Here is a 230,686-nt window from a genome sequence, read left to right on the forward strand (position 1 = left end):
CCGCTTTCAATCGCGTGGGCAGCGTCCACCGCGCCGGTCTGCACGCTCTGAATGATCTGGTTGATCTCGATGATCGACTCCGCCGTGCGTTGCGCGAGGTTGCGCACCTCGTCGGCAACCACGGCAAAACCGCGTCCGGCCTCACCGGCCCGCGCCGCTTCAATCGCCGCATTGAGCGCCAGCAGGTTGGTCTGCTCGGCGATGCCGCGAATCACTTCCAGCACCTTGCCGATACGCCCGCTGTCAGCTTCCAGACGACGGATGACCGTGGCGGTGTTGGCGATTTCGCTGCGCATCTGGGTGATGGTATGGATGGTGCTCTGCATGACCGTTTCACCCTGCTGGGCGGACTGGTCGGCATCGTCGGCTGCGCGCGCCGCGTCCGCCGCGTGACGGGCGACTTCCTGGGCGGTAGCGGACATTTCGTTCATCGCCGTCGCCACCTGGTCTGTGCGGTTGAACTGCTCGTTGGTGCCGCCGGCCATGGTCGTGGCAATGGCGTTCAGCTCGCCGCTGGCGCTGTCCAGATCACTGGCGCTGCGTTGCAGGTGGGTGAATGTTTCGGCAAGGAAATCACGCAGGGTATTGGCGGCGGCCGCAAGGTTGCCCAACTCGTCCTGGCGGTTGTTGGCAACACGTTCGGCGAGGCGCCCGCGACTCAACTGGGTGACGTAATCGATCAGCTTGCGGATCGGTTCGATCAGGTTGCGGTTGACCAGCCACAGGCTCAAGAGACCGATCAGAAGCCCCGAGCCGAGCATCACCAGAATGCCCAGCAATACGGTGCTGTCGGCACTGGCGCTGATCTGCGCCGACTGTTCGTTGCCGTGCTTGCGCAGCTCGGCCACCAGTTCGCTCATCTGATCGCTGGTGGCACGGTCTACGCCTTTGACAGCGGTGTCGCCAGCGGTTGGATCGCCACCGGCCGCCACGTAGGCATCACGGCCTTTCTGGTAGGCGCTGCCCAGTTGACGGTGCTCGTCACGCAGGCGTTCGATGCGGCTTTTCAGCGCCGGCTCGATGCCTTTCTGGCCGGCCAGTTCACCGAGGATGTTCTGCACATCGCGCTGGCGATCTTCGAACTGGCTCCAGTATTTGGCCAGCTCCGCCGGTTGCTTGCCGCGCAGCAGGACGTTCTTCCATTCCTGTACCTGCACCTTGAATTGCAGGTTGGCCTCGTCGATCAACTGCGAGGTGTGCAAGGGACCTGCGATCAACTGGCTGTAGTTCTGCACGCCGTTGGACAGGAAATGAAAACAGGCCAGCGCGATCAACAACATCGCCAGCAGGCTGCCGCTCAGCAGGGCGAGAATTTGCGCTCTCAGGGATTTTTGCAGCATCGCAAGATACTCAGGACAGGGATGAGGCACGCCCGGTGAGGCGTGGAATTTTGCCGGACATCCGTGTCGGCGAGCCTTGGCTCATGGCCAAGCGCGCGCAACGTAACCTAAGCGTGATCGGCGCACCAGAGCGCTTCTTGAAGAAAATCCGACCGCCGGTAAGACATTGATCTGGCGTCATTTAGTCGTCACACAAGTGTCATATGCGCTTGCGATGATGCGGCTCAGTGAACCTGCCATTCCGCGACCGACGCGCCCTCCTCGCAGCGAGCCTCCATGAACCACAGCCTCGATATCAGTCATCGCGACCCTGACTTGTTCGGCCTGCTTTACGGTTTCCGTTTCCGCCCGGGCGAACGTGGCCGCGAAGTCGATTCGGCGACCGCCCTGCGCTGCCTGCAAGACGACAGCGACGGTGATGAATTCCTCTGGTTGCACCTGAACCTGGCCCACGCAGCGTGCGAACGCTGGATGAAAAGCCACCTGCAATTGCCCGAAGAATTTTTTGAAGCGTTGCACGAAGGTTCGCGTTCAACGCGCATCGAACACGTTGACTCGGCCTTGCTGGCGGTGGTCAACGACGTGGTGTTCAACCTCAGCAGCATGGTCTCCTCCGACGTGTCGACGCTGTGGGTCTGCGTGCGCAGCAAGTTGATCGTCAGCGCGCGCCTGCAACCGCTGCACTCGGTGGACAAACTGCGCTCGTCGGTGAAGGCCGGCGAATGCTTTCGCTCGCCGTCGGAACTGCTCGTGCACCTGTTGCGCGATCAGGGCGAAGTGCTGACACAAATCGTGCGCAAGACCAGCATGAGCGTCGACCAGGTGGAAGATGAATTGCTCTCCTCGCGCCTGTCGACCAACCGCGCCGAACTCGGCGCCAATCGCCGGGTGCTGGTGCGCCTGCAACGGCTGCTGGCGCTGGAGCCGGGGTCGTTGCTGCGCCTGCTCAACCGCCCGCCCCCGTGGCTGCAGAAGGAGGACGTCAAGGAGCTGCGCAAATCCACCGAGGAGTTCGCGCTGATCATCAACGACCTCACTGCCCTCGGTGAGCGGATCAAATTGCTTCAGGAAGAGATCGCCGCCAACCTCAACGAACAGAGCAACCGCACGCTGTTTACCCTGACGGTGGTGACGGTGCTGGCGCTGCCGATCAACATCATTGCCGGTTTCTTCGGCATGAACGTCGGCGGCGTACCGCTGGCGACGGATCCGGAGGGGTTCTGGATTCTGGTGGCGCTGGTGGTGACGTTTACCGTGATTGCCGGGCGCTGGGCATTTCGCAAGCGCGGGGATTATTGAGCCGCAAAATACTGTGCCCCAGCACAGTTCCCCTGTAGGAGTGAGCCTGCTCGCGATAGCGGTGTGTCAGACACAGCTGTTTTGAATGTGCCAACGTCATCGCGAGCAGGCTCACTCCTACAGGGGTTGGTCATTGCCCTTCAGATTAATGGTCAGACTAATACCGCAAACACTGACCTGCCGCAGTCTCTCTGTAATATTTAGCAACGATCATGACCGACACTCCTTCCCTCGCTCAGGATTGTCCGCTCATGGCTACTCCCTCCCTGACCGCCCACCAGGCGTCCGCCCCCAGCGGCCGGCCGGCCCTCGACAAGAAAACCAGCCCGTTTACCTACGTGATCTTTTTCGCGGTGCTCGCGATGGGGATGCTGTTCACCGCCTACAGCCTGATGCACGACATGCACGAACTTGGCACGGTGGTCACCACCTGGACCCCGTTCCTGCTGCTCGGTGTGGCGTTGCTGATTGCGCTGGGCTTCGAGTTCGTCAACGGTTTCCACGACACCGCCAACGCCGTGGCGACGGTGATCTACACCCACTCGTTGCCGCCGAATGTCGCGGTGGTCTGGTCGGGGTTCTTCAACTTCCTCGGGGTGCTGCTGTCCAGCGGCGCCGTGGCGTTCGGCATCATCGCCCTGCTGCCGGTGGAGTTGATTCTGCAGGTCGGTTCGTCCGCCGGTTTCGCGATGATCTTCGCCCTGCTGATCGCGGCGATCCTGTGGAACCTCGGCACCTGGTGGCTGGGTCTGCCGGCGTCGTCATCGCACACGTTGATCGGCTCGATCATCGGCGTAGGCGTCGCCAATGCCTTGATGCATGGGCGCGACGGCACCAGCGGCGTGGACTGGGCGCAAGCGACCAAGATCGGTTACGCCTTACTGCTGTCGCCGCTGGTAGGTTTCGGTTGTGCGGCGCTGTTGCTGCTGGCCCTGCGTGCGTTTGTGAAGAATCGCTCGCTGTACAAGGCACCGGAAGGCAACACCCCGCCACCGTGGTGGATTCGCGGCTTGCTGATCCTCACCTGCACCGGTGTGTCCTTCGCCCACGGCTCCAATGACGGCCAAAAAGGCATGGGCCTGATCATGTTGATTCTGGTCGGTACGCTGCCGATGGCGTACGCCTTGAACCGCACCATGCCCGAAGAACAATCGCTGCAGTTCGCCGCCGTCGCGCAAGTGACCCAGCAAGCGCTGGTGAAAAGTGCGCCGATGCCGGCACCCGCCGACCCACGCGCAGTGCTCTCCGATTACGTACGCAGCAAGGAAGCCACGCCGCAGTTGATCCCCGCCCTCGCCTCCCTCACCGGGCACATCGGCGAAGAAGTCAAAGGCTACGGCTCGTTGGCCAAAGTCCCGGCGCAAGCCATGGGCAACGTGCGTAACGACATGTACCTGGCCAGCGAAAGCATTCGCCTGATGGACAAGAACAAGGTCGGCAACTTCGACGCTGACACCAACGGCAAGCTGCAACTGTTCAAGCAGCAGATCGACAACGCCACGCGGTTCATTCCGCTGTGGGTCAAGATCGCCGTGGCCATCGCTCTGGGGCTGGGCACCATGGTCGGCTGGAAGCGGATTGTGGTGACGGTGGGTGAGAAGATCGGCAAGACCCACCTGACCTACGCCCAAGGCGCCTCGGCAGAAACCGTAGCGATGCTGACCATCGGCGCGGCGGACATGTTCGGCTTGCCAGTGTCGACCACCCACGTGCTGTCCTCGGGCGTGGCCGGGACCATGGTTGCCAATGGCGGTGGCTTGCAGATGAAGACCATCCGCAATCTGCTGATGGCGTGGGTGCTGACATTGCCGGCGGCGATTCTACTGTCGGGCAGCCTGTATTGGCTGTTCACCCAGATCTTTTGAACAACACGCCCCCCTGTGGGAGCGGGCTTGCTCGCGAAGGCGTCTAACCAGTCAGCTCAGTGTTGCCTGACACGCCCTCTTCGTGAGCAAGCCCACTCCCACCCTGGATACCGGCCAGCCCGAATACTTCACCTCCCCCCATCCCCTGTGGGAGCGAGCCTGCTCGCGAAGGCGTCTAACCAGTCAGCTCAGTGTTGCCTGACACGCCCTCTTCGTGAGCAAGCCCACTCCCACCCTGAATATCGGCCAGCTCCGGATATTTCATCCACCACCCATCCCCTGTGGGAGCGGGCTTGCTCGCGAAGGCGTCTAACCAGTCAGCTCAGTATTGCCTGACACGCCCTCTTCGTGAGCAAGCCCACTCCCACCCCGGATAGCGGCCAGCCCGAATACTTCACCACCTCCCACACTGGATCTCCATGGATTTTAGAGCTCCGAACGGATCAAATCGCCCAGCCAATCCATGAACACCCGCACCCGCAGTGGCAAGTGCCGTTGCCGCGCATACAGGATCGAAATCCCCATCGCCGGCGCGGTGTACTGCGGCAGCACGCTGACGATCTCGCCGCTGTCCAGATCGGCATTCATCCCGGTGCGTGGCACCTGAATCAGACCAAAACCGCCCAGGCACGCCAACTTGTAAGCATCGGTGCTGTTGACCGTCACGCTGCCGGCCATCGGCAATCGGTGAACCTGCCCGTCCTGCTCATACACAAACCCTTCCGAGCGCGAACCCAGTACGCCGACGTAATGCACCAGCCGATGTTGCGCCAGGTCTTCCAGTGTTTGCGGCACACCGTAACGCTCCAGATAAGCCGCACTCGCGCAGTTGATCATGGGCAGGTCGCCCAAGTGTCGCGCCGCCACCGTTTGATCGGGTTGTGCGCCAATGCGCACCACGCAATCGAAGCCTTCGCTCAGCAGGTCGACGCGGCGGTCGGTGCTGCTGATCTCCAGCTCCAGGTTGGGATGGCGATCCATGAACTCGGGCATCCTCGGCATGATCAACCGCCGCGACAGAATGCTTGGCATGTCGACACGAATGCGCCCGGTCAGCGAGGCCTCATCCTGACGAAACAAGCCTTCTATTTCGTCCATGTGCGAAAGCAGATCCTTGCTGCGTTCGTACAACACCAGGCCGTCCTGCGTCACTTGCACCTTGCGCGTGGTGCGTTGCAGCAGGCGCGTGCCGAGCAGAGTTTCCAGCGCCTGCACATGCTCGGACACCGTGGAGCGCGGCAGGCCGAGGTTTTCCCCGGCGAGGGTGAAACTCGATAACTCGCTGACCCGGACGAAGGTGCGCAGCAATTCCAGTTTGTTCATGAGCCACTCGCTGATTGTTCGACTGATCCGACCAGTGATTCCGGTTTTGCTCTGTTTATCACCTCAGGGCGGATAAATAAACTTCGTTCCATCACCACTCACCACCCATCGAGGACATCACATGAACCGCAAAATCGCATTGATCACCGGCGCCAGCCGTGGCTTGGGCAAGAACGCCGCCCTGCACCTCGCCGCTCAGGGCGTAGACATCATCGGCACTTACAACAGCCGTGCCGACGAAGCGCAGGCACTGGTGGTTGAACTGGAACAACTCGGCGCCAAAGCCGTGATGCTGCAACTGGATGTTGGCCGCAGTGAAACCTTCGCCGCGTTCGGCACGCAGGTCGAACAGGCGCTGCAACACACCTTCGAGCGCGAGCATTTCGATTTTCTGGTCAACAACGCCGGGTTCGGTCTGCATGCCAGTTTCACCGAGACCACCGTTGAGCAATTCGACATGCTGATGAACGTACACTTCAAAGGGCCGTTCTTCCTCACTCAGCAACTGCTGCCGCTGATGAACGACGGCGGGCGGATCATCAACATCTCCAGCGGGCTCGCGCGTTTCAGCATCCCGGGCGCCAGTGCTTATGCGGCGATGAAAGGTGCGATTGAAGTCCTGACCCGTTATCAGGCCAAAGAGTTGGGCGCACGGCAGATCACCGTGAATACCTTGGCGCCAGGTGCGATCGAAACCGACTTCGGCGGCGGCACCGTGCGCGACAATGCGGCTGTGAACGCGATGGTTGCCGAAAACACCGCGCTGGGCCGTGCCGGCAAGCCGGATGACATTGGTGGAGCCCTGTCGTTGCTGCTGTCGCCGGGGGCGCAGTGGATCAATGGTCAACGGGTTGAAGCGTCCGGCGGAATGTTCCTCTGAACGATCCTGTGGAGCTGCCGCCGGCAGCTCCACAGGGATGGGTCAGTTCGGGCAGGTGTGGCGGGTCATGAACCGCGCACGCACCACGTCATACCCCCAGTGATACACGTAGGTGTACGGCAGGAAAAACAGCAGTACGCCGATGTCGAGCAAGAACGCCTGCCACAGGCTGACCGACAGCCACCAGGCAATCAGTGGTACGCCCATCACGATCAACCCACCTTCAAACAGCAGCGCATGGACCACCCGCGTCCAGGCGTTATGGCCGATATTCAGGCGCTTGAGCGTCCGGTCGAAGAAACCGTTGAACACTACGTTCCAGGCCAGCGCCAGCATGGCGATCAACACCGTCACCGCGCCCATGTCGAGCAGCGGTTTGTCCATGATCCACGCCAGCAGCGGCGTGCAAATAAGGATCGCCAGAAACTCGAAACCGATGGCCTGAAAAATACGTTCAACAATGGATTTGTTAGCAGTCATCGCCTGACTCCTTGAGTGAAGATGGTTGCCATGATCCACTCTCGAACCGATACTTCATAACCAATAACCATCGATCAAGGCGATAGTTCATGGCTTCGCAGGAAGTGCTGCTGGCATTCGTTCAAGCAGCGACGCAGGGTTCGTTCTCGGCGGCGGCGCGCAAACTGGGGCGCAGCCAGTCAACCATCAGTGCGGCGGTGGCCAGCCTGGAGATCGACCTCGACCTGATCCTGTTCGACCGCAGCAGTCGCAAGCCGACCCTGACCCCGGCCGGCCACGTGATGCTGCAACGGGCCGAGGCGATTCTGGCGGCCACCAGTCGTCTGGAAATGACCGCCCGGCAGCTGAGCCAAGGCGTCGAACCGAAGCTCACCGTGGCGATTTCCGATACCTACCAATCGGCGCGCTTCGAAGCGGCACTGGTCGACTTCGAGCAGCGTTATCCGGACCTGGAACTGGAATGTCTGATCGCCGAGTGCGACGACCTGATCGAACTGGTCCAGCGTGGCCGCGCGCACCTGGCCTTCGCCGAAATGCGCGACAGCTATCCACCGGATCTGGTGACTTCGACGGTCGCCGAACGCACCGACATCGCGCTGTTCGTCAAACGTGATCATGTGCTGACCGGCGTCGAACATGTCGACCAGCCAGTGCTGGAGCAGCATCGGGAATTGCGCCTGGCGACCATCGTCAATCCGTACGACAGTCGTGCAAAGGGCCGCGTGTGGTCGGCGCCGAGTTACCTGATGCTGATGGAAATGGCGGAAATGGGTTTCGGCTGGGCGGCGCTGCCACGCTGGCTGGTGGGACGTTTCGGCAACGATACGCTGGTGGAATTGACGGTGCGCGGCTGGCCGCGGCCGGTGTATGTCGATGCGTTGTGGTCGCGGATTTACCCGCCAGGGCCGGCGGGGAGCTGGTTGCTGAGCAAGATGCTGGAATAGCGGTGCGCCTCTTCGCGAGCAGGCTCGCTCACACATTGGATCTGCGTCGTTCACCAAACCCTGTGGGAGCGAGCCTGCTCGCGAAGGCGGCCAATCAGGCCGCCGCGATCTCCACTGGCCGATTCTCCTGGAAATACGCCTGTAACCCGCGCATCGCCGGCAACTCCAGCGCCTGCGCCGCATAGCACAATCCGACCCGACGAGTCGGTGCCGGCAAGTGCAACGTGCGCACCACCACTCGTGCATGCCCGGTCACCAGCGACTGCGGCAACATCGCCACCCCCACGCCCGCCGCGACCATATGCAACGCCTGCTGTAACGACCCGGCATACCCCGCCACCGCTGCCGGCGAACGCCCATACAACGCCATCAAACGCTGATGCGACGGATGTTGCGGGCAGGTGATCCAGTCTTCGATCGGCGCCCAGCCCGCCTGCGCTGCCGCCATCGGATGCGCCAGCGGCAGCGCCATCACATAGGGTTCCTCCCACAGCGCCAGGAACAGTTCGTCCTCGCAGCACATTTCCTCAACCGCCAGGCGACCGTCACCGTGACAGCCCTCCTCCAGCGTCAACAGCAGATTGGGCAAGGCCTGATGAGCCATGCGCACGAAGGCTTCGATATGGCTGGCGGCGATGTCGCCTTCGATGCCCAAGGACAGCGCCACGCGGTTTTCGCCGCCGCGAAACATCCGGCTCAGCGCTTCGGACTCAGCCACCATGCGCCGCGCCTGCGGGTACAGCAGCCGCGCCTCTTGACTGACCTCGACACCGCGCGGCTGGCGCACGAACAGGCTCACACCCAGCGTTTCTTCAAGCTGTTTGATCGTCACCGACAGCGTCGGTTGGCTGATGAACAGGCGTTGCGCTGCCGCAGTGATGTTGCGTTCCTCGAACACCGCGAGGAAGGCTTTGAGATGACGGATATCCATAGATGATTCCGATAACAGACAGAGGAATAAGGCATTTTTCAGCCGCTGACAGGCTAAATATACTGCGCCCAGCATTCAGTCATTTGATTTTCTTATTTCAGGAGTTCAACCATGGGCAAGCCATTGATCATCATCACCGGAGCCAGTTCGGGCATTGGCGAAGCCGCCGCCCGCCGTTTGAGCGCTGCCGGCCATCCACTGTTACTGCTGGCACGCCGGGTTGAACGCCTTCAAGCACTGGAGCTGCCGAACAGCCTCAGCCGTCAGGTCGACATCACTGATCGTGCAGCGTTGCTCGCGGCAGTTGCCGAAGCCGAAGCCCGATTCGGCCCGGCCGATGCGCTGATCAATAACGCCGGCGTGATGCTGCTGGGCGCGATGAGCGAGCAGGATCCGGCGCAGTGGGAGCAGATGCTCGACGTCAACGTCAAAGGCCTGCTCAACGGTGTGCACGCCGTCGTTGCCGGCATGGTCGAGCGCAAGCACGGCACCATCATCAACGTCAGCTCGGTGGCCGGACGCAAGACCTTTCCCAACCACGTGGCGTACGTCGGCACCAAGTTCGCGGTGCACGGCTTGTCGGAAAATCTGCGTGAAGAACTGGCGCCGCACAACGTGCGCGTGACCACCATTGCCCCGGGTGCGGTGGAGACCGAGTTGTTGAGTCACACCACCGATGAAGCGATCAAGACCGGGTATCAGGCGTGGAAACAGGAGATGGGCGGCACGGTGTTGAGCGCCGAGGACGTGGCGACGGCGATTGCTTATGCGTATGAGCAGCCGCAGGGCGTGTGCATTCGAGAGATCGTTTTGGCAGCGACCCGGCAGCAGGCCTGATGATTTGAGGTTGGCTGAACTGGCCTCTTCGCGAGCAAGCCCGCTCCCACAGGTTCTGCAGCGGTCACTGTGGGAGCAGGCTTGCTCGCGAAGAGGCCGACACTGCCACCGATTCTCTCGGTCAGCCCAACGCCGCTAATCGCGCCTCGATAAACCGCCGCTCCGGCTCCTGCCGTGTCAGCTCCAACGCGCGCCGATACGCCGCCCGCGCCTGTTCCACCCGCCCTAACTGCCGAGAGAATTCCGCCCGCGCCGAATGCGCCAGGTGGTAATCCTGCAACTCGCCGCGATCCAGAATCCCCTCGATCAGTATCAACCCGGCCAACGCGCCATCGCGCTTGGCCACCGCCACCGCGCGATTCAACTCAATCACCGGCGACGGTACCGCCCGCAACAGCACGTCGTACAGCCCGACGATCTGCTGCCAATCCGTTTGCGCCGCTGACGGCGCTTCGGCATGCACCGCGGCAATCGCCGCTTGCAGGCAATACGGCCCGAACCGCCGTGTGGTCAGCGCGCGCTCCACCAGCGTACAGCCTTCGGCAATCAGCTCGACATCCCACTGCGTACGATCCTGATCGTCCAGCAGCACCAGTTCACCACTGGGCGAAGTCCGCGCTGGCCGTCTCGATTCGTGCAACAGCATCAGCGCCAGCAACCCGATTACCTCCGGTTCCGGCAGCAACTCCATCAACAACCGCCCCAGCCGGATCGCTTCACGCGTCAGATCCTCGCGGGTCAACTCAGCGCCGACCGACGCCGAATAACCCTCGTTGAACACCAGATAAATCACCCGCAACACACTGTCGAGGCGTTCGGGCAATTCGTTCAGGCTCGGTACTTGATAGGGGATTTTCGCGTCACGAATCTTCGCTTTCGCCCGCACGATGCGCTGGGCAATCGCCGCCGGTGCCGAAAGAAAAGCCCGGGCGATTTCCTCAGTGGTCAGGTCGCAGACTTCACGCAGGGTCAGCGGTACTTGCGCATCTGCCGCCAATGCCGGGTGACAGCAGGTGAAGATCAGCCGCAAGCGGTCGTCTTCCACGTCTTCGCCACTCCAGTCGGCCTGTTCCAACTCTTCGAGTTGCGCCAGCAACAGCGGCTGCGAGGCCTTGAAGCGTGCCCGCCGCCGCAACACATCAATCGCCTTGAAGCGCCCGGTGGACACCAGCCAGGTGCGCGGGTTGTCGGGCACGCCGTCGCGCTGCCAGCGCTCGACCGCGACGAAGAACGCCTCGTGCAAGGCCTCTTCGGCGAGGTCGAAATCACCGAGCAGGCGAATCAGCGTCGCAAGGATCCGCCGCGAGTCTTCGCGATAGACCTGCTCGACCCGCGCCCGAACTTCAGACATTCAGCTGCCGCACCGGGCGCACTTCAACGCTGCCGACCCGGGCCGCCGGAATGTTGCCGGCGACCTGAATCGCTTCGTTGAGATCCTTGGCATCGATCAGGTAGAACCCGGCCAACTGCTCCTTGGTTTCAGCAAACGGGCCATCGGTGATCGACAACTTGCCGTTGCGCATGCGCACCGTAGTGGCGGTCTGCACCGACTCCAGCGCCTGCGCCGCGACCATCCGCCCGCTGCCCTGAATCGACTCGGCGTAGGCCCAGCACTCGGCGTCTTCCGGGCTGTCGGGCGAGCTATGCAGCAGGCGCTCATCGCTGTAGACCAAGCATAGATACTTCATGGTTTTCTCCTGATTCGATCGGATCAACTATGGCTGAAGATCAGGGTTGTACATCGAACAGCGTCGCGCCGCTCATCGGATCGAACGGGGCCGACCAGTGCTCGTGGACGATTTTCCACGTGCCGCCGACCTGCCGATAGCACGCAGTGGCGCGCATCCAGCAGCTCTGGGTTTCGCCCTTGTCGTTGGTGCCGCCGCAATGCGTCACCCAATGAGCGAAGGCGAGGTTGTCGGCGGTTTCGATGGCGATCTCGTGGAACTCGAAAATGTGCGGGCCGGAACACATCTCCATGCAGGCTTCCCAGTGTGCGCGGTACGCCACTTTGCCCTTGAATTGCAGGGCCTTGATCGCATCGAAAGAGACGATGTCGTCGGCGTACAACGCCATGACTTTCTCGACGTTCTTGGTCATGACCGCTTCGCGGTAGGTGTTGATCAGGGTCTGGATTGCAGATTGTGCGCTCATGGTGTTCTCCGTTTTTTTGTTGTGAAGACACCCTTAGTCGTTCAGCTGTCGAGCAGATCGACAGGCAAAACAAAAAATTTCCGGCAAAGACAAAATCGATAGAATCCAGACTCATCTTTGTAGGAAAAAGGAAATTCCCGTGTCAGCCCAACTCGTGCCGTACGACAGCCTGAACGCCTTGCAGCGCCAGCAAGTCGAGGCGATTGAGATCCATCCCGAGCAAATCAAGTTTTCCGGTGATATCCACGGCGCGCTGCATACGCTGCTGTCCAAACCCGGCCCCGGCGTGAAGGGTTTCGCGCTGCTGGCCGATCAGGTGCCGGTGGCATTCCTGCTGCTCAAGCGCCCACCAGTGTTGCCGGCCTGGGCCGATGAACACAGCGCCACCCTGCACGCTTTGCAGGTCGATCACCGGGCACAAGGCAAAGGTTACGGCAAGGCCTGCCTGCAGGCGCTGCCCGAAGCTGCGCGTCAGGCGTGGCCGCAGATCAAAGGCCTGGAGCTGTCGGTGGACGCCGATAACGAAGCGGCGATCGCGCTGTACGCCAAACACGGTTTCGTCGACAGCGGCGAAGCGTACAAGGGGCGGATCGGTTACGAGCGGCGCATGGGCCTGTTTTTCTGAGTCATCCGGGGGAATCCTCTGCCAGTACAACCGCTCACCAACGACGATCCACCTGTGGGAGCGGGGAAGTTCAGAGGGTGAGGATCATCTCGTGCCACGCCATCCCGCCGTGGTCGGACTCCGAGGGTTTGATGTAGGCAAAGCCGAAACCGGCATACAGCGGGATGTGCTGTTCCTTGCACATCAGATGAATCGTCGCCTTGTCCAGCCCGCGCATGCGCTCGATGAACTCGGCCATCAGGCGTTTGGCCAGGCCCTGCCCCTGATAATCCGGGTGCACCACCACCGACATGATCACCACATTGGGGCCTTTCGGATCATGGCCGACCAATTCCTTGAACGCCTCGTCCGACATCTGCACGTCAAACGCCGCGCCCGAATTGACGAAACCGGCGACCACACCGTCCACCTCGGCCACGATGAAGCCGTCCGGCCAGGTGGCGATGCGCGTGGCGATCTTTTCCCGGGTGGCGGCCTCATCGCCTTCGTAGGCAACGGTTTCGATGGCGTAGCAGCGATCCAGGTCGGCGGCGGTGACGTTGCGGATGACGGTGTTCATGGCGGCTCGAAAATCAGCAGAAGAAAGTGCCGAAAGCATAAAGGAATAAGGTGTTCATATCGATCCGCGCGGACAGCGTAAAGCCTGCGTATAAGCGCTTTTCTTCGCGCGGGCGGCGGGATATTTCTGCGGTGTGTCTCTGATCACCCTGGGGGAAAACGTTTATGAGCAGCGTTGAAATCGGCCTGTTGATGGTATTGGGCATCAGTACGTTCGGCTTTATCACCTTGGGCATCGACCTGTTGCGGGCGCGACGGGTGGGCAAGGGTAAACGCGGTTGAGCAACATGAGGCGGATCAGTGATCCGCCTCATCGTTGTCGGCTCAGGATTTACTGTCGACGGGTACGCAGATTTCCAGTTTGCCGGTGCGCTGCTTCGGGTTGAAATCGGCGCTGTAGCGTTCCAGCTCCGGGGCATTGAGTTCCACGTAGTGGGAAGCCGGCAGCCAGGTCTTGTAGATGTACTGCAGAGTCTGCGGCAATTGTTCGAGCGGGCCCTTGTGCTCGAACACCGCGTACTGGCGCGGCAGCACTTCAACCCACTGGTAGACCTTCTGGTCCAGGTCATCGAGCTTGCTGATTTCCACCCCGGCGATGTAATCGAAGCCGCCCTTGCCGTCGAAATTACTGCACACCCCGTAGGTCACTTCGTTTTTTTGTCCCTGTATCTTTCCCAGGTGCGGCAAGAACTTTTCCCACAGCGCGGGGATGTCCTTGGCAGTGTCCTGGGTAAATCGACCACGAAATCCTGCAATCAGCAGGAAGTGTCCATGTTCGAAGCGAGGTTCAGCCACTTCGACGCGTTTTTGCTCATCCATGACTCGACTCCTGGAACAAAAATGGGGGCTCGGCTGGTGAGTATAGAAAGCCCCATCCGTTTCGCACTGTTATAGCGCGTGCAACTGCTCGACGGCAGCGGAGCCAATAAACTCGTTATAACCAGAAACGATCACGTACACCGCGAAATAGCAGAAGATCGCTGCAGATGCCATATAGGAATAGCGCAAAAGCTTGTCGCCCAGCAACTTGCCGCCATGGCTCGCGGCAAAGCACAGACCGGCTGACCACAGCAGCCCGGCGCAGAGAAAACCACCGAGAAACAGCGCCGAACTCAGCGGGCCACCGCCACCGGAACGGGCGATCAAGGTGCCGCCGACCGCGGCAAACCACAGAATCGCGCTCGGCGAGGACATGGCAAGGAAGATCCCGCGAAAGAACTCCTTGCGATGCGAGTTCTGTCCCACCTCAGCGGTCGCGGCCAGTTGCGCCTCGTGATGGATCGCCGAGTAAATCATCTTCGCCGCGAAGTAGACCAGCAGCGCCGAACCACCAATCCACAGCACCCAGCGCACGCTTTCGTACTGCAGCAGCACGGTCATCCCGGCCAGTGCCAGCACTGCATAGATCAAGTCACCGACGCAGGTACCGAGGCCCAGAGCAAAGCCCTGAAAGTAACCGCGCTGCATTGCCAGGGTGATCATCGCGATGTTGGCCACGCCGATATCCAGGCACAGCGAGAGGCTCAGCAAGAAGCCGCTGGTGAATTCCATTAAGCATTTCCTTGGGAAAAATTATTGTCATGCACGCTGGACAGTCGGCCATCGCTGCCCTTATCTTCCGCCACAGGTCACCGCAGTGACCAGCGTCGCTCGGACGGTTCCGGGCGCTTACGTTATCCGAGGCAACAATGGCTGAACAAGGTTCGCCGCGCCGCTTTGCGCGCATTGATCGACTCCCCCCTTACGTTTTCAACATCACCGCCGAGCTGAAGATGGCCGCGCGGCGTCGTGGTGAAGACATCATCGACTTGAGCATGGGCAACCCCGACGGGGCCACGCCGCCGCACATTGTCGAAAAACTCGTCCAGGTCGCCCAGCGCGAAGACACTCACGGTTACTCCACGTCCAAGGGCATTCCACGCCTGCGCCGGGCAATTTCCAACTGGTACAAGGAACGCTACGCGGTCGACATCGACCCGGAAAGCGAAGCCATTGTCACCATCGGCTCCAAGGAAGGCCTGGCGCATTTGATGCTGGCGACTCTGGATCAGGGCGACACCGTATTGGTGCCGAACCCCAGCTACCCGATTCACATCTACGGCGCGGTGATTGCCGGCGCCCAGGTGCGTTCTGTGCCGCTGGTGCCAGGCGTGGACTTCTTCGATGAGTTGGAACGGGCGATCCGCGGCTCGATTCCGAAACCGAAAATGATGATCCTCGGCTTCCCGTCGAACCCGACTGCGCAGTGCGTGGAACTGGATTTCTTCGAGCGGGTGATCGCCCTCGCCAAGCAGTACGACGTACTGGTGATTCACGATCTGGCTTACGCCGACATCGTCTACGACGGCTGGAAAGCCCCGTCGATCATGCAGGTGCCGGGCGCCAAGGACATCGCGGTGGAGTTTTTCACCCTGTCCAAGAGCTACAACATGGCCGGCTGGCGCATCGGTTTCATGGTCGGTAACCCGGAGCTGGTCAACGCCCTGGCGCGGATCAAGAGCTACCACGACTACGGCACGTTCACCCCGCTGCAAGTGGCGGCGATTGCCGCGCTGGAAGGCGATCAGCAATGCGTGCGCGACATCGCCGAGCAGTATCGCCAGCGCCGTAACGTGCTGGTCAAAGGCCTGCATGAGCTGGGCTGGATGGTCGAGAACCCGAAGGCTTCGATGTATGTCTGGGCGAAGATTCCCGAGGCCTACGCGCATCTCGGTTCGCTGGAATTCGCCAAGAAACTGCTGGCCGAAGCCAAGGTCTGCGTCTCGCCGGGGGTTGGTTTTGGTGAGTATGGTGATGACCATGTGCGCTTCGCGCTGATCGAAAACCAGGACCGGATTCGTCAGGCCGTGCGCGGGATTCGCGGGATGTTCCGGGCGGATGGCCTGGCCCCGAAATCCGGCAACTGACACCTACCCTGTGGGAGCGAGCCTGCTCGCGAAAGCGGTACACCCGTCAGCATCATCATTAACTGACACACTGCCTTCGCGAGCAGGCTCGCTCCCACACTGGTTTTGGGTGAACCACGAAATCCGCCCACAAAAAAACCGCATCGCAGCGGTTTTTTTGTGTCTGTTAAAAGTCGCTTAGACGAACAGCGACAACAGCAGGATAAAGCCCAACGCAACCACCGAGAGGATGGTTTCCATCGCCGTCCAGGTCTTGAACGTCTCGGCCACGGTCATGTTGAAGTACTGCTTCACCAGCCAGAAACCGGCATCGTTGACGTGCGACAGAATCAGCGAACCGGCACCGGTGGCCAGCACCAGCAGCTCACGGTTGACGCCCGGGATCATCCCCACCACCGGCACCACAATGCCTGCGCCCGTGATGGTCGCCACCGTCGCCGAACCGGTGGCGATACGAATCACCGCCGCCACCAGCCACGCCAGCAGGATTGGCGAGATCTGTGCGCTGACCGCCATGTGGCCGATCACGTCACCCACACCGCTGGTCACCAGCATCTGCTTGAAGCCACCACCGGCACCGATGATCAGGATGATCGCGGCGGTCGGTGCCAGGCTTGCGTCCAGCCACTTGAGGATCTGTTGCGAACCAATGCCCTGCTTGTGCCCGAAGGTGTACAGCGACAGCAGCAACGCCAGCAGCAGTGCCGAGATCGGGTGACCGATCATGTCCATCCACGTGCGGAAGAAGTGACCGTCCGGTAGCGCCACGTCAGCGAAGGTTTTCAGCAGCATCAGGAACACCGGCAGCAGCACGGTGATCAGGGTGATGCTGAAGCTCGGCAGTTTGGTCGAATCGGTTTCACGGGCCAATTGATCGACCAGTTCCTGATTCGGGTGACCGGGGATGTGCTTGGCGATGAAAGTACCGAAGATCGGACCGGCAATGATGGCGGTCGGCAGCGCAACGATCAGACCGTAGAGGATGGTCTTGCCGATGTCGGCGCCGAACACGCCGATCGCCAGCAGCGGCCCCGGGTGCGGTGGCACCAGACCGTGTACGGCGGACAGGCCGGCGAGCAGCGGGATGCCGATCTTGATGATCGACACACCGGTGCGACGGGCAACGATGAACACCAGCGGAATCAGCAGCACGAAGCCGATTTCGAAGAACAGCGGAATGCCCACCAGGAACGCCGCGAACATCATCGCCCACTGCACCTTGTCCTTGCCGAAGGCGCGGATCAGGGTCTGGGCGATCTGATCGGCACCACCGGATTCGGCCATCATTTTGCCGAGCATGGTGCCCAGCGCGAGGATGATGCCGACGAAACCGAGCACGCCACCGAAGCCGTCCTGGAACGCCTTGATGATGGTGCCGATCGGCATGCCGGACGTCAGGCCAAGGAACGCGGCCGCAATGGTCAGGGAGATGAAGGGGTGAATCTTGAATTTGGTAATCAGGACAATCAGCCCGATTACCGTGACCACTGCATCGAGCAGCAGGAACGTGTCGTGGGACATGCCAAACATTGGGGGTGTCTCCTGGCTTGTTGTTGTTATTAAAGCGGGTTAAACAGAATTCGTGAGGACAGCGCTAGCTCTTTCAACACACTCATACCGCCTGTTTCAGACCATGGGCCTGCCACCAGACGTGCGCCTGGGACGCCAGCTCATCGACGCTGTGGATCGACGCATTCAGCGCCAGGGTCAGCGGCTCGCCGACTGGCGATTCAAGCGTGGCGAACTGGCTTTCGATCAACGTCGCCGGCATGAAGTGGCCCGGACGATGGGACACGCGGTCAGCGGCCACTTCCGGGGTCAGCTCAAGAAACACGAAGCCCAGGCCCGGCAAGGCACTGCGCAGCACTTCACGATAACTGTGTTTGAGGGCCGAGCAGGTCAGCACCGGACGCTCGCCCAGTGCATCGACACGACGCAATTCAACGCACAGGCTGTCGAGCCAGCCGGCACGGTCTTCGTCGTTCAGGGGGATCCCCGCGCTCATCTTTTCGATGTTGGCGGCCGGATGAAAAGTATCGCCTTCAATGGCAGTGGCGCCGCTCAATTGGCACAAGGCCTCGCTGACGCACGTCTTGCCGCAACCGGCAACGCCCATGATGACCAGGGCGGTGATGGGATGACTCATATAACACCTCAGCGCGCAGACAGCGCTACCTTTGCTAGCTATGACTCTAGTGCACAGGCAGAAGTTGCCGACGCCTTCTTGTCGTTTTTTTGGGTTGCAGCAGGTTTTCGCCCAACGCCAAAAAGCGAGGATCAGGCAGGACCTCGCTTACGCATTTGCAGCTGCATCAGGACAGCGCTACCTTAGTGCCTTGATTTTTGTTTGGCAAGCCGCCCGATGACCACCCCTAAAAACGATAAAAATACCCGCACCACCGGCCGTCCCACCCTCAATGAAGTTGCTCGCCTCGCCGGTGTCAGTCCGATTACCGCCTCCCGCGCCTTGCGTGGGGTCAGCACCGTGGCCACCGAACTGGTGGAAAAAGTCCAGAAAGCCGCACTCGAACTCAACTACGTGGTCAACCCGGCCGCCCGCGCGCTCGCCTCGGCGCAGAGCCATTCGGTGGTGGTGTTGGTGCCGTCGCTGTCCAACCTGTTGTTTATCGATACGCTGGAAGCCATTCATCGGGTGCTCACGCCCAAGGGCTTCGAAGTGCTGATCGGCAACTTCCACTATTCGCGTGATGAAGAAGAAAACCTGCTGCGCAACTACATGGCTTATCAGCCCCGTGGTTTGCTGCTGACCGGGTTTGATCGCACGGAAAGTTCGCGGCGGATGATCGAGGCCAGCAACATTCCCTGCGTGTACATGATGGAACTGGACAGCGCCGCCGGAGTGAACTGCGTGGGTTTCTCCCAGCTCAGCGCCGGTGAAACGGCCGCCGAACATTTGCTCTCCCGAGGGCGCAAGCGTCTGGCCTACATTGGCGCACAACTCGATCAGCGCACTTTGTTGCGCGGCGAGGGTTTCCGCAAAGCCCTGCAGAAGGCCGGTCGCTATGACCCGGACCTGGAAGTGCTGACCCCGCGTTCATCGTCGGTGGGATTGGGCGGTGAGCTGTTCCTGCAACTGCTGGCGGCGCATCCGGACGTCGATGCGATCTTCTTTGGTAACGACGACCTCGCGCAGGGTGCCCTGCTCGAAGCGCTGCGCAACGGGATCAAGATCCCCGAACAGGTGGCGATCCTCGGCTTCAACGACTTGCCGATGTCCGAACACATGGTGCCGCGCCTGAGCAGCATCAATACCCCACGAGAGGCGATCGGCCGGCGCGCGGCAGAGCAGATGCTGACGTTGATGGCGGGCAACAATGTTGCACGTCCGGTGGAAGACATGGGCTTTGAACTGAAAGTCCGTGAAAGCACCTGACCTCTGAAGTCCCCGTGGTAGTCACAAATGCCGGGTTGAAACCCAACCCCTGTGGGAGCGGGCTTGCTCGCGAAGGCGTCGTGTCAGCTGGCATTTGCTTATCTGGCACACCGCATTCGCGAGCAAGCCCGCTCCCACAGGGGATCTGTGTCGGGTTCAGTGGCTGAGCATGTCGACGAGGGCCAAAGCGCCTTTCTGCAGCGGCTGGCTCTTGAGCCACACCGCATGCACCGGTAGCACCAGCCCGTTCTCGATGTTGCGGAAATTCAGTCGTTTCAAACGCCCGCTGTCCAGCCATGGCTGCACCACCGACAGCGGGAAATTGCCCCAGCCCAGCCCCGCCTCGACCATCTCCAGCGCCGCCTCCAGAGTGTCGGTGCGCCAGTGGGATTCGGCCACCAGCGGCCGGGTTTCGCTGATCGGCAGGTCGCGGCTGGCGACGAAGATCTGCCGCACGTGCACCAGGTCCTCAAGAAACAGATCCTGCCCCTGCAACAACGGACTGTCCGCCGCCAGGGTGGCGATCATCCGTTCGCTGCCGACAAACTGAAAACGCTCCAGCACGTTCATGCTCAAGCCGGCGAACGCCAGGCAGACGCTGACGCGGCCACTGTGCAGCATCGCCAGCACGTCGTCCTGCGGAGCGGTCAGCACTTCGATGTCGAGCAGCGGATGGCGCTCGCAGATCACCTTGATCGCGGCGAGCAAGCGGCGGCGGTCGATGTCTGCGACCACACCGATCGACAACTTGCTCTCCAGCCCCAGCGACAATTCCACCGCGTGCACTTGCAGCTGCTTGAGCTGCTCGGCAATCAGCCGCGCATGGGGCACCAGTGACAGCGCCATGGCGGTCGGCTGCGGTTCGCGATGGCTGCGGTCGAACAGCGGATAACCGAGTTCGGCCTCCAGATTGCCGATGCCCATGCTGACGGCCGACGGCACCCGGCCCAGCGCTCGGGCAGCGGCGGAAAACGAGCCGCGCTCGATCACCGCGAGAAACAATTCGATGCTGTCACTGTTGAAATTCACACCACCACCTATCACCAAAACTGAAAGCTACTGACTTTTTCTGTCACCACTATTGAAGCTATCTTTCGCCGTCTCCGCCAGTCCCGCTGGCCATCGATTTCAAGACAGAGGCAAATCCGCATGCAAGGCGTCAAACGCAAACTGGTCTATGTGTCGCTCTACGAAGTGATCGGCATGACCTTCTCCGCCCTCGGCCTGGCGCTGTTGTCCGGCACCTCGCCCGGCAGCACCGGGCCGCTGGCGGTGATCATCACCACCATCGCCGTGACCTGGAATTTCATCTACACCTCGCTGTTCGAGCATTGGGAAAGCCGCCAGCCGTCGCGCACGCGCACAGTCAAACGGCGCATCGCCCATGCGGTCGGTTTTCAACTGACGCTGATCGTGTTCCTGATCCCGCTGATCGCCTGGTGGATGAACATCAGTCTGGTGCAGGCGTTCCTGCTGGACCTGGCGCTGATCATCTTCATCCCGTGCTACACGTTCGCCTTCAACTGGCTGTTCGATCGCGTCTTCGGCTTGCCGGCTTCGGCGCTGCCCGATTCCGCCGCCGCGGCATAAATCGTTAATGGCTAAACGGTTTTTGCAAGAAATCGGCGGTTCTTCCCGGCAAACCGCCGATATTCACAATCCGTGAACTCCGGTAGCAGGCTAAGCTTTTCCATCAATAAAAAATGGATCAGCGCCATGACTGCTCACGCCCCCGCCGCCGCGCAACGCGACGGCATCGACCCGATACGCGCCGCCGAGATTTCCGCCCGCATCGACCGCCTCCCTGCCGTCGCCACGATCTGGCGGCTGGTGGCGCTGTTGTCGATTGGCGGTTTCTTCGAACTCTATGACCTGTTCCAGACCGCCTACATCAGTCCCGGGCTGATCCGTGACGGGATCTTCGCCACCGGCAATCAGGGCGTGTTCGGTTTCTCCGATCAGGCGGCGTTTGCCTCGGCGACCTTCCTTGGCCTGTTCCTTGGCGCCAGCCTGCTCAGCCCGCTGGCCGATCGTTTCGGCCGGCGCGCGATCTTCACCTTTGCGCTGGTCTGGTACACGGTCGCCACAGTGCTGATGGGCATTCAAAGCTCGGCGCCGGGGATCATCTGCATGCGGTTTCTGGTGGGCATCGGCCTCGGTATCGAACTGGTGACCATCGACGCCTACCTCTCGGAACTGGTCCCCAAACGCATGCGCAGCTCGGCGTTTGCCTTTGCCTTTTTTGTGCAGTTTCTGTCAGTGCCGGCGGTGGCGTTGATGTCGTGGTGGCTGGTGCCGCAGGCGCCGTTCGGCGTCTCGGGCTGGCGTTGGGTGGTGCTGGCGAGCGCGGTGTTTGCGCTGTTCATCTGGTGGCTGCGCAAGCGTCTGCCGGAGTCACCGCGCTGGCTGGCGCAACATGGCCGGTTCGATGAAGCAAAACGCATTCTCGACGACATCGAAGCACGCTGCGAGAAAGATCACCGCCAACCGCTGGACGCCCCCGAAGCAGTACCCGTCGACGTTGAGGGCAAAGGCCGTTTCGCTGATATCTGGCAGCCACCGTATCGGCGTCGGGCATTGATGCTGATCGTCTTTCACGTGTTCCAGGCCATCGGTTTCTTCGGATTCGGCAACTGGCTGCCGGCGTTGCTCTCGGGGCAAGGTGTCAGCGTCACCCACAGCCTGATGTACGCGTTCATCATCACCCTCGCCTACCCGCTCGGGCCATTGCTGTTCGTGAAGTTCGCCAATCGTTTCGAGAACAAGTGGCAGATCGTCGGCTCGGCTCTCGGTGCCATGACCTTCGGCACTTTGTTTGCGTTGCAGACCAGTGCCTTCGGCCTGATCTTCTGCGGCGTGATGATCACCTTCTGCAACGCCTGGCTGAGCTTCAGTTACCACTCGTACCAGAGCGAATTGTTCCCGACCAACATCCGTGCGCGGGCGGTGGGGTTCTGCTATTCGTTCAGCCGCTTGTCGACGGTATTCAGCAGCCTACTGATCGGGATGTTCCTCGACCACTTTGGCACGCCCGGGGTGCTGGCGTTCATCGTCAGCAGCATGCTGATCGTGATGCTGACCATCGGCTACTTTGGCCCGCGCACGCGCAACCTGGCGCTGGAAAACATTGCCCATCGCTGACGGCCGCGCGGTCATCCTCTGCCGCCCGACGGCAAGGGATGACCGCTGCACCTAACGCGCAAAACATCCAACCCATTGAAACAAAAGAATATTCCTGAAAGGCACGGTAATTGCTCTGATACGCCCGTCAGCAATTATTCATAGGTCCTCATCATGATGTTGGTCAGTGCAAAACAGCAGCAACTCATCCACCTGCCCAAGCGACTGGCGGAAGATGCGACCACGACCGCCGCTGCCGGTCTGCAAAGCGGCCTGCACGGCGCCATGCTGCAGTCGATGCAGAATCAGGCCCAGTCACAAGCCACCGATGCAACGTCCAAGGTGCAGGATTCGGCCACGCAGATCGCCACCCAACAGGTCGCCGCCGCCGCGCGCATCAGCGACAACGTCGATGAGGCATTCGCCAAGACCCGCGTTGGTTTGCAAACCACCGACGCCACGGCTGCCGGCAGCACCACCGGCACCTCGGCTACCGACGCGTTCAAGGACTACATGAGCAAGTCGCCGGAACAGCGTCTGCGCGACAGCATCCTCAAGGACATGGGCATTACCGAGGAAGACATCCAGGCCATGCCGCCGGAGAAACAGCTGGCCGTCGGCAAAGAGATCGCCCAGCGCTTGCAGGACAAGATGCAGCTGGCGCAGTCGGACAAAGAGAACATCAATGACGTCAAGGACAGTGACAAGCTGGCGGACAAGTTTCTCGCCGCGCTTTGATCTGAAGGTTGCGCAGTAACCAATGTGGGAGCGGGCTTGCTCGCGAATGCGGTGTGTCAATCGGTACAAATGTCACTGATACACCGCATTCGCGAGCAAGCCCGCTCCCACATTTATGCGTTGCAGCTAGTTCAACTGCAGCGTCGCATTGAACTGCCCGATCGCATCCACCACGTGCCGTGATCCCTGCTGAATCTCCAGGATCACCTCCCCCGCCTCATTCGCCAGTTCCACACCCAACCCGGTGCGGCTCAGGCTCGATTGCATGCTCGACACCGCGCTCAGCGACAGGTCATGGTTTTTGCGCACCACTTCGACAATCTCCAGCGTCGCCTGGCTGGTGCGTGCCGCAAGGCTGCGCACCTCATCCGCGACCACGGCAAACCCGCGCCCATGCTCACCGGCCCTGGCCGCTTCGATGGCGGCGTTGAGTGCCAGCAGGTTGGTCTGGTCGGCAATCCCGCGAATGGTCTGGACGATGGTGCCAATGATGTCTGACTGCTTGCTCACCGCATCGATGCTCAGCGCCGCTTCATTTAGGTCGCGGGAAATGTCCTGAATGATCTGCACGGTTTGCTGCACCACCTGTGAGCCTTTTTGCGCGCAGGCGTCGTTCTGTACCGAGGTGCTGTGGGCCGATTCCGCGGCGTTTTGCAACGTGGTCATCTGGCTGGTGATGTCGCTGGCGAACTTGACCACTTTGTACAAGCGGCCCTTGGTGTCGAACAGCGGGTTGTACGAGGCTTCGAGGTAGACCATCTGCCCGGACTTGTTCTTGCGTTCGAAACGGTGCGAGTGATATTCGCCGCGATTGAGCGATGCCCAGAACGCCTTGTATTGCGCAGATTCGGCTTCGGAACGGTGGCAAAACATGCTGTGGTGATGGCCGACGATTTCGTTGAGCGAGTACTGCATCGTTTTGAGAAAGTTGTCGTTGGCGGTAATCACGTTGCCATCCGGGGTGAACTCGATCACCGCCATCGAACGACTGATCGCCGCCAGCATGCTTTCTTCTTCGTGCTCTTTGTTGATCCGTGCAGTGATGTCCGCCGCCACTTTGATCACACTTTTGACTTGTTTGTCCGGGCCATACACCGGCATGTAGCTGGCTTCGAGCCAGATCTCCTTGCCGGATTTGTTCAAGCGCAGAAACGTCCCGCTGATCGGTTCACCCCGCGCCAGGTCACGCCACAACCTGGCGTATTCCTCGCTGCGGTAAAACGCTTCCTCACAAAACACCCGGTGATGTTTGCCACGCACTTCCTCGGCGCTGTAGCCCATGGTCTTGCAGAAGTTTTCGTTGGCATTCAGAACAATGCCTTCGGGCGTGAATTCGATCATCGCCATCGAGCGGCTGATCGCTTCGAGTCTGGCGTTGGCTTCGGTCAAGGCGCAGCTGAAACGCTCGATTTCCTGCAGGTCAGCCTTGTGATGTAGGTTGAACATGGTTGTATCACCTTCCGCGCGGTCTTTTGATTTGATGAAAGTTCGGGTCTTTCAGAATCCACCACTACGTTCCACAGAACAGGCACACGCATTCCTCCACAGGAGGAAGTTGTCAGGTGATAAATGACGTTTAATCGGAGAGTCCATGCAGCGACGCTCTAATCAAGACATCCTTCTCTTGATAGCCCGCGAGCGGGCCAGCCCTAACGTGCAGAAGAACTTCCATGTAAAACAGGCTCCTTGTTGGTTCAGTGTCCGGTGCCTTTGATTGCGCACTCTGGCAGCGTTGAAATCACGGCTAACAGATGACGGTCGACATAGTTAGTTACAGCTCAGCATAGCCAGCGCAAAGCCTTGCGCAAGGCCACTAGTCGGCCAGTATCTGGCACTTTTTGCACAAGAATCGGTTCAGCGCGTGGTTGCGCGAGCCGTATCCGCCAGCAGGTCCATCAAGGCCTGCACCGCCGGTGAGGGCGTCTGTCCCGCTGGCAGCACCAACGAAAACACCCGTTCGATGGGTGGCGCCAGAGCAATGACTCGCAGCCCTTGTCTGTCAGCCGGCAAGGTCATTTCCGGCACCAGGCTCACGCCGAGGTTTTCCCGCACCAGGGTGAAAGCGCTGTTCCATTCGCGCACCTCGACCCGCACATCCTGCAACTGCAACCCGGCACTGGCGGCGAGGCTGCGGGCATTGGTCGAGCAACCGCCGGTGGCCAGCACAAACGGCAACGCCGCCAGCTCTTGCAAGCTCACGCCCTGCCCGGTTCCTCGCAGTGCGAGCGGGTGCCCCGCCGGCACCACCGCGACCCAGGCATCGCGCCCCAACGGCCCGGCATTGCGCTCAGGTGTTGGGTTGAGCACCACGCCGACATCTACCAGACCGGCCGCCAACAGGGTTTCGACCTCGTCGTCGCTGACCTCCAGCGCTACCACTTCGATGCCCGGGTACAGGCGATTGAACTGGCGTAGCAGCGGCGGCAGAAAACTCGCCAGGACCATGGGAAAACTCGCCAGACGAATCGTCCCGCGCAGCATCGGGCGCACGCTGTCGACGGTCTGGCGAATGGTCTCCAGCGCACCGAGCATCAGCCGCGCCTGTTCGATCACCGGCAGGCCGATGGCGGTGGGCAGGGTCTGGCGGCTTTCGCGGCTGAACAGTTGCACACCCAGGGTTTCTTCCATCAACGCCAGGGCCTGGCTGGCGCCGGACTGCGTCATGCCGACCCGTTCGGCAGCGCGAGTGATGTTGCCGTGATCGGCCACGGCGACTACCAGCCGCCAATGCATCAGGTTCATCATGCCAGTAGCTGTCCTTATGGCTGCTTTCTGAAAGATTAATTTTACCGAGCGAACGCTGCACTATGACACTGGCGCCAAATCCTCACCAGAGAGCTGCCGATGAAGCTGTATTACGCCCCGCAAGCCTGTTCGCTGGCGCCGCACATTGTGTTGCGTGAACTGAAACTGCCCTTCGTGTTGATCCGTGTCGACAACCGCAGCAAGCGCACTGCCAGTGGCGAAGACTTCCTCACGATCAATCCCAAGGGTTATGTTGCGGCCCTGCAACTGGACAACGGCGCGGTGCTGACCGAAGGCCCGGCAATCCTGCAGTATCTGGCGGATCTGCAACCGCAATCGGGGCTGGCCCCGGTGCCGGGCAGTTTCGAGCGGGTGCGCTTGCAGGAGTGGCTGAACTTCGTCTCGAGCGAGATCCATGGCGGACTTGGCGCCCTGTTCGACGAGCGCATGCCGGCCGAGGTGATCAAGGAGAAGTTGTTCAAGCGTTTTGCGGTATTGGTCGCGGTGCTGGAGCAGCAGGATTATTTGCTGCCGGGCGGCTTCAGCGTGGCCGATGCGCTGCTGTTTGTGGTGCTGCGCTGGGCCGGGTTGTTCGGGTTTGAGCTGGAGCAGTGGCCTGCGCTGGCGCGGTTTCAGGCACGGATTGAGCGGCGGCCGACCGTGATGGCGGCGTTGGCGGCGGAAGCGGCGTAGGCCTTTGGATCATTCGCGAGCAAGCCCGCCCCCACACTGGATTTGTGGTGTGCTCAAACCCCTGTGGGAGCGGGCTTGCTCGCGAAAGCTATCGGTCATTCAACACAAAACCCCTTACAGACTCCCACTCACCTTGCTCGCCACCTCCCCCGGCACCCACCCCTTCCACACTTGCGGCTGATCGCGCAAAAACGCTTCGGCGACCTGACGCGGTGGCTGGCGGTTCTCGCTCATTACGGCCAGCGTCCGGTTCAGCAGATCAATCGGCAAATCGACCTTTTCAAAGAACGTCACCAGCTCCGGGTACTGCGCCTTGAACGGCGCCGATACGCCAATCGCCAGGCTCGCCGGCATCGAACGGGTGCCCTTGGGATTCGGGTTATTGGCATCGGCCAGGGTCTTCCAGGCTTCGGCATCGAACGGCGGCTCATCGAGCTTCACCAGTTTGAAGCGGCCCAGCAACGGCGTCGGCGACCAATAGTAGAACAGCACCGGTTTGCCCCGTTTGATCGACGACGCCACCTCGGCATCCAGCGCCGCACCTGAGCCGGTGCGGAAGTTGACGAAGCTGTCGGTCAGCGCATAGGCCTTGAGCTTCTGGCTGTTGACGATCTCCGAAGTCCAGCCGGTCGGGCTATTGAGGAAACGCCCACGGCTCGGGTCTTCCGGATCGCGGAACACCTCCTTGTAGCGCGGCAGGTCGGCCACCGACTTCAGCTCCGGCGCCAACGGTTTGATCCCGCGCTCGGGGTCACCCTTGATCACGTATTCCGGCACCCACCAGCCCTCGGTCGCACCCTTGACCGTGTCGCCCAGGCCGAACACCTTGCCTTCAGCTGCCGCCTTGACCCACGCCGGACTGCGCCCGGCCCATTCCTCGCCGATCACTTGAATGTCGTTTTTCGCCAGCGCCGCCTCCAGGCTGACGGTGCTGCCCGGCAGCGTGTCGGTCGGGTAGCCGTAGCCTTTTTCGACGATCAGCCGCAGCACTTCGGTGATGAAGCTGCCGCTCTCCCAAGTGATGTCACCGAAGTGGATCGGCGCGGTCTTCTCCGTGGCGGCAACGGCGCCGACGCTCAGGCTCAGCGCCAGCAGCGAGCTGCCGAGCAAGGTTTTGATCGATCTCATGCGGACCTCTTGTCTGTCAGGATTTGATTGGCGCTGTGGCGGTCGCACAGGGCTTGGGAGCGGTTCATGTACACGCTGACCGAACGTTGCGAGATGCCCAGTTCGGCGGCGATTTGCGGGTAGGTCAGGCCATCGACGCGTGCCAGCAGAAAGGTCGAGCGGACCTTGCCGGGCAGGCGCTGCAGGCTGCGGTCGAGGCGGCTCAGGGTTTGTCGCTGTTGCGTGAGTTCTTCCGGCGAAGCGGCACACTCGGCCTCGACGTGCTGCGCATGGCGCCGCGCCAGATCGGCACGCCGCCAATGCTGATAGAGCAGGCGTTGGGCGATGGTGGTGAGCAAGGCGCGGGGTTCGCGGATGGCGGTCAGCGCGGGCGCTTCGAGCAGTTGCACGAAGGTTTCGCACGTCAGGTCTTCGGCACTCGCCGGGTCTTGCAGTTGGCGGCTCAGGTAGTTGCGCAGCCAGTGGTAGTGGGCGCGGAACAGGCCGTCAACGGTGTGGCGATGGAATGGATCGGCGCCGGACATAGGGGCTCCTTGGCAAGGGGTCGCTGAATGTCCGGTGATCCGGTGGCGCGATCGTAGCAAGGCGCCTTATTCGTTAAAAATACTTAAAAAGAATCTTTATATTCCATAAAGAAATTAGCGAAGTAGGTCATACCCCTGTGCCTGGGCCTCGCGTTGATAGCCGAGCAGGACTTCATAATCGCTTTCGCTGGCCGGTAATACGTGGGGCAGTCCAAGGGTGCGCGCGACGTCGGGCAGCTCATCCAGCGACTGATTCATCACCCGGAGCAACTGCTCGATCTGCTCATCCGTGGCGGTGGCAGCGGTAATGAACGGCAGGGTCGGGCTCAATGCACTGCGCGCCACGATCCGCAAACCGCTGACCTCATCCGGCGCATATTGCGCAAGGTACGCATAGGTCACGCTGTCGATGGCCGCCAGATCGCCGCGATCCTCGCGCACCCAGCGCAGGCTCTCGCGGTGCGCCCCGCTGATGCCGACCGTGGCGAAGAACTGCCCATCGCGGTGCAACGGCGCCAGACGCTGGCGCAACAGGTTCATGCCGCTGTTGGAGTCGTCACTGTTGATCACCCCGCGACTGCCGTGAAAATCCACCAGGCTGCTGCGTGCATCGTCAGCACGGCTGAGGATCAGGCTGCAGTGACTGCCGGCACTGGCGTCCGGCAGTTCGTAACGTGGACGCCCGACGATGCGCACCCGATTGCGCAGCAAAGTCATCAGCGGATAGCCGCAGGTTTGCGTCAGCAACAGGTTGGGTGACAACCAGATATCGGGGAGCGACAGGCCTTCTGCATTCAGGCGGGCATGGCCGAGGTGCTCGAGGATGCGGGTGATCCAGCGTTCGCTGGCCGCACGAATGGGCTCGGGGGCGGTGTACATCAGCAGTTCGGCGAGGTGTTGGGTCATACACAGTGTCCCTGCAAATCAATAACCCTGTGGGGGGGGCGGTGGTGTTCTTCGGATCAGTGGAAGGGATGCTGCGGACTGTCGATCGGCCTGAACCCGTTCTGCCGCCACAACTGCCCATACCCCTGCACCAGAAACCCGCCACTGCGCGCCACCCATTGCTCGCGGTGCATCCGGTAAGCCTGGGGCAGGTCGTACCACGCCAGCTTCGGCAGGTCATGATGCACCAAATGAAAATTCAGATTCAGAAACAGCCAGCGCCACGGCCAACCGGCCTCGTTGAGCACGGTGCGCTGCTCCGGTTGCGCGTGCGGGCGGTGTTCATAGTAGGAGCGGATCAGCGCAATCGACAGCGCCGGCACACTGATCAGCAACAAGTAATGCCAGACCGGCAACACGCTGTAGCGGACGATGAACCACAGCATCAACAAGGTGAACGCGCCGTGGGTCAACCACATCAGCCAGGCCTGGCGTTCGCGGTTCTTCAGGCGTTGCAGCTCTTCACCGGCCAGCGTCAGTAACGCCAGCGGCGCACCGAGCAAAAAGCGCCCGAGCACGGTCTTGTTCAACCAGTGCAAGCTGCGCTCGAACAGCGAACTGCCCTGCCAGCGCGCCGCTGTCAGGTAACGGCTTTCCGGGTCGACACCGGGCACGGTCAGGTCTTCATCGCGGTGATGCAACAGATGGCTGTCACGGTACAAAGTGTACGGATACCACACGGCAAAGGGTGCGTAGCCGAGTAGCTTGTTGAGCCCTGTCCAGCGCGTCGGATGACCGTGCAGCAACTCGTGCTGCACCGACAGCCACAGGACCAGCAGCGGAATCAGCAGCAATGTACTCACGCTTCGACCGAGCCACTGGCTGTTGAGCAGGATGGCGAACCAACCGGCGTACACGCCGATCAGCAGCAACCAGGTAGGCCATTCGGTGCGGGCGGTGAAGCGTTGGCGCAGGGTTTCGATCTGTTGCCGGTGATCGGCGTCGAAGTAATGGGACATGGCGTGGCTCGGAACGGGAGTCTTCCCCTTCTGTGCAACGAGGCCGCTGAATCTTGCAGATTATTTTTGCGCTTGAGCGGGAGCCCGAGAACCGGGCCCCCGAGGGACATGATCAATGACCGAAAATATCGACTTTCTTGGCCTTCTTCTCCGCACGCTTTTCAATGGCGGTCTTGGCCGGTTTCTTCTTCGCGGCTTTCTTTGAATCCATACCTTTGGACATGATGCGTACTCCACTCACAGGGATGTAGGCTCAGGTATACACCTATCCTGCGTCGCCCGTTCTTTTATAATCGGCGCTTTGCCCGCCGACAGTCCGATCCCATGTCCGATACCCAGTACGTCCTGCTCGACGAGCCTTTGTGGCCGTTGATGAACAAGTTTTACCGCAGCCACCAATCGTCGATGAAGGCGGTACGCGATGCGCAATTGTGGGTGGCACGCCGCGAAGAGATCGTCGCCGCGCTGTGCTTGCGCCCGGTGGCGGGTGGACGCTGGTTGACGGGGTTGTTTGTCGATCCCGCGTGTCGTGAGCAGGGGATTGCCGCCGAGTTGATCGCGGCGGCCGTGCAGGGTGTGACAGAGCCGGTGTGGCTGTTCTGCCATCCGGACTTGCGCGGGTTTTATGAACGCCGCGGCTTCAGCTTCGACCCTGCCCTGCCCCAGGCGATGGCGGAACGGTTGAGCCGGTATGCACGGAGCAAGCCGATGATTGCAATGGGGCTGGAGCCATAAAGATCAAAATGTGGGGCATTGGAATGAAGGTTCTCAGAATCAGTCGTCCGCAGCGGGATCGAGATCCGGGAACATCACTTCGGTAAAACCGAACTTGCTGAAGTCGGTAATGCGCGACGGGTACAAGCGGCCGATCAGGTGATCGCACTCATGCTGCACCACCCGCGCATGAAAGCCAGACGCCACGCGCACGATCGGCTCGCCCTTGGGATCGAAGCCTTCGTAGCGAATCTGCTGATAACGATCCACCGCACCACGCAGACCGGGCACCGACAAGCAACCTTCGAAGCCCTCTTCTGTCAGCGGACTCAACGGCGTGATCAGCGGATTGATCAGGATTGTCTGCGGCACTGCTTCAGCCTCGGGATAGCGTTCGCTGTGCTCGAAACCGAAGATCACCAGTTGCAGATCGACGCCGATCTGCGGCGCAGCCAGCCCAACGCCGCCGACGCTTTCCATGGTCTGGAACATGTCATCGATCAGTTGCCACAGCTGCGGGCTGTCGAACATCTCGGCCGGCACCGGCGGGGCGATGCGCAGCAGGCGTTCGTCGCCCATTTTGAGGATTTCACGAATCATGATCAGGCTTCGTCAGTGTCCGGCTTGAGCGAGTGGTCGCGTCCCAGGCCCGAGACATGTTGTTTGGGGTGTTCATCGAGTTCGCCGGGGACTTTCTCGCCCTCATCCTTGCCCTCGCTGGACATGTGTTCAATCACCGCATTCATCTCGGCCCCAAGCAGCAGCACGGCGGCGGAAATATAGAAATACAGCAACAGCACGATGATCGCCCCGATGCTGCCATACATTGCATTGTAGTTGGCGAAGGTTTTGACATAGAACGCAAAGCCCAGCGAGGCGACGATCCACACCACCACAGCCAGCACCGAGCCTGGGGTGATGAAGCGGAATTCCTGTTTGACGTCGGGCATCACGTAGTAGATCAGGGCCACGGCGACCATCATCAGAATCACGATCACCGGCCAGCGCGCGATCGTCCACACCGTGACAATGACTTCTTCCAGGCCAACCTGCGCGGCAATCCAGCCCATCACCTGCGGCCCGAGCACCATCAGCGCAGCGGCGGCCAGCAGCATGCCGGCGATGCCGACGGTGTAAAAAATCGACAGCGGAAAGCGCTTCCAGATCGGCCGGCCTTCGACCACGTCATAGGCCGCGTTCATCGCGCTCATCATCAGGCGTACGCCGGCAGAGGCGGTGTACAGGGCGATGACAATACCGACCGAGAGCAAGCCACCCTTGGACTGCTGCAACTGATCGATCACCGGGTTGACCTGTTCGAGCGCCTGCGGCGGCAGCACCAGTTCCGATTGCAGACGCAGCCAGGTGAAGAAGTCCGGCAGGTGCAGGAAACCGATCAGGGCAATCAGGAACAGAATGAACGGGAACAGCGAGAACAGCATCTGGTAGGCCAGTGCCGAGGCGTAGGTCGACATCTCGTCGTCGATGAATTCAGTCACCGTGCGCACCATCACCCGGTGCAAGGGCAGACCTTTCATGTCTGGAAAAATCATTCGCGTCTCCTTTCGCCGCAAAACAGGTTGAAGTCGTGGCGACTCAGGGGCCGTTTTTTACATCACGGTAGCCTACTTGGCGACCTTCGTGGATGACCGTGGGGTTTTGACACAAAAACGGCCATCCTTGGATGGCCGTTCCTGTGTTTCGTTCAAGGCTGGATTACGCCTTGTCGATGGTTTTCTTCACTGCATCCTTGGCTTTGCCAACGGCTTGCTGGGCTTCGCCTTTTTTCTCTTGAACCTTGCCTTCGGCCTGCAGCTTGGTGTTGTCAGTGGCTTTACCAACACCTTGCTTGATGTTGCCGACCGCTTCGTTGGCCATGCCTTTTACTTTATCGCCAGTGCTACTCATGGTGTTTCTCCTTGGTGCATTGAAGGGGAAAAGTCAGTACGTAATGATTGACCGGGCGGGTTTGCCGCGAGTTTCATTTATTTTTGCCCTTCATTTCGTCGTGCAACACAGGTTGGGCTTTATGTTTGCCCCGCAAGCCCCGAGAATGCGCACCTATGGGCGCCGTGCGCCAACGATCAGATCCCGCAGGAATGTTATGAAACTCGATAAAAAGCAGGCCATTGCCCGTCGCAACCAGGAACTGGGCGGTGCTGTGCTCGGCACCAACAACTGCCACTTCGCCGAACTGAACCGCAACCGCAACATCTGGTGGTTCGACCTGCCGGTGTCGCGCCTGGCGATCGGTCAGTACGAGTGGATTCACCTGTTGATGCACACCCCGGCCACCGACGAACTGCTGCACCTGAAAGTGCCAACAGTGTTCCTGCGGGAAAAACTCGAAGGTCTGGTGATTCGCAATGAAGGCAAGCGCAAGGCGGCATTGAGCCTGGAACTGAGTGCAGACAAGGATTCGTATCTGCAGGACATGCGTCCGGCGGGGACCAACGTGAATTTCGCGCCGTTCCGCCAGTAACAGCAAAGCTTCGCGAGCACGCTCGCTCCCATATTTGACGGTATTCCAACTGACATGTGGGAGCGAGCCTGCTCGCGAAGACGGCCTCACCGTCACTACAAATCTACCGCCAGCCCCAACAAAAAGCCCCGCATCTGCGGGGCTTTTTATTCAGGCGGCGGACTTCGCCTTGATCTTCTTCAGCTCTTCGTCACGCAATTCGCGGCGCAGGATCTTGCCGACGTTGGTGGTCGGCAGCGCATCGCGGAACTCCACCGAACGCGGGACCTTGTAGCCGGTGACGTTGGCGCGCATGTGCTCCATCACGGTTTCCTTGGTCAGGGTCACGCCCGGCTTGGCGACGATGAAAATCTTGATCGCCTCGCCCGACTTCTCGTCCGGCACACCGATGGCAGCGCACTGCAACACGCCCGGCAGCGTCGCCAGCACGTCTTCCAGTTCGTTTGGATAGACGTTGAAACCGGAGACCAGAATCATGTCTTTCTTGCGATCGACAATGCGCATATAGCCATCGGGCTGGATCAGCGCGATGTCACCGGTCTTCAGCCAGCCTTCGCTGTCGAGGATCTCGTCGGTGGCTTCCTGACGCTGCCAGTAGCCCTTCATCACTTGGGGGCCTTTGACGCACAGTTCACCGATTTCGCCCATCGGCTGCTCGACACCGGCATCGTCGATGACTTTGCACAGGGTCGACGGCACCGGAATGCCGATGGTGCCGATCTGGATGTTCTGGATCGGATTGACCGTGGCCACCGGGCTGGTTTCGGTCATGCCGTAACCTTCGCAGATCGAGCAACCGGTCACCGCTTTCCAACGCTCGGCTGCGGCCAGTTGCAGGGCCATGCCGCCGGACAGGGTGACTTTCAGGTTGGAGAAATCCAGCTTGCGGAAGCCTTCGTTGTTGCACAGCGCCACGAACAGCGTGTTCAAGCCGACAAAGCCGCTGAACTTCCACTTCGACAGTTCCTTGACCATCGCCGGCAGGTCGCGCGGGTTGCTGATCAGGATGTTGTGGTTGCCGATCAGCATCATCGCCATGCAATGAAAAGTGAACGCATAGATGTGGTACAGCGGCAGCGGCGTGATCAGGATCTCGCAGCCTTCGTTGAGGTTCGAGCCCATCAGCGCCTTGCACTGCAGCATGTTGGCGACGAGGTTGCGGTGCGTCAGCATCGCGCCCTTGGCCACGCCGGTGGTGCCACCGGTATATTGCAGCACCGCGACATCACTGCTGTGCGGGTTGGCTTCAGCCACAGGCTGGCCCTGGCCCTTGCTCAGCACGTCGTTGAACTTGACGGCCTTGGGCAGGTGGTAGGCCGGCACCATCTTTTTCACGTACTTGATCACGCTGTTGATCAACAGGCGTTTGACCGGCGGCAGCAGGTCGGCGACTTCGGTGACGATGACGTGCTTGACGCCGGTTTTCGGCACCACGGTTTCCGCCAGGTGCGCCATGTTTGCCAGGCAGACAAGGGCTTTGGCACCGGAGTCGTTGAATTGGTGTTCCATTTCCCGCGCGGTGTACAGCGGGTTGGTGTTGACCACGATCAGCCCGGCGCGGATCGCACCGAAGACGGCGACCGGGTACTGCAGAACGTTGGGCAGTTGCACGGCGATTCGATCACCGGGCTGCAAGTCGGTATGCTGTTGCAGATACGCGGCAAATGCACCGGACAATTCGTACAGTTCACCGTAGGTGATTGTCTTGCCCAGGTTGCTGAAAGCCGGTTTGTTGGCGAAGCGTTGGCAAGATTGCTTCAACACTGCCTGAATATTCGGGTACTCGTCTGGATTGATGTCGGCAGCAATTCCAGCCGGGTATTTATCCTTCCAAAAGTCTTCGATCATGGAAGCCCACTCCTCAGCAACGCGAATTCTTCACCGCATTTGATGCGATTATTATTGGTGTGTGTTTTGTATTGGTGAATCTGGCTTTTAGATAGGCCGAGAAGTCACAAAGCGCGCCGAGAGTAGCAGCTTTGCCGAGGGCCGACTAGAGCCAAAAGCGGCCTCCATGGTCACTTTGATGACTCAAGACTTTCTAACAGTCATTTTAGAGCAAAAATCCTATAAACCCCTGAAAGCCCCGGTTTTTGGGGTCATCAAACAAAAATTCGCGAGCAGGCTCGCTCCCACAGGGACTACATCTATCCCTGTGGGAGCGAGTCTGCTCGCGAATGCGCGAAGCGCAGCCATCAAGGGCTACGCGATATCGCGCAACTCCCGCCGCAGAATCTTCCCGACGGGCGTCATCGGCAACGACTCGCGCAGCACGATGTGTTTCGGCACCTTGTAAGCGGTGAAATTCTCTTTGCAGTAGGCCTTGAGTTCTTCGAGGCTGATCCCGGCTTCCCGCGCCACCACAAACAGCTTCACCGCCTCCCCTGATCGCTCGTCCGGCACACCGATCACCGCGCAGTTGGCGACTTTCGGGTGGGCCATCACCACGTCTTCGATCTCGTTGGGGTACACGTTGAAACCGGAGACGATGATCATGTCCTTCTTGCGGTCGACGATGCGCACGAAACCGTCCGGGTCGATCACCGCAATGTCACCGGACTTGAACCAGCCCTCGGCGTCCAGCACTTCGGCGGTGGCTTCGGGTTTGTGCCAGTAGCCTTTCATGATCTGCGGGCCTTTGATGCACAGTTCGCCGCGCTCGCCCATCGGCTGCTCGACACCTTCGTCATCGATGACTTTCAGCAGCGTGCCCGGCACCGGCAGACCGACCGTGCCCAGACGCGACTTGTCGCCATACGGGTTGGTGCAGGCCACCGGCGAGGTTTCGGTCAGGCCGTAACCTTCGGTGATGCGGCAACCGGTGATCTGCTCCCAGCGCTCGGCGGTGGCCTTGACCAACGCAGTACCGCCGGAGTTGGTCAGCTTGAGGCTGGAAAAATCCAGGGTCTTGAAGTCCGGGTGATCCATCAGCGCAACGAACAGTGTGTTGAGCCCCAGCAGCGCCGAGAAGCGCCAGTTCTTCAGTTCCTTGATGAAACCTGCGATGTCCCGCGGGTTGGTGATGAGCACGTTGTGGTTGCCGGAAACCATCATGCACATGCAGTTCGCGGTGAAGGCATAGATGTGATACAGCGGCAGCGGCGCCACCATCACTTCCTGCCCTTCGCGCAATAATGGCTGGCCGTCAGGCCCCAACTGCGCGAGACACGCACGCACCTGCTGCATGTTCGCCACGAGATTGCCGTGGGTCAGCATCGCGCCTTTGGCCAGGCCGGTGGTGCCGCCGGTGTATTGCAACACGGCGATGTCGTCGAGGCCGACTTTCAGCGGCTTGATGCCCAGACCACGACCCAGGCGCAGCGCACTCTTGAACGAGATCGCCTGCGGCAGCGAATAGTCCGGAACCATTTTCTTCACTTTGCTGACCACGGTGTTGATCAGCCAGCCCTTGGCGGCGGGCATCAGGTCGCCCATCTTCGCTTCGATCAGGTATTGGATGTCCGTGTCGGGCAGCACTTCCTGGACCTTCTGCCCGAACATGTTCAGGTACACCAGCGCCCGGGCACCGGAGTCCTTGAACTGGTGACGCATCTCACGCGCGGTGTACAGCGGGTTGGTGTTGACCACGATCAGCCCGGCGCGCAAGGCACCGAACACGGCAATCGGATATTGCAGGACATTGGGCATCTGCACCGCAATGCGATCGCCCGGCACCAGATCGGTATGCGCTTGCAGATAACCGGCGAAGGCGGCGCTCTGGCGTTCGAGCTCAGCGTAAGTCAGGGTCACGCCCATGTTGCTGAACGCCGGACGGTCCGCGAACTTCTTGCAGGAACGCTCAAACACCTCGATCACCGACTTGAACTCGCCCATGTCGATGTTCAGCGGTACGCCAGCGGGGCGTTTATCATTCCAGAAATCAGGTTGCATTGTTCTTGTCCTCTTTACCTGAATCGATCCGGGAGCCGCTTTTCTGTCGTTTTGCTCTTGTTCCTTAAAAGCGAAAAGCACAAAGCGGAGCTTCACGGACACTAGCAGTTATGGCCATTGAGGCAAATATGGGCGATGGCGACATTGATCGTATGAATCTTCCTGCCGTGGCGTGGGCTGATCGGACGCGCTATACAATGCAACGACTGCGGGCCGTTACCGCTCGATAAAAAGGAATTGCCATGATCCACCACGCCTTCTGGCTGGACGCGAGTGACCGCAGCCGCCTGTTCGTCAACCAGTGGCTGCCGGCCGCGCCATTGAAGGCGGTGATCCTGCTGGCCCACGGCATGGCCGAACACAGCGCACGCTACGAGCGGCTGGCAGAAGCGTTTTGCGCACAAGGTTACGGTGTCTACGCACCGGACCTGCGCGGCCATGGCAAGACCGCCAACCACGGAACACTCGGGCATTTCGCCGATGACGATGGCTGGTGCAAGGTGATCGGCGATCTGGCCAGCCTCAATCAGCACATCGGCCAGCAACATCCCGACGTGCCGATCATCCTGCTCGGGCACAGTATGGGCAGCTACCTCGCCCAGGGCTATCTGCTGCACCACAGCGCCAGCCTGCACGGGGCGATTCTCAGTGGCTCGAACTTTCAGCCGGTGGCGCTCTATGGCGCGGCGCGGCAGATCGCCCGTCTCGAGAAACTGCGTCAGGGCGCCAAAGGGCGCAGTGCGTTGATCGAGTGGTTATCGTTCGGCTCGTTCAACAAAAAATTCAAACCGGCGCAGACGCCGTTCGACTGGCTGAGCCGCGACCCGGTCGAGGTCGACCTGTACGCCAATGACCCGTTGTGCGGCTTTCGCTGCACCAATCAATTGTGGATCGATCTGCTCGGTGGCTTGCAGCAAATCAGCAAAGCGTCCAATCTCGCCCAGATCGACCCGGGCCTGCCGCTGCTGGTGATCGGCGGTGAATGTGATCCGGTGAGCGAAGGCAAGCGTCTGACAGATCTGGCCGGTGCGTTGCGCACAGCCGGCAGCCAGAACCTGCAACTGAAGATCTACCCGCAGGCGCGGCACGAATTGTTCAATGAAACCAATCGCGACGAAGTGATTGCCGATGTGCTGACCTGGATCGACCAGGCGCTGAGCCATCGTCGGCCTCACCGCAGCGAATAATTTTTGTGGATTCACTTTAATCCGTCACAGGAATCAAGACCGATGACCCAGGTTACCAACATCCCTTACGAAGCCCTCGAAGTCGGGCAGACCGCCAGCTACAGCAAAACCGTCGAAGAGCGCGACATTCAGCTGTTCGCCGCGATGTCGGGCGACCACAACCCGGTGCACCTGGACGCCGAGTTCGCCGCCGCCAGCATGTTCAAGGAACGCATCGCTCACGGCATGTTCAGCGGCGCACTGATCAGCGCTGCCGTTGCGTGCGAGCTGCCTGGGCCGGGCACCATCTACATCGGTCAGCAAATGAGCTTTCAGAAGCCGGTAAAGATCGGCGACACCCTGACCGTGCGCCTGGAAATTCTCGAGAAGCTGCCGAAGTTTCGCGTGCGCATCGCCACGCGCGTGTTCAACCAGCGTGATGAGCTGGTAGTGGATGGCGAGGCTGAGATTCTCGCGCCGCGCAAGCAACAGACCGTGACGCTGCCGACTCTGCCGGCGATCAGCATCGGTTAAGCAGTTACGCAAAAAAGTGGGAGCGAGCCTGCTCGCGAAAGGGCCGGGTCAGCAACAACCTCGTTGCATGACACACCGCATTCGCGAGCAAGCCCGCTCCCACAGTTTTTTCAGTGAAGCTTACGAACGGGCGCGAGCCTGGTTACGCAGGGCTTTGACCTGATCGTGATTGCGTTGCACGCCATGGTATTGGCGCTCGACCAGATCACGAATACCGACCAGGTTGTGCTTGTTGATTTTCTCGATGGCTTCACGATAAGCCTTCAGGGCGTGGTCTTCACCGCGCTCGGCTTCGTTGAGTACCGCCTCCTCGTCTTTGCCGGTGAACATGGCTTTGACGTCGACCCAACGACGGTGCAGGTCGCCGCTGACACTGGTAGAGGTTTCCGGATCACCGCCCATCGAACGCACGGTGGCCTGCAGTTCAGCCGCTGCTGTAGCGCAATCAGCTGAGCGCTTGGCGAACAGCGCCTTGAGTTCCGGATGCTTGATGTCTTCAGCGCAAGTCTTGAACCCTTCCTGACCGTCCTTGCTGGTTTCGATCAGGTCGTTGAGTACGGAGATGGCTTCTTTATTCATGTCGGTCATTTTTCAATTCCTTGCGATCGGTGGAAGATGCAAGGGTTATTGCAGTGTGCGTGCCAGTTTTTAAAATTGATTTTTTCCTTTATTTATCAATCACTTAAAAATAAATGAACCATCTGTATCACGGTTATTTGCATGAACTGTCATTTGGCCTGCATGCAGAATGCCTGTATTTTCCAGACTGTCTTGAAACCCGATGATTGTCGCTGATGAATCCTGAAAAGCTTGAACTGCTGATCACCCGTGAAATGCCCTTCGGCAAGTACCAGGGCCGGATCATTGCCGACCTGCCGGGGCCGTATCTGAACTGGTTTGCCCGCGAAGGCTTCCCGCACGGTGAACTCGGCGGGCTACTGGCGCTGATGCACGAAATCGACCATAACGGTTTGTCTGACCTGCTCGAACCACTACGCGCCAAACATGGCAAACCTGCCCCGCGCCACTGAAGCGCCCCCCTCCCTGGAACCGAGCCGATCATGCCTGACAACACCCGCCGTGCCCGTGACGAAGCGTTCTGGCAGACCTTCGCCGACCGCTATGAAGCGCAAACCGGCCCGCTGAACCTGGAGAACGGTTATTTCGGACGCATGTCGCGCACGGTGATCGAGGACTACCAGCGCAATATCGAGCAGATCAACACCAGCAACTCGGTGTATGTGCGCCAGCGTTTCGAACAGCACGACAGCCTCGACATCCGTGCGCAACTGGCGGAGATGATCGGCGTGCGAGCGCAGAGCGTGGCCTTCACCCGCAACGCCAGTGATGCGCTGCAGTCGCTGATCCGCAATTACAACCGTCTGCAACCCGGCGACCAGGTGCTGATCTGCGACCTCGAATACGACACGGTCAAAGGGGCCATGCGCTGGCTGGCACGGCATCGCGGCGTGGACGTGATCGAAATCAGCCACACCCACCCGGCCAGTTTCGACAGCCTGCTGGACACGTACCGCGAAACCTTCATCCGTTATCCGAAACTCAAGCTGATGGCGCTGACCCATGTCACCCACCGCACCGGACTGGTGATGCCGGTACAGGCGATCGCCGCGCTGGCGAAACAACACGGGGTGGACATCATCCTCGACGGCGCCCACGCCCTCGGCCAGATCGAGTTCAACCTCGAAGCACTGGGCATCTCGTTTGCCGGGTTCAACCTGCACAAGTGGATTGGCGCGCCGCTGACCCTGGGTTTTCTGTACATCGCCCCACAACGCCTTGCCGACATCGATCCGGACATGGGCGAAATGCACTTTCCGGCCAGCGATATCCGCGCCCGTACGCCGTACAGCACGCCGAACATTCCGGCGCTGATGACCCTGCCACTGGTGTTCGAGGAGCACCGCTCGCTCGGCGGCGCGGCGGCCAAAGGCGCGCGACTCAATTACCTGCGCAACCTGTGGGTCAGCGCGGTGCGGCACCTGCCGGGGATCGAAGTCATGACCCCGGACGATCACCGCCTGTATTGCGGCATCACCTCGATGCGCTTCACCCGCCACGCCGACCAACAGGCGATGGTCGAGCGACTGCTCAACGAGTACAACCTGTTCACCGTGGTGCGCAACGGTGCGGCGAGCGGGCCGAGCATCCGCATTACACCAGGGCTGACCACCACCGCTGCCGACATGCAGACGCTGACCCGCGCCCTTAACGAGCTACGCTGATCCGCTCACACGGTGTACTTGTCGAAGTCTTCGGGTTTGATCTGCGATGAGGCGGCAAAGGTGTCGATGCCGATGGTCAAGTGTCCGAAAAATCCATCCTCGTGAGAGTCACGGCCGATCGGCCACACGGTCAGGGTCGAGCCTTCGCCCCCGCCGTTCGCGTAATAGCTGTCTTCGGCATTGTTCAAGGGTGACGAAGCCCGCCCGCGATAATCCCGGGCATTGAGCACCGAGCGGGAAACCACTTCGGGGAAATACAGCTGCCCGACCCAGGCGACGTTGCGCTCCTCGAGATATTCACTGCCGGCCACGATGCGCACCGCGACGTGAATGTGCAGTGCGCGACCAGCGTAGAACCCCGGATAGATCGTGGTGAACCGTGCCCGTCCCAGGTGATCGCAGAACTGGCTGCCGCGCAGGTAGGTGTCATCGTCGGTGCGCGGGATCGAACCGATGGCATCGGTGCCGACTTCCAGATCCGGATTGATCCGACTCCACCCCGAGTAGGCGCCCCGCGCGTTGCAGTGCCAGATATCGACCAGCGCCCCACTCACCGGCTCGCCGGTCATGGCGTCGACGATGCTCAGGCGCAGCAGCAATGGCAACCCTTCGGCGCCTTCGCTGATGTCGCGGCGCAGCAGCTTGGGATTGCGGAAGTACGGCCCGGCGATTTGCTCGGGGGCCAACTGATAGATCGGTTGTGGCGATGAGGCTGAAGTATCTCGTTCCATGACACGTTCTCTCTTCCATAAGATGAACGCAGATTAACGACGCACGAGGCTCTCGGTGCGGTAACTATGTATCGCGCCATGTCTCATGACTTTTTCCGGGCAAAAAAAAACGGTGCACCGACCAAGCGCACCGTAAAGCCGTAGAACACACAACGAAGTGTCAGGTAAAACTTTCAATCCAGCAGCATCAGTCCAGCAGCGCCAGGGCCTCGGCGGTGCATTCCTGAATGCGCGCCCAGTCGCCGTTCTTGATCCACTCAGGATCAAGCATCCAGCTACCGCCCACGCACATGACGTTTTTCAGCGCCATATAGCTCTTGATGTTGGCCGGGCCGACGCCGCCAGTCGGGCAGAATTTCACTTCGCCGAACGGGCCGCCAAGCGCCTTGATTGCCGCCACACCGCCGCTGACTTCAGCCGGAAACAGCTTGAAGCGGCGATAACCCAGGCCATAGCCTTCCATGATGCCGGAGGCGTTGCTGATGCCGGGCAACAGCGGGATCGGGCTGTCGACGCTGGCTTCGAGCAGGTCACGGGTGATGCCGGGGGTGACGATGAATTGCGAACCCGCCGCTTCGGCAGCCGCGAGCATGTTGCGATCGAGCACGGTGCCGGCGCCGGTCATCAGTTCCGGACGCTGCTCGCGCAGGATCTGGATCGCCTTGAGACCGAACTGCGAACGCAGGGTCACTTCCAGCGCCGTCAGGCCACCGGCCGCCAAGGCGTCGGCCAACGGCAGCACGTCCTGTTCACGGGCGATGGTGATCACCGGCAGGATCCGCGCCTTGGCGCAGAGGCTGTCGATCAGGGCAACTTTGTCCGCCATGGAAACGGTCGGGGATGGGGTTGTCATAGCGGCTGTTCCTTGGCTCATGGGCACCAGTAAATCTCTAACGTAGGTTGCAGAAACGCGCGAACCGGCATGGCCGCGACGTCGTCGGATGCCAGTGCGGCATTCAGGGTGGTCAGTTTCGATTGACCGGAAATCGACAGAATCCTGTGCTTCGCCGAAGCCAGCAGCGCGCGGCTCATGGTCAGGCGCTGACGCGGCACACTTGGCGCCAGCATCGGCCAGCAGCGACGGGTACCGTCCGCCTGTAGCGCTTCAGTCAGGTTCGGGCTGTCCGGGAACAGCGACGCGGTATGCCCGTCATCGCCCATGCCCAGCACCAGCACATCGATCGGCGGCAGTTCGGCGAGCAAGCGGTCGGCTTGTTCAGCAGCCTGCTCGACGTTGGCCGCCGCGCTGTAAAGGCTGAGGAACTGCGCCTTGGCGGCCGGCCCCTTGAGCAGATACTGCTTGAGCAGACCAGCGTTGCTGTCGGCGTGCTCGACCGGCACCCAGCGCTCGTCGGCGAGGGTCACGACGACCTTCGACCAGTCCAGTTCCTGCTTGGCCAGGTGCTGGAAAAACGCTACCGGGCTGCGACCGCCGGACACCACCAGCACCGCATTGCCGCGAGCGCCGATGGCTTCATTCAGTTGCTTGGCCACGTTCAACGCCAGACCTTCGGCCAACAGCGCCGGGTTCTTGAACTGGTGGGCGTGCACGCCCGCAGGCAGTTTCACATCAGATATCGCCATACCACGACCTCCCGTCCCGCGTGATCAGTGCAATCGAGCTCATCGGCCCCCACGACCCGGCCGCATACGGCTTGGGCGCGTCACCGGATTTTTTCCACCCGGCGATCAACTGGTCACACCACTTCCACGCGGCTTCGATTTCATCTTTACGGACAAACAGGTTCTGATTGCCGTTCATCACTTCCAGCAACAACCGCTCGTAGGCGTCGGGGATCCGCGCGCTGCGCCAGGTGTCGGAGAAATTCAGTTGCAGCGGACCGCTGCGCAGTTGCATGCCCTTGTCCAGGCCCTGTTCCTTGGTCATCACGCGCAAGGAAATGCCTTCGTCCGGTTGCAGACGGATGATCAATTTGTTGCTGATCTGCAGGCGTTGTTCCGGCGCGAAGATGTAGTGCGACGGTTCCTTGAAGTGGATGACAATCTGCGACAGTTTCTGCGGCATGCGCTTACCGGTACGCAGGTAGAACGGCACACCGGCCCAGCGCCAGTTGCGGATATCGGCACGCAGGGCAACAAAGGTTTCGGTGTCGCTCTGGGTGTTGGAGTTCGGTTCTTCCAGGTAGCCCGGGACGGACTTGCCTTCGCTGTGACCGGCAATGTACTGACCACGAACCACTTGCGTGGTCAGGCCTTCCGGGCTGATCGGCGCCAGGGCCTTGAGCACTTTCACCTTCTCGTCACGGATACTGTCGGCGGACAGATCGGCCGGCGGGTCCATGGCGATCAGGCACAGCAGCTGCAGCAGGTGGTTCTGGATCATGTCGCGCAGTTGGCCAGCCTTGTCGAAGTAGCCCCAACGGCCTTCGATGCCGACCTTCTCGGCCACGGTGATTTCCACGTGGGAGATGTAATTCTGGTTCCACTGGGTTTCGAACAGACTGTTGGCGAAACGCAGGGCGATCAGGTTCTGGACGGTCTCTTTGCCCAGGTAGTGGTCAATGCGGTAGGTGCGGTTCTCCGGGAAGAACTGCGCCACGGCGTCGTTCACTTTGCGCGAAGATTCCAGATCTGAGCCGATCGGCTTTTCCAGCACCACGCGGGTATTTTCTGCCAGACCGACTTTCGCCAGGTTCTCGCAGATCGCGCCGTACACCGCCGCCGGGGTGGCGAAGTAGGCAATCATGCGTTGGGCGCTGCCTGCCAGTTCGGCCAGCGCCACGTAATCTTCAGCCTTGAGGAAGTCGACGTGCAGGTAGCTCAGGCGCGCCAGAAAGCGCTCGGCCACGGCCTCGTCCAGCTCTTTGCCAACGTAACGGCGCAATTCGGCGGCGATGAACGCCAGGTGCTGCTGCTCGGTGCCGTCTTCACGGGCCAGCGCGATGATGCGCGTGTCCTCATGCAGCAGGTCGGCGCCATCAAGGTGATAAAGGGCAGGAAACAGCTTGCGCAGGGCCAGATCGCCGAGAGCGCCGAACAAGGCAAAGGTGCACGGTTCAACCGTAATCGAAGGCATGATGTTTGTTCTTTTATCAAGTTAAGCTACAAATACCTTTTTTCAAGGCATCACTCAAGGGAAAATGTAGTAATAACCACAACATTTTCGCAAAATACAGATTCCGAGTGGTGGTCGGTCGGAGCCATCAGTAGGATAGGCCACCGTCACGGGCCACATCAAAGGCCCAATTTGCATAGCCCGGCGCACCTTTGCGCAGGTGAATTAGGAATTCCATATGGACCGCGTGCGAAATTTACTGGAACAGATCCAGAGTCGCCTTGAAGAGCTGAACAAGGCCGAACGCAAAGTCGCCGAGGTGATCCTGCTCAACCCGCAGCAGGCCACCCGCTTCAGCATCGCCGCCCTCGCCCAGGCGGCGTCGGTGAGCGAGCCGACGGTCAACCGTTTCTGCCGTTCGTTCGGTGTCAGCGGCTACCCTGAACTCAAGCTGCAACTGGCGCAGAGCCTGGCCAGTGGCGCGGCGTATGTCAGCCGTGCGGTCGAGGCCGATGACAATCCCGAGGCGTACACGCAGAAGATCTTCGGCAGCGCCATCGCCTCGCTGGACAGCGCTTGCCAGGCGCTGGACCCGAACCTGATCAGCCGCGCCGTCGACCTGTTGATTCAGGCGCGGCAGATCCACTTCTTCGGCCTCGGCGCTTCGGCGCCGGTGGCGCTGGATGCGCAGCACAAATTCTTCCGTTTCAATCTGGCGGTCACCGCGCATGCCGATGTGCTGATGCAGCGAATGATTGCGTCGGTGGCGCACACCGGCGAACTGTTCGTGATCATTTCCTACACCGGGCGTACGCGTGAACTGGTGGAAGTGGCACGCATTGCTCGGGAGAACGGGGCTTCGGTGCTGGGTCTGACGGCGGAGAATTCGCCGCTGGCCAAGGCGAGTACCTTGAGCCTGAATATTCCGCTGCCGGAAGACACCGACATTTATATGCCGATGACGTCACGGATCATTCAGTTGACCGTGCTTGATGTGCTGGCGACCGGGATGACCTTGCGTCGTGGCGTGGATTTCCAGCCGCATCTGCGCAAGATCAAAGAGAGTTTGAATGCCAGCCGGTATCCGGTGGGTGACGAGTTCAACTGATCCAGAATCTCGGCTGATTGATCCGGCCTCTTCGCGAGCAAGCCCGCTCCCACACTCGACTGTATTTCTCCAGATGGAATGCAGTCACCTGTGGGAGCGGGCTTGCTCGCGAAGGGGTCAGCCGACTCACCGAAAATCTAGGCCGCCGCCCACGCCTGCAAGCTCAAATGCGCTTTCTCTCCCGGCGCCAGATGCAGGCTGTCCGTCCCACCCGCCGCCGCTTCGACACAGACAAACTCCCACACTCGACTGTATTACTCCAGATGGAATGCAGCCCCCTGTGGGAGCGGGCTTGCTCGCGAAGGGGTCAGCCGACTCACCGAAAATCTAGGCCGCCGCCCACGCCTGCAAGCTCAAATGCGCCTTCTCTCCCGGCGCCAGATGCAGGCTGTCCGTCCCACCCGCCGCCGCTTCGACACAGACAAACTCGCTCACCTCATCCCAGCTCACGCCCAGCAACGGCCGCGAACCCGGATGCCAGACCACCGTGTCGGCGCTGTCGCCCGTATCAATGCACAGCTCGCGCTGCCAGGCGTGATCTTTCAGTTGCAATTCGCCGTCATGCTGGAACACCCGCTGACAACCGCCATCGACGCGCAATTCGCCTTCCTGCTGGCAAGACTGGCGGCTCAACTGGTCATATCCTTGCGCGCCTTCGAGCCCAGACAGCGCTATCTCACCGACATCGCCAATACGCCAGTAAGCATGCAAAGCCTGGCTCAACTGGCACGGCATGTCGTCCTGATGCTCGGTGCTCAGGCGCAAGTCCATGCGTTCGCCCAGGTGGGCGTGCAGGTCTGCCTGCCAGTCGCACAACTGCAACTGCCAATGCAGGCGCACGCCATCGTCGGCACTGCTGCTGTCGATCAGTTTCCAGTCGAGGAGCCGCGCCCAGCCATGGGACGGCCAGGCGTTTTCGCTCGGATGACGGCCATACCACGGCCAGCACACCGGCACGCCACCGCGAATGGCACCGACATGCGGCCACTTCGCCGCACACCACAACCACGGTTTCTGTCCGCGTGGCTGAAAGTGCAGCAATTGCGCGCCCTGACGACTGAACACCGCCTGGCACAGCGGATGATCAATCACCAGCACATCGCGCATCTGATAGCGCTCCCAGGCGAACACCGGTTGTTCACGCAGGGATTTGAAGAAGCGTTGCAGCGGATGCTCATGCATTGGCCACGGTCCTGAACTCGTCTTTCACAGGGGGGCGCCTGTCCCCAAAAAAAAGCGGACAGCCTTGGCCGTCCGCAAATATGCGCACATAGAGAGGAGCTTATCGCAGACGCGTTAGAACACCGACTGAATTTTCAGGCCAGCGACCAAAGCGTTGTCCACCGCATCAACACCGCCCGGATGGGTGATGTATTGCAGGTTAGGACGCACCGTCAGCCAGTTGGTGACGTGGAAGCCGTAGTTGATCTCGTAGTTGTATTCAGTATCACGAATTGGCGAGAACACCGGATTGTCGTAATCCGAGACACCGTTGGAAGCATTCAGCAGCTCGGCGTTTTTCTTCACATCATCGTTGACGTGGATACGCGCCGCACCGATGCCAACGTCATCCTTCGGACGCGCGTCGAACGGGCCTTTGTAGACAAACATCAGCGACTGGTAGTTGTCGATGAAGTTGGTGTCCTTGTCGTGGAAGGTCGCGTTGGCGGCAATGTTCAGACCGCGAGTCACATCACCGTTGTGGCTGGTGAGTTGCTGCTGCGCGACGAACCAGTAACCGTGCTTGCTGTTGTGTACGCGGTAGGCATCACCGGTGGTCGCTGCGTCGTTGCCGTTGGCGTCTTCACGCACGTCATTGGCGTCAGCGGTGCTCTTGTAGTAACCGACACGGTATTCGCCCGGCAGGCTGTTGACCTTAGGCGACCAGACCAGCTCGACCGGCAACACAGTACCGGCGGTGCCGCTGCCGCTGAGTTTGAAACCGTTGCCGTGTTCCAGTTGCGACGGGTTCTGGTTGTACGCGCCGATTTGTGCGTAGAGCTCGTCGTTGATGTTGTACTTCACGCGGATCGCGGCCTGGCTGACAGGCCAGTTGTACCAGATGTTGGTCGCCCAGTTACCCACTTGCGAGCCGCAGAACGCCAGGTTCTGGAATTCGCACGGGAAGGTATTGAAGTCTTCGCCTTCACCGAAGTAACCGGCCTTGACGTCGAGCTTGTTGTCGAAGAACTGGTGCTGAATCCACAACTGGGTCAGACGCACCATGTGGCCACGACCGTAGACTTCCTGCGACGACGACAAGGTGCCGGCACGGGGATCGCCAACACGGTCGTTGGAGATGTTTTGACCGTTACGGTTGGTCAGCTGGATCTTGGCCTGAGTGTTGTCCCAGCCCCAGAGCTTTTGCAGGTCCAGCGCCACGCCCAGACCGAACTGGTCGCTGTAGCGGCCGGTCTTGTCGTCGTTATAGCCGCCATGCAGGTTGGCGCCCATTTCCCCGACGTAATCAGCTTTGATGTCGATACCTTGCTCGATCAGCTTGGTACGCTCGCCACCCCAGTCGCCAGTCATCCATTTCGAATCGGAGCTGAATGCATCGGCAGCCATTGCATTGCCGGCCAGCACCAATGCCGCCGCAGCTGACACTTGGCAGATCAACCGGGCATTGACGTGTTTCTTTTTCATCCCTACATCCTCGTCTTTATTGTTATTAACTGTTTTTTTCCAACGTGGTTTACATAAAAGTGCGGTGAACGACAGGCCGAACACCACTTTTCCCCTGTGGGAGCGGGCTTGCTCGCGAAGGCGTCATGTCAGTCGACATATGTATTGCCTGACACTCCGCTTTCGCGAGCAAGCCTGCTCCCACCTTGTTCTTCAGCGGCCCTTGAATTGCGCCACGTTCGCCGACCGCGCTTCGGTTTGCGCCTGGCCCGCAACGCCCAGACGCTCGCCAGTCTTGGCATCAAACAACAACACTTTCGACGGATCGAACTGCAGTGTCAGGGTCTCGCCCACCTGCGGTGCCACGTCCGGTGCCAGACGACAGCAGACCTTGGTTTCATTCAGGTTGACGAACACCAGGGTGTCCGGACCGGTCGGCTCGGTGACCTGCACCTCGGCCTTGATGCTCGGCAGGCCATTGCCCTCGCCGTTCGCCAGGACGATCTGCTCCGGGCGCAGGCCGAGGATCACTTCGCGATCTTCCAGCCCGGCGTCCTGCATGCTCATCGGCAACTCACAACGCGCCTGACCGCTGTCGAGCAGCGCCAGCAGGCGACCGTCCTTGCGTTGCAGGCGCAGCGGGATGAAGTTCATCGGCGGCGAACCGATGAAGCTCGCCACGAACAGGTTGGCCGGATCGTTGTAGATCTCTTTCGGCGTGCCGAACTGCTGGATGATCCCGTCCTTCATCACCGCCACTTTGTCGCCCAGGGTCATCGCTTCGATCTGGTCGTGGGTCACGTAAACGGTGGTGGTTTTCAGACGCTGGTGCATCAGCTTCATTTCGGTGCGCATCTCGACGCGCAGCTTGGCGTCGAGGTTGGACAGCGGTTCGTCGAACAGATAAATCTTCGGCCGCCGCGCCAGCGCACGGCCCATCGCCACACGCTGTTGCTGACCACCGGAGAGCTGGCCCGGCTTGCGATTGAGCAGGTGTTCGATCTGCAGCAGCTTGGCTACGCGTGCCACTTCTTCATCGATCGCTGACTGCGGCATCTTGCGGATCTTCAGACCGAACTCGATGTTCTCGCGCACGCTCATGGTCGGGTACAGCGCGTAGGACTGGAACACCATGGCGATGTCGCGATCCTTCGGGCTCATGCCGCTGACGTCCTGATCGCCGATCATGATCGCGCCACCGGTGATGGTTTCGAGGCCGGCGATGCAGTTCATCAGGGTCGACTTGCCGCAGCCCGACGGACCGACCAGGATCAGGAACTCACCGTCCTTGATCGACAGTTCGATGTTCTTCAGGGTGTCCGGCAGGCCGGCACCGTAGGTCTTGTTTACGTTGCGAAGTTCGAGCGTTGCCATGATTACCCCTTGACTGCGCCGGCCGTCAGCCCGCGCACGAAATACTTGCCTGCGACCACATAGACCAGCAGGGTCGGCAGCCCGGCGATCATCGCCGCTGCCATATCAACGTTGTATTCCTTGGCGCCGGTGCTGGTGTTGACCAGGTTGTTCAGCGCGACCGTAATCGGCTGCGAATCACCGCTGGAGAACACCACACCAAACAGGAAGTCGTTCCAGATCTGGGTGAACTGCCAGATCAGGCAGACCATGATGATCGGGGTCGACATCGGCAGAATGATGCGGCGGAAAATCGTGAAGAAACCCGCGCCATCCAGACGTGCAGCTTTGACCAGTGCATCAGGAATGCTCACGTAGTAGTTACGGAAGAACAGCGTAGTAAACGCCAGACCGTAAACCACGTGGACAAACACCAGGCCAGTGGTGGTGCTTGCCAGGCCCATCTTGCCGAGGGTGAACGACGCCGGCAGCAACACGGTCTGGAATGGCAGGAAGCAGCCGAACAACAGCAGACCGAAGAACAACTGCGAACCACGGAAGCGCCAGAACGACAGCACGTAACCGTTCAACGCACCGATGGCGGTGGAGATGATGACCGCAGGAACGGTGATCTTGATCGAGTTCCAGAAGTAACCGTCGACTGTGGCCCAGGCCTTGACCCAGCCGATGCCGCTGACCACGGTCGGCCAGCTCAGCAGGTTGCCGGTGCTGATGTCTTCCGGGGTCTTGAAGCTGGTCAGCAGCATCACCACCAGCGGGATCAGGTACAGCAATACCGCGAGGATCAGCACCGCGTAGATCGCCACGCGGCTCAGGCTGAAGGCAGGTTTGGCAGCGAGACTAGTCATTGCGCTTGGTCCTCAGCTCGGAATACAGGTAAGGCACGATGATCGCGAGGATCGCACCGAGCATCAGAATTGCACTGGCCGAGCCCATGCCCATCTGGCCGCGACTGAAGGTAAAGGAATACATGAACATCGCTGGCAGGTCGGAGGAATAACCCGGACCACCGGCGGTCATCGCCGCGACCAGGTCGAAGCTCTTGATCGCGATGTGCGCCAGGATCATTACCGCACTGAAGAACACCGGACGCAGGCTTGGCAGCACCACTTTCCAGTAGATGGTCGGCATGCTCGCGCCATCGATCTGCGCCGCACGGATGATCGATTGATCAACGCCACGCAGGCCGGCAAGGAACATCGCCATGATGAAGCCCGAGGCTTGCCACACAGCGGCGATCACCAGGCAATAGACCACGCGATCAGGGTCGATCAGCCAGTCGAGACGGAAACCTTCCCAGCCCCAGTCACGCAATAATTTGTCCAGGCCCATGCCCGGGTTGAGCAGCCATTTCCACGCGGTACCGGTGACGATCATCGAGAGCGCCATCGGGTACAGGTAAATGGTGCGGATAAAGCCTTCGCGACGGATGCGCTGGTCGAGGAACACCGCCAGCAGCACGCCGATCACCAGGGTGATGCCGATGAACATGCCACCGAACACCGCGAGGTTCTTGCTCGCCACCCACCAGCGGTCGTTGTCGAACAGCCGTGCGTATTGCGCCAGCCCCGCCCACTTGTAGTTCGGCAGGAAGGTCGAGGTGGTGAACGACAGCACGAACGTCCACAGGATGTAGCCATAGAAGCCCACCAGCACGATGAACATGCTCGGCGCCAGCACCAGTTTCGGTAGCCAGCGCTGCAGCGCATCGAACGGCGAGGCCTTGCTGAACACAGCAACAGAACTCATGGGAAAATCCAGTACAGGGAATAAAACTACGGTGAGTTCCCTTGTGGGAGCGGGCTTGCTCGCGAAATCGGTGTGTCAGTCGACGGATGGAGCAACTGACACGACGCCTTCGCGAGCAAGCCCGCTCCCACAGGGAGGGGCCTGCGCTACTGACGGTTACTTGGCTGACTGCACCGCTGCGCCGAGTTTCTTCGCAGCATCGGCCGGGTCGGCTTTCGGGTCGTTGATGTAGTTGGTCACGACATCAAAGAACGCGCCCTGCACGGCCAGCGTGGTCGCCATGTTGTGCGCCATGCTTGGCTGCAGGCCGCCGGACTTGGCGTCCGCCAGGAAGTCCTTGGCAGCGGTCTGGGCGCAGGAATCGAAGCCGAGCTTGTCCATGTTGTTCAACATGTCGTTGCGAACCGGGATCGAGCCTTTGTTGATGCTGAAGACTTTCTGGAAGTTTTCACCCAGCACCACTTTGGCGATGTCCTGCTGACCGGCCGCGGTGCCCGCGTCCTTCTGCTTGAACACAGCAAGGGAGTCGATGTTGTAGGTGAACGCCTTGTCGGTGCCCGGGAACGCTACGCACTCGTAGTCCTTGCCGGCGACTTTCTTGGCGGCGGTCCATTCGGACTTGGCCCAGTCACCCATGATCTGCATGCCGGCCTTGCCGTTGATGACTTTCGCCGCTTCCAGGTTCCAGTCCTGGCCTTTGCCGTCCTGGTCCATGTAGGTTGCGACTTTCTTCAGTTCGGTCAGGGCCTTGACCATTTCCGGGCCGGTCAGCGCCTTGTTGTCCAGATCGACCAGGGCTTTCTTGTAGCCATCAACTCCCATGACCGAGAGCACCACGGCTTCGAACACGGTGCTGTCCTGCCAGGGTTGACCGCCGTGGGCCAGCGGGATGAAGCCCGCAGCCTTGAGCTTGTCGCCGGCGGCGTAGAATTCTTCGAGGGTGGTCGGGTTCTTGGTGATACCGGCTTTCTTGAAGACTTCCGGGTTGATCCACAGCCAGTTCACGCGGTGAATGTTCACCGGCACGGCCACGTAATCACCGTCGTACTTCACGGTATCGGAGACTTTCTTGTCGAGCAGGCTGTCCCACTTTTCCGACTTGGCGACGTCTTTCAGCACGTCGGTGTCGAGCAGACCGGTGGACGCCCATTCCTGGATGTCCGGGCCTTTGATCTGGGCGACGCCTGGCGGGTTACCGGCCACGGCGCGGCTTTTCAGCACAGTCATGGCAGTTGCACCGCCACCGCCGGCGACAGCGCCGTCTTTCCAGGTGAAACCGTCTTTTTCGACTTGGGCCTTGAGCACATCAACGGCGGCTTTTTCGCCACCGGACGTCCACCAGTGCACGACTTCGACCGAACCTTTGGATTCGGCAGCGGAAACACTGAGAGGCAGAATTGCGAGCGGGAACAGGGAGGCGACAGAAATGACAGTAGCGAGGCGAGAAATCGCATTCATCTGAGATGTACCTTTCTTGTTGTTATGCATGCAAGTCTGGTGCTTGCGCTGCACAGGAGTTTAAACAGGGCGATTCCCTTCGCAGGTAACGAAGGGACGCGCAAATGTCACCACATGGTTACACATGCCGGTGCAGGGCAGCGCTCTGGGACGACTGCGCCAGCGCAGTGGCCATACTGGGTGACAAGGGTAGACGAGGAATCAGCACCGCCTGCCACGCGTGGTAGAGATCGGGTTTGCCCGCCCAGATATCGGCGCTTGGCATGTTTTGCGGGTTGAGTTCGTGGTGCCAGCTGCCGTCGCAACGGTCGATGAAATGGCTTTCGCAGAATTCCCAGAACAGCCGGTACCAGGTTTCGTATTGCGCATCGCCGGTGCGCTTGAGCAAGGCACTTGCAGCGGCGCTGGCCTCGGCATGTGTCCAGTGCAGGCGATGGCGCACCACGGCTTTGTTGTCCCAGTCCAGGGTGTAGACGATCCCCGGTGCGCCATCGACGTCCCAGCCGTGGCGGCAGTTCTGCTCGAAGAGTTTCTGCGCATCGGTTGCAAGCCAACCGGGGGTGAGCATGCCGGCCTGGACCCGCGCCGCTTCAAGGTGCAGCAACAGCCGCGCCCACTCGAAACCGTGGCCCGGCGTGGTGCCGTAAGGACGGAAGCCGTCGGCCGGATTGTCGTGGTTGTACTCGCGCAGCGGTTGCCAGTCACGGTCGAAGTGTTCGATGACCATGAATCCGTTGGCAGCGGCGTGACCGTGAATCACCCGTTCGACGATGCGTTGCGCGCGCACCAGCCAGCGTGGATCTTCAGTGACGTCCGCCAGCGCAAGGAACGCTTCGGTGGCGTGCATGTTGCTGTTGGCGCCGCGATAGGCTTCTTCTTCGCGCCAGTCGCGGTTGAAGAATTCGCGCATGGCGCCCTCTTCTTCGCACCAGAAATAAGTGTCGATGATGTCGATGGCGTCATCCAGCAACGCTTGCGCGCCGGGACGTTGCGCGACCACCGCAGAGCTGGCTGCCAACGCCACGAAGGCATGCAGATAAGCATTCTTGCCGGTGTTGCCATCGCGGTGTTCGGCGACCGCAAACCAGCCGCCATGCAGCGCATCACGCAACGGGCCGCGCAGGGCCGCGATGCCGTGATCGACCAGTTCGGCGAACCCCGGCAGCCCCTGAATATGGGCCATGGCGAAGCTGTGGGTCATGCGCGCGGTGTTCATGGTTTCGGCGTGCGCGTGCGCAGGCAAACGGCCGCGCTCGTCGAGGTTGCCGAAACCTTCGGGCAGTCTGGAGTTCCTGGCGAATGCCAGCAGGCGCAGACCTTCGTCGGCGAGCCATTGCTGGTGGGCAGGGGCGTTCAGCCAACTGCTGAAGCCTGGGTGAAAAAGATCCATGGGTGGCCTTTTTTGTTGTTATGACTGCGAGGAGTCTAAACAACGGGCCGGGGTGGTCATGTAACGAAGGGGGCGGGTTTTGTCACCAGTCCGTGACATTTATGGTGTATCGGCTGGCGCCTTCGCGAGCAGGCTCGCTCCCACGTTGACCGCGCTCCTCCAGATGGAGCGCCACCACCTGTGGGAGCGAGCCTGCTCGCGAAGAACGATAACGCGGTCTGACTAATCAACACTGCGCGGCAACTGCAACGTCACCCGCAACCCACCTTCACGCAGATTCTGCAGCGTCACCTCGCCGCCATGGCTGTGAGCGATGTTGCGTGCAATCCCCAACCCCAGACCATACCCCTGCTGCTGCCCCGCCAACCGAAAGTGCGGCTCGAACACCTGCTCCAGCCGTTGCTCCGGCACACCCGGGCCTTCATCGTCGACGTGCAGGACAAACGCGCGCTCATCGTCGTCGATGTGCAGATGAGCGTTCTGCCCGTATTTCAACGCGTTGTCGATCAGGTTGCCGATGCAACGCTTCAACGCCAAAGGCTTGCCCGGATACGCCGCCAGCGCCTTGCCTTGCTGGGTCACGCGGCCATTGCCGTTGGGTGCCAGATACGGCTCCACCAGACAGTCGAGCACATGGTTCAAGTCCACCGGCTCGATGTTCTCGTGGATGTCGGTGTCTTTCACGCACTGCAGCGCACCTTTGACCAGCAACTCAAGCTCATCCAGATCGCGGCCGAACTTGGCTTGCAGTTGCTCATCCTCCAGCAGTTCGACGCGCAAGCGCAGGCGGGTGATCGGCGTGCGCAGATCATGGGAAATCGCACTGAACAACTGGCTGCGTTCGGTCAGGTAACGGCTGATGCGCTCGCGCATCGTGTTGAAGGCACGGCCCACTTCCACCACTTCACTGCCGCCGCCCTCGGCCACTGGCTCGACATCGGCCCCCAGCGACAGATCCCGCGCCGCCCGCGCCAGACGCTTGAGCGGTCGGCTCTGCCAGTGCACCAGCAGACCGATGAACAACAGCAAAAAGCCGCTGGTGAGCACGATGAACCACACCTGCTGCGCCGGCAGGCCTTGTTCTTCAAGACTGGTGTAGGGCTCAGGCAACAGCGACGCGATGTACAGCCATTCTCCCGGCGCCATCTGGATCTGCGTGACCAGCACCGGCGGATTCACCGGCTCCAGGGTCAGCGCGTAATGGGCCCAGGAGCGCGGCAGTTCGTCGAGTTTCAGCCCGGCGTTGAAGATCCGCAGATCCTCGGGGCTGACGAAACTGACCGAGATGTCGGTGTCATGGCCGAGCGACTGGCGCAGCACTTCGTCCACTGCTTGCATCACAGCGGCCTTGCGCGGTGTGACGGGCAACACGTCCATGCCCAGTGGTTTGTCGTTGAGCGTCACCACGAAACGGGTGCCGCCCATGCTGCGCAACTGGTCGAGCACCAGCGGGCGGTACGCCACCGGCAGCGAACGGAAATAACTGACGCTGGCGGTCATCGAATGAGCGAGGCTGCGGGCGCTGGTGACCAGGCCTTCGAGCTGGGTCGCGCGCAGTTGCGAAACCCAGATCACGCTCGACAGCGTCTGCGCAAACAGCACCGCCAACAAGGTCAGCAGCAGCATTCGCCCGAGCAGCGAACGCGGTACCGGCACCCTGCTGGCGAGCCGACGCAGGGACTCAGTGACCATTGCCGGCAACCACATTGGCTGCCAGTTGGTAGCCACTGCCGCGCACGGTGCGGATCAGGCGTGGCGGTTTTTCCGTGTCGCGCAGGCGCTGGCGCAAGCGGCTGACCGCCATGTCGACGATGCGATCCAACGGCATCAGGTCACGGCCACGGGTGGCGTTGCCGATGGTGTCGCGGTCGAGGATTTCCTGCGGGTGATCGAGAAACAGTTTGAGCAAGGCGAAGTCGGCGCCGGAGAGAATCACTTCCTCGCCGTCGGTGTGAAACAGCCGATGGCTGACCATGTCCAGCCGCCACTCGTCGAAGGCCAGCACCTCACTGCCGCTGCGCTCCTGACCGAACTGCGCACGACGCAGCAACGCCTTGATCCGCGCCTGCAGTTCGCGGGGGCTGAAAGGTTTGCCGAGGTAATCGTCAGCGCCGAGCTCCAGACCGATCACCCGGTCGGCCTCGTCGGAACTGGCGGTGAGCATGATGATCGGCACCTGCGCCTGACGCGGATGCTGGCGCACCCAGCGGCACAGGCTGAAGCCGTCCTCGTCGGGCAGCATCACATCGAGGATCACCAGATCGCTGGGCGCCTCGTTGAGTGCCTGGCGGAAACTGGCGCCATCGGCCGTGGCCCGTACCTGAAACCCGGCACGGGTCAGGTAGGTTTCCAGCAACTCGCGTATTTCCTGGTCGTCATCGACCAACAATATCGACTTGTTGACTGAGCTCACTTCGAAGGCATCCTTGTTGTTGGAATTGGGGCGGATTATGCCTTAAGCATCGAACTTGCAAACACCACAGAACCACTGTGGGAGCGGGCTTGCTCGCGAAAGCGCTGAGTCAGTCACCTTGAATGTCTCTGATACACCGCATTCGCGAGCAAGCCCGCTCCCACAATTTTGATCGTGTTTCAGGCAGGGATTGATTGCTCCAGCGCCACACCGGCACCGACAAGCCCGGAATACGGCGCCGTCACCAGCCACACCGGAATGCCCTTGAAGTAATCACTCATGCAGCCCTTGTCAGCGAAGCTGCGGGCAAAACCGCTTTCGAGGAAGAAGTCGGCAAAGCGTGGAATCACCCCGCCAACGATGTACACCCCGCCACGCCCACCGGTGGTCAGCACGTTGTTGCCAGCCACGCGGCCGAGCCAGCAGCAGAACTGCTCCAGCACTTCCAGCGCAATCGGATCACCCGCCAGACCGGCGGCGGTGATCGCTTCCGGTGTATCAAGCGTTGGCGCGTGACCATCCACCGCACAGATCGCCCGGTAAACCCGTGGCAATCCACCTCCGCTCAACGCGGTTTCCGCGCTGACGTGGCCGATTTCGTTGTGGATGTGCTGCCAGAGTTGGGTTTCTCGCGGACTGCTCAGCGGCAGATCGACGTGGCCGCCCTCCCCCGGCAATGCGGCAAACCTGCCTTCGCCCAGATCGAGCAACGTGCCGACGCCCAGGCCAGTGCCCGGGCCGATCACCACCGCCGGACGCAATGGCTCCGGCGTGCCTTCGCAGACCACGCGAAATTCGCCGGGCTGCAAGCGGGTCATGCCCAGCGCCATCGCCGAGAAGTCGTTGATCAGCAGCAGTTGCTCGACCTGCAAGGTCTTGCAGAACGCCGTGCGGCTCAGGCGCCAGTGATTGTTGGTGAACTTGAATTCATCACCACTCACCGGCCCCGCCACCGACAGGCACACCGAACCGATCGCCCCCGGCGCCAGACCGAGGCCGCTCAGGTACAGGCTGATCGCCTCTTCCGGGCTGGCGTGGTCGGCCGTGGCCAGCACTTGAACCGATTCCAGTTGCTGGTTTTTCCACAACGCGAACCGCGCGTTGGTGCCTCCGATATCACCGACCAAAGCCAGTTTCAATTAAGCGTCTCCAGGGCAGAAGTGAAGGCGCTGGCGCCCTGCTCCGCCGAGCTGAAGGCCAAACGCATGAAGCCAAACAGTTCGCGACCGCTGCCGATGTTGTTGCCCAACAGGCCTTTGGCGGGTTCGCGCGCTGCAAATTCGGCGGCGTCGACCTTGAGTTCCAAAGTGCCTTTGACGCCATCGACGCGGATGATATCGCCCTCTTGCACCCGCGCCAAAGCGCCGCCGACATAAGCTTCAGGGCTGACGTGAATCGCCGCCGGGATTTTCCCCGAGGCGCCGGACATGCGCCCGTCGGTGACCAGCGCGACTTTGAAGCCGCGATCCTGCAGCACGCCGAGGAACGGCGTCATCTTGTGCAGCTCGGGCATGCCGTTGGAACGCGGGCCCTGGAAGCGCATCACCGCAACGAAATCCTTCTCCAGCAGACCAGCCTTGAACGCATCGGCCAGATCCTGCTGGTCCTGGAACACCATGGCCGGCGCTTCGACGATCTGGTTTTCCAGCGCGACAGCGGAGACTTTCATCACGCCACGTCCGAGGTTGCCTTCCATCACCCGCAGACCACCCTCGGCCGAGAACGCTCGGGCGACCGGACGCAGGATATTTTCGTCGAGGCTTTCGATCGGGCCTTCGCGCCACACCAGCTCACCGTTATCGAGGAACGGTTCTTTGGTGTAACGGCTCAGGCCATGGCCGAGCACGGTGTTGACGTCTTCGTGCAGCAGGCCCGCTTCGAGCAGTTCACGGATCAGGAACGACATGCCGCCCGCCGCCTGGAAGTGGTTGATGTCGGCCTTGCCGTTCGGGTAGACGTGGCTCAGGGTCGGCACGACTTCGGAGAGGTCGGCCATGTCCTGCCAGGTCAATTGAATGCCCGCCGCCATGGCGATGGCCGGCATGTGCAGGGTGTGGTTGGTCGAACCGCCGGTGGCGTGCAACGCAACGATCGAGTTGACCAGCGCCTTCTCGTCGACGATTTCGCCGATCGGCATGAAATTGCCGTTCTGCTTGGTCAGGCGCGTGACCTGATGCGCGGCTTCGCGGGTCAGGGCCTCACGCAGCGGGGTATTCGGGTTGACGAAAGACGCGCCCGGCAAGTGCAGGCCCATGACTTCCATCAGCAACTGGTTGGTGTTGGCGGTGCCGTAGAAGGTGCAGGTGCCCGGGCTGTGGTAGGACTTCATTTCCGATTCCAGCAGCTCTTCGCGGGTCGCCTTGCCTTCGGCGTACTTCTGCCGCACGTCGGCTTTTTCCTTGTTGGAAATCCCCGAGACCATTGGCCCGCCCGGGACGAAAATCGTCGGCAGATGACCGAAGCGCAGCGAGCCCATCATCAGGCCCGGCACGATCTTGTCGCAGATGCCGAGCATCAGCGCGCCGTCGAACATGTTGTGCGACAGCGCCACCGCCGTGGACATGGCGATCACTTCACGGCTTGGCAGGCTCAGCTCCATGCCCGGCTCGCCCTGGGTCACGCCATCGCACATCGCTGGCGTACCACCAGCGAACTGGCCGACCGAGCCGATTTCGCGCAGGGCGTTCTTGATCTGTTCAGGGAACACTTCGTACGGCTGGTGCGCCGAGAGCATGTCGTTATAGGAAGAAACAATGGCGATGTTCGCCGAGTTCATCATCCGCAGGCTGTGCTTGTCTTCGCTGCCACACCCGGCCACGCCGTGGGCGAAGTTGGCGCATTGCAGCTTGCCGCGCATCGGCCCGTCAGTGGCGGCGCCGCGAATCAGTGCAAGGTAAGCCTGACGCGTGGCGCGGCTGCGGGCGGTAAGCCGTTCGGTGACCTCAAGAACGCGGGGATGCATGTGTAGAACTCCAGGCTAACGGATGTGGCGACCTGATTGTCTATGCTGATCAAACGCCGTTGTTGTTGGAATGACAGACGGCTTTTTTGACCATTCGGACCAGTTGATTCAGGTCACTCGTTGTAGATAAAACAAAATATTGCCACTAAAAAGGCTTGTTTTCTATTTTTATGCGAATAATCTTGTAATTCCAACAACAAAACGACGACGGCGCTGTTCAATGACTCTTCGAATCGCAATCAATGGTTTTGGCCGCATCGGCCGTAATGTCCTGCGCGCACTGTATACCCAAGGCTATCGACAGGATTTGCAGATCGTCGCCATCAACGACCTGGGCGACAGCGCCATCAACGCCCATCTGCTCAAATACGACACCGTTCACGGCACATTCGACGCCGAAGTGGCCCATGACAACGAAAGCCTGACGGTCAATGGCGACCGCATTTCGGTCAGCGCCATCCGCAACCCGGCCGAACTGCCATGGGCTGCGGAAAAGATTGATGTGGTGTTCGAATGCACCGGTCTGTTTACCGACCGCGCCAAGGCGGCCGCGCATATTACTGCCGGCGCGCGCAAAGTCATCATCTCGGCACCGGCCAAAGGCGCGGACGCCACCGTCGTTTATGGTGTAAACCACGACATTCTGCGCCAGTCGCACCAGATCATCTCCAACGCTTCGTGCACCACCAACTGCCTAGCGCCCGTGGCGCAGGTGCTGCATCGCGAGCTGGGAATCGAAAGCGGTCTGATGACCACCATTCACGCCTACACCAACGACCAGAACCTGACCGACGTCTACCACACCGACCCTTACCGCGCGCGTTCGGCCACGCAGAACATGATCCCGAGCAAGACCGGTGCCGCCGAAGCAGTGGGCCTGGTGCTGCCGGAACTGGCCGGCAAATTGACCGGCATGGCCGTGCGGGTGCCGGTGATCAATGTGTCGCTGGTCGACCTGACCGTGCAGCTCAAGCGTGAAGCCTCGGCCGACGAAGTCAACGCGCTGCTGAAGGCTGCCAGCCAGCACTCGAAAATTTTGGGTTACAACACGTTGCCGCTGGTTTCCAGCGACTTCAATCACAACCCGCTGTCGTCGATCTTCGACGCCAACCACACCAAAGCCAGCGGCAAACTGCTGAAAGTGCTGGCCTGGTACGACAACGAATGGGGCTTCTCCAACCGCATGCTGGATAACTGCCTGGCGCTGTGCAACGCGGAGTAATCCCCAATCCCAATGTGGGAGCGAGCCTGCTCGCGAATGCGGTAGGTCAGTCAATACATTTGTTGCCTGACACGACGCTTTCGCGAGCCAGCCCGCTCCCACAGGTTTTTGATTTCAATCTGAAATCAACACTTGACCATTCGAATAGATGATAAGCATTATCATTCGCTCGAAATGGATCAGGTTCCCCCGTGAGTCAATCGCGCTTCAATCACGTCTTCCTCTCTCAGCGCACGTCCCTGCTGCGCACGATCGAGCGGATGGTCAACAACCACAGCACCGCCGAAGACCTGCTGCAGGAAACCTACCTGCGCGTCACGCGGGCGCTGAGCGAACGCGCCATCGATCACCTTGAACCTTTTGTGTTCCAGACCGCGCGCAACCTGGCGCTGGATCACTTGCGTGCGCGCAAGATCCGTTCGCGCACCATGGTCGATGACGTGCCGCAGGACGTGGTGCACAGCATCGCCGCCCCCACCAGCAGCGCCGAAGACGCCGCCCACGCCGAACAATTGCTGGAGCGCCTGAACGTGAGCCTCAGTCAACTCAGCCCACGCCAGCAGCAGATTTTCATCCTCAGCCGCCTGCACGGGCACAGCTACCAGGAAATCGCCGACGAGCTGAACGTGTCGCTCAGTACCGTGCAGAAGGAACTCAAACTGATCATGTCGATCTGCATCGGTGTCGCCGAACGGCATGACGGCAGCGGCAAGCTGTGAGCTTCGAGCGGCAAGCCAAAGAATGGAAGTCTCGACGCGGGAACGAGCTTTAGCTTGCAGCTTGTAGCGTGAAACTTGAAACTGCTTTGCAAAAGCTCGAGGACCCACCGTGACGGACACCCACCGCTCGCTTTCGCCCGACACGGCGCAGGATGCCGCCAGTGCAATGGACCAGGCTCTGGACTGGCTCATCGTGCTTGGCAGTCCGGACGATGAGCAGACCCGGCAGTTTCACGCGTGGCTGGCGGCCGATCCGTTGAATGCCGAGGCGTTCGCCAAGGCGCAGGCGATCTGGGATGGCCCGCAAGTGGTGCAATGTGCGCAGAATCTCGCCGCAAAGCCTGCGAAAGTAACCTTGCTCAAACGTCTGCGCCCGCACTGGAAGCCGCTGGCGACCGCCGCCGTATTGATCCTCGGCCTGTTCAGTTTCAGTAACCTGCCGATGCGCATTCAGGCCGATCACCTGACCGTGGTCGGCGAGCGCCAACGCCTGCAACTGGAAGACGGTTCCAAGGTGTTGCTCAACACCAACTCGGCGTTCTCCAGCACCATCAATGAACGCCAGCGCGTCGCACGGTTGTATCAGGGCGAAGCGTTTTTCGAGATTGCCGCCAACCGGGCTCAACCGCTGGAAATCGACGCAGGCCCGGTACAGGCCAGCGTGCGCGACACTGCGTTCGCCGTGCGTTATCTGGACGGCGTGGCGCAGGTCAACGTGCAACGCGGCGATGTCGATCTGCGCGCCACGCACAACGATGCGCGGGTGCGTTTGACCGCCGGGGAGAGCATCCGCATCGGCCCCAACGGTTTCGATCGTCCGGTCAAACTCGATACCGCCACGGATCTGGCCTGGGTACAAGGTCGGTTGATCTTCGAGAACTGCCCGCTCGACAAGGTGCTGGCCGAACTGCGCCGCTACTACCCGGGCTGGATCATCAACACCAACGAGCAGTTGGCCGACGTCAACGTCACCGGCAACTACCGCCTCGACCAGCCGCTGGACGTAGTGCGCTCCCTCGCCCACATCACATCGGCGCGCTTGCAGGAATTCCCCGCACTGGTGATTCTGAACTAAATGAGAATTATTTTTACTCGATAGCCGAATCCCGTTCGTCTCGTTATAGCCAATGCAATTGATTCGCATCTTCTGACGTGAATCAGCACCTATAAAGATTCGTGCGACACGGAGCGCTATCGATGTCCTCTCGCCTTACCCGCCAGACTGCTTCCCCTTCCCGCGTATTGTCGTTGCTGACGGCCGCCATTCTGATGGCCGGCACTGCACCGCTGATGGCTGCCACCGAACAGCCGGCACGCAGCATGGGCAATTATTCGTTCTCTATCGGCCAGCAGCCGCTGGTGTCAGCGCTTAATGCCTTCACCGCCGTGACTGGCTGGCAGATCGGCTTGCCAGCAGAACTGGGTCAGGGCGTGTCGTCGCCGGGTGTGCGCGGTTCACTGCCGCCGGAAAAAGCCCTGGAGCGCCTGTTGGTGGGGACGAACCTGAGCGTCCGCAAGCTGAGCAACAACAACGTGGTGCTGGAAAAGCGCAACAACAGCGGCACACTCAATCTGGATCAAGTGACCATCAGCGCCACCCGTCAGGAACAGTCGGTCAACAGCGTGCCGGCCACCGTCACCGTGCAGACCCGCGAGGATCTGGATCGCAACAACGTCAACACCATCAAGGATCTGGTGCGCTATGAACCGGGCGTCTCCGTCGGCGGCGCCGGCCAGCGCGGCGGGATCAGCGGCTACAACATCCGAGGCATCGACGGCGACCGCATCCTGACCCAGGTTGATGGCGTCGAAGTACCAGACGGTTTCTTCAACGGCCCGTACGCCAAGACCCAGCGCAACTACGTCGATCCGGAAATCGTCAAACGCGTGGAAATCCTCCGTGGTCCGGCCTCGGTACTGTACGGCAGCAACGCCATCGGCGGCGCCGTCAGCTACTACACCCTCGACCCGGACGACATCATCAAGCCCGGTAAAGACGTCGGCGCCCGCCTGAAAACCGGTTACAGCTCCGCCGATGAGAGCTGGTTGAAGTCCGCCACCGTCGCCGGCCGCGCCGAGCAGTTCGACGGCTTGCTGCATTACAGCCAGCGCGACGGTCATGAAACCGACTCCTACGGCAGCAACAACGGCACCGGCCTTGAGCGCACCGCCGCCAACCCGGAAGACGTCAAAGCCAGCAACGTATTGGCCAAGATCGGCTGGAACTACAACGAAGATTCGCGCCTGGGCCTGACCTACGAAAAGTACAAGGACGATCGCGACACCGACCAGAAAAGCGCCTACGGCGGCCCGTACTTCAACGGCGCCCCGACCATTCCCGACAGCATGCTGCCCGGCGGCATGTACCAGTGGCGCACCGGCAACGACACCATCACTCGTGAACGTTTCGGCATCGAACATCGCTTCGCCCTCGACAGCCTGCTGGTCGACAACGTGAAGTGGAACCTCAACCACCAGATCGCCAAGACCGACCAAAGCACTGAAGAGTTCTATTACCCGATGTCGCGCAAAGTCTTGCGTACTCGCGACACGATCTACGAGGAAAAGCAGTGGGTATTCGATGCGCAACTGGACAAGGCGTTTGCCCTCGGTGACACCGATCACGTGCTGACCTACGGCACCACCATCAAACAGCAGAAAGTCACCGGTTCGCGCAGCGGCGACGGCAAGTGCCTGGCAGTCGGTCGTGGCTGCACCGCCATCGGCGCCACCAGCGCAGCGGATGTACTGAAGAAGTCCAGCGACTTCCCGGACCCGACCATCAACACCTACAGCCTGTTCGCCCAGGATCAGATCAGTTGGAACAAATGGACCTTCCTGCCGGGCCTGCGCTATGACTACACCCAGCTCAAGCCGCACATCACCCAGGAATTCCTCAACACCGTGGCTGCTGATGGCAAAGGTACAGTCAGCGACGAGAACAAGACCTGGCATAAGGTCTCGCCGAAGTTTGGCCTGACCTACGCCCTGACCGACAACTACACCTGGTACGGCCAGTACGCTGAAGGCTTCCGGACCCCGACCGCAAAAGCGTTGTATGGCCGCTTCGAAAACAGCACCACCGGCTACAACGTGGCGCCGAACCCGAACCTTGAACCGGAGAAAAGCAAAAGCTACGAAACCGGCCTGCGCGGCAACTTCGAGCAAGGCTCGTTCGACGTGGCGGTGTTCTATAACAAGTACCGCGACTTCATCAACGAGGACGCGGTCACCCCGGGCTACGACGAGCTGACCTTCCAGTCGAGCAACATCAAGCACGCGACCATCAAGGGTGCCGAAGTCAAAGGCCGCTTGAATCTGGATTCGTTCGGCGCACCGCAAGGCCTGTACACACAGGGTTCGATCTCCTACGCCTACGGCCGCAACAACGACAACGGCGAGCCGCTCAACAGCGTCAATCCGCTGACCGGCGTCTTCGGTCTGGGTTACGACCAGGACAACTACGGCGGCCTGTTGAGCTGGACCGTGGTGAAGAAAAAAGACCGCGTCGACGACAGCAACTTCAAGTCACCGGATGGCGTCAGCAGCCAGTTCAAGACCCCAGGCTTCGGCATTCTCGATCTGGCTGGCTATTACAAGGTCACCGACGACGTCACCGTCAGCGGCGGCATCTACAACCTGACAGACAAAAAGTACTGGCAATGGGATGACGTGCGCGGTTACGACAGCGTCGGCGAAGCCTCGGTGACGCAACCGGCCAACCTCGATCGCCTGACCCAACCGGGCCGCAATTTCGCGATCAATCTGGTCTGGGACATCTGATCCGGACGGCCCTGCGACGCGCGCATTGATCAGCGTGTCGCGGGGCTTTTTTTACTGTCCGGCACTTGCCCGTTCGTCTCGTTATCAAGCGCCTCTTTTATCAAGGACATCTCATGACCACTTCGGAAAAAGCCCTGCGTTCACAACGCCTGAACCAGATCACCCACGAGCCGCACAGCAAGCTCGACGCACTGGTCAAGGCCCACGCGCCGTTCGAAACCCGTGCCAGTTTTGCGCGCTTCGTCGTCGCGCAATATCTGTTCCAATCGGAGCTGGTTGATCTCTACAACAACGCCGAACTGACCGCCATCGTCCCTGACCTGCCGGCCCGTTGCCGTGCTGAAGCGGCCAAGGCTGACCTGGCGGATCTGCACACCGACATCCCGGCACCGGTGGCCGGTGCGCTGAAAAACCCGAGCAAGGCCCGTGCCTTGGGCTGGATCTTCGTCTCCGAGGGTTCGAAACTCGGCGCAGCGTTCCTGATCAAACGTGCCGTGGCGCTGGAGCTGAGCGAAACCTTCGGTGCGCGGCACCTGGGCGAGCCCGAGGGCGGTCGTGCCGAAGGCTGGAAAAGCTTCGTGCGCACCCTCGACTCGCTGCCATTCACGGCCGAAGAGGAAGCCGAAGTCGAGCAAGGGGCGCTGGATGCATTCAACCGCTTCACCGTGCTGCTGGAACAGGCTTACGCCACCGAAGCCGAACTTGCCTGAAGCAACACGTATCCCTTGTGGGAGCGAGCCTGCTCGCGAAGACGGCAGCACATTCAACATCTATGTGACTGATCCACCGCTTTCGCGAGCAGGCTCGCTCCCACATGGGAACTGCAACAACCTGTAAGATCCCGATTCCGCTTCAGAAGCCACCGCTGAACCCATGCCGCAACCAGCCTCCTCCAAACTCGCCCGTCTGCTGTTCGGCCTCCTGGCCTACGTCAGCCTCGGCATCGGCCTGATTGCCATCGTCGTGCCCGGCCTGCCGACCACCGAGTTCATCCTGCTCGCCGCCTGGGCCGCGACCCGCAGCTCGCCGCGCCTGAGTGCCTGGCTGGAAAACCATCGGCTGTTCGGGCCGATCCTGAGCAACTGGCGCAACGGCAAGATCATCGCGCGCAAGGCCAAGGTCAGCGCCACAATCAGCATGTTGCTGTGCGCGACGTTGATGTTGGTGATGCTCGATCACGGCTGGCCGGTGTACCTGGCGATTGCCGGCATGACCCTGGGCAATCTGTGGATCTGGTCGCGCCCGGAAGCCTTGCCGCCCCCTTCCTGAACACCATCAGCCTTTCATCAGGCTGAAACTTCCCTGTAATTAATCGCCTTTTCAGCACAATCCCCTGCGCAAACGTTTAGCGCTGACCGTTCGTCGGCCAGCGCCTCATGCGCCCTCGTCCGACGCCGATGAGCATTGAATGGCGCTGAATGGATTTGGCGAACCGGTTACTCCGCCCGGGCCACCTGCTCATTCATTCACGAGATCGCCCCATGTTCGACTCTCTCTCCATTCGCCTGAAAATCGTCCTGCTCTCCGGTCTGTGCCTGCTCGGTGTGGTCGCGCTGATCGTCGGCATGAACATTTACCAGACCAACCAGAACGACGAACTCGTCAGCGACTCCAGCAGCAAGATGCTCACCGCCAGTGTGCAGAACCTGTTGCAGGCCAAGGCTGCCGAGCAAGCGGTGCGGGTGCAGAAGACCTTTGGCGAAAGCCTGACGGTGATCACCGCGCTGGCCGACCAGATCAAGGACATGCGTGCGATGGCCACCAAGCGTTCGCTGGACGCCGGTGCCCTGCGTGAGGAGTTGAACCAGAGCCTGAAAACCGCGTTCGAACGCAACGACAAGGTGCTCGGCATCTGGCTCGCCTTCGAACCCAACGGGCTGGATGGCAAGGACAGCGAGTTCGTCAACGACGCTGCGCGCCAGTCCAACGAAGCCGGGCGTTTTGCGACCTACTGGAGCCGCGCTGCCGGTTCCGCGCTGAACACGATCATGGTCGAAGAAGACATGACCAAGACCACCCTCAGCGTCAGCGGTACGCCGTACAACAGCTGGTACACCTGCCCTCGCGACAACAAGCGCACCTGCCTGCTCGACCCGTACGCCGACACCGTGGGCACCAAGGAAATGTTGATGACCACCATTTCGGTGCCACTGATCGTCGACGGCAAGGCCATCGGAGTGGTCGGCGTCGACATCGCCCTCGATGCCCTGCAAGCGGCGGCCGTGGATTCCCAGCGCAACCTCTTCAACAACGCCGGGCACATGCTGATCGTCTCCGGCAGCGGTGTGCTCGGGGCCGACAGTTCCGACGCGACCAAAGTCGGCAAAAAGATCAGCGACACCCTCGGCGCCGACGGCAAAGACCTGCTGCAACTGGTCAGCAGCGGCACACCGAAAATCCTTGAACAGGGTGACCTGATTCGTGCCGTGTACCCGGTCGATCCGATTGGCAACTCGCGGGCCTGGGGCGTGGTCATCGACCTGCCGAAACAGGTGCTGCTGGCCGACTCGGTGAAACTGCAAGCGGTGCTCGACGACGCCCAGAAAACCGGCTTGATCACCGCGCTGCTGGTGGCCGTGGTGGCGGGACTGGTCGGTCTGTTGCTGATCTGGCTCACCGCGTCGGGCGTGACCCGGCCGATCAACAGCGTCGCCGACATGTTGAAAAATATCGCCAGCGGTGAAGGTGACCTGACTCAACGCCTGAACTACAGCAAGCAGGATGAACTGGGCGAGCTGGTGAACTGGTTCAACCGCTTCCTCGACAAGCTGCAACCGACCATCGCCCAGATCAAACAGAGCATTACCGAGGCACGGGGCACTGCCGACCAGTCTTCGGAAATCGCCCGCCAGACCAGTGAAGGCATGCAGGTGCAGTTCCGCGAGATCGACCAGGTTGCCACCGCCTCCAACGAAATGAGCGCCACCGCCCACGATGTCGCCAACAGCGCATCGAACGCGGCCAACGCTGCCAAGGGCGCCGATCAGTCGGCCAGGGACGGCATGTCGATCATCGAGCGCAGCACCCGCGACATCAATCAACTGGCTGATGAAGTCAGCAAAGCCGTGACCGAAGTCGAAGCGCTAGCGGTCAACAGCGAGCAGATCGGCTCGGTGCTGGAAGTGATCCGCAGCATCGCCGAACAGACCAACCTGCTGGCGCTCAACGCTGCCATCGAAGCGGCCCGGGCCGGTGAGAGCGGACGTGGTTTCGCGGTGGTGGCCGATGAAGTGCGCAACCTCGCCAAGCGCACCCAGGATTCGGTGGAAGAAATCCGCATCGTGATCGAGCGCATCCAGACCGGCACCCGTGGCGTGGTGGCGACCATGCATTCGAGCCAGACCCAGGCGCACAACAATGCCGGGCAGATCCGTCAGGCGGTGGACGCACTGGGCAAGATCAGCGATGCGGTGACGGTGATCAGCGACATGAACCTGCAGATCGCCAGCGCCGCCGAGCAACAGAGCGCCGTGGCCGAAGAGGTCAACCGCAACGTCTCGGCGATTCGCACCGTGACTGAAACGTTGACCGAGCAAGCCACCGAGTCGGCGGCGATCAGCAGCCAACTGAATGCCTTGGCGAGCCAGCAGATGAAGCTGATGGATCAGTTCCGCGTCTGAACCTCACCACCGTCCCATTGTGGGAGCGAGCCTGCTCGAACGCGGTGTGTCAGCGCCATTAACAGTGACTGATACAGCGCATTCGCGAGCAGGCTCGCTCCCACAGGGGCCGTGTTCGTTGTTCGGGAATTTCATCTGGCTCAGGATTCTTTTGCACTATCATCGTCCTCTCTTCCGGAGGGCCTTCGATGACTGATTTACTCACGTCCATTCAAGCCGCGCTCGGCTTGCCTCACACGCCGATTCCGTTCACCGCCAGTGGCGCCCTGCCCTCGGCGTTCGCGGTCACCGACCTGGCCTGCGCCAGCATCGCCGCTGCCGGTCAGGCCGTCGTCGAACTGCTCCGGCAACAGACAGGGAACCTGCCCGCCGTCGAAGTCGACCGGCGTCTGGCCTCGTTCTGGTTTGCCACCTCATTGCGTCCGATTGGCTGGGAAGTGCCGCCGCTGTGGGATCCCGTCGCCGGCGACTACGCCACCCAGGATGGCTGGATCCGCCTGCACACCAACGCCCCGCATCACCGCGCCGCCGCCGAAAGCGTGCTGGGGGCCTGCGCCGACCGTGCCGCGATGGCAGCGAAAGTCGCGCAATGGAGCAGCGCCGAGCTGGAGCAAGCGGTGGTCGACGCCAAGGGCTGTGCCGCGCAAATGCGCAGTTGGGCGCAGTGGCAGCAGCATCCGCAGGGGCTGGCGGTAAATGCTGAACCATTGGTGCACTTCAGCGCTGATCAGCACGAAGTTGCGCCAGCGTGGTCCGGGTCGGTGGCGCGACCGCTGGCCGGACTCAAGGTGCTGGACCTGACCCGCGTGCTCGCCGGCCCCACCGCCAGCCGTTTTCTCGCGGGCCTCGGGGCCGACGTGCTGCGCATCGATCCGCCGACCTGGAACGAACCGGGCGTGGTGCCGGAAGTCACCCTCGGCAAACGCTGCGCACGGCTGGACCTGCATCAAGCGGCCGATCGTGCGCTGTTTGAAGATTTGTTGAAGGACGCCGACATACTGCTGCACGGCTACCGTGCCGATGCACTGACACACCTCGGTTTCGGCAGCGAGCGCCGCCGGCAACTGGCACCGGGGCTGATCGACGTCTGCCTCAACGCCTACGGCTGGAGCGGCCCATGGCAGAACCGCCGCGGCTTCGACAGCCTGGTGCAGATGAGCAGCGGCATCGCCGAGGCCGGACAGCGCTGGAAGCACGCCGACAAACCCACTCCGCTGCCGGTGCAGGCGCTAGACCATGCAACCGGTTATCTGATGGCAGCGAGTGCGATCTGTCTTTTGACACAACGTTTGCAGAACGGCCGGGGTGGCTCGGCGCGTTTGTCACTGGCGCGAACCGCCAAGCTGCTGATCGAGCAGGGGCCGGGGTCGAGCGAAGCGTTGCGCGCTGAAGACGCGCAGGATCAAAGCTCGCGGCTGGAACAGACACCGTGGGGGCCGGCGCACCGCTTGCTGGCGCCAGTGAAGATCAGCGGGACGCCGCTGCAGTGGGCGTTGCCGGCCACTGAACTGGGTTCGCATCGAGCCCAGTGGTGACCTTCTGACCGCTTTCGCGAGCAGGCTCGCTCCCACATTTGAAATGCGTTCCCCTGTGGGAGCGGGCTTGCTCTCACATTTGAAATGCGTTCCCCTGTGGGAGCGGGCTTGCTCGCGAAGAGGCCAGAACTGACACCATGAAATCAGGATCAGTCAGCCCGGCTCAAAGACGTCCACAACACCTGCGCCGCATACCCCCGAAAGGGCCGCCAAGCCTCAGCCCGATCAGCCAATGCCCGCGCCGTGGGTCGAGTCCCTTCCAGCACTTCCAGCGCCCGCAACAACCCGACATCGCCATGGGGAAACCCATCCATATCGCGCAACTGGCGTAGCGCGATGTACTGCGCCGTCCACTCGCCAATCCCGTGCAACGCGAGCAATCGCGCAATGCCGCCCTCGCGATTCGGCTCGAACAACAACGGATCCTCCAGCAGTGCCTGCGCCACGCCCGAGAGCGTCCGCCCACGACTTTTCGGCATGCCCAGCGCCGCCAGATCGGCCGTAGCCAGCACCTGCGCCTCGGGAAATACGTGAGTCACACCCGGCACTGTCGAGCGTAATGGTGCGCCATGGTGCGCGAGCAGTTTTCCCGCCAGGCGAATCGCCGCGACCACGGTAATCTGCTGCCCCAGCACTGCGCGAAAGGCCAGTTCCAGACCGTCCCACGCACCCGGCACGCGCAGCCCCGGGCGCTCGGCGAGCAACCGCGCCAACAGTGGATCGTGGGCCAGATGCCGTTGCATCAACGCAAGGTCGGCATCCAGATCAAACAGTCGGCGCAAGCGCAGGACTATCTCGGGCACCGCGGCCGGCTCAGCAAAATCCAGCTCGACGTCCAGCGCATCCCCAGCACCCACCCACACAGACACCGTGCCGTGCACGCCGCGCAAGCCGATGCTGCGCGAATAAACGCCATCAACCACGGTCTCCATCCCGACCACCGCCCGCGCGGCGAGAAATCCCGACATCGCGTCCCAGTCATAGGGCGGCTGATACGCCAGCGCCAACCTCACAGCGACAGCACACCACTGTACAAGCCATACGCCGCCAGCCCGGCGCCGATGATCACGCAGGTGAAGATCACCTTCTCGACATGCGTGAACAACGGCTCGCCCTGCTCATGCTTGGCCTTGGCAAACAACACCACCCCCGGCGCATACAGCAGCGCCGACAGCAGCAGGTATTTCACCCCGCCGGCGTACAACAGCCACACCGCGTAACACAGGGCGATACCGCCAATCAGCAGATCCTTGGTGCGCTCGGCCGAGGCGTGCTCGTAGGTTTCGCCGCGTCCGCTGAGCAGCACCGCGTACGCTGCCGACCACAGGTACGGCACCAGAATCATCGACGAGGCCAGGTAGATCAGGCTGGTGTAGGTGCCGGCGGAAAACAGCGTGATCAGCAGGAAAATCTGAATCATCACGTTGGTCAGCCACAGCGCATTGACCGGCACATGATTGGCGTTTTCCTTTTTCAGGAACGCCGGCATGGTCTTGTCCCGGGCCGTGGCAAAGAGGATTTCGGCGCACAGCAACGCCCACGACAGCAATGCGCCGAGCAGGGAAACCGCCAGACCGAGGCTGATCAGCAATGCGCCCCACGGCCCGACGATGTGTTCCAGCACCGCCGCCAGCGACGGGTTCTGCAGGTTCGCAAGTTCCGGCTGACTCATGATCCCCAGCGACAACACATTGACCAGCACCAGCAGTGCCAGCACGCCGATAAAACCGATCACCGTGGCGCGGCCGACATCGGTGCGTTTCTCCGCCCGTGCCGAGTACACACTGGCGCCCTCGATGCCGATGAACACGAACACCGTCACCAGCATCATGTTGCGCACCTGATCCATCACCCCGCCGAAGCTCGGGTTGCTGTGGCCCCAGATGTCACGGGTGAAGATGTCGGCCTTGAACGCCACTGCCGCGATGACGATGAACATGATCAACGGCACAATCTTGGCGACCGTGGTCACCTGATTGATGAACGCCGCCTCCTTGATCCCGCGCATCACCAGAAAGTGCACGGCCCACAGCAGCACCGACGCGCAGCCGATGGCGATCGGCGTGTTGCCCTGACCGAACACCGGAAAGAAATAGCCGAGGGTGCTGAACAGCAGAACGAAGTAACCGACGTTGCCCAGCCAGGCGCTGATCCAGTAACCCCAGGCAGACGAGAAACCCATGTAGTCGCCGAATCCGGCCTTGGCGTAGGCGTAGACGCCGGAATCCAGCTCGGGCTTGCGGTTGGCGAGAGTCTGGAACACGAACGCCAGGGTCAACATGCCGATCGCCGTGATGCCCCAACCGATCAGGATCGCCCCGGCATCGGCACGGGCCGCCATGTTCTGCGGCAGCGAGAAAATCCCCCCGCCAATCATCGAACCCACCACCAGGGCGATCAACGCGCCTAATCGCAGCTTTTGCGTCGGTTGCGACATCTGAGTCTCCATTCAAGTGCGTCGTGAGTTGTTATTTGTAACAACTATTAACTAAACGGATAAAGCCTGATCACGTTTATCAGGTAATACCGAAAAACGCCCATTTATATATAGCGGATAACGCTAACGCCTAGCACGTCAAGACAGTTTTGTGCGCTGATCCTGATAATTCAATTCTGTACTGAAAACAGATGGGGAAAATTTGCCAAACGCTGAAAAAGAACTAGCGTGATAATTCGAAAGTAATAATAGCCATTCCCAACCACTCCACCAGAAAGCCTCTGGGGACGGGCCTTTCAGACGAAAGCTTTATGCCATCAGTGATTTCCTAAGTCATTCATTAACAATGGAATGTGACCATGAACTGATCTAAGTCAGCTGTTTGAACAGACAACAGAACTACGCTGTGATCTCTTCTCTCCTGCAATGGAGTCATGCAATGTCTGAAGCTCCCGGAAAACTACGACTAGGTGCACTGGTTGCATTGGTAGTCGGCTCAATGATCGGTGGCGGGATATTTTCTTTGCCACAAAACATGGCCGCCAGCGCCGACGTCGGCGCGGTGCTGATCGGTTGGGCCATCACCGCTGTCGGCATGCTCACCCTCGCTTTTGTCTTTCAAACCCTGGCCAATCGCAAGCCTGACCTGGATGGCGGTGTCTACGCCTACGCCAAGGCCGGTTTCGGCGACTACATGGGTTTTTCGTCCGCCTGGGGTTACTGGATCAGTGCCTGGCTGGGCAACGTTGGTTACTTTGTTCTCTTGTTCAGCACCCTCGGCTATTTCTTTCCGGTGTTCGGCGAAGGCAACACGGTGGCGGCGGTGATCGGCGCCTCCGTGCTGCTGTGGGCCGTGCATTTCCTGGTGCTGCGCGGGATCAAGGAAGCGGCATTCATCAACCTTGTGACCACTGTCGCCAAGGTCGTGCCGCTGCTGCTGTTCGTGCTGATCGCAATCTTCGCTTTCAAACTGGACATCTTCACCGCTGACATCTGGGGCGTGAAAAACCCGGATCTGGGCAACGTGATGAACCAGGTGCGCAACATGATGCTGGTCACCGTGTGGGTGTTCATCGGCATCGAAGGCGCGAGCATCTTCTCGGCACGGGCAGAGAAACGTTCCGACGTCGGCAAGGCCACTGTGATCGGCTTCATCACCGTGCTGCTGTTCCTGGTGCTGGTGAACGTGCTGTCGCTGGGCATCATGACCCAGCCAGAACTGGCCAAACTGCAGAACCCGTCGATGGCGGCCGTGCTTGAGCACGTGGTCGGTCACTGGGGTGCCGTGCTGATCAGCGTCGGTCTGATCATCTCGCTGCTGGGCGCGCTGCTGTCGTGGGTGCTGCTGTGTGCGGAGATCATGTTCGCCGCCGCCAAGGACCACACCATGCCGGAGTTCCTGCGCAAGGAAAACGCCAACCACGTACCGGTCAACGCCCTGTGGCTGACCAACGCGATGGTGCAGATTTTCCTGATCATCACCCTGTTCTCGGCCAGCACTTACCTGTCGCTGATCTACCTCGCCACCTCGATGATTCTGGTGCCATACCTGTGGTCGGCGGCCTATGCCCTGCTGCTGGCGGTGCGCGGCGAAACCTACGAAGGCTTTGCGGCCGAGCGACGCAAGGACCTGATCATCGGCGGGATCGCGCTGATCTATGCGATCTGGCTGCTGTATGCCGGCGGGGTCAAGTACCTGCTGCTCTCGGCCCTGCTGTATGCCCCCGGCGCGATCCTGTTCGCCAAGGCCAAGCTCGAACTCAAACAAGCGGTTTTCACCAACGTCGAGAAGCTGATTTTCGCCGCGGTGATCGTGGGTGCCCTGGTGGCGGCCTACGGTCTCTACGACGGCTTCCTGACCCTGTAATTGCCCAAAGTTTTATCTCTGGAGGATCACTGCAATGACCACGGAAAAAGTTAAGTACGGCGTCCATTCCGAAGCCGGCAAACTGCGCAAAGTCATGGTTTGCTCCCCAGGTCTGGCCCACCAGCGGCTGACCCCGAACAACTGCGATGAACTGCTGTTCGACGATGTGCTGTGGGTTGCCCAGGCCAAGCGCGACCACTTCGACTTCGTCACCAAGATGCGTGAACGCGGGATCGACGTGCTGGAAATGCACAACCTGCTGACCGACATCGTCGCCATCCCTGAAGCGCTGGACTGGATTCTTGAGCGCAAGGTCACCGCCGATTCGGTGGGCCTGGGCCTGATCAGCGAAGTAAAATCCTGGCTGAAAAGCCTTGAGCCACGGCACATCGCCGAATTCCTGATCGGTGGCGTGTCCGCCGATGATCTGCCGGACAGCTTCGGTGGCAAGACCATCCAGATGTTCCGCGACTTCCTCGGCCACTCCAGCTTCATTCTGCCGCCACTGCCCAACACCCAGTTCACCCGCGACACCACTTGCTGGATCTACGGTGGCGTGACGCTGAACCCGATGTACTGGCCGGCGCGTCGCCAGGAAACCCTGCTGGCGACCGCGATCTACAAATTCCACCCGCAGTTCACCAACGCCGATTTCGAGATCTGGTACGGCGACCCGGACAAGGAGCACGGCAGCTCGACGCTTGAAGGCGGCGACGTGATGCCGATCGGCAATGGCGTGGTGTTGATCGGCATGGGCGAACGCTCGTCCCGTCAGGCCATCGGCCAACTGGCGCTGAACCTGTTCAAGAACAAGGCCGTGGAAAAAGTCATCGTGGCCGGCCTGCCCAAATCCCGCGCCGCGATGCACCTGGACACCGTGTTCAGCTTCTGCGACCGCGACCTGGTGACGATCTTCCCGGAAGTGGTGAACCAGATCGTCGCGTTCACCCTGCGCCCTGACGAAAGCAAACAAGGCGGCATCGACATCCGCCGCGAAGAAGGCACCTTCCTCGACACCGTGGCCAAAGCCCTCAACCTGCCAAAGCTGCGCGTGGTGGAAACCGGTGGCAACAGCTTCGCCGCCGAACGCGAACAATGGGACGACGGCAACAACGTGGTGGCCGTGGAACCGGGCGTGGTCATCGGCTACGACCGCAATACTTACACCAACACCCTGCTGCGCAAGGCCGGCGTGGAAGTCATCACCATCAGCGCCGGCGAGCTCGGTCGCGGCCGCGGCGGCGGCCACTGCATGACCTGCCCGATCGTGCGTGACCCAATCGATTACTAAACGACCATCTCCCCGGCCGCACCCACCCCGTAGCGGCCGGGCCGATTACCGAATCCAAGGAGAATCATCATGGCGTTCAACATTCACAACCGTAACCTGCTCAGCCTGGAACACCACACCCCACGTGAGCTGCGTTACCTGCTCGACCTGTCCCGCGACCTGAAACGCGCCAAATACACCGGCACCGAGCAGCAACACCTCAAGGGCAACAACATCGCCCTGATCTTCGAAAAAACCTCGACCCGCACCCGCTGCGCGTTCGAAGTGGCCGCGTATGACCAAGGCGCCAACGTCACCTACATCGACCCGAACTCTTCGCAGATCGGTCACAAGGAAAGCATGAAAGACACGGCCCGCGTGCTGGGTCGCATGTACGACGCCATTGAGTACCGTGGCTTCAAACAGGAAATCGTCGAAGAGCTGGCGAAGTTCGCCGGTGTACCGGTGTTCAACGGCCTGACCGACGAATATCACCCGACACAAATGATCGCCGACGTGCTGACCATGCGTGAACACGCCGACAAACCCATCCATGACATCAGCTACGCCTACCTTGGCGATGCGCGCAACAACATGGGCAACTCGCTGCTGCTGGTCGGCGCCAAACTCGGCATGGACGTGCGCATCTGCGCGCCGAAAGCCCTGTGGCCGCATGATGATCTGGTCGATCGCTGCAAGAAATACGCGGAAGAATCCGGCGCACGCATCACCCTCACCGAAGACCCGAAAGCTGCCGTCAAAGGCGTCGACTTCATCCACACCGACGTCTGGGTGTCGATGGGCGAACCGGTTGAAGCGTGGGCCGAGCGTATCCAGCAACTGCTGCCGTACCAGGTCAACAAAGAACTGATGAAAGCCACCGGCAACCCACGCACCAAGTTCATGCATTGCCTGCCGGCGTTCCACAACAGCGATACCAAGGTCGGCAAACAGATCGCCGAACAGTATCCGCACCTGGCCAACGGCATCGAAGTGACCGACGACGTGTTCGAGTCGCCAGCCTGCATCGCCTTCGAGCAAGCGGAAAACCGCATGCACACCATCAAGGCGATCCTGGTCTCGACCCTGGCTGACCTGTAACAACTCACTGAAGGAACCGGATCCAAATGTGGGAGCGGGCTTGCTCGCGAAGAGGCCATATCAGGCAACATTCATGGAGCCTGACACACCGCCTTCGGGAGCAAGCCCCCTCCCACCAAGGCCCCCGGTTCTGGCAGTACGACCGAGTCGTTTGCCTCTCCTCTGATTAGAAGGACATGCACCATGCGTATCGTCGTAGCTCTGGGCGGCAACGCCCTGCTCCGCCGTGGCGAACCGATGACCGCTGACAATCAGCGCGCCAACATCCGCATCGCCACCGAGCAAATCGCCAAGATCCACCCCGGCAACCAACTGGTCATCGCCCACGGCAATGGCCCGCAAGTCGGCCTGCTGTCGCTGCAGGCGGCGGCGTATACCTCCGTCACCCCTTACCCGCTGGACGTGCTCGGTGCCGAAACCGAAGGCATGATCGGCTACATCATCGAACAGGAACTGGGCAACCTGCTGGACTTCGAGGTGCCGTTCGCCACTCTGCTGACCCAGGTTGAAGTCGACGCCAAGGACCCGGCGTTCCAGAACCCGACCAAACCGATCGGCCCGGTCTACGACAAGGCCGAAGCGGAAAAACTCGCCGCCGAAAAAGGCTGGGCCATCGCCCCGGACGGTGACAAGTTCCGCCGTGTGGTCGCCAGCCCACGGCCGAAACGGATCTTCGAAATCCGCCCGATCAAGTGGCTGCTGGACAAGGGCAGCATCGTAATCTGCGCCGGCGGCGGCGGGATTCCGACCCTGTACGACGAGCACCGCAACCTCAAGGGCATCGAGGCGGTGATCGACAAGGATCTGTGCTCGTCGCTGCTTGCCGAACAACTGGAAGCCGACCTGCTGGTGATCGCCACTGACGTCAACGCGGCGTTCATCGACTACGGCAAACCGACGCAGAAAGCCATCGCCGAAGCGCATCCGGACGAACTCGAACGCCTGGGCTTTGCCGCCGGCTCCATGGGACCGAAGGTGCAGGCAGCCTGCGAATTCGCGCGCCATACTGGCAAGGTCGCGGTGATCGGCTCGCTGGCGGACATCGAAGCGATTGTCCAGGGCACTGCCGGTACTCGCGTGACCACCGCGAAGCCCGGCATCAGCTATCGATAATTAGAAACTGCGGGGGCAGGCTCAGGGTCTGCCCTTCTCCCATGCCTTGAAAGGAGAAACCCATGGCCCAATTCGAACCCGGTCATTTGCATATTGAGCGGCATGCGTTGACGCCGGATGACGTCAGCTACAACGTGCACCTCGACTATGAGTTATTCACCGATCCTGGAAAAGGCAAAGGCATCCAGTTCACCCTGCACGGCAGCATCCAGGGCAAGGACATGAAAGAGACCTTCTTCCTGCCCAAGGAGGAGGCGTACAACTTTGCCAACAACGTGACACGAATCGCCGAGAAGTACGGGATTCCCAGGACGCACAGCCAGATCGGCTCGGTGCACAAGCATTACGATCTGATGTTTGAAGACATCCGTGTGCAGTTGAATATGAAATCCGGCGACCCGGTGAACATCGAACACTTCGAATAACCCGAACACAGCACACTCCCCCCCTGTGGGAGCGGGCTTGCTCGCGAAGGCGTCAGGTCAGTCACCATAAATGCTGTCTGACCTGACGCCTTCGCGAGCAAGCCCGCTCCCACAAGAGATCTGTGTAGCGCTGAAAAGCGCCATACATTTCACCATTGCCCCGCCCCAAGGCATACTTGCCACCCTCCGCACTGCAGAACACTGAACCGCCCCATGCGTATCCACGTCAGCTTCATCGACCGCGTCGGCATCACCCAGGAAGTCCTGGCTATCCTCGGTGGGCGTAATCTCAATCTGGATGCGGTGGAGATGATTCCGCCCAACGTCTACATCGACGCGCCGACCTTGAGCCCGCAAGTGCTCGAAGAACTCAAAGATGCGCTGTTTCGGGTGCTCGGTGTGGAGGCGGTGACCGTGGTCGACATCCTCCCCGGCCAGCGTCGGCACTTGCAGCTTGATGCGTTGCTGGCAGCGATGACCGACCCGGTACTCGCCCTCGACAGCGCCGGGAAAGTATTGCTGGCGAACCCGGCGCTGATCGCGTTGTACGGCCGCGAACCGGCCGGTGAGAGTGTCGCGGAACTGTTCAACGATCCTGGCCTGCTGGAAACCCTGCTCGAACAAGGTTTCCGTCTGCCGCTGCGGGAAATCACCGTCAACGGCCAGACTCTGTTGCTCGACGCCACACCGATCACCGACGCCGGCGCGCTGCTGACCCTCTATCAGCCGAACCGCATCGGCGAACAACTTTCCGCACTGCACCACGACCATGCCGAAGGTTTCGATGCGTTACTGGGCGAGTCCCCGGCGATCCGCACCCTCAAGGCGCGCGCTCAACGCGTTGCCGCCCTGGATGCGCCGCTGTTGATTCAAGGTGAAACCGGCACCGGTAAAGAACTGGTCGCCCGTGCCTGCCACGCGATCAGTGCGCGGCACAGCGCGCCTTTTCTGGCATTGAACTGCGCAGCGCTGCCGGAGAACCTCGCCGAAAGCGAACTGTTCGGCTACGCCCCAGGCGCCTTCACCGGCGCGGCGCGCGGTGGTAAACCGGGGCTGATGGAACTGGCTAACCAAGGCACGGTGTTTCTCGATGAGATCGGCGAAATGTCACCGTACTTGCAGGCGAAATTGCTGCGTTTCTTGAACGACGGCAGCTTCCGCCGCGTTGGCGGTGATCGTGAGGTCAAGGTCAATGTGCGCATTCTCAGCGCGACCCACCGCGATCTGGAAAAAATGGTCAGCGAAGGCCTGTTCCGCGAAGACCTGTTCTATCGCCTCAACGTGCTCAACGTTGAAGTGCCGCCGCTGCGCGAACGCGGTCAGGACATTCTGCTGTTGGCGCGCTACTTCATGCAGCAAGCCTGTGCGCAGATTCAGCGTCCGGTTTGCCGCCTCGCCCCCGGCACCTATCCGGCGTTGCTTGGCAACCGCTGGCCGGGCAACGTGCGGCAATTGCAGAACGTGATCTTCCGCGCCGCCGCGATTTGCGAAAGCAGCCTGGTGGATATCGGCGATCTCGACATCGCCGGCACCTCGGTCGCAAGGCAAACCGACAGCGACGTCGACAGCCTCGAACAAGCTGTGGAAGCGTTTGAGCGATCGCTGCTGGAAAAACTCTACGTCAGCTACCCCTCGACCCGCCAACTGGCGAGCCGCCTGCAGACGTCGCACACGGCGATTGCGCATCGGCTACGCAAATACGGCATCCCCAACAAGCCCTGAACCGGTCAAAAATGTGGGAGCGGGCTTGCTCGCGAAGGCGTCGGGTCAGCCAGTATTTATGGTGACTGACACACCGCATTCGCGAGCAAGCCCGCTCCCACAGGGTATGTGGCGGATTCGAAATCCGTTCAAAAACGACCTCCATCTGTACTGAAAGCGCTACAGCGGAACGATATCGATACACCCTCCTTCAGCGACCGCTGTGCAAGGCTTTGATCCGCTTCAGCTTTTTTACCTGCCCTGATCTGTAGCGATTTCGCTACACGCCTCGTCCCTCCGTTCTCAGCGAAATCCAATAACTCATTGTTTTATAAAGATAAATTTAAGATGGCCGCGTTCTTGCTAAGTAACCGCTCATAAAATCAGGGCATTACCGCCCCAGCCTTCCACCGCGTCCACCAGACGAGTCTGGCCCCCTTAGGAGTTTCCATGAGCGAGTTGCGTTTTACTGAAGATCACGAATGGCTGCGCACCGAAGCTGACGGTAGCGTTACTGTCGGCATCACCGCTTTCGCGCAGAACGCCCTGGGCGACGTGGTGTTCGTGCAACTGCCTGAGCTGCAGGCATACGAAAAAGGCGCTGAAGCCGCCACCGTGGAATCGGTGAAAGCCGCCAGCGGCGTGTACATGCCCCTTGATGGCGACGTGCTGGAAGTCAACCCGGCGCTGGAAGACGCTCCAGAACTGGTCAACGAAGATCCGCTGGGCGAAGGCTGGTTCTTCCGTTTCAAACCAAGCGACGCATCGGCCGTGGCGAAACTGCTGGATCAGGATGCGTACGACCGTCTGATCAAAGCCCAAGCCGAAGCCTGAGGAGTAGCGCCATGACCCAAGTAAACCTCGGCACCGCCAACGAATTCATCGCCCGTCATATCGGCCCGCGCGCCGGTGACGAGCAGGCCATGCTCAACAGCCTCGGCTTCGACTCGCTCGAAGCCCTGAGCGCCAGCGTCATCCCGGAAAGCATCAAGGGCACCAGCGTGCTCGGCATGGACGATGGCCTGAGTGAAGCCGACGCCCTGGCGATGATCAAATCGATCGCCGGCAAAAACCAGCTGTTCAAGACCTACATCGGCCAGGGCTACTACAACTGCCACACGCCATCACCGATCCTGCGCAACCTGCTGGAAAACCCGGCCTGGTACACCGCTTACACGCCGTACCAACCAGAAATTTCCCAGGGCCGTCTCGAAGCGCTGCTGAACTTCCAGACCCTGATCATCGACCTCACCGGCCTGCCGATCGCCAACGCTTCCCTGCTCGATGAAGCTACCGCCGCTGCCGAAGCCATGACCTTCTGCAAACGCCTGAGCAAGAACAAGGGCAGCCACCAGTTCTTCGCCTCGATCCACAGCCATCCGCAAACCCTCGACGTGCTGCGCACCCGTGCCGAGCCGCTGGGTATCGATGTGGTCGTGGGCGACGAGCGTGAACTGAGCGACGTGACGCCGTTCTTCGGCGCGCTGCTGCAATACCCGGCCAGCAACGGTGATGTGTTCGACTACCGCGAACTGACCGAACGCTTCCACGCCGCCAACGCGCTGGTGGCCGTGGCTGCCGACCTGCTGGCCCTGACGCTGCTGACCGCCCCGGGCGAGTTTGGCGCCGACGTCGCTATCGGTTCTGCGCAACGTTTTGGCGTGCCGCTGGGCTTCGGTGGCCCGCACGCCGCGTACTTCTCCACCAAGGATGCGTTCAAGCGCGACATGCCGGGCCGTCTGGTCGGCGTCTCGGTTGACCGTTTCGGCAAACCGGCCCTGCGTCTGGCGATGCAGACCCGCGAGCAACACATCCGCCGCGAGAAGGCCACGTCGAACATCTGCACGGCACAGGTGCTGTTGGCCAACATCGCCAGCATGTACGCCGTCTACCACGGCCCGAAAGGCCTGACGCAGATCGCCAACCGCGTGCATCACCTGACCGCGATTCTGGCCAAGGGCCTGAGCGCACTGGGCGCTAATGTCGAACAAGCCAGTTTCTTCGACACCCTGACCGTGGCCACCGGCGCACAAACCGCCGCGTTGCACGACAAGGCGCACGCTGCGCAGATCAACCTGCGCGTGATCGACGCTCAGCGTCTGGGCCTGTCGGTGGACGAAACCACCACTCAGGCTGACATCGAAACCCTGTGGCGCCTGTTCGCCGACGGCAAGACCCTGCCGGACTTCGCCGCACTGGCCGCCTCGGTGCAAAGCACCATCCCGGCCGCGCTGGTACGTCAGTCGCCAATCCTCAGCCATCCAGTGTTCAACCGTTATCACTCCGAAACCGAGCTGATGCGCTACCTGCGCAAGCTGGCGGACAAGGACCTGGCCCTGGATCGCACCATGATCCCGCTGGGCTCGTGCACCATGAAACTCAACGCCGCCAGCGAAATGATCCCGGTGACCTGGGCCGAATTCGGCGCCCTGCACCCGTTCGCCCCAGCCGCGCAAAGTGCCGGTTACCAGCAACTGACCGACGAACTGGAAGCGATGCTCTGCGCCGCCACCGGTTACGACGCGATCTCGTTGCAACCGAACGCCGGTTCGCAAGGTGAATACGCAGGCCTCCTGGCGATCCGCGCCTACCACCAGAGCCGTGGCGATGAGCGCCGCGACATCTGCCTGATCCCCTCGTCCGCCCACGGCACCAACCCGGCCACCGCCAACATGGCCGGCATGCGCGTAGTCGTGACCGCGTGCGATGCACGCGGCAACGTCGACATCGAAGACCTGCGCGCCAAAGCCATCGAGCACCGCGAGCACCTCGCTGCGCTGATGATCACCTACCCGTCGACCCACGGCGTGTTCGAAGAAGGCATCCGCGAAATCTGCGGGATCATTCACGACAACGGCGGCCAGGTGTACATCGACGGCGCCAACATGAACGCGATGGTCGGCCTCTGTGCACCAGGCAAGTTCGGCGGCGACGTCTCGCACCTGAACCTGCACAAAACCTTCTGCATTCCACACGGCGGTGGCGGCCCGGGCGTCGGCCCGATTGGCGTCAAGTCGCACCTGACTCCGTTCCTGCCAGGCCACGGCCAGATGGAACGCAAGGAAGGCGCGGTCTGCGCAGCACCGTTCGGCAGTGCGAGCATTCTGCCGATCACCTGGATGTACATTCGCATGATGGGTGGGGCGGGTCTCAAGCGTGCTTCGCAACTGGCGATCCTCAACGCCAACTACATTTCCCGTCGCCTCGAAGAGCACTACCCGGTGCTGTACACCGGCAGCAACGGTCTGGTGGCGCACGAATGCATTCTCGACCTGCGTCCGCTGAAAGACAGCAGCGGCATCAGCGTTGATGACGTCGCCAAGCGCCTGATCGACTTCGGCTTCCACGCCCCGACCATGTCGTTCCCGGTAGCGGGCACGCTGATGATCGAGCCGACCGAAAGTGAATCCAAGGAAGAACTGGACCGCTTCTGCGACGCCATGATCCGCATCCGCGAAGAAATCCGCGCAGTGGAAAACGGCACCCTGGACAAGGACGACAACCCGCTGAAGAACGCCCCGCACACCGCAGCAGAACTGGTTGGCGAGTGGACCCACCCGTACAGCCGCGAGCAAGCGGTGTATCCAGTGGCGTCGTTGATCGAAGGCAAATACTGGCCGCCGGTCGGCCGTGTCGACAACGTGTTCGGCGATCGCAACCTGGTGTGCGCCTGTCCGTCGATCGAAAGCTACGCTTAACCGGATGAGGGGCGGGTTGACCTGCCCCGAATTCAGCAAAACCATAGATCCCAAAGTGGGAGCGGGCTTGATCGCGAATGCGGTGTATCAGTCGCCATCAATGTTGCCTGACACACCGCATTCGCGAGCAAGCCCGCTCCCACAGGGGATTTGTGTCCAGCCTTGAGCTTGCGCCAATTCCTATAACAAGAAACCGGAGAACCACTCATGTCGTTAAGCGTGTTCGACCTGTTCAAGATTGGCATCGGTCCCTCCAGTTCCCACACCGTCGGCCCGATGCGTGCCGCTGCGCGCTTCGCCGAAGGTCTGCGCCGGGACGACCTGTTGTCTGCAACCAGCACCCTCAAAGTCGAGCTGTACGGCTCGCTCGGCGCCACCGGCAAGGGGCACGGCAGCGACAAAGCCGTGTTGCTCGGCCTTGAGGGCGAACACCCCGACACTGTCGACACCGAAACCGTCGCCACGCGCCTGCAAGAGATTCGCGGCAACGGCCGGCTGAAGCTGCTCGGTGAACACAGCATCGCGTTCAACGAAAAAGAACACCTGGCAATGATCCGCAAGCCGCTGGCCTATCACCCCAACGGCATGATCTTCCGTGCGTTCGACGCGGCGGGAATCCAGATCCGCAGCCGCGAGTATTACTCGGTCGGCGGTGGTTTCGTGGTCGACGAGGATGCCGCCGGTGCCGACCGCATCGTCGAAGACGCCACGCCGCTGACCTTCCCGTTCAAAAGCGCCAAGGACTTGCTTGGCCATTGCGCCACTTATGGGCTGTCGATCAGCCAGGTGATGCTGACCAACGAAAGCGCCTGGCGTCCGGAGGCGGAGACCCGCGCCGGCCTGCTGAAGATCTGGCAAGTGATGCAGGACTGCGTGGCTGCCGGATGCCGCAACGAAGGCATCCTGCCGGGCGGGCTGAAGGTCAAGCGCCGGGCGGCGGCGCTGCATCGGCAATTGTGCAAGAACCCGGAGTCAGCGCTGCGCGATCCACTGTCGGTGCTCGACTGGGTCAACCTGTACGCGCTGGCAGTCAACGAAGAAAACGCCAACGGCGGGCGCGTGGTGACTGCGCCCACCAACGGCGCGGCGGGGATCATCCCGGCGGTGCTGCATTACTACATGCGCTTTATCCCGGGTGCGAATGACGACGGCGTGGTGCGCTTTCTGCTGACCGCCGCCGCTATCGGCATTTTGTACAAGGAAAACGCCTCGATCTCCGGCGCCGAAGTCGGCTGTCAGGGCGAGGTCGGTGTCGCCTGTTCGATGGCGGCCGGCGCATTGTGTGAAGTGCTCGGCGGCAGCGTGCAGCAAGTCGAGAACGCTGCGGAAATCGGCATGGAACACAACCTTGGCCTGACCTGCGACCCGATTGGCGGGCTGGTGCAGGTACCGTGCATCGAGCGCAACGCGATGGGCTCGGTGAAGGCGATCAACGCGGTGCGCATGGCGATGCGCGGCGACGGACAACACTTCGTCTCGCTCGACAAGGTCATCCGCACCATGCGCCAGACCGGCGCCGACATGAAAAGCAAATACAAGGAGACCGCCCGTGGCGGTCTGGCGGTCAACATTATCGAATGCTAATTAGCCCCCTCTCTCTTGGGGAGAGGGTTGGAGTGAATCAAGGAGTTCCGCATGTCCACCGAACCATTGTCGAAAACCCCGCTGCACGCTCTGCACCTCGAACTTGGCGCCCGCATGGTGCCCTTCGCTGGCTACGACATGCCGGTGCAATACCCGCTAGGCGTGATGAAAGAACACCAGCACACCCGTGAGCAAGCCGGACTGTTCGACGTCTCGCACATGGGCCAGATCCGTCTGACCGGTGCCAACGCTGCCAAGGCCCTGGAAACCCTGGTACCGGTTGACATCATCGACTTGCCGGTGGGCATGCAGCGTTATGCGATGTTCACCAACCAGAGCGGTGGCATCCTCGACGACCTGATGGTCGCCAACCTCGGCAACGACGAACTGTTCCTGGTGGTCAATGCCGCCTGCAAGGATCAGGACCTGGCGCATCTGCAAAAACACATCGGCGATCAGTGCACCATCACGGAGCTGTTCGAAGCGCGCGCCCTGCTCGCCCTGCAAGGTCCGGCAGCCGTCACCGTACTGGCCCGCCTGGCGCCTGCAGTCGCGAAGATGACCTTCATGCAGTTCGCCCGCGTGAATCTGCTGGGCGTGGATTGCTTCGTCAGCCGTTCCGGTTACACCGGTGAAGACGGTTTCGAGATCTCGGTACCCGCAGCTGACGCGGAAAAACTCGCCCGCGCTCTGCTCGCAGAGCCTGAAGTCCAGGCCATCGGCCTCGGCGCCCGCGATTCGCTGCGCCTGGAAGCCGGCCTGTGCCTGTACGGCCACGACATGAACACCGACACCACACCCATCGAAGCCAGCCTGTTGTGGGCGATGTCCAAACCTCGCCGTGCCGACGGCGCGCGGGCCGGCGGTTTTCCGGGGGCAGAGAGCATTTTTGCTCAGCAACAGAACGGCGTAGCCCGCAAACGCGTCGGCCTGCTGCCACAAGAACGCACACCCGTGCGTGAAGGCGCAGAAATCGTCAACGAAGCCGGCGAGATCATCGGCAGCGTGTGCAGCGGCGGCTTCGGGCCGACCTTGGGCGGCCCTTTGGCGATGGGTTACCTCGACAGCGCTTATGTCACCCTCGACACACCAGTCTGGGCCATCGTCCGTGGGAAAAAGGTGCAAATGCTTGTAAGCAAAATGCCATTTGTTCCACAACGCTACTACCGCGGTTGATTGACTGTTTCTATAAGTAACGCGATTGCGTTATGCGTGCACTAATGTGTAACGCAATCGCCACAAAAAAGTGCATTTTCTAACATTCGATTCGAATATGAACTTTGCTTATAACGATCGAAAACAATTGAACCCGCTAATCGTCCAAGCCGCACTAGTGAACTGACTAACTGCCAGCAGGGGCAGGAAAACCGGGGCCTTCGCGGGGCTTGTTTTTTCTCCCGTAGTTGGCGTAGAGTTTGTCCACTGTGTTTGCATGGGTCAGCTTGGAATCGTGACCTGGGCAGTAGCCTACAAGTTAGCTACATCCCGTTCGACGTCTTCTTACTCTCCTGCAACCAGCCCCAGTACTCTTTCATGAGGAAGAGACTGTCATTAATTTTTGCGTCAAAGGAAATAAGAAATGTCCCAACGTCAGAGCGGTACCGTCAAGTGGTTTAACGACGAGAAAGGTTTTGGTTTTATCACTCCAGAAAGCGGTCCGGATCTGTTCGTGCATTTCCGCGCTATTCAGGGCAACGGCTTCAAAAGCCTGAAAGAAGGCCAGAAAGTGACCTTCGTTGCTGTGCAAGGCCAGAAAGGCATGCAGGCTGACGAAGTACAAGCAGAAGGCTAATCTTCTGTAACGAAAAAGCCCCTGATATTGATATCAGGGGCTTTTTTGTGCGCGCGAATCCGTAAAATGGCGCTTCATTTTGCGTCCAGAGGCTGCCATGTCGAAAAACCTGCTCACTCCCCAGGGCGATTTTCCTGCCGTAGGCCTCGGTCGACGTTTGGCCGCGATGTTTTATGACTTTCTGCTGTGCACCGCCCTGCTGATCGTGACCGGCTTCGTTTACAAGCTGATCCAGGCAGCGATCATCGGCGAAGAGCGTCTGCGCGCAATGACCGATGCCGGCAAACTGGATGGCGATCCGCTGTACTCCACTGTATTGCTGCTGGTGCTGTTTGCGTTCTTCGCCAAGTTCTGGACCCATGGCGGCCAGACACTGGGCATGCAGGTGTGGGGGATTCGCGTACAGAACGCCGATGGCAGCGCGATCAGCCTGTGGCAGGCACTGTTGCGCTTCATGGTGTCGATCGCTTCGTGGCTGTGCGCAGGGCTCGGGTTCTTCTGGTCGCTGTACGACAAGCAGAAGCGCACCTGGCACGACATCTACTCCGATACCCGCCTGGTACGGATTCCGAAGAAAACCAAATAACCCTCCAAAACGCAGAAACAACTGTGGGAGCGGGCTTGCTCGCGAAGGCGCCGTATCAGTCGAGTTAGATGTTGACTGATATGACGCCTTCGCGAGCAAGCCCGCTCCCACAGGTTTTGTATGCTGCCTTTAGAGCTTAGGCGTTACCCGCCAGCTTCATCCGCGCGGCCTGAGTAAAGTCCAGCATGCGCTTCAAAGGCCGGATCGCCTGAGGAATCAGCGCCGGATCAACAAAGATCTCGTTCGTGCCTTCCTTGAGGCTCTTGAGCGTTCGCTCAAGGGTGTTCATGGCCATCCACGGGCAATGTGCGCAACTGCGGCATGCGGCGCCGTTACCGGCGGTTGGCGCCTCGATGAAGACCTTGTCCGGGCACAGCTGCTGCATCTTGTAGAAGATACCGCGATCGGTAGCGACAATCAGGGTCTTGTTCGGCAGGCTTTGCGCGGCAGCGATCAACTGGCTGGTCGAACCGACGGCATCCGCCAGTTCGATCACCGAGGTCGGCGACTCCGGGTGCACCAGAATGGCGGCGTCCGGGTACAGCGCCTTCATGTCTTCAAGCTGCTTGGACTTGAACTCCTCGTGAACGATGCAGGCGCCGTCCCACAGCAGCATGTCGGCACCGGTCTTGCGCTGGATGTAAGTACCCAGATGCTTGTCCGGGCCCCAGATGATGGTCTCGCCGTTGTCCATCAGGCTTTCGACGATCTCCAGCGCGCAACTCGACGTCACGACCCAGTCAGCCCGGGCTTTGACCGCTGCGGAGGTGTTGGCGTACACCACCACCGTGCGCTCCGGGTGCTGATCACAGAACGCCGAGAACTCATCTACCGGGCAACCCAGGTCCAGCGAGCACGTCGCGTCGAGGGTCGGCATCAGCACGCGTTTTTCCGGGTTGAGAATCTTCGCGGTCTCACCCATGAACTTCACGCCGGCGACCACCACGGTCTTGGCCGGATGGGCGTTACCGAAGCGGGCCATCTCCAGGGAATCGGATACACAGCCTCCGGTCTCTTCGGCCAGGGCCTGAATCACCGGATCGCAATAGAAGTGGGCAACCAGCACCGCGTCCTGAGCCTTGAGCTCGGCAGCGATGGCGGAACGGTAATAGGCCTCTTCCTCGGCACTCAGCGGTTTGGGCTGTTTGGCATCGAGGTGGGCTTGAACCAGAAGGCGTTCGGAAATCTGCGTCATGTTCGCAAGACCTGCAGGCGCTTTCGCGCGAAAGTCGAGTATACACCCGGCTCCGGACCGCTTGAGGGTACCGCCGGGAGAGTGAGTATTATCAGGCACGGACAGCATTGAAGCTGCGCAAGGCTACAGAATATCCCGTTGATACAAAAGATGATTCTGACCTGTGTCAGCACCGACGGCGCTGAGGAAATGCTCACCCGAATCGCAGGCAAAAAAAAACCCGGAAATCCTCACTTTCGTGGGCCTTCCGGATTTTCTAAACCGCCAAATATGGTGGGTCGTGTGGGATTCGAACCTACGACCAATTGGTTAAAAGCCAACTGCTCTACCAACTGAGCTAACGACCCGCTGTGTGGTGGCGCGTATAATACTGATTTTTAAGGACTATTCAACACCTTTTTGAAAAAAATCAAAAATAATGTGTTGGGTCGTCCACACCAGCGGCCGCAAAGCCCTCTGCACGCAGGCGGCAGCTGTCGCATTTACCGCATGCGCGGCCTTCATCGTCGGCCTGATAGCAGGAAACAGTAAGACCATAATCCACACCCAGCTTCACGCCGGCCTGGACGATCTGCGCCTTGCTCAGGTTCTGCAGCGGCGCCTGAATGCGGAAGCCATTGCCTTCCACGCCCGCCTTGGTCGCCAGGTTGGCCATACGCTCGAACGACTCGATGAACTCGGGACGGCAATCCGGGTAACCGGAGTAATCCACCGCATTGACGCCGATGAAGATGTCACGGGCGCCGAGCACTTCAGCCCAGCCCAATGCCAGCGACAGGAACACCGTGTTGCGCGCCGGCACGTAAGTCACCGGAATGCCCTCACCCAGCGCCTCAGGAATGTCGATGCTGGTGTCGGTCAGGGCCGAACCACCCATGCCGTTCAGGTTCAGGCCAATGACCTTGTGCTCGACCACACCCAGATCACGGGCAACACGGGCGGCGGCGTGCAGTTCAGCGTGAGAACGCTGACCGTAATCGAAGCTCATGGTGTAGCAGGCGTAACCTTCAGCCCGGGCCATCGCCACGACTGTGGCTGAGTCCAGGCCACCGGACAGCAGGATTACTGCGCGTTTTTCACTCGTGTTCAGTTGTTCAGTCATCTCAGCGCCCCGGCTCATCATTCCATAGATATTTATGCAGCTGCAGTTGCAACCGCACTGGCAGGTTATCTGCCACCACCCAGTCCGCCAGATCCCTCGCGTTGAGGTCATGGTGACTTGGAGAAAACAGAACTTCGCCGGCACGTCGGTCGAGCCCGTACTGGATCAGTTTGGAAACTGCCCAGTCATAGTCTTCCCGCGAACAGATGACAAACTTCACCTGGTCGTTGCGAGTCAGCAGCTCGATATTCTCGTAACGGTTGCGATGGGCCTCTTTCGAGCCGGGCGTCTTCAGGTCGACAACGCGACTGACTCGCGAGTCGACTGCCGAAACGTCGAGGGCACCGCTGGTTTCCAGCGAGACCTCGTAACCGGCATCACACAAGCGCTTGAGCAAGGGAATGGCATTGGGCTGTGCCAGCGGCTCACCGCCAGTGACACACACATAGCGCGGGCGGAACCCGGCCACTTGCTCAAGGATGTCGTCGAGGGTGCGGATCGTACCGCCAGTGAACGCGTAGGCGCTGTCGCAGTATTGGCAACGCAATGGGCAACCGGTCAGGCGCACAAAAACCGTGGGCAGCCCGGCAGTCCGCGTTTCCCCCTGCAACGAGTAGAAAACTTCGGTGATTCTCAATGTGTCTTGCATAGTCGCCACGGGCGTAACAGCTAAACAGGCTGTCCGCCTCCGTCAGGCACTTCAGATAACCCCGCCAACGCGCAGGCCATAAGAAGCGTGTTTCATAAAAAGGGCGTGAATTCTAACGAAAAAACCCGCGACAAGCGCGGGTTTCTTCCAAACGGGGTGAAGCTCAATTACATGCGTTGCAGATCGCGTTGGGCCAACTGGGCTGCGGAGGTCCCCGGGTATTGGGAAACCACCTGCTGCAGAATGCCTTTAACCTTGTCGGTGTGACCGAGGCGGCGCTCTACGTCAGCCAGCTTGTACAGCGAATCCGGCACTTTGGCATGCTTGGGATACAGTTGCGAAACCTTGGCAAACGCTTGACCCGCACCTTGCAGATCGCCTTTGGCCAGATTGACTTCGCCCAACCAGTACTGGGCATTGCCCGCGTACTGGCTGTTCGGGTATTTGCGCAGGAATGCCGAGAAAGCCTGGCTGGCCTTGTCGAAATCCTTGGCTTTGATCAGATCGAAAGCCGCATCGTAATACAGCTTTTCCTTGGCCGGATCACCCGGTTCACTGCTCGCAGCAGGTGCCTGGGCAGCAGCCCCGGCGCCAGCGGCAGCACCGGCAGCAGCACTTGCATCGCCACCGGCAGAAGAATTCTCAGGAGTCGCGGCAGGTGCAGCACCGGATCCAATGCGCCGATCAAGATCCTGGTATCGCTCCAGGGACTCTTGCTTCATGCGCGCAACCTGATTCTGCAGTTCTTCGATCACACCTTGCTGGCGCGATATCTGATCCTGCATTTGTTGCAATTGGTTGAACAGCATGCCCTGTGCCGAGGCAGGGGCCGAAGCCGCTCCCCCGGCATAGGCGCCGTTCGTACCGTAACCTGCAGGCGGATAACTGCTCCCGCTATTGTTATAACCGGAGTTGTCATCGACCACAGGAACCGCAGCCCACGCCGCAAGCGGCGCGAGGCTGAGAGCCAGAACAGTTACAGCACGACGGCACGTTCGCATATCGAATTACTTACGCAGTTCGACGCGACGGTTTTGAGCCCAGGACTGCTCGTCGTTGCCGGTAGCAACTGGACGCTCTTCGCCGTAGGAAACCAGTTCCAGCTGAGCTGGGGAAACACCTTGCAGTACCAGGTAGCGCTGAACGGCTTTCGCACGACGCTCGCCCAGTGCCATGTTGTACTCACGAGTACCACGTTCGTCGGTGTTGCCTTCCAGAACAACGCGAGCGCCGTTTGCTTTCAGGTCTTTGGCGTGAACGTCCAGAGCGCGCATGGCTTCTGGCTTCAGGTCCGAGCTGTCGTATTCGAAGTAGAAGGTGGTGATTGCGCGCAGAGCAGCTTCTTCGCTCAGGGAACCGTCAACGGCACCAGTGTTTGCGCCGTAACCAGCGTTTGGATCAACAGCGCCTTCACCGGCGTTGTCGCCGCCTTTGGACGAGCAACCTACAGCTACAGCCATGGCCAGAGCCAGCGCAGCAAATTTACCAAACTTCAGCATTTCCATCGTGAAACTCCTAATGAACCCCAGTGTGTTAAGTAAAACGTGTAGCGCCGCGTCAGTTCAGGTAAGGGGACCAGGACGGTTCTCTGACTTCGCCTTGAGCGGTAGGAAGCGGGAGCCTCACGCGTCCATTAATGGACACGAGCATCAAGACTCCCCGGCCCTGCTGGCGGGTGGCGTAGATTACCATGGTGCCGTTGGGCGCAACAGTAGGCGACTCGTCCAGAGTGCTATCAGTTAGGATTTTTACACTTCCGCGCTGCAAATCCTGAGCCGCCACCTTGAAATTGGTGAAACCGTCCTGACGATGGATCATCACCAGGGTCTTTTCATCAGCCGAAAGCTTCGGGTTGGCGTTGTAGTTACCGATGAAGGTCACTCGCTCCGCACCGCCGCCACTGGCGCTGGTTTTGTAGATCTGTGGTTTGCCGCCACGGTCCGAGGTGAAGTAGATGGTCGAACCATCCTTGCCCCAGTACGGTTCGGTGTTGATGCCAGGCCCTGCCGTCACGCGAGTGATCTGACGCGAACCCAGGTTCATCACATAGATGTCCGGGTTGCCGTCCTTGGACAGCACGAAGGCCAGGCGATTGCCATCCGGCGACCAGGCAGGCGCGCCGTTCAGGCCTTCGAAGTTGGTGATCTGCTCACGGCGACCGGTGTCGATGTTCTGCATGAAGATGCGCGGACGCTTCTGCTCGAACGACACGTAGGCGATACGCTTGCCATCCGGTGCGAAACGCGGCGACAGGATCGGCTCGCGCGATTGCAGCAGGGTCACGGCGCGGGCACCGTCGTAGTCCGAACGCTGCAGGGTGTAGCGAGTGTTCTTCTCGGAGAAACGCTCGGCTGTCACGTACAGCAGACGGGTCGAAAACGCACCTTTGATGCCGGTAAGTTTTTCGAACGACTGGTCGGAGATGTAGTGCGCCATGTCACGCAGTTGCTCGGTGGTACCGGAAACACTGCCGTCAGCCACTTTCTGTTCGGTGGCCACGTTGAACAGCGCCCATTGCACCTGCAGGCGACCGCCCGCTGGAACAATGCTGCCGACCATCATGTATTGAGCACCCACCGCCTTCCAGTCACGGAAGATGATTTCACTCGGCTGGCTTGGCTGGGCAATCATGTTCTGCTTTGGAATCGGCGAGTAGTAGCCCGAGTTCCGCAAGTCATTACCAATGATTTCTGCCATGTCGTCCGGCAGCACTGCACCGCCCTGGAAACCGAATGGTACGACGGCGATCGGCGTTGCCCGATCGCTGCCGCTGGTGACCAGAATGTTCTTTTCATCAGCCATCGCGATCCCTGCCATGCAGCAGATCACGACCAGCATTCCTCGAAGAAGGTTTCTCACAAGGCTAGATCCTCAGGTGTGAATGTCATCTTGAATGAACGATACGGAGCGAAATCGCTCGGCTTCATTCCCTGCATTTCCGTCAAACGTCCAATATTCTTGACCGCCGCGACTGCCGAAGCATCGAACGGACCGTCGCCGCTGGACTTGGCCACGCTGACCGAGGTCACCGTACCGTCCGGCAACATGCCGATTTGCAGCACGACCGTCATGCCTTTGCGTGCCGAAGGTGGACGTGCCCAACCTTCCGCTGCCCGCGCACGAATCAGGTCATCGAAACTGCCCGCGACTTCGTCACCCTGCTCATCGGCCAAGGCCTGCTGACGCTGCGGCGTGTCGGAAAGCAAATCTGCCAGGGCCTGAGCCTTTTTGTCTTCGGTAGATTTACGTGCCGCGTCCTGCGCTTTCTTCTTCGCAGCATCGGCAGCAGCTTTCTTCTTCGCTTCGTCGGCGACTTTCTTCTTCGCCTCTTCAGCTTCAGCTTTCTTCTTGGCGTCTTCGGCGGCTTTCTTCTTCGCGTCTTCGACGATCTTCTTCTTGGCTTCTTCAGCGGCCTCTTTCTTGGCCTCTTCCTTAGCTTCTTCTTCAGCCTTCTTCTTGGCTATATCAGCCAATTGTTTCTCTTCGGCCTTTTTGGCTTCGGCTTTCTTCGCGTCGTCGGCTTTCTTGGCGTCATCCGCCTTTTTCGCCTCGTCCGCTTTCTTCGCCTCGTCGGCCTTCTTGGCTTCCTCGGCCTTTTGAGCCGCTTCTTCTTTCTTTTGTTCCGCAGCCTTCACCGCTTCCTGCTCGACCTTTTTCTGCTCCATCTGCTCGACTTCGGTCTGGCGCGCGGCGGATTTCTTCGCCTCACCCGCAATCTTCTGATTGGTCTGGGTGGTTGCCTGACTTTTCGATTTCAGTTGGTACAAGGTTGCCTGGACAATCGGCTTGGCCGGCGGCAGCTCCGGTGTCAGGGCAAAACTGACGAACAGCATGCCGAATACCAGCACGTGCAAGCCAATTGCCAGGACACTAGGCCAGAAGTAGCTTTCCGAGGCGGACGGCTCTCGCTGTTGCTGCATCAGGGCGCCTCGGTAATCAAGCCAACATTACCGACCCCGGCTTTCTGCAACCCGCCCATCGCGCCCATGACGGCGCCGTAGTCGACCGACTTGTCGCCACGAATGAACACCTGGGTGTGCTTGCCGCCTTCGTTGCCGGCGCGAATGATCTTGGTCACCGCGTCAGTCATCTGCGGCAGCGTCATGGCCCTGTCCTGCTGCTTTTCAGTGTCGACTTCGCTGCCAAGGTTCCAGTAGTAGGTCTTGTCAGCCTTGATCGAAATGGTCAGCACCTGAGTGTTGTTGTCCTGCGGCAAGGCTTCACTGGAAACCTTGGGCAGATCCACTTTCACGCCCTGATTGAGCATAGGCGCGGTCACCATGAAGATAACCAGCAGCACCAGCATCACGTCGATGTATGGCACCACGTTCATCTCGGCGACCGGCTTGCGCTTGTTTCGGGCTCGAGCGATTAAAGCCATCGGGAAATACCTGCTTATTCTTCGCTGGTGTGCACTTTGCGGTGCAGGATCGCCTGGAACTCATCGGCGAAGGTGTAGTAGCGGCTCAGCAAGGTTTCGCTGCGGGCAGAGAAACGGTTGTAAGCGATAACGGCCGGGATCGCAGCGAACAGACCGATCGCCGTGGCGATCAGGGCTTCGGCGATACCCGGGGCCACGGTGGCCAGGGTCGCTTGCTGGGCCTGAGCCAGACCACGGAAGGAGTTCATGATGCCCCATACGGTACCGAACAGACCGATGTACGGGCTGACGGAACCAACGGTGGCGAGAAACGGCAGGCTCTGCTCCAGCTTCTCTTCTTCACGGGAAATGGCAACGCGCATGGCTCGCGCCACACCTTCCATAACCGCTTCAGGATCGACGCCTGGCTGCTGACGCAGACGGGAGAACTCCTTGAAACCGGCACGGAAGATCTGCTCCACACCCGAATCCGGATCCGGGTTGCTGCCGGCCTGACGGTACAGCTTGGACAGGTCGATACCCGACCAGAAGCGCTCCTCGAAGCTCTCCAGGGCGCGTCGACCGGCGCGCAGCAGATTGCTGCGCTGAAAGATCATGATCCATGAGGTCACCGATGCGGCTACCAGGGTCAACATTACCAACTGCACCACGATGCTGGCATTGCTGACCAGGCTCCACATGGAGGAATGGTCGACGACGTTAGCTTCCACGCTTTATCTCCTGCTTTGAGTGTGTACCCGTGCCGCCCGCGTCGGCAAAGGCCGCACGCAAGGATTCGGGCATGGCCCGGGGTTTCAAACTTTCGGTGCGCACACAGGCCACCAGAAACTGCCCTTCACAGAGCAGCACATTATCCGTGGCCCGCCTGACCTGCTGTTTGAAGCGCAGGCTGGCACGGTTCAATTCGATTACATCAGCGCTTACCAGCAGTTCGTCGTCCAGTCGCGCCGGCGCGTGGTAGCGCGCTTCGCTGGAGTGCACGACAAACAACAGGTCCTCCCCTGCCAGTTCCGACTGGGCAAAGCCAAGCGTTCGGAGCCGCTCGGTTCGAGCCCGTTCCATAAACTTGAGGTAATTAACGTAATACACGATGCCGCCGGCATCGGTGTCCTCGTAATAAACGCGACAACGATGTGCGAACGGCTCAAGCCCGTTTTGCGCGCGCATACTCTAGTGCTTACTCCTCGGGTTGCCAATCCAGCCAGGCAACTGTTTTTCATTGTTCAAAGGCTTTACCGCAAAAGTACCGTCCTGTGACAGTACAAACGCTGAATAAATCGACAATAAATGTGTACTAATCGTCTACCGCATCGAGAAACTCGTCTACCACGGGCATCTCGCCCATTCGTGACGGAATGTTTAAACCGAAATGCAGATACGCATGCCGTGTCACCACCCTGCCCCGTGGCGTGCGCATGATGTAACCCTGCTGAATCAGGTACGGCTCCAGCACATCTTCAATGGTGTGGCGTTCTTCGCTGATCGCTGCCGCCAGGCTGTCGATGCCCACCGGACCGCCATCGAACTTCTCGATCATGGTCAGCAGCAAGCGCCGGTCCTGATGATCGAAGCCATGTTCATCGACATCCAGCAGGTTGAGCGCCAGATCGGCCACGGCCTTGGTGATGTGACCCTTGGCCCGGACTTCAGCGAAATCCCGCACCCGACGCAGCAGACGGTTAGCGATCCGCGGCGTACCACGGGCGCGGCGGGCCACTTCAAAGGCACCTTCCGGGTCCAGCGGCAAGCCGAGAATGCTCGCCGAACGACTGACAATCGTCGACAGGTCGGCGGTGTTGTAGAACTCAAGACGCTGGACGATGCCGAAGCGGTCACGCAACGGATTGGTCAGCATGCCGGCGCGGGTGGTGGCGCCGACGAGGGTGAACGGTGGCAGATCCAGCTTGATCGAGCGCGCCGCCGGCCCTTCGCCGATCATGATATCGAGCTGAAAGTCTTCCATGGCCGGGTACAGCACTTCTTCCACGATCGGCGACAGACGATGGATTTCATCGATGAACAACACGTCGTGCGGTTCCAGATTGGTCAGCAACGCCGCCAGATCGCCCGGGCGCTCCAGCACCGGGCCGGAAGTGCTCTTGATCGACACGCCCATTTCCTGGGCGATGATGTTGGCCAGCGTGGTTTTTCCCAGCCCTGGGGGGCCGAAGATCAGCGTGTGATCGAGGGATTCGTTACGGCCACGGGCGGCCTGGATGAACAGTTCCATCTGCTCGCGGACCGTCGGCTGGCCAATGTAGTCGGCCAGGCTGACGGGGCGAATCGCCCGGTCCTGGACTTCTTCGCGCTCGCGCGGGCTGTGCGCGGCGGCGATCAGACGATCAGCTTCAATCACTTAAATCATTCCCTTCAGGGCGCGGCGGATCATGTCTTCACTGCTCAGGTTCTTGTCCTTGATGGCGGAAATCGCCTTGCTCGCTTCCTGCGGCTTGTAGCCCAGGGAAATCAGCGCGCTGACCGCATCGTTTTCGGCAGTATTGACCGGCGCCGGACCGTCCGGCTGGTTCGGCACCAGGGCGAACATCGCCGGCACGGTTTCCCAGGCCTTGAAGCGGTCTTTGAGTTCGACCAGCAGACGCTCGGCGGTTTTCTTGCCAACACCCGGGACCTTGGTCAGCGCCGAAGTGTCCTGGGATTGCACGCAGCGGATCAACTCATCGACTTCCAGGCTCGACATCAAGGCCAGGGCCAGTTTCGGCCCGACACCATTGAGACGGATCAACTCGCGAAAAAAGTCTCGCTCACGCTTGCCGGCGAAGCCATAGAGTAACTGCGCGTCTTCGCGTACGACCAAATGGGTGTGCAACGTCAGCGGTTCACCGACCGACGGCAGACGATAAAGGGTGGTCATGGGCACTTCCAGCTCATACCCGAGGCCGTTTACATCCAGAATCAGGTGCGGCGGCTGTTTCTCAGCCAGGGTGCCGCGCAAGCGTCCAATCACGTTTCAGATCCTTGAGCGTTGACCAGCCGGGGGCTGGCGACAAAACGGAATACGGATTCGGGCCGACGACCCAGGCACAAAACCCATATACCGGAAAATTGATTGCTGATGCTATCAGAGACGCAGGCGCCCGCCACGACTGCGTGCGGCGCCCAGACCATGCGGCAACAGACTGGAGCGGGTGTGCGCGTGACAAATGGCGATAGCGAGGGCGTCCGAGGCATCGATTTGCGGCTTGGCGGTCAGCTTGAGCATGTGCATGACCATCATCTGCACCTGCTCCTTATTGGCAGCGCCGGTGCCGACCACGGCTTGCTTGACCTGGGTTGCAGTGTACTCGGCAATCTCCAGGCACTCTTCAGCGCCAGCAACAATCGCGGCCCCGCGCGCCTGCCCCAACTTCAGCGCCGAGTCGGCGTTTTTCGCCATGAACACTTTTTCGATGCCCATGGTCACCGGGCCATAGGTCTGAATGATTTCCCGCACACCGCGATAAACGATTTGCAGCCGCTCATGCAGCTCACCGGCGCCGGTACGGATGCAACCCGAGGCGACATAGATGCAGCCGCCGCGTCCGGTATCACGAACAATCCCGTAACCGGTAATGCGCGAGCCGGGGTCGATACCAAGAATTAGAGTCATAACGCCTGCGGAGTCGGTAAAAACACAAAAAACAAATCAGCGAATAACCAATATGGGAGCGGGCTTGCTCGCGAAGGCGGTGGGTCATTCAGCATTATGTCTGCTGATAAGCCGCCTTCGCGAGCAAGCCCGCTCCCACATTCAAGCCTAGTCGCTCTTAACCGAGCTGAGCGGCCACGTCTTCGGGAATATCCGCGTTGGAGTAGACGTTCTGCACGTCGTCCAGATCCTCAAGCATGTCGATCAGCTTGAGCACCTTCTCCGCGCCCTCCAGATCCAGCTCGGCGCTGGTGGTCGGCTGCATGACGATTTCTGCGTCATCACCTTTGAACCCGGCCGCTTCCAGCGCGTTGCGCACGGCGTAGAAGCTGGTGAACGAGGTGAACACGTCAATCGAGCCGTCTTCATGGCTGACCACGTCATCGGCATCGGCTTCCAGCGCCGCTTCGGTCAATGCGTCTTCATCGACGCCCGGCGCGAAGCTGATCTGGCCTTTGCGCTCGAACAGATACGCCACCGAACCGTCGGTGCCGAGGTTGCCGCCACATTTGCTGAATGCATGACGTACAGCTGCAGCGGTACGGTTGCGGTTGTCGGTCATGCACTCGACCATTACCGCCACGCCACCCGGGCCATAACCTTCGTAGGTCAGCTCTTCAACGTTGTCCGCCTCGGTCGCACCGGCGCCACGCGCCACGGCACGGTCGATGATGTCGCGACTCATGTTCGCGCTCAGCGCCTTGTCCAGCGCCAGACGCAGACGCGGGTTGGAGCCCGGATCGCCACCGCCCTGACGGGCCGCAACGGTCAGCTCACGGATCCACTTGGTGAAGATCTTGCCTCTCTTGGCATCCTGACGTTCTTTGCGGTGCTTGATGTTCGCCCACTTGGAATGACCTGCCATAACTCGCTCCGAATTCTCTTTGAAACGTTGCCCGCCCTGCTCATGCAGCGGCCAGCAAACAAAAAATCTCGACCTGCTCTCTACAGATAGAAAAAAGGCGCATCCGAAGATGCGCCTTCAGGCCCGTCTTACTCAGCCTTTGGTGTTTCGCGCAAACGAATATGCAGCTCGCGCAGTGCCTTGGCATCCACCACACCCGGTGCTTGCGTCATCACGTCGGCAGCGCTCTGGGTTTTCGGGAAGGCGATCACTTCACGGATCGACTGGGCACCGGTCATCAGCATCACCAGACGGTCCAGACCGAAGGCCAGACCACCGTGCGGCGGTGCACCGTACTTCAGCGCATCGAGCAGGAAGCCGAATTTCTCTTCCTGTTCTGCTTCGTTGATACCCAACAGACGGAATACTGCTTGCTGCATTTCCTTGCGGTGAATACGGATCGAACCACCACCCAGCTCAGTGCCGTTCAGCACCATGTCGTAGGCGCGGGACAGAGCGCCGGCCGGGTTGGCTTCCAGCTCTTCCGGGGAGCACTTCGGCGCGGTGAACGGGTGGTGCAGCGCGGAGAAACTGCCGTCGTCGTTTTCTTCGAACATCGGGAAGTCGACGACCCACATTGGCGCCCACTCGCAGGTCAGCAGCTTGAGGTCGTGACCGAGCTTGATACGCAGCGCACCCAGGGCCTCGCTGACGATCTTGGCCTTGTCGGCACCGAAGAACACGATGTCGCCATCGACTGCGCCAACGCGGTCAAGGATCACGTTCAGCTTGTCTTCAGGGATGTTTTTCACGATCGGCGATTGCAGACCTTCAACACCGGCAGCACGCTCGTTGACCTTGATGTACGCCAGGCCCTTGGCACCGTAGATGCCGACGAACTTGGTGTAATCGTCGATCTGCTTGCGCGGCATGCTCGCCCCGCCTGGAACGCGCAGTGCGGCGATACGGCATTTCGGATCGTTGGCCGGGCCGCTGAATACTTTGAAATCGACTTCTTTGAGTTGATCGGCAACGTCGACCAGTTCCAGCGGGTTACGCAGGTCTGGTTTGTCGGAACCGTAGCGGCGCATGGCTTCTTCGAAAGTCATGTGCGGGAAGTCGCCGAATTCCAGACCCAGCACTTCCTTGAACAGGTTGCGGATCATTTCTTCGGTCAGGCCCATGATCTCTTTTTCATCGAGGAAGCTGGTCTCGATGTCGATCTGGGTGAATTCAGGCTGGCGATCAGCGCGCAGGTCTTCGTCGCGGAAGCACTTGGCGATCTGGTAGTAACGGTCGAAACCGGCCACCATCAGCAGCTGTTTGAACAGCTGCGGCGATTGCGGCAGCGCAAAGAACGAACCGGCGTGAGTACGGCTTGGCACCAGATAGTCACGTGCACCTTCAGGGGTGGCACGGGTCAGGATCGGGGTTTCAACGTCGAGGAAGCCGTTTTCGTCGAGGAAGCGGCGGATGCTGGTGGTCATGCGCGAACGCAGACGCAGCTTCTCGGCCATTTCCGGACGACGCAGGTCGAGGAAGCGATAGCGCAGGCGGGTCTCCTCGCCGACGTCGGAGAACTCGTTCAGCGGGAACGGCGGGGTTTCCGACTCGTTCAGCACTTCCAGCTCGTAGCCCAGCACTTCGATCATGCCCGACGCCATGTTGGCGTTGGTGGCGCCGGCCGGACGCAGACGCACCTTGCCGGTGATCTTCACCACGTACTCGCTGCGCACGCGATCGGCAGCGGCGAAGCTCTCGGCGCGATCCGGATCGAATACCACCTGGGCCAGACCATCACGATCACGGATATCGAGGAAAATCACCCCGCCGTGGTCGCGACGACGGTGAACCCATCCGCAAAGGGTAATTTCCTGGCCTTCCAGGCTTTCGTTCAGTTGGCCGCAATAATGGCTGCGCATCATGGTAGTGGTTTCGCTTCTCGTAATTCGAAATTCGGTGGAGATCCCGTCGCCATCAAGCATTGCGAAATCTCACGCGTGTCGTTCGACCTGGGCCTGAACCCTAGTCAGATTTGTCGCCACCGGCCAGGTTCTTCTTGGCTCCGGTCTTGAAATCGGTTTCGTACCAACCGCTGCCGCTGAGGCGAAAACCCGGCATGGACAGCTGTTTCCTGAGCTCTGGCGCCTGACAGGCAGGGCAGTCGACCAGCGGTGCCTCGCTGATCTTTTGAATGGCTTCCAACTGATGACCACAGGAAGCACATTGGTAATCGTACATCGGCATGGGGGTGTCTCGGCGATCAGATTGCCACCGCGCGCAGGGCTTTGCGGCGAAAGAGCGGGATTATATCCATTAAATGCGGGCTGTGCAGCCGTAAGACTGCACAGCCCGCCACGTCATTTCAAGTATTGCCCGTTCAGGGCATGACGGCCGACGGGGTATCACGCAGGCCGTTCATCACACACACCACCCGCACCAGACCGCTGAAGTTTTTCACCCCGCCATGGCGCAGGTGCACTTCGCGGTCCACATGGGACAGCAGCGTACTGACCGAACAGCCGTTGTCTTCGGCCATACCGCCAAGAATGTTCCAGTAAACCTGCTCGAGCCTCAAGCAAGTCGCAAAGCCATTCAAACGCACCGACCTGGACAGCGGCCGGATCAACTCGAAGTCGAAATCGCTGACAAACGGATCGACCTTCATCTCCTGATGCGAACCGGTATGTTCGCTTCGCCTGTCTCCACCTACCATATCGCTGACACTCCTTTGTCATCACTGCTTATAAAGGCAACTTCCTGTGCCCTCATAAAAACGCAGACGCAAAGTTAGCGCCAGATGACTAGTTGCCCATCTGCGTAGGATAAGCCGACATAATCAGTAAGATTTGAACCAGCACGCGGACATCCACCACCCCGGGACGTCCGCGCACCGGGCGATCAGGCTTCCAGCAGCGCGCGCAGCATCCAGGCGGTCTTCTCATGCACTTGCATGCGCTGGGTCAGCAGGTCGGCCGTGGGCTCATCACTGACCTTGTCCAGCAGCGGGAAGATGCCGCGCGCGGTGCGCGTCACCGCTTCCTGCCCCTCGACCAGTTGCTTGATCATGTTCTCGGCACTCGGCACGCCCACCTCCTCCTTGATGGAAGAAAGGCGCGCGTAGGTGGCGTAAGCCCCCGGCGCCGGAAAGCCCAGGGCGCGAATGCGCTCGGCGATCAGGTCCACGGCCAGCGCCAGTTCGTTGTACTGCTCTTCGAACATCAGATGCAGGGTCCTGAACATGGGACCTGTGACGTTCCAGTGGAAGTTATGGGTTTTCAGATACAGCACGTAGGTGTCCGACAGCAGCCGCGACAGCCCCTCGACGATGGACTTGCGATCTTCTTCACTGATACCGATATCGATTGCCATGTTTACCCCCTAAGGCGATTGAATTCATCCAGCAGGTGCAGACCCACTCTAGCAAGGCAACCGCTACCTCGCAGCCAGCAATCGGCTCGCGCGGTGCGACAAATCGACCGGGCAGGTGCCGCTGGCCGGGGTGATTTGAGTAGCTGCAGGCTTTGCTGTTAAATAGGCAGCGTGTCGCTACGCCCCATTTTTCGGGGGTGTGGCGCATAGGCTGATGCCGGGCACGTGTCCAACGCCTCTTTATTGTTCCGAAGCGAACCGTGCGCCTTCAGCTCTTCCTTGTGAGCCGTCATAACGTGAGCCAATCAAAATGTTGAAAATCGTCCACCTGCTAATGGGCGCAGCGGCCTTGCTGCTGTCGTTCATACCCAGCTTGAAATCCGAAGCCGTTCCTTACCTGCAACAACCCGACGCACTTTACCTGGCCTTTTTCGGCCTGCTGAACCTGGTCATCGCTCCAGTGATTCCTTACTGGAACAAAGGCCCGCGCCAGCATCTGCAAAACCTCGTCAGCGCTCTTCTCGTGCTGACTGTCGTCCTGCAAACCCTGACTCTGATCGCACCGATGCCGGTCATCGCCGGCCAACCAGCCGTGCTGTTCAGCCTGGTGATTGCCCTGGTTGCCGTGGTCCTGCACCTGGCCGTGAGCTTTTACAAGTCTTCGCCGGCGGCTGCACCTGTCAGCTATGACATGAGCAACCGCGATACCGGGACCGTCAAGTGGTTCAACACCTCTAAAGGCTTCGGCTTTATTTCCCGGGATTCCGGCGATGATATTTTCGTGCACTTTCGTGCAATCCGTGGTGAAGGCCACCGTGTTCTGGTCGAAGGCCAGCGCGTGGAGTTCTCGGTGATGAACCGCGATAAAGGTCTGCAAGCCGAGGACGTGATCGCCGCCCTGCCGCGTCGCTGATCCAAGGCAACAAAAAACCGCGAACAGCCAGGCCTGTTCGCGGTTTTTTTACGCCCGCACAAACGTACCGACATCAGTAATGGGGTGGCGGCGCCTCTTCCTCGAAAGAATCAAACTGCCCGACCATCTCCTCCTGACGCTTGAGCAGTGCCGCCATTTGCAGCTGCAGACGCTCGATCACACGCTGCTGCGCCACCAGCTCGTCGTTCAACGCCTGAATGGTGTCATCCTGGAAGGCCAGACGGCTTTCCAGATCGGTAACGCGCTCTTCAAGGCTCATGATTCAGCCCTCCAGAAACGTGAAATGTTCGGTCAGCACCAGACGCAGCCGTTCACGAATGGCGGCTACCTGCTCTGCGCTGTAGGGTTTGGCCGGGTGCTTGCCCCAGACCGGTGCCGGCCATGCCGCATCGTCGCGTTTACGCACAATCACATGCATGTGTAGCTGGCTGACGACGTTGCCCAGGGTCGCGACGTTCAGCTTGTCGGCGTCGAACAAATCCTTGAGCAGCTCAGCCAGCGCGGTGGTTTCCTGCCACAACTGCTGCTGATCAGCGACATCCAACTGAAACAACTCGCTGATATCGTCGCGGCGTGGCACCAGGATGAACCACGGGTAATTGGCATCATTGGACAGCAACAGTCGGCACAGCGGGAAGTCGCCGATGGTCAGGGTGTCCTGTTGAAGTCGTGAATCTAAAGCAAACACTGGGTGCACTCCCGGCTGATCTACATCATTGAGCTTAGCGGCCGTCCCGACGGACAACGCACCAAGCGACAGGCAGGCAGCATACCTGCGAATGCGCCGGGCTTCACGATGACAGTGCTGCCCATACCGGCACAGCCCCGACAAGAGACATCTGAAGAGACCGCGCACCATCACAGAGCCAGGATTGCCATCGAACACCCAAAAATACCTGAAAACACCTGCTGCACCTGACTGCACGCTCACGCTGAACTGTATGAATCCTGTACAGCGTGTAATTTTTTTGCACCAAAACCGCACAGTGCGTCTACGCTCAGTGCGTCGAGCATCCGCCGAATACTCACCGATGGGGTGAACCGGTAACGTTTTTGGTTGTCACGCCCCAATTCCAACGTGACAACACCATGCAAGGGAGTGCGTCAAGCTCCTGATACAAAAGGGCTTGAACCCCCGTTTTCACAAGGTTTTCACAGGCACAGGCAGCTGTTCGGAAAAATAAACGCGACAACTTGGCGATTTGTGCACGCTTGTTGCATTGAGACACACATGGTCTATAAGCGCACCACGGGAAGTGGGAGCTTGAGACCAACAAATACGGTGGCAGGGTTGCCCCAATGGAGATTCAAGTGTTTTGCCAGGGACTCTTTTTTACCGATGCAAAAAGGCCCAGAAACAGCGATAAAGTTGTCAGTCCGGCTGCATTGGTACTGTGAATTTGCGACATCAACCAAGCCATTTGCGACGTCGTCGTAAAGAACGTGAAAGGTTGTATGTGCAAGTATCGCCAACATTGTCGGCGTGATATAAGTTTGCGCCGACACAAAAAGAAAGAGCCGCCCAGATAATAAAACAGGTGGGACGGCAGTACTCTTCTAAAACCAAAGGAGCAAATCACGATGCGCGTGATGAAGTGGAGCACAATCGCACTGGCCGTTGCAGCAGCAGCCAGTACTCAGTTGGCTACGGCCGCACCGTTTGTAGATGACCAGGCAGAAGCCAAAGGTTTTGTTGAAGGTGCGAAACTCACCGAGACGTTGAAGAACTACTACTTCAACCGCGACAACAAGAACGGCGGCCACGACCAGAAAGACTGGACCCAGGGCTTTCTCGGTAACTTCACTTCCGGTTACACCCAAGGCACCGTAGGCGTCGGTATCGATGCATTCGGTTACCTGGCGGTAAAACTGGATGGCGGTGATGGTACTTCCGGTACTGGCAACATGAGCCGTAGCGACTCCGTCAAGGCCAACGGTTATGCCCACGACGTTGATGAAAGCCAAGGCAAAGCCGGCGCTGCCATCAAGTTCCGCGTCTCCAAAACCGAACTGAAATTCGGTGACATGCAGCCAAGCACTGCCCCGGTATTCGCTGTTGGCGGCTCCCGTATCCTTCCGCAAACTGCTACTGGCTTCCAGTTGCAGAGCAGCGAAGTCAAAGATCTGGACCTCGAAGCGGGTCACTTCTACTCGGCTACCAGCCAGGACAAAAACGCCCGTGATGGCGGCCTTTACGCCACCTACGCCGGCGTTGAAGCCAAGAATATCGACTACTTCGGTGGTAAATACGGCATCACTGACAACCTGACTGCATCGCTGTACGGCGCCAAACTGGAAGACATCTGGAACCAGTACTACGCCAACGTGAACCTCACCACCCCGTTCGGTGGTGATACTTCGCTGAACACCGACTTCAACATCTACCGCACCACCGACACCGGCAGCGCCAAAGCGGGCGACATCAGCAACACCGCCTTCTCGCTGGCAACCGCCCTGTCGTTCCTGAAGGCACACACCTTCACCCTGGCCTTCCAGAAGGTCAACGGCGACACCCCGTTCGACTACATCGGCGTGGGCAAGAACAACCGTGGTGGCGACTCGATCTTCCTCGCCAACTCCATCCAGTACTCCGACTTTAACGGTGCAGGCGAGAAATCCCTTCAAGCCCGTTACGACCTGAAAATGGCCGAGTATGGCGTTCCTGGTCTGAGCTTCATGGTTCGCTACGTTAAAGGTTGGGATATCGACGGTACCCACACTCCAGCGGGTAGCGCTTACGCCGGTCTTTACGGTGAAGATGGCAAACACCACGAAACCAACTTCGAAGCCAAGTACGTTGTTCAGTCTGGCCCTGCGAAAGATCTGTCCTTCCGTATTCGTCAAGCCTGGCACGTTGCTAACGCTGATGAAGGCGAAGGCGACGTTAAAGAGTTCCGCCTGATCACCGAATACCCACTGAACATTCTGTAATTGTCAGTGGTTAGTTTGGAAGCATAAAAAAGGCCCATCTTCGGATGGGCCTTTTTATTGCCTGTCACTTGTAATAAATGCCTGACCAACAAGTCAGGCATTTAATTAGCAACCTATCATTGTGTTGCCGACTCCTGCACCACACGAATCACACGCTGTGGAAACGGGATATCAATACCGGCAGTCTTTAAACGATCACGCGACTGTTCGTTAAACATGAACATCACATCCCAGTAGTCCGCGGTTTTAACCCAGACACGCAGGGAAACAGTGATCGAACTGTCACCGAGCGTCGAAATCACTGCCTGCGGTGCTGGGTCCTGCATGACACGGTCATCCTTGGCCAGATCCAGCAGCACCTGACGCGCTTTCTGCAGATCAGCCTCGTAATCCACACCCACATCGAACACAACTTTACGGGTTGGCTGACGGTTGGTGTTGGTGATGATGCCGTTGGACAGGTTACCGTTCGGCACGATGATGGTCTTGTTGTCGCCAGTACGCAGCACGGTATGGAAAATCTGGATGCTGTCGACAGTACCCGCCACGCCCTGCGCTTCGATCCAGTCACCGATACGGAACGGACGGAACAACAGAATCAGCACGCCGCCGGCGAAGTTCGCCAGACTGCCCTGCAACGCCAGGCCGATGGCCAGACCTGCAGCACCGATTGCCGCCACGAACGAGGTGGTTTCGACACCGATCATCGAGGCCACGCTGACGATCAGCAGCACCTTGAGAATGATGTTCGCCAGGCTGCTGATGAAGCCTTGCAGCGCCAGGTCGGCGTTGCGCAGAGCCAGCAGGCCGCCGAGCTTTTGCGTGACCTTGTTGATCAGCCACCAGCCGATCGCCAGTGTAATGACCGCCAGCAGCACGCGGCTGCCGTACTCCATGATCATCGGAATCCACGCCTGGGATGCCTTGACCAGGTTGTCTACTTCAGCGTTCAAATCCATCTTCCATCTCCTGATTTCCGGCTACCCGGGCTGTTTACAAATTAAAAATGGGAGCGGGCTTGCTCGCGAAAGCCGTGCGTCATTCAGCAATGAGTTGCCGAACACACCGCTTTCGCGAGCAAGCCCGCTCCCACAGGTCATCTGACCGAGCTTAGTCGCGGAAGTTGTTGAACTGCAGTGGCATGCCGAACTCTTTGGCACGCAGGGCAGCAATGGCTTCCTGCAGATCATCGCGTTTCTTGCCGGTCACACGTACCTGCTCGCCCTGGATGGCGGCCTGTACCTTGAGCTTGGCCTCCTTGATGTGAGCGACGATCTTCTTCGCCAGCTCCTTGTCGATGCCTTCCTTGAGGATCGCGTCCTGTTTCATCAGCTTGCCCGAGGCGTAAGCGTCTTTTACTTCAAGGCACTGTACGTCGATCTTGCGCTTGGTCAGGGCCAGCTTCAGGATCTCGATCATCGCTTCCAGCTGGAACCCGGCTTCAGCGGTCAGGTTGACGGTCAGGTCCTTTTCCTTGAACTCGAAGCTGCCTTTGCCTTTCAGGTCATAACGACGATCGAGTTCCTTCACGGCGTTCTCGACCGCGTTGGTGAGTTCGTGTTTGTCCAGTTCGGATACCACGTCGAACGACGGCATGTAATCTCTCCAATAAAAAGTCGCGCTCGATCAGGATGGAGCGCGCTTGGCTTGCGGTTAAAATCCGGCTCATTATAACGGGTCTTTTCCCACCGATACGGCGAGCCTTGCATGCCAGTACCTTACCGAGTGAAAAACTGATGTCCACCCCCTGGCACGTTCTCGGCGCCGGCAGTCTCGGCACGCTATGGGCCACGCGCCTGGCCCGGGCCGGTCTGCCGGTGCGCCTGATCGTGCGTGATGCCCAGCGTTTGCGCGACTATCAGGCGGCGGATGGCCTGACCCTGGTCGAACACGGCGAGGCCAACACCTATGCCGTCCCCGCGCAAACGCCGGACGATGCAGAACCGATCCGCCGCCTGCTGGTCGCCTGCAAGGCCTATGACGCCGAAAGCGCCGTCGCCCGCCTCGCCCCGCGCCTGACGGCAGATGCCGAACTGATCCTGCTGCAAAACGGCCTCGGCAGTCAGGACGCCGTCGCAGCACTGGTACCGCAGGCGCGCTGTATCAGCGCCTCCAGCACCGAAGGCGCGTTCCGCGACGGTGACTGGCGCGTGGTGTTCGCCGGTCATGGTTTCACCTGGCTGGGTGATGCCGGGCACCCGGTGGCACCGATCTGGCTCGACGACCTGCAAGCAGCGAAAATCCCCCACGAATGGAGCACCGACATCCTCACCCGCCTGTGGCGCAAACTGGCGCTCAATTGCGCGATCAATCCGTTGACCGTGCTCCACAACTGCCGTAACGGCGGGCTTGAGCAGCATCAGTGCGAAGTCGCCACGCTGTGCAATGAGCTGGCAGAGTTGCTGGAGCGCTGTGGCCAACCGGCGGCGGCGGTCAATCTGCAACAGGAAGTCGAGCGGGTGATCCACGCCACGGCGGCCAATTACTCCTCCATGTATCAGGACGTAGCGAACCAGCGCCGTACCGAAATCAGCTACTTGCTGGGCCACGCCTGCAAAGTCGCCACGCGCCATCAACTGAACCTGCCGCACCTCAAGCAATTGCAGCAGCGTCTGGTCGGCCATCTGCACAGCCTTGGATTGCCCAGCGACTGAGCAGCGGCTACGCTGGCCACTTGTTCCTTTGCTGCGATAAACCTGATGCCATTGCGCCAGCGCCTTGAAAACCTGCCGGTCGGCCAGAAACTGCTGGCCGCCCTGCTGGTGTTGTTGACCACCGTTCTGCTGGTCGCCAACCTGACCTTTATCAGCGCCGCCTATTACATCTCCCAGGAAAGCATGGCGCCGCAGGCTCTGCAGACCATCGGCCGGCTGATATCCAACCCCAGCCTGGTTGCACAGGCCCTGGAGTCACCGCAAAGCGCCGAACGCCTGCTCAAGGAACTCGACAGCTACTCGCCGTTGCGCGCGGCGGCGCTGTACGACGGCAAGGGCGACCGGATCGCTCAGGTTCAGCGCGGCGACAAGCTCAATCTGCCGGAACGCTATCGGCATGTCGAAGCCTGGCAACTCACCGAATTTCGCAGCAATCAGCTGATTACCCTGCCCCGCCCGGGGACTGAGCCGGGGCATCTGCTGCTGGTCGCCAGCAGTGAACTGCCGATGGCGTTCTACACCGGCACATTGACCGCCAGTCTCGGCATCCTGATTTTCAGTGTGCTGCTGTGGCTGGTGATTGCCCGGCAGATCAAACGCCTGATCACTCGCCCGATCCATCAACTGGAAGAACTCTCGCGTCAGGTCACCCGCGAGGAGAACTACGCCCTGCGCGCCTCACGCGGCAACCATGATGAAATCGGCAGCCTTGCCGAAGCGTTCAACACCATGCTCTCGCGCATCGAAGCCCGCGAACAGCAACTCAAACGCGCCCGTGACGATTCGCAAGCCGCTTACGATCAGGCTCAGGGCCTTGCCGAAGAAACCCGCCACACCAACCGCAAGCTGGAACTGGAAGTCCAGGTGCGCAGCAAGATCGAGAAGAAACTCACCGGATTCCAGAACTACCTCAACAGCATCATCGACTCCATGCCCTCGGCGCTGATCGCCCTCGACGAACAGCTCTACGTGACCCAGTGGAACCAGGAGGCCAGCGCGCTCTCCGGGACGCGCCTGGATGAGGCGTTGAACCAGCCGATCTTCCTCGCCTTTGAGCCGCTCAAACCGTTTCTGCCGCAACTCAAGCAGACCGTGGAAGAACACACGGTGGCGAAGATCGAGCGGGTGACCTGGTTCAAGGATGATGAACCCAAGCATTACGCCCTGACCTTTTACCCGCTGATGGGTGGCGCCGGGCGTGGCGTGGTGATCCGTATCGATGACATCACTCAGCGCCTGTCGCTGGAAGAAATGATGGTGCAGTCGGAAAAGATGCTCTCGGTGGGTGGTCTCGCCGCCGGCATGGCGCATGAGATCAACAACCCGCTCGGCGCGATCCTGCACAACGTGCAGAACATTCGCCGACGGCTGTCGCCGGACCTGCCGAAAAACCTCGAAACCGCCGAACAACTCGGCATCGAACTGGACACGGTCAACCTGTACCTGCAAAACCGCGAAGTGCCGAAACTGCTCGACGGCATCCAGCAGGCCGGCGCCCGGGCGGCAAAAATCGTCACCCACATGCTCAGTTTCAGCCGGCGCAGTACGCGGCAAATGGCACCGTGCGATTTGCCGGCGCTGATCGATCAGGCGGTGGAGATTGCCGGCAACGACTTCGATCTGGCGATCGGTTTCGACTTCAAGGGCCAGGCGATCATCCGTCAGTTCGACCCGGCGCTAGGCCCGGTGCCAGGCACCGCCAACGAACTGGAGCAAGTGCTGCTCAACCTGCTGAAAAACGCTGCGCAAGCCATTCACCAGCGCGAAGACGACAGCGAGCCGGGGCGGATCACCCTGCGCACCCGGCTGAATCCACCGTGGGCCGAGATTCAGGTCGAGGACAACGGCATCGGCATGAGCGAGAACGTGCGCAAACGCACCTTCGAGCCATTCTTCACCACCAAGGAAATCGGCCAGGGCACCGGGCTGGGGCTGTCGGTGTCGTACTTCATCATCACCAACAATCACAAAGGGCAGATGGAAGTGCAGTCCACACCGGGCCAAGGCACCTGCTTCACCTTACGCCTGCCCCTGTCGCAACCTGCAGCCATCGCGGCCGAAACCAATCAACTGACGAGGTAACCCATGGGCTTTCGCCTGTCGAAGATTTACACCCGCACCGGCGACAAAGGCGAAACCGGCCTGGGCGATGGCCGCCGCGTACCCAAGGACCATCCGCGAATCGAAGCCATCGGTGAAGTCGATACACTGAACAGTCAGGTCGGCGTGCTGCTGGCCGGTTTGCTCGCCGAGCGTGAGGCGTTTGCGGGGTTGAATGAGCTGATTGAAGTGCTCGCCCCCTGCCAGCATCGCTTGTTCGATCTGGGCGGTGAGCTGGCAATGCCGGAATATCAGGCGCTGAACACAGCGGAAATCGAACGCCTGGAAGCGGCAATCGATGTGTGGAACGAGGAGTTGGGGCCGCTGGAGAATTTCATTCTGCCCGGCGGCTCAATGCTGATCGCCCAGGCCCATGTGTGCCGCAGCCTGGCGCGCAGTGCCGAACGGCGTTGTCAGCATCTGAACGCGATAGAGCCATTGGCCGGGGTTGGCCTGGCGTACATAAATCGGTTGTCGGACTTGTTGTTTGTGGCGGCGCGGTTGATTGCGCGGCGGCAGGGGATTGCAGAGATTTTGTGGCAGCCGGCGGCAAAACCTTCAGAGGTGTAGCGCTGGTCAAGACGCCTTCGCGAGCAGGCTCGCTCCCACAGTTGATCGAATTCCTTCAGTTGGACTGCAATCAACTGTGGGAGCGGGCTTGCTCGCGAAGAGGCCGTCAGCCTCACTACGCAATCAAGCTTCTGGCCAGAACGCCCGAATCCCCGCAACACCCTGCGCCCCAACACCCCAGGCCTTCTCCCGCTCCGCCGGGCCTACCCCGCCGAGCAGAAACACCGGCTTGCTGAAGCCCTCGATCAACGTCGACGCCTGCTCCCAGCCCAACGGCTGCGCATCCGGGTGGGTCAAGGTTGGCTGTACCGGCGACAGGGTGACGAAATCCACGCCCATCTGTTCGGCCAGCGCCAGTTCTTCGGCGTTATGGCACGAAGCCGCGAGCCAGCGCTCCGCCGGCAACGGCCGCCCCGCCGCTGCGTATTTACGCAACTGAGCCGAGGTGATGTGCCAACCGGCCGACGGGAAATCGCCGAGCCATTCGAACGGCCCCTTGATCATCAACTGCGCCTTGCCGGCACACAGGCCGACCGCATCCACCGCCAGGTCGCGGTATTTGGGGTCATAGCCGTTCGGCGCACGCAACTGGATCAGCTTGATCCCACCGGCAATCGCCTTCTGGATGCCGCGCAACAAGGCCGGTGTCTCCAGATCGTCCGGGGTGATCAGGTATTCGCCGGGCAGACGCGCGGCGGCGACGATTGGCTGGTTGGCAGCCGGAAATTCGTAGCCCACCAGCTCCTTCGCAGTCACCCAGGCCAGTGGCTGACCTTCGGCACCGTGCGGTTCGCCACTGAAGCTCGACACCTCCCAGACATCCAGCAACACCTGCTTGTCCGGGTAGTCATGGCGAACCTTGATCAGCGGACGAGCAGCACCGACGACGATGCCCAACTCTTCCTGAAGCTCGCGAGCCAGCGCGCGCTCGACGGATTCGTCAGCCTCGACCTTGCCGCCGGGAAATTCCCACAGACCACCCTGATGCTGAGTGTCGGCACGGCGGGCAATCAGGATCTTGCCACTGTCGTCACGAATGACGGCGGCGGCGACGTGTACGCGTCTCACGGGTTCAACTCCTCCAGTCCAGCCTTTTGCCACGCCTTGAAGGCGGGCCATTGGTAGACGGTTTCAACATAAGCTTGATCGATGGCTGGCAACTGCACCTGATAGGTACGCAGACGCACGGCAATCGGTGCGAAGAACGCATCGGCCAGGCTCACGCGACCAAACAGATATGGCCCCGGCTCAGTGGCAACGGCACGGCATTCCGCCCACAGCGCGAGCATGCGCTCGATATCGACCTTGACCTCCGGCGGCACCGGGTTGAGCGGCGCGTCGTGGCTCAGGTTGAACGGCATTTGATTGCGCATGGCGAAAAAACCACTGTGCATCTGCGCGCACGCAGAGCGGGCCTGGGCGCGAGCGAAAAGATCGCTCGGCCAGAGCTGTTCGGACGGGAACTGTTCGGCCAGGTATTCGGCGATCGCCAGAGAGTCGGCAATCGTGCCGCGTGCGGTTTGCAGCAGCGGTACCTTGGCGGTCGGCGAATGCTTGAGCAGCCGTTCGCGGGTATCGGGCTTGCCGAGCTTGATCAGTTCTTCGCTGTAGGGTGCGCCGGTCAGCTCAACGGCCAGTGCGGCACGCAGTGACCAGGAGGAAAGCAGTTTGTCGCCGATGATCAGGTGCAGGGACATGGTGTGGCGCCTTTTCGTCAGTGGAAAAGCGTTGGGACTTGCGGTGTCTGGACCACCGTCTTCGCGAGCAGGCTCGCTCCCACATAGGATCTTCAGTGCACACAAACTGTGTGTACGGCAGAAAACCGTGTGGGAGCGAGCCTGCTCGCGAAAGCCACGACTCGGTCTTGGATCAGGTGCGGTACTCGGCGTTGATCTTCACGTATTCATGCGACAGGTCGGTGGTCCAGATGGTTTCGCTGCAATCGCCACGACCCAGTTCGATGCGGATGGTGATCTCTTCCTGCTGCATCACCGCCGAGCCCTGCGCTTCAGTGTAGGTCGCTGCGCGAGCGCCACGGCTGGCGATGCACACGTCGCCGAGGAACACGTCAATCTTGCTCACATCCAGATCCGGCACGCCGGCACGACCAACGGCAGCCAGAATGCGGCCCCAGTTCGGGTCGGAAGCGAACAGCGCGGTCTTGATCAGCGGCGAGTGCGCCACGGTGTAGCCGACGTCCAGACATTCCTGATGATTGCCGCCGCCATTCACTTCAACGGTGACGAACTTGGTCGCGCCTTCGCCGTCACGCACGATGGCCTGTGCAACGTCCATGCACACTTCGAACACCGCTTGCTTCAACTTGGCGAACAGCTCGCCTTCAGCGCGGGTGATCTCAGGCAGTGCTGCCTTGCCGGTGGCGATCAGCATGCAGCAGTCGTTGGTCGAGGTGTCGCCATCGATGGTGATGCGGTTGAACGACTTGTTGGCGCCGTCGAGCATTAGGTTATGCAGCACGTCACGGGAGACCTTGGCGTCAGTGGCGATGTAACCGAGCATGGTCGCCATGTTCGGACGGATCATGCCCGCACCTTTGCTGATACCAGTGACGGTGATGGTCACACCGTCATGCTGGAACTGGCGGCTGGCACCCTTGGGCAGGGTGTCGGTGGTCATGATGCCGGTGGCGGCGGCTTCCCAGTTGTTTTCCGACAGGTCGTCCAGCGCCGCTTGCAGTGCGCCTTCGATCTTCTCGACGGGCAGTGGCTCACCGATCACGCCGGTGGAGTAAGGCAGAATCTGGCTGGCATCGACGCCCGTCAGTTCAGCCAGCTTCGCGGTCGTGCGCTCGGCGGCAGCCAGGCCTGGCTCACCGGTGCCGGCGTTGGCGTTGCCGGTGTTGGTCAGCAGGTAACGCACGGCGTTCTGTACACGTTTTTTCGCCAGGATCACCGGAGCGGCACAAAAAGCGTTCAACGTGAACACGCCGGCCACGGTCGAACCTTCGGCGCAGCGCATCACTACCACATCCTTGCGCCCGGGGCGCTTGATGCCGGCCGAGGCGATACCGAGTTCAAAACCGGCAACCGGGTGCAACGTTGGCAAAGGACCAAGACCAACAGCCATGAATGCGCTCCTTACTCAATGATGTCAGCACCGCTCACAGTGATGGCGGTGGTTTAAATGGCAAAACGCCGCGACGGCAGGAGCCGGTCGCGGCGCGGGTATTTCAGCGATTGAAACGGGGTTTACTGGATCTGCCCGTGGCAATGCTTGAATTTCTTGCCCGAACCGCAGTAGCACAGTTCGTTGCGGCCCAGCTTCTGCTCGTTGCGAACCGGCGCGGTGGCGAGGGCCACATCGACCTCTTCACCCAGTATTTCCGGCTGGTCCAGACCAGGGGCCTCGGCGTGTTCGAACTGCATGCGGGCGGCCAGTGCTTCAGCTTCCTCACGCAGGCGTTGCTCTTCGGCTTCCGGATCTTCGCGGCGCACCTGAACATGCGACAGCACACGGATCGAGTCGCGCTTGATCGAATCCAGCAGCTCGGAGAACAGCGTGAACGACTCGCGCTTGTATTCCTGCTTCGGGTTCTTCTGAGCGTAGCCACGCAGGTGGATGCCGTGACGCAGGTGGTCCATGGTCGACAGGTGGTCTTTCCACAGGTCGTCCAGGACGCGCAGTACGATTTGCTTCTCGAAGGAGCGCAGCGCTTCGGCACCGGCCTGGTCCTCTTTCTCGTTGTACGCGGCCATCAGCTCGACCATCAGCTTCTCGCGCAGGGTCTCTTCGTACAGGTGATCATCTTCGTCGAGCCATTGCTGGATCGGCAGTTTCACCCCGAAGTCGCTGGCAATCGACGCTTCCAGACCGGCCACATCCCACTGCTCTGGCAGCGATTGCGGCGGAATGTGGGCGCTGACGGTGGCGTTGAGTACGTCCTGACGGAAATCGGCGATGGTTTCACCGATATTGTCGGCGGCCAGCAACGTGTTACGCATGTGATAGATCACTTTACGCTGTTCGTTGTTGACGTCATCGAACTCGAGCAGTTGCTTACGAATATCGAAGTTGCGGCCTTCAACCTTGCGCTGCGCCTTCTCGATCGCGTTGGTCACCATACGGTGCTCGATCGCTTCGCCCGGCTGCATGCCCAGGGCTTTCATGAAGTTCTTCACCCGGTCAGAGGCGAAAATGCGCATCAGGCTGTCTTCCAGCGACAGGTAGAAGCGGCTCGAACCGGCATCACCCTGACGGCCGGCACGGCCACGCAACTGGTTGTCGATACGACGCGATTCGTGACGCTCGGAGGCAATTACCTGCAGACCGCCGGATTCCAGCACTTGCTGGTGACGCTTCTGCCAGTCGGCCTTGATCTGGGCAATCTGCTCAGGGGTCGGGTCTTCCAGCGACGCAACTTCAACTTCCCAGTTACCGCCCAACAGGATGTCAGTACCACGACCGGCCATGTTGGTGGCAATGGTCAGAGCCCCCGGACGACCGGCCTGCGCGATGATTTCAGCTTCTTTTTCGTGGAACTTGGCGTTCAGGACCTTGTGTTCGATGCCTTCCTTCACGAGCAATGCGGACATGTGCTCGGAGGTTTCGATGGTGGCAGTACCCACCAGCACCGGACGACCGGCCGCCATGCTTTCCTTGATGTCCGCAACGATGGCCGCGTACTTCTCTTCGGCGGTCAGGAACACCAGGTCGTTGAAGTCTTTACGCGCCAACGGTTTGTTCGGCGGAATGACCATCACTTCCAGACCGTAGATCTGGTGGAATTCGAACGCTTCGGTGTCGGCGGTACCGGTCATGCCGGACAGCTTGGTGTACAGACGGAAGTAGTTCTGGAACGTGGTCGACGCCAGGGTCTGGCTCTCGGCCTGGATGTTCAGGCCTTCTTTGGCTTCGATCGCCTGGTGCAGGCCTTCGGACAGACGGCGGCCCGGCATGGTACGACCGGTGTGTTCGTCGACCAGTACGACCTGGCCATCCTGCACGATGTATTCAATGTTGCGATTGAACAGTTTGTGCGCACGCAGACCGGCATAGACGTGGGTCAGCAGGCCCAGGTTATGTGCCGAGTACAGGCTCTCGCCTTCAGCCAGCAGGCCGACGCCGGTGAGCATGTCTTCGATGAACTGGTGACCGGCTTCGTTGAGCTCGACCTGACGGGTCTTCTCGTCAACGGTGTAATGGCCAGCCTTGGTGACTTCGCCTTCGACCTCTTCAACGTGCAATTGCAGCTGCGGGATCAGTTTATTGATCTCCATGTACAGCTTGGAGCTGTCCTCGGCCTGACCGGAGATGATCAGCGGAGTACGCGCTTCGTCGATGAGGATGGAGTCGACTTCGTCGATCACGGCAAAGTTGAGTTCGCGCTGGAATTTTTCTTCCATGCTGAACGCCATGTTGTCGCGCAGGTAGTCGAAACCGAATTCGTTGTTGGTGCCGTAGGTGATGTCGGCGGCGTATGCCAGACGCTTCTCTTCCGGCGGCTGGAACGGCGTCACGACGCCGACGGTCAGGCCGAGGAATTCATACAGCGGACGCATCCAGTTGGCGTCACGACGCGCCAGGTAGTCGTTCACCGTCACAACGTGCACGCCCTTGCCGGACAGCGCGTTGAGGTAAACACCCAGGGTCGCTACGAGGGTTTTACCCTCACCGGTGCGCATTTCGGCGATTTTGCCTTCGTGCAAGGTCATGCCACCGACGAGCTGTACGTCGAAGTGGCGCATGCCCATGATGCGCTTGCCGGCTTCACGGGCGACCGCAAAGGCTTCTGGCAGCAGCTTGTCGAGGGTTTCCCCTTTGGCGATGCGGGCCTTGAACTCATTGGTCTTGGCGCGCAATTGATCGTCCGAAAGGGCCACCATTTGCTCTTCGAAGGCATTGACGAGCTGCACCGTCTTGAGCATGCGTTTGACTTCACGCTCGTTCTTGCTTCCAAAAAGTTTCTTTAACAAAGGCGCAAACATATCGGCAGGATCTTCCACACTAAAGGGATGGAGGGCGGCCCCGTGAGCGTCGCCCGTGCAGCCCTCATGGCCGCATGCGAACGAGCATTCTACCCGGAAACGGAAGTGAGGAAAGTGGCGATATTCCACGATGCTGGCACTGCGCTTTGACGGGGCTCACTTAAAATAGGGGCGTTTTGCTCAACTTCAAGTCATACAAGGAAGAAGTTAGTCGTTGATTTAATGGGTAAAGCGGGGGCAAAAGCAATGGGCGAGTGATTTCGGCCTTTCTGCTACCATGGCGATTCTGTTACTTCAGGTGTTCGATCATGGCATTTCGCCCGCTTACAGCCAGAGCTCCCGCCGCTCTGCTTCGCGAAGCCAGGCCGCTAAAAGCCATCCTCGGCCATGCCCAACGCCTGGGTCATCTGCAACGCCTGCTCGAAAGCCAACTGCAACCTGCCGCTCGCGCGCACTGCCATGTGGCAAAGTGGCGTGAAGGCGAACTGTCACTGGTTGTGACTGACGGCCATTGGGCCACGCGCCTGCGCTACCAGCAAAAACGCCTGCAACGGCAACTGCAACTGTTCGAAGAGTTCGCCAGCCTGACGCGGATCAAATTCACGGTACGACCACCGATCGTGCAGCACGGGGCTGCCGGGCACACGATGGACCTGTCGAGTGATGCGGCAGCGACCATTCAGTCGACGGCCGAAGGGATCAGCGATCCGGGTTTGCGTGCAGCGCTTGAGCGCCTGGCGGCGCACGCCAAAGACAAGACCTGACAGCTTTCTGAGTGTGGGAGCGGGCTTTCTCGCGAAAACGGTGTGTCATTCAACCAAGATGGCGTCTGACACGGCCTCTTCGCGAGCAAGCCCGCTCCCACAATTGGATCTGCTGCAAGCAGGGATCAGCGGCGCTTGCTGCCACCGAGTAACGACCCCATCAAACCGCGCACCAATTGCTTGCCGAGATTATTGGCAGCCTGGCGCATGGCCGATTTCAGCGCTTGGCCGGCGGCGGTGCCGAGGAATTCCCCTGCCCTGTCGGCCAGGCTCGGCTCCTCGGCGGCCGGCTTGCCCACGGGGGCTTCAGCCTCCGGCGCCAAGCCTTTACGGCCCATCAGGATTTCATACGCCGACTCGCGATCGATCGGCTTGTCATAACGCCCCTTGAACGGCGAGCCGGCGATCAGCAGCGTGCGCTCGGTTTCGCTCAATGGCCCGATCCGCGATTGCGGCGGCGCCACCAGCACGCGCTGGACCATCTCCGGTGTGCCTTTTTCCTGCAACGTACCGACCAGCGCTTCGCCGATGCCCAGTTCCGTCAATACCGACAACGTGTCGAACGCCGGATTCGGCCGGAAGCCATCGGCCACCGCCCGCAGGGATTTCTGTTCCTTGGCGGTAAACGCGCGCAAGCCGTGCTGGACCCGCAGGCCAAGCTGCGCCAGCACGTTATCCGGCAGGTCACCCGGCGATTGGGTGACGAAATACACGCCGACGCCTTTCGAGCGAATCAGCCGCACCACTTGTTCCAGCCGGTCCTGCAACGCCTTGGGCGTATCGCCGAACAGCAAATGCGCCTCATCGAAAAACAGCGCCAGCAGCGGCTTGTCGGCATCGCCCCGCTCCGGCAACTGCTCGAACAATTCGGCCAACAGCCACAGCAGGAACGTCGCGTAGACCTTCGGCGCCTCGTGTACCAGACGACTGGCATCAAGCAAATGAATGCGCCCACGACCGTCAGCTGCCGGCTGCAGAATGTCTTGCAGTTGCAGCGCCGGTTCGCCGAACAAAGCTTCAGCGCCCTGCTGTTCCAGGGTCGCAAGCCGTCGCAACAGCGCCTGGCTGGAGCCGGTGGTCATCAATGCAGCGTCTTCGCCGAGCAGTTGCGGGTTGTCCTTGAGGTGATTGAGCAACGCCTTGAGGTCTTTCAGGTCCAGCAACAGCAGGCCTTCGCGGTCCGCCACTTTAAAGGCCGCGTACAACGCTGACTGCTGACTGTCGGTCAGTTCCAGCAGGCTGCCGATCAGCAGCGGGCCCATTTCACTCAAGGTGGTGCGCAACGGATGACCGGACTCACCGTGAATGTCCCACAGCGTCACCGGATAAGCCTGCGGTTTGTAGTCGAGCCAGGGCATCCCGGCGATGCGCTCGGCGACCTTGCCCTGCGGATTGCCAGCAGCGCCGAGGCCGCACAGGTCACCCTTGATGTCAGCGGCGAACACTGCCACCCCGGCGTCACTGAACGCCTCGGCGAGGCGCTGCAAGGTCACTGTCTTGCCGGTTCCGGTCGCGCCGGCGATCAGCCCGTGCCGGTTCGCCAGGCGCATGGCCTGAGCAATCGGTTGCCCCGCCAGATCGGCACCGATAACGAGTTGCGATGTGTCAGGCATTTTGTCACCTATGGTTAATCTTTAATTCGCGATGGCCGATAAACAAGGCGAGTACCCGACCGAAAGGTCGAGTCGGACATTTCCCTAAGGAGAGACGGAAATATCAGTTGGTTTTCACCCTTGCCCATATTGCGCGTCTTTATAAAAGCACGCCCAGGACATTAAGACCTTAGCGGAACCCCAAGCCATGAACAAAAATCTGCGCTTCAGCCATAAAATTTTGCTTGCCGCCGCCCTCATCGTCATCGCCGCCTTCGCCTCGTTCACGCTGTACAACGACTGGCTGCAACGCAACGCGATCCGCGATGACCTGAACAACTATCTCAACGAGATGGGCGAAGTCACTGCCGACAACATTCAGACCTGGCTCAACGGGCGCATTCTGCTGGTGGAGAACGCCGCCCAGAACATCGCCATCAATCCGGAACCGGCCAACGTCGCCAGCCTGCTGGAACAGAAATCCCTGACCTCGACGTTCATGGCCACTTACCTGGGCGATGCCACCGGCCACTTCACCATCCGTCCGGACGTGAAGATGCCGGACGGTTTCGACCCTCGGGTTCGCCCTTGGTACAAAGGCGCCGAGAGCAGCAGCGCCTCGACGCTGACCGAACCGTACATCGATGCCGCCACCGGCCAGTTGATCATCTCCATCGCCACTGCTTCGAAAAAGGCCGGCCAGAGCGTTGGCGTGGTCGGCGGCGACCTGAGTCTGCAAACCCTGGTCGATACCCTCACCGCCCGGGACTTTTCCGGCATGGGTTACGCGTTCCTGGTCAGCGCCGACGGCAAGATCCTGGTGCACCCGGACAAGGCGCTGGTGATGAAGTCGCTGAAAGAGGCCTACCCGCAGGACACCCCGCGCATCAGCAGCGATTTCAGTGAAATCACTGTCGACGGCAAGACCCGCATCGTCAGCTTCACGCCGATCAAGGGCCTGCCATCGGTGAACTGGTACATCGGTCTGTCGGTGGACAAGGACAAAGCTTTCTCGATGCTCAGCGAGTTCCGCACCTCGGCAGTGATCGCCACCGTGATCGCGGTGGTCATCATCATTGCGCTGCTGGGCATGCTGATTCGCCTGCTGATCCAGCCGCTGCACGTCATGACCCGCGCCATGGAAGACATCGCCGACGGCGAAGGCGACCTGACCAAACGCCTGACCATCGTCAATAACGATGAATTTGGTGTGCTGGGTACCGCATTCAACCGTTTCGTGGAGCGCATTCACGGTTCGATCCGCGAAGTGTCTTCCGCCACCGGGCAAGTCAACGAGGTCGCCCTGCGCGTGGTCGCGGCGTCCAACTCGTCGATGTACAACTCCGATCAGCAAGCCTCGCGCACCAGCAGCGTCGCCGCCGCGATCAATCAGCTGGGCGCCGCCGCTCAGGAAATCGCGCGCAATGCCGCGCAAGCCTCGAACCAGGCCAGCGACGCCCGTGGCCTCGCCGAAGACGGCCAGCAAGTGGTGGATCGCAGCATCAAGGCGATGAATCAACTGTCGAGCATGCTCAGCGCTTCCAGCAGCAACATCGAGTCGCTGAACAGCAAGACCGTGAACATCGGGCAGATCCTGGAAGTGATCACCAGCATCTCCCAGCAAACCAACCTGCTGGCCCTCAACGCCGCCATCGAAGCGGCGCGTGCCGGTGAGGCTGGCCGTGGTTTTGCGGTGGTGGCGGACGAAGTGCGCAACCTGGCGCATCGCACCCAGGAATCGGCGCAGCAGGTACAGACCATGATCGAGGAGCTGCAAGTCGGCGCCCGGGAGTCGGTGAGCACCATGAGCGACAGCCAGCGCCACAGCCAGGACAGCGTGGAAATCGCCAACCTCGCCGGCGAGCGCCTCAACAGCGTGACCCTGCGCATCGGTGAGATCGACGGGATGAACCAGTCGGTGGCGACCGCGACCGAGGAACAGACCGCGGTGGTCGAGTCGATCAACGTCGACATCACCGAAATCAACACACTGAACCAGGAAGGCGTGGAAAACCTGCAGGCAACGTTGCGCGCCTGTTCGGATCTGGAGCAACAGGCTGCGCGTCTGAAGCAGCTGGTAGGCAGTTTCCGCATCTAAGATCAAAAGCCTTCCCCCTCACCCCAACCCTCTCCCCCAGGGGGGCGAGGGGGAAGGGAGCCGATCTTCAAGCTTTTCAAGCCTGAGCTCGACTCAGGTCAACGTATCAAGCCAAAACACTTCGGTCAGTCCCCTCTCCTCCGGGAGAGGGTCAGGGTGAGGGGCACTTCAGCTGCACCGCGTATTCCCGACCGAACATCTATTCTGGATAAAGGTCAACCAAGGGAGTGCAACGCAGCGGAGGGTTGATCACCGTGCACATCGCCGACATCACCATGTTTTACGCCCCGGCCAGCGGCGGCGTACGCACCTATCTGGACGCCAAGCACCGCCGCTTGAGCGTCAAACCCGGAATTCGCCACAGCCTGCTGATTCCCGGCGCGCATTTGGGTGAACACGACGGTGTCTACACGGTGCCCGCGCCTGCCCTGCCCTTCGGCAAAGGCTATCGCTTCCCGCTGCGCCTCGCGCCGTGGCGCAACGTTCTGCAGGATTTGCAGCCGGATCTGATTGAAGTCGGCGACCCGTATCTCACCGCGTGGGCGGCGCTGGACGCACGGCGCCAACTGGATGTGCCGGTGATCGGCTTTTACCACTCGGACCTGCCGTTGCTGGTCGGCAACCGCATGGGCCATTGGCTCACGCCGAATGTCGAGGCGTACGTCACCAAACTCTACGGCAACTTCGACCGGGTGCTGGCGCCCAGCCAGGTAATGGCCGACAAGCTCACGGGCCTTGGGGTGCGCAACGTGTTCGTGCAGCCGCTGGGGGTGGACCTGCAAACTTTCCACCCTGACGCCCGCGACAGCGGCCTGCGCGCCGAACTGGGCCTTGCCGAGGACACGCGTCTGCTGATCTTTGCCGGGCGCGGTTCCAAAGAGAAAAACCTGCCCGTCCTGCTCAAGTGCCTGCAACGTCTCGGCCCGCGCTATCACCTGCTGCTGGTTGGCTCGTCGATGCCAGCGGTGGTTCCGGACAATGTCAGCGTCATCGATTCGTTCTGCCCCGCGCCCACCGTCGCCCGCTTGATGGCCAGTGCCGATGCCCTGCTGCATGCCGGTGATCAGGAAACCTTTGGCCTGGTGATCCTTGAAGCCATGGCGTGCGGCACTCCGGTTGTTGCGGTGGCCGCCGGGGCATTCAAGGAAATCATTCACGAGGACTGCGGCGTGCTGTGTCTGCCGAATAACCCGCAAGCCATGGCCAACGCCGTGCGCGAACTGTTCAGTCGCGGTTGCATGAAACTCGGCCAGCAGGCGCGGCAACATGTCGAACGGCATTACGCCTGGGACAGCGTGGTCGACAGCCTGCTCGGTCATTACCACGCGGTCCTTGGCCAATCATTGCCACGGGTGGCCAATGGCTGATTCCACCAACTGCCACGCCGTGCTGCTGGTGCTGCACGACGTAGCGCCGTCGACGTGGGCGGATTATCGGCCGTTTGTCGAAGCCGTCGACGCGATCGGCGGCGTACCGATGACCTGGCTTGTGGTTCCGGACTTCCATGGACACGACGCACTTGAGGATCATCCAGCGTTTTGCCGAATGCTTGGCGAGCGGCTTGCCCGTGGCGATGAACTGGCCTTGCACGGCTACTACCATGATGACCGCGAGCCAACGCCAACCACGCCCCGCGACTGGTTCATGCGCCGGATCTACACCCATGAAGGCGAGTTTTATCGTTTGTCGCGCGACGCCGCGCTGGCTCGTCTGCGCGCCGGCATCGAGCTGTTCCAGCGCAATAACTGGCCGTTGCACGGTTTTGTCGCCCCGGCCTGGCTGATGAGCGAGGGGACGCGCCTGGCCCTTCGCGAGTTGCCATTGCGCTACACCAGCGACCCGCACCATCTTTTTCAATTGCCTGATTTCACCCCCATCGACGCTCCGGGCCTGGTCTGGAGCGCACGCAGTGCCTGGCGCCGGGGCGTGTCGAAACTCGTCTGCGAGCAGCGTGAACAGCACTGGCGCGGCGCCGCGGTGATTCGTCTAGGCTTGCACCCGGTGGACATGCGCCACCGGTTCGCGCGCGACTATTGGCTGCACACACTTGAACGACTGCTGGCGGAAGGACGCAAGCCCATGAGCAAAATCGACTGGCTCACCCATCAACGCGAGTGCATGGGGCGCGCGGCATGAATCGCGGCATTGTGCTGTTGATCGGCCTGCTCGCCGCCGTGCTGATTCCGGTGCTGCTCGGCGGCGGTGAGATCGGCGCGCGGCTGCAGAACTTTCCGCTGCAATGGCTGCTGATCATGTTCGGCATGATCCTGCTCTGCTGGGGCATCAACACCCTGCGCCTGCGTCTTTTACTGGGCGATCAACGCGAGCGGGTAACACCGCTGAAAAGCCTCGGCGTGGTCATGGCGGCGGAGTTTGCCTACTGCGCCACTCCCGGTGGCAGTGGCGGGCCACTGACGATCATGGCGTTGCTGGCCCGCTGCGGCGTGCGACCGGCCCGGGGCAGCGCGGTGTTTGCCATGGATCAGTTGAGTGACCTGCTGTTCTTCCTCTGCGCTTTGAGCGGCATTCTGATTTATGCATTGTTTCAGCACCTCAGCGACCGCCTGGAATGGTTGCTGACAGTCAGCGCCGTGTCGCTGTTCAGCGGATTGTTCAGTTGTGTGCTGCTGGCGCGCTACCACCGTCGCCTGATCCGCCTGAGCGGGCGCCTGCTCGCCCGCCTGAACGTGCAGCCCGCGACGCGCAGGCGCTGGGCGCGCAAGCTGTTGCACTTTCTCGATGCGTTTATCGACACACTCAAGCTGCCCTGGCAGACCCTGGTCAAGGTGTTCGCCCTGACCTGCATGCACTGGCTGCTGCGTTACAGCGTGTTGTACCTGGCCTTGCGCGGGCTGGGCGCGGAGCTGCAATGGGCCTGGAGTTTCCTGGTGCAGATGCTCTCGCTGGGCGCCGGTCAGATGAGCCTGTTGCCCGGTGGCGCGGGCGCTGCAGAGCTGACGTCGGCGGCGCTGCTGGCGCCGATGGTCGGCAAATCCACCGCTGCAGCGGCGATCCTGATCTGGCGGGTGGTGACGTTCTACTTCTATCTGCTGGTGGGCGGCCCGGTATTTCTATTGATGCTGGGACGGCCGCTGCTCAAAAAGCTGCTGAAGATCAGGCAGGTTTCTTAGGCTCATCCGGTTCCTCCCTGAGCTGTTCCCACAGTTCTGCCGCGCCGGGAAACTCGGTGCCGTCTTCCGGGCTCAGGTCATCCGGGTCATAGCGGCTCAGGCAGCCCTCGCCCACAGTGGCAGGCGCTTGCGAAGTGGCTTTGTCCAGTGGATCGCTCACGGGCAGTTCCTCAAGGGTTGAAACAAAAAAAGGGCCTGGGACGATTGAACGCCCAGGCCCTTCATTATTCAAGCATGCGTGGGTTCGATCAGAACACCACGGTCTTGTTGCCGTGCACCAGCACGCGATCTTCGAGGTGATAACGCAGGCCACGGGCCAACACCATCTTCTCGACGTCACGGCCGAAACGCACCATGTCTTCAATGCTGTCGCTGTGGCTGACACGCACCACGTCCTGCTCGATGATCGGACCGGCGTCCAGCTCTTCGGTGACGTAGTGGCAGGTCGCGCCGATCAGCTTCACGCCGCGCAGCGACGCCTGATGGTACGGCTTGGCGCCAACGAACGACGGCAGGAAGCTGTGGTGAATGTTGATCACCTTGTGCGCGTATTCGCGGCACAGCGACGGCGGCAGGATCTGCATGTAGCGCGCCAGCACCACCACTTCGGCGTCGTGCTGTTTGACCAGACGCGACACTTCGGCGAATGCCGGTTCCTTGTCCTGCGGATTGACCGGGACATGGTAATAAGGAATGCCGTGCCACTCGACCATGCTGCGCAGGTCATTGTGGTTGGAAATCACGCAGGAGATTTCGCAGTCGAGCTCATCACTGTGCCAGCGGTGCAGCAGGTCAGCCAGGCAGTGCGATTCGCGGCTGGCCATCAACACCACGCGTTTTTTCTGCTCGGTGTCGGTGATGCGCCAGTCCATCGAGAACTCTTCGGCGATCGGCGCAAACTTCTCGCGCAGCACTTCAATACCGAACGGCAGCGAATCGGCACGAATTTCGTGACGCATGAAGAACCAGCCATTCTGATTGTCCGAATGGTGGCTCGCTTCGGTGATCCAGCCGTTGTGGGATGCCAGAAAGTTACTGACTTTGGCAACGATGCCAACGCGGTCAGGGCAGGAAATCACCAACCGAAAGGTGCGCATGGGGGGAAAACTCCAGAACTTCGCAAAGGCGGCCATTCTAGCGACTGCGCGCGCAAACTGCAGTATTGATGACCATATCCCTCCTGGAAGGCGGGATTCAGCGCTTCTCGGCGTCACGCGCACCAAGGTCACGACGCTCGGTGGCACTGCCCGCACAGATAATTGTGAATATTCGTGATGACTGCATCACATTTATTTAAATGCGCATTCAATTTACCGGTTATTTCACGCAACTAATTCAAATAAAAAAACCGGTTAAATGTTTACTTGATGAAACAGCCTGACTATTATTGCGGCACTGTCCCCTGCCATTCAACACATCCGCATAAGGTAGTTACCATGTCCTTGATCAACGAATATCGTGCCACTGAAGAAGCAATCAAAGAGCTGCAAGCCCGTTTGAAGAACCTGTCGCAAGACGACAAATTGCAAGCCGAGCTGGAATTCGAAGGCAAACTGCGCACCCTGATGGGCGAATACTCCAAATCCCTGCGCGACATCATCGCCCTGCTGGATCCAGAATCGAAAACCAAGGGCACCCGTGGCGCCGCAGTAAAAACTACTGGCACCAAGCGCGCACGCAAAGTTAAACAATACAAAAACCCGCACAACGGCGAAGTCATCGAAACCAAAGGTGGCAACCACAAGACTCTGAAAGAGTGGAAAGCCAAGTGGGGCGGTGACGTGGTTGAAGGCTGGGCTACCCTGCTGGGCTAAGCCGCCACGCCGGTCGCCGATTGATTCGGCGGCCCATGAAAAACGCCAGCATATGCTGGCGTTTTTTTATGCGCGGCCTTTCATGGGCACACTATGTTCGATTTCAAAGATTCAAACGTTTGCGCAATGCCTCGACATAATTCTGCCACTCATTGAGCACTTGACCCTGTATCGGCGTAGCACTAAGCGCCCATTGCTGCGCGGCGTCGGCAAAAGAGCTCAGGGTATTAGGTGCGCCCATTTGCGGGTCGGACAAACGCTGCTGGCAGAATATTCTCCAGCGCTCTTGCTCTGCAGAATTCAACGTATCGGGAAAGTTGCGTGCGCGATATCGAAAGAGTAATTCAGGCAAACGTTCATCATCGAACGGCCAGTGCTCTTGCGCTAATTGCGCCGGATCTGCCGTCCTCACTTGCTCGCATAGACGCCGATCGCGATCACCGATAAATCCATCGTACAACTGCTGTTCCGGGTCTTCACTCGGGGTGAAGTCTTCGCTGGCGTAAATCGCCGCAACTTTATCTTTCCAAACTTGTTGTGCGTCACTTAGCCGCAGCGCGCGCGCCTGATAGAGCGCCATGTCCAGGCCCAGGCGCTGCTGATCGTCGGCGCGCAACACCGACAACGGTGCCACCACCGGGCAACGATTGATGTGGATCAGTTTGAGTGGCACCGGCAGTTCGCCCTCGGCCAACTCGTCACGACGGGTGTAAAGGCGCTGGCGCAGGGTCTCGGCGTCCAGATCCAGCAAGCCTTGCGGATCAAGGTGCAGGTCACAGACGATCAGGGCATTGCGATTGCGCGGATGCCAGGCCAATGGCAGCACCACACCGACATAGTGGCGAGCCGCCGAAAAGCGCCCGGAGATGTGCACCATCGGCTGCAACAGGCGAATCTGGTCCATGACCTTCTGCTTGCTGCGCAGTTGAAACAGCCAGTCATACAACTTCGGCTGTTTCTCACGGATCAACCGCGCCAGAGCGATAGTGGCGCGCACGTCCGACAGTGCTTCGTGGGCATGCCCATGGTCGATATGGTTGGCGGCCGTCAGGCGTTCGAGCTTGAGGGTGACCTTGCCTTCATCATCGGTCGGCCAGACCAGACCATCCGGGCGCAGCGCATAAGCGGCGCGCACCACATCGATCAGATCCCAGCGACTGTTGCCGCCTTGCCACTCGCGTGCGTACGGGTCGAAAAAGTTGCGGTACAAACTGTAGCGGGTCATCTCGTCGTCGAAACGCAAGGTGTTGTAACCCGCGCCGCAAGTGCCGGGCGCCGCCAGTTGCGTGTGCACCCGGGTCATGAAGTCGGCTTCGCTCAGGCCCTGCTCGGCGAGACGGCTCGGGGTGATGCCGGTGATCGCGCACGCTGCGGGATGCGGCAAGATGTCTTCGCTGGGCTGGCAGTAGAGATTGACCGGCTCGTCGATTTCATTGAGGTCGTGGTCGGTGCGAATCCCCGCGACCTGCAGCGGGCGGTCGCTGCGGGGATTGATGCCGGTGGTTTCGTAGTCGTACCAGAAGATTGAAGTCACGGGCGGTTCCTGAACTGAAGATCGGCGAAGTCTAGGCGTTGAACCGCCATCGCGGCCAGCGCTCTGTCATCCAACCATCGCGCATCACACGATGTGCAATACATAGTTATGTCGTTTCCCCCCAAGAGGCTGCTAGCATCGGGCAGACTTCGCATCCCGATCAGGCCCCATCAGGTAGCCCATGCTCGAGAACACAGCAGCGCCACGGAAAGCACCGCTGAACCCGCCACTCGATACCCGCTATCAAGTGGAAACCCCGGAGGGCATCGACCTGCCGTTGCGCCCGGCCGGTCTGATGGTACGTACCCTCGCCTTTGGCATCGACCTGGGCATTCGCGGCGCGCTCATCGGTGTGCTGTTCGTGGCACTGGCATTTCTCGGCCAGCTCGGCATGGGCCTCGGGTCGCTGCTGCTGTTTGTCATCAGCTGGTGGTACATGGTGCTGTTCGAAGTGCTGCGTCAGGGCCGCTCGCCGGGCAAACAATGGATGGGCCTGCGGGTGATTCACGATAACGGCACACCGATCGGCTGGTCGGCCTCACTGCTGCGCAACCTGTTGCGATTTGTCGACCTGCTGCCGTTCGGCTATTTCCTCGGTGCCATCAGTTGCCTGCACCACCCGACCTTCAAGCGCCTGGGCGACATCGCCGCCGGCACCCTGGTGGTCTACAGCGAGCGTCCCCTGCTCCGTCCGCAACTACCTGACGCCCAACCGCGCAGCTCGCCCGTACCGCTCAATCTCAGCGAGCAACGCGCGCTGCTTGCCTTCGCCGAACGCCAGGCCGAACTGTCGCCGGCGCGGGTCAATGAACTCGCCGCCCTGCTGGCCCAGCCGCTGCACCTCTCGGCACCCAAAGCGGTCAGCGAACTCAACGGCATCGCCCGCGGCCTGTTGGGGCCGACATGAAGCAGAGTCTTTTTGAAGCCCGCCACAAGGCCGAATGGGAGCGCTTCACGCTGGCCCTCGAACGCCTCGAACACGGCAAGGACACCTCGCAGGCGGCGAGCTTTCCCAAGGCTTATCGACGTCTGTGCCAGCATCTGGCGTTGGCCCAGGAACGCGGCTACAGCAGCTTTCTGATCGACTCGCTGCAGCAACAGGTGCTGCGCGGCCACCAGCAGTTGTATCGGCACCGCAGTCGATTCGGCGCCAACCTGCTGGGGTTCATCCTCGCTGATTTCCCCCGGCTGGTGCGCGCCGAATGGCCGTTCGTGCTGGCCGCCGGCCTGTTGTTTTTCGGCAGCCTGATCGGTTTTGCGCTGCTGGTGTATGGCTATCCCGAGCTGGTCTACAACCTGATTCCCGCCGAACAGGTGCGCGAGATGCAGAGCATGTACGACCCGGTGGCCGGCCACCTCGGACGCTCGGCCGAACGCGCTGCCAGTGAAGACTGGGTGATGTTCGGGTACTACGTGATGCACAACATCGGGATCGCCTTCCAGACTTTCGCCAGTGGCTTGCTGCTGGGCCTGGGCAGTGCGTTTTTCCTGCTCTACAACGGGCTGATCATCGGCGCGGTGGCCGGGCATCTGACCGAGATCGGTTTTGGCCAGACGTTCTGGTCGTTCGTGATCGGCCACGGTGCTTTCGAACTGACGGCCATTGCCCTGGCGGGAGCTGCAGGGTTGAAACTGGGCTGGGCACTGATCGCTCCCGGCCGCCTGACGCGCGGCGAAGCACTGCAACACGCCGCGCGCAAAAGCGTCCTGCTGGTTTGCGGGGTCATGCTGTTCCTGCTGATCGCGGCGTTCATTGAAGCGTACTGGTCATCGAAGACCGGGATCGCCCCGCGGACCAAGTACGCGGTCGGTGCATCTTTATGGATTGCGGTGGCGGTCTACCTGCTGTTTGCCGGAAGGACCCGCCATGCGCCTGAGTGATGCCAGCGTAGCGATCCGCCCGCGCAGCACGTGGGAAGCCATGGACCTGGGCGTACTCATGACTCAGCAGCATCGGCGCCTGCTGATGACCAGTTGGGCTATCGTCACCCTGCCGCTGTTCGCCTTGCTCACGTTGTTGCTGTGGGATTCGCCGTCACTCGCCGTGTTCATTTTCTGGTGGCTGAAACCGGCCTGCGAACGCCTGCCGCTGTACATCCTGTCCAAGGCCCTGTTCGGCGAAACACCGACTCTGAAACAGGCCTTGCGCGAATTTCCTCGGCTGCTCAAGCCGCAACTGCTGGCCAGCCTGACCTGGCGTCGTCTGAGCCTGAGCCGCAGCTTTCTGCTGCCGGTGCTGCAGCTCGAAGGCCTGGACGGCACGGCCCGCCAGCAACGCCTGCAGGTGCTGCTGCAACGCAATGCCGGCGCCGCGCAATGGCTGACGATCATCGGCGTGCATCTGGAAACCGCACTGTGGATCGGCCTGATGGTGCTGTTCTACATGCTGCTGCCACAGCAGATCGAAACCGACTGGGACTGGCAGTCCTTGATCCTCGATGCCGATCACCACTGGCGCTGGCTGGAGCACCTGACCAATGCCTTTTACGCGCTGGTGCTGGTGATCTGGGAACCGGTGTATGTCGCCTGCGGTTTCAGCCTGTATCTGAATCGGCGCACCACACTCGAAGCCTGGGACATCGAGCTGGTGTTCCGCCGTTTGCGCCAGCGTCTGAACAGCAGCGTTCTGGGTTGGCTGCTGGCCGTCTGCCTTTTGCTGCCGGCGGTGCCACCCGTATGGGCCGCAACCGATCCCGCCAGCGCCCCGCAGGCGCCACGCCTGCTGCACCAACCACTGACCAGTCAGGCTTCACACGACAGCATCAAGGCGTTGCTTGAACAACCACCGTTCAAGAACAAGGAAACCGTGACCCGTTATCGCTTCGGCGACGACCCGGCCACCCCGGCCGAGGTCACGCCCGGTGAGGCGCCACCCTGGTTGAAAACGCTGCTCGGCTGGCTCGACGGTCAACGCTTCAATGCATTGGCCACCTTGATTGAGGTGTTGCTGTGGGCGGCGTTGATCGCTGCTGTCGGCTGGCTGATCTGGCGCTATCGCGAGTTTCTGCGCACCTTCGTCAGTCGCCGGACGAAGCTGCCCGCACGCAGCAAGCCACCCGCGCCGCAGCAGGCATTCGGCCTGGACCTGAACCCGCAATCCCTGCCCGATGACATCGCCGCCAGCGCCGAACAACTCTGGCAAGACCAGCCACGCGCCGCGTTGGGGCTGCTCTATCGCGGCTTGCTCAGCCGCCTGCTGCACGACTTTGACCTGACGTTGAAACCCGCCGATACCGAGCATCAGGTGCTGCAGCGGGTCGAACAATTGCAGCGTCCTGAACTGCTGACGTTCAGCCGTACCCTGACGCTGCACTGGCAGAACATGGCCTACGGGCATCGCGTGCCGGCGGCGCATCTGCAACAGGAACTGTGTGATGGCTGGCGCGCCCTGTTCGGCCATGGAGTGCGCAGTTGAACCGGCGCAACGCGTGGCTGATCGGCGGACTGATCGTCGCCCTGCTCGCGGCGTTGAGTGTCTATCTGTACCTCAAGGCCAGGCCTTATCAGGAAGTGATCGATCACGGCCCTTCGCCCCAGGCCCAGGCAAACCCGTATCTGGCGGCGGAAATGTTCCTGCGCGAGCGCGGCCTCAACGTCGGCCATGCTGAAACGCTGGCGGTGCTGCCCGACATCGACCCGCGCCGGCACACCCTGCTGTTGTTTGGTGAGCGCTCACGGATGACCCCGCGCCAGGTCGATCAGGTGCTGAACTGGGCCCGCGCCGGCGGACGCCTGGTGTTCGTCGCCGAAGCGCTGTGGGATGAGCAGGCCAGACAAAGCGATGACCTGTTGCTGGACCGGGTGCAACTGCACCAGTCACTGAGCAAGAACCTCAAGGAACCACCGGCGGAGCTGGCCGATGATCCGTACCCGAACCTGACCAAACTCTACCTGGAAGACGAGGACGCCCCGGCCTACGCCGGTTTCGACACCGCGTTTCATCTGGAAGACCCGAAGAATCTCGCGCAAGCCTGGGCCAACAGCGCCAAGGCCACGCACATGATGCAACTGGCCTACGGCCTCGGCTCGATCACCGTGGTCACCGATGCCGAGCTGTGGAAGACCTCGGCCATCAGCCAACACGACAATGCCTGGCTGCTCTGGTACCTGAGCGCCGACACCGACGTCACGCTGATTTTCAACACCGCCCACGACGGCCTGCCGACCCTGCTCTGGCGCTATTTCCCGCAAGCCATCGTTGCCCTGCTGGGACTGATCGCCCTGGGTTTGTGGCACGTCGCTGTGCGCCACGGGCCACTGCTCGCGCCCGCCCCGCGTGGCCGTCGGCAGTTGCAGGAGCACCTGCGTGCCAGCGCCGATTTCATCCTGCGCCACAACGGCCAGCACACGCTGTTGCAAGCACTGCAACAGGACGTGCTGCGCCGCGCCCGACGCCGCCATCCAGGCTTCGACCAGTTGAACGTGGCCGAACAATGGCTGGTGCTGTCGCGCCTGACCCGCCAGCCGACCCGCGCCATCAGCCAGGCCCTGAGCCCGGTGTCGAAACAGCGCATGAGCAGCGCTGATTTCAGCCGCCAGGTGGCCCACCTGCAAACCTTGAGGAACACGCTATGACTGAACACATCGAGCCCGGCAGCGCCAGCCACGCCGCCCAGCAACGCCAGCGCGCCAGCCAGCTGGCGCAAGCGGTGCGCGGTGAATTGCAGAAGGCCCTGATCGGCCAGAACGCGGTGATCGACGACGTTCTGACGGCGCTGATTGCCGGCGGCCATGTGCTGCTCGAAGGCGTCCCCGGGCTGGGCAAAACCTTGCTGGTGCGGGCGCTGGCGCGGTGCTTCGGCGGTGAGTTCGCGCGCATCCAGTTCACCCCGGACCTGATGCCCAGCGACGTCACCGGCCACGCGGTGTACGACCTGCACACCGAGCAGTTCAAACTGCGCAAGGGGCCGCTGTTCACCAACCTGCTACTGGCCGACGAGATCAACCGTGCACCGGCGAAAACCCAGGCGGCGTTGCTCGAAGCCATGCAGGAGCGTCAGGTCACCCTCGAAGGGCGGGCGCTGCCCATCGCCCAGCCGTTCATGGTGCTCGCCACGCAAAACCCGATCGAACAGGAAGGCACCTACCCACTGCCGGAAGCCGAGCTTGATCGCTTCATGCTCAAGGTGCGCATGGACTACCCGGATGCCGAGCAGGAATTGAGCATGGTGCGTCAGGTCAGCCGCTCGACCCGCGCCGACATGCTCGACGTGCAGCCGCTGCGCACGGTTCTGCAAGCCAAGGATGTGCAGGCTCTGCAACGCATTGCCAGTGATCTGCCACTGGACGATCAGGTGCTCGATTACGCCGTGAGGCTGGCGCGCAGCACCCGCTCCTGGCCCGGCCTAGCCCTCGGCGCCGGGCCGCGAGCGTCCATCGCGCTGGTGCGTTGTGCCCGCGCCCGTGCATTGCTGCGCGGCGGCGAGTTCGTGATCCCCGATGACATCAAGGGCTGCGCGCTCTCGGTGCTGCGCCATCGGGTACGGGTGGCGCCCGAACTGGACATCGAAGGTCTGCAGGTCGATCAAGTGCTGCAGCAACTGCTCGACCAAGTACCGGCGCCGCGCCTGTGAAACCGTCACGCCTGCTGTTGATCTGGCTGGCAGTGCTGCTGGCCATCGGCACGCTGCTGGGCACCGTGCAGGCACTCGACATCCCGACCCCTGCCAGCCTGTCGGCGATCAGTTGGGGGTTGCTGCTGGCCCTGCTGGTGCTGGCGCTGCTCGACGCCATCCGCCTGCAGCGCCTGCCCTCGCCCCTCGTACGACGGCAGATGCCCGGCAGCCTCGCACTCGGCCGCTGGAGCGAAGTTCGGCTGCAGGTCAGTCACGACTTCAATGAGCCGGTAACGCTGGAGATATTCGATCATGTGCCACCGGGGCTGAATTTCGAAAACCTGCCGCTGACGGTCGAGCTGCAACCCGGCCAGTTCAGCGAGGTCGGTTATCGCCTGCGCCCGCTCAATCGCGGTCACTTCACCTTCGGGCATTGCGAAATCAACCTGCCCAGCCCGCTGGGTCTGTGGTCAGGCAAACGCCTGCTCGAGGTGAGCGACGAGATTCGCGTCTACCCGGACTTCGCCAAGCTCTACGGCGGGCAGTTGCTGGCGGTGGACAACTGGCTCAGCCAGCTCGGTGTGCGCCAGCGCCAGCGTCGCGGGCAAGGCCTGGAATTTCATCAACTGCGCGAATTTCGCGAAGGCGACAGCTTGCGCCAGATCGACTGGAAGGCGACTGCCCGGCAGCGCACGCCGATCGCCCGGGAATACGAAGACGAGCGCGACCAGCAAATCATCTTCATGCTCGATTGCGGCCGGCAAATGCGCAGCCAGGATGGCGAGCTGTCGCATTTCGACCATGCGCTGAATGCCTGTCTGCTGCTGAGTTACGTCGCGCTGCGTCAGGGTGATGCGGTGGGATTGAGCACCTTTGCCGGCGATCAACCGCGATATCTAGCGCCGTCAAAAGGCGCCGGGCAACTCAACGTTTTGCTTAACGCCGTCTACGATCTGGCGAGCAGCCAACGTCCGGCTGACTACCAGACAGCTGCGCAGCAGCTACTGACCCGTCAGAAACGCCGAGCGCTGGTTATCCTGGTGACCAATCTGCGCGATGAAGAGCAAGGCGAACTGACCAACGCAGTCCAACACCTGAACCGTCAGCATCAAGTGCTGGTGGTCAGTCTGCGCGAAGCAACGCTCGACCAGTTGCGTCAGACCCCGGTGCAAACCCTGCCTGAAGCACTGGCCTATTGCGGCACGGTCGACTACCTCAACGCCCGGGCTGAATTGCATGAGCGGTTGAATGTGCATGGAATGACAGTGCTGGATGCGCGCCCCAGGGAACTGGAGTCGGAGTTGGTGAGCTCCTATTTGAAATGGAAACGTTCCGGCACATTCTGATTCGAATTCGAGCTCACTTGTGATCAGCTCATAAAGGCAACCCCAGGCTCGATCCCCCTCTCACATTGGCCTCAATTGTTCCCCGTGAAGGCAAGACAAACCTGACCTCTGAATAACCATCGGGATTTGTACGAGTCGGCACGATGTCGATATTGGGGAAGCGCCAGATCACCTCCTCCCCCACAATTGGCTCAAAGGAGCTATTGGTAACGCGAACCCTGATGTGAGCTTCTTTACCTATAATCGACGAGCCGTGAAGTTTGCCAATCTCGACCAACTGCGGCCGGGTAGCGGGATCAAATACCTCAAACTCCAGTTGTTTGCTGCCCCCCAGCCCCACGCTCGCCCTCAGGCTGTACCTACCTAATTCAGCAGGCCGGAAGTCAATTCGGGACCTGCCATCTTGCGAAGTGACCGTTGAAGGTAATGCCAACCCAGGGTATTCCAATTGAACCTTGATACCTTCAAGCGGAAGGCCATCAGTGTGCGACACAACCCGAAGCAGCGCTGTTACCTCCTCTCCGAGATTGATGTACGTATTGGTACTGGTCAGTGACTCGATCACCGGCACCAGCCCGCCATACACCAACTGCGCCACATCCCAACCAGCCATCCCCCCCCGGACCGTGGCTGACAAGATGCCATCCCCAGCAGCGGAAGAGGCAAAGGTTAACCGAGCAATCCCCTCCTCATCCGTGACCGATGGCGGCAAGGCACTGCCCGCAAAATCCCACCACACCTGGACCCCCACCAACGGTAATCCGGTACGTGCAGAAACCACCTTGGCAAGGGCTTGCGTCCGTTCCTCGTCTGGAGGCAATCGAGATCCTTCAGGCTTGTACAGTTCACTGATTTCCCGCGGTTCCTCAAGTGTATACGGCAACTCAATCGACTCCAGATACGCCGCACCCTCTAACGTGGCCGCCACTACCGCCGCACCTGGCGTCTGCGGTTTGAACCGCACACGGGCCACCCCATAAAAGTCGGTCAGGCTGGTCACCGTGCCCAGATCCTCGTTGTGCCAGGTCACTGCAATTCCCGCGATGCCTTTACCTGTGATGGATGACACCACGGTCACCTGCTCGACGAGCTCCTGCTCGTATTCCAGCACCTGCTGAACGCTGCCACTGGCGAGGACTTTCAACACTTGCGCGCCCACGCCCAACGACATCGCGTTAGCCGGTGACAGGCGCGCCAATCGCTCGGCGCCCAGGCGTAGCGCGAAACCGCCGTCCTTCACATCATCACAGCGCAAGGAATACCGCAGGCCGAGGGCCGAGGGCCGGCGCACAGCGCCGAGCGCGGGTTCGAAGCGCAGACCCAGCTCCGCAGGACCGCTACCGGTCAATCCCAAGGCCAGATTTTGCTCGAACAATGGACTGTCGTCCTCGAACAGCACTTCGAGGACATGTGTGCCTCGGCGCCGCGGGAAGAAAGTTTGACTGCCCCACGGCTGTTCGTCGTGCCCATCGAAGCGCACCCGCACCCCCTCCCAAGGGTCACGGGCGAGAGCGATAAAAGACAAGGCGCGCTGCTCTTCGTAGCCGTCGAACGGGCTGCGTACATTGGCTACCACCTCTTGCTGACCGGCGGTGCTCGGCGTCAAGCCAAAGCCCGACCAGCCTAGGTCATCGCTGGCAACTGTTTCGAGACCGGCCGCCGTCTTCCACTGCACCGCCACCTGCGCCACCGCCTGGCCGGTAAATGCCGAAACCACCCTGACCCAGCTCCAGCCCTTATCCTTGCCGATGACGGCATCAACCGCAGGCTCGCGCCAGTCGTCCATTCGCAATTTATTGTGAGCGAGCTGCATCGGATTGGCGGTCATGGACAGATTCAATGCAGGCAAGAAAAGCCCGAGCGTAAAGCTGCCGGAGACCTTGCTCGCAGTGAAGTCCAGCCCCCATCCAACGCCACCGTCGCTGAGTGTCTGGGAAATATCGAGCGGCGGCTCAACGCTTGCATCCAGGTCGTCGGCTGGTGTTCCCAGCCACATCAACGTTCCCTGCAACCCCACCAACGGACTCAACGCATTGGGCAAATAGCGCACGTTGTGTCTGGCACCAATGCATGGAAACAATCTCTGGCTGGCGAGTGTCGCGGTCACCTGATCCAGCATCACCGTCAACTCATCAAACAGCTGCGTAGCGATCAGCCGACCGAACAACTCTCGGGGTGACGCCAGCACCGGGCTGCTCAACACCAGACTGAACAGGCTGCTGGCACTCGATGCGACCTGTGAACTGAACGTCCATTCCAGCCCCTTCGATTCCAGCTTCATGGGCACGCCAATACCTGCGACGGTCAGCCCGATTTCTGGCGGTTCACCACGCCATTGCAGCGTTACCAGCTGATCGAGCAACGGACTGCCTGGCGTCGCTTCAATGCGCAAGGTGTGCGAATCCCCCCGCCAACACAGCAGCCCCAGTTCGATCAGATCCACTTCAGTGTTATCGAACAAGATCCTGATCTGATTCTTCCAGGGACTGCTCGGCAGTGCCTTGACCGCAAACGGCCGCTCCATTGGCACCGCATCAGCGTGCGCCTTGACGCGGGCAGTCACCACCAGGTCGCCACCACGAGAAGGCTGGTAAAGCACGCTGGCCCAGCCACCGCTGCCCGATTGGGTCGGGATCGTGCCTTCGGGCGTCAGCCAGTCGACCAACGCGTTGTTGACCGGATCGCCGTCACCACTGGTGACCACGTGCACCACTTGCACGCGCAGCAGGACGCTTTCGCGTTCATCCACCACCGGAAACTTGTTGGCCTCCTGAACATCGCCGATGCGCACCAGATTGCGTGCCAATGACATCGGTTTCCTGTCTGAGGGCAGCAGTAGCTTCGAACATGACAATTGCAACCGGAAGCGACCATCGAGCTCGTCCCGGCAGATCAACTCCCAGGTCGAATCCACTACGCCGGCGGGTACCGGCGCTTCCAGCTCCGGGCGTACCTGCACGCCCAACTGTGCCGCAGAATCGCCTTCCCAGCGCATGGCCAACTCAGTGCCGCGCAACACCTCGGGCACTCGAACACTCACCTGATAGGTCGAACCACGATTGGGGTATCCGGTCTTTTGCGCCCAGGGCAAGGCGTTACCCTCGACCACCGCCAGAACGTCCTTCCAGGGATCGGTCGCGAGCACCCGAACATCCAGCGTTGCAGTCTCGACCCCGCTGGCATAGTAGGGACTTGTTACCGAGGCGACGACGCTGAAATCGCCTGCCGCCGTGGGCAGATAATCGAAATACGCCCACCCCTCAGGATCGGTGGGTGTCGTGCTCAAAAGCCCCTGCCCGTCGACCGCCCAGGTCACCGTGCGCCCGGCCAGAAACTGACCGGTGTACCAAGAGGCCACTCGCACGCCCAGCCGCACTGATTGCGCCAACTCCAGCACCGGGTAATACGCAGCCTGCTGCTTCTCGCGAAACACCAGCCGGTGATGGCCCAGCGAGACCTGCACCGGATAAGGCGCAGCGGTGTACTGGTTCAGCAGTTTGACCGTGAACAGATACGGATCCTGATCACCGATCAATGGGCACTGCAGGAGCCACGGTGAATCCAGTGGTTGATCGACGCCCCAGTCAGGCGTCGCGGTAACGGCGCCTAGCGGGTTGTCGTCGCTGATCAACGCAGCCTTGGTATAGAGCCAGGGACTGTCGCGTTCGGGAACACATTCAAGCCGATGCTGAAATCCACCGTCCGCGCCAAGGCACAGGTAGAGCGGGCCGCCGGCCGGCAATTGCTCCTCGTCCAGCTTCAGCGTCTGCAGCACCACTGGCTCAAGGTGCAGCGCCAGATGAATGCGCGTGATCAGGACCTTCAGGTGATAGTCCTCGGGATCAGCATTGGCCGGAGCGACCACCGTGACGCGGATCTTGTCCAGGCGCTGCAGCGGCAGATCGAACGGAGCGTCGTACTGAATCGGCTTGAATACCAGCGGCTGTCCGCTGGCGATCCGTGCCTGGTCCTCTGCAAGGTCGCGAGGGCTGCCCGGCGGCAACAGGATTTCGCTCAACAGGGTTCCATCTTCAGCCGTGATGAGCATGCGGCCCGCGTCGGTATGCCGCGTTTCATGGAGAAAGCTCAGCACATACCTGGCGCTGGCACCCGGCTCTACAGGTACAGTGACCTGCTGCCAGGCAGAGCCAAGGTTTCCCGCAGAAAGCAGCCTGACCTGTATACCGTCATACTCCTCGCCGACGACTGTGACCTCGCGCGGGTTGGCCCCCCGCGTCCAGTCACTTATGCCTTGGCTGAAATCGCCATTGAGTACCAGACTGTCATTGGCCTGAACGACTGGATCAAACATGATTACCGGCTCCTTTGACAGCGCGTGACTGATGGGCAGTCATTGACCGGGTGACCAGGTCTTTGACGGCAAGGGTGAAGGTCGGCTCACCGGCCTTGGCCGTGTAACGGATGCGCACGATGACGTCGGTAAGCGACTGGAGCATTGATGTTTGCCGCTCACTCTTGGGCCAGGGAAAGTGCAACTGCCAACGCGATACCGCCCCGGTGTTCTCGAACGGGTTGAGCAAGCCTTCATCCAGTTTGCTGGCGTTCATGCCGGTGTCGGCGATCCCAACCGATAAACCGATCTGCTGGCCACTGCGCAGATTGAACAGCACCTCGGCAGGCGCCACCTTGCCCGCCGGCTGATGCAGGTACTCGACCGACCGTGCCGTGGCCTGGGTGGCGGTCATGCTGCCGATCTGATGCAGCGTCGCCTGTACATCCTGATAAGGGCCAACCAGCGCCGGCAGATCGACTTCCACCAGATTGATCAGCCGACAGTATTCCCCCGGATGATCGCGATCGAACGACAACTGCGTCAGCTGGAACTCCAGCGTGCCCTTGTCGATCAGGTCTGCCAGTGCCCGGCTCCAGTCGGAGAACCCCGTCTGCGGATCAACCTTGTCATCGAACAGGCGTCGCAGTGAAATGGTCTTGATCCGTTCCAGGCGACGTTCATGGCTTTGCAGGTACAGGCGATCCATGCGCAGCAGGTATTCGCGCAGATGTTCACCCGCCGTCAGCCCGTGACGGTTGTCCAGCCATACCTGCGGTAACGAATCAGCGCTTTCGTAATCACCGGTTTCTGCGCTCAACGACGCCCGGGCACTGAGGCACAGGCTGACCACTGCGTCGTAAGCCTGATAGTGCAAGGCTTTGAGTTGCCCCAGCAGCCAGCCGAACAACTCGGCGCCGGAGGCACGTTTTTTCAGGTAGTTATAGAGTGCCAACGCCTGACTGTTGGCGCGCAGGGTTTGCTCAAGGCTGGTTCTGGCAGCCTGGAGCGCGAACGTTTGCGCGGTGATCTGTTCCTCGATCGCGCCGACTTCGGCCAACGCCTGATCACGTTGCAACTCCCACTCTCGGCGACGCAAACGGTAGCTTTCGGTGAGGGCTTGTTTATCCGCGTCGATCTGCAAAACCATCGCACCGATTTCCATGCCGAAGACCACGGCATCGGCTATTTTGTCCACACGATGCCCACCGTTGGCCAAACCGAAAATGTTCGGTAGCGAGGCCACCACCGCCCCCCCCGTCTTGATCGCGTGCGTTCCCACATTCATCCATTTGGCTGTCTGCAGCTTTTCCATGACCTGATATTCGGCATCGCTCACGTTCTCGTCGTACCAGGCCTTGAACCGGTCGGCCCGTTGCTGAGCCACGGCGCGACTCTGGCTCAACGCAGTGACATTCGCTTGCAGTTGGGCAATCGACTGTTCTTGAACGGTACGAGCGTAAAGGCCCAGCTCCTTGAGATGCTCCTGTTGCAACTCTTCCTGCTCGGCCCGGTCACGCTGTTCAATCAGGCGCAATACTTGGCTGCCGTACTCCTGCAGAGTCTGCACCGCCCGCAACGCAGCCTCGTAGGTAATACGCCAACGAAACGCACTCACCACCAGACGCCCGCCCATCGGCCTCGGGGTACCGACTCCGCCAGCGGCCAGGTCGCGCAACAATTGATCGGGATCGGTCGGCGGGCTGAACAATGGAACGTTCAGCGGTTTACCGTCCAGCGTCAGGTTATTGCGCAAGTTGTTCAGGCGTTGCCCCGGCCAGTCGAACAGATCGAGCAACTGTTGATTGGCGGAAATTTTGAACGGTTCATTCGCCAGCATGCCCATCAACGGCGAGGTTTCTGCGGCCGGTGGAATGTCGGCCAGGGAAAACACCAGTTCCTGCTCAAACTGCTCGAGCGCCGGCCGTGTTTTGCTCTGTTTCAACAAGTCTTCTACCGTCTGCGTTTGCCAGCGGGTCACCGCCCGAGCAGCAGGCGGCTTGCCCATCAGAAACTCGGCTTGTACGTAACACAGTTTTGCCGCCACCAGTGCATCCCGGGTGAGCTGGCGGTAATACCAGTCACCCCAGGCGACCAGATTTTTCACGTATTCGGTGAACACCAGAATCTTGTAGTGCCGTGGTGCGGCGTAGGCGATCGCATCCGGATCGGTCGGCATCTTTGCTTCGTGCCCCATATTCCCCACATCCGCCAGCGGGCGGCAGCGCCAATAGCGAGGTTTCTTCGGCTCGACGAAGGTTTCAGTAGCCTGCGGATCGAACAGGTAATGCCACCAGTTCTGCGCTTCCAGATAGCGATCCTCGGCCCGCAGGCGGGCCGCCACCAGATGCGGCAGATGAAAAAACAGTTCCCAGAAATACAAGCCGTTGGCGCCGTCGAATGCCCCGTTCGGCTCTGTGATCGGGCCTGAGGCTGGCGGCGGCTCCGCCAGGAACTGGGTGTCCCAGTCCAGTACGGCATCCACGGAAATATTGCTACGCTGCACCAGCTCCGGGCCGAACAATGAGTTCAGGCGCGCACGGGGCAACATTCCGGCCTGCCGAAACCCGATGAACTGCGCGGCATCCAGCGCGTTTTTTTCCAGCGCGGGCGGCACGAAACGGGTGATATCGGTCAGCGATACAGTAAAGGTCTTGCTGCCTTCAGTAGCGTTGCTCAAGGAAATTTCGACCGGGCTGACAAAGCCTCCTTTCGTGCGTTTGAGCTCCATCCAACCGGTGGCCCAGCCTCCGGCAAGGGGTTTTGATTCCTTGAGAGGGTCCGGGTCGTCTGCCGCGCCATTGTTGATTTTCAGCTCAAACTCCGTGGTCTGGGTGATGACCTCGCGCCTCGCCCGGCACAGCCCCCTGACCCACAGAAAGTCCTGCCCCTCCACTTCCGAGAACACCGCCTGCAAGGCGTAGTAAGCCGTCAGCGCTCCCGAGGTTTCACCCTTGATCGCAACCGTCGGCTGATTCTTCGGCGTCAGCGGATGTTGTACGACCAACGCATCGGTGAAGCGACGCTTGGCCAGATGCTCAAGCCAGCTGCCGTCGTCTTCGGCCATCGGACGAAAGAGCACATCACGGGTTGCCAGAACATTCAGGCCAGCGGCGTCAGTCTTGTCGTTGGTGAGCAATACGCCCAAACGGCCCTTGGGGTGAATGGCATCAGCCAACGTCGTCGCGACCAGCCGGGCACCGGCGCTGGTGTCGCTGCCCTGGTCGGCGCTATACAGGCTCAGCGGTGCCGACCATTCCGAGTTCTGACTCATGAACGCCAGATTGATATCCAGCCGGTGCGGCAAGTAAGCCTCGTCTTGCGTGCTGCCCATCTGGTCACGCCATTCGGCCCACACCAGGCATAAACGTCCAGCCCAGAACAGCGGCCGCAAGTCCAGGACCCTGTTCCCTACTGGAATATCCACCGGCTGCCATTCGCCCCACGCCGCCGGGTTGACCGGGTTACCGGCAGATGTGAGTTCAATCTCGGCCTTGCGCCAGAAATACTGGAACGGCTGTACTCGCTCACGCCCGACAAAATAGTAAGTCGCGCGCGTTGCCGAATCGCCGTCCAGACAGGCGCTGATGACATCCAGGTTGCAGGTCTGCTCAAACACCTTGAGGTACCCTTGCAAGGCGCGCTGCACCGAATCGCCACTCAGACGCGTCTGGTTCAAGTCATTCTCAAGCGCTTTGAACAGCCGGGTCTTGCGTTGTCGCACAAAGGGATTGATGAAGTTTTCCGGATAGACCGCGATCAACGAGATCGCCGCCCAGTCAGGATAATTGCTGTAGAGCTCCCAGAGTTTCAAATCCGCCTGGTCAAACTCTACCGTCTCGTAACCAGGCTCAAGCTTGCGATAGGCCGCATGAATGAATTGCTGAGCGCAGCTGGTCGCTTCGGCCACCCATGAACTTTGCACCGGGTAGTTATCCAGCGGGTCCATGCGCAGCAATTCGAATAGATCCTGTGCCGTTTTCACGAAAGGATATTTCTCGCTGGAAACCTGGCCGATGCAGTACTCGACCAACGCTGTACGGCGTTTTTCCAACAATTGAGCCAGATTGCGTTGAGTCATGGTCTTCTCCAGCATTCTGAAACGCACACACCATCAACGAGGACCTTCACTGGGGCGTCGACGCATTGGCAAACGTAATGGGGTCAAAAAGCGATTCAGCGTCGTTGGCCTCAGAGCGCACGCTGATCGTGAATGTGCCGCCGGACGGGCTGGACACGAACACCCGCGTAATACCCTCGCCATCGGTGTAACTCTGCTCGGGGCGGATCACTACCGAATCATCGTTGCCGCCCTCAGCCGTGGCGAACCAGCGCACCAGACGGTGACGCCCAGGGTTTCGATAGTTATCGCGCAACGTGGCGTACAGCTCGACCTCCTGTCCCAATGGAACCGGCCCCAGTGGGACCTGGGCCATCAGCGGCCCCGGGAAGAACAGCGACAGCGCGTCGTCGGTGACGCTGATCGCCGGGGCCTGCTGTGCGTCGATCAGGTCCAGCCAGAACAGCGGAATTTCCCGCCCCATGACCTTGCCCGGCAGGTACTCGACCGTTACCGTACCGTCGACTTCGGTGGCTTTTGTCTGAATCGTGCCCAGACTGGCCGACCAGTACACATTGACGCCGCTCAATGGCTTGCCGTCGGCATCCTTGAGGGTCACGGTAAAGATGATTTTCTCGTTCGGCTTGTTGGCCACCACCTCGGTCTTGTCCACGACACAGGTCATGGTGACAAGCGGTTGCGCAACTTCATCGGCGAAAGCAACCAGCGGCGCATGCGCATCCGAAAGGCTGAGCACAGCGCGCTCGGCGGCGATTCGATAAGCATCCTTCTCAACGGTTTCCGGCAGGTTGCCCACCAGAAAAATCGTCAAGGCGTCCATGCCGCTGTGGCGGGCGAGTACGCGGATGCGCATCAGCAAGTCGAGCTGGGACAGGTTCTTCAGAATCTTCAGGGTCGGGTCGATGCGGCTGACGCATTCACGCACTTCATGCACGCTCCAGTCGAAAAACGCTGCGAGCCGCACCGATGCCGCCTGCTGCGCCAACCGTAGTGCGTCACCTGTCAGAGGGCTCGGCAAGGCATTGACCTGACGCAGGTAGTCCAGCAGGTTGGCGGCGGGCTGTTCACTCAATTCAAACGCCCGGCTCAGCGAACTCAGGTAATACAGCACGCGTATCGACAACAGATGCCGATCCTCCTGATCCATCCATGCCTGGTGACCGTATTGCAGAAAGTCTTCGAGCAGCAAAGCGCTCAAGTCCAGCTTGATGGTTACAGCACTACGCCGCCGGACATCGGCTAACAGGCTCAGCAACGGGTCTGGTTTTTCAGAGGCGTGCGCTCCGGGCCGGATGTCTTCAAGTGCATCGCGCTCGGCCCTTTCACTAACATGTAACAACAACTGATAGGCGGTGAACTGCGCCCACGTCAGCATCTGTAACCCGCGCTTGGCATCAAGGCCCGTGTAAACCGCCAGACACTCCCTGACGACCGAGACCTGCGCCTCACGAGCCTCCAACAGCACGCCCAGCATTCGCTCGACGATGATTCCCCGTACGCTGACATCGTTCTCGCCAAGCCCTTCCCTGACAGCCTGATCGAGCTTTTCCCGGGCAAAATTCAGGTACTGCGGCTCAGGCAACTGCAGGTCGATGACCAGCCCTGTGCTATCCACCAGTTCGGTCAACAATTGCAGCCAGTCCAGGCCTTCCAGCGAGGGCACGCCGGCCATCGCCAACCCGGCATTGTTGAACAGCGTGGCAGGCAGCAAATTACGGATCTGATCAAACAAGCGACGCTCGACCTGCGTGGCAACCGCCAATGCCTGCGGCGGTGATACCTGTTGCAACATCCACAGCACGGGGAGCTCGCGGTCCTTGCACCAGGACACGCAGGAGTGCAGCGCATAAATCAGGTTGAGTACGTCCGGTGTGGTCTCACTGTTACGGCGTTCCTGAATGCGCGGAGGACCGGCCAGCCCGTCGACCCAACTTTCCCCGCCCAGCAGGGTCAGCATCAGCAGGCCTTCGACCGGGGTAATACCCAGCAACCGTGGCAGCTTCACCAGCCGATAGAAACTCGAAATGATCGCCGGTGTACGCGTAAGCGTGCCCGTTTGCCCATGTGCGCGCTCGATCGCCGTCGCCAGATAGCTGTAAGTCTGTAGATCGATGTTTAAACCGCTGCACAATTGAGTGACCGTCAACTCGGGGACACCCTGCGCCGGCAGCGTCGCAAACGTTGCGCCGTCGAGCTTCAGCGGTTGGCGATAATTGCCCGAACTGTTGAACGTGTGGTCAAACAGTGACAACACCTCGGCGCGACCATAAATCGACATTTCATCGATGAATGCCGCAAAGTCTTCTGCCGCGCAGCCATAACGTTCACGCAGTGACTGGAACAAGCCCAGGGCATGCACCTGATGGGAGGAAATCCACCACGGGGCTGGCGGCTCAGCACCCCGTGCCTGGGCCTTGATCGCTGCTGTCAGCAACGCATCCACCTGCTCGGTGGGCAATTCCAGCCATTGATCCAGACGTAGCTTGCGGTTCATGCGCTCGTAGCGGTCAATGGTGCTCGGGTCCTGCGTCAGACGATGCAGGAAGGCTGCGCCCTCGTTCTTGTAATCAATATCGAGTGCCGGACTCGCGGCGGCATTGAGATACACCGAGCCGGAGCGCTGACTCTCGTCAGCGCCCGGTTGCACGGGTTCATACACGGTGACGTTGGCCGAACGCGTCGGGGCGAACTCGCGTATCGACAACAACGCCTCGATGCCCCGGGCGTCCAGCCGGGTGCGCTCGCCAAAGAACGGCACCTGATTGAGGTTCTGCCATTCCAATCCATGCGCACCAAAATTGCGCTCGTAATAGGCATCGCGGTCTTTCGCAGCTGTAGGCGCCTCGGTCAACAACTCACGCTGATAAGGCCCCAGTCGCGAAGCATGGGTAAAAGCACGCCCCGCATCGTTATCCCACGCCTCGGGCTGCAGGAAATAGGGATAGGCCAAATCCACCATGTGGGCGAAATTGCCCACCGACAGGCCATGCTGACGGGCAACAAAATCGAGGGTGACCCAATGCTGATAGTAAGGGAGGCCGTTGGGATAGCGGGCCTGGATCAGCGCCTCTTCCAGATCCGGCGGGCCGCTGCTGTTTTTTTCGATAAATGTTTCGAGCACCGGGACGATAATGTCCACCGCCGACACCGCCTGATGCACCGCGTTGAAGTCGACCAGCAGCTTTTTCAGATCCTGGCGCCGGTCGTGCAAATCCAGTTTCTTGGCGCTGCCAACGTTGTAGATCCGCTCATCGATCCAGCGTAACAATTCAATCAGATAAGCCACCGGCGAGGTGAACGACTCCAGCGCTTGCGGAGGACACAGGGTATCGAAATCCGGCTCGAATAACTGCTCGTAACTCGGCCCTTGAACGAACGACAGCAGACCGCTTTTGCAGCGAGTGACCTGCGCCGCAGAGCCACTCAACGAGTGCTCGATAAACTGGCGCCGGATACAAATCGCCAGGCTGTTCGCAGCACGCAGAAAGGCCCGCGCATCGTCGGGGGTCATCCGGTAAGCCCTGACCAGTCCCTGCACGCCGTGCTCGACCAGAGGAAAAATCGAGCCACCGTTTTCAAGATAAGCGCAAAACTCGGTATAGGTCTGGCGTTGATCATCGCTGAACACTTGTGCCAGCAACTGCAGCACGGGGCGCGTCACAGGATCGGTCATGGTCGGGCTCCCGGTGGGATCGAAGTCATGTCAAAGCGCTCGCTTTCAACCCAATCGGACAGGCTCGCGCCATCCGCCCCGTCGGTGAGGGTCTGTTGGAAGCGGCACCAGTGGCCGCCTGGAAGCACGGCTTGCGTCGCCTCGCCATGCCAGCCTTGAACAGTGACGGCAAGGCTGGCGCTCAGGGCTTGCTCAGGGTCGTACCAGGTCACCACACGCCCGACGCCAACGCGGCCTTTACCGACGAAACGAAGCGGATTTTCGACCCAGCGTCCCGGCGCCGGCTCGTCGATACCGGGCAGGTAAGTGCCGAGCACTACCGGGTGCGCAGTTGAAGCGGCAGATTCGAAACCGTCGCGCGAGGACACCGCCACCACATCGCAGGCGCCGGCGGGCTGATCCGCTTCAAGCGTCAATGACCAGGTACGATCCCCAAGCACCGGACTGCGCCCGAAGAGCGCGCCCTTGCTGCCCGTCAGCGTGACCGTAACGGTGTCCCCCGGGTAGCCGAATCCGGACACGACAACCGATCGACCGATATGCACGCCCCGGCCGGGGCTTTCGATGAACGGCGCTGCCGGCACCACTTTATAAATGCGTGACAGGGTGTCCTTCGATTCATGGGTCTGAAAGATTTGCCTGGCCTTCACGGTGTAGTTGCCAATCGGTAGCGTCACCTCGGCCGCCCATTTACCCTCGGCACTGACCGGTACTTTTTCGAGCAGGATCTCGCTCGGATTTTCACGCCAGAGCGTCACCTGACCATAGGGTTCTCCGGTACCGGAAAACCTGGAGGTTCGCGCCAGTGACTGATTGTGTGCCGGCACCTCGATGACCGGCGGCAACAGCACCACAAAATAGCTGCGCACATCACTGCGCAGGGATTCCCTGCCGGCGATGGTTTGCGTGGCGTCGATCTGGTATTTGCGAATCTCGAGTTTTTTCAGTTCGATGAACCAGGCACCATGCGCCGTCAGCCGTTTCGGCTGGCCCAATACCCGGCCGAATTGCGCGTCGCGCAGTTGCAGCGTGGCACCATTGAACCCGTTGGTTCCGCGCACGATCAGGTCGTAGTGGGCATCTGCGTTTTCATTCGGTTCGGTGATCACCGGTTTCTCCGGACTGACCGAAAATGCTCGCGATGCCGGGGGCGATGCGCGCCCTGCAACGGTCTGAATCACCGTGACGGTATGTTCCCTGTCCGGCGCAAACCCAGCCTCGCGCTTGAAGGTCCAGGTGCCGCTGCTGCCACTGGGTGTGTGTTCGTTCGTACTGTCGCTGTATTTCAGGCTGAGCGTCGCGCCGGGCCAGCAGGTGCCGGAGATTTTTGGTGACAGGCCGTCATTCTCGACAGCAGTGATCTGCGGTGCCAGCAGCGGCACGCTGATGGTCATTTCCACAGAGTCGGAGGCCACAGAACCGTCTTTTTGCACCAACAGCACAACCTTGGTGGTGTTCGGCTCCCAACGTGCTGAAGCCTGTGCCCGCCAGCCCTGGGCCGTTACCGGTGCCATCGGTGCAATCGGCGCGCCGGTCGTCCTGTCCGTCACATGCACCGTGGCTCCGATCACCCCTTTGCCCGTCAGGATCGGCGTGTAATCGACCACGGTATAAGCCAGCTCAGTCGGTGATGGAAAACGGTCGATGTTGACGATCCGTTCAACCGCTTGCGACACCGCATCACCCAGTTTCTGCAGCACACGCACTGTGCGTGTCGAACCCGGTGCCCAGGCCTGCGACGCCCGGGTCGACCAGCCCTGTGCCGTGACGGTTGCCGACGGGGCGACCACGCTGTTGTCCGCCTTGTCCGTAATCTCGACCGACGCGCCGGTAACGCCCCTACCGCTGAATGTCGGGGTGTAACTGGTAATGGTGTGGGTCACATCCGTGGGCGGCGGCAGTGTTGATGACGCCTTGAACAGGTATTCCTGCGAAGGAATCCAGCCACCCGCGTTATCGGAGACTTTCTGGACAGCCTTCAGATCGTAATCGCCGATGGGCCAGTTTTGTGAGCTGGCGGTCCAGCGCCCGCCCTGCACGGTCACGCTAGACGGCGGTGTTGCGCCGGCCGGGCCTTTCACGATCGTGATCTCGACCGTGGCGCCGGTGAAGCCAGCGCCGGAAAACTCGATTGTGGTGAGGGTCGGGTAGACAACACTGACTGTGGTCAAGGCTGGGGGGCGAATTTTAAACAACCGCGGCACACTCCGTCCCGACTCCAGACCTCCTTTGATTTGCTTGGCAACCAGAGAAGCAGGCCCGGGGGGCAGCGTGACGGACGCGCTCCATTGCGCTCCAGTCAAAACATTGCTCTGGCCCACTTGGGCAGAACCCAAGTCTTCTAACAGAATAACTATAGCCCCTGCTTCGCCCTCGTTACCTGACACCGTAAAGGTCATTGCCTGCTGCGAGGCATTTGCAGGCGAGGTAATTGCAGGTGTGGCCGGCCGCAAGTAAACCGTCACGGGCACCTTGTTTGAATACCCGATGTGCGTGCCCTGGAAACTTGAATCAGCATGAAAAACAAAGGGCCCCTCGGGTAAATCCTGGCTAAGGTTTACCTTCCATAAGCCGTTTCTGACGGTTGCTTGCCCGTAGGATCCCCCGCTCCCGCCCTCTCTGTATATCGTGACCGTTACACCGTCGTTGGGCCCTGTACCAGAGACTTCCGGTCTAAGTTCACGTATCACATCATTTTCTTTAGGGAGAGTGATCTGCGCCGGGTCGTAAACAACTGTGAAGGGATAATCTGTACGTCCCGTGTCCTGCTCCCCCCAAGGGATGTAGTACTCGACAGAGAAAATATGCGGCCCCGGGGTGAGGTCCGACGCACGTTGATAACTCCATTTATCTGGAGCTGGCACGGTTACGCCGTAACTCGAACCGTTATCAAAAAGTACACGAACAACCGCCGACGCCCTGGCATCTTTAGTACCGCTGATAATCGGCCTGGCACCCAATTGGGCACCACTCTGGAAGGAGGTCATAAGCGGCTTGGCTGCGAGGATAAAATCCACATAACCCCAGCTCTGCCATTCACCTCTCAATTTTGCCCGGAAACCGAAACGGCCCTGACCGTTACGATCGGTGGCGGGCACACTTCTGAACAACACGCCAAGGCCATCGGTATTTCCCGTATAGCTCTGACCTCCATACTGGTCTACCAACTGATATTCGTGAACGCCAAATTCACCCGCCTCAATATGAAAATACACGGGTGATACCAGCGCGTAACTCATGGAGGACGGCTTATGAACAAGGGGCGCCGGCCGCGCTATCGATTGTTCATCTGCAGTAACCCCAGGCGTAATTTCGGGGTTATTGTCAGAGCCGGATTGTTCATTATCGTCTGCCATGAGAGATCTCTCGGGTGATGCCAGGATTGATACGGCACAATGAGTTGATACGCCTGAGGTACCTGGTTGCCTACCTGTAAAATCTGACAGTACTGACGAACGGTAACGAGTATTTCGCGGCGTTTCCCCCAGCTCGCCGGGAGGCTACAACGCCATGCGCCTTTGCCTACAGATCCGCCAGAATCCGCTGGCTTGTGCGCTTTGCTGATGACCCGTAACGTGGTCCGTGCCGCTGCCAATCAGTGGTCGGGTTTGGTCGCCCGGGGGGTAGACGTATGTGCATAAGCGTCATCAAGTCGGGTACTCCCTATCCCCGCACTTGATGGTGGCTGTTCGCAGGGCGCCCTCGGGCGCGCCGGTATTTCGTATGCCTCCCGGTCGACTGACCTGCTTGCAGCCGCCACCCTCGCGATGGCGATTTATCAATTGAGCGAGATGGGTTTGTTGCTGGCGGAGCAGGCGCTGGACAGTGAGCGGGCGTTTGCGGCGGCCCAGGCGTTAGTGATGGGTTCTCTGTGTGACGCTTTCGCGAGCAGGCTCGCTCCCACAGTGGCCCGTGCTGATCACAAAAATTGTGTGCACCAGCGATCCTTGTGGGAGCGGGCTTGCCCGCGAAGCTTTTGGCGGTATGAAGTCAGGCCGAGGCCGGCAATGGCTGAAAACTGAAGTACTGACGCAACGCCTCGACCAGTTGCGCATATTCCGGCGGCGGACGCTGCAGGCTGAAGCCGGCGTCGTAATGCATCGGGGTCGCGTCTTCATGGCACCACAGGCAGCACGCGGTGAGGTCGATCACCTGCTGGAGGCCATCGCCGCACGGGAGCTTGAGACGCAGGCTGAAATCGACACCGATCATCATCGGCAACTGGCTGATGAGCATCAGCCCGTCTTCGGACACATTGCCCAGAAAACCGATGGGTTTGTCGGTGACGCTGTTGAACACCCGGAGGAAGTACGGCAACTGGTGCCGTTCGATTCGACGGTCGGTAAACATGCGCAGTACGCCATGCAAGGCTCCATTACAGAGCCGCACCTTTGCTTCGGAACACGCCTGTATCGCAGACGTGCTCTCCCCGCTTCCGGTGGGATGGTCGCCAATACGCCATCACCTCAACAACGACCAGTCGCAGGTGTTGCCCCGGTTCAGACGCGAGGCGCTGAACCGGATCACTGGACTATAGCTCACCTTATACAGTCAGTCAGCGTTTGTATGACAACCAGCATCAGAAGCGTTGCGGACTCGGCACTGCAGCTGCACTGCGCGTCGGGTAGTGGCCCAGGCTCTGCAGGGTTTCCAGGCGCGCACGGGCGCGGAAGGCATATTCGCTGTTGGGGTACGAGGCGATGATGAACTGGTAGGTCTGCGCCGCGTCGATGTACATTTTTTGCCGTTCCAGGCACTGACCGCGCATCATCGACACTTCCGGCCACACATAAGGGCGGGCCCGGCTGTCGCGCTCGACCTTGGACAGTTCGAGCATCACCTGCTCGCAATTGCCTCGGTCATAGGCGCTGTAGGCGTTGTTCAGATGGTGGTTCATCGCCCAACGGGTACATCCCGTGGCAGCGAGGGCGCTGAGGGCAAGGGCGGCAATGGGCAACAATCGCATGAGGGTTCTCCTGTCTTGAGCAGTGTATCGACCCGCTGCCAAAAATCTTCAGAAGCGTTTGCGCCGATTGTCGCGTTCAATAAAGAAAACAATAACGAAGCTCTTCACAAAAAGTAGTGCAAACGAACAATGACTACACCCCAAGAGCATAGTAGCCTCTGCTAGCGCTTGAACTCAGGAGTCTTTGCATGTCCGTCCGTCGTACCAAAATCGTCGCTACCCTTGGCCCGGCCAGTAACTCGCCGGAAGTTCTCGAACAGCTGATTCTGGCTGGTCTGGACGTCGCCCGTCTGAACTTCTCCCACGGCACCCCCGACGAGCACAAGGCTCGCGCGAAGCTGGTGCGTGACCTGGCTGCCAAGCACGGTCGCTTCGTCGCCCTGCTGGGTGACCTGCAAGGCCCGAAAATCCGTATCGCCAAATTTGCCAACAAGCGCATCGAGCTGAAGATCGGTGACAAGTTCACCTTCTCCACCAGCCATCCGCTGACCGAAGGCAACCAGCAAGTGGTCGGCATCGACTACCCGGATCTGGTGAAAGACTGCGGCGTGGGCGACGAGCTGCTGCTCGACGACGGCCGTGTGGTGATGCGCGTCGACACCGCTACCGCCACCGAACTGCACTGCACCGTGACCATCGGCGGCCCGCTGTCCGACCACAAAGGCATCAACCGTCGCGGTGGCGGCCTGACCGCACCGGCCCTGACTGAAAAAGACAAGGCCGACATCAAGCTCGCCGCTGAAATGGAAGTCGACTACCTCGCGGTGTCCTTCCCGCGTGACGCTGCCGACATGAACTACGCCCGTCAACTGCGTGACGAAGCCGGCGGCACGGCCTGGCTGGTGGCGAAGATCGAACGCGCCGAAGCCGTGGCCGATGATGAAACCCTCGACGGCCTGATCAAGGCGTCCGACGCAGTGATGGTTGCCCGTGGTGACCTGGGTGTGGAAATCGGCGACGCCGAGCTTGTGGGCATTCAGAAGAAAATCATTCTGCACGCACGCCGCCACAACAAGGCAGTGATCGTCGCGACCCAGATGATGGAGTCGATGATCCAGAACCCGATGCCGACCCGCGCCGAAGTGTCCGACGTGGCCAACGCCGTGCTCGACTACACCGACGCCGTGATGCTCTCGGCCGAATCCGCTGCCGGTCTGTACCCGCTGGAAGCCGTTCAGGCGATGGCGCGTATCTGCGTCGGCGCTGAAAAGCACCCGACCAGCAAGACCTCCAGCCACCGTATCGGCAAGGAATTCGAGCGCTGCGACGAAAGCATCGCCCTGGCGACCATGTACACCGCCAACCACTTCCCGGGCGTGAAAGCGATCATCGCACTGACTGAAAGCGGCTACACCCCGCTGATCATGTCGCGTATCCGCTCCTCGGTGCCGATCTACGCCTTCACCCCGCACCGCGAAGCCCAGGCTCGCGCAGCGATGTTCCGTGGCGTGTACACCGTGCCGTTCGACCCGGCGTCGCTGGCACCGAACGAAGTCAGCCAGAAAGCGATCGACGAACTGGTCAAGCGCGGCGTCGTGGAAAAAGGCGACTGGGTCATCCTGACCAAGGGCGACAGCTACCACACCACTGGCGGCACCAACGGCATGAAAATCCTGCACGTTGGCGACAAGATGGTCTGAGTCGTCCCGCGCTGAAAAACAAAAGCCCCGCCATGAGAATGGCGGGGCTTTTGCGTTTCCAAATGGCCGTTTTCAGCGGTCACTGATGCCATTACCGCTCGTCGTAACTGTCAACTCTGACAGTAGAACCACCGTTCATTCGCGCATCCACTCACCCTGATACCAATGAGTGAATACGCTGAAGAAGGAGTGACACAATGGCAATTCAGCTCACGAACCTCGCACAACTGGACAAGACCTTTGCAGAGGACGGGATTTTTACTGCGCCTCCCTCTGAAGGCATCAAAAACATTATTCCGCGGTTCCTTACGCTTGGCCCCTCCGGAGATGCTTACTTTTTATGCAGCGTACAAGACCTTGAAAACCGGAGCCTGTATGCATGTTTTCATCTAAATGAACATGGTCAGTTCGATGAAGACTTCGGGGGAAATGGCTACGTCGTGGGGTCGTTTGACGGGAGTGAAAGCTCTATAAGCAATAGTTCGCAGCAGATCCTGCTGGTGGATATCGACGGGAGCAAGAGGATTTTACTTGTCGGTTTTTTTTTAGCCCCGGGGGCTGGGTGGAGAAGTTCTCTGGTACGCCTTCATTTGAATGGAGAAATGGATACGGCGTTCGGGGAGGGAGGGATAAGAATCATTGATCTGCCGCCCGACAATGCACAAGGCATCTCAGCGCTTGCGAGTGCTCAGACTCCACACAGCGCAGACACCGGTCGCACACAGCTTTCGATTTTGCCTGACAACCGCATTTTGTTGATTCAAGAAGGGAAAAATTTCGACTACATCAATGTTTTAAACAGCGATGGTTCACCCGACACAAACTTCAATGGAAGCGGTTTTTTTGAAGCCAAACCTAAAGATGCCAGAAATGTCTTTCTGTGGTCCCTCATGCGAACGGCGAAGGGCAAGTTCGTTGGCGCGGGGGTCGTCGAAACGCTCCCCATCTCTACCCAAAAGGCACTGTTCGTTCAGCTGGATGATAAAGGCGAGCTCGATACCTCATTTGGGGACGGGGGTTATGTGCTTATCGGCGGGGAATATGCTGACTATCAGATCCGTGACTTGGTCACTCAGCCCAACGAACGCATCCTGGGCATTGGCATCAGTGTCGGCGTCAGAGGTTTGTTGATCAGTCGAGAGCCGGACGGTACACCAAACATTCAATTTAATGGAGGCGAGCCGCTTGATACCATCCTGGATCAAGGAAAGACAAACTGGCTGTCGGGTAAGGTCCTCGGAAACGGCACGTTTCTAGTGGCGGGAAGAGCGGGCGACGAATTAGATCCACTCATCAGCGGTAACGTCGTAGTTGCGCGTTTTCTGAACAATGGCGCGCTGGACACTTCATTCGGTAACGGTACCGGATATTGGCGTTTCGCCGACACTACCGGTCTCGCCGTGCTGCCCCTTGCCTTTATGGAGGGTAAGGTTTTGTTCATAACCTGGACAAAAAGCAACTTCGTCAGGGTCATGCGTGGGTTGATACCAGACGCTGGCCCGGCTCAGTGAGCGCGACGGCCGAGAAACAAAAGCCCTGCCCTGTGAATGGCAGGGCTCTTTGCTTTCCAACTCAATGATTGCGGGACCGGGGCCGACCCCGGTCACCCCCGGTTGATAAACCCCATCAGTGCCGCAATTGCTTCCGGCGAGCGCAAGCGCTGGACGAACAGCTTGCCTTCCTCCTCGACCACCTTGCGCAATAACTCCCTGTCCGGCGCCTTCATCAGCTGTTTGCTGATGCGCACCGCTTCGGGTGGCAGTTTGTCGAAGCGCAGCGCCATCTCCCGCGCCTTGGCAAAGGCCGCTTCGCCGCTGGGCAATGCCTGGGTGGCAATGCCCCAGGCCGCCGCCTGTTCACCGTTGAACCCTTCACCCAGCAGCAACAACTCGGCAGCCTTGGCCTGGCCAATCAGACGCGGCAGGATCAGGCTGGAGCCAAACTCCGGGCACAGCCCCAGGTTGACGAACGGCATGCGCAACCGCGCATCGCGGCTGACGTACACCAGATCGCAGTGCAGCAGCAACGTGGTGCCGATGCCCACCGCTGCACCGGCCACGGCGGCGATCACCGGTTTGCGGCATTCGAGCAGATTGAGCATGAAGTGGAACACCGGGCTGTCGAGGTCGCTCGGCGGTTGCTGGACGAAATCGGCGATGTCGTTGCCGGCGGTGAAGCATTCGGCGCTGCCGGTGATCAGCACGGCGTTGATTTCAGGATCGCTGTCGGCCTGCTTCAGGGCCTCGGCAAGACGACTGTACATCGCGCGGGTCAGGGCGTTTTTCTTGTCCGGGCGATTCAGGCGCAGGGTCAACAGGCCGCGTTCACGTTCTACTTGGATAGCATCGGTCATGGCAGGTCTCGCGTCTGAAAAGTCAGCGCTCAACCACGGCTCAGAAAGACGTCCGCCAGCAGTTGATTGCGCGGCAATCCGGCCAGGTACAGACGCCTGGCAAAGGCATCGACGCTGGTCGGTGAGCCGCAGACTAAGGCCAGGGTTTGCCGGGAAACAAGGCGCAGTTGCGCCAAAGCGGCGGCTGACTCGGCCGCCGTCCACAGCTCGATACTGAGGTTTTCGCGCTGCGCAGCCAGCGCCGCAAGGGGTTTGGCCAGATAGTGCTCGCGCTCGTCATGGGCCAGGTGAATGACACGGATGGCCCCTTGATGATCCTGGCGCAAGGCTTCGCGCAGCACGCCGAACAATGGCCCCAACCCGGTGCCGGCCGCCAGCAGCCACAGCGGTCGCGTGTGCCAGTCGGGGTCGTAATGCAGCGCGCCGCCGCGCAGCTCACCGAGACGGATCGGGTCGCCGATCTGCAGGCGCCGCGCTGCATCGCTGAATTCACCGGGCTGGTGACAGTCGAGGTGAAACTCAAGAAAGCGCTCTTCCTGCGGCAGGCTCGCCAGCGAATACGGCCTGGCGATATGGTTGATCCACAGCACCAGATGTTGCCCGGCACTGTAGCGCAGCGGTCGTTGCGGGGTCAGGCGCAAGCGCAGCACGTTGTCGCTGAGCCAGTCCAGCGCCTCGACCACCGCCGGCCGACCGTCCGCAACCGGGTCGAAGGTGTGCACCTGCAAGTCTTCGGTCACTTGGCACTGGCAGGCCAGGCGCCAGCCCTGCTGACGCTGTTCAGCGCTCAGGGCATCCGGCCGATTGTCGACAGGCAAGCCGTTCACGCACTGCACCAGACACGCATGGCAACTGCCGGCGCGGCAGCTGTAAGGCACCGCAACGCCGTGTTGATTCAGGGCATCGAGCAGGTTGCTGCCCGCCGCCACCGACCACTGCTGTTCACCCACACGAAGTTCAGGCATCCACATTCTCCCACGCGGCTGCGCAGCGATTGCGCCCGTCGCGCTTGGCCCGATACAGCGCCTGATCGGCACGCTGCAGGGCATCGTCCAGATCGTCGCCCAACTCCAGCAGGGTCATGCCCGCCGAAAGGCTGAGGTTGCGCACGTTCAGGCCCATCAGTTCGACGTCCGTGAAGGCAATGCGCAGGCGTTCGCAACAGGCGGTCAGGCGCTCGGCATCGCAGTCGGGCAGCAACACCACAAATTCCTCACCACCGTAACGCGCCAGCACGTCGCCGTCACGCAGGCAGGCGCCGGCCACTCCAGCGAACGCCTGCAACACCTGATCGCCGGCAGCATGGCCGTGCAAATCGTTGATGCGTTTGAAGTGATCGAGATCAATCAGCGCCAGGCCATGGACCACGCCGGGGTCCATCGCACTGAGTTCGCGGGAAGCCAGGCGCAAAAAATGCCGACGGTTGAACAACCCGGTCAGCTCATCGGTGGCCACCAGGTCTTCGAGCTGACGCATCATGCCGCGCAGGGTGTCCTGATGCGCCTGCAGGGCAAACCGGCGCTGCCGCTGACGCTGCCGCGATACCTGGACAAACCGCGCGTAGATCACCAGCCACGCCAGCACCATCGCCAGAATGCATACCTGCAAGGCTGCCAGCGCCGGATCCGGCAGGCGGAAGTGGTAGCCATCCCAGAGGGTGATCGCACAGAAACTGAAGAACACCAGCAGCGCGCAGCGAATGAACGCACGCCGGGATAAATGAAACAGGCCGAACAGCAGGATCAGCACGTAGAACACCAGAAACGCACCGCGGGCCTCGTCCAGATGGGCAATCAGCCAGGTCTGCCAGCCGAGCCCGAGCAGCACTTGCGCCTCGGTCAGGCTGGGATCGGCAAAACGCAGGTTGCGCCCGGACCAGAACAGCGCGAACAGCGTCGCCTGACTGATGACCACCAAGGCGCTGCCGATGGCCACACTGTTCAATGACTGCGGGTAATGACCAGTGAAAAACGCCAGCCACAGCAGCAGCAAAGCCAATCCGTAGGTGGCTGCAGCGAGGGCAAAGCGTTTGAGCAAAAGACGTTGTATGGCGTTATGGGTCAATCGTTGACTCACCGTGCGATAGGAGGCTGACCGAGTGTCCTACTCTACAGACCGGATGCCACTTTAGAGGGGCGGTCGATAAATGACCACCGATTTTCGGGCTCGAAAATTGACGTCAAAAGTGTGGCCTCAAAAGGCCCACCCTAGCCCTCTCCCCGAGGGAGAGGGAACTGACCGCATTGTTTATTTGCGATACGCCGACCTGATACATCAAGCCGGACTCAGGTTTTGAATTCGCCACAAATCGGCTCCCTTCCCCCCTCGCCCCCTTGGGGGAGAGAGCTGGGGTGAGGGGGTGGGTATTGAAGTGCGCACCCGATGTTCGATATTCGCCCAACCATGCGACCAACGAATGACTGCCGGCGCGTGTATGCCCTGAAGAGGCGCGGTATACTGCCGCGCCTTTTTAGCGTCGCGCCAGCAGCCCCGGCGTGCCTTGAAAGGTGCTTGCGACCGACCGATGCACCCAAGCCGCAGGCACCTTATTGAATGTTCCCGTCTTTTAGAGGAGCGCGACTCATGACCGTGATCAAGCAAGATGACCTGATTCAGAGCGTTGCCGACGCCCTGCAATTCATTTCCTACTACCACCCCGTGGATTTCATCCAGGCGATGCACGAAGCCTACCTGCGCGAAGAATCGCCAGCGGCCCGTGATTCGATCGCGCAGATCCTGATCAACTCGCGCATGTGCGCCACCGGCCACCGGCCGATCTGCCAGGACACCGGCATCGTGACCGTGTTCGTGCGCGTGGGCATGGACGTGCGTTGGGATGGCGCGACCATGAGCCTGGACGACATGATCAACGAAGGCGTGCGCCGCGCCTACAACCTGCCGGAAAACGTGCTGCGTGCCTCGATCCTCGCCGACCCGGCGGGCGCTCGTAAAAACACCAAGGACAACACCCCGGCGGTGATCCACTACTCCATCGTCCCGGGCAACACCGTGGAAGTGGACGTGGCGGCCAAGGGCGGCGGTTCCGAGAACAAGTCGAAAATGGCCATGCTCAACCCGTCCGACTCGATCGTTGACTGGGTGCTCAAGACCGTTCCGACCATGGGCGCCGGCTGGTGCCCACCGGGCATGCTCGGCATCGGTATCGGCGGCACCGCCGAGAAAGCCGCGGTCATGGCTAAAGAAGTGTTGATGGAATCCATCGACATCCACGAGCTCAAGGCCCGTGGCCCGCAGAACCGCATCGAAGAGATCCGTCTGGAGCTGTTCGAGAAGGTCAACCAGCTGGGCATCGGCGCCCAGGGCCTCGGTGGCCTGACCACCGTGCTCGACGTGAAGATCATGGACTACCCGACCCACGCCGCTTCCCTGCCGGTGTGCATGATCCCGAACTGCGCCGCCACCCGTCACGCGCACTTCGTGCTCGACGGTTCCGGCCCGGCCTCGCTGGAAGCACCATCGCTGGACGCCTACCCGGAAATCGTCTGGGAAGCCGGTCCGTCGGCCCGCCGCGTCAACCTCGACACCCTGACCCCGGAAGACGTGCAGAGCTGGAAGCCGGGCGAAACCGTCCTGCTCAACGGCAAGATGCTCACCGGTCGCGACGCTGCGCACAAGCGCATGGTCGAGATGCTGAACAAGGGCGAAACCCTGCCGGTAGACCTCAAGGGTCGCTTCATCTACTACGTCGGCCCGGTTGATCCGGTCGGTGACGAAGTGGTTGGCCCGGCTGGCCCGACCACGGCCACGCGGATGGACAAGTTCACCCGTCAGATCCTCGAGCAGACCGGCCTGCTGGGCATGATCGGCAAGTCCGAGCGCGGCCCGACCGCGATCGAAGCGATCAAGGACAACAAGGCCGTGTACCTGATGGCCGTGGGCGGCGCCGCTTACCTGGTGGCCCAGGCCATCAAGAAGTCCAAGGTGCTGGCATTCGCCGAGCTGGGCATGGAAGCGATCTACGAGTTCGAGGTCAAGGACATGCCGGTTACCGTCGCGGTGGACAGCAACGGTGAGTCGGTACACATCACCGGCCCGGCGATCTGGCAACAGAAGATCGCCGAAAGCCTGGCGGTAGAAGTGCAGTAAGCGTTCCGCAGCTGCAGAAAAGGCCGGCCCGTCACACGACGGGCCGGCCTTTTTTCTGCCTGAGAGAAAAACTCACACCTTTGGCCCGATCGCACCTGTCAAATCTGACAGGTGTCCGCTTTCGCGATTATTGCTAGCGTCAATCCACCCGCGTCTTCACGTGTGCAATGGATATGACCATGGCTGATCAAGACCTCAGTATTACAACACCGTCCATTGCCAAGAGCTCGACGATTGCCACCATCGGCAAGAGCTGGGGGGCCGTGGGGCAGACGGGCGCGGCGTCTTTCGAGCTGCCGTTGCCGCTGTCGGCCGGTCGCGGTTGGGATCCGCAACTGTCGCTGGCCTACAGCAGTCAGGCCGGCAACGGCCCGTTCGGTGTCGGCTGGAGCCTGGGCCTCGGCGCTATCAGCCGTCGCACCCACAAAGGCGTGCCGCACTACACCGCCCATGACGAGATCATCGGACATGACGGCCAGGTGTGGATGCCGGAACTCGACGACAACTGCCAGATCCTGTCCCGCCGCGAGAATCGCTACAACAATGTGGACATCGGCCCACATGACGTGGTGCGTTACTGGCCACGTGTGGAAAGCGATTTTGCCCTGCGCGAGTACTGGCAGCCGCAGACCGGCGTACAGCCCGGATTCTGGCTGATCCACGGTGCCGATGGTTCGCTGCACCTGTATGGCAAGTCCGCTGCCGCACGCCGGGCCGATCCCGATGACCCGCTACGAGTGATCAACTGGCTGCTGTGCGAAAGCATGAACACCCACGGTGAACACATCGGTTTCGATTACAAGGCTGACGATCAGGCCGACGAACAGGCCTGCGACCCGGATCGCGACTGTCGCGCCCAGCGCTACTTGCGTGCAGTGTTCTACGGCAATGCCAGCGCCAGCCCGGATCTGTATGGCTGGACGCAGGAAAGTCCGGCCGAGGGCGACTGGCATTTTCATTTGTTGTTCGACTATGGCGAACGCAGCACTTCGCTGACCGAAATGCCCGAGTACGCCGAGAATCCCTCGCAACCCTGGAAGCCGCGACCCGACCCTTTTTCGACCTTTGGCCAGGGCTTTGAACTGGGCACCCGACGCCTGTGCCGACAGGTGTTGATGTTCCATCATTTTGCCGAACACACCGGCGCCACCCCGGTGCTGGTGCGCCGTCTGTTGTTTGAATATTCGCCGGTCGCGCCGCAATCGCCATTCAGTCAACTCACGGCTGCGCACTATCAGGCGCGGGATGCCGACGGTTTCGTGGAAGACACCCCGCCGATCGAGTTCGAGCATTCGCCCTTCACCCTTGACCCGACACCGCGTCGCTTGCTCGAACTGGAGACGCAACCGGGCATCGATGACCAGCCTTACCACTGCGTCGATCTGTTCGGCGAGGGCTTGCCGGGTTTTCTCTGCCGCTATGACCAATGCTGGTATTACCGCGAGCCGTTACGTGCCAGCGCCGGGGCGGATGCAATCACCTACGACGCATGGACATCCCTGAAGCAGTTGCCGGTGGCCAACCGCAACAAAGCCGCGCAGCAACTGTTGGCCGACCTGACCGGTGACGGGCGCCTGGACTGGATCATCGCGATGCCGGGCATGAGCGGTTTTCGTACGCTGAACGCGGATCGCAGCTGGGAACCGTTCACTGAGTTTGATGGATTCCCCCTCGAGTTTTTTCACAACCTGTCGCAACTGGGCGACTTCTCTGGTGACGGGCTCAACTCTCTGGCGATGATCGGCCCAAAGGCCGTGCGTTTGTATGCCAACCGTCGCGAAGCAGGGTTCAGCGCGGCGACCGAGGTTGACCACCTGCCGGTCGATGACCGCTTGCCGCTGTTGAGCAACGCTCGTCACGAACTGGTTTTCCTCGGCAACCTGCTGGGCAGCGACATGACCGAGCTGTGCCGCATCCGTCACGACGAGATCCGCTGCTGGCCGAACCTGGGCCATGGCCGATTCGGCAAAAGCCGGCGAATCAGCGGCCCGGTGTTCCCTGACACACCCTTCGATGCGGCACGGGTGCGGATCGCCGACCTCGATGGATCCGGCGCACCAGCGTTGATCTATTTGAATTCGGACGCTTTCGACATTTACCTGAACCGCGGCGGCGACGGCCTGCAGACGGAGGCGGTGCGCGTCCCGTGGCCTGCGGGCGTGCGCTACGACCGCCTGTGCCAGGTCACCTTCGCCGACCTGCAAGGCCTGGGTTGCGCCAGCCTGATTCTGACCATACCGCACATGACACCGCGGCACTGGCGTTATGACTTCGTATCGGCCAAGCCCTATCTGCTGACGGCCAGCAATAACAACATGGGCTGTAGCTCACAGGTGCACTATCGCAGCTCGGCACAGGCGTGGCTCGACGAAAAATACGAGCAGCTCGCCCAGGACCCGGGCCGGATCCCGGCGTGCCATTTGCCGTTCCCCATGCAACTGGTCAGCCAGCAGTTGCAACTGGACGAAGTGACCGGCAACCGCCTGACGCAGGGATTCGAATACCGTGAGGGCAACTACGACGGTCGGGAGCGCGAGTTCCGCGGCTTCGGCCGACTGCAGCAGTACGACAGTGAATCAGCCGCCGGTGACGACGACAGCGGTTTCACCGCGCCGGTGCGGGTGTGCACCTGGTTCCATACCGGGCAGGCCATGGAGCGCTCACGCGAAGGTTATTTCAACCGCGACGCCGATGCGGTTGCGTTGGGCAACACCCTGTTCAGCCGCTATCACCCGGCAGACGAATGTGATGAACCGGTGACACCACCCGACGCCGCCACCGAATACGAAATTGCCCGGGCGCTGGCCGGCTCCGTCGCCCGCAGCGAAACCTGGGCTGGCGCTGATGACCCGGCCACGGCCTGTCCCTATGCGGTAGTCGAACACCGTTATCGGGTGCGCGAAGTGCGACCGCGCGGCGACTACTCCGACACGGTGCTGCTGCCGCTGCCGCTGGAGAACATCAGCTACGCCTACGAACGTCTGGCCGACGATCCGATGTGCGCCCATGACATCACGCTGTGTGCCAACCCCTACGGCATGCCGACCCACACCATGACCCTCAACTACCCACGTCGGCGCAAGGTCTCGGACGCGCCGCCCTACAGCGATCCCGACGAACAACAGTGGTGGCGCGACGCCCACGATGAGGCGCAGCAATCGTGGTATCTGAGCGAAACTCGCAACCGCTACATTGACCTGGACCAGGACCCGCAACATTGGCGCCTGGGACTTCCCTGGCAGCAGCGCGGCAATGCCCTGAACCTTGCCAACGGTTCGTTGCCGGACGGCCTCACCCCTGATCAGGTCAGCCACGAGCAACTGACGCAGCATCAGGACTCACCCCAGTGGAATGCTCTGCGTGTGCTCACCCTGCAATCGGTGCAGCGTTATCTCGAGAGTGCCGACCAGTCGGCGCTGCCGGACGGCGAGGCCGCTTTCGAAGCGCTGGCCGGGCCGCTGGAGATCGCGCAACTGGACGAGACTGCACTGGAGGCCTACGCCAACCTGCCACCCCCGTTCGACATCCGGGTGGAGTTGAAAAATATCGGTTATACGCCGATGTCGTTTTTGTTCGAAACGACGCCCGCCGCAAACGCCGAACAGAACCTCTGGTCATCGTTTTACAACTTTGCGCAATACGCCGGGGCCGAAGGTTTCCACAGGGTGCTCGAATACCACCAGACCCCCAGCCATGGCGTGACCAAGGCGCAATACGATCCTTACAGCCTGGCGCTCATCCGCGTCGAACTGCCGGACGGCTGCACCACCCGTGTCGAATACGACTATCACGCACTGCAACCGCTGCGCATCATCGATGCCAATGACAACGTACAAGAGGCGATCTACGAGCCTTCCGGACAACCACTGACCACCACGTTTCATGGCACTGAAAATGCTCAGGCGGCAGGTTTCAGACCGCTGAGCGAATACCGGCGACAGGAAGATCATCGCCCGGACCCGGCCATCGCGGACCCGGCGCAGGCCGTGCAGAAAGCCGCCAGCACGCTGCGCAAGGACTTGTTCAGCTGGATGGGGCAATTGCCGCTGATGCTGCGCGAGGCCAGCGGCTTTTTTCGCGAATGGGTCGATGCCGGTCTGGTCCTGCCCAGCGGCCATATCCGCGCCAGCGCCCGACGGCAACTGGCGCAGAACAGCGCACCGAGCACGATGCAGCAGGCACTGCAGGCGGCCATCGCCAGCAGTACGCGCGAGCCGGTGCACAGCGTCTTGCTCAGTGCCGACCGCTATCCCGATGACCCGATTGCTGCGCAGTTTCAGATTATCAAGCACTGCTTCGATGGCTTCGGACGATCATTGCAAACCCAGCAGTTGGTCGAACCCGCAGAGGCTTACGTGGTTGATGAAAACGGTGCGCTGGTCGTCGAGGGCGGCAAGCTGCTGGTGCGACACGCCGACCCGCGCTGGCGCATCAGCGAACGGGTCGAATACAACAACAAAGGCCTGCCGGTACGTCAATTCCGTCCGTTCTTTGCCGACAGTCATCACTACGTCAACGACGTCTCCCTGCGTGAACACGGGTATTTCGATCAATTGTTCTACGACGTGCTCGGCCGCCCGATCAGGCTGGTCAATGCCAAAGGCTATTTTTCTCGAGAGACGTATCACCCCTGGTACCACATCAGCGAAGACTTCAACGACACCGACGAATCGGAACCACAGCCATGAACGTCCATTGGCGCACACCGGCACTGACGGCGCATGACAGCCGCGGCCTGGCGGTACGTCAGGTCGCTTACCTGCGCACCTTCGCTGCAGACACGCCGGTGGCCCTGCTGAGTCGACAGCAGCATGACGTCGCCGGACGCAGGGTTGCGCAATGGGATCCGCGCTTGCCGGTTGCCAACCGGGTGACGTTATATGGCTTGAGCGGCGAGCCGCTGAAAATCGACAGTATCGACGCCGGCATGCGCTTGACCTTGCCGGGCCTTGCCGGCGAAGCGCTCGAGCGCTGGGACGCACGCGGCAACCATTGGCGTAACAGGTTCGACGAGCAGTTGCGGCCAACAACGAGCGAGAACACCACGCAGCCGGAACACGAAACCTGGCTCTACGCCGACGCCACGGCCAGTGCGGCGTTCAACCTTCGCGGACAACTGCTCGCGCTGCAGGACTCGACGGGATTGCTGCAGTTCGACAGCTTCGCACTGGCCGGCCAGCCTTTGCAGGAGACGCGCCGACTCGACGACCACGAGACCTTTCTCACCCGTCGCACGTACAGTCCGCTGGGTACCTTGCTGGAACAGATCGATGCTGGCGGACACCGGCAACAGTTGCGCTACGACATCGCCGGACAACTGCGTTTCAGCCAGCTTCGACTGAGCAGCAACCACGACTGGCAACCGCTGTTGCAGGACGCCCAGTACAACGCCGCCGGGCAGATCATTGAACAGCGCACCGACAATCGCGTCGTCAGCCGCTGGGGTTACGACCCGGCCGATGGTCGCCTGCACAGGCAATCCTCGGACACAGGCACGCAACCTGCCCTCCAGGATTTCGAATACGTCTTCGACCCCAGCGGCAACATCACGCGCATCATTGACCATGCGTTCAGGGTCAGCCATTTCGCCAATCAGCGGATCGACGGTGAGCGCCGGTTCAGCTACGACTCGCTGTACCGGCTGCACAGTGCCAGCGGTTACGACGACGGCCCGCTGACCGACATTCCCGGTTTGCCGCAACTCACCGATCCGCGCAACCGGCTCAATTACAGCCAGACCTACACCTACGATCCAGGCAACAACCTGACCGAGCTCATCCATGTACGTGACGGTGCCAGCCATACCCGCCAGATGGTCATCGACCCGCTCAGCAATCGCGGCGTGCGCTGGCAGCAAGGCGACCCGCCTCCGGACTTCGCCAGCCTGTTCGATCGCCACGGCAACCTCCTCGCCCTGCAACCCGGCCAGCCCCTGCAATGGAATGCCCGAGACCAGTTGGCGCAAGTGACGCTGGTACAGCGCGATGACGGCGCCCATGACCGGGAATACTACCGTTACAGCCAGGGTGCCCGACTCTACAAACGCCATGAGCGACACACCGCGACCGTCAGCCACTTCGAGGAAGTACGCTACCTGCCGGGGCTGGAAATCCGCCGGCGTGACAATGGTGAAGAACTGCACATCATCTCTATCGCGGGCGGCTCGAGCAGTGTCCGCTGTCTGCACTGGGTGGCGGGCCAGCCAACCGATGTCGAGGCCGATCAACTGCGCTATACCCTCGGCGATCACCTGGGCTCCTGCGTGATGGAACTCGATCAGCAGGCGCGCCTGATCAGTCACGAGGGGTATTACCCGTTCGGCGCTACCGCATGGATGGTCGGCCGATCGGCGCAGGAAGTCAGTTACAGGACCGTGCGCTATTCAGGCAAGGAAATGGATGTCAGCGGACTTTATGCCTACGGTGCCCGGTATTACGCGCCCTGGTTGCAGCGCTGGGTCAGCGCCGATCCGGCGGGGGATGCCGACGGGCTCAATCCGTACGGTTTTGTCGGGAACAACCCGTTGCGCTATGTCGACCCTGGCGGCAACACCCGGGCAGAGGGGGTGATCATGCTGTATGCGGCGTTTATTTCAGCGGTCCAGGGACACGCCACGCAGGTGATCGGGCAAATCCACAACATTCTCCATGATGAAGGCGTGGCAACGAATCTGGCACTGAACCTGGCAGGCGAAGTCGTCAGAGGGGTCGTCGGCTACGAGGGTGGTGTTGCGGGCAGCGGTCAAGTTGATCTCGCGTTTCCCAATGTGCCTTTCACCACGCCCTACACCACCAGTGGCGGAATGGTTGGCGGCAACATCGGCGGCGATGTGGCCACGGCCATGGTGGACCCGGTGGCGAATGGCGTGGGGATCGGCATGGGACCCCTGATTCCGCAGACCTCGCAGATATCCGTCAGCGCGATTGATGAGGGGCTGGGAATCAAGGGTTCCGTCAAGGAGATCAAGTCCTGGCGAGACATGAAGGATGAGCTGATTCATCCAGGCCTGAACGCGGTGTTCAACCCTTCCTTCGTGATGGGCCGGCTCATGGCCTCGTGGATATCGATTATTCCCGGAGCCATCAACATGTTTGCCCGGGCGATCGAAGCCGAGGACATCAAGAACCGGCTCACCCCCGTGAAGATCCAGAAAATCGAGACCCTGCTTGTCGACTGGAAAGCGGCAGTCGAACAGCGTGCCGGCTGGGCTGAAAATGCGTTCGATGCATTGGGCACGGACACCGTTTACCCGGCTGACTCGCTGCCAAACATCAACCACATGACCTCCGCAGAGACCCTGGCGCCCATCAATCGTACTGCCCTGCGACGCCAGACCCTTTTCACGCTGTCCCATATCGAGCGCACCCAAGCCATGATGACGCGGTACAAAGAAATGGGCACGACCGACAATCAGTTCCTGCTCGCGCAGCGGCGAGCCCAGAAGAATGCTGCCTGACATGAGCCACTGCGCGGATGTGCGGACATGACATATTCCGTTCACTGGCGAACGCCTGCCCTGTCGGCTCACGACCCCAGGGGATTGCCGGCCAGGAAGGTGGCTTACCTGCGCACCGTGGCGGGCGCCGACGTCGAATGCCAGATTACCCGCCAACGGCACGACACGAGCGGACGCCTGATCGAGCAATGGGACCCACGCCTTCATGTGCCGTGCCTGACCACGGTTTGCCGGCTGAATGGCGAGGCGTTGAAAATCGACAGCGTCGACGCCGGCTGGCGACTTTCGTTGCCGGGCCTCGCGGGTGAAGAACGGCAACGCTGGGACCAGCGCGGCAACCATTGGCGGTATGACCATGACTTGTTGCTGCGGGTGATCGCCGTCACTGAAAACTCGCAGATCGGGATCGAGCGCTACACCTATGCCGACCACAACGCGAACGCCGGGTTTAACCTGCGCGGTGCATTGACCACACAGACAGATCCGTCCGGCAACGTGGTCTTCAGCAGCTATAGCCTGCTCGGCCACGGAATGAGGGAAACCCGCACCTTCATCGACGCACCCGACACCTTCACCACCCATCGACATTACGACCCGCAAGGCAATGTGTTGCAGCTCACCGACTCCGGCGGCCACCGGCAACAGTCGCAATACGACGTCGCCGGACAATTGCTGCAACTGTCGTTACAGCTGGCGGGCGCCAGTACAGCGCAAACGGTGGTCAGCGAAACACGCTACAACGCCGAGGGTCGGCTGATCGGGCAACTGGCCGGCAACGGTGTTCGCCGCAGCCAGCATTACGATCCGGTCGATGGACGGCTGCTCCATTCGCTGGCGTGCAAGGATCAGGCAGCCCCGCTCCAGGATCTGCATTATGTCTACGACCCCGCAGGCAACATCCTGCGCATCGAAGACCACAGCCTGGCCACGGTGTACTTTGCCAATCAACGGGTCGACGGCAATCGCCACTTCGTCTACGACTCGTTGTATCGGCTGATCGAAAGCCGTGGCCTGGAGGGTGAAATCCCCCAGCAATCGCCGGGGCTGCCACAGCCGATTTCCCCCATCGATCCCGGGCGACGCTTCAACTACAGCGAATATTACCGGTACGACGAGGGCAACAATCTTGTCGAGTTGCAGCACGTGCGTGCAGGCCATAATTTCACCCAACACATGATCATCGATCCCCACAGCAACCGGGCCGTTCGCTGCGAAAGCGGTGATCCCGATCCGGTCTTCGCCGAACACTTCGACCTGCACGGCAATCAATTGCGGCTACAACCCGGCACCCTGCCACTGGTGTGGGACAGCCACGATCAACTGGCACGCGTGACCTTGCTGCAACACAGCAATGGCCTGCCCGACGATGAGGAAAGCTATCGCTACAGCCAGGGTGAGCGCGTCTATAAGTGCTGGCTGAGCCATACCTTGTCCGCCACTCATCGTCGTGAAGTACGCTACTTGCCCGGCCTGGAAATCCACACCCGCAGCGACGGCCAGCAGCTGCACGTCATCGTCCTGTCCGGCGCTCGGTGTCTGCACTGGCTCAACGGCCGACCACCCGGACTGGAAGACGACCAACTGCGTTACAGCCTCGACGATCACCTCGGCTCCTGCGCGCTGGAGCTGGACCACCGCGCCGGCGTCATCAGTCTGGAGCATTACTACCCGTTCGGTGGCACTGCATGGTGGGCCGCCCGTTCGGCGCTCGAAGCCAGTTACAAAACCATCCGTTACTCGGGTCAGGAGATGGACGCCAGCGGTCTCTATTATTACGGCGCCCGCTATTACGCACCGTGGCTGCAACGCTGGGTCAGTGCCGACCCGGCCGGGGATATCGATGGACTGAATCTGTATGCCTTTGTCGGTAACAATCCGGCAGGTTACATCGACACCGATGGCCAGGCTCTGAGCGATGCCTTTCAGGCCGAAACTCGCGAGGAACGTGGCCTGAGAAAGGCGCAAAGTGCCGCGCAGAATGGACGACGCCGAGCACGACGGGAGTTGTCATATCAGGTTGATCGACACTTGAACATTCTGGCCCTGTCGTTACGCCGTGGTCTGGATGCTCAACAGCAGATTCTCAATCACCGCTCGACATCTGACTTCGCCGGCTCGACTCTGCGCCGCGGTGCAACGCATATCGCCGGACAGGTGATCGCCTACGGTGGCGCAATCGCAGTGGGCATCGGTGCCCAGGCGCTGGGCGTTGCCGCCCCCGGCGTAGGCAATTTAGCCGGGGTTGCGATCGGATTCGCTGCTAAAAAAACCATCAGTACGCTGTGGGACTACGCAGCCGAACGCACCGGCGCCAGTGCCTCGATCAAATTCAAGGCGAGCCGGGTATCGTCGGAAAAAATCATCAGGAAGGCCGAATACAAGACCATGTCGCCCCTGAGCTACATGGAGCAGAAGTACGCAAAAATGCTCCCCAGCACACAAAAAGGCGCCCTCAAGGGATTGAAAGAAGGCACCAGCACCGCCATCAGTCTGGGGGGCAAACAGCTCGCGCCGACGATGGCCAGCGAAGTCAGTGCTACCGCCAGCGCCCTGTTGGGCGCCGTGGAAATCAGCCATGAAATCACCGGTGCCATGGGAGACCTGTCAGCGGAAAAAATCGCCAAGGGCGAGCGCAACCTGACGGGCTTGATCGACGCCCTGCAAGGCAATCTGTCCGACGTCGTCAATCAATTCAACACGAGCGGCATCAATGCCGTTCACACCTTTGGTCTGTTCAAGGACAGCCTCGGCGACAGCGTCGAAAGCCTTACACAGGCAACGCAAGCCGTGATCACCGAACTGACCTACGCCAGAACCCTGTTGCTCTCGAATTCGCACAAGTTCAGCCATGTCTGATGAGCCGATGCGTCAGGCAAACAGGACGGGCGGGCGCATGCTATCGTGCCCGCCCGTCCCTTTATCCATTAGCCCAGCATGCTGCCGACTTCCCGTACCCTGCGTCTGTCGTTGTACACCCTGCTGATCATCGCCGGTGCGGCCATCGCCGCCACGCTCGCGATCCGCCACGCCGAACGTCAGGCGCTGGAGGAAGACGCCACCCGCGCCAGCCAGCAATTGGCGCTGTACGCCAATTCGTTGCACACCCTGATCGACCGCTATCGCGCCCTCCCCGCCGTGCTGGCGCTGGACCCGCAACTGCGCGGCGCGCTGGCCGGGCCGGTCGGGGCCGAGCAGCAGAACGTGCTGAATCTGAAACTGGAAAAGATCAACGGCGCGGCGCAGTCCTCGACCCTCGAACTGCTTGATCACACCGGTCTCGCGGTGGCGGCGAGCAACTGGCGCCTGCCCAGCAGTTATGTCGGCCACAACTATGGTTTTCGTCCGTACTTCAGCCAGACCCGCACCCAGGGCAGCGGGCGGTTTTATGCGGTGGGCGTGACCAGTGGCATCCCCGGCTATTTTCTCTCCAGCGCGGTGCTGGGTGACAACGACGAGTTCCTCGGGGCGATGGTGGTCAAGCTGGAGTTTCCGGAGCTGGAGCGCGAATGGAGCCAAGGCAGCGACACGCTGTTGGTCAGCGATGCACGCGGGATCGTTTTCATCGCCAACCAGCCCGGCTGGCGCTATCGCTCGCTGCGGCCGCTGGACAGCCGCGACATGGCCGAGATCAAGCGCACGCGTCAGTACGACAAGCAGTCGCTAAGCCCGCTGACGCATCTGTCGCTGCGCCACTTCGACGACAACAGTGACCTGCGCCGTGTCGAAGGCCCGCAAGGCACGGCGGACTATTTGTGGGAATCGCTGCCGCTCGCCGCTGAAGGCTGGACCCTGCACTTGTTGCGCCGCCCGCAAGTAGCCTTCGAAGATTTACGCAACGCCGGGCTGGCCGCTGCCGGGGTGTGGCTGGCGCTGGTGTTTCTGCTGCTGTTTCTCAACCAGCGCTGGCGCCTGTCGAAAGTCCGCCAGCGCAACCGTGAAGAACTCGAACAACTGGTCGAAGAACGCACCCGCGACCTGCGCACGGCTCAGGACGGTCTGGTGCAGTCGGCCAAGCTCGCGGCGCTGGGGCAGATGTCTGCGGCGCTGGCCCACGAGATCAATCAGCCACTGACTGCGCAACGCATGCAACTGGCAACGCTGCGCCTGCTGCTCGACCATGGCCGTGTCGATGACGCCTACAAGGCGCTCAAACCGGTGGATGAGATGCTCACGCGCATGGCGTCGCTCACCGGTCACCTGAAGACCTTCGCCCGCAAGAGCCCCAGCGGCCTTCGCGAGCGGCTGGATCTGGCGACCGTGATCGACCAGTCGCTGCAATTGCTCGACGCCCGTCTGCGTGATGAACAGGTCAGTCTGGTGCTGCATCTGACGCGTCCCGCCTGGGTGCGTGGCGATGCGATCCGCCTCGAACAGGTGCTGATCAACCTGTTGCGTAACGCCCTCGACGCGATGCAGGGCAAACCGTGCAAGCGCCTGGAAATTCGCCTGGAGGTGGACGAACAACTGTGGCGCCTGAGCGTGATCGACAATGGCGGCGGGATTGCCGAAGAACACCTGAACCAGGTGTTCGATCCGTTCTTCACCACAAAACCTGTGGGTGACGGTCTGGGGCTCGGGCTGGCGGTGTCCTTCGCAATCGTGCATGAATCCGGCGGGCGCCTGAGCGTCGAAAATGGCGAGGCCGGCGCGGTGTTCACCCTGACCTTGCCGATCGATCTGGAGGCGCATATCTGATGCTCAACTCAGTGATAGTGGTCGATGACGAAGGCAGCATCCGCAACGCTGTCGAACAGTGGCTGAGCCTGTCGGGGTTCGAGGTGCAGTTGTTCAGCCGCGCCGAAGATTGCCTGGCAGCGCTGCCCGCGCACTTCCCCGGGGTGATCCTCAGCGATGTGCGCATGCCCGGCCTCAGTGGTCTGGCGTTATTGGCCGAAGTGCAGCGGCGTGATGCCGATCTGCCGGTGATTCTGCTGACTGGTCACGGCGATGTGCCGATGGCGGTAGAAGCCATGCGCGACGGCGCCTACGACTTTCTGGAAAAACCGTTCAGCCCGCAAACCCTGCTCGGCAGCCTGCGCCGGGCGCTCGACAAGCGTCGTCTGGTATTGGAAAACCGCGCCCTGCACGAGCAGGCCGACCATCGCGCCAGACTCGATGCCACGCTGCTCGGTGTGTCCCGGGGCATGCAGACCTTGCGCCGGCAGGTGCTGGAACTGGCGGCTCTGCCGGTCAACGTATTGATCCGCGGCGAAACCGGCAGCGGCAAGGAACTGATCGCGCGCTGCCTGCACGACTTCGGCCCGCGCGCGGACAAGCCGTTTGTGGCGCTCAACTGTGCAGCAATTCCCGAGCAGTTGTTCGAGGCCGAGTTGTTCGGCCACGAGAGCGGCGCGTTCACCGGCGCCTCTGGCAAGCGCATCGGCAAGCTGGAATACGCCGACGGCGGCACGCTGTTTCTCGATGAAATCGAAAGCATGCCGCTGGCCCAGCAGGTGAAACTGCTGCGGGTATTGCAGGAGCAGAAGCTGGAGCGCCTGGGCTCGAACCAGAGTATTCGCGTCGACTTGCGGATCGTTGCCGCGACCAAGCCCGACCTGCTCGACGAAGCCCGGGCCGGACGCTTTCGTGAAGACCTGGCCTATCGCCTGAACGTCGCCGAGCTGCGCCTGCCGCCGCTGCGTGATCGTCGGGAAGACATTCCTCTGCTGTTCGAGTCCTTTGCCTTCAGCGCCGCCCAGCGCCTGGGGCGCACCTTCCCGCCATTGAGCGGCACGCAATTGAGCCACCTGCTCAGCCACGACTGGCCGGGTAACGTGCGTGAGTTGGCGAACGTCGCCGAGCGCCAGGTGCTGGGGCTGGATGAACCGGTGCAAGGCATCGACCCCGGCCAGTCCCTCGCGGCGCAGCAGGAAGCCTTCGAAGCCCAGTGCCTGCGCGCTGCGCTGACCCGGCACAAGGGCGATGTGAAAGCGGTGCTGGAAGAGTTGCAACTGCCGCGCCGCACGTTCAATGAAAAGCTGCAGCGGCATGGGTTGAGCCGGGAGATGTTTGTTCCGGACAGCTAATGTTGACTGCGCAGGTCCCGCCCCCTTCGCGAGCAAGCCCGCTCCCACAGGTTTTTGTGCTGAGCACAGAATGTGTGAACACCACCGACCATTGTGGGAGCGGACTTGCTCGCGAAGAGGCCAGAACTGACACCCCCCTGTGCCAGATAAGCAGTTTTCCGCTCACCAATCACAATCAATAAGCGGATTTCCGCTCATCCAATCTCCCCGCCCCCTCTAAACCGGCCCTCTTCCCGTTGGCACAGCTCCTGCTATAGCCCCGGCAGGCTGCGTTTTAACGCGCTCCACAAAAACAATTAAACGAAGGATCCTTCAATGGATAACTCCAACGCCCTGCCTCTTGGGTCGGCTGCTGCGCCTGCCAAGACAAGAACCACCGCCAGCCGGATCAAATCGATCTTCAGCGGCTCTGTCGGCAACATGGTCGAGTGGTACGACTGGTACGTCTACGCCGCCTTCTCGCTGTACTTCGCCAAGACCTTCTTCCCCGCCGGTTCCACCACTGCCCAACTGATGAACACCGCCGCGATCTTCGCCGTGGGCTTCCTGATGCGCCCGATCGGTGGCTGGCTGATGGGCCTGTACGCGGACAAGGTCGGTCGCAAGAAAGCCTTGATGGCCTCGGTGTACCTGATGTGCTTCGGCTCCTTGCTGATCGCCCTCAGCCCCAACTATGAAACCATCGGCATCGGCGCGCCGATCCTGCTGGTGTTCGCGCGACTGCTGCAAGGCCTGTCGGTCGGCGGCGAGTACGGCACTTCGGCCACCTATCTGTCGGAGATGGCGACCAAGGAGCGTCGCGGCTTCTTCTCCAGCTTCCAGTACGTGACCCTGATCTCCGGCCAGCTCATCGCGCTGGGCGTGTTGATCGTGCTGCAGAACCTGCTGACCACTGAACAGCTGTACGCGTGGGGCTGGCGTATTCCGTTTGCCATCGGTGCATTGTGCGCAGTCGTCGCGCTGTACCTGCGTCGCGGCATGGAAGAAACCGAGTCGTTTACCAAGAAAGAGAAGTCCAGGGAAAGCGCAATGCGCACCTTGATGCGCCATCCAAAGGAACTGCTGACCGTGGTCGGCCTGACCATGGGCGGTACGCTGGCGTTCTACACCTACACCACCTACATGCAGAAATACCTGGTGAACACCGTCGGCATGAGCATCTCCGATTCGACCACCATTTCTGCCGCCACACTGTTCCTGTTCATGTGCCTGCAACCGATCATCGGTGGCCTGTCCGATAAAATCGGTCGTCGCCCGATCCTGATCGCCTTCGGCGTGCTGGGGACGATCTTCACCGTGCCGATCCTGATGACCCTGCACACCATCCAGACCTGGTGGGGTGCGTTCTTCCTGATCATGGCGGCGCTGATCATCGTCAGCGGCTACACCTCGATCAACGCGGTGGTGAAGGCCGAGCTGTTCCCGACCGAAATCCGCGCCCTGGGCGTCGGCCTGCCGTACGCACTCACCGTGTCGATCTTCGGCGGTACCGCCGAATACATCGCGCTGTGGTTCAAGAGCATCGGCATGGAAACCGGTTACTACTGGTACGTGACCGCGTGCATTGCGGTGTCGCTGCTGGTTTATGTGACCATGAAGGACACGCAGAAACACTCGCGGATCGTGACTGACTGATCGGGTTTATGCAGCCACTGCAACGGTGGCTGTCATGGCCCATCGCGAGCAGGCTCGCTCCCACATTGGATCTGTGATCAACACAAATCCTCTGTGGGAGCGAGCCTGCTCGCGAATGCCTCAATCCGGTTTCAGATCCATCAGGACAATTCGGCAGCCACGCCCTGCTTGCCATAACGCTTCTGCGCATACGACGCACCGACAATCATCACCAGCAGAATCCCCGCCAGCACCGCCGACGAACCGATGGTTCCGAAGTCCAGGCCACCCTTCTCGTGAGACTTGGTCATCAAGTCGCCCAAGGTCGCACCGAACGGCCGGGTCAGCACGAATGCCACCCAGAACAGCAGCACCGACGAAATCTTCGTGAAGTACTTGAGCGCGACCACCACCGCAATGGTCGAGCCGATCAGCAGCGCGCCACCGGCAAAGCCCAGGCCCGAATCATCCGCCAGGTAGTCGCCGAGCGCGGTGCCCAGGGTGTTGGAAAACAGAATCGCCATCCAGTAGAACATCTCGCCCCGGAAGGTCTGCACCTTGCTGACGTTCAGCGAATCGCCGCTCAGGCGCCAGGCCGCAAAGATCGCCAGCAGAATCGCAATCAGGATCATCGACCCGGTGGCGTAACCCAGCCCGAGAGTGCGGTCCATGAAGTCGGACATGGTGGTGCCGGCAGTGCTGGTCGACAGAATCACGATCCAGTACAGCAGCGGCTTGTAGGTCTTGGCCATCAATTGGGTGATCAGCGTCAGCACGAACACGCTGATCAGGATCAGTGAGCTGAGGGCGTACCCGACGTTGAGGGTCATCGACAGCAAATCCCCGGCGGTTTCCCCCAGGGTCGTCGCGCAGATTTTCATGACCCAGAACGCCAGGGTAATTTGAGGCAGTTTATTCATCGCAAGCAAAGCTCCAGTGTGAGACGGCCGGTTCTTGGTTTTCTGGCCGTGGGCAGACTGGCGTTGCACCGGTGAAAAACCGGTCGGCAGTAGATGAAAAATCTGTCATATCGCGAAAATCAGCGATTAATCCCCCATTAATGCTGCCCTTGCATCCTGCATTCACCTGATCGATTACCTGCGCGACGTTCGCTCCCGGCATGGGAAGCCAATTAATGCGCCGCCCTTAATATCAATTTAATCGATTGTTTTTAGCATTAATTTGCGCTTTTTAATCAATTTATTTGGCGTAGCATTCAATCCAAGCAAAACACATCGCCAACGAATCCGGAGTAACCAACATGAAAACCAAACTGATCCTCGCCCTGACCCTGTCCGTACTGGCCGCCAACACCTTCGCCGCCGATGGCTCGGACAAAACCAAATCGGCCGACTTCATTTCCGGCGCCAGCGCCGCCATTGAAACCAGCCATTCGGGCACTTACGCCGCTGACGGTTTCGACAAAACCAACATCGGTAAAGCTGTGGCTGCCGATGGCTTTGACAAGACTGGCACCGCAGCCGCCATTGCCTCTGACGGCTTCGACAAAACCGGTACTGCTGCAGCCATCAGCTGATCATCGGCAGTCTCCCCACAGCCCGGCTTCGGCCGGGCTTAGTCATTTCTGGGGCATCACAAATATCCCCCAGTGGGAGCGGGCTTGCTCGCGAAAGCGGTGGGTCAGTCAACCACTGTGGCAACTGAAAGATTGCATTCGCGAGCAAGCCCGCTCCAACAAGGGAAATTGCATCAACTGGAATATCTTTGCGTGACTGGAAAATGCTGTTTCAGACTTGCACTATTAGCCGTCTACGAACGCCCTCCAGGAACCCCTGCCATGTCCGATGACATCCACTTCTACGAACCCGCCCACGGCCACGGCCTGCCCCACGATCCGTTCAACGCCATCGTCGGCCCGCGTCCCATCGGCTGGATCTCTTCGCAGGATGCCCATGGCCGGTTGAACCTGGCGCCTTACAGCTTCTTCAACGCGTTCAACTACATTCCGCCGATCATTGGTTTTTCCAGCGTCGGGCGCAAAGACAGCCTGAACAACATCGAGCAGACCGGTGAATTCGCCTGGAACCTCGCCACCCGGCCACTGGCCGAGCAGATGAACCAGAGCTGCGCAATGGTCGCACCTGAGGTCAACGAGTTTGAATTGGCGGGACTGACGCCCGTGGCGTCGAAGGTGATTGCGGTGCCACGGGTGGCCGAAAGCCCGGTGTCCTTCGAGTGCAAGGTCACGCAGATCATTCAGTTGCAGCGCGCCAATGGCGAAACCGTGCCGAGCTGGCTGATACTCGGCGAAGTGGTCGCCGTGCATATCGCCAAGTGGCTATTGAAGGACGGGATCTACGACACCGCCGCGGCAGAACCGATTCTGCGCGGCGGCGGGCCGGCGGATTATTTCCAGTTGGGGCCAGAGGCCTTGTTCAAGATGTGGCGCCCGGGCGCCGGCAAATAAGCGCAGTTACCAGATCAGCTCGGCGTCATCAGTGACGCCCTGCAGACGGTCCAGCTCTTGGGTAGCTGCCTCATCGGCAGCGATGGCGCCAGGGAACACCTGATCACCCAGCAGTTTGTGAAAGCGTGGCGCACCGCCATCGACCAGGGCCTTGACCGCGATTGCCGCGTGATAACCCTTGTTGCCACCCAACTCGACGGGGACGACTGCGGAGACTGCTTCGAAGTGTTCGAACTCTTTACGTGCCATGGCACACATCCCGGCTCAGATGAATAAGCCGGACATTAAACCCTCAACCGGCAAGTTTGTGTATCGGTGCAGGGCATTGTCCCAACGCCTGGGCCGCCGACACCTCTTTGAACGTGTGGAAATCCAGGCTGTTGACCACCAGGTCCTGAACCAGTTCGGCAAAGACCTGCATCGACGGACTGTTGAAATACGCCGTCATCGCCTGTTGATGGCTCCAGAAACCGGAGACCAGCCACAAGTCCGGATCACATTGCGAATGCTGCAGGGCAAAGTTCAGGCAACCGGGGGCGGTGCGCGACGGTTCGATCAAGGCACTGAGGCGTACACCCAGTTCGGCGGAGCGTCCGGCGCGCGCTCGAACGAAGGCCATATGACTGACGGGAATCTGCTTGGACATGTTCAACCCTCCCAGGGAGTCGCGTGGCAGCCGGGGGACGGGCTGCGACAGGATCCAAGGTTAAGGGCCGAACACACTGCGCCGTTAGTCGATTCCTGCCTCTGCGTTGCACAATCCTGCGAGACTGCAGACACACCCTGCTACACCGGGTAAAAACCTGTCACACGGCTGTCATACCGGTTTCAAGCAAGTTTAATGGCCCGCGTCCTGCTATGGCTGAACACGCCGGCAAGCCGATGCAGAATCAGGCAAGCATTTGACAGGATGTGTCTACCGCTTGCGCTTGCACAAACTTAAGCTCTGCTCCATTCCACCTCCCTTGCCGAGGATGCCGTGCATGACGTCATTCGATCGTTTCCAAACCCCGCCCGATGCCGACATGGAGAAACAGCGTGCAGAACTGGCGGCGATCATCCGCCGCAACACCACGGACGACGGCAGTTACCAGACCGCCATCGGCTCGCTGTTCATGTCGCGCCACACCCAGTCCCACGACTTTGCCCCGGTGCTGGCGCAACCGGCGCTGTGCATCATGGCTCAGGGCCGCAAAGAGGTGCGGCTGGCGGATGAATACTTCAATTACGACCCGCTGAATTACCTGGTGGTCTCGGTCTCGATGCCCCTCAGCGGACGGGTCGTGAATGTCTCGCCAGAGGATCCGATCCTCGCCGTGCGCCTGGACATCGACCCGGCCGAAATCACCGCGCTGATCGCCGATGCCGGCCCGATGGGAGTGCCAACCCGACCGACCGGGCGTGGCCTGTATGTCGAGCAGATCGACAACGCGATGCTCGATGCGGTGCTGCGCCTGGCGCGGCTGCTCGACTCCCCGAAAGACATCGCCATGCTCGCGCCGCTGATTCGCCGGGAGATTCTCTACCGCCTGCTGCGCAGCCCGCAGGGCCATCGTTTGTATGAGATCGCGATTGCCAACAGCCAGAGCCACCGCATCAGCCAGGCGATCAAATGGCTCAACGGCAACTTCGAGCAACCGCTGCGCATCGATGATCTGGCGAAGGAAGTGAACCTCAGCGTCTCGACCCTGCATCACCGTTTCAAGGCAATGACCGCGATGAGTCCGCTGCAATATCAGAAGCAGTTGCGCCTGCAGGAAGCGCGACGCCTGATGCTGACCGAAGGGCTGGAAGCGTCGGCCGCGGGGTATCGAGTGGGGTATGAAAGCCCGTCGCAGTTCAGCCGCGAGTACAGCCGCTTGTTTGGTGCGCCGCCGTTAAGGGATCTGGCACGGTTGCGGCTTTCTGTCTGATCCGGATATTGCGCTGTATCGACTGACGCTTTCGCGAGCAAGCCCGCTCCCACATTGGATCTGTGACCGACGCAAATCCCTTGTGGGAGCGAGCCTGCTCGCGAAGAGGCCAGAATGATCAGCTAAAATCCGGATCAAGCCCCCAACACCCGACACGCCTCGCTCGGCAACGTCACCGACACAGGATGCCCGATCCCCAATCCAATCCCCTGACACGGCGTACTCAACGCCGTGAACGTCACCCCGGAACACTCCACCGTGGTCTCGATGGTCGCGCCGATGTCGCGCACGAACGTCACCTTGCCCAGCAAGCGATTGCCCGCCGTCGCCTGTGGCGCGGACAGTTGCAGGTCTTCGGGGCGAATCAGCATTTTCACCTTCTGCCCCACCACGATGCTGCTGCAGATCGGCACTTGCAGCGCGTCACCGCCCGGCAGGCTGACCTTGCCATCGCCCAGCGCCGTGGCCGGGAAAATGTTGCCCGAGCCGATGAAGTCGGCAACGAACTCGTTGGCCGGATGCCGGTAGATTTCGATCGGCGTGCCCACCTGCTGCACCTTGTGCTCACCCAACACCACGACGATGTCGGCCATGGTCATGGCTTCGCGCTGGTCGTGGGTAACCATGATCGTGGTGATGTTCAAGCGCTGTTGCAGTTGGCGGATTTCCACCTGCATCGACTCGCGCAGCTTGGCGTCCAGTGCCGACAGCGGTTCGTCGAGCAGAAGAATTTTCGGCCGCGAGGCGATGGCCCGGGCAATCGCCACCCGCTGCCGCTGCCCACCGGAAAGCTTCGCCACCGGCCGGTCAATCATCGCTTGCAACTGGATCAGCTCCAGCAGTTCCACCACCCGCGCCTGCTGCTCGGCCTTGCTCACACCGCGCAGTTTCAGCGGATAGGCAATGTTTTCGCCGACGGTCATGTGCGGGAACAGCGCCAGCGACTGAAACACCATGCCGAAGTTACGCAGGTGCGCCGGGGTGTGGCCGATGTTCTCGCCATCGAGGCGAATCTCGCCGCCAGTGAGAGTTTCCAGCCCGGCGATCATCCGCAGCAAGGTGGTTTTGCCACAGCCCGACGGGCCGAGAAAACACACCAGTTTGCCTTCCGGCAAATGCAGGTTGACGTCTTGTACCGCGCAAGCCGAGCCGTAGAATTTCTCGACGTTTTCCAGAATCAGACCAGTCATGTTGCACCTCAAATCAAAAGGAAACGCCGCCCTCGCCCACCAGCTTCTCCAGCGCCCAGATCAGGACGAAGTCGATCAGCACGATCAGCACGGCAAACGAGAACACGGTAGGGTCGAGCGATGACACGGTGCGGCTGTACATCCAGATCGGCACGGTCATGACGTCGATGGTGTAGAGGAAATAGGTCACGGTGAATTCGTTGAACGAGACGATGAATGCCAGCAGCATCCCCGCCAGAATCCCCGACTTCATCAACGGCACCACCACGTCGACAATCGCCCGCAGCGGCGAGGCGCCGAGCATCCGCGCGGCCTCTTCGACTTCACTGCCAATGGAGAGCATCGCGGCGGTGCAGTTTTTCACCACGAACGGCAGCGCCAGAATCACGTGGGCAATCACCAGCCGCGATGTGGTCAGGTGGAACGGCAGACTGTCGAACACCAGCAACAACGCCAGGCCCAACACCACCATCGGAAACACCAGCGGCAGTGACATCAGTTGCAGCGCCACGGCTTTGCCGCGGAACTCGCAGCGGGTCAGTGCGTAGGCGGCGGGCACCGCGATCAGCGTGGCAAACAGCATGGTCAGGCACGACACCAGCAGGCTGGTGGCCATCGCCTGACCGAGGCTCAGCACATCGCTGGCGTCCGGCGAAACGAAGGTGTGCCAGGCCGCTTTGTACCATTGCAGGCTGTAGCTGCTCGGCGGGAAGTCGAGGTTCGACGCACCGCTGAACGACATCACGATCATGGTCAGGATCGGCAACACCGCCAGCAGCAGAATGAACCCGGAAAGGATCCCGGCGAACTTGCCGGTGTCGCCGGGCAACAGCGCCATGCGCTTCTTGGTCAGGGTACTCATTGCGAAGCCTCCAGCAGGCGCCGACGACGGCCGGTGATGTATTCGGACAGGGTCATGATCGCCAGCGTGGTGACGATCAGCACCACCCCGGCCGCCGACGCGGCGGGCCAGTTCATCAGCGGCGCGATCTGGTCATGCACCATCACCGCGAGCATCGGCACACGGCGGCCACCGAGCAGCAACGGCACGACAAAACTGCTGGCGTTGTAGGCGAACACCAGCGTCGCCCCGGTAATGATCCCCGGCAGACTCATCGGCAACACCACCTGACGGAACACCTGAAAACGACTGGCGCCCAGCGTTGCGGCGGCCTCTTCGTAAGTGCGGGCGACGCCGCGCATGGCGCTGGCAATCGGCAGCACGGCCAGCGGAAATGCGGTTTGCACCAGGCCCATCAGCACGCCGTTCTGGTTGTACAGCAACATGATCGGACGCTTGATCAGGCCCAGGCCCATCAGCGTCTGGTTGAGCATCCCGCCCGGGCCGAGAATCACCAGCCAGCCATAGCTTTGCAGCAGCAGGTTGACCAGCAACGGCAATAACACCGCCGCGAGGAAAATCCGCCGCACGAACGGCGAGGTCAGCCGCGACATGGTGTACGCCACCGGGATCGCCAGCAGCACGGCGATCACCGCACTGATCAACGCCAGGCGCAGGGTCAGCAGCAGCGACTTGAGGTAATAGGGTTCCAGCAATTGCGCGTAGCTGGCGAGGCTGAACCCGCTCCACTCCGCGCCTTTGGTGCCGACACTCATGCGCAGCACCAGCAGACTGGCGGCGATCAGCACACCGAGAAACAGCATCGACGGCGTGAGGAAAAACCACGCCCGGGCGGTCGGCGAAATACCGCGCGCCGGGCGCACGTCAGCGGCGCCGACCGGTTGGGTCAGGGATTGATGTTCCATAGCAATGATCTCGTCAATGGAAAGCGAATCTCCCAAACACCTCAGTCTCCTGTGGGAGCAGGCTTGCTCGCGAAAGCGGTGGATCAGTCAAACACTTTGGCGACTGACAGATTGCATTCGCGAGCAAGCCCGCTCCCACAGGGGATCTGTGGTGTCTGGAGGGTCGGCGTCAGGAAGAAAAAATTTCCGTGTAACGACGAATCCATTGGTCATGCACGGTGGCCAGGAAGGCGTTGTCGTGCATGATCGCCTTCTCGGCAATCTGCTCCGGCGTGAGGATGTACGGGCTCTTGCGTGCTTCGGCGGAGATGATCGCCTTGGCGTTGACCGGGCCGTTGAAGATGTCTTCGGCCATCTTGCCCTGCACCAGCGGGTCGAGAGAGTGGTCGATGAAGGCGTAGGCCAGATCGGTGTCGCCCGGACGGTTCTTCGGCATCACCGAGAGCATCAGGTCGGTGTAGAAACCTTCCTTCATGCCGAACGTGGCACCGAGGCCGTAGTTCGGATCGCGGATCTGCTTGGGGAAGAATGCCGGTGCGTACAAGCCGCCCATGTCCAGCGAGCCGGTGCGGAACAGCTCGGCAATCTGGTTCGGGTTTTCGCCCAGGGTGACCACACGATCCTTCAGCTCGGCGAGTTTCTTGAAGCCCGGTTCGATGTTGTGTTCGTCACCGCCCGCCAGTTTCGCGGCGATGATGATCAAGTCCATGGCCTCGGTCCAGTTCGGCGGCGGCAGGAAAATATTCGGTGCCAGATCGGCGTCCCACAACGCGGCGTAACTGTCCGGCGCCTGTTTGAGGGTGCGGGTGCTGTAGACCAGGCTGTTGCACCACAGCAGGTAACCGATGCCGTGGCCGTTGGCGCCGGTGCGGTACTTTTCCGGTACGTCGATCAGGTTGGGAATGCGGTTGAGGTCAGGTTTTTCCAGCAGCCCGGCGGCGGCCAGGCCTTCGGCACCGACCCCGGCCAGAGTGATGATGTCGTACTGCGCACGGTCACCGCCGGCCTTGAGTTTGGCGACCATTTCCGAAGTGCTGCCGGTGCGGTCGGCGATGACCTTGGCGCCGGTCTTGGCTTCGAACGTGGCGGCAATGTTGCGCAGTGCGGCGAGGCCGGTGTCATCCGACCAAGTCAGTAAACGCAGGGTCTTGCCGGCAAAACGCGTGTCACTGGCGCTGGCCCGGATGAAGGGCATGCTCAGGGCCGCCGCCGCTACCGAGGCGACGCCGACGGTTTTAATGAATTGACGCCTGTTCAGATCATGCTCGCCCATGAAGGACTCCCTTTGTTCTTTTAAGTATGAGGTTGGTCGCAACCGTTGCATCCGCGCGGCCGGATCCGCTGCAGCCCTTGTTTTCAAAGGCCTGCAGCGCTGCCGACGGGTTCATCCTGAGGTCGTGCAATACACCTGACTATCGATAAAAACTCATCGAAGCCATGACACCCACGCATGCCTCGTTGCGAGGCATGCGCTCACCGTTTTCGGGCATTCAGAGCGCCCGGATCACGTGTTTGATTTCCTGAAAAGCAGCCAGGCCCCACGGCCCCAATTCGCGGCCGATGCTGCTCTGCTTGTAGCCGCCCCACGCCGTCTGCGGGAAGATCACTTGCGGCGCGTTGAGCCACACAAGCCCCGCCTGCAGGGCGTTGGCGACCCGGTCGGCGGTCTCGGCGTTACGCGTCACCACACTGGCGACCAGCCCGAACTGGCTGTCGTTGGCCAGGGCGATCGCCTCGGCTTCGCTGCTGAAACTGCGCACGCACAGCACCGGGCCGAAAATCTCTTCGCACCACAGCGCACTGTCGAGGGGCACGTCGGTGAACACAGTCGGCTGCAAAAAATATCCTCGCGGCAGATCCGCCGGACGATTGCCGCCGCACAGCAGCCTGGCCCCGGCACTCAAGCCTCGGTCGATGTGGCCAAGCACGCGCTGGTATTGCGCCTGATTCACCAGCGCGCCCATCTCCACCTCCGGGTCGAACGGGTCAGCCACGCGAATCGCTTGCGCACGTTTTTTCAGGCGTTCAAGAAACTCTTCGGCCAGCTCATCGGCGACCAGCACCCGACTGGTGGCCGAGCACATCTGCCCGGCGTTGAAAAAACCGCCGCCGCAAGCCAGCTCCACCGCCAGTTCCAGATCGGCATCGGCCAGCACCAGCAGCGAAGATTTGCCGCCCAGTTCCAGGCTCACGCCTTTCACGGTTTCCGCGGCGCGCTGCATCACCTGCACGCCGACGGCGTTGCTGCCGGTGAAGGAAATCCTGGCGATACGCGGGTCAGCCGAGAGCGGTGCACCGACCGCCAGGCCGGTGCCGCAGACCAGGTTGAACACGCCTTTGGGCAGGCCGGATTCAGCGATGATCGCCGCCAGTTCCAGCTCCGGCAGCGGCGTGACTTCCGACGGTTTGAGCACCACGCAGCAGCCGGCAGCCAGCGCCGGTGCAAGTTTCCATGCGGTGGTGACCATCGGGAAATTCCACGGCACGATCAGCCCGACCACACCGCACGGTTCGCGGCGCAAACGTGCGCTGAAATCGTCGCTGGGCAGCGCCACGTTGCTGTCCTGTCTGGCGTCGAGACCTTCGGCCAACTCGGCGTAGTACTCGAAGGTAGCGATCACGTCGTCGACGTCGATCGCCGCTTCGAATTGCGGTTTGCCGTTGTTGCTCGACTGCAACTGCATCAAGTGATCACGACCGTTGCGTACGCCGTTGGCAATGTTGCGCAGGATTGCGCCGCGCTCGGCACCGGTGGTTTGCGACCACTCCTTGAACGCCGCAGTGGCAGCGCTCACCGCCTGGTCGACCGCGTGCTCATCACCGCCATTAACCGTGGTCAGCAGCGCTTCGGTGGCCGGGTTGATCACCCGCAGATGCTCGCGACCGGCCGACCATTGGCCGTTGATGTACAGGCCGTCGAGTGTGGTTGGGAAATTGATCATTGGGCCACCGCCTGCATCCACTGGGTCTGGTCGATTTCGATCAGGGTCGGGCCCTGACGATCGGTTGCGGCACGCAGTGCGCCGCGCAATTGCTCAACCGAACTGATCGCTTCGGCAGCGCAGCCCAGGGCCTTGGCGACGCCAATGAAGTCCGGGGTGTAGATGTCGACGCCGACCGGCTCGATGGCACGGTTGACCATGTACTTCTTGATCTCCTCGTAACCCTGGTTATTCCACAGCAGGATAATCACCGGGGTGCGCGCTTCGACGGCGCTGGCCAGTTCCGGCAAGGTGAATTGCAGACCGCCATCGCCGATCAGGCACACCACGGGCGGGCGAACGCCGCCCTCAAGGCTGCCGCCGAGCCATGCGCCGATTGCCGCCGGCAAGGCGTAACCGAGGGTGCCGTAACCGGTCGACGAGTTGAACCAGCGGCGCGGACGTTCTGGATTGAACGTCAGATTGCCGGTGTACACCGGTTGCGTGGAGTCGCCGACGAACACTGCATCCGGCAACTCGTGCAGGACGGTTTCGAGGAAACGCGTCTGGGCCAGTGTTGGCGCATCCCACGTCGCGGCCAGATCATCACGCAAACGCGCCGCCCGTACCTGCCCCCAATCGTTGCGACGCTCGGCCAGCGCTTGATGCGACAACGCGCTGAGCAGTGCCTGCGCGGCGTTGCGCGAGTCGGCGACCAGCGCCACGTGCGGCGGATAGTTGCGCACGGTCTGATCGGCGTCGATGTCGATGCGCAGCAACTTGCCGGGAATCTCGAAACCGCCGGCAAAGGTCACGTCGTAATCGGTTTCGGCCAACTCGGTGCCGATCGCCAGCACCACGTCGGCATCGGCCACCAGTGCGCGGGTCGCGACCAGGCTTTGCGTCGAGCCGATCAGCAGCGGATGGCTGGAGGGCAGCATGCCTTTGGCGTTGATGGTCAGCGCCACCGGAGCGTCGAGCAGCTCGGCCAGTTCGGTGAGTTCGGCGGCGGCATCGATGGCACCGCCACCGGCGAGGATCAGCGGACGCTGGGCGCCGGCCAGCAGTTCAGTCATGCGCCGTACGGCCACCGGCGCAGCCCCGGCGCGGTCGATATTCACCGCAACACTGGCGAGCAGCGCATCGGCTTCTTCCACCAAAACATCCAGTGGAATTTCGATGTGCACCGGACGCGGACGCCCGGCCTGGAACAGCGCGAAGGCCCGGGCCAGCACGCCCGGCAATTCCGCCGCCGACATCAGGGTGTGGGAAAACGCAGCGACGCCACCGACCAGCGCACTCTGGTTCGGCAGCTCGTGGAGCTTGCCGCGACCGCCGCCCAATTGGCTGCGCGTCTGTACGCTGGAGATCACCAGCATCGGGATCGAGTCGGCATACGCCTGGCCCATCGCGGTGGTGATGTTGGTCATGCCCGGGCCGGTAATGATGAAGCACACACCGGGTTTGCCGCTGGTGCGCGCATAGCCATCGGCCATGAAACCGGCGCCCTGTTCATGCCGTGGAGTGACGTGGTTGATGCTCGAACGGGCCAGCCCGCGATACAGCTCCACGGTGTGCACGCCGGGAATGCCGAACACCTGCTCGACCCCATAATCCTCGAGTAACTTGACCAGTACTTCGCCACACGTCGCCATGTCGATTGCCCTTTATATTCGGTTGAAACACAGAGCCCTTGGTGGGAGCGGGCTTGCTCGCGAAGGCGGTATGTCAGCCAACATCAATGGGCAATGACACACCGCATTCGCGAGCAAGCCCGCTTCCACAGGGGGCCGTGGAATGGGCTCATTGAACGGGTGGCAGGTAGCGGCAACAATCGATTAAAAGTCATACTAGCCATGTCCTCACGTCATACCTTGGATCCACATGAAACGACTGCCTCCCCTGCCCGCCCTGCACACGTTTCTGATCACCGCGCAGTGCTGCAACTTCACTCGGGCAGCCGAGCAGTTGCACATCACTCAGGGTGCGGTGAGCCGGCAGATCGCCGGGCTGGAGGATCATCTGGGGTATGAGCTGTTCATCCGTCTGGCCCGAGGCCTGGAGCTGACCGCCGAAGGGAGTGAATGGCTGCCACGGGTGGAAAAAATCTTCGGCCTGATCAGCGAAGCGACCGAGCAGATCGGTCTCAAGCGCGAAACCCTGCAGCTCAAGGCACCCAGCTGTGTGATGCGCTGGCTGGTGCCGCGCCTGCTGCAATGGCAGAAGGAACGCCCGGACGTGCCGGTCAAACTGACCACCACGCTGGCCCACGGGGTGGATTTTCAGCGCGAGCAATTCGATGCCGCCGTGGTCTACGGCACGTCGCCGGCCAACTCGTCGACTGCGCTGCACCTGTTTGATGAGCAACTGACCCCGGTGTGTTCGCCAACGCTATTGAAGGGTCCTCCGGCGCTGTCCGAGCCGGCTGATCTGCAACAGCATCTGCTGTTGCATCCGACCCGCGATACCCAGGACTGGACCGTGTGGCTGACCGCCGCCGAATTGCAGTTGAGCAACGTCAACATGGGCCAGCATTTCGAAACACTGGATCAGGCGATGTCGATGGCGTCCCACGGGACGGGGGTGGCGATTGGCGACTGGTCGTTGATCGGCGATGACCTGCGCGCCGGGCGGCTGGTGATGCCGTTTGAGTTGAAGGTGAAGACAGGACTGGGGTACTACGTGGTGATGCCGCAGGGCGTGGAAGCCTCGCCGCAGCTGGAGGAACTGATGATCTGGCTGGTGGAGCAGGCGCATACCCGCTGAAACACCCCAAAAAACCTGTGGGAGCGGGCTTGCTCGCGAATACGGTGTGTCATTCACCGTTGAGGTCGACTGACACTCCCTCTTCGCGAGCAAGCCCGCTCCCACATTTGTTCTGCGTCGTTGCTTAATACCCGACAGTAAACCGCTGACGCGAATGCTTCGGCGTTTCCACTTCGTCGATCAGCGCAATCGCGTAATCGGCAAAGGTGATCCAGCTGCGCCCTGCGGCACTCACCAGCAAGTGATCCTTGCCGACACGGAAGGTGCCGGTGCGCTCACCTTCGACAAACTCTGCCGACGGCGACAGAAAGGTCCAGTCAAGATCCTTCTCCTGACGCAACGCATCGAGGAATGCCGCGCCAGCGCTGGCCTCGGTTTTGTACTCGGCCGGGAATCCTGCGCTGTCGATCACGCGGGTGTCGTCCGGCAGCAACAGCGAACCGGCACCGCCGACCACCAACAGACGCTGCACGCCCGCCTGCTTCACCGGCCCGACCACAGCACTGGCGGGTACGGTGGCGAAATGCGCGGCGCTGATCACCACGTCGTGACCGGCCACTGCAGCTTGCAGCGCTGCCGAATCCAGCACATCGACATTCTTGCTGACCACACCGGCACGCGCGCCGATCTTCGAGGTATCACGGGCGATAGCGGTCACGCTATGGCCGCGACGCAGGGCTTCTTCCAGCAGTTGGCTACCGGCACGGCCGGTGGCACCAATGATTGCGATCTTGCTCATGACATTCTCCAGTTGGCTTGAGAGTGCTGCGTTTTCAGAATCGGCTTACCACTGCATTTCGCCCTTGGCGACTTTGGCGCTCAGCTCCAGCGAGCTTTCTTCGCCGAGTTTCGGGTAGCGCTTGTGCATGGCTTTGATCAGTGCGGCGGAATCCTTGGCCTTGGCGGTTTCGGCGTCGAAAGCCTTAATGTAGTCGGCGGTGAATTTCACGCTGGCCAGTGAGCGGCTGCTCTCGCCCAGGTAGTGACCCGGCACCACGGTTTTCGGCTTCAGGGTTTCGATCGAGTGCAGGGTTTCCAGCCAGTCGGCGTGGGATTGCGCGGTCTGGGTATCAGCCATCCACACATGGATGTTCTCGGCCACCACGACGCCACCGACCACGGCCTTGAGCGACGGAATCCACACGAAGCTGCGATCCGGCTGTTTGCCTTCAAGACCCACCACCTGCAGTTTCTGCCCTTCGAGCATCAGGCTGTCGCCCTTGAGCACGCCCGGCACGATGGTTTTGGCCGGCACGTCGGCGCCCATTTTCGGGCCCCAGAAAGCGAGCTTGCCTTCGACGGTTTTGTTGATGTGATCCACGGTCGGTTGCGAGGCCAGCACTTCGGCATCCGGGAAGGCTTTGGTCAGGGTGTCGAGGCCGAAGTAGTAATCCGGATCACCGTGGCTGATGTAAATGGTGGTCAGGTGTTTGCCGCTGGCGCGGATCTTTTCCACCACCTGCTCGGCCTGGGCCTTGCCGAATTGGGCATCGACCAGAATCGCGTCTTTCTCGCCGCTGACCAACACCGAGGTCACCGGAAAAATCGCCTGAGTGCCAGGGTTGTAGACATCCAGGCTCAGGTTGGCGGCAGCGGCGTGGGCCGCGAAACCGAGGGTGGCGGTGGCCAGCAAAACGCGCTTGAGGGTAGTGAAGCCGATCATCTGTTGCTCCGTTGTCTGAATGCCGTGTTTGGCGATGGGACAGAGCTTAGTTGCCTGACTCGGTACAAAAAATGCGATGCTTGAACATAGTTTGTTTCTGAAAGCGGGCAAATCATGGATCGTCTTCAAGCAATGCGGGTGTTTGTCACGGTAGTCGACCTCGGCAGCCAGTCGGCCGCGGCCGATCATCTGGACCTGTCGCGACCGGTGGTGTCGCGCTATCTGGCGGAGCTGGAGGACTGGGTCGGCGCGCGCCTGATGCACCGCACCACACGCAAGTTGAGCCTGACGGCCGCTGGCAGCGAGATCCTGCCGCGCTGCCGGCAGATGCTCGAACTCTCCAGCGACATGCAGGCGGCGGTCAGCGAACCCCACGACGCACCGCGCGGGCTGCTGCGCATCAGCGTCAGTACCTCGTTCGGCCAGGCGCAACTGGCCGATGCCATGGCGGCGTACGTCAAGCGCTACCCCGGGGTCAGCATCGACATGCAGATGCTCGACCGCACGGTGAACCTGGTGGATGAGCGCATCGATCTGGCGATCCGCACCAGCAATGACCTGGACCCGAACCTGATCGCCCGGCGCCTGACGGTGTGCCGATCGCTGGTCTGCGCCGCGCCCGCCTACCTGCGGGACAATCCGCCACCACAACGGGTCGAGGACCTGAGCCGGCACAATTGCCTGACCCACTCGTATTTCGGCAAGAGCCTGTGGCATTTCGAAGAGCACGGCGAACCGGTGTCGGTGCCGGTGCAAGGCAACATCAGCGCCAACGAGGCCAGCACCCTGTTGCGCGCCACGCTGGCCGGTGCAGGCGTGGCGATGCTGCCGACCTATCAGGCCGGGGTGCACGTGCATGCCGGTGAACTGGTGCGCCTGTTGCCCGACGCCGAGCCGCGGCAGATGAACATCTACGCGGTGTACGCCTCGCGCAAGCACATGCCAGCGGCGCTGCGCAGCATGCTGGATTTTCTCGTCGAACGATTCCCGGAAAATCCCGAATGGGATATGGGCCTGTAAATCCGATTCCCCCAGGGTGTTATCCGTATTCTGAATGGGATGTCACCTACGCGGGCGCCGTGGCTGGAAACTCTGTGCCGCTGACCTATGCTGAAAGTAATACCGCAGGGTATGCGTTCAGAGGTCCACGCCATGAACATCAGAACAAGAAGGTACTTCGCGATTTTCATCACCTGCGCCGCCACACTGGCGCTGTACGGCACTGCGGCCTGGCGGGTCGAGCAACTGCGACAGCTGCCCCGCGAGTATGCGAGCTGCAATTTCGAGCGCTGCATTCCGCACAACGCGACGCTCAATGCGTTGCGCTGATCGACCTTGGCTGGAATGCGAACCTGTGGGAGCGAGCCTGCTCGCTCCCACAGGACTTTGCAGCGTTTACACGATCACTGATCGGCCTTCAGCCGGTCACGAAACGCCTTTGGCGAAATCCCCACCCGGCGCCGGAACAGGCGCGTGAAGTTGGTCGGATCGGAAAACCCCAACAGCTCCGACATCTCGTAAATGGTCATGCTGGTGTACGTCAGCAAACGTTTGGCTTCCAGTAACTGGCGTTCGTGCATTATCTGCAGCGCTGGCTGCCCTGCCAGTTCCCGGCAAGTACCGTTGAGGTGCGAGACCGAGATACCGAGGCGATGAGCGAGGTCTTCGACCTTCACATGCTGGCGGTACGTCTCTTCCACCAATTGAATGAAACCGTTGAGGTATTCGCGCTGGCGTTGCGGCCGCTGGCTGGCATTGTGGCGCACGAGCGCCTGACGGCTGACCCAGACCATGATCACGCTGACCAGCGAATGCATGAGCATTTCCCGCGCAGGTTGATGGCCGTTGTACTCGGCCTGCAACGCAGAAAACAGACTGTTCAGGTACTGCGCATCCTTGCCCGCCGGGTAGTGCTCGGCCTGGGCCAGGGCGTGCACCGAATTGCCCAGTTGCGCCTGCAGGTGGTGGATCAACGGATTGGCGAGGGTGACGACAAAACCTTCGACGTCCTCGGAAAAACGAAAGCCATGCACCGACAACGGTGGCAGGACTTGAATGGCGGGTTCGTTGAGCTGCGTGCGTTGACCTTCGATTTCAAGCTCTGCCTGACCTTTGAAAACGAAGAGTAACTGGCACAAATCGGCGTGGCGGTGGGGTTTGATTTCCCATTGATGTTCGCGGCTGCGTTTGGAAATGGTTTCACAGTGCAGCAAGTCAGGGGTCGGCCAGTCCAGGCTTTCACCGTAGAGCTTGAACACCGGAATCGAAGGCAGGTCAGGCTTGTTCATCACTTCAATCCAGGCCTCGAGGTTGCGGGCGATAATCGCACCGATTGGCAGAATGTACAGGTATCGGCTCAGTTTTCACCTTCAATTGACAGACCCGCAAGGGAAAAATGCAAGCACTCGATCCATAAAAATCATTCTCCGGTTCATACCGCGTGAAGCTTGCGAGTCATAAAAACAATGAAAACGCTGAAAACCCAAGTCGCCATCATTGGCGCCGGCCCCTCCGGATTGCTCCTCGGCCAGTTGCTGCACAACGCTGGCATCGACAACCTGATTCTTGAACGCCAGACACCCGACTATGTACTCGGGCGAATTCGCGCCGGCGTGCTTGAACAAGGCATGGTAGAGCTGTTGCGTCAGGCCGGAGTGGGCGCGCGCATGGATGCTGAAGGGTTGGTGCACGCCGGCTTCGATCTGGCATTGGACGGGCGTCTGGCCCACATCGATCTGCAGGGTTTGACCGGGGGAAAAACCGTCATGGTTTACGGTCAGACCGAGGTCACTCGCGACCTGATGGCCGCTCGTCGGGAGGCCGGTGCGCCGACGATTTACGAGGCGAGCCATGTCGTTCCTCACGGCATGAAAAGCGACGAAGCGTTTGTCACCTTCGAAAAGGATGGTGAAACCTGGCGCGTCGATTGCGATTACATCGCCGGCTGCGACGGTTTTCACGGTGTAGCCCGGCAGTCGATTCCCGAGGACTGCCTGAAGATTTTCGAACGGGTCTATCCGTTCGGCTGGCTGGGGATTCTTGCCGACACCCCGCCGGTGCACGAGGAACTGGTCTACGCCCGCCACGAACGCGGCTTTGCCCTGTGTAGCATGCGCTCGGCCACGCGCACCCGTTACTACCTGCAAGTGCCGGCCGAAGAAAACGTCGCAGACTGGTCCGATCAACGCTTCTGGGATGAACTCAAAACACGCTTGCCCGTGGAGCTCGCCGAAAAACTGGTCACCGGCCCGTCGATCGAAAAAAGCATCGCGCCGCTGCGCAGTTTTGTCGTCGAGCCGATGCAGTACGGGCGGATGTTTCTGCTCGGCGATGCCGCGCACATTGTTCCGCCCACCGGTGCCAAGGGTCTGAACCTGGCCGCCAGTGATGTCAGTACGCTGTTCAATATTCTGCTGAAGGTCTATCGCGAGGGCCGCACCGACCTGCTGGAGAAGTACTCGCAGATCTGCCTGCGCCGGGTATGGAAAGCCGAGCGGTTTTCCTGGTGGATGACCTCGATGCTGCACCGCTTCGACGAGCATGACGATTTCAGCCAGCGGATCAGCGCCTCGGAACTGGACTACTTTGTCAGTTCAGAAGCGGGTCGAAAAACCATTGCAGAAAATTACGTCGGACTTCCGTATGAGGCTATCGAATAGCCTGCTATCGACTTACACTGGCGAGCATCTCCCGCTCGCCTTGCGACCTGCGGGATCATCACTGCACGCAGGTTCCGCCCGTGACCAATCTTCACCAGCCTGAAACACCCAAACCGGCCATTCGCAGCGTGCTGGTCGCGCTGATGCTGGCGATCTTTCTTGGCGCGCTGGACCAGACCATCGTCGCCGTCTCGATGCCCGCCATCTCGGCACAATTCAAAGACGTCAGCCTGCTGGCCTGGGTAATTTCCGGGTACATGGTGGCGATGACCGTGGCCGTGCCGATCTACGGCAAGCTCGGCGATTTGTACGGGCGGCGCAAACTGATGCTGTTCGGCATGGGCCTGTTTACCCTGGCCTCACTGTTTTGCGGCATGGCGCAAAGCATGGAACAACTGGTGCTGGCGCGGATTCTCCAGGGCATTGGTGCCGGCGGGATGATTTCGGTCAGCCAGGCGATCATCGGCGACATTGTTCCGCCCCGCGAACGTGGCCGTTATCAGGGTTACTTCAGCAGCATGTACGCGGTGGCCAGCGTCGCCGGGCCGGTGCTCGGTGGCTACATGACCGAATACCTGTCGTGGCGCTGGGTGTTTCTGATCAACCTGCCGCTGGGGCTTGGCGCCTATTGGGTCGCGCGGCGCAACCTGCGTGGGCTGCCGATACCGCAACGCAAGCCGATCATCGACTATCTCGGCACCCTGCTGATGATCATCGGCCTGACTGCGTTGCTGCTGGGCATCACTCAGGTCGGCCAGGGCCATTCGTGGCGCAGCAGCGAAGTGCTTGGATTGTTCGCCTGTGCCGTGCTGGTGCTGGCGGTGTTCGTCTGGCATGAGCGCCGCGCGCGTGAGCCTTTGCTGCCGATGCATCTGTTCACCAATCGCAACGCGCTGCTGTGCTGGTGCACGATTTTCTTCACCAGTTTCCAGGCGATATCACTGATCGTGTTGATGCCGCTGCGCTTCCAGAGCGTCACCGGTGCCGGCGCCGATGCGGCGGCGTTGCACTTGCTGCCGCTGGCGATGGGGCTGCCGATTGGCGCCTATTTCGCCGGGCGTCGGACCTCGGTGACCGGGCGCTACAAACCGCAGATTCTGACGGGCGCGATGCTGATGCCGATCTCGATACTCGGCATGGCGTTCACCCCACCGGATGCAACGCTGGTCAGCAGTCTGTTCATGTTGCTCAGCGGTATTGCCGGCGGCATGCAGTTCCCGACTTCACTGGTAGGCACGCAGAACTCGGTGGAACAACGCGACATCGGCGTCGCCACCAGCACCACCAACCTGTTCCGCTCATTGGGTGGCGCAGTGGGGGTGGCGTTGATGTCGGCGCTGTTGCTGGCCTTGTTGCAGGATTCGAGTTTCGCCCATCTGGCGAGCAATTCACTGATCAGCGAAGGGCACTCGGGCAACGTACTGCTCGACGGTTTGAACGCGGCCCCGGGCGATGCGCAGAACGCCTTGCGCGCAGAGCTTTCGGTGACGTTCCGGCATTTGCTGTGGGTGAGCACGGCAGTGTCGTTGCTGGGGCTGGCGGCAGCGATCGCGATGCCGAACAAGCTGTTGCGCGGGCGGGAGCACGGCGCCAAATAGCAGCAACACCGCGATCCCCTGTAGGAGTGAGCCTGCTCGCGATGAAGGTGTGTCAGTCGACATGACTGTTGAACGACACACCGCATTCGGGAGCAAGCCCCCTCCCACAGGGGAAAGTGTTTCACTCAAGGGCTGTAGTAACCCACCGCCACCAGAAAGTGCCCGACCTTCTTCAGGTAGGCATGCTTGTCCTCGACCTTGCCGGTCACCGGGTTTTTCCAGCGGTATTCGTATTCGCCGTCATCCTGCTTGGCGATCAGCGCCAGAATCGGCTCGCCCACCGGTTTGCCTTCCGGGTCCTTGATCTTGCTGAAATCAGTGTTGATCAGCCGCAGGTTGGTGCCGTGGGCCACGTAGCGCCGGGTATCCAGATCGACCACGAACACGTACAGGTCATCCTGCAGATAACCACCCTTGAGCGAGTTGATTGCCGTCAACGTGCCCTTCTCGTCCTTGCCCAGGTCAGTCGCGGCTTTATCAAGCAGCGCCTTGGCCTGTTCCGCCGAAGCTCGCGGCAGGTAATAGCCGACCGCGAGGATCCGCTGGCCGATGCGCTGGTAGTAGACGTGCTTGCGCTCGACCTTGCCGTCCGCCCAATTCTGCCAGCGGTACTCGGCTTGCTGGATACCATTGCCTTCGGGCACCAGCAACGCATCCTTGAAGGCCTTTTGCAGATCCGGCCCGAGCACTTCGCTCACATCGCGACCGATCAAGGCAGAGGATGGCCCGCCACTGGCAAGCATCACGCCTTTGGTGTCGAGCACGAACACGTAGCGATCCTTGTCCACAAACTCGCCCTGACGGCTGAATGCGGCGAAGGCCTTGTCGCCGTTGTCGTGGTAATAGGCCAGGGCCTTTTCCAGCAAAGCGATGGCCGCCTTGCTGTCGTCCTTTTGCGCAGTGGCGGCGCTGACCTGTCCCACCCCCACCAGAAGCATCACACCGAGCCACGCCACTTTATGCAAAAACCCCATAACGCATCCCTCGTTCTTGTTGGTGTTTCAAGAGCGTAGACGGCTTGGGGTGATGCATGGATATTCAGCGCAAGTCGAAAGATTGCAGCAGATGTCTGTGGCGAGGGGGCTTGCCCGCTCACCACAGAAACAGCTTCACCACAGAGGTATCTTTACCACGAAGATATTTCCACCTCAGGTGTGGCTGACTCAGGCCCTATGGCCGGGCGTTGATCTGTTGCTGCAGGTTCTGGATCTGCGCTTGCAGGGTGTTGAGATTACGGGTCATCTGGCCACGGAACGCATCGAACTCAGCGGTGTTGCCGCCACCCTGTGGCGTTGCCGGGCGGTTGTCCTGCTCGCTTTTGAGGACCACGATTTCCTGCTCCAGACGCTCGATCGCCGCGTTCGAATTGCCCTGCTTTTTCAGCGCGGTGATATCAGCGCCCAGGCTTTTCAGCTGGGCGTCATAGCTCTTGAGCTGCGCGTCGACCTTGCCAGTGTCGGCCGGTGCAGTTTTCAGGGCCGCCAGTTCGGCGCTCAAGGCTTTGACCTGAGCCTGCAACTGGGTGTTGGCGTTCTGTTGCTCAGTGGTCTGCGCGGTCATCTGCGCCAGGCGCTTGTCCAGATCGCTGGCCTGGCCGACCACGCCCTGTTGCTGCTTGCTCTGATCCACCAGCTTGTCTTCCAGCTGTTTGATCTGCAGCTTCAACGCTTCGCTGTCGCTGGTGACGTTGCTCTGACTCGCCACCACCTTGCCGGAAATGTCCTGCAGGCGCCCCGCTGCTTCCTCGCTGATGCGCGCAAAGCTTTCCTGGGTGGCGACCAACTGCTGCTCCATCAGCGAAATCTGCTGGAAGCTCCACCAGGCCAGACCGATGAAGGCGAAGAACAACGCGCCGACCAGTGCCCACAGCGGCCCGGTACTTGCGGCCTTGACCTTGACCACCGGTGGCGTGCGCGAGTGCACGGCCGTGCGGGCGGTGGGCGCAATGTCATCGTCGTCAAAGGTGTCGGCCCGCAGGCTCGGTACATCGTCGAAATCGTCGTTGGCATCGTTACGCATGGACATTGAGGCAACCTTTGTGGAACGCAGTGATGGCTAAATGCTGCGAAGTATAACTGCCGCAGCCGCAGGGATTGACCCTCAAGCGGCAGAGCGGTTCATTGCCGGCCGGCCGACTTGTATCAGCGGATGTCCTGAGCTTTCCACCAACTGCAGAACTCATCGAGGGCCGACCACAGGCTGACTTTCGGATCGTAGTCCAGATAATGCCGGGCGCGGCTGATGTCGAGGGTGAAATTTTTCTTCATGACCTGCATGCCCAATCGCGACAGCGTAGGTTCCGGACGCCCCGGCCAGAGTTTACAGGCGCCTTCGTTGAGCGCAGCAACGCTGTAGGCCAGGCCGTACGAGCGGTACTTGGTGACCTGCGGCACATCCATTTTGCGCATCACATAATTGACCACGTCCCACAACGGCACCGGTGCGTCATTGCTGATGTTGTAGGCCTTGCCCAGCGCCGAACCCGCCGCCAGCAGACTGCCGAGCAGCGCTTCGTTGAGGTTCTGCACGCTGGTGAAATCGACCTTGTTCAGGCCGTCGCCGATGATCGCCAGACGCCCCTTGCGCTGCATATTGAGCAGACGCGGAAAGATGCTCATGTCGCCAGCGCCGGTAACGAAGCGCGGACGCAGGGCAATGGTTTCGAGACCGAATTCCTGCGCGCCGAAGACCTTCTGCTCAGCCAGATACTTGGTTGCGGCATAGTGATGCTTGAAGCGCTTGGGCACTTGCTCTTCGGTCAGGCCAAGGTGATCGCGGCCATCGAAATAGATCGACGGCGACGACAGGTGCACCAGCCGGCGCACGCGCTGCTTGAGGCAGGCTTCAACGACGTTTTCGGTGACCTGCACGTTGCCCTGATGAAAGTCCTGATAACGCCCCCACAAGCCGACGGCACCGGCGCAGTGCACCACCGCTTCGACGTCGGCGCAGAGATCGCGCGCCAGATCCGCATCGGTGAGGTCGCCCGGGACGAACTCCGCACCACGGCGCACCAGATGCTCGACGCTTTCGGCCCGGCGACCGTTGACCCGCACGTCCAGGCCCTGCTCCAGAGCGAAACGCGCAAAGCGTCCGCCAATGAAGCCGCTTGCGCCGGTGACCAGAATTTTCATGCAAAACTCCAACAAAAAAGCAGCTGCGAGCATCAAGCCTCTAGCTGCAAGTCTAAAACGGTGCGCAGCGCTTTACTTGCCGCTTGCAGCTTGACGCTCGCAGCTGCTTTCAAGCCACCAGCCATTGTGGTGAAGAACGTACCAATTGCTCGGTCAGCAACCCCAGCAACTGACCGCCATTGCGCCAATGATGCCAGTACAACGGCACATCGATCGGTTTATCTGGCAACAGTTCACGCAACACCCCGCGTTGCAGTTGCTCGCGCACTTGCAGTTCCGGCACCAGCCCCCAGCCAAGGCCGGCCTCGGTCAGGCGGATGAAACCTTCGGAGGACGGGCACAAATGGTGCTCGAATCCGCCATCGACGCCGAGCGATGCGAGGTAACGATGCTGGAGGAAGTCGTCCGGGCCGAACACCAGCGCCGGGGTGCGTGGCAGTTGCTCGGCACGCACGCCGTCGGGGAAATGCCGCTCGATGAACGCCGGACTGGCCAGCGCGCGGTATCGCATTGCGCCGAGCAACACGCTGCGCGCACCGGCGACAGGTCGTTCACTGGCGCACAGGCACGCGGCCACTTCACCGGCACGCATGCGCTTGAGCCCAACCGTCTGGTCTTCTACCACCAGATCAAGCAACAGATGCTGTGCGGCGCAGAAATCCCCCACCGCCTCGGCCCACCAGGTGGCGAGGCTGTCGGCATTAAGCGCAATGCGCAGGCGTTCCGGCACCCCTGCTTCATCCAGCGCCGGCACCAGCGTTTGCAAATCACGTTCAAGCAGGCGCACCTGCTGCACATGGTTAAGCAAACGCCGGCCGATCTCGGTCGGTGACGGTGGCGTGCCACGTACCAGCACCGGTTGGCCAACCCGCGCCTCCAGCAGTTTGATTCGCTGCGAGATCGCCGATTGCGACAGGCCCAGCACCTGCGCGGCACGTTCGAATCCGGCCTGCTCGACCACGGCGGCCAGAGCGGAAAGCAATTTGTAGTCGAACATCAGTTTTCCTAATGAGCGATCAGCACTATTGGTTTTTCTTATACCGCTTTCAACCGGAGAATAGCCAGCAAGCACTCTTTATCAAGGATCAACTCCAATGGCTGGCGAAACCTCACTCACGACCTTGCTGCGCAGCATGAGCCCGCAGCTCAACGCCGGCGAATACGTGTTCTGCACCCTGCGCGACGGCCAGTTGCCGAACGGCCTGGAGATTGTCGGCAGCTTTCGCGAACAGGAAGGCCTGACCGTGATCCTGGACCGCGCCAACGCTGAACGCGCCGGCTTCAGTTTCGACTACGTGGCAGCGTGGATCACCCTGAACGTGCATTCGGCGCTGGAGGCAGTCGGGCTTACCGCCGCGTTTGCCACGGCACTGGGCAAGGCCGGGATCAGTTGCAACGTGATCGCCGGCTACTACCACGATCATTTGTTTGTCGGTCAGGCCGACGCAGAACGTGCCATGCACGTTCTGCGCGATCTCGCAGCCAACGCGGAGTGAACCTTATGTGGCAAAGCTATGTGAACGGCTTGCTGGTGGCGTTCGGGCTGATCATGGCGATCGGCACCCAGAACGCCTTTGTCCTTGCCCAGAGCCTGCGCCGCGAACACCACCTGCCGGTGGCGGCACTGTGCGTGGCCTGCGATGCGCTGCTGGTGGCCGCCGGAGTGTTTGGTCTGGCGACGATCCTTGCGCAGAACCCGACATTGTTGGCAGTGGCGCGCTGGGGCGGTGCAGTCTTTCTGATCTGGTACGGCAGCCAGGCGCTGCGACGTGCATGCTCGAAACAGAGTCTGGATCAGGGCGAAAATCAGACCGTGCGTTCGCTGCGGGCGGTGATGCTCAGTGCGCTGGCGGTGACGCTGCTCAACCCGCACGTTTATCTGGATACCGTGTTGCTGATCGGCTCGCTCGGCGCGCAGCAATCGGTGCCGGGGGCTTATGTGGTGGGTGCGGCGAGTGCCTCGCTGTTGTGGTTTTTCACCCTGGCGCTGGGCGCGGCATGGCTTGCACCGTGGCTGGCCCGGCCGAGTACCTGGCGGATTCTCGATCTGGTGGTCGCACTGATGATGTTCACGGTAGCGGGGCAATTGATATTGGCGAGCTGATTTATTCCAAACAGCTCTGGAACCTCTATCCCACACAGTTGTTGCGTGGTTAAGCCTTGACCCCGGTGCTATGATCCGAACCCTGCGCCGCAAAGAGTAAAAACTCGTCGGTGCATTTCTGGCCGCCCGTGATCGGCCTTGCGCTCACCGCAACAGACCTGATTAGGAGAATCATCATGGCTTTCGAATTGCCGCCGCTGCCTTACGCACACGATGCCCTGCAGCCGCACATTTCCAAGGAAACCCTGGAATTTCACCACGACAAGCACCACAACACCTATGTCGTGAACCTGAATAACCTGGTGCCAGGCACCGAGTTCGAAGGCAAGACTCTGGAAGAAATCGTCAAATCTTCCTCGGGCGGTATCTTCAACAACGCCGCTCAGGTCTGGAACCACACCTTCTACTGGAACTGCCTGGCGCCAAACGCCGGCGGTCAACCAACCGGCGCACTGGCTGATGCCATCAACGCTGCTTTCGGTTCGTTCGACAAGTTCAAGGAAGAGTTCAGCAAAACCTCGATCGGCACCTTCGGTTCCGGCTGGGGCTGGCTGGTGAAAAAGGCTGACGGTTCCCTGGCCCTGGCCAGCACCATCGGCGCCGGCAACCCGCTGACCAGCGGCGACACCCCGCTGCTGACCTGCGACGTCTGGGAACACGCTTACTACATCGACTACCGTAACCTGCGTCCGAAGTACGTTGAAGCGTTCTGGAACCTGGTCAACTGGAAGTTCGTTGCTGAGCAGTTCGAAGGCAAAGCCTTCACCGCTTAAGCTGCGTGCGAGTCAAAAAACCCGGCATTGCCGGGTTTTTTTATGCCTTTGGTTTCTCCAGACGCTGCCCCAGGCTGCGATCTTGATCAGTGGGTAGCGTGTTTCCTACCAGGAAAGCAGCCTTCGTCCCCTTGCCGCCACGCCATGGCGGGCTAACATCAAACAGAGGAAATTTTCTCCCGTTCCCCTCAAGTTGCAGGCTCAAACTACCGACACAGTACGATCAGGGTAAGAACTCCAGGCAGCTGCATTTCGGCCAACGCCACAGGCAAATATCCCTGGGCTTGATTGTCCCTTTGACTGCCAACACGGGATTGCCAATACTCATGGCAACTTGACGCTACCCGCACGGAACAAGGAATAACCCTTTGAAGCTGGAACTCAAGAACAGCTTGTCGGTGAAGTTGCTCCGGGTCGTGCTCCTTTCGGCATTGATCGTCGGCGTTGTCTTGAGCTGTGCCCAGATCGTCTTCGACGCCTACAAGACCCGCCAGGCTGTGGCCGGCGACGCCCAACGGATCCTCGACATGTTCCGTGACCCATCGACCCAGGCCGTCTACAGCCTGGACCGGGAGATGGGCATGCAGGTGATCGAAGGCCTGTTTCAGGACGATGCCGTGCGTCAGGCCTCCATCGGCCATCCCAACGAGGCGATGCTCGCGCAAAAATCCCGTGAGTTGCAGCATTCCAACAGCCGCTGGCTGACCGACCTGATCCTCGGCCAGGAACGCACCTTCACCACACAATTGGTCGGGCGCGGTCCCTATAGCGAGTATTACGGCGACCTGAGCATCACCCTCGATACCGCCACTTACGGCGAGAGCTTCATCGTCAGTTCGGTGATCATTTTCATTTCCGGCGTATTGCGCGCCCTGGCCATGGGCCTGGTCCTGTACCTGGTCTATCACTGGCTGCTGACCAAACCGCTGTCGCGGATCATTGAGCACCTGACCGAAATCAATCCGGATCGCCCCAGCGAGCACAAGATTCCGCAGCTCAAGGGCCACGAGAAAAACGAACTCGGCATCTGGATCAACACGGCCAACCAGTTGCTCGAATCCATTGAACGCAACACCCATCTGCGCCATGAAGCGGAAAACAGCCTGCTGCGCATGGCCCAGTACGACTTCCTCACCGGCCTGCCCAACCGCCAGCAATTGCAGCAGCAACTGGACAAGATTCTGGTGGATGCCGGCAAGCTGCAACGCCGGGTCGCGGTGTTGTGTGTGGGGCTGGATGACTTCAAGGGGATCAACGAGCAGTTCAGCTACCAGACTGGCGATCAGTTGTTGCTGGCACTGGCCGATCGCCTGCGCGCCCACAGTGGCCGCCTCGGCGCCCTCGCCCGTCTGGGTGGCGACCAGTTCGCCCTGGTGCAGGCCGATATAGAACAGCCTTACGAGGCGGCGGAACTGGCGCAGAGCATCCTCGATGATCTGGAAGCGGCGTTTGCCCTCGACCATCAGGAAATCCGCCTGCGCGCGACCATCGGCATTACCCTGTTCCCCGAGGACGGCGACAGCACCGAGAAGCTGTTGCAGAAGGCCGAGCAGACCATGACGCTGGCCAAGACCCGTTCGCGCAACCGCTATCAGTTCTATATCGCCAGCGTCGACAGCGAAATGCGCCGCCGCCGCGAACTGGAAAAAGACCTGCGCGATGCGCTGATTCGCGATCAGTTCTATCTGGTCTATCAACCACAGATCAGCTACCGCGATCACCGTGTGGTCGGGGTCGAAGCGCTGATTCGCTGGCAGCACCCGGAACACGGGCTGGTGCCGCCGGACCTGTTCATCCCGTTGGCCGAGCAGAACGGCACGATCATCGCGATCGGCGAGTGGGTACTCGATCAGGCCTGCAAGCAATTGCGCGAATGGCACGATCAGGGTTTCGTCGATCTGCGCATGGCGGTCAACCTGTCCACCGTGCAACTGCACCACGCAGAGTTGCCACGGGTGGTCAACAACCTGCTGCAGATATACCGCCTGCCGCCGCGCAGCCTGGAACTGGAAGTCACCGAGACCGGCCTGATGGAAGACATCAGCACGGCCGCACAGCATCTGCTGAGCCTGCGCCGCTCCGGGGCACTGATCGCCATCGACGACTTCGGCACCGGCTATTCATCGCTCAGCTATCTGAAAAGCCTGCCGCTGGACAAAATCAAGATCGACAAGAGCTTCGTCCAGGACCTGCTGGATGACGACGACGATGCGACCATCGTTCGCGCGATCATTCAACTGGGCAAGAGCCTGGGCATGCAGGTCATCGCCGAGGGCGTGGAAACCGCCGAGCAAGAGTCCTACATCATCTCCGAAGGCTGTCACGAAGGTCAGGGTTATCACTACAGCAAGCCGCTGCCGGCCCGGGAACTGAGCGCCTATCTCAAACAAGCCCAGCGCAGCAACGCAGCGATCCTTTGATGCAGCGCATAACCCTCGGCTAAACAAGAAATATTTCCAGCCACAGCCCTTTACACATAATGCGAAAGATTTGCATTATGTCGCAGCTTTGCGCACCCCCGCGCCCTGTCCATTCAATTACCGAAGCAGGATGTTCGCCATGATTCGTATGCCTCTGGCTACCGCCAGTCTGCTGGCCATCGCTATTTCCCTCGCCGGTTGCGGCGAAGGCAAAGACAAGGCTGCCGCCCCGGCCGCGCCGACTCCGGCCGCCAGCACCGCCGCTGCAGCAGCACCTGCCGCCGCCGGTAAAGTCGATGAAGCCGCCGCCAAGGCTGTGGTCGCGCACTACGCCGACATGGTCTTCGCCGTCTACAGCGATGCCGAATCCACCGCGAAAACCCTGCAAACCGCTATCGACGCGTTCCTCGCCAAGCCGAACGCCGAGACGCTGAAAGCCGCTCGCGCTGCCTGGGTTGCCGCTCGCGTGCCGTATCTGCAGAGCGAAGTGTTCCGCTTCGGCAACACCATCATCGACGACTGGGAAGGTCAGGTGAACTCCTGGCCACTGGACGAAGGCCTGATCGACTACGTCGACAAATCCTACGAGCATGCACTGGGCAACCCGGGCGCCAACGCCAACATCATCGCCAACACTGAAGTCCAGGTCGGCGAAGACAAGGTCGACGTGAAAGACATCACCCCGGAAAAACTCGCCAGCCTCAACGAGCTGGGCGGTTCCGAGGCCAACGTCGCCACCGGCTACCACGCCATCGAATTCCTGCTGTGGGGCCAGGACCTGAACGGCACCGGCCCGGGCGCTGGCAACCGTCCGGCTTCGGACTACCTGGAAGGCGCCGGCGCTACCGGCGGTCACAACGATCGTCGCCGTGCGTACCTCAAAGCCGTGACCCAACTGCTGGTCAGCGACCTGGAAGAGATGGTCGGCAACTGGAAACCGAACGTGGCCGACAACTACCGCGCCACCCTGGAAGCCGAACCGGCCGAAAGCGGTCTGCGCAAAATGCTCTTCGGCATGGGCAGCCTGTCCCTGGGTGAACTGGCGGGCGAGCGCATGAAGGTTTCCCTGGAAGCCAACTCGCCGGAAGACGAACAGGATTGCTTCAGCGACAACACCCACAACTCGCACTTCTACGACGCCAAAGGCATTCGTAACGTGTACCTGGGCGAGTACACCCGTGTCGACGGCACCAAAATGACCGGCGCCAGCCTGTCGTCGCTGGTGGCCAAGGCCGACCCGGCTGCCGACACCGCGCTGAAAGCCGATCTGGCCGCGACTGAAGCCAAGATCCAGGTCATGGTCGATCACGCCAACAAGGGCGAGCACTACGACCAGTTGATCGCCGCGGGCAACACGGCGGGCAACCAGATCGTGCGTGACGCCATCGCTTCGCTGGTCAAGCAGACCGGTTCGATCGAAGCCGCTGCCGGCAAACTGGGCATCAGTGACCTGAACCCGGACAACGCTGATCACGAGTTCTGATCACAGCGTCTGCGTCAAAAAAGGCGACCTTCGGGTCGCCTTTTTCATGCCTGCCATACACACAACCCTGTGGGCGCGGGCTTGCTCGCGAAAACGCCGGGTCAGACACAGATGAGCTGACTGACACACCGCTTTCGCGAGCAAGCCCGCTCCCACAGAGGCGACTGCGTATCTCCAAATCACTGCGCTGTATCAAGCAAACGATAATTCCTCTTATTCAAACCCCCTCGCCCTGTTAGACTTTGCGCCTTTATTTTCGCCCGTCCGCAGGATGTCTGATGCCCTCGCTGCCTCTTCGCTTGTCCGCACTGTTTCTGGCCCTGAGCCTGAGTGCCTGCGATGACGCCCCGCGTTTTACCAAGGCCGAGCCGGGTGAAGCACGTTCGGGTGGTGCGGCGACCGTGCGCAAGACTGATCAGAATGCGTTTTCCCTGCCCTCGGCCAACCTGCCGCCGTCGCGCCGGGTCGACTTCAGTGTCGGCAACAGTTTTTTCCGCAGCCCGTGGGTGATCGCCCCGTCGACCACCACCGCCCGCGATGGCCTCGGCCCGCTGTTCAATACCAATGCCTGTCAGGGCTGCCATATCAAGGATGGCCGCGGCCATCCACCACCGCCCGACGCGCCCAACGCCGTGTCGATGCTGGTCAGACTGTCGATCCCCAATACAGCGCAGTTTGCCAAAGTCATCGAACAGGTTGGCGTGGTGCCGGAGCCGGTCTACGGCGGGCAGTTCCAGGACATGGCCGTGCCCGGTGTCACACCTGAAGGCAAGGTGCGCGTCGAGTACACGCCGGTGCCGATTCGCTTCAAGGACGGCACTGAAGTGGAACTGCGTAAACCGGTTCTGCAATTCAGCCAGCTGGGCTACGGCCCGATGCACCCGGACACACGTTTCTCGGCCCGCGTCGCGCCGCCGATGATCGGTCTCGGCCTGCTCGAAGCGATCCCGGAAGAAGCGATTCTCGCCAACGCAGCCGCCCAAGCCGAAGACAACGAAGGTATCAATGGGCGCCCGAACCGGGTGTGGGATGACGCGTTGCAGAAGACCGTCATGGGTCGATTTGGCTGGAAAGCAGGGCAGCCGAACCTCAATCAACAGAATGTTCACGCGTTTTCTGGTGATATGGGCCTCACCACCAGCCTGAGACCGTTCGATGACTGCACCGACGCGCAAACCGCCTGCAAACAGGCGCCGAACGGCAATGGTCCGGATGGCGAGCCGGAAGTCAGCGATAACATCCTGCGCCTGGTGCTGTTCTACACCCGCAACCTCGCGGTGCCGGCACGTCGTGGCGTCAACGACGAACAAGTGCTGGCCGGCAAGAACCTGTTCTTCCAGGCCGGTTGCCAGTCCTGTCACACCCCCCGATACACCACCGCCGCCAACGCGGCCGAACCTGAACTGGCCAATCAAGTGATTCGCCCGTACAGCGATCTGCTGCTGCATGACATGGGCGATGGCCTGGCCGACAACCGCACTGAATTCCAGGCCTCCGGCCGCGACTGGCGCACCCCGCCGTTGTGGGGGATCGGCCTGACGCAGGCGGTCAGTGGCCACACTCAGTTTCTGCATGACGGCCGCGCCCGCAATCTGCTCGAAGCCGTGCTCTGGCATGGCGGCGAAGCACAGAAGGCGCAGCAACAGGTTTTGTCTTTCAACGCCGAACAGCGTGCCGCGCTGCTGGCGTTTTTGAACTCACTTTAAACACTAATAAAGAATCGGGAGCCCGACATGTTCCGTCCCAAGCTACTGTTCACCAGCCTTGCCGCATTGGCACTCGGCGCCTGCTCGCCACAGGACCCGCAAGCGGTCACCTCGGCGGCCATCGCCAAATCGGTGATCCTGCCGACCTACACCCGCTGGGTCGAGGCCGACAAGCAACTGGCCGTCAGCGCCCTCGCCTACTGCCAGGGCAAGGAAAACCTGGAGACCGCCCGCGCCGACTTCCTGCACGCGCAGAAAGCCTGGGCCGAGCTGCAACCGTTGCTGATCGGCCCGCTGGCTGAAGGCAACCGTTCGTGGCAGGTGCAGTTCTGGCCGGACAAGAAAAACCTCGTCGGCCGTCAGGTCGAGCAACTGGTCGTCGCCCAGCCGCAGATCGATGCCGCTGCCCTGGCCAAGTCGAGCGTGGTGGTGCAAGGCCTGTCGGCTTACGAATACATCCTGTTCGATGCCAAGCCTGACGTCGCCAATGACGAACAGAAAGCCAAATACTGCCCGTTGCTGATCGCCATCGGCGAGCGCCAGAAGCAACTGGCCGAAGAGATTCTGCAAAGCTGGAACACCACCGACGGCATGCTTGCGCAAATGAGCAAGTTCCCGAACCAGCGCTACGCCGACTCCCACGAAGCGATCGCCGATCTGTTGCGTGTACAGGTCACCGCCCTCGACACTCTGAAGAAAAAACTCGGCACGCCAATGGGCCGCCAGAGCAAGGGTGTGCCGCAACCGTTCCAGGCTGATGCATGGCGCAGCCAGTCGTCGCTGACCGCGCTGGAAGCCAGCCTCGCCGCCGCCAAAACCGTGTGGGAAGGCGTCGATAACAAAGGCCTGCGTGGTCTGTTACCGGCCGAGCAGAAACCGTTGGCAGACAAGATCGACGCCGCGTACGCCGCTTCGTTGAAACTGTTCGGCAGCACTCAGCGCTCGCTGACCGAAATGCTCCAGGACGACGCCGGTCGCCAGCAGCTCAATGATCTCTACGACAGCCTCAACGTCGTCCATCGCCTGCACGAAGGCGAGCTGGCCAAGGCGCTGGGCATTCAACTGGGCTTCAACGCCAACGACGGTGACTGATGAGGGCAAGTGCCATGCTGCGACGCCAGGCTCTGACTTTAGGTAGTGTGCTGCTGGGAGCAGTGACTCTGGGCGGCTGGACGCTGTTCAAGCGCAAGGATCAGAGCCCGCTGTTGCTCTCGGCGCGCGATGACACCGATGGCAAGCATTACGCCGTCGGTTATCGGCTGGACGGCACCCGAGTGTTCGCCACCGAAGTCGGCCAGCGTTGTCACGACATCATCAACCACCCGACGCTGCCGATCGCGCTGTTCGTTGCCCGCCGCCCGGGCACCGAAAGCTATCTGATCAACCTGCGCGACGGGGCGTTGCTGCAAACCGTGACGTCGCAGCCGAACCGGCATTTCTACGGCCACGCGGTGGTGCACAAGGACGGCGAATACCTGTACGCCACCGAGAATGACACCCGCGATCCGGGGCGCGGCCTGCTCGGGGTGTACAGGTTCGAAGGCGAGCGGCTGGTGCACAGCGGCGAGATCTCCACCCATGGCCTCGGTCCGCACCAAGTGTCGTGGATGCCCGACGGCGAAACCCTGGTGGTGGCCAACGGCGGAATTCGTACCGAGGCGGAAAGCCGCGTCGACATGAACCTCAACGCCATGGAGCCGAGCCTGGTGCTGATGCAGCGCGACGGCACCCTGCTGAGCAAGGAAACCCTGGCCCAGCAGATGAACAGCGTGCGTCATCTGGGGATCGCCAGCGACGGCACCATTGTCGCCGGTCAGCAGTTCATGGGGGCTTCTCACGAGCGCTCGGAGCTGCTCGCAATCAAGCGCCCGGGCCAGCCGTTCGTGGCGTTCCCGGTGCCGGATCATCAGTTGCAGTCGATGGGGCATTACACCGCCAGCGTCGCCGTGCACAGCGAACTGCGCCTGGTGGCGTTGACCGCGCCACGCGGCAACCGGTTCTTTATCTGGGACCTGGACAGTGGCGAAGTGCGCCTCGACGCACCGCTGCCCGATTGCGCCGGCGTCGGTGCGGTGAAGGACGGATTTGTCGTGACCTCGGGTCAGGGTCGTTGCCGTTACTACGATTGCCGCCAGGATGAGCTGCTGGCCAAACCGCTGGATCTGCCGGCGGGGCTCTGGGACAACCATCTGCACTTGATGGCCTGACCCACCAAAGAGAACGCCATACCTGTGGCGAGGGGGCAAGCCCCTCACCACCGGATTTGTCGTCGCCTTCGCCTGTGAAAACTGGCAGTTGGAATCCCCACCTGACTCGGAGTAATGTGCCCGACTGTCTCACCTGATTTATCCAAGGAACTGGAATATGCTGCGTCGCCGCATGCTGATCATGTTGGGTGTTGTCTTGCTGGTCGTCCTGGTATTGGGCGGTTACAAAGCCTTTTCGATCTACACCATGATCCAGGGCTTTGCCAAACCCAAACCGCCGATCAGTGTCGCCGTGGCCAGCGCCAGCGAACGGCCGTGGCAGATGCGCCTGCCGACCGTCGGCACGCTCAAGGCGCTGCAAGGCGTCGAGCTGAGCCTGGAAGTCGCCGGCACCGTCACCGACATCAAGTTCGAATCCGGGCAGAAGGTCAAGGCCGGGCAACCGTTGCTGCAACTCGACAGCGCCGTCGAAACCGCCCTGCTGGAAACCGCCAAGGCCGACCTGGGTCTGGCGCAACTGGACTTCGGGCGTGGCAGCCAGTTGATCGACAGCCGCGCCATCTCCAAAGGTGAATACGACCGGCTCTCGGCAGTCCTGCAAAAGGACAAGGCCACGGTCAATCAGCTCAATGCTGCACTGGCAAAAAAACGCATCGTCGCGCCGTTCAGCGGCACCATCGGCATTCGCCAGGTCGATGTCGGCGACTATCTCGCCAGCGGCACCCGAATCGCCACCCTGCAGGATCTGAGCAGCCTCTACGCCGACTTTTACGTACCTGAACAATCGGTGCCGAAACTGGCCATCGGTCAACCGGTGCAGATCGGCGTCGCGGCCTATCCCGGGCAGAATTTCCCCGGTGCGATCAGCGCGATCAACCCGATTGTCGAGAGCACCACGCGCAACATTCTGGTTCGCGCCACCCTGGCCAACCCCGACGGCAAGTTGCTGCCCGGCATGTTCACCAGCCTTGAGGTGTTGCTCCCCGATCCGCAGAAACACATCGTGGTGCCGGAAAGCGCGATCACCTACACCCTCTACGGCAACTCGCTGTACGTGGTCGGGCAAAAGAAAGCCGAGGACGGCAGCGTCGTAAAAGACGACAAGGGCCAGCCGGTGTTGATCGCCGAGCGGCGCTTCATCGAGACCGGTGAACGCCGTGATGGCCTGGTGATGATCAACAAGGGCGTGCAGAACGGCGAACAAGTGGTGACCGCCGGCCAGATCAAACTGGACAACGGCGCACACATTGCCATCAGCGACGACAAGACCCTCGGCGAGCAGAACAGTCCGCCTCGCGCCGACTGATCAAGGAATCCCCATGGCTTTTACCGATCCGTTCATCCGCCGCCCGGTGCTCGCCACCGTGGTCAGCCTGCTGATTGTGCTGCTGGGTTTCCAGGCCTGGAGCAAACTGCCGCTGCGCCAATACCCGCAAATGGAAAATGCCCTGATCACGGTGACCACCGCCTACCCCGGGGCCAACGCCGAGACCATTCAGGGCTACATCACCCAGCCGATGCAGCAGAGCCTGGCGAGCGCCGAGGGCATCGACTACATGACCTCGGTCAGTCGTCAGAACTTCTCGGTGATCTCGATCTACGCGCGCATCGGTTCCAACACCGACCGTTTGTTCACCGAATTGCTGGCCAAGGCCAACGAGGTGAAAAACAAGCTGCCGCAGGACGCCGAAGACCCGGTGCTGAGCAAGGAATCGGCCGACGCTTCGGCCCTCATGTACATCAGTTTTTTCAGCAAGGACTTGAGCAACCCACAGATCACCGACTACCTGTCGCGGGTGATCCAGCCGAAACTGGCGACGCTGCCGGGTATGGCCGAGGCGGAGATTCTCGGCAATCAGGTGTTCGCCATGCGTCTGTGGCTCGACCCGGTGAAGCTCGCCGGTTTCGGCCTCAGCGCCAGCGACGTGACCAACGCGGTGCGCCAGTACAACTTCCTCTCCGCCGCCGGCGAAGTGAAAGGCGAGTACGTGGTCACCAGCATCAACGCCAACACCGAGCTGAAGTCCGCCGAAGCCTTCGCGGCGATTCCGCTCAAGGTCAGTGGCGACAGCCGCGTGCTGCTCAGCGATGTGGCGCGGGTCGAGATGGGCGCGGAAAACTACGACTCGATCAGTTCCTTCGGCGGTACGCCGTCGGTGTACATCGGCATCAAGGCCACACCCGGGGCCAACCCGCTGGACGTGATCCGGGAAGTGCGCAAGCTGATGCCGGAGCTGGAAGCCCAGTTGCCGCCCAACCTCAAGAGCGAGATTGCCTACGACGCCACCCTGTTCATTCAGGCCTCGATCGACGAAGTGGTGAAAACCCTGTTCGAGGCGGTGCTGATCGTGATTGTGGTGGTGTTCCTGTTCCTCGGCGCATTGCGCTCGGTGGTGATCCCGGTGGTGACCATCCCGCTGTCGATGATCGGCGTGATGTTCTTCATGCAGATGATGGGTTACTCGATCAACCTGCTGACCCTGCTGGCGATGGTGCTGGCGATCGGGCTGGTGGTGGACGATGCGATTGTCGTGGTGGAGAACATCCATCGCCACATCGAGGAAGGCAAGACGCCGCTGGAGGCCGCACTGGAAGGCGCACGGGAAATCGCCATGCCGGTAGTGTCGATGACCATCACCCTGGCGGCGGTGTATGCGCCGATCGGCTTCCTCACCGGACTGACCGGCGCGCTATTCAAGGAGTTCGCCTTGACCCTGGCCGGCGCCGTGGTGATTTCCGGGATCGTCGCCCTGACCCTGTCGCCGATGATGTGCGCCTTACTGTTGCGCCACGAGCAAAACCCCAGCGGTCTGGCGCACCGGCTCGACCGCATCTTCGATGGCCTCAAGCGCCGCTATCAAAGCGTCTTGCACGGCACGCTCAACACCCGCCCGGTGGTGCTGGTGTTTGCGGTGATCGTGCTGTGCCTGATCCCGGTGTTCCTCAAGTTCACCAAGTCGGAACTGGCGCCTGATGAAGACCAGGGCATCATTTTCATGATGGCCAACGCGCCGCAGCCAACCAACCTCGATTACCTGAGCACCTACACCGACGAGTTCATCAAGATCTTCAAGGAGTTTCCGGAGTACTACTCCTCGTTCCAGATCAACGGCTACAACGGCGTGCAATCGGGCATCGGCGGCTTCCTGCTCAAGCCGTGGAACGAACGCAGCCGCACGCAGATGCAGATCCTGCCCGAGGTGCAAGGCAAACTGGGCGCCATCCCGGGCCTGCAGATCTTCGGCTTCAACCTGCCTTCCCTGCCCGGCACCGGTGAAGGTTTGCCGTTCGAGTTCGTGGTCAACACGGCCAATGACTACGAATTGCTGCTACAAGTCGCGGACCGAATCAAGAAGCGCGCCATGGAGTCGGGAAAGTTCGCCTTCGTCGACCTTGACCTGGCGTTCGACAAGCCGGAAGTGGTGGTCGATATCGATCGCGCCAAAGCCGCGCAGATGGGCGTGTCGATGCTGGATCTGGGCAGCACCCTGGCGACATTGCTGGGCGAGGCGGAAATCAACCGTTTCAGCATCGAAGGCCGCAGCTACAAGGTGATTGCCCAGGTCGAGCGACCGTTTCGCGAGAACCCTGGCTGGTTGAACAATTACTACGTGAAAAACACTCAGGGCGAGCTGCTGCCACTGTCTACCCTGATCAAGGTCACCGACCGGGCGCGACCGCGTCAGCTCAACCAGTTCCAGCAACTCAATGCCGCGAAGATCTCTGGATTCCCGCTGGTCAGCATGGGCGAGGCGATCGACACCGTATTGCAGATCGCCCGGGAAGAGGCGCCGGCCGGTTTTGCCTTCGACTATGGCGGCGCCTCACGCCAATACGTGCAGGAAGGCAGCGCATTGTGGGTGACCTTCGCCCTGGCGCTGGCAATCATTTTCCTGGTGCTGGCAGCGCAGTTCGAAAGCTTCCGCGATCCGTTGGTGATTCTGGTGACGGTGCCGCTATCGATCTGCGGGGCGTTGATTCCGCTGTTCCTGGGCTGGTCGAGCATGAACATCTACACCCAGGTCGGGCTGGTGACGCTGATCGGGCTGATCAGCAAGCACGGGATCCTGATCGTCGAATTCGCCAACCAATTGCGCAAGGACAAAGGACTGACCGCACGCGAGGCGGTCGAGGAAGCGGCGGCGATTCGGCTGCGGCCGGTGTTGATGACCACGGCGGCCATGGTGTTCGGCATGGTGCCGTTGATTCTGGCGACCGGTGCGGGTGCAGTCAGCCGGTTTGATATCGGCATGGTGATTGCCACGGGCATGTCGATCGGGACGTTGTTTACGCTGTTCGTGCTGCCGTGCATCTACACGCTGCTGGCCAAACCCGATCCCAAACAAACCACATAACCCTGCGGGCTTGCTCGCGAAGGCGGTGTGTGAGTTGAAGAATTTGTTTACTGATACATCGCTTTCGCGAGCAAGCCCGCTCCCACAGAGAAATGGTGTGATCCCTGGAAACACGCAATAAAAAAGGCCTCGCAACTGCGAGGCCTTTTACGTGGGCTTCAATCGGTTCAACTCTGTGGCCTCATCCCTTGAGAAAGTCCAAACATGAACAACAACAAATCATGGTCAGGTTTAGTCGCCACGGAGGCTTTCGCCACCCGTGGTACTGCGCAGTGAGCATCGCCGGTGGTGGCTCCGATCACCTGCATGCGGGGCTGCTCCCAGGCCGCCACCGCCAATGACGCAACTGCCAAGGCTCCAACCAAGAACAAACCTCGTGCAATTTCGAGTTTCATCGCTATAAACCTTTGATAGCGCTGCCAAACGCCGTCTCATAAAAATAGACGAGTTTTTTCCAGTCCGTGTCGCTGAACGACGAATGGCGACGCAATTGCTTCATGTCATGGGCGGCCGCGCGATGAGCGGTCAGACGCTGACGGCATTTCTCCAGATCGATCAATGCCACCTCGACCTGGGCCGAATCACCCTCGCCGGTCACCCGTACAAACACGTGTTTGATGTAGATACAGCTGTGCTGCCAACGGCCCTTGTGCATGCGCGCAAGGTTTTGTGCCAGGTCCTTCAGGACGCGTTCATAAACGGCTTCGCCGTATTGCGCGCGCCCCCCTGCGGCTTCCCACTTTTCCAGTTCATCGAAACCATCCAGCGACTTGGTCACCAGCAAGGCACGCCACTTGTGCTGCGGATCGGGCTGGGCGCCGCAGAACACGATTTGCGGTACGCGCACACCGAGTCGGCTGACGCCGGTCAGGGCATCCAGTTCGCGCAGCACCGTCGGGCGACCGAAGGGATGCAGCCAACTGCGGTAGATATGTCCGGTCTGGCGCTTGGCATACAGTAACTGGCCGTCTCGACCCATGACTCGTTGCACACCACTTTCACCACCACGGCGTACGTTGGGTTCTTCCACCCATTCACCGCGCTGGTTCCAGAAGTAGTCGAAGCGATCCTGGGGAGCGACTTCCGTTTCTGCTGCTGTTTGCACCGCCATCCTGTTACCTCTTGCGTAATACGTAAACCCGCCACATGGCATAGAGCGGAATAAAGTCCAGTTGTTCCTGAATGCGAAAACCTGCTTCTTCGAATTCTTTTTCCACTGTCACAGCCGGTAACACAAACCGGTTCTGGTAACCTTCCTGCCCACGGCGCTGCTCGGCGCGCTTGCGTTTCCAGGCTTTGAAATTACCGTCGACCCACAACGAAATAATCACACTGTCGCGGGTGACACGCTCGAATTCGCGCAAAATCGTCCGCCGATGTTCGGCCTCACCGATGTGATGCAGCAAACGCATGCAGAAAATGCTGTCGACGGCGTTATCCGGCAAGGCAATGTCGAACGCAGATGTGTGCAAAGGTTGTACCCGTTTCACCACATCGGCCGGTTGCGACTGCATCGCGGTCTTGATCATCGATTCGGAATTGTCCGCACCAATGATCACCCGGTTGGGCTTCTCTGCCAGCAACGGCCAGAAGCGCCCGGCGCCGCAAGGCAGGTCCAGGACCAGCCCCGGCTCGCCGGCCAGCGTCAGCGCCTTGCGGGCCAACTGCTCGTCCCGCCAGTGAGACAACCGACGACCGAGGCCGTCCTGATGCTTGCGCAAATATTTTTGTGCATGCTGGTCATCATACTTTTCGGAAAAATCGAGCTTGATCGGTCTGCTCATCATCAGGGCTCCTGAATTACTGATACCCCTACCATAGGTAGTGGCATGTCAGCGTCAGGTCGTCCCTTTGTGAAAAATACGTCAGGTAAACCAACAAACTATTACAGGGTTTTACACGGAGAAAGCAATAGCGCGGGGCCATTAACTGATTCTGAGGGGCACTGATGGTTCAATTTCGCCGTTCAATGCCCTTCGCGAGCAGGCTCGCGCCCCACGGTGTAGCGTCCACCCCTGTGGGAGCGAGCCAGCTCGCGAAGGCGTCATCGAAGGTCAGCACTCAGGACACGGCCGCTTTGGTCTGTGGTTCAACGCAGCCCCAGCGTGACTTCAAAGCGGCAACCATTGGGCTCCATGGTGCTCAAGGTCACCTCCCAGCCCTGGTTCTCACAGATCCGCTGCACCAGCGATAATCCCAGTCCGAGGCCCTCGCCGCGTTTTTCATTGCCGCGAACAAAGGGCTGGAACATGGCTTCACGTTTTTCTTCGGGAATACCGACTCCCGAGTCTTCGACGACAAACCCGTTGTCGTTGAGTGTCAGGCGAATGAATCCCTGTTCGGTGTAGTGGCAGGCGTTGCGCAGCAGATTGCCCATGACGGCGCCGAGTAGCGTGGCATTGAAGCGGGTGTCCGGCGGATTGCCTGGCTCGAACATCAGCTGCAGCCCTTTGGACTCGATCGGTTCACGCCAGACGTTCAGCAGGCCGTCAGCCACTTGGCCGAGGTTCTGCTGCGGCGCTGAACCGGCATCTTCACGCTGGGCGCGAGCGAGCATCAGGAACGTCTGCACCAGCTCGCGCATTTCTTCGCTGGCCCGGGCGATGCGTTCGACCTGGGCCCGACCGCGTTGATCCAGTCCCGGGTTCTCGAGGAGTAACTCGCAGGAGCTGGCCAGCACCATCAGCGGTGTTCGAAGTTCATGACTGACGTCGCTGGTGAACAGTCGCTCGCGAGTCAGCGCCTGGCGCAGACGCCCGAGCGTGGCATCGAATGCCACCGCCAGCTCGCCGACTTCGTCAGCGGCATAATCCGGTGCCAGCGGTGGCGCCAGACCGAGCAGTTGATCGCGGTGCCGTACTTGCCGGGCCAATCGCACCACCGGCGCCATGACCTTGCGCGCCAACACCCAGCCGAGGAACACGGCCAGCGCCAGACTGAGCACGAAGCCCACCAGCACCACGGCGAACAGCACGCGTTCGCGCTCCTCGAAATCGCTTTGATCCTGCAGCAGCACATAGCGGCGACCGTCGACGATCTCGACCATCGCGTGATACGACAGCTGTTCGCGGAACACTTCGTGGAAACCCGCATCGAGGTGACGCAGGTCTTTGGGCAGCTCGAAATCACCCGGGCCGCCGCTGAAGTAGAACAGTTGATCCGGTTCCGGGCGATGACTCCAGTCCGACACGTTGTCCATCAGCAACAGGCGCTGCAGGTCGCCGCCCAGCCCCGCCGAAATCAGTTTTTCCTCCACCAGGTGCACCGTCGCCACAATGCCCATGGCGAAGGCCCCGGCCACCAGCGCACTCATCAGCGCAAAGGCGATGATGATCCGCTGGGAAAGGCTTTGCTTAAACTCCATCACGCCCCTCGGCCAGGCGGTAACCCACACCGTGCACGGTTTGCAGCAGCGGTTTGGCGAATGGCTTGTCGATCACCTGGCGCAATTGGTGGACGTGGCTGCGCAAGCTGTCGCTGTCCGGGCAGTCATCGCCCCACAGTGCTTCTTCGAGAATTTCCCGGCGCAGGACGTGCGGACTTTTCTGCATCAATACCGCCAGCAGTTTCAAGCCGACCGGGTTGAGCTTGAGCAGCTTGCCCTCGCGGGTCACTTCCAGCGTGTCGAGGTCATAAGTCAGGTCGCCGACCTGCAGCGCACGACGGCCACCGCCCTGGGTGCGACGCATCACGGCTTCGACCCGTGCTGCCAGTTCGGACAGTGCAAACGGCTTGACCAGGTAATCGTCGGCCCCGGATTTGAAACCCTGCAGGCGGTCGTCCAGTTGATCGCGGGCGGTGAGCATGATCACTGGCGTGTCGCGCCGGGCATCTTCACGCAGGCGCTTGCACAGGGTGTAGCCGTCGATCCCGGGCAGCATGATGTCGAGCACGATCAGGTCGTAATGCTCGGTGGCGGCCAGATGCAGGCCCGACAAGCCGTCCTGGGCGCAATCGACGGTATAGCCTTTGAGCCCCAGGTAATCGGCCAGGTTGGCCAGGATATCGCGGTTGTCTTCGACCAATAGAATTCGCATTGGCATTTCCTCCGTACACAGTAACGGCCGTCATGGCCCGCGCAGCTTAAGGCCAACGCCGGTTCAGGGCTAGGGCCGGCAAGCGTGCAATTCCATTTGCCCAGGCAAATTAAATATTTAACAAAGTTTTCACTATCGATTCACAACCTGATTACAGTGGCGCCGCGACACTCGCGCGCCATTGATATAAGGAAAACGAGACAATGGACTCTTTCAAGACAGCGCCCATGCGCTTTCTGCTGCTTATCACCGGCGCCTGGCTGGTCATTTTTCTCCTCACCCGAGCGGTCTTGCTGCTGACTCACCTGGATGAAGCCGGTGGCTTCGCCCTCTCCGTGTTCGGCATCGGCGCGCTCTATGACCTGGGGTTCCTGGCTTACGCGGCGCTGCCGATGGGCCTGTACCTGCTGCTCTGCCCACCGGGCCTGTGGCGGCGTCGCGGGCATCGCGGGTTCCTGCGGGTCTTGCTGACCATCAGCCTGTTCGCGATGTTGTTCGTGGCGGTGGCCGAATGGCTGTTCTGGGACGAGTTCGGCGTGCGCTTCAACTTCATCGCCGTCGATTACCTGGTGTATTCCGACGAAGTGCTGAACAACGTCCTCGAGTCCTACCCGATCGGCAAACTGTTGAGCCTGCTCGCCGTGCTGGCCGTGGGGATCAGCGTTGCGCTGCGCAAGCCGTTCAATGCGGCCATGAATGCCCCGCTGCCACCGCTGCGCGCGCGTCTGCTCAATGCATTGGGCCTGTTGATCGTTGCCGGTTTGAGCCTGCAACTGCTCAGCCAGGACGCACCCCGCGCTCAGGGCGGCAACGCTTACCAGAACGAACTGGCCAGCAACGGCCCCTATCAGTTCTTCGCCGCGTTCCGTAACAATGAACTGGACTACGCCCAGTTCTACAAGAGCCTGCCAGCGGAAAAAGTCGCCAGCCAGATCCGCGCCGAACTGAGTGAAAGCAATGCTCGTTTCATCGGCCAGGACCCGCAGGACATCCGCCGGGTGATCGACAACCCCGGCACCGCGCGCAAACCGAACATCGTGCTGGTGACCATCGAAAGCCTGAGCGCCAAGTACCTGGGCAGCAACGGTGACGGTCGCAACCTGACGCCGAACCTCGACGCCTTGCGCAAACAGAGTCTGTACTTCAACAACTTCTACGCCACCGGCACCCGCACCGACCGTGGCCTGGAAGCCATCACCCTGGCCATCCCGCCGACGCCGGGTCGCTCGATCGTCAAGCGCATCGGCCGTGAAAGCGGTTTCGCCAGCCTTGGCCAACAATTGAGCGCCGTGGGTTACGACAGCGTGTTTGTCTATGGCGGACGCGGTTACTTCGACAACATGAACGCGTTCTTCAGCGGCAACGGCTATCGCGTCGTCGACCAGAGCAGCGTCGATGAAGCCGAGATTCACTTCAAGAACGCCTGGGGCATGGCCGACGAGGATCTGTATCGCCAGACCCTGAAGCTGGCGGATGCCGATTACGCCAAACAGCAACCGTTCCTGTTGCAATTGATGACCACCTCCAACCACCGGCCTTACACCTACCCGGACAACCGGATCGATATCAAATCCGGCAATGGCCGTGATGGTGCGGTGAAGTACACCGACTACGCGATTGGTCAGTTCCTTGAGCAGGCGCGGCAGAAACCGTGGTTCGACAACACGATCTTCATCTTCGTCGCCGACCACACCGCTGGCAGCGCCGGCAAAGAAGACTTGCCGATCGCCAACTATCAGATCCCGCTGTTCATCTACGCGCCGAAAATGATCGAAGCACGCGAGAGCGCGCAACTGGCCAGCCAGATCGACCTCGCCCCGACACTGCTGGGCTTGCTGAATCTGGACTACACCTCGACGTTCTTCGGTCGCAACCTGTTGCAGGACAACCCGCTGCCACCGCGCGTGGTCGTCGGCAACTACCAGCACCTGGGCTTGTTCGATGGCAAGGATCTGGCGATCCTCAGTCCGCGCCAGGGCTTGCGTCGGCATGACGATGCGCTGACCGAAAGCCGTGAATCGCGTGTCACCAGCGACGACCCGCTGGTCAGCCGGGCGATCACCTATTACCAGACCGCCAGTTATGGCTTCAAACAGCAGCTGTTGAGCTGGAAGCCGGCGAAGGACAGCACTGTCCAGGTCAGCGAACAGTAACCGTCAATAGAAACGCCCCGGGCTGATGCACCGGGGCTTTTTTTTGCGCAACCGGTTATCACAGGAAATACAGATCCCAATGTGGGAGCGAGCCTGCTCGCGAATGCTGTGTATGCGTCACAGCTGTAGTGATCGCTGGATTGCTTTCGCGAGCAGGCTCGCTCCCACAGGGGACGGTGTGAAGCCTGATATCCGGGCAATAAAAAACCCCGCCTGCTCATCGCAGGCGGGGTTTTTCGTTTCGGGGTAAGGCTGGCTTACATCATGCCGCCCATGCCACCCATGCCGCCCATGTCTGGCATACCGCCGCCAGCACCGCCGTCTTTCTTCGGCGCATCAGCAACAGCAGCTTCGGTGGTCAGGATCAGACCGCCGATCGAGGCTGCAGCTTGCAGAGCAGAACGGGTTACCTTGGTTGGGTCCAGGATACCCATTTCGATCATGTCGCCGTATTCGCCGGAAGCAGCGTTGTAACCGAAGTTACCTTTGCCGTTCTTCACTTCGTTGACGACTACGCTTGGCTCGTCGCCGGAGTTGGCAGCGATCTGACGCAGCGGCGCTTCAACAGCGCGACGCAGCACAGCGATACCGACGTTCTGGTCAGCGTTGTCGCCGGTCAGTTCGGTCAGGGCTTCCAGAGCACGGATCAGCGCAACGCCGCCGCCAGGTACCACGCCTTCTTCAACGGCTGCACGGGTAGCGTGCAGGGCGTCTTCAACGCGGGCTTTCTTCTCTTTCATTTCAACTTCGGAACCAGCGCCAACCTTGATCACTGCAACGCCGCCGGACAGCTTGGCCAGACGCTCTTGCAGTTTTTCACGGTCGTAGTCCGAGGAAGTTTCGGCAACCTGAGCACGGATCTGAGCGATACGCGCCTGGATGTCGGCTTCAACGCCAGCACCGTCAACGATGATGGTGTTTTCCTTGGACAGGGTGACGCGCTTGGCGTTACCCAGGTGCTCCAGAGTGGTGCTTTCCAGGCTCAGGCCGATCTCTTCGGAGATGACGGTACCGCCGGTCAGAACGGCGATGTCCTGCAGCATGGCCTTGCGACGGTCGCCGAAGCCTGGAGCCTTGACGGCTGCAACCTTGACGATGCCACGCATGTTGTTCACTACCAGAGTCGCCAGGGCTTCGCCTTCAACGTCTTCGGCAACGATCAGCAGTGGGCGGCCGGCTTTGGCAACGGCTTCCAGCACTGGCAGCATTTCGCGGATGTTCGAGATCTTTTTGTCGACCAGCAGGATCAGCGGGCCGTCGAGCTCGGCAACCATGGTGTCCGGCTTGTTGACGAAGTACGGGGACAGGTAGCCACGGTCGAACTGCATGCCTTCTACAACCGACAGTTCGTTTTCCAGGCCCGAGCCTTCTTCAACGGTGATCACGCCTTCTTTACCGACTTTTTCCATGGCTTCGGCAATGATGTCGCCGATGGAGTTGTCGGAGTTGGCGGAGATGGTGCCTACCTGAGCGATAGCCTTGGTGTCAGCGCATGGCTTGGACAGGGCTTTCAGCTCTTTGACGATCGCGATGGTCGCTTTGTCGATACCGCGCTTCAGGTCCATCGGGTTCATGCCGGCAGCGACGGCTTTCAGGCCTTCGTTGACGATCGACTGAGCCAGAACGGTAGCGGTGGTAGTACCGTCACCAGCGTCATCGTTGGCACGGGAGGCAACGTCTTTGACCAGCTGCGCGCCCATGTTTTCGAAACGGTCTTCGAGTTCGATTTCTTTGGCGACGGAAACGCCGTCCTTGGTGATGGTCGGAGCGCCGAAGCTCTTCTCGAGGATCACGTTACGGCCTTTCGGGCCCAGGGTCGCTTTTACCGCGTCAGCCAGGACGTTGACGCCTTTGAGCATCTTGGAGCGGGCGGCATCGCCGAACTTAACTTCTTTAGCAGCCATGATCGATATTCCTTAAATACTTTGTAGTAGCGGGAAAATGAGCGGGAAATCAGCCTTCCTGTACAGCGAGAATCTCGTTCTCAGCCATTACCAGCAGTTCTTCGCCGTCGACTTTCACAGTGTTGCTGCCGGAGTAAGGACCGAACACAACCTTGTCGCCGACTTTAACGGCCAGCGCACGCACTTCACCGTTTTCCAGAGTCTTGCCTGGGCCAGCAGCGACGATCACACCGTGGTTGGCTTTTTCAGCAGCCGAACCTGGCAGGACGATACCGCCAGCGGTTTTCTTTTCTTCTTCGCTGCGACGGATGACGACGCGGTCATGCAGAGGACGAAGCTTCATTGTCGATCTCTCCTAATTGTGGTTTTCATCGGCCGGTGTAGTCCCGGCGGGTTTAACAAATCCGGCCTGCGCCGGTTGCGGTTCGTCAAGCGAGCCGCGGAAGTCTGTCCGACTCAAATGTCGGAAACCTTTCGGTGACCGATACATAAGGGCGCATAAGCTTATTACAAGGGCGGGGGCAGAAAATTTTTCATCGATTTGCCCCTTGAATGCCGCGCATAAAGAAACGGCACCCGAAGGTGCCGTGTCGATGCAGGGGTTACTTGCTGTCGCGGTGTTCGAACTCACCTTCGATCACATCGCCCTCGCGGCCAAGAGGCTGACGCGGTGCAGGACCGCCGCGGGGTTGCAGGTCGTCGGCAAAGGCACGCTGACGCATGGCCTGTTCTTCGGCGCGCTGGCGCATTTTGTTCGCCAGCAGACGACGGCTGAACGGCAACAGCATCACCAGACCGACCACGTCGCTGACGAAGCCTGGCAGGATCAACAGGCCGCCGGCCAATGCCAGCATCAGGCCTTCAAGCATGGTCTGCGCGGGCAGTTCACCGCGGTTCAGGCTTTCACGGGCACGCAGGGCCGTGGCCAGACCGGCGATGCGCAGCACAAACACGCCGAACATCGAGCCGAGAATGATCAGCAGCAGGGCCGGGAAGAACCCGATAGCCCCTGCCACTTTGACGAATACGAACAGCTCCAGCACCGGAAACAGCAGAAAGAGCAACAAAAAAGGGCGCATCAAAGATTCCTCAACGCAAGAAATGCCTTGCAGTAAGCATTAGATGACGTCGCCCTTTCGTGAATTCAAGCGTCGGCCACCGCATTTTTTGGCCAGACCTCGGCGTGAGCCAGAGAAACCAAGGCTTCGCGCACTTGTATCGGCGTATGACAAGGGGCTTGAAACGGCAACCAGTAGAGCGCTTGGCCGATGCGCAGGTGCATGCCTTCGCTGTCGATCCCGGCCAGTTGCGCCGGCACGGTTTGCGGCAGGCCAGTCAGTTCCACGTAATGCGCGATGGCCTTGGCGTGGTCGCTGTTCATGTGCTCGACCATGCTGATCTCGGCCTTGCCGGCAAACGGGTTGGCCAACGTCAGTTGATCGACCCAGTGGATCGCGCCGAAACCGCCGATATAGCGATGACGCACCGGATTGAGCACCCAGAAGTCGAAGTCATGGGCCTTGTGATAGTTCTGCGAATCGGGGAAATAACGGTAGTAACGCTCGGCAGCCGCTTCAATGGCGAGCGGATCTTCGAGCTTTTGCGCTTCGGCCAGATAGGTCAGGCGACCAACGGCTTGAACGTCATCGGCCTCGCGCTCACCGACCAACAGCGAACATTTCGCGTCCTTTTGCAGGTTATGGGTGTGCTGGGCGATACGACTGATCAGGATCAGCGGGCGGCCCTCCTCGTCCAGGCAATAGGGCACCACGGAGCCAAACGGGAAACCGGGCATCGATTTGGAGTGGGTGGACAATACGCCACGGTATTCCTTGAGAAGCAATTCTCGGGCATTCTTGGCCGCTTCAACGCTCAATTTATGACTCCTTATATAGAATCCGTCGAAAAAACGGACAGGCGCCCGGGGATAGGTACCGGTCACGCCATCGGGCACTGCGTATGTGCATTCGGGCCACGCCCGCTGCAGATCGAGCGGCGCCAATAACAAAAACCACTCAGACCGGCTATCGGGGCATGCGAATGCAACTCAACGACAAAGTAATCATTATCACCGGCGGTTGCCAGGGTTTGGGCCGTTCCATGGCCGAGTATTTCGCCGGCAAAGGCGCGAAGCTGGCCCTGGTGGACCTCAATCAGGAAAAACTCGACGACGCGGTAGCTGCCTGCAAGGCCAAGGGCGTTGAGGCGCGCAGCTATCTGTGCAACGTGGCCAATGAAGAACAGGTTGAGCACATGGTCGCTCAGGTGGCCGAAGACTTTGGCGCGATCCATGGCCTGATCAACAACGCCGGGATCCTCCGTGATGGCCTGCTGCTCAAGGTCAAGGACGGCGAAATGACTAAGATGAGCCTCGCCCAGTGGCAGGCAGTGATCGACGTCAACCTGACCGGCGTGTTCCTGTGCACCCGTGAAGTCGCGGCGAAAATGGTCGAGCTGAAGAACAGCGGCGCGATCATCAACATCTCGTCGATCTCGCGTGCCGGTAACGTTGGCCAGACCAACTATTCCGCCGCCAAGGCTGGCGTGGCAGCAGCCACCGTGACCTGGGCCAAGGAACTGGCACGTTACGGGATTCGCGTTGCGGGCATCGCCCCGGGCTTCATCGAAACCGAGATGACCCTGGGCATGAAGCCGGAAGCGCTGGAGAAAATGACGTCGGGAATTCCGCTCAAGCGCATGGGCAAGCCGCAAGAGATCGCCCATTCGGCGGCATACATCTTTGAAAACGACTACTACACCGGGCGGATTCTGGAGATGGATGGCGGGTTACGCATCTAGCAGCGTCACCACAAAACAACTGTGGGAGCGCTCTTGCTCGCGAAGGCGGCGGATCAAACAACTGATGAGTTGAATGACACATTGCCTTCGCGAGCAAGCCCGCTCCCACAATGGATTGCATCCAGTCAGCCAATCAATCGTCGCTGATGGTGATCGATCTCTACACCGGGCGGATTCTGGAAATGGATGGCCGGTTGCGCATCCAGCAGCGTCACCACAAAACCACTGTGGGAGCAAGCCCGCTCCCACAATGGATTGCATTCAGTCAGCCAATCAATCGTCGCTGATGGTGATCGATCACTACACCAGGCGGATTCTGGAGATGGATGGCGGGTTGCGCATCCAGCAGCGTCACCACAAAACCACTGTGGGAGCGGGCTTGCTCGCGAAGGCGGCGGATCAAACAACTGATGAGTTGAATGACACACCGCCTTCGCGAGCAAGCCCGCTCCCACAATGGATTGCATTCAGTCAGCCAATCAATCGTCGCTGATGGTGATATTCGGCATCGCCGGCGTCGCCGCTTCCTGCAGCACAATGCGCGCGCCGACGTGGCGGGCCAGTTCCTGGTAAACCATGGCAATCTGGCTGTCCGGCTCGGCAATCACCGTCGGCTTGCCGCCATCGGCCTGTTCACGGATCAGCATCGACAGCGGCAGCGAGGCCAACAGCTCAACGCCATACTGAGTCGCCAGCTTCTCACCTCCGCCCTCACCGAACAGATGCTCGGCATGACCGCAGTTCGAGCAGATGTGCACTGCCATGTTTTCCACCACGCCCAGCACCGGAATGTTGACCTTGCGGAACATTTCCACGCCTTTGCGCGCGTCCAGCAGCGCCAGATCCTGCGGGGTGGTGACGATCACGGCACCGGCCACCGGGACTTTCTGCGCCAGGGTCAGCTGGATATCGCCAGTACCTGGCGGCATGTCGATCACCAGATAATCCAGATCGCCCCACGCGGTTTGCGTGACCAGTTGCAGCAGCGCGCCGGAGACCATCGGCCCGCGCCAGACCATCGGCGTGTTGTCGTCGGTCAGGAACGCCATCGACATGACTTCGACACCGTGGGCCTTGAGCGGCACGAACCACTTCTGGTCCTTGACTTCAGGACGGGTGCGCTCGGGGATGCCAAACATGATGCCCTGGCTCGGGCCATAAATGTCGGCATCGAGAATCCCCACCTTGGCGCCTTCGCGGGCTAAGGCCAGCGCGAGGTTGGCCGCAGTGGTCGACTTGCCCACACCACCCTTGCCGGACGCCACGGCGACCACGTTCTTGACGTTGGCCAGCCCCGGAATCTGCGCCTGGGCCTTGTGCGCGGCGATCACGCTGTTGACCTCGACCTTGGCAATGACCACGCCATCGATATTCTCGATCGCCAGTTGCAGCAATTGCGCCCAGCCGCTCTTGAACAGACCGGCGGCGTAGCCGATTTCCAGCTGAACCTTGACGCGGTCGCCATCGATCTCGATGTGCTTCACGCAACCGGCGCTGACCGGGTCCTGGTTCAGGTAAGGGTCAGTGTATTGGCTGAGGACGGCTTCCACCGCTGCGCGAGTGACGGCACTCATGGGCAACTCCGATAACAAGACTGGGAATAGATGGCGGGTATCGTACCTTAAAACATCGCCGCCTTCGGCAGCGCCTGCAGATGTACGCCGATCTCTTGCAGGCGCTGCCGAAGGCGGCGATGTTTTCTGTCTGCTCATCCAATGAAACAGGCGCACAGGGTGAAAAATATGCGCCAGCGCTTTATAGTGGCCGACCTCCGTTTCATCAAGTAGCGAAGCCCCACATGTCCGAACCACGCAAGATCCTCGTCACCAGCGCCCTGCCCTACGCCAACGGTTCGATTCACCTTGGCCATATGCTGGAATACATCCAGACCGATATGTGGGTGCGCTTCCAGAAGCATCGTGGCAACCAGTGCATCTATGTCTGCGCCGACGACGCCCACGGTTCGGCGATCATGCTGCGTGCAGAAAAGGAAGGCATTACCCCGGAACAACTGATCGCCAACGTACAGGCTGAACACAGCGCCGACTTTGCCGAGTTCCTGGTCGACTTCGACAACTTCCACTCCACTCACGCCGAAGAAAACCGTGAGCTGTCGAGCCAGATCTACCTGAAGCTGCGTGACGCCGGGCACATCGCCCAACGCTCGATCACCCAGTATTTCGACCCGGAAAAGAAAATGTTCCTGGCCGACCGCTTCATCAAGGGCACCTGCCCGAAATGCGGCACCGAAGACCAGTACGGCGATAACTGCGAAAAATGCGGCGCAACCTATGCGCCGACCGATCTGAAGGATCCGAAGTCGGCCATTTCCGGCGCCACCCCGGTGCTCAAGGATTCCCAGCACTTCTTCTTCAAACTGCCAGACTTCCAGCAGATGCTGCAGACCTGGACCCGCAGCGGCACCCTGCAGGACGCCGTTGCCAACAAGATCGCCGAGTGGCTGGACGCCGGCCTGCAACAGTGGGACATCTCCCGCGATGCACCGTACTTCGGTTTCGAGATCCCGGACGAGCCAGGCAAATATTTCTACGTGTGGCTGGACGCGCCGATCGGCTACATGGCGAGCTTCAAGAACCTTTGCAACCGCACGCCGGAGCTGGACTTCGACGCGTTCTGGGGCAAGGACTCCACTGCCGAGCTGTACCACTTCATCGGCAAGGACATCGTCAACTTCCATGCCTTGTTCTGGCCAGCCATGCTCGAAGGCGCCGGCTTCCGCAAGCCGACCGGGATCAACGTGCACGGCTACCTGACGGTCAATGGCCAGAAGATGTCCAAATCCCGCGGCACCTTCATCAAGGCGCGTACCTACCTGGATCACCTGTCGCCGGAATACCTGCGCTACTACTACGCGGCCAAACTGGGCCGTGGCGTCGATGACCTCGACCTGAACCTCGAAGACTTCGTGCAGAAGGTCAACTCCGACCTGGTCGGCAAAGTAGTCAACATCGCCAGCCGTTGCGCCGGTTTCATCCAGAAGGGTAACGCCGGCCTGCTGGTGGACAACAACGCCGCGCCAGAGCTGACCGAAGCGTTCCTGGCCGCGGCGCCAAGCATCGCCGACGCCTATGAAGCCCGTGACTTCGCCCGCGCCATGCGTGAAACCATGGCCCTGGCCGACCGCGCCAACGCGTGGATCGCCGACAAGGCCCCGTGGTCGTTGAACAAGCAGGAAGGCAAGCAGGATGAAGTCCAGGCGATCTGTGCCACCGGCATCAACCTGTTCCGCCAACTGGTGATCTTCCTCAAACCGGTACTGCCATTGCTGGCCGCCGATGCCGAGGCGTTCCTCAACGTCGCCCCGCTGACCTGGAACGACCACACCACGCTGCTGGCCAACCATCAGTTGAACGAATTCAAACCGTTGATGACCCGCATCGACCCGGTAAAAGTACAAGCCATGACCGACGCCTCGAAAGAAGACCTGACCGCCAGCCAGACCGACACCGGCGCTGCCGCACCTGCGGGCAACGGCGAACTGGCCAAGGATCCGCTGTCGCCGGAAATCGACTTCGACGCTTTTGCCGCCATCGACCTGCGCGTCGCCCTGATCGTCAAGGCCGAGCACGTGGAAGGCGCCGACAAGCTGCTGCGCCTGACGCTGGACATCGGTGACGAGCAACGCAACGTGTTCTCCGGGATCAAGAGCGCGTACCCGGACCCGTCGAAACTCGACGGTCGCCTGACCATGATGATCGCCAACCTCAAGCCCCGGAAAATGAAGTTCGGTATCTCCGAAGGCATGGTGATGGCCGCAGGTCCCGGCGGTGAAGAAATCTACCTGCTGAGCCCGGACAGCGGCGCCAAGCCGGGTCAACGCATCAAGTAAGGCCCAGCGGTAAAACGATCCCACAGGCATGTTCCGCAGGCCTGTGGGATTTTTCATATCTGGCCGGATAATGCCTAACCTTAAGAGACACTCGCCCGTTTCGCTGGCAGAACCATGACTGAACTTGTGCTTACGCTGATCAGTGCCGCCCTGCTCAACAACTTCGTGTTGCACTGGCCGCTGGGCGTCGATCCGTTGCTGGCCGGCAGCCGGCGTCAGGTGCATGCGCTGGGGCTGGCGACGACATGCCTGATGCTGGTGACGGGGGTCATCGGTTATTTGATCTGGCACTGGCTGCTGGTGCCGTTGCAACTGCAGGCGCTGCACCTGTTTGTGTTCTTGCCGCTCAGCGTGTTGCTGATCGCGCCGATCCTGAAACTGCTGACGCATGCGCTGCCCGACTGGCCGTTCGACGGACTGTGGCCGCTGCTGCTGGGCAATGCCGGCGTGCTGGGCCTGGCCTTGATCAATGCGCAAAATGATCGGGGCCTGCTGCAGGCAACAGCACTGAGCATCGGCGCCGGACTGGGCTTCTGGCTGGTACTGAGCCTGTTCAACGACTTGCGCGAGCGCACGGCCGACAACGACATTCCCCTGCCCTTTCGCGGCTTGCCGATCGACCTGATCGGCGCCGGACTGATCGCAGTGACTTTTCTCGGCTTCAGTGGACTGATCAAAACATGAGTCTGATTCAACTCATCGATGCCCTCCTGCCGCAGACCCAGTGCGGCAAATGCGGCCACCCCGGGTGCAAGCCCTATGCGCAAGGCATCGTCGATGGCGAACCGATCAACA

General features: G+C 60.6%; 194 protein-coding genes, 1 tRNA gene and 6 pseudogenes (2 of these 201 only partly in view). 91 read left to right on the forward strand and 110 right to left on the reverse strand.

Annotation, left to right across the window (positions count from 1 at the left end):
* On the reverse strand, positions 1–1,340 hold the 5' portion of the coding sequence (locus AC1UK9_RS21310) for a methyl-accepting chemotaxis protein (protein WP_482578451.1). The gene continues 283 nt to the left of window position 1, outside the view; only the first 1,340 of its 1,623 coding nucleotides appear in the window; its start codon is at positions 1,338–1,340; its stop codon lies off the left edge, out of view.
* Between the two features lie 276 nt (positions 1,341–1,616).
* Between AC1UK9_RS21310 and AC1UK9_RS21315 the strand changes: the two genes are divergently transcribed.
* Entirely contained in the window at positions 1,617–2,639 is a 1,023-nt protein-coding gene (locus AC1UK9_RS21315) for a transporter (protein ID WP_025112871.1), read from the forward strand.
* Positions 2,640–2,890: 251 nt separating this feature from the next.
* The gene (locus AC1UK9_RS21320) at positions 2,891–4,504 is read left to right on the forward strand and encodes an inorganic phosphate transporter (RefSeq protein WP_482578452.1); all 1,614 of its coding nucleotides are present in this window, start codon (positions 2,891–2,893) and stop codon (positions 4,502–4,504) included.
* A gap of 426 nt (positions 4,505–4,930) precedes the next feature.
* Here the strand turns inward: AC1UK9_RS21320 and AC1UK9_RS21325 are convergent, their stop codons facing one another.
* Entirely contained in the window at positions 4,931–5,827 is an 897-nt protein-coding gene (locus tag AC1UK9_RS21325) for a LysR family transcriptional regulator (RefSeq protein WP_482578453.1), read from the reverse strand.
* 121 nt (positions 5,828–5,948) lie between these two features.
* Here AC1UK9_RS21325 and AC1UK9_RS21330 point away from each other — a divergent pair, with 121 nt between their 5' ends.
* A complete protein-coding gene (locus tag AC1UK9_RS21330) occupies positions 5,949–6,707 on the forward strand; it encodes an SDR family NAD(P)-dependent oxidoreductase (protein ID WP_482578455.1) in 759 nt (252 codons plus the stop codon).
* A gap of 42 nt (positions 6,708–6,749) precedes the next feature.
* Here AC1UK9_RS21330 and AC1UK9_RS21335 read toward each other — a convergent pair whose 3' ends face one another.
* Positions 6,750–7,187, reverse strand: coding sequence for a multidrug/biocide efflux PACE transporter (locus AC1UK9_RS21335; protein WP_025112867.1), 438 nt, complete (start codon positions 7,185–7,187; stop codon positions 6,750–6,752).
* Between the two features lie 89 nt (positions 7,188–7,276).
* On the opposite strand from AC1UK9_RS21335, the gene AC1UK9_RS21340 reads away from it, so the two are divergent.
* Positions 7,277–8,131, forward strand: coding sequence for a LysR family transcriptional regulator (locus AC1UK9_RS21340; protein WP_482578456.1), 855 nt, complete (start codon positions 7,277–7,279; stop codon positions 8,129–8,131).
* 94 nt (positions 8,132–8,225) lie between these two features.
* Here AC1UK9_RS21340 and AC1UK9_RS21345 read toward each other — a convergent pair whose 3' ends face one another.
* Entirely contained in the window at positions 8,226–9,062 is an 837-nt protein-coding gene (locus tag AC1UK9_RS21345) for a LysR family transcriptional regulator (protein WP_482578457.1), read from the reverse strand.
* 111 nt (positions 9,063–9,173) lie between these two features.
* On the opposite strand from AC1UK9_RS21345, the gene AC1UK9_RS21350 reads away from it, so the two are divergent.
* Positions 9,174–9,899: an SDR family oxidoreductase gene (locus AC1UK9_RS21350; protein WP_025112864.1), complete on the forward strand. Its 726-nt coding sequence runs from the start codon at positions 9,174–9,176 to the stop codon at positions 9,897–9,899.
* Between the two features lie 121 nt (positions 9,900–10,020).
* Here the strand turns inward: AC1UK9_RS21350 and AC1UK9_RS21355 are convergent, their stop codons facing one another.
* From AC1UK9_RS21355 to AC1UK9_RS21365, 3 genes are read right to left on the reverse strand one after another with little or no spacing between them, the layout of a single operon-like run.
* Positions 10,021–11,250, reverse strand: coding sequence for an RNA polymerase sigma factor (locus tag AC1UK9_RS21355; protein WP_482578458.1), 1,230 nt, complete (start codon positions 11,248–11,250; stop codon positions 10,021–10,023).
* Positions 11,243–11,587, reverse strand: coding sequence for a YciI family protein (locus AC1UK9_RS21360; RefSeq protein ID WP_025112862.1), 345 nt, complete (start codon positions 11,585–11,587; stop codon positions 11,243–11,245). Before AC1UK9_RS21360 ends, AC1UK9_RS21355 begins: the two co-directional genes overlap by 8 nt.
* Before the next feature lie 40 nt (positions 11,588–11,627).
* On the reverse strand, positions 11,628–12,053 hold the full coding sequence (locus AC1UK9_RS21365; protein ID WP_473013347.1) for a YybH family protein: 426 nt from the start codon (positions 12,051–12,053) through the stop codon (positions 11,628–11,630).
* 139 nt (positions 12,054–12,192) lie between these two features.
* Between AC1UK9_RS21365 and AC1UK9_RS21370 the strand changes: the two genes are divergently transcribed.
* Positions 12,193–12,678, forward strand: coding sequence for a GNAT family N-acetyltransferase (locus tag AC1UK9_RS21370; RefSeq protein ID WP_473013348.1), 486 nt, complete (start codon positions 12,193–12,195; stop codon positions 12,676–12,678).
* 70 nt (positions 12,679–12,748) lie between these two features.
* Here AC1UK9_RS21370 and AC1UK9_RS21375 read toward each other — a convergent pair whose 3' ends face one another.
* The 3 genes from AC1UK9_RS21375 to AC1UK9_RS21385 all read right to left on the reverse strand — a co-directional run bounded on the left by AC1UK9_RS21375 (position 12,749) and on the right by AC1UK9_RS21385 (position 14,787).
* Positions 12,749–13,237 (reverse strand): GNAT family N-acetyltransferase, encoded by a 489-nt coding sequence (locus AC1UK9_RS21375; protein ID WP_473013349.1) that lies wholly within the window; start codon positions 13,235–13,237, stop codon positions 12,749–12,751.
* A gap of 323 nt (positions 13,238–13,560) precedes the next feature.
* The gene (locus tag AC1UK9_RS21380; RefSeq protein WP_025112858.1) at positions 13,561–14,055 is read right to left on the reverse strand and encodes a GyrI-like domain-containing protein; all 495 of its coding nucleotides are present in this window, start codon (positions 14,053–14,055) and stop codon (positions 13,561–13,563) included.
* A gap of 69 nt (positions 14,056–14,124) precedes the next feature.
* Positions 14,125–14,787, reverse strand: a complete 663-nt coding sequence (locus AC1UK9_RS21385) for a LysE family translocator (RefSeq protein WP_025112857.1) — start codon at positions 14,785–14,787, stop codon at positions 14,125–14,127.
* Between the two features lie 137 nt (positions 14,788–14,924).
* Here AC1UK9_RS21385 and alaC point away from each other — a divergent pair, with 137 nt between their 5' ends.
* Positions 14,925–16,142 (forward strand): alanine transaminase, encoded by a 1,218-nt coding sequence (gene alaC / locus AC1UK9_RS21390; protein WP_025112856.1) that lies wholly within the window; start codon positions 14,925–14,927, stop codon positions 16,140–16,142.
* Positions 16,143–16,319: 177 nt separating this feature from the next.
* Here alaC and AC1UK9_RS21395 read toward each other — a convergent pair whose 3' ends face one another.
* A complete protein-coding gene (locus AC1UK9_RS21395) occupies positions 16,320–17,672 on the reverse strand; it encodes a GntP family permease (RefSeq protein WP_025112855.1) in 1,353 nt (450 codons plus the stop codon).
* 82 nt (positions 17,673–17,754) lie between these two features.
* On the reverse strand, positions 17,755–18,288 hold the full coding sequence (locus AC1UK9_RS21400) for a gluconokinase (protein WP_025112854.1): 534 nt from the start codon (positions 18,286–18,288) through the stop codon (positions 17,755–17,757).
* Positions 18,289–18,504: 216 nt separating this feature from the next.
* Between AC1UK9_RS21400 and gntR the strand changes: the two genes are divergently transcribed.
* Positions 18,505–19,536, forward strand: coding sequence for an HTH-type transcriptional regulator GntR (gene gntR, locus AC1UK9_RS21405; RefSeq protein WP_025112853.1), 1,032 nt, complete (start codon positions 18,505–18,507; stop codon positions 19,534–19,536).
* A gap of 156 nt (positions 19,537–19,692) precedes the next feature.
* Here the strand turns inward: gntR and AC1UK9_RS21410 are convergent, their stop codons facing one another.
* Complete coding sequence (locus AC1UK9_RS21410) at positions 19,693–20,565, reverse strand: LysR family transcriptional regulator (RefSeq protein ID WP_482578459.1); 873 nt, start codon at positions 20,563–20,565, stop codon at positions 19,693–19,695.
* A 120-nt stretch (positions 20,566–20,685) separates the two neighbouring features.
* Here AC1UK9_RS21410 and AC1UK9_RS21415 point away from each other — a divergent pair, with 120 nt between their 5' ends.
* The 3 genes from AC1UK9_RS21415 (at position 20,686) to AC1UK9_RS21425 (ending at position 23,394) form a co-directional block, all read left to right on the forward strand.
* Positions 20,686–21,126: a PACE efflux transporter gene (locus tag AC1UK9_RS21415; protein WP_025112851.1), complete on the forward strand. Its 441-nt coding sequence runs from the start codon at positions 20,686–20,688 to the stop codon at positions 21,124–21,126.
* A gap of 126 nt (positions 21,127–21,252) precedes the next feature.
* Complete coding sequence (locus tag AC1UK9_RS21420) at positions 21,253–22,677, forward strand: MFS transporter (protein WP_025112850.1); 1,425 nt, start codon at positions 21,253–21,255, stop codon at positions 22,675–22,677.
* 156 nt (positions 22,678–22,833) lie between these two features.
* Complete coding sequence (locus AC1UK9_RS21425; protein ID WP_482580511.1) at positions 22,834–23,394, forward strand: hypothetical protein; 561 nt, start codon at positions 22,834–22,836, stop codon at positions 23,392–23,394.
* 126 nt (positions 23,395–23,520) lie between these two features.
* Here AC1UK9_RS21425 and AC1UK9_RS21430 read toward each other — a convergent pair whose 3' ends face one another.
* The 3 genes and pseudogenes from AC1UK9_RS21430 to AC1UK9_RS21440 all read right to left on the reverse strand — a co-directional run bounded on the left by AC1UK9_RS21430 (position 23,521) and on the right by AC1UK9_RS21440 (position 26,139).
* Complete coding sequence (locus tag AC1UK9_RS21430) at positions 23,521–24,060, reverse strand: methyl-accepting chemotaxis protein (protein WP_256214240.1); 540 nt, start codon at positions 24,058–24,060, stop codon at positions 23,521–23,523.
* A 51-nt stretch (positions 24,061–24,111) separates the two neighbouring features.
* A pseudogene (locus tag AC1UK9_RS21435) lies at positions 24,112–24,840 on the reverse strand (PAS domain-containing protein); the annotation flags it as partial.
* A gap of 408 nt (positions 24,841–25,248) precedes the next feature.
* Positions 25,249–26,139 carry a LysR family transcriptional regulator gene (locus tag AC1UK9_RS21440; RefSeq protein ID WP_482578460.1) on the reverse strand — a complete coding sequence of 297 codons (891 nt, stop codon included), beginning with the start codon at positions 26,137–26,139 and terminating at the stop codon, positions 25,249–25,251.
* 99 nt (positions 26,140–26,238) lie between these two features.
* Here AC1UK9_RS21440 and gstA point away from each other — a divergent pair, with 99 nt between their 5' ends.
* Positions 26,239–26,832 (forward strand): glutathione transferase GstA, encoded by a 594-nt coding sequence (gstA, locus tag AC1UK9_RS21445; protein ID WP_482578461.1) that lies wholly within the window; start codon positions 26,239–26,241, stop codon positions 26,830–26,832.
* Between the two features lie 114 nt (positions 26,833–26,946).
* On the opposite strand, the gene AC1UK9_RS21450 is transcribed toward gstA, so the two are convergent.
* The 4 genes from AC1UK9_RS21450 to AC1UK9_RS21465 all read right to left on the reverse strand — a co-directional run bounded on the left by AC1UK9_RS21450 (position 26,947) and on the right by AC1UK9_RS21465 (position 30,388).
* The gene (locus AC1UK9_RS21450; RefSeq protein WP_482578462.1) at positions 26,947–27,960 is read right to left on the reverse strand and encodes an ABC transporter substrate-binding protein; all 1,014 of its coding nucleotides are present in this window, start codon (positions 27,958–27,960) and stop codon (positions 26,947–26,949) included.
* Positions 27,957–28,484, reverse strand: coding sequence for a sigma-70 family RNA polymerase sigma factor (locus AC1UK9_RS21455; RefSeq protein ID WP_473013356.1), 528 nt, complete (start codon positions 28,482–28,484; stop codon positions 27,957–27,959). Before AC1UK9_RS21455 ends, AC1UK9_RS21450 begins: the two co-directional genes overlap by 4 nt.
* Positions 28,485–28,598: 114 nt before the next feature.
* A complete protein-coding gene (locus AC1UK9_RS21460) occupies positions 28,599–29,390 on the reverse strand; it encodes a phosphate/phosphite/phosphonate ABC transporter substrate-binding protein (RefSeq protein ID WP_482578463.1) in 792 nt (263 codons plus the stop codon).
* Between the two features lie 56 nt (positions 29,391–29,446).
* Positions 29,447–30,388, reverse strand: coding sequence for a fatty acid desaturase (locus AC1UK9_RS21465; protein ID WP_482578464.1), 942 nt, complete (start codon positions 30,386–30,388; stop codon positions 29,447–29,449).
* A gap of 324 nt (positions 30,389–30,712) precedes the next feature.
* Between AC1UK9_RS21465 and AC1UK9_RS21470 the strand changes: the two genes are divergently transcribed.
* Positions 30,713–31,123, forward strand: coding sequence for a GNAT family N-acetyltransferase (locus AC1UK9_RS21470; protein WP_025112841.1), 411 nt, complete (start codon positions 30,713–30,715; stop codon positions 31,121–31,123).
* Between the two features lie 39 nt (positions 31,124–31,162).
* On the opposite strand, the gene def is transcribed toward AC1UK9_RS21470, so the two are convergent.
* The 3 genes from def to AC1UK9_RS21485 form a co-directional block, all read right to left on the reverse strand.
* A complete protein-coding gene (gene def / locus AC1UK9_RS21475; protein WP_473013359.1) occupies positions 31,163–31,702 on the reverse strand; it encodes a peptide deformylase in 540 nt (179 codons plus the stop codon).
* A gap of 2 nt (positions 31,703–31,704) precedes the next feature.
* Entirely contained in the window at positions 31,705–32,655 is a 951-nt protein-coding gene (locus AC1UK9_RS21480) for a YihY/virulence factor BrkB family protein (protein ID WP_025112839.1), read from the reverse strand.
* Between the two features lie 163 nt (positions 32,656–32,818).
* Positions 32,819–33,010: a CsbD family protein gene (locus AC1UK9_RS21485; RefSeq protein WP_025112838.1), complete on the reverse strand. Its 192-nt coding sequence runs from the start codon at positions 33,008–33,010 to the stop codon at positions 32,819–32,821.
* A gap of 196 nt (positions 33,011–33,206) precedes the next feature.
* Here AC1UK9_RS21485 and AC1UK9_RS21490 point away from each other — a divergent pair, with 196 nt between their 5' ends.
* The gene (locus tag AC1UK9_RS21490) at positions 33,207–33,584 is read left to right on the forward strand and encodes a hypothetical protein (protein ID WP_007951149.1); all 378 of its coding nucleotides are present in this window, start codon (positions 33,207–33,209) and stop codon (positions 33,582–33,584) included.
* A gap of 150 nt (positions 33,585–33,734) precedes the next feature.
* Here AC1UK9_RS21490 and fadD1 read toward each other — a convergent pair whose 3' ends face one another.
* Both fadD1 and fadD2 read right to left on the reverse strand, forming a co-directional pair.
* Positions 33,735–35,432 carry a long-chain-fatty-acid--CoA ligase FadD1 gene (gene fadD1 / locus AC1UK9_RS21495; protein WP_025112837.1) on the reverse strand — a complete coding sequence of 566 codons (1,698 nt, stop codon included), beginning with the start codon at positions 35,430–35,432 and terminating at the stop codon, positions 33,735–33,737.
* 354 nt (positions 35,433–35,786) lie between these two features.
* Complete coding sequence (fadD2, locus tag AC1UK9_RS21500) at positions 35,787–37,475, reverse strand: long-chain-fatty-acid--CoA ligase FadD2 (protein WP_482578465.1); 1,689 nt, start codon at positions 37,473–37,475, stop codon at positions 35,787–35,789.
* A 242-nt stretch (positions 37,476–37,717) separates the two neighbouring features.
* On the opposite strand from fadD2, the gene AC1UK9_RS21505 reads away from it, so the two are divergent.
* Positions 37,718–38,662 (forward strand): lysophospholipase, encoded by a 945-nt coding sequence (locus tag AC1UK9_RS21505; RefSeq protein ID WP_482578466.1) that lies wholly within the window; start codon positions 37,718–37,720, stop codon positions 38,660–38,662.
* Positions 38,663–38,704: 42 nt separating this feature from the next.
* Complete coding sequence (locus tag AC1UK9_RS21510; RefSeq protein WP_003227420.1) at positions 38,705–39,175, forward strand: MaoC family dehydratase; 471 nt, start codon at positions 38,705–38,707, stop codon at positions 39,173–39,175.
* 120 nt (positions 39,176–39,295) lie between these two features.
* On the opposite strand, the gene AC1UK9_RS21515 is transcribed toward AC1UK9_RS21510, so the two are convergent.
* Positions 39,296–39,763, reverse strand: a complete 468-nt coding sequence (locus tag AC1UK9_RS21515; protein ID WP_025112834.1) for a ferritin-like domain-containing protein — start codon at positions 39,761–39,763, stop codon at positions 39,296–39,298.
* A gap of 206 nt (positions 39,764–39,969) precedes the next feature.
* On the opposite strand from AC1UK9_RS21515, the gene AC1UK9_RS21520 reads away from it, so the two are divergent.
* Both AC1UK9_RS21520 and AC1UK9_RS21525 read left to right on the forward strand, forming a co-directional pair.
* Positions 39,970–40,206: a DUF3820 family protein gene (locus AC1UK9_RS21520; RefSeq protein WP_482578467.1), complete on the forward strand. Its 237-nt coding sequence runs from the start codon at positions 39,970–39,972 to the stop codon at positions 40,204–40,206.
* A gap of 30 nt (positions 40,207–40,236) precedes the next feature.
* The gene (locus AC1UK9_RS21525) at positions 40,237–41,418 is read left to right on the forward strand and encodes an aminotransferase class V-fold PLP-dependent enzyme (protein ID WP_025112832.1); all 1,182 of its coding nucleotides are present in this window, start codon (positions 40,237–40,239) and stop codon (positions 41,416–41,418) included.
* A gap of 5 nt (positions 41,419–41,423) precedes the next feature.
* Here the strand turns inward: AC1UK9_RS21525 and AC1UK9_RS21530 are convergent, their stop codons facing one another.
* The 4 genes from AC1UK9_RS21530 to zwf all read right to left on the reverse strand — a co-directional run bounded on the left by AC1UK9_RS21530 (position 41,424) and on the right by zwf (position 45,186).
* Positions 41,424–42,149 carry an intradiol ring-cleavage dioxygenase gene (locus AC1UK9_RS21530; protein WP_482578468.1) on the reverse strand — a complete coding sequence of 242 codons (726 nt, stop codon included), beginning with the start codon at positions 42,147–42,149 and terminating at the stop codon, positions 41,424–41,426.
* 187 nt (positions 42,150–42,336) lie between these two features.
* Complete coding sequence (locus AC1UK9_RS21535) at positions 42,337–43,002, reverse strand: bifunctional 4-hydroxy-2-oxoglutarate aldolase/2-dehydro-3-deoxy-phosphogluconate aldolase (protein WP_016773539.1); 666 nt, start codon at positions 43,000–43,002, stop codon at positions 42,337–42,339.
* A 17-nt stretch (positions 43,003–43,019) separates the two neighbouring features.
* Positions 43,020–43,733 (reverse strand): 6-phosphogluconolactonase, encoded by a 714-nt coding sequence (pgl, locus tag AC1UK9_RS21540; RefSeq protein WP_025112830.1) that lies wholly within the window; start codon positions 43,731–43,733, stop codon positions 43,020–43,022.
* The gene (gene zwf, locus AC1UK9_RS21545; protein ID WP_025112829.1) at positions 43,720–45,186 is read right to left on the reverse strand and encodes a glucose-6-phosphate dehydrogenase; all 1,467 of its coding nucleotides are present in this window, start codon (positions 45,184–45,186) and stop codon (positions 43,720–43,722) included. Before zwf ends, pgl begins: the two co-directional genes overlap by 14 nt.
* 226 nt (positions 45,187–45,412) lie before the next feature.
* On the opposite strand from zwf, the gene AC1UK9_RS21550 reads away from it, so the two are divergent.
* Positions 45,413–46,273, forward strand: coding sequence for a MurR/RpiR family transcriptional regulator (locus AC1UK9_RS21550; protein WP_169842436.1), 861 nt, complete (start codon positions 45,413–45,415; stop codon positions 46,271–46,273).
* Positions 46,274–46,410: 137 nt separating this feature from the next.
* Here AC1UK9_RS21550 and AC1UK9_RS21555 read toward each other — a convergent pair.
* The 12 genes and pseudogenes from AC1UK9_RS21555 to edd all read right to left on the reverse strand — a co-directional run.
* Positions 46,411–46,515: pseudogene (locus AC1UK9_RS21555) on the reverse strand (D-hexose-6-phosphate mutarotase); the annotation flags it as partial.
* 85 nt (positions 46,516–46,600) lie between these two features.
* The gene (locus AC1UK9_RS21560) at positions 46,601–47,455 is read right to left on the reverse strand and encodes a D-hexose-6-phosphate mutarotase (protein WP_025112828.1); all 855 of its coding nucleotides are present in this window, start codon (positions 47,453–47,455) and stop codon (positions 46,601–46,603) included.
* 114 nt (positions 47,456–47,569) lie between these two features.
* Positions 47,570–48,919 carry a carbohydrate porin gene (locus AC1UK9_RS21565; protein WP_482578469.1) on the reverse strand — a complete coding sequence of 450 codons (1,350 nt, stop codon included), beginning with the start codon at positions 48,917–48,919 and terminating at the stop codon, positions 47,570–47,572.
* Between the two features lie 192 nt (positions 48,920–49,111).
* Positions 49,112–50,272: an ABC transporter ATP-binding protein gene (locus tag AC1UK9_RS21570; RefSeq protein ID WP_025112826.1), complete on the reverse strand. Its 1,161-nt coding sequence runs from the start codon at positions 50,270–50,272 to the stop codon at positions 49,112–49,114.
* 2 nt (positions 50,273–50,274) lie between these two features.
* Positions 50,275–51,120, reverse strand: coding sequence for a carbohydrate ABC transporter permease (locus tag AC1UK9_RS21575; RefSeq protein ID WP_025112825.1), 846 nt, complete (start codon positions 51,118–51,120; stop codon positions 50,275–50,277).
* Positions 51,113–52,021 carry a carbohydrate ABC transporter permease gene (locus AC1UK9_RS21580; protein WP_007917874.1) on the reverse strand — a complete coding sequence of 303 codons (909 nt, stop codon included), beginning with the start codon at positions 52,019–52,021 and terminating at the stop codon, positions 51,113–51,115. Before AC1UK9_RS21580 ends, AC1UK9_RS21575 begins: the two co-directional genes overlap by 8 nt.
* Positions 52,022–52,177: 156 nt before the next feature.
* Positions 52,178–53,479 carry an ABC transporter substrate-binding protein gene (locus tag AC1UK9_RS21585; RefSeq protein WP_473013365.1) on the reverse strand — a complete coding sequence of 434 codons (1,302 nt, stop codon included), beginning with the start codon at positions 53,477–53,479 and terminating at the stop codon, positions 52,178–52,180.
* Between the two features lie 118 nt (positions 53,480–53,597).
* Positions 53,598–54,869 (reverse strand): D-mannose isomerase, encoded by a 1,272-nt coding sequence (locus AC1UK9_RS21590; RefSeq protein ID WP_482578470.1) that lies wholly within the window; start codon positions 54,867–54,869, stop codon positions 53,598–53,600.
* Between the two features lie 222 nt (positions 54,870–55,091).
* Positions 55,092–56,561, reverse strand: a complete 1,470-nt coding sequence (locus AC1UK9_RS21595; protein WP_025112822.1) for an ATP-binding protein — start codon at positions 56,559–56,561, stop codon at positions 55,092–55,094.
* Entirely contained in the window at positions 56,551–57,282 is a 732-nt protein-coding gene (locus tag AC1UK9_RS21600) for a response regulator (RefSeq protein ID WP_025112821.1), read from the reverse strand. The genes AC1UK9_RS21595 and AC1UK9_RS21600 overlap by 11 nt, the downstream gene beginning before the upstream one ends.
* Positions 57,283–57,461: 179 nt before the next feature.
* On the reverse strand, positions 57,462–58,421 hold the full coding sequence (locus AC1UK9_RS21605) for a glucokinase (protein WP_482578471.1): 960 nt from the start codon (positions 58,419–58,421) through the stop codon (positions 57,462–57,464).
* The gene (gene edd / locus AC1UK9_RS21610; protein ID WP_482578472.1) at positions 58,418–60,244 is read right to left on the reverse strand and encodes a phosphogluconate dehydratase; all 1,827 of its coding nucleotides are present in this window, start codon (positions 60,242–60,244) and stop codon (positions 58,418–58,420) included. Before edd ends, AC1UK9_RS21605 begins: the two co-directional genes overlap by 4 nt.
* A 220-nt stretch (positions 60,245–60,464) precedes the next feature.
* Between edd and gap the strand changes: the two genes are divergently transcribed.
* From gap to AC1UK9_RS21655, 9 genes and pseudogenes are all read left to right on the forward strand, one after another.
* Positions 60,465–61,466 (forward strand): type I glyceraldehyde-3-phosphate dehydrogenase, encoded by a 1,002-nt coding sequence (gene gap, locus AC1UK9_RS21615; protein ID WP_025112818.1) that lies wholly within the window; start codon positions 60,465–60,467, stop codon positions 61,464–61,466.
* Between the two features lie 191 nt (positions 61,467–61,657).
* Positions 61,658–62,185, forward strand: coding sequence for an RNA polymerase sigma factor (locus tag AC1UK9_RS21620; RefSeq protein ID WP_025112817.1), 528 nt, complete (start codon positions 61,658–61,660; stop codon positions 62,183–62,185).
* Between the two features lie 109 nt (positions 62,186–62,294).
* Positions 62,295–63,260: a FecR family protein gene (locus AC1UK9_RS21625; RefSeq protein ID WP_482578473.1), complete on the forward strand. Its 966-nt coding sequence runs from the start codon at positions 62,295–62,297 to the stop codon at positions 63,258–63,260.
* Between the two features lie 122 nt (positions 63,261–63,382).
* Entirely contained in the window at positions 63,383–65,968 is a 2,586-nt protein-coding gene (locus tag AC1UK9_RS21630) for a TonB-dependent receptor (protein WP_482578474.1), read from the forward strand.
* 113 nt (positions 65,969–66,081) lie between these two features.
* Positions 66,082–66,678 (forward strand): biliverdin-producing heme oxygenase, encoded by a 597-nt coding sequence (locus AC1UK9_RS21635; RefSeq protein WP_482578475.1) that lies wholly within the window; start codon positions 66,082–66,084, stop codon positions 66,676–66,678.
* Between the two features lie 163 nt (positions 66,679–66,841).
* The gene (locus AC1UK9_RS21640; protein ID WP_473013373.1) at positions 66,842–67,237 is read left to right on the forward strand and encodes a YbaN family protein; all 396 of its coding nucleotides are present in this window, start codon (positions 66,842–66,844) and stop codon (positions 67,235–67,237) included.
* Between the two features lie 485 nt (positions 67,238–67,722).
* A pseudogene (locus AC1UK9_RS21645) lies at positions 67,723–68,682 on the forward strand (methyl-accepting chemotaxis protein); the annotation flags it as partial.
* Between the two features lie 378 nt (positions 68,683–69,060).
* Positions 69,061–69,588 (forward strand): annotated as a pseudogene (locus tag AC1UK9_RS21650) (methyl-accepting chemotaxis protein); the annotation flags it as partial.
* Between the two features lie 188 nt (positions 69,589–69,776).
* The gene (locus AC1UK9_RS21655) at positions 69,777–71,123 is read left to right on the forward strand and encodes a CoA transferase (RefSeq protein ID WP_482578476.1); all 1,347 of its coding nucleotides are present in this window, start codon (positions 69,777–69,779) and stop codon (positions 71,121–71,123) included.
* A 149-nt stretch (positions 71,124–71,272) separates the two neighbouring features.
* On the opposite strand, the gene AC1UK9_RS21660 is transcribed toward AC1UK9_RS21655, so the two are convergent.
* Entirely contained in the window at positions 71,273–72,136 is an 864-nt protein-coding gene (locus AC1UK9_RS21660) for a DNA-3-methyladenine glycosylase family protein (protein WP_482578477.1), read from the reverse strand.
* Positions 72,133–73,560: an arginine-ornithine antiporter gene (gene arcD, locus AC1UK9_RS21665; protein WP_025112809.1), complete on the reverse strand. Its 1,428-nt coding sequence runs from the start codon at positions 73,558–73,560 to the stop codon at positions 72,133–72,135. The genes AC1UK9_RS21660 and arcD (AC1UK9_RS21665) overlap by 4 nt, the downstream gene beginning before the upstream one ends.
* Positions 73,561–73,999: 439 nt before the next feature.
* On the opposite strand from arcD (AC1UK9_RS21665), the gene arcD (AC1UK9_RS21670) reads away from it, so the two are divergent.
* The 12 genes from arcD (AC1UK9_RS21670) to AC1UK9_RS21725 all read left to right on the forward strand — a co-directional run bounded on the left by arcD (AC1UK9_RS21670) (position 74,000) and on the right by AC1UK9_RS21725 (position 88,697).
* Positions 74,000–75,427, forward strand: coding sequence for an arginine-ornithine antiporter (gene arcD, locus AC1UK9_RS21670; protein ID WP_482578478.1), 1,428 nt, complete (start codon positions 74,000–74,002; stop codon positions 75,425–75,427).
* 34 nt (positions 75,428–75,461) lie between these two features.
* A complete protein-coding gene (gene arcA / locus AC1UK9_RS21675; protein ID WP_025112807.1) occupies positions 75,462–76,718 on the forward strand; it encodes an arginine deiminase in 1,257 nt (418 codons plus the stop codon).
* A 69-nt stretch (positions 76,719–76,787) separates the two neighbouring features.
* Positions 76,788–77,798 (forward strand): ornithine carbamoyltransferase, encoded by a 1,011-nt coding sequence (locus AC1UK9_RS21680; RefSeq protein WP_025112806.1) that lies wholly within the window; start codon positions 76,788–76,790, stop codon positions 77,796–77,798.
* A gap of 183 nt (positions 77,799–77,981) precedes the next feature.
* Positions 77,982–78,911, forward strand: a complete 930-nt coding sequence (gene arcC, locus AC1UK9_RS21685; RefSeq protein WP_025112805.1) for a carbamate kinase — start codon at positions 77,982–77,984, stop codon at positions 78,909–78,911.
* A gap of 62 nt (positions 78,912–78,973) precedes the next feature.
* Positions 78,974–79,336, forward strand: coding sequence for a DUF5064 family protein (locus tag AC1UK9_RS21690; protein WP_025112804.1), 363 nt, complete (start codon positions 78,974–78,976; stop codon positions 79,334–79,336).
* A 213-nt stretch (positions 79,337–79,549) separates the two neighbouring features.
* A complete protein-coding gene (locus AC1UK9_RS21695) occupies positions 79,550–81,058 on the forward strand; it encodes a sigma-54-dependent transcriptional regulator (RefSeq protein ID WP_025112803.1) in 1,509 nt (502 codons plus the stop codon).
* Between the two features lie 429 nt (positions 81,059–81,487).
* Positions 81,488–81,871 (forward strand): glycine cleavage system protein GcvH, encoded by a 384-nt coding sequence (gcvH, locus tag AC1UK9_RS21700; protein WP_025112802.1) that lies wholly within the window; start codon positions 81,488–81,490, stop codon positions 81,869–81,871.
* An 11-nt stretch (positions 81,872–81,882) separates the two neighbouring features.
* A complete protein-coding gene (gene gcvP / locus AC1UK9_RS21705) occupies positions 81,883–84,735 on the forward strand; it encodes an aminomethyl-transferring glycine dehydrogenase (protein WP_482578479.1) in 2,853 nt (950 codons plus the stop codon).
* A 207-nt stretch (positions 84,736–84,942) separates the two neighbouring features.
* Positions 84,943–86,319: an L-serine ammonia-lyase gene (locus AC1UK9_RS21710; RefSeq protein WP_473013379.1), complete on the forward strand. Its 1,377-nt coding sequence runs from the start codon at positions 84,943–84,945 to the stop codon at positions 86,317–86,319.
* A 51-nt stretch (positions 86,320–86,370) separates the two neighbouring features.
* Complete coding sequence (gene gcvT, locus AC1UK9_RS21715; protein ID WP_473013380.1) at positions 86,371–87,495, forward strand: glycine cleavage system aminomethyltransferase GcvT; 1,125 nt, start codon at positions 86,371–86,373, stop codon at positions 87,493–87,495.
* 403 nt (positions 87,496–87,898) lie between these two features.
* Positions 87,899–88,111 (forward strand): cold-shock protein, encoded by a 213-nt coding sequence (locus tag AC1UK9_RS21720; RefSeq protein WP_007934683.1) that lies wholly within the window; start codon positions 87,899–87,901, stop codon positions 88,109–88,111.
* A gap of 97 nt (positions 88,112–88,208) precedes the next feature.
* Positions 88,209–88,697, forward strand: coding sequence for an RDD family protein (locus AC1UK9_RS21725; RefSeq protein ID WP_025112798.1), 489 nt, complete (start codon positions 88,209–88,211; stop codon positions 88,695–88,697).
* A gap of 136 nt (positions 88,698–88,833) precedes the next feature.
* Here the strand turns inward: AC1UK9_RS21725 and nadA are convergent, their stop codons facing one another.
* The 19 genes from nadA to AC1UK9_RS21820 form a co-directional block, all read right to left on the reverse strand.
* Positions 88,834–89,892 (reverse strand): quinolinate synthase NadA, encoded by a 1,059-nt coding sequence (nadA, locus tag AC1UK9_RS21730; protein ID WP_025112797.1) that lies wholly within the window; start codon positions 89,890–89,892, stop codon positions 88,834–88,836.
* A 271-nt stretch (positions 89,893–90,163) separates the two neighbouring features.
* Positions 90,164–90,239: transfer RNA gene (locus AC1UK9_RS21735), tRNA-Lys, on the reverse strand.
* Positions 90,240–90,301: 62 nt separating this feature from the next.
* Positions 90,302–90,994 carry a 7-cyano-7-deazaguanine synthase QueC gene (gene queC, locus AC1UK9_RS21740; protein WP_482578480.1) on the reverse strand — a complete coding sequence of 231 codons (693 nt, stop codon included), beginning with the start codon at positions 90,992–90,994 and terminating at the stop codon, positions 90,302–90,304.
* Position 90,995: 1 nt separating this feature from the next.
* Positions 90,996–91,643: a 7-carboxy-7-deazaguanine synthase QueE gene (gene queE / locus AC1UK9_RS21745; protein ID WP_025112795.1), complete on the reverse strand. Its 648-nt coding sequence runs from the start codon at positions 91,641–91,643 to the stop codon at positions 90,996–90,998.
* Positions 91,644–91,810: 167 nt separating this feature from the next.
* Entirely contained in the window at positions 91,811–92,644 is an 834-nt protein-coding gene (gene ybgF / locus AC1UK9_RS21750) for a tol-pal system protein YbgF (RefSeq protein WP_025112794.1), read from the reverse strand.
* A gap of 6 nt (positions 92,645–92,650) precedes the next feature.
* On the reverse strand, positions 92,651–93,148 hold the full coding sequence (gene pal, locus AC1UK9_RS21755) for a peptidoglycan-associated lipoprotein Pal (RefSeq protein WP_003178634.1): 498 nt from the start codon (positions 93,146–93,148) through the stop codon (positions 92,651–92,653).
* 52 nt (positions 93,149–93,200) lie between these two features.
* Positions 93,201–94,481 carry a Tol-Pal system beta propeller repeat protein TolB gene (gene tolB / locus AC1UK9_RS21760; protein WP_177327372.1) on the reverse strand — a complete coding sequence of 427 codons (1,281 nt, stop codon included), beginning with the start codon at positions 94,479–94,481 and terminating at the stop codon, positions 93,201–93,203.
* Between the two features lie 17 nt (positions 94,482–94,498).
* Complete coding sequence (gene tolA / locus AC1UK9_RS21765) at positions 94,499–95,563, reverse strand: cell envelope integrity protein TolA (RefSeq protein WP_025112792.1); 1,065 nt, start codon at positions 95,561–95,563, stop codon at positions 94,499–94,501.
* Complete coding sequence (gene tolR / locus AC1UK9_RS21770; RefSeq protein WP_177327371.1) at positions 95,563–96,015, reverse strand: protein TolR; 453 nt, start codon at positions 96,013–96,015, stop codon at positions 95,563–95,565. Before tolR ends, tolA begins: the two co-directional genes overlap by 1 nt.
* A 23-nt stretch (positions 96,016–96,038) precedes the next feature.
* A complete protein-coding gene (tolQ, locus tag AC1UK9_RS21775) occupies positions 96,039–96,734 on the reverse strand; it encodes a protein TolQ (RefSeq protein ID WP_003227517.1) in 696 nt (231 codons plus the stop codon).
* Positions 96,724–97,191: a tol-pal system-associated acyl-CoA thioesterase gene (gene ybgC / locus AC1UK9_RS21780; protein WP_047599520.1), complete on the reverse strand. Its 468-nt coding sequence runs from the start codon at positions 97,189–97,191 to the stop codon at positions 96,724–96,726. Before ybgC ends, tolQ begins: the two co-directional genes overlap by 11 nt.
* A gap of 127 nt (positions 97,192–97,318) precedes the next feature.
* Positions 97,319–98,380 (reverse strand): Holliday junction branch migration DNA helicase RuvB, encoded by a 1,062-nt coding sequence (gene ruvB, locus AC1UK9_RS21785; RefSeq protein WP_025112789.1) that lies wholly within the window; start codon positions 98,378–98,380, stop codon positions 97,319–97,321.
* Positions 98,381–98,989, reverse strand: coding sequence for a Holliday junction branch migration protein RuvA (gene ruvA / locus AC1UK9_RS21790; RefSeq protein WP_025112788.1), 609 nt, complete (start codon positions 98,987–98,989; stop codon positions 98,381–98,383).
* 114 nt (positions 98,990–99,103) lie between these two features.
* Complete coding sequence (ruvC, locus tag AC1UK9_RS21795; protein ID WP_025112787.1) at positions 99,104–99,631, reverse strand: crossover junction endodeoxyribonuclease RuvC; 528 nt, start codon at positions 99,629–99,631, stop codon at positions 99,104–99,106.
* 157 nt (positions 99,632–99,788) lie between these two features.
* On the reverse strand, positions 99,789–100,535 hold the full coding sequence (locus tag AC1UK9_RS21800; RefSeq protein WP_007912738.1) for a YebC/PmpR family DNA-binding transcriptional regulator: 747 nt from the start codon (positions 100,533–100,535) through the stop codon (positions 99,789–99,791).
* Positions 100,536–100,663: 128 nt separating this feature from the next.
* Positions 100,664–102,439 carry an aspartate--tRNA ligase gene (aspS, locus tag AC1UK9_RS21805; RefSeq protein ID WP_134176736.1) on the reverse strand — a complete coding sequence of 592 codons (1,776 nt, stop codon included), beginning with the start codon at positions 102,437–102,439 and terminating at the stop codon, positions 100,664–100,666.
* A 100-nt stretch (positions 102,440–102,539) separates the two neighbouring features.
* Positions 102,540–102,761: an FmdB family zinc ribbon protein gene (locus tag AC1UK9_RS21810; protein WP_025112785.1), complete on the reverse strand. Its 222-nt coding sequence runs from the start codon at positions 102,759–102,761 to the stop codon at positions 102,540–102,542.
* A 133-nt stretch (positions 102,762–102,894) separates the two neighbouring features.
* Complete coding sequence (locus tag AC1UK9_RS21815) at positions 102,895–103,230, reverse strand: ribbon-helix-helix domain-containing protein (RefSeq protein WP_473013382.1); 336 nt, start codon at positions 103,228–103,230, stop codon at positions 102,895–102,897.
* 185 nt (positions 103,231–103,415) lie between these two features.
* Positions 103,416–103,886 (reverse strand): Dps family protein, encoded by a 471-nt coding sequence (locus AC1UK9_RS21820; RefSeq protein ID WP_025112783.1) that lies wholly within the window; start codon positions 103,884–103,886, stop codon positions 103,416–103,418.
* A 310-nt stretch (positions 103,887–104,196) separates the two neighbouring features.
* Between AC1UK9_RS21820 and AC1UK9_RS21825 the strand changes: the two genes are divergently transcribed.
* Complete coding sequence (locus tag AC1UK9_RS21825; protein ID WP_025112782.1) at positions 104,197–104,799, forward strand: cold-shock protein; 603 nt, start codon at positions 104,197–104,199, stop codon at positions 104,797–104,799.
* A 73-nt stretch (positions 104,800–104,872) separates the two neighbouring features.
* On the opposite strand, the gene AC1UK9_RS21830 is transcribed toward AC1UK9_RS21825, so the two are convergent.
* Complete coding sequence (locus AC1UK9_RS21830) at positions 104,873–105,079, reverse strand: SlyX family protein (RefSeq protein WP_025112781.1); 207 nt, start codon at positions 105,077–105,079, stop codon at positions 104,873–104,875.
* Between the two features lie 3 nt (positions 105,080–105,082).
* Positions 105,083–105,508: an HIT domain-containing protein gene (locus tag AC1UK9_RS21835; RefSeq protein ID WP_102355036.1), complete on the reverse strand. Its 426-nt coding sequence runs from the start codon at positions 105,506–105,508 to the stop codon at positions 105,083–105,085.
* Positions 105,509–106,401: 893 nt separating this feature from the next.
* On the opposite strand from AC1UK9_RS21835, the gene AC1UK9_RS21840 reads away from it, so the two are divergent.
* Positions 106,402–107,751 (forward strand): OprD family porin, encoded by a 1,350-nt coding sequence (locus AC1UK9_RS21840; protein ID WP_025112779.1) that lies wholly within the window; start codon positions 106,402–106,404, stop codon positions 107,749–107,751.
* Positions 107,752–107,867: 116 nt separating this feature from the next.
* Here the strand turns inward: AC1UK9_RS21840 and AC1UK9_RS21845 are convergent, their stop codons facing one another.
* On the reverse strand, positions 107,868–108,710 hold the full coding sequence (locus tag AC1UK9_RS21845; RefSeq protein ID WP_102355034.1) for a mechanosensitive ion channel family protein: 843 nt from the start codon (positions 108,708–108,710) through the stop codon (positions 107,868–107,870).
* Positions 108,711–108,861: 151 nt separating this feature from the next.
* Positions 108,862–109,347 (reverse strand): YajQ family cyclic di-GMP-binding protein, encoded by a 486-nt coding sequence (locus AC1UK9_RS21850; protein WP_025112777.1) that lies wholly within the window; start codon positions 109,345–109,347, stop codon positions 108,862–108,864.
* Between the two features lie 140 nt (positions 109,348–109,487).
* Between AC1UK9_RS21850 and AC1UK9_RS21855 the strand changes: the two genes are divergently transcribed.
* Genes AC1UK9_RS21855 through AC1UK9_RS21865 form a run of 3 tightly spaced genes read left to right on the forward strand, consistent with a single transcriptional unit; the run spans position 109,488 to position 113,075 of the window.
* Positions 109,488–110,405: a putative 2-dehydropantoate 2-reductase gene (locus tag AC1UK9_RS21855; RefSeq protein ID WP_473013385.1), complete on the forward strand. Its 918-nt coding sequence runs from the start codon at positions 109,488–109,490 to the stop codon at positions 110,403–110,405.
* A 45-nt stretch (positions 110,406–110,450) separates the two neighbouring features.
* A complete protein-coding gene (locus AC1UK9_RS21860; RefSeq protein WP_473013386.1) occupies positions 110,451–112,487 on the forward strand; it encodes a sensor histidine kinase in 2,037 nt (678 codons plus the stop codon).
* 3 nt (positions 112,488–112,490) lie between these two features.
* The gene (locus AC1UK9_RS21865) at positions 112,491–113,075 is read left to right on the forward strand and encodes a cob(I)yrinic acid a,c-diamide adenosyltransferase (protein ID WP_025112774.1); all 585 of its coding nucleotides are present in this window, start codon (positions 112,491–112,493) and stop codon (positions 113,073–113,075) included.
* A 123-nt stretch (positions 113,076–113,198) separates the two neighbouring features.
* Here the strand turns inward: AC1UK9_RS21865 and AC1UK9_RS21870 are convergent, their stop codons facing one another.
* From AC1UK9_RS21870 to secA, 4 genes are all read right to left on the reverse strand, one after another.
* On the reverse strand, positions 113,199–114,143 hold the full coding sequence (locus AC1UK9_RS21870) for a Nudix family hydrolase (RefSeq protein ID WP_482578481.1): 945 nt from the start codon (positions 114,141–114,143) through the stop codon (positions 113,199–113,201).
* On the reverse strand, positions 114,140–114,772 hold the full coding sequence (locus AC1UK9_RS21875; RefSeq protein ID WP_482578482.1) for a glutathione S-transferase family protein: 633 nt from the start codon (positions 114,770–114,772) through the stop codon (positions 114,140–114,142). Before AC1UK9_RS21875 ends, AC1UK9_RS21870 begins: the two co-directional genes overlap by 4 nt.
* Before the next feature lie 172 nt (positions 114,773–114,944).
* On the reverse strand, positions 114,945–116,162 hold the full coding sequence (argJ, locus tag AC1UK9_RS21880) for a bifunctional glutamate N-acetyltransferase/amino-acid acetyltransferase ArgJ (protein ID WP_108563086.1): 1,218 nt from the start codon (positions 116,160–116,162) through the stop codon (positions 114,945–114,947).
* A 122-nt stretch (positions 116,163–116,284) separates the two neighbouring features.
* Positions 116,285–119,020 (reverse strand): preprotein translocase subunit SecA, encoded by a 2,736-nt coding sequence (secA, locus tag AC1UK9_RS21885; protein WP_025112770.1) that lies wholly within the window; start codon positions 119,018–119,020, stop codon positions 116,285–116,287.
* A gap of 308 nt (positions 119,021–119,328) precedes the next feature.
* On the opposite strand from secA, the gene AC1UK9_RS21890 reads away from it, so the two are divergent.
* Positions 119,329–119,784 (forward strand): DUF721 domain-containing protein, encoded by a 456-nt coding sequence (locus AC1UK9_RS21890; protein WP_482578483.1) that lies wholly within the window; start codon positions 119,329–119,331, stop codon positions 119,782–119,784.
* A gap of 125 nt (positions 119,785–119,909) precedes the next feature.
* On the opposite strand, the gene AC1UK9_RS21895 is transcribed toward AC1UK9_RS21890, so the two are convergent.
* Positions 119,910–121,397 carry a helicase HerA-like domain-containing protein gene (locus tag AC1UK9_RS21895; protein WP_025112768.1) on the reverse strand — a complete coding sequence of 496 codons (1,488 nt, stop codon included), beginning with the start codon at positions 121,395–121,397 and terminating at the stop codon, positions 119,910–119,912.
* A gap of 331 nt (positions 121,398–121,728) precedes the next feature.
* Here AC1UK9_RS21895 and AC1UK9_RS21900 point away from each other — a divergent pair.
* The 5 genes and pseudogenes from AC1UK9_RS21900 to gpgF all read left to right on the forward strand — a co-directional run.
* Positions 121,729–122,568: pseudogene (locus AC1UK9_RS21900) on the forward strand (HAMP domain-containing protein); the annotation flags it as partial.
* 141 nt (positions 122,569–122,709) lie between these two features.
* Complete coding sequence (locus tag AC1UK9_RS21905) at positions 122,710–123,474, forward strand: methyl-accepting chemotaxis protein (protein WP_473016025.1); 765 nt, start codon at positions 122,710–122,712, stop codon at positions 123,472–123,474.
* Between the two features lie 245 nt (positions 123,475–123,719).
* Complete coding sequence (gpgS, locus tag AC1UK9_RS21910) at positions 123,720–124,841, forward strand: N-acetylglucosaminyl phosphatidylglycerol synthase (RefSeq protein WP_482580513.1); 1,122 nt, start codon at positions 123,720–123,722, stop codon at positions 124,839–124,841.
* Complete coding sequence (gpgD, locus tag AC1UK9_RS21915) at positions 124,834–125,610, forward strand: N-acetylglucosaminyl phosphatidylglycerol deacetylase (RefSeq protein ID WP_482578484.1); 777 nt, start codon at positions 124,834–124,836, stop codon at positions 125,608–125,610. Before gpgS ends, gpgD begins: the two co-directional genes overlap by 8 nt.
* A complete protein-coding gene (gene gpgF, locus AC1UK9_RS21920) occupies positions 125,607–126,605 on the forward strand; it encodes a glucosaminyl phosphatidylglycerol flippase (protein ID WP_482578485.1) in 999 nt (332 codons plus the stop codon). Before gpgD ends, gpgF begins: the two co-directional genes overlap by 4 nt.
* Here the strand turns inward: gpgF and AC1UK9_RS21925 are convergent.
* Together AC1UK9_RS21925 and purU are read right to left on the reverse strand one after the other, a co-directional pair.
* Entirely contained in the window at positions 126,589–126,765 is a 177-nt protein-coding gene (locus AC1UK9_RS21925) for a hypothetical protein (protein WP_177327369.1), read from the reverse strand. The two genes, gpgF and AC1UK9_RS21925, sit on opposite strands and share 17 nt — an antisense overlap.
* Positions 126,766–126,853: 88 nt before the next feature.
* Entirely contained in the window at positions 126,854–127,702 is an 849-nt protein-coding gene (gene purU, locus AC1UK9_RS21930) for a formyltetrahydrofolate deformylase (protein ID WP_025112763.1), read from the reverse strand.
* 339 nt (positions 127,703–128,041) lie between these two features.
* Here purU and mvaT point away from each other — a divergent pair, with 339 nt between their 5' ends.
* Positions 128,042–128,419, forward strand: coding sequence for a histone-like nucleoid-structuring protein MvaT (gene mvaT, locus AC1UK9_RS21935; RefSeq protein WP_003227581.1), 378 nt, complete (start codon positions 128,042–128,044; stop codon positions 128,417–128,419).
* Positions 128,420–128,522: 103 nt separating this feature from the next.
* On the opposite strand, the gene sbcB is transcribed toward mvaT, so the two are convergent.
* Positions 128,523–129,953 carry an exodeoxyribonuclease I gene (sbcB, locus tag AC1UK9_RS21940; RefSeq protein WP_473013393.1) on the reverse strand — a complete coding sequence of 477 codons (1,431 nt, stop codon included), beginning with the start codon at positions 129,951–129,953 and terminating at the stop codon, positions 128,523–128,525.
* Between the two features lie 181 nt (positions 129,954–130,134).
* Here sbcB and AC1UK9_RS21945 point away from each other — a divergent pair, with 181 nt between their 5' ends.
* From AC1UK9_RS21945 to AC1UK9_RS21970, 6 genes are read left to right on the forward strand one after another with little or no spacing between them, the layout of a single operon-like run.
* Entirely contained in the window at positions 130,135–130,860 is a 726-nt protein-coding gene (locus tag AC1UK9_RS21945) for an RDD family protein (RefSeq protein WP_473013394.1), read from the forward strand.
* Positions 130,857–131,834 carry a stage II sporulation protein M gene (locus AC1UK9_RS21950; protein WP_473013395.1) on the forward strand — a complete coding sequence of 326 codons (978 nt, stop codon included), beginning with the start codon at positions 130,857–130,859 and terminating at the stop codon, positions 131,832–131,834. Before AC1UK9_RS21945 ends, AC1UK9_RS21950 begins: the two co-directional genes overlap by 4 nt.
* The gene (locus AC1UK9_RS21955; protein ID WP_482578486.1) at positions 131,821–133,368 is read left to right on the forward strand and encodes a DUF4129 domain-containing protein; all 1,548 of its coding nucleotides are present in this window, start codon (positions 131,821–131,823) and stop codon (positions 133,366–133,368) included. Before AC1UK9_RS21950 ends, AC1UK9_RS21955 begins: the two co-directional genes overlap by 14 nt.
* The gene (locus tag AC1UK9_RS21960; protein WP_482578487.1) at positions 133,365–134,528 is read left to right on the forward strand and encodes a DUF4350 domain-containing protein; all 1,164 of its coding nucleotides are present in this window, start codon (positions 133,365–133,367) and stop codon (positions 134,526–134,528) included. Before AC1UK9_RS21955 ends, AC1UK9_RS21960 begins: the two co-directional genes overlap by 4 nt.
* The gene (locus AC1UK9_RS21965) at positions 134,525–135,526 is read left to right on the forward strand and encodes an AAA family ATPase (protein WP_482578488.1); all 1,002 of its coding nucleotides are present in this window, start codon (positions 134,525–134,527) and stop codon (positions 135,524–135,526) included. The genes AC1UK9_RS21960 and AC1UK9_RS21965 overlap by 4 nt, the downstream gene beginning before the upstream one ends.
* Positions 135,523–136,854 (forward strand): DUF58 domain-containing protein, encoded by a 1,332-nt coding sequence (locus AC1UK9_RS21970; protein ID WP_482578489.1) that lies wholly within the window; start codon positions 135,523–135,525, stop codon positions 136,852–136,854. Before AC1UK9_RS21965 ends, AC1UK9_RS21970 begins: the two co-directional genes overlap by 4 nt.
* A 28-nt stretch (positions 136,855–136,882) precedes the next feature.
* On the opposite strand, the gene AC1UK9_RS21975 is transcribed toward AC1UK9_RS21970, so the two are convergent.
* The 4 genes from AC1UK9_RS21975 to AC1UK9_RS21990 are packed head-to-tail and all read right to left on the reverse strand — an operon-like array spanning position 136,883 to position 152,255.
* A complete protein-coding gene (locus AC1UK9_RS21975; RefSeq protein ID WP_482578490.1) occupies positions 136,883–141,166 on the reverse strand; it encodes an Ig-like domain-containing protein in 4,284 nt (1,427 codons plus the stop codon).
* The gene (locus AC1UK9_RS21980) at positions 141,159–145,226 is read right to left on the reverse strand and encodes a Tc toxin subunit A-related protein (protein WP_482578491.1); all 4,068 of its coding nucleotides are present in this window, start codon (positions 145,224–145,226) and stop codon (positions 141,159–141,161) included. The genes AC1UK9_RS21975 and AC1UK9_RS21980 overlap by 8 nt, the downstream gene beginning before the upstream one ends.
* Positions 145,227–145,272: 46 nt before the next feature.
* Positions 145,273–148,899: a Tc toxin subunit A gene (locus AC1UK9_RS21985; protein ID WP_482578492.1), complete on the reverse strand. Its 3,627-nt coding sequence runs from the start codon at positions 148,897–148,899 to the stop codon at positions 145,273–145,275.
* Positions 148,896–152,255, reverse strand: a complete 3,360-nt coding sequence (locus AC1UK9_RS21990; RefSeq protein ID WP_482578493.1) for an Ig-like domain-containing protein — start codon at positions 152,253–152,255, stop codon at positions 148,896–148,898. Before AC1UK9_RS21990 ends, AC1UK9_RS21985 begins: the two co-directional genes overlap by 4 nt.
* Before the next feature lie 405 nt (positions 152,256–152,660).
* Here AC1UK9_RS21990 and AC1UK9_RS21995 point away from each other — a divergent pair.
* Positions 152,661–152,741 (forward strand): annotated as a pseudogene (locus AC1UK9_RS21995) (DUF6124 family protein); the annotation flags it as partial.
* Positions 152,742–152,889: 148 nt separating this feature from the next.
* Here AC1UK9_RS21995 and AC1UK9_RS22000 read toward each other — a convergent pair.
* Both AC1UK9_RS22000 and AC1UK9_RS22005 read right to left on the reverse strand, forming a co-directional pair.
* A complete protein-coding gene (locus AC1UK9_RS22000; RefSeq protein WP_473013404.1) occupies positions 152,890–153,249 on the reverse strand; it encodes a PilZ domain-containing protein in 360 nt (119 codons plus the stop codon).
* A 229-nt stretch (positions 153,250–153,478) separates the two neighbouring features.
* Entirely contained in the window at positions 153,479–153,865 is a 387-nt protein-coding gene (locus AC1UK9_RS22005) for a tetratricopeptide repeat protein (RefSeq protein ID WP_025112748.1), read from the reverse strand.
* A 188-nt stretch (positions 153,866–154,053) separates the two neighbouring features.
* On the opposite strand from AC1UK9_RS22005, the gene pyk reads away from it, so the two are divergent.
* On the forward strand, positions 154,054–155,505 hold the full coding sequence (gene pyk / locus AC1UK9_RS22010; protein ID WP_025112747.1) for a pyruvate kinase: 1,452 nt from the start codon (positions 154,054–154,056) through the stop codon (positions 155,503–155,505).
* Between the two features lie 197 nt (positions 155,506–155,702).
* The gene (locus AC1UK9_RS22015) at positions 155,703–157,016 is read left to right on the forward strand and encodes an NHL repeat-containing protein (RefSeq protein ID WP_482578494.1); all 1,314 of its coding nucleotides are present in this window, start codon (positions 155,703–155,705) and stop codon (positions 157,014–157,016) included.
* A 92-nt stretch (positions 157,017–157,108) separates the two neighbouring features.
* On the opposite strand, the gene AC1UK9_RS22020 is transcribed toward AC1UK9_RS22015, so the two are convergent.
* From AC1UK9_RS22020 to AC1UK9_RS22030, 3 genes are read right to left on the reverse strand one after another with little or no spacing between them, the layout of a single operon-like run.
* Positions 157,109–157,858 (reverse strand): enoyl-CoA hydratase-related protein, encoded by a 750-nt coding sequence (locus AC1UK9_RS22020; RefSeq protein ID WP_482578495.1) that lies wholly within the window; start codon positions 157,856–157,858, stop codon positions 157,109–157,111.
* A 29-nt stretch (positions 157,859–157,887) separates the two neighbouring features.
* Positions 157,888–158,823, reverse strand: coding sequence for an iron-sulfur-binding ferredoxin reductase (locus AC1UK9_RS22025; protein ID WP_482578496.1), 936 nt, complete (start codon positions 158,821–158,823; stop codon positions 157,888–157,890).
* Positions 158,816–159,922 carry a GGDEF domain-containing protein gene (locus AC1UK9_RS22030; protein WP_473013408.1) on the reverse strand — a complete coding sequence of 369 codons (1,107 nt, stop codon included), beginning with the start codon at positions 159,920–159,922 and terminating at the stop codon, positions 158,816–158,818. The genes AC1UK9_RS22025 and AC1UK9_RS22030 overlap by 8 nt, the downstream gene beginning before the upstream one ends.
* Positions 159,923–160,441: 519 nt before the next feature.
* Between AC1UK9_RS22030 and AC1UK9_RS22035 the strand changes: the two genes are divergently transcribed.
* From AC1UK9_RS22035 to AC1UK9_RS22065, 7 genes are all read left to right on the forward strand, one after another.
* Positions 160,442–161,965: a fumarate hydratase gene (locus AC1UK9_RS22035; protein WP_127648340.1), complete on the forward strand. Its 1,524-nt coding sequence runs from the start codon at positions 160,442–160,444 to the stop codon at positions 161,963–161,965.
* A gap of 179 nt (positions 161,966–162,144) precedes the next feature.
* Positions 162,145–166,653 (forward strand): SpvB/TcaC N-terminal domain-containing protein, encoded by a 4,509-nt coding sequence (locus tag AC1UK9_RS22040; protein WP_482578497.1) that lies wholly within the window; start codon positions 162,145–162,147, stop codon positions 166,651–166,653.
* Positions 166,650–169,421: an RHS repeat-associated core domain-containing protein gene (locus tag AC1UK9_RS22045; RefSeq protein ID WP_482578498.1), complete on the forward strand. Its 2,772-nt coding sequence runs from the start codon at positions 166,650–166,652 to the stop codon at positions 169,419–169,421. Before AC1UK9_RS22040 ends, AC1UK9_RS22045 begins: the two co-directional genes overlap by 4 nt.
* Before the next feature lie 27 nt (positions 169,422–169,448).
* Positions 169,449–172,277, forward strand: coding sequence for an RHS repeat-associated core domain-containing protein (locus tag AC1UK9_RS22050; protein ID WP_482578499.1), 2,829 nt, complete (start codon positions 169,449–169,451; stop codon positions 172,275–172,277).
* Between the two features lie 78 nt (positions 172,278–172,355).
* Positions 172,356–174,116: an ATP-binding protein gene (locus AC1UK9_RS22055; protein WP_482578500.1), complete on the forward strand. Its 1,761-nt coding sequence runs from the start codon at positions 172,356–172,358 to the stop codon at positions 174,114–174,116.
* A complete protein-coding gene (locus AC1UK9_RS22060; protein WP_025112736.1) occupies positions 174,116–175,447 on the forward strand; it encodes a sigma-54-dependent transcriptional regulator in 1,332 nt (443 codons plus the stop codon). Before AC1UK9_RS22055 ends, AC1UK9_RS22060 begins: the two co-directional genes overlap by 1 nt.
* 315 nt (positions 175,448–175,762) lie before the next feature.
* Entirely contained in the window at positions 175,763–177,082 is a 1,320-nt protein-coding gene (locus AC1UK9_RS22065; RefSeq protein ID WP_473013413.1) for an MFS transporter, read from the forward strand.
* Between the two features lie 140 nt (positions 177,083–177,222).
* On the opposite strand, the gene AC1UK9_RS22070 is transcribed toward AC1UK9_RS22065, so the two are convergent.
* On the reverse strand, positions 177,223–177,981 hold the full coding sequence (locus AC1UK9_RS22070) for a COG4705 family protein (protein ID WP_473013414.1): 759 nt from the start codon (positions 177,979–177,981) through the stop codon (positions 177,223–177,225).
* 341 nt (positions 177,982–178,322) lie between these two features.
* Here AC1UK9_RS22070 and AC1UK9_RS22075 point away from each other — a divergent pair, with 341 nt between their 5' ends.
* Positions 178,323–178,598: a hypothetical protein gene (locus AC1UK9_RS22075; protein ID WP_482578501.1), complete on the forward strand. Its 276-nt coding sequence runs from the start codon at positions 178,323–178,325 to the stop codon at positions 178,596–178,598.
* A 261-nt stretch (positions 178,599–178,859) separates the two neighbouring features.
* Positions 178,860–179,489: a flavin reductase family protein gene (locus tag AC1UK9_RS22080; RefSeq protein ID WP_025112732.1), complete on the forward strand. Its 630-nt coding sequence runs from the start codon at positions 178,860–178,862 to the stop codon at positions 179,487–179,489.
* A 6-nt stretch (positions 179,490–179,495) separates the two neighbouring features.
* Here the strand turns inward: AC1UK9_RS22080 and AC1UK9_RS22085 are convergent, their stop codons facing one another.
* Positions 179,496–179,738, reverse strand: coding sequence for a hypothetical protein (locus AC1UK9_RS22085; protein WP_025112731.1), 243 nt, complete (start codon positions 179,736–179,738; stop codon positions 179,496–179,498).
* A 43-nt stretch (positions 179,739–179,781) separates the two neighbouring features.
* Positions 179,782–180,135, reverse strand: a complete 354-nt coding sequence (locus tag AC1UK9_RS22090) for an antibiotic biosynthesis monooxygenase family protein (protein WP_025112730.1) — start codon at positions 180,133–180,135, stop codon at positions 179,782–179,784.
* A gap of 337 nt (positions 180,136–180,472) precedes the next feature.
* Here AC1UK9_RS22090 and AC1UK9_RS22095 point away from each other — a divergent pair, with 337 nt between their 5' ends.
* The gene (locus AC1UK9_RS22095; RefSeq protein WP_482578504.1) at positions 180,473–181,402 is read left to right on the forward strand and encodes an AraC family transcriptional regulator; all 930 of its coding nucleotides are present in this window, start codon (positions 180,473–180,475) and stop codon (positions 181,400–181,402) included.
* A gap of 134 nt (positions 181,403–181,536) precedes the next feature.
* Here the strand turns inward: AC1UK9_RS22095 and AC1UK9_RS22100 are convergent, their stop codons facing one another.
* The 6 genes from AC1UK9_RS22100 to AC1UK9_RS22125 form a co-directional block, all read right to left on the reverse strand.
* Entirely contained in the window at positions 181,537–182,592 is a 1,056-nt protein-coding gene (locus AC1UK9_RS22100; RefSeq protein WP_473013416.1) for an ABC transporter ATP-binding protein, read from the reverse strand.
* A gap of 13 nt (positions 182,593–182,605) precedes the next feature.
* Positions 182,606–183,454 carry an ABC transporter permease gene (locus AC1UK9_RS22105; RefSeq protein WP_473013417.1) on the reverse strand — a complete coding sequence of 283 codons (849 nt, stop codon included), beginning with the start codon at positions 183,452–183,454 and terminating at the stop codon, positions 182,606–182,608.
* The gene (locus AC1UK9_RS22110; protein WP_025111659.1) at positions 183,451–184,359 is read right to left on the reverse strand and encodes an ABC transporter permease; all 909 of its coding nucleotides are present in this window, start codon (positions 184,357–184,359) and stop codon (positions 183,451–183,453) included. The genes AC1UK9_RS22105 and AC1UK9_RS22110 overlap by 4 nt, the downstream gene beginning before the upstream one ends.
* A gap of 169 nt (positions 184,360–184,528) precedes the next feature.
* A complete protein-coding gene (locus AC1UK9_RS22115; RefSeq protein WP_025111660.1) occupies positions 184,529–185,632 on the reverse strand; it encodes an ABC transporter substrate-binding protein in 1,104 nt (367 codons plus the stop codon).
* Between the two features lie 217 nt (positions 185,633–185,849).
* Positions 185,850–187,298: an aldehyde dehydrogenase family protein gene (locus AC1UK9_RS22120; RefSeq protein ID WP_473016027.1), complete on the reverse strand. Its 1,449-nt coding sequence runs from the start codon at positions 187,296–187,298 to the stop codon at positions 185,850–185,852.
* Complete coding sequence (locus AC1UK9_RS22125; protein ID WP_473013419.1) at positions 187,298–188,935, reverse strand: 5-guanidino-2-oxopentanoate decarboxylase; 1,638 nt, start codon at positions 188,933–188,935, stop codon at positions 187,298–187,300. Before AC1UK9_RS22125 ends, AC1UK9_RS22120 begins: the two co-directional genes overlap by 1 nt.
* 229 nt (positions 188,936–189,164) lie before the next feature.
* Here AC1UK9_RS22125 and AC1UK9_RS22130 point away from each other — a divergent pair, with 229 nt between their 5' ends.
* Positions 189,165–190,046, forward strand: a complete 882-nt coding sequence (locus AC1UK9_RS22130; protein ID WP_473013420.1) for a LysR substrate-binding domain-containing protein — start codon at positions 189,165–189,167, stop codon at positions 190,044–190,046.
* A 124-nt stretch (positions 190,047–190,170) separates the two neighbouring features.
* Here the strand turns inward: AC1UK9_RS22130 and AC1UK9_RS22135 are convergent, their stop codons facing one another.
* Positions 190,171–190,785, reverse strand: coding sequence for an NAD(P)-dependent oxidoreductase (locus AC1UK9_RS22135; RefSeq protein WP_473013421.1), 615 nt, complete (start codon positions 190,783–190,785; stop codon positions 190,171–190,173).
* Positions 190,786–190,830: 45 nt separating this feature from the next.
* On the reverse strand, positions 190,831–191,709 hold the full coding sequence (locus AC1UK9_RS22140; protein WP_025111665.1) for an MBL fold metallo-hydrolase: 879 nt from the start codon (positions 191,707–191,709) through the stop codon (positions 190,831–190,833).
* A 114-nt stretch (positions 191,710–191,823) separates the two neighbouring features.
* Between AC1UK9_RS22140 and AC1UK9_RS22145 the strand changes: the two genes are divergently transcribed.
* Entirely contained in the window at positions 191,824–192,729 is a 906-nt protein-coding gene (locus AC1UK9_RS22145; RefSeq protein ID WP_218187652.1) for a LysR family transcriptional regulator, read from the forward strand.
* Positions 192,730–192,861: 132 nt separating this feature from the next.
* Positions 192,862–193,038, forward strand: coding sequence for a hypothetical protein (locus tag AC1UK9_RS22150; RefSeq protein WP_007964044.1), 177 nt, complete (start codon positions 192,862–192,864; stop codon positions 193,036–193,038).
* A gap of 74 nt (positions 193,039–193,112) precedes the next feature.
* Here the strand turns inward: AC1UK9_RS22150 and AC1UK9_RS22155 are convergent, their stop codons facing one another.
* Positions 193,113–193,997 (reverse strand): helix-turn-helix domain-containing protein, encoded by an 885-nt coding sequence (locus AC1UK9_RS22155; protein WP_025111667.1) that lies wholly within the window; start codon positions 193,995–193,997, stop codon positions 193,113–193,115.
* Positions 193,998–194,183: 186 nt separating this feature from the next.
* Between AC1UK9_RS22155 and pobA the strand changes: the two genes are divergently transcribed.
* Both pobA and AC1UK9_RS22165 read left to right on the forward strand, forming a co-directional pair.
* Positions 194,184–195,368, forward strand: a complete 1,185-nt coding sequence (pobA, locus tag AC1UK9_RS22160) for a 4-hydroxybenzoate 3-monooxygenase (protein ID WP_482580515.1) — start codon at positions 194,184–194,186, stop codon at positions 195,366–195,368.
* An 80-nt stretch (positions 195,369–195,448) separates the two neighbouring features.
* Positions 195,449–196,966 (forward strand): MDR family MFS transporter, encoded by a 1,518-nt coding sequence (locus AC1UK9_RS22165; RefSeq protein WP_025111669.1) that lies wholly within the window; start codon positions 195,449–195,451, stop codon positions 196,964–196,966.
* Between the two features lie 125 nt (positions 196,967–197,091).
* Here the strand turns inward: AC1UK9_RS22165 and AC1UK9_RS22170 are convergent, their stop codons facing one another.
* The 4 genes from AC1UK9_RS22170 to AC1UK9_RS22185 form a co-directional block, all read right to left on the reverse strand.
* Positions 197,092–197,940: a cache domain-containing protein gene (locus tag AC1UK9_RS22170; protein ID WP_473013423.1), complete on the reverse strand. Its 849-nt coding sequence runs from the start codon at positions 197,938–197,940 to the stop codon at positions 197,092–197,094.
* A 196-nt stretch (positions 197,941–198,136) separates the two neighbouring features.
* Positions 198,137–198,991 (reverse strand): ATPase, encoded by an 855-nt coding sequence (locus AC1UK9_RS22175; protein ID WP_473013424.1) that lies wholly within the window; start codon positions 198,989–198,991, stop codon positions 198,137–198,139.
* A 116-nt stretch (positions 198,992–199,107) separates the two neighbouring features.
* Complete coding sequence (locus tag AC1UK9_RS22180; RefSeq protein WP_473013425.1) at positions 199,108–200,100, reverse strand: NAD-dependent epimerase/dehydratase family protein; 993 nt, start codon at positions 200,098–200,100, stop codon at positions 199,108–199,110.
* 109 nt (positions 200,101–200,209) lie between these two features.
* A complete protein-coding gene (locus tag AC1UK9_RS22185) occupies positions 200,210–201,097 on the reverse strand; it encodes a LysR family transcriptional regulator ArgP (RefSeq protein ID WP_473013426.1) in 888 nt (295 codons plus the stop codon).
* Positions 201,098–201,194: 97 nt separating this feature from the next.
* Here AC1UK9_RS22185 and AC1UK9_RS22190 point away from each other — a divergent pair, with 97 nt between their 5' ends.
* The 10 genes from AC1UK9_RS22190 (at position 201,195) to AC1UK9_RS22235 (ending at position 215,148) form a co-directional block, all read left to right on the forward strand.
* Complete coding sequence (locus tag AC1UK9_RS22190) at positions 201,195–201,596, forward strand: ACT domain-containing protein (protein WP_473013427.1); 402 nt, start codon at positions 201,195–201,197, stop codon at positions 201,594–201,596.
* A gap of 5 nt (positions 201,597–201,601) precedes the next feature.
* On the forward strand, positions 201,602–202,204 hold the full coding sequence (locus tag AC1UK9_RS22195; protein WP_473013428.1) for a LysE/ArgO family amino acid transporter: 603 nt from the start codon (positions 201,602–201,604) through the stop codon (positions 202,202–202,204).
* Positions 202,205–202,380: 176 nt separating this feature from the next.
* Positions 202,381–202,977, forward strand: coding sequence for a superoxide dismutase (locus AC1UK9_RS22200; RefSeq protein ID WP_025111676.1), 597 nt, complete (start codon positions 202,381–202,383; stop codon positions 202,975–202,977).
* A 368-nt stretch (positions 202,978–203,345) separates the two neighbouring features.
* Positions 203,346–205,397 (forward strand): putative bifunctional diguanylate cyclase/phosphodiesterase, encoded by a 2,052-nt coding sequence (locus AC1UK9_RS22205; RefSeq protein ID WP_025111677.1) that lies wholly within the window; start codon positions 203,346–203,348, stop codon positions 205,395–205,397.
* A 139-nt stretch (positions 205,398–205,536) separates the two neighbouring features.
* A complete protein-coding gene (locus AC1UK9_RS22210; RefSeq protein ID WP_025111678.1) occupies positions 205,537–206,880 on the forward strand; it encodes an imelysin family protein in 1,344 nt (447 codons plus the stop codon).
* Positions 206,881–207,158: 278 nt separating this feature from the next.
* On the forward strand, positions 207,159–208,586 hold the full coding sequence (locus AC1UK9_RS22215; protein ID WP_473013430.1) for a di-heme oxidoreductase family protein: 1,428 nt from the start codon (positions 207,159–207,161) through the stop codon (positions 208,584–208,586).
* Between the two features lie 27 nt (positions 208,587–208,613).
* The gene (locus AC1UK9_RS22220; RefSeq protein ID WP_025111680.1) at positions 208,614–209,678 is read left to right on the forward strand and encodes an imelysin family protein; all 1,065 of its coding nucleotides are present in this window, start codon (positions 208,614–208,616) and stop codon (positions 209,676–209,678) included.
* A gap of 14 nt (positions 209,679–209,692) precedes the next feature.
* Positions 209,693–210,793, forward strand: a complete 1,101-nt coding sequence (locus tag AC1UK9_RS22225) for a DUF1513 domain-containing protein (RefSeq protein ID WP_473013431.1) — start codon at positions 209,693–209,695, stop codon at positions 210,791–210,793.
* 157 nt (positions 210,794–210,950) lie between these two features.
* Positions 210,951–212,099, forward strand: coding sequence for an efflux RND transporter periplasmic adaptor subunit (locus tag AC1UK9_RS22230; protein ID WP_482578507.1), 1,149 nt, complete (start codon positions 210,951–210,953; stop codon positions 212,097–212,099).
* Positions 212,100–212,112: 13 nt separating this feature from the next.
* Entirely contained in the window at positions 212,113–215,148 is a 3,036-nt protein-coding gene (locus AC1UK9_RS22235; RefSeq protein WP_482578509.1) for a multidrug efflux RND transporter permease subunit, read from the forward strand.
* 167 nt (positions 215,149–215,315) lie between these two features.
* Here the strand turns inward: AC1UK9_RS22235 and AC1UK9_RS22240 are convergent, their stop codons facing one another.
* The 5 genes from AC1UK9_RS22240 to AC1UK9_RS22260 form a co-directional block, all read right to left on the reverse strand.
* Positions 215,316–215,543 carry a hypothetical protein gene (locus AC1UK9_RS22240; RefSeq protein WP_025111684.1) on the reverse strand — a complete coding sequence of 76 codons (228 nt, stop codon included), beginning with the start codon at positions 215,541–215,543 and terminating at the stop codon, positions 215,316–215,318.
* Positions 215,544–215,545: 2 nt separating this feature from the next.
* Complete coding sequence (locus tag AC1UK9_RS22245) at positions 215,546–216,259, reverse strand: lipopolysaccharide kinase InaA family protein (protein ID WP_025111685.1); 714 nt, start codon at positions 216,257–216,259, stop codon at positions 215,546–215,548.
* A gap of 4 nt (positions 216,260–216,263) precedes the next feature.
* Complete coding sequence (locus AC1UK9_RS22250) at positions 216,264–216,932, reverse strand: class I SAM-dependent methyltransferase (protein WP_025111686.1); 669 nt, start codon at positions 216,930–216,932, stop codon at positions 216,264–216,266.
* 305 nt (positions 216,933–217,237) lie between these two features.
* Positions 217,238–218,512 carry a sensor histidine kinase gene (locus AC1UK9_RS22255; RefSeq protein WP_025111687.1) on the reverse strand — a complete coding sequence of 425 codons (1,275 nt, stop codon included), beginning with the start codon at positions 218,510–218,512 and terminating at the stop codon, positions 217,238–217,240.
* Positions 218,502–219,185 (reverse strand): response regulator transcription factor, encoded by a 684-nt coding sequence (locus AC1UK9_RS22260; RefSeq protein ID WP_025111688.1) that lies wholly within the window; start codon positions 219,183–219,185, stop codon positions 218,502–218,504. The genes AC1UK9_RS22255 and AC1UK9_RS22260 overlap by 11 nt, the downstream gene beginning before the upstream one ends.
* A gap of 203 nt (positions 219,186–219,388) precedes the next feature.
* On the opposite strand from AC1UK9_RS22260, the gene AC1UK9_RS22265 reads away from it, so the two are divergent.
* The gene (locus tag AC1UK9_RS22265) at positions 219,389–221,338 is read left to right on the forward strand and encodes an LTA synthase family protein (protein ID WP_482578510.1); all 1,950 of its coding nucleotides are present in this window, start codon (positions 219,389–219,391) and stop codon (positions 221,336–221,338) included.
* A 257-nt stretch (positions 221,339–221,595) separates the two neighbouring features.
* Here the strand turns inward: AC1UK9_RS22265 and groL are convergent, their stop codons facing one another.
* The 4 genes from groL to AC1UK9_RS22285 all read right to left on the reverse strand — a co-directional run bounded on the left by groL (position 221,596) and on the right by AC1UK9_RS22285 (position 225,118).
* Positions 221,596–223,242, reverse strand: coding sequence for a chaperonin GroEL (gene groL, locus AC1UK9_RS22270; protein WP_025111690.1), 1,647 nt, complete (start codon positions 223,240–223,242; stop codon positions 221,596–221,598).
* 49 nt (positions 223,243–223,291) lie between these two features.
* Complete coding sequence (locus AC1UK9_RS22275) at positions 223,292–223,585, reverse strand: co-chaperone GroES (RefSeq protein ID WP_473013435.1); 294 nt, start codon at positions 223,583–223,585, stop codon at positions 223,292–223,294.
* A 259-nt stretch (positions 223,586–223,844) separates the two neighbouring features.
* Positions 223,845–224,321 carry an FxsA family protein gene (locus AC1UK9_RS22280; protein WP_025111692.1) on the reverse strand — a complete coding sequence of 159 codons (477 nt, stop codon included), beginning with the start codon at positions 224,319–224,321 and terminating at the stop codon, positions 223,845–223,847.
* 65 nt (positions 224,322–224,386) lie between these two features.
* On the reverse strand, positions 224,387–225,118 hold the full coding sequence (locus AC1UK9_RS22285; protein ID WP_473013436.1) for a HugZ family pyridoxamine 5'-phosphate oxidase: 732 nt from the start codon (positions 225,116–225,118) through the stop codon (positions 224,387–224,389).
* Between the two features lie 164 nt (positions 225,119–225,282).
* On the opposite strand from AC1UK9_RS22285, the gene AC1UK9_RS22290 reads away from it, so the two are divergent.
* Positions 225,283–226,041 carry an SDR family oxidoreductase gene (locus AC1UK9_RS22290; protein ID WP_473013437.1) on the forward strand — a complete coding sequence of 253 codons (759 nt, stop codon included), beginning with the start codon at positions 225,283–225,285 and terminating at the stop codon, positions 226,039–226,041.
* A gap of 479 nt (positions 226,042–226,520) precedes the next feature.
* Here the strand turns inward: AC1UK9_RS22290 and apbC are convergent, their stop codons facing one another.
* Positions 226,521–227,615 (reverse strand): iron-sulfur cluster carrier protein ApbC, encoded by a 1,095-nt coding sequence (gene apbC / locus AC1UK9_RS22295; RefSeq protein WP_025113573.1) that lies wholly within the window; start codon positions 227,613–227,615, stop codon positions 226,521–226,523.
* A gap of 224 nt (positions 227,616–227,839) precedes the next feature.
* Between apbC and metG the strand changes: the two genes are divergently transcribed.
* The 3 genes from metG to rsxB form a co-directional block, all read left to right on the forward strand.
* Positions 227,840–229,891 carry a methionine--tRNA ligase gene (gene metG, locus AC1UK9_RS22300; protein ID WP_025112366.1) on the forward strand — a complete coding sequence of 684 codons (2,052 nt, stop codon included), beginning with the start codon at positions 227,840–227,842 and terminating at the stop codon, positions 229,889–229,891.
* Between the two features lie 114 nt (positions 229,892–230,005).
* Complete coding sequence (locus AC1UK9_RS22305) at positions 230,006–230,575, forward strand: electron transport complex protein RnfA (protein WP_025112367.1); 570 nt, start codon at positions 230,006–230,008, stop codon at positions 230,573–230,575.
* Positions 230,572–230,686, forward strand: partial view of an electron transport complex subunit RsxB gene (gene rsxB / locus AC1UK9_RS22310; protein WP_482578511.1) — the start only. The gene runs 1,106 nt beyond the window's last position; 115 of the gene's 1,221 nt are visible here — the first part of the coding sequence; it begins with the start codon at positions 230,572–230,574; its stop codon lies beyond the right edge, outside the window. The genes AC1UK9_RS22305 and rsxB overlap by 4 nt, the downstream gene beginning before the upstream one ends.

It is taken from the genome of Pseudomonas sp. AK-TSAG1-1, assembly GCF_056821665.1.

What these genes read in the sequence shown, in the direction of transcription:
- AC1UK9_RS21315 (WP_025112871.1), top strand. Translation starts at nt 1,617, where the DNA reads ATGAACCACAGCCTCGATATCAGTCATCGCGACCCTGACTTGTTCGGC.
- AC1UK9_RS21320 (WP_482578452.1), top strand. Translation starts at nt 2,891, where the DNA reads ATGGCTACTCCCTCCCTGACCGCCCACCAGGCGTCCGCCCCCAGCGGC.
- AC1UK9_RS21325 (WP_482578453.1), bottom strand. Translation starts at nt 5,827, where the DNA reads ATGAACAAACTGGAATTGCTGCGCACCTTCGTCCGGGTCAGCGAGTTA.
- AC1UK9_RS21330 (WP_482578455.1), top strand. Translation starts at nt 5,949, where the DNA reads ATGAACCGCAAAATCGCATTGATCACCGGCGCCAGCCGTGGCTTGGGC.
- AC1UK9_RS21335 (WP_025112867.1), bottom strand. Translation starts at nt 7,187, where the DNA reads ATGACTGCTAACAAATCCATTGTTGAACGTATTTTTCAGGCCATCGGT.
- AC1UK9_RS21340 (WP_482578456.1), top strand. Translation starts at nt 7,277, where the DNA reads ATGGCTTCGCAGGAAGTGCTGCTGGCATTCGTTCAAGCAGCGACGCAG.
- AC1UK9_RS21345 (WP_482578457.1), bottom strand. Translation starts at nt 9,062, where the DNA reads ATGGATATCCGTCATCTCAAAGCCTTCCTCGCGGTGTTCGAGGAACGC.
- AC1UK9_RS21350 (WP_025112864.1), top strand. Translation starts at nt 9,174, where the DNA reads ATGGGCAAGCCATTGATCATCATCACCGGAGCCAGTTCGGGCATTGGC.
- AC1UK9_RS21355 (WP_482578458.1), bottom strand. Translation starts at nt 11,250, where the DNA reads ATGTCTGAAGTTCGGGCGCGGGTCGAGCAGGTCTATCGCGAAGACTCG.
- AC1UK9_RS21360 (WP_025112862.1), bottom strand. Translation starts at nt 11,587, where the DNA reads ATGAAGTATCTATGCTTGGTCTACAGCGATGAGCGCCTGCTGCATAGC.
- AC1UK9_RS21365 (WP_473013347.1), bottom strand. Translation starts at nt 12,053, where the DNA reads ATGAGCGCACAATCTGCAATCCAGACCCTGATCAACACCTACCGCGAA.
- AC1UK9_RS21375 (WP_473013349.1), bottom strand. Translation starts at nt 13,237, where the DNA reads ATGAACACCGTCATCCGCAACGTCACCGCCGCCGACCTGGATCGCTGC.
- AC1UK9_RS21380 (WP_025112858.1), bottom strand. Translation starts at nt 14,055, where the DNA reads ATGGATGAGCAAAAACGCGTCGAAGTGGCTGAACCTCGCTTCGAACAT.
- AC1UK9_RS21385 (WP_025112857.1), bottom strand. Translation starts at nt 14,787, where the DNA reads ATGGAATTCACCAGCGGCTTCTTGCTGAGCCTCTCGCTGTGCCTGGAT.
- alaC (WP_025112856.1), top strand. Translation starts at nt 14,925, where the DNA reads ATGGCTGAACAAGGTTCGCCGCGCCGCTTTGCGCGCATTGATCGACTC.
- AC1UK9_RS21395 (WP_025112855.1), bottom strand. Translation starts at nt 17,672, where the DNA reads ATGTTTGGCATGTCCCACGACACGTTCCTGCTGCTCGATGCAGTGGTC.
- AC1UK9_RS21400 (WP_025112854.1), bottom strand. Translation starts at nt 18,288, where the DNA reads ATGAGTCATCCCATCACCGCCCTGGTCATCATGGGCGTTGCCGGTTGC.
- gntR (WP_025112853.1), top strand. Translation starts at nt 18,505, where the DNA reads ATGACCACCCCTAAAAACGATAAAAATACCCGCACCACCGGCCGTCCC.
- AC1UK9_RS21415 (WP_025112851.1), top strand. Translation starts at nt 20,686, where the DNA reads ATGCAAGGCGTCAAACGCAAACTGGTCTATGTGTCGCTCTACGAAGTG.
- AC1UK9_RS21420 (WP_025112850.1), top strand. Translation starts at nt 21,253, where the DNA reads ATGACTGCTCACGCCCCCGCCGCCGCGCAACGCGACGGCATCGACCCG.
- AC1UK9_RS21425 (WP_482580511.1), top strand. Translation starts at nt 22,834, where the DNA reads ATGTTGGTCAGTGCAAAACAGCAGCAACTCATCCACCTGCCCAAGCGA.
- AC1UK9_RS21430 (WP_256214240.1), bottom strand. Translation starts at nt 24,060, where the DNA reads ATGACCACGTTGCAAAACGCCGCGGAATCGGCCCACAGCACCTCGGTA.
- AC1UK9_RS21440 (WP_482578460.1), bottom strand. Translation starts at nt 26,139, where the DNA reads ATGATGAACCTGATGCATTGGCGGCTGGTAGTCGCCGTGGCCGATCAC.
- gstA (WP_482578461.1), top strand. Translation starts at nt 26,239, where the DNA reads ATGAAGCTGTATTACGCCCCGCAAGCCTGTTCGCTGGCGCCGCACATT.
- AC1UK9_RS21450 (WP_482578462.1), bottom strand. Translation starts at nt 27,960, where the DNA reads ATGAGATCGATCAAAACCTTGCTCGGCAGCTCGCTGCTGGCGCTGAGC.
- AC1UK9_RS21455 (WP_473013356.1), bottom strand. Translation starts at nt 28,484, where the DNA reads ATGTCCGGCGCCGATCCATTCCATCGCCACACCGTTGACGGCCTGTTC.
- AC1UK9_RS21460 (WP_482578463.1), bottom strand. Translation starts at nt 29,390, where the DNA reads ATGACCCAACACCTCGCCGAACTGCTGATGTACACCGCCCCCGAGCCC.
- AC1UK9_RS21465 (WP_482578464.1), bottom strand. Translation starts at nt 30,388, where the DNA reads ATGTCCCATTACTTCGACGCCGATCACCGGCAACAGATCGAAACCCTG.
- AC1UK9_RS21470 (WP_025112841.1), top strand. Translation starts at nt 30,713, where the DNA reads ATGTCCGATACCCAGTACGTCCTGCTCGACGAGCCTTTGTGGCCGTTG.
- def (WP_473013359.1), bottom strand. Translation starts at nt 31,702, where the DNA reads ATGATTCGTGAAATCCTCAAAATGGGCGACGAACGCCTGCTGCGCATC.
- AC1UK9_RS21480 (WP_025112839.1), bottom strand. Translation starts at nt 32,655, where the DNA reads ATGATTTTTCCAGACATGAAAGGTCTGCCCTTGCACCGGGTGATGGTG.
- AC1UK9_RS21485 (WP_025112838.1), bottom strand. Translation starts at nt 33,010, where the DNA reads ATGAGTAGCACTGGCGATAAAGTAAAAGGCATGGCCAACGAAGCGGTC.
- AC1UK9_RS21490 (WP_007951149.1), top strand. Translation starts at nt 33,207, where the DNA reads ATGAAACTCGATAAAAAGCAGGCCATTGCCCGTCGCAACCAGGAACTG.
- fadD1 (WP_025112837.1), bottom strand. Translation starts at nt 35,432, where the DNA reads ATGATCGAAGACTTTTGGAAGGATAAATACCCGGCTGGAATTGCTGCC.
- fadD2 (WP_482578465.1), bottom strand. Translation starts at nt 37,475, where the DNA reads ATGCAACCTGATTTCTGGAATGATAAACGCCCCGCTGGCGTACCGCTG.
- AC1UK9_RS21505 (WP_482578466.1), top strand. Translation starts at nt 37,718, where the DNA reads ATGATCCACCACGCCTTCTGGCTGGACGCGAGTGACCGCAGCCGCCTG.
- AC1UK9_RS21510 (WP_003227420.1), top strand. Translation starts at nt 38,705, where the DNA reads ATGACCCAGGTTACCAACATCCCTTACGAAGCCCTCGAAGTCGGGCAG.
- AC1UK9_RS21515 (WP_025112834.1), bottom strand. Translation starts at nt 39,763, where the DNA reads ATGACCGACATGAATAAAGAAGCCATCTCCGTACTCAACGACCTGATC.
- AC1UK9_RS21520 (WP_482578467.1), top strand. Translation starts at nt 39,970, where the DNA reads ATGAATCCTGAAAAGCTTGAACTGCTGATCACCCGTGAAATGCCCTTC.
- AC1UK9_RS21525 (WP_025112832.1), top strand. Translation starts at nt 40,237, where the DNA reads ATGCCTGACAACACCCGCCGTGCCCGTGACGAAGCGTTCTGGCAGACC.
- AC1UK9_RS21530 (WP_482578468.1), bottom strand. Translation starts at nt 42,149, where the DNA reads ATGGAACGAGATACTTCAGCCTCATCGCCACAACCGATCTATCAGTTG.
- AC1UK9_RS21535 (WP_016773539.1), bottom strand. Translation starts at nt 43,002, where the DNA reads ATGACAACCCCATCCCCGACCGTTTCCATGGCGGACAAAGTTGCCCTG.
- pgl (WP_025112830.1), bottom strand. Translation starts at nt 43,733, where the DNA reads ATGGCGATATCTGATGTGAAACTGCCTGCGGGCGTGCACGCCCACCAG.
- zwf (WP_025112829.1), bottom strand. Translation starts at nt 45,186, where the DNA reads ATGCCTTCGATTACGGTTGAACCGTGCACCTTTGCCTTGTTCGGCGCT.
- AC1UK9_RS21560 (WP_025112828.1), bottom strand. Translation starts at nt 47,455, where the DNA reads ATGCATGAGCATCCGCTGCAACGCTTCTTCAAATCCCTGCGTGAACAA.
- AC1UK9_RS21565 (WP_482578469.1), bottom strand. Translation starts at nt 48,919, where the DNA reads ATGAAAAAGAAACACGTCAATGCCCGGTTGATCTGCCAAGTGTCAGCT.
- AC1UK9_RS21570 (WP_025112826.1), bottom strand. Translation starts at nt 50,272, where the DNA reads ATGGCAACGCTCGAACTTCGCAACGTAAACAAGACCTACGGTGCCGGC.
- AC1UK9_RS21575 (WP_025112825.1), bottom strand. Translation starts at nt 51,120, where the DNA reads ATGACTAGTCTCGCTGCCAAACCTGCCTTCAGCCTGAGCCGCGTGGCG.
- AC1UK9_RS21580 (WP_007917874.1), bottom strand. Translation starts at nt 52,021, where the DNA reads ATGAGTTCTGTTGCTGTGTTCAGCAAGGCCTCGCCGTTCGATGCGCTG.
- AC1UK9_RS21585 (WP_473013365.1), bottom strand. Translation starts at nt 53,479, where the DNA reads ATGAATGCGATTTCTCGCCTCGCTACTGTCATTTCTGTCGCCTCCCTG.
- AC1UK9_RS21590 (WP_482578470.1), bottom strand. Translation starts at nt 54,869, where the DNA reads ATGGATCTTTTTCACCCAGGCTTCAGCAGTTGGCTGAACGCCCCTGCC.
- AC1UK9_RS21595 (WP_025112822.1), bottom strand. Translation starts at nt 56,561, where the DNA reads ATGGTCACTGAGTCCCTGCGTCGGCTCGCCAGCAGGGTGCCGGTACCG.
- edd (WP_482578472.1), bottom strand. Translation starts at nt 60,244, where the DNA reads ATGCATCCCCGCGTTCTTGAGGTCACCGAACGGCTTACCGCCCGCAGC.
- gap (WP_025112818.1), top strand. Translation starts at nt 60,465, where the DNA reads ATGACTCTTCGAATCGCAATCAATGGTTTTGGCCGCATCGGCCGTAAT.
- AC1UK9_RS21630 (WP_482578474.1), top strand. Translation starts at nt 63,383, where the DNA reads ATGTCCTCTCGCCTTACCCGCCAGACTGCTTCCCCTTCCCGCGTATTG.
- AC1UK9_RS21635 (WP_482578475.1), top strand. Translation starts at nt 66,082, where the DNA reads ATGACCACTTCGGAAAAAGCCCTGCGTTCACAACGCCTGAACCAGATC.
- AC1UK9_RS21640 (WP_473013373.1), top strand. Translation starts at nt 66,842, where the DNA reads ATGCCGCAACCAGCCTCCTCCAAACTCGCCCGTCTGCTGTTCGGCCTC.
- AC1UK9_RS21655 (WP_482578476.1), top strand. Translation starts at nt 69,777, where the DNA reads ATGACTGATTTACTCACGTCCATTCAAGCCGCGCTCGGCTTGCCTCAC.
- arcD (WP_025112809.1), bottom strand. Translation starts at nt 73,560, where the DNA reads ATGTCGCAACCGACGCAAAAGCTGCGATTAGGCGCGTTGATCGCCCTG.
- arcD (WP_482578478.1), top strand. Translation starts at nt 74,000, where the DNA reads ATGTCTGAAGCTCCCGGAAAACTACGACTAGGTGCACTGGTTGCATTG.
- arcA (WP_025112807.1), top strand. Translation starts at nt 75,462, where the DNA reads ATGACCACGGAAAAAGTTAAGTACGGCGTCCATTCCGAAGCCGGCAAA.
- AC1UK9_RS21680 (WP_025112806.1), top strand. Translation starts at nt 76,788, where the DNA reads ATGGCGTTCAACATTCACAACCGTAACCTGCTCAGCCTGGAACACCAC.
- arcC (WP_025112805.1), top strand. Translation starts at nt 77,982, where the DNA reads ATGCGTATCGTCGTAGCTCTGGGCGGCAACGCCCTGCTCCGCCGTGGC.
- AC1UK9_RS21690 (WP_025112804.1), top strand. Translation starts at nt 78,974, where the DNA reads ATGGCCCAATTCGAACCCGGTCATTTGCATATTGAGCGGCATGCGTTG.
- AC1UK9_RS21695 (WP_025112803.1), top strand. Translation starts at nt 79,550, where the DNA reads ATGCGTATCCACGTCAGCTTCATCGACCGCGTCGGCATCACCCAGGAA.
- gcvH (WP_025112802.1), top strand. Translation starts at nt 81,488, where the DNA reads ATGAGCGAGTTGCGTTTTACTGAAGATCACGAATGGCTGCGCACCGAA.
- gcvP (WP_482578479.1), top strand. Translation starts at nt 81,883, where the DNA reads ATGACCCAAGTAAACCTCGGCACCGCCAACGAATTCATCGCCCGTCAT.
- AC1UK9_RS21710 (WP_473013379.1), top strand. Translation starts at nt 84,943, where the DNA reads ATGTCGTTAAGCGTGTTCGACCTGTTCAAGATTGGCATCGGTCCCTCC.
- gcvT (WP_473013380.1), top strand. Translation starts at nt 86,371, where the DNA reads ATGTCCACCGAACCATTGTCGAAAACCCCGCTGCACGCTCTGCACCTC.
- AC1UK9_RS21720 (WP_007934683.1), top strand. Translation starts at nt 87,899, where the DNA reads ATGTCCCAACGTCAGAGCGGTACCGTCAAGTGGTTTAACGACGAGAAA.
- AC1UK9_RS21725 (WP_025112798.1), top strand. Translation starts at nt 88,209, where the DNA reads ATGTCGAAAAACCTGCTCACTCCCCAGGGCGATTTTCCTGCCGTAGGC.
- nadA (WP_025112797.1), bottom strand. Translation starts at nt 89,892, where the DNA reads ATGACGCAGATTTCCGAACGCCTTCTGGTTCAAGCCCACCTCGATGCC.
- queC (WP_482578480.1), bottom strand. Translation starts at nt 90,994, where the DNA reads ATGACTGAACAACTGAACACGAGTGAAAAACGCGCAGTAATCCTGCTG.
- queE (WP_025112795.1), bottom strand. Translation starts at nt 91,643, where the DNA reads ATGCAAGACACATTGAGAATCACCGAAGTTTTCTACTCGTTGCAGGGG.
- ybgF (WP_025112794.1), bottom strand. Translation starts at nt 92,644, where the DNA reads ATGCGAACGTGCCGTCGTGCTGTAACTGTTCTGGCTCTCAGCCTCGCG.
- pal (WP_003178634.1), bottom strand. Translation starts at nt 93,148, where the DNA reads ATGGAAATGCTGAAGTTTGGTAAATTTGCTGCGCTGGCTCTGGCCATG.
- tolB (WP_177327372.1), bottom strand. Translation starts at nt 94,481, where the DNA reads ATGCTGGTCGTGATCTGCTGCATGGCAGGGATCGCGATGGCTGATGAA.
- tolA (WP_025112792.1), bottom strand. Translation starts at nt 95,563, where the DNA reads ATGCAGCAACAGCGAGAGCCGTCCGCCTCGGAAAGCTACTTCTGGCCT.
- ybgC (WP_047599520.1), bottom strand. Translation starts at nt 97,191, where the DNA reads ATGCGCGCGCAAAACGGGCTTGAGCCGTTCGCACATCGTTGTCGCGTT.
- ruvC (WP_025112787.1), bottom strand. Translation starts at nt 99,631, where the DNA reads ATGACTCTAATTCTTGGTATCGACCCCGGCTCGCGCATTACCGGTTAC.
- AC1UK9_RS21800 (WP_007912738.1), bottom strand. Translation starts at nt 100,535, where the DNA reads ATGGCAGGTCATTCCAAGTGGGCGAACATCAAGCACCGCAAAGAACGT.
- aspS (WP_134176736.1), bottom strand. Translation starts at nt 102,439, where the DNA reads ATGATGCGCAGCCATTATTGCGGCCAACTGAACGAAAGCCTGGAAGGC.
- AC1UK9_RS21810 (WP_025112785.1), bottom strand. Translation starts at nt 102,761, where the DNA reads ATGCCGATGTACGATTACCAATGTGCTTCCTGTGGTCATCAGTTGGAA.
- AC1UK9_RS21815 (WP_473013382.1), bottom strand. Translation starts at nt 103,230, where the DNA reads ATGGTAGGTGGAGACAGGCGAAGCGAACATACCGGTTCGCATCAGGAG.
- AC1UK9_RS21820 (WP_025112783.1), bottom strand. Translation starts at nt 103,886, where the DNA reads ATGGCAATCGATATCGGTATCAGTGAAGAAGATCGCAAGTCCATCGTC.
- AC1UK9_RS21825 (WP_025112782.1), top strand. Translation starts at nt 104,197, where the DNA reads ATGTTGAAAATCGTCCACCTGCTAATGGGCGCAGCGGCCTTGCTGCTG.
- AC1UK9_RS21830 (WP_025112781.1), bottom strand. Translation starts at nt 105,079, where the DNA reads ATGAGCCTTGAAGAGCGCGTTACCGATCTGGAAAGCCGTCTGGCCTTC.
- AC1UK9_RS21840 (WP_025112779.1), top strand. Translation starts at nt 106,402, where the DNA reads ATGCGCGTGATGAAGTGGAGCACAATCGCACTGGCCGTTGCAGCAGCA.
- AC1UK9_RS21845 (WP_102355034.1), bottom strand. Translation starts at nt 108,710, where the DNA reads ATGGATTTGAACGCTGAAGTAGACAACCTGGTCAAGGCATCCCAGGCG.
- AC1UK9_RS21850 (WP_025112777.1), bottom strand. Translation starts at nt 109,347, where the DNA reads ATGCCGTCGTTCGACGTGGTATCCGAACTGGACAAACACGAACTCACC.
- AC1UK9_RS21855 (WP_473013385.1), top strand. Translation starts at nt 109,488, where the DNA reads ATGTCCACCCCCTGGCACGTTCTCGGCGCCGGCAGTCTCGGCACGCTA.
- AC1UK9_RS21860 (WP_473013386.1), top strand. Translation starts at nt 110,451, where the DNA reads ATGCCATTGCGCCAGCGCCTTGAAAACCTGCCGGTCGGCCAGAAACTG.
- AC1UK9_RS21865 (WP_025112774.1), top strand. Translation starts at nt 112,491, where the DNA reads ATGGGCTTTCGCCTGTCGAAGATTTACACCCGCACCGGCGACAAAGGC.
- AC1UK9_RS21875 (WP_482578482.1), bottom strand. Translation starts at nt 114,772, where the DNA reads ATGTCCCTGCACCTGATCATCGGCGACAAACTGCTTTCCTCCTGGTCA.
- argJ (WP_108563086.1), bottom strand. Translation starts at nt 116,162, where the DNA reads ATGGCTGTTGGTCTTGGTCCTTTGCCAACGTTGCACCCGGTTGCCGGT.
- secA (WP_025112770.1), bottom strand. Translation starts at nt 119,020, where the DNA reads ATGTTTGCGCCTTTGTTAAAGAAACTTTTTGGAAGCAAGAACGAGCGT.
- AC1UK9_RS21890 (WP_482578483.1), top strand. Translation starts at nt 119,329, where the DNA reads ATGGCATTTCGCCCGCTTACAGCCAGAGCTCCCGCCGCTCTGCTTCGC.
- AC1UK9_RS21895 (WP_025112768.1), bottom strand. Translation starts at nt 121,397, where the DNA reads ATGCCTGACACATCGCAACTCGTTATCGGTGCCGATCTGGCGGGGCAA.
- AC1UK9_RS21905 (WP_473016025.1), top strand. Translation starts at nt 122,710, where the DNA reads ATGTACAACTCCGATCAGCAAGCCTCGCGCACCAGCAGCGTCGCCGCC.
- gpgD (WP_482578484.1), top strand. Translation starts at nt 124,834, where the DNA reads ATGGCTGATTCCACCAACTGCCACGCCGTGCTGCTGGTGCTGCACGAC.
- gpgF (WP_482578485.1), top strand. Translation starts at nt 125,607, where the DNA reads ATGAATCGCGGCATTGTGCTGTTGATCGGCCTGCTCGCCGCCGTGCTG.
- purU (WP_025112763.1), bottom strand. Translation starts at nt 127,702, where the DNA reads ATGCGCACCTTTCGGTTGGTGATTTCCTGCCCTGACCGCGTTGGCATC.
- mvaT (WP_003227581.1), top strand. Translation starts at nt 128,042, where the DNA reads ATGTCCTTGATCAACGAATATCGTGCCACTGAAGAAGCAATCAAAGAG.
- AC1UK9_RS21945 (WP_473013394.1), top strand. Translation starts at nt 130,135, where the DNA reads ATGCTCGAGAACACAGCAGCGCCACGGAAAGCACCGCTGAACCCGCCA.
- AC1UK9_RS21950 (WP_473013395.1), top strand. Translation starts at nt 130,857, where the DNA reads ATGAAGCAGAGTCTTTTTGAAGCCCGCCACAAGGCCGAATGGGAGCGC.
- AC1UK9_RS21955 (WP_482578486.1), top strand. Translation starts at nt 131,821, where the DNA reads ATGCGCCTGAGTGATGCCAGCGTAGCGATCCGCCCGCGCAGCACGTGG.
- AC1UK9_RS21965 (WP_482578488.1), top strand. Translation starts at nt 134,525, where the DNA reads ATGACTGAACACATCGAGCCCGGCAGCGCCAGCCACGCCGCCCAGCAA.
- AC1UK9_RS21975 (WP_482578490.1), bottom strand. Translation starts at nt 141,166, where the DNA reads ATGTTTGATCCAGTCGTTCAGGCCAATGACAGTCTGGTACTCAATGGC.
- AC1UK9_RS21980 (WP_482578491.1), bottom strand. Translation starts at nt 145,226, where the DNA reads ATGACTCAACGCAATCTGGCTCAATTGTTGGAAAAACGCCGTACAGCG.
- AC1UK9_RS21985 (WP_482578492.1), bottom strand. Translation starts at nt 148,899, where the DNA reads ATGACCGATCCTGTGACGCGCCCCGTGCTGCAGTTGCTGGCACAAGTG.
- AC1UK9_RS21990 (WP_482578493.1), bottom strand. Translation starts at nt 152,255, where the DNA reads ATGGCAGACGATAATGAACAATCCGGCTCTGACAATAACCCCGAAATT.
- AC1UK9_RS22000 (WP_473013404.1), bottom strand. Translation starts at nt 153,249, where the DNA reads ATGTTTACCGACCGTCGAATCGAACGGCACCAGTTGCCGTACTTCCTC.
- AC1UK9_RS22005 (WP_025112748.1), bottom strand. Translation starts at nt 153,865, where the DNA reads ATGCGATTGTTGCCCATTGCCGCCCTTGCCCTCAGCGCCCTCGCTGCC.
- pyk (WP_025112747.1), top strand. Translation starts at nt 154,054, where the DNA reads ATGTCCGTCCGTCGTACCAAAATCGTCGCTACCCTTGGCCCGGCCAGT.
- AC1UK9_RS22015 (WP_482578494.1), top strand. Translation starts at nt 155,703, where the DNA reads ATGGCAATTCAGCTCACGAACCTCGCACAACTGGACAAGACCTTTGCA.
- AC1UK9_RS22020 (WP_482578495.1), bottom strand. Translation starts at nt 157,858, where the DNA reads ATGACCGATGCTATCCAAGTAGAACGTGAACGCGGCCTGTTGACCCTG.
- AC1UK9_RS22025 (WP_482578496.1), bottom strand. Translation starts at nt 158,823, where the DNA reads ATGCCTGAACTTCGTGTGGGTGAACAGCAGTGGTCGGTGGCGGCGGGC.
- AC1UK9_RS22035 (WP_127648340.1), top strand. Translation starts at nt 160,442, where the DNA reads ATGACCGTGATCAAGCAAGATGACCTGATTCAGAGCGTTGCCGACGCC.
- AC1UK9_RS22040 (WP_482578497.1), top strand. Translation starts at nt 162,145, where the DNA reads ATGGCTGATCAAGACCTCAGTATTACAACACCGTCCATTGCCAAGAGC.
- AC1UK9_RS22045 (WP_482578498.1), top strand. Translation starts at nt 166,650, where the DNA reads ATGAACGTCCATTGGCGCACACCGGCACTGACGGCGCATGACAGCCGC.
- AC1UK9_RS22050 (WP_482578499.1), top strand. Translation starts at nt 169,449, where the DNA reads ATGACATATTCCGTTCACTGGCGAACGCCTGCCCTGTCGGCTCACGAC.
- AC1UK9_RS22055 (WP_482578500.1), top strand. Translation starts at nt 172,356, where the DNA reads ATGCTGCCGACTTCCCGTACCCTGCGTCTGTCGTTGTACACCCTGCTG.
- AC1UK9_RS22060 (WP_025112736.1), top strand. Translation starts at nt 174,116, where the DNA reads ATGCTCAACTCAGTGATAGTGGTCGATGACGAAGGCAGCATCCGCAAC.
- AC1UK9_RS22065 (WP_473013413.1), top strand. Translation starts at nt 175,763, where the DNA reads ATGGATAACTCCAACGCCCTGCCTCTTGGGTCGGCTGCTGCGCCTGCC.
- AC1UK9_RS22070 (WP_473013414.1), bottom strand. Translation starts at nt 177,981, where the DNA reads ATGAATAAACTGCCTCAAATTACCCTGGCGTTCTGGGTCATGAAAATC.
- AC1UK9_RS22075 (WP_482578501.1), top strand. Translation starts at nt 178,323, where the DNA reads ATGAAAACCAAACTGATCCTCGCCCTGACCCTGTCCGTACTGGCCGCC.
- AC1UK9_RS22080 (WP_025112732.1), top strand. Translation starts at nt 178,860, where the DNA reads ATGTCCGATGACATCCACTTCTACGAACCCGCCCACGGCCACGGCCTG.
- AC1UK9_RS22085 (WP_025112731.1), bottom strand. Translation starts at nt 179,738, where the DNA reads ATGGCACGTAAAGAGTTCGAACACTTCGAAGCAGTCTCCGCAGTCGTC.
- AC1UK9_RS22090 (WP_025112730.1), bottom strand. Translation starts at nt 180,135, where the DNA reads ATGTCCAAGCAGATTCCCGTCAGTCATATGGCCTTCGTTCGAGCGCGC.
- AC1UK9_RS22095 (WP_482578504.1), top strand. Translation starts at nt 180,473, where the DNA reads ATGACGTCATTCGATCGTTTCCAAACCCCGCCCGATGCCGACATGGAG.
- AC1UK9_RS22100 (WP_473013416.1), bottom strand. Translation starts at nt 182,592, where the DNA reads ATGACTGGTCTGATTCTGGAAAACGTCGAGAAATTCTACGGCTCGGCT.
- AC1UK9_RS22105 (WP_473013417.1), bottom strand. Translation starts at nt 183,454, where the DNA reads ATGAGTACCCTGACCAAGAAGCGCATGGCGCTGTTGCCCGGCGACACC.
- AC1UK9_RS22110 (WP_025111659.1), bottom strand. Translation starts at nt 184,359, where the DNA reads ATGGAACATCAATCCCTGACCCAACCGGTCGGCGCCGCTGACGTGCGC.
- AC1UK9_RS22115 (WP_025111660.1), bottom strand. Translation starts at nt 185,632, where the DNA reads ATGGGCGAGCATGATCTGAACAGGCGTCAATTCATTAAAACCGTCGGC.
- AC1UK9_RS22125 (WP_473013419.1), bottom strand. Translation starts at nt 188,935, where the DNA reads ATGGCGACGTGTGGCGAAGTACTGGTCAAGTTACTCGAGGATTATGGG.
- AC1UK9_RS22130 (WP_473013420.1), top strand. Translation starts at nt 189,165, where the DNA reads ATGAAACGACTGCCTCCCCTGCCCGCCCTGCACACGTTTCTGATCACC.
- AC1UK9_RS22135 (WP_473013421.1), bottom strand. Translation starts at nt 190,785, where the DNA reads ATGAGCAAGATCGCAATCATTGGTGCCACCGGCCGTGCCGGTAGCCAA.
- AC1UK9_RS22140 (WP_025111665.1), bottom strand. Translation starts at nt 191,709, where the DNA reads ATGATCGGCTTCACTACCCTCAAGCGCGTTTTGCTGGCCACCGCCACC.
- AC1UK9_RS22145 (WP_218187652.1), top strand. Translation starts at nt 191,824, where the DNA reads ATGGATCGTCTTCAAGCAATGCGGGTGTTTGTCACGGTAGTCGACCTC.
- AC1UK9_RS22150 (WP_007964044.1), top strand. Translation starts at nt 192,862, where the DNA reads ATGAACATCAGAACAAGAAGGTACTTCGCGATTTTCATCACCTGCGCC.
- AC1UK9_RS22155 (WP_025111667.1), bottom strand. Translation starts at nt 193,997, where the DNA reads ATGAACAAGCCTGACCTGCCTTCGATTCCGGTGTTCAAGCTCTACGGT.
- AC1UK9_RS22170 (WP_473013423.1), bottom strand. Translation starts at nt 197,940, where the DNA reads ATGGGGTTTTTGCATAAAGTGGCGTGGCTCGGTGTGATGCTTCTGGTG.
- AC1UK9_RS22175 (WP_473013424.1), bottom strand. Translation starts at nt 198,991, where the DNA reads ATGTCCATGCGTAACGATGCCAACGACGATTTCGACGATGTACCGAGC.
- AC1UK9_RS22180 (WP_473013425.1), bottom strand. Translation starts at nt 200,100, where the DNA reads ATGAAAATTCTGGTCACCGGCGCAAGCGGCTTCATTGGCGGACGCTTT.
- AC1UK9_RS22185 (WP_473013426.1), bottom strand. Translation starts at nt 201,097, where the DNA reads ATGTTCGACTACAAATTGCTTTCCGCTCTGGCCGCCGTGGTCGAGCAG.
- AC1UK9_RS22190 (WP_473013427.1), top strand. Translation starts at nt 201,195, where the DNA reads ATGGCTGGCGAAACCTCACTCACGACCTTGCTGCGCAGCATGAGCCCG.
- AC1UK9_RS22195 (WP_473013428.1), top strand. Translation starts at nt 201,602, where the DNA reads ATGTGGCAAAGCTATGTGAACGGCTTGCTGGTGGCGTTCGGGCTGATC.
- AC1UK9_RS22200 (WP_025111676.1), top strand. Translation starts at nt 202,381, where the DNA reads ATGGCTTTCGAATTGCCGCCGCTGCCTTACGCACACGATGCCCTGCAG.
- AC1UK9_RS22210 (WP_025111678.1), top strand. Translation starts at nt 205,537, where the DNA reads ATGATTCGTATGCCTCTGGCTACCGCCAGTCTGCTGGCCATCGCTATT.
- AC1UK9_RS22215 (WP_473013430.1), top strand. Translation starts at nt 207,159, where the DNA reads ATGCCCTCGCTGCCTCTTCGCTTGTCCGCACTGTTTCTGGCCCTGAGC.
- AC1UK9_RS22220 (WP_025111680.1), top strand. Translation starts at nt 208,614, where the DNA reads ATGTTCCGTCCCAAGCTACTGTTCACCAGCCTTGCCGCATTGGCACTC.
- AC1UK9_RS22225 (WP_473013431.1), top strand. Translation starts at nt 209,693, where the DNA reads ATGCTGCGACGCCAGGCTCTGACTTTAGGTAGTGTGCTGCTGGGAGCA.
- AC1UK9_RS22230 (WP_482578507.1), top strand. Translation starts at nt 210,951, where the DNA reads ATGCTGCGTCGCCGCATGCTGATCATGTTGGGTGTTGTCTTGCTGGTC.
- AC1UK9_RS22235 (WP_482578509.1), top strand. Translation starts at nt 212,113, where the DNA reads ATGGCTTTTACCGATCCGTTCATCCGCCGCCCGGTGCTCGCCACCGTG.
- AC1UK9_RS22240 (WP_025111684.1), bottom strand. Translation starts at nt 215,543, where the DNA reads ATGAAACTCGAAATTGCACGAGGTTTGTTCTTGGTTGGAGCCTTGGCA.
- AC1UK9_RS22245 (WP_025111685.1), bottom strand. Translation starts at nt 216,259, where the DNA reads ATGGCGGTGCAAACAGCAGCAGAAACGGAAGTCGCTCCCCAGGATCGC.
- AC1UK9_RS22250 (WP_025111686.1), bottom strand. Translation starts at nt 216,932, where the DNA reads ATGAGCAGACCGATCAAGCTCGATTTTTCCGAAAAGTATGATGACCAG.
- AC1UK9_RS22255 (WP_025111687.1), bottom strand. Translation starts at nt 218,512, where the DNA reads ATGGAGTTTAAGCAAAGCCTTTCCCAGCGGATCATCATCGCCTTTGCG.
- AC1UK9_RS22260 (WP_025111688.1), bottom strand. Translation starts at nt 219,185, where the DNA reads ATGCGAATTCTATTGGTCGAAGACAACCGCGATATCCTGGCCAACCTG.
- AC1UK9_RS22265 (WP_482578510.1), top strand. Translation starts at nt 219,389, where the DNA reads ATGGACTCTTTCAAGACAGCGCCCATGCGCTTTCTGCTGCTTATCACC.
- groL (WP_025111690.1), bottom strand. Translation starts at nt 223,242, where the DNA reads ATGGCTGCTAAAGAAGTTAAGTTCGGCGATGCCGCCCGCTCCAAGATG.
- AC1UK9_RS22275 (WP_473013435.1), bottom strand. Translation starts at nt 223,585, where the DNA reads ATGAAGCTTCGTCCTCTGCATGACCGCGTCGTCATCCGTCGCAGCGAA.
- AC1UK9_RS22280 (WP_025111692.1), bottom strand. Translation starts at nt 224,321, where the DNA reads ATGCGCCCTTTTTTGTTGCTCTTTCTGCTGTTTCCGGTGCTGGAGCTG.
- AC1UK9_RS22290 (WP_473013437.1), top strand. Translation starts at nt 225,283, where the DNA reads ATGCAACTCAACGACAAAGTAATCATTATCACCGGCGGTTGCCAGGGT.
- apbC (WP_025113573.1), bottom strand. Translation starts at nt 227,615, where the DNA reads ATGAGTGCCGTCACTCGCGCAGCGGTGGAAGCCGTCCTCAGCCAATAC.
- metG (WP_025112366.1), top strand. Translation starts at nt 227,840, where the DNA reads ATGTCCGAACCACGCAAGATCCTCGTCACCAGCGCCCTGCCCTACGCC.
- AC1UK9_RS22305 (WP_025112367.1), top strand. Translation starts at nt 230,006, where the DNA reads ATGACTGAACTTGTGCTTACGCTGATCAGTGCCGCCCTGCTCAACAAC.